Source organism: Paenibacillus sp. UNC451MF (assembly GCF_000686845.1).
GTDB lineage: Bacteria > Bacillota > Bacilli > Paenibacillales > NBRC-103111 > Paenibacillus_S.
Window position 1 is genome coordinate 230,687 of sequence record NZ_JMLS01000001.1, and the last position, 230,686, is coordinate 461,372.

186 protein-coding genes, 1 pseudogene, 2 riboswitches and 1 other annotated feature (1 of these 190 only partly in view) are annotated in these 230,686 nt (G+C 46.6%); of the genes and pseudogenes, 142 read left to right on the forward strand and 45 right to left on the reverse strand.

Annotated features, from left to right (window positions below):
- Positions 1–209 precede the first annotated feature (209 nt).
- Together BP97_RS38550 and BP97_RS0101025 are read right to left on the reverse strand one after the other, a co-directional pair.
- Positions 210–4,319 (reverse strand): S-layer homology domain-containing protein, encoded by a 4,110-nt coding sequence (locus tag BP97_RS38550; protein WP_051620255.1) that lies wholly within the window; start codon positions 4,317–4,319, stop codon positions 210–212.
- 131 nt (positions 4,320–4,450) lie between these two features.
- Positions 4,451–5,350, reverse strand: a complete 900-nt coding sequence (locus tag BP97_RS0101025) for an AraC family transcriptional regulator (RefSeq protein ID WP_197035392.1) — start codon at positions 5,348–5,350, stop codon at positions 4,451–4,453.
- 294 nt (positions 5,351–5,644) lie between these two features.
- Here BP97_RS0101025 and BP97_RS0101030 point away from each other — a divergent pair, with 294 nt between their 5' ends.
- Together BP97_RS0101030 and BP97_RS34780 are read left to right on the forward strand one after the other, a co-directional pair.
- The gene (locus BP97_RS0101030; RefSeq protein WP_028547451.1) at positions 5,645–6,892 is read left to right on the forward strand and encodes an ABC transporter substrate-binding protein; all 1,248 of its coding nucleotides are present in this window, start codon (positions 5,645–5,647) and stop codon (positions 6,890–6,892) included.
- A gap of 22 nt (positions 6,893–6,914) precedes the next feature.
- The gene (locus BP97_RS34780) at positions 6,915–9,917 is read left to right on the forward strand and encodes a family 78 glycoside hydrolase catalytic domain (protein ID WP_036745303.1); all 3,003 of its coding nucleotides are present in this window, start codon (positions 6,915–6,917) and stop codon (positions 9,915–9,917) included.
- A gap of 113 nt (positions 9,918–10,030) precedes the next feature.
- Here BP97_RS34780 and BP97_RS40560 read toward each other — a convergent pair whose 3' ends face one another.
- Together BP97_RS40560 and BP97_RS0101045 are read right to left on the reverse strand one after the other, a co-directional pair.
- Positions 10,031–10,204 (reverse strand): hypothetical protein, encoded by a 174-nt coding sequence (locus tag BP97_RS40560; protein ID WP_197035393.1) that lies wholly within the window; start codon positions 10,202–10,204, stop codon positions 10,031–10,033.
- Between the two features lie 100 nt (positions 10,205–10,304).
- A complete protein-coding gene (locus BP97_RS0101045) occupies positions 10,305–11,063 on the reverse strand; it encodes an MBL fold metallo-hydrolase (RefSeq protein WP_331281293.1) in 759 nt (252 codons plus the stop codon).
- A gap of 227 nt (positions 11,064–11,290) precedes the next feature.
- Positions 11,291–11,522, forward strand: a binding site (T-box leader).
- Between the two features lie 52 nt (positions 11,523–11,574).
- On the opposite strand from BP97_RS0101045, the gene gltX reads away from it, so the two are divergent.
- The 4 genes from gltX (at position 11,575) to BP97_RS0101070 (ending at position 16,737) form a co-directional block, all read left to right on the forward strand.
- Complete coding sequence (gene gltX / locus BP97_RS0101050) at positions 11,575–13,248, forward strand: glutamate--tRNA ligase (protein WP_028547453.1); 1,674 nt, start codon at positions 11,575–11,577, stop codon at positions 13,246–13,248.
- A 284-nt stretch (positions 13,249–13,532) separates the two neighbouring features.
- Positions 13,533–14,036, forward strand: a complete 504-nt coding sequence (locus BP97_RS0101060) for a CYTH domain-containing protein (RefSeq protein ID WP_028547454.1) — start codon at positions 13,533–13,535, stop codon at positions 14,034–14,036.
- An 88-nt stretch (positions 14,037–14,124) separates the two neighbouring features.
- The gene (locus BP97_RS34785; protein ID WP_051620257.1) at positions 14,125–14,373 is read left to right on the forward strand and encodes a cold-inducible protein YdjO-related protein; all 249 of its coding nucleotides are present in this window, start codon (positions 14,125–14,127) and stop codon (positions 14,371–14,373) included.
- 219 nt (positions 14,374–14,592) lie between these two features.
- Positions 14,593–16,737 (forward strand): sensor histidine kinase, encoded by a 2,145-nt coding sequence (locus BP97_RS0101070; RefSeq protein WP_028547455.1) that lies wholly within the window; start codon positions 14,593–14,595, stop codon positions 16,735–16,737.
- A gap of 77 nt (positions 16,738–16,814) precedes the next feature.
- Here the strand turns inward: BP97_RS0101070 and BP97_RS0101075 are convergent, their stop codons facing one another.
- Together BP97_RS0101075 and BP97_RS0101080 are read right to left on the reverse strand one after the other, a co-directional pair.
- The gene (locus BP97_RS0101075; RefSeq protein ID WP_028547456.1) at positions 16,815–17,114 is read right to left on the reverse strand and encodes a hypothetical protein; all 300 of its coding nucleotides are present in this window, start codon (positions 17,112–17,114) and stop codon (positions 16,815–16,817) included.
- Positions 17,115–17,160: 46 nt separating this feature from the next.
- Entirely contained in the window at positions 17,161–17,814 is a 654-nt protein-coding gene (locus tag BP97_RS0101080; RefSeq protein ID WP_028547457.1) for a phosphatase PAP2 family protein, read from the reverse strand.
- Positions 17,815–18,009: 195 nt separating this feature from the next.
- On the opposite strand from BP97_RS0101080, the gene BP97_RS0101085 reads away from it, so the two are divergent.
- The 3 genes from BP97_RS0101085 (at position 18,010) to BP97_RS0101095 (ending at position 21,006) form a co-directional block, all read left to right on the forward strand.
- Complete coding sequence (locus BP97_RS0101085; protein ID WP_028547458.1) at positions 18,010–19,065, forward strand: SIS domain-containing protein; 1,056 nt, start codon at positions 18,010–18,012, stop codon at positions 19,063–19,065.
- Positions 19,066–19,080: 15 nt separating this feature from the next.
- Entirely contained in the window at positions 19,081–19,947 is an 867-nt protein-coding gene (gene fba / locus BP97_RS0101090) for a class II fructose-1,6-bisphosphate aldolase (protein ID WP_028547459.1), read from the forward strand.
- 102 nt (positions 19,948–20,049) lie between these two features.
- Positions 20,050–21,006, forward strand: coding sequence for a 1-phosphofructokinase family hexose kinase (locus BP97_RS0101095; protein WP_028547460.1), 957 nt, complete (start codon positions 20,050–20,052; stop codon positions 21,004–21,006).
- A 271-nt stretch (positions 21,007–21,277) separates the two neighbouring features.
- Here BP97_RS0101095 and BP97_RS0101100 read toward each other — a convergent pair whose 3' ends face one another.
- On the reverse strand, positions 21,278–22,288 hold the full coding sequence (locus tag BP97_RS0101100) for a LacI family DNA-binding transcriptional regulator (protein WP_028547461.1): 1,011 nt from the start codon (positions 22,286–22,288) through the stop codon (positions 21,278–21,280).
- Between the two features lie 318 nt (positions 22,289–22,606).
- Between BP97_RS0101100 and BP97_RS0101105 the strand changes: the two genes are divergently transcribed.
- Positions 22,607–23,620, forward strand: coding sequence for a zinc-binding alcohol dehydrogenase family protein (locus BP97_RS0101105; protein WP_028547462.1), 1,014 nt, complete (start codon positions 22,607–22,609; stop codon positions 23,618–23,620).
- A gap of 303 nt (positions 23,621–23,923) precedes the next feature.
- On the opposite strand, the gene BP97_RS34790 is transcribed toward BP97_RS0101105, so the two are convergent.
- The 3 genes from BP97_RS34790 to BP97_RS0101120 form a co-directional block, all read right to left on the reverse strand.
- The gene (locus BP97_RS34790; protein WP_051620258.1) at positions 23,924–25,327 is read right to left on the reverse strand and encodes a family 43 glycosylhydrolase; all 1,404 of its coding nucleotides are present in this window, start codon (positions 25,325–25,327) and stop codon (positions 23,924–23,926) included.
- 44 nt (positions 25,328–25,371) lie between these two features.
- On the reverse strand, positions 25,372–26,691 hold the full coding sequence (locus BP97_RS0101115; RefSeq protein WP_028547463.1) for an ABC transporter substrate-binding protein: 1,320 nt from the start codon (positions 26,689–26,691) through the stop codon (positions 25,372–25,374).
- A gap of 88 nt (positions 26,692–26,779) precedes the next feature.
- Positions 26,780–27,637 (reverse strand): helix-turn-helix domain-containing protein, encoded by an 858-nt coding sequence (locus BP97_RS0101120; protein WP_028547464.1) that lies wholly within the window; start codon positions 27,635–27,637, stop codon positions 26,780–26,782.
- A gap of 348 nt (positions 27,638–27,985) precedes the next feature.
- Here BP97_RS0101120 and BP97_RS34795 point away from each other — a divergent pair, with 348 nt between their 5' ends.
- The 19 genes from BP97_RS34795 to BP97_RS0101215 all read left to right on the forward strand — a co-directional run bounded on the left by BP97_RS34795 (position 27,986) and on the right by BP97_RS0101215 (position 51,714).
- A complete protein-coding gene (locus BP97_RS34795; protein ID WP_156043111.1) occupies positions 27,986–30,241 on the forward strand; it encodes a rhamnogalacturonan lyase in 2,256 nt (751 codons plus the stop codon).
- A gap of 135 nt (positions 30,242–30,376) precedes the next feature.
- Positions 30,377–31,255: an alpha/beta hydrolase gene (locus BP97_RS0101130; protein WP_028547465.1), complete on the forward strand. Its 879-nt coding sequence runs from the start codon at positions 30,377–30,379 to the stop codon at positions 31,253–31,255.
- Between the two features lie 157 nt (positions 31,256–31,412).
- Positions 31,413–31,805 (forward strand): GntR family transcriptional regulator, encoded by a 393-nt coding sequence (locus BP97_RS0101135; protein ID WP_051620260.1) that lies wholly within the window; start codon positions 31,413–31,415, stop codon positions 31,803–31,805.
- Positions 31,802–32,518, forward strand: coding sequence for an ABC transporter ATP-binding protein (locus BP97_RS0101140; protein ID WP_028547467.1), 717 nt, complete (start codon positions 31,802–31,804; stop codon positions 32,516–32,518). The genes BP97_RS0101135 and BP97_RS0101140 overlap by 4 nt, the downstream gene beginning before the upstream one ends.
- Positions 32,515–34,098: a hypothetical protein gene (locus BP97_RS0101145; protein ID WP_028547468.1), complete on the forward strand. Its 1,584-nt coding sequence runs from the start codon at positions 32,515–32,517 to the stop codon at positions 34,096–34,098. The genes BP97_RS0101140 and BP97_RS0101145 overlap by 4 nt, the downstream gene beginning before the upstream one ends.
- Before the next feature lie 285 nt (positions 34,099–34,383).
- Complete coding sequence (locus BP97_RS0101150; RefSeq protein WP_028547469.1) at positions 34,384–34,959, forward strand: class I SAM-dependent methyltransferase; 576 nt, start codon at positions 34,384–34,386, stop codon at positions 34,957–34,959.
- Between the two features lie 8 nt (positions 34,960–34,967).
- Complete coding sequence (locus BP97_RS0101155; RefSeq protein ID WP_028547470.1) at positions 34,968–35,588, forward strand: DedA family protein; 621 nt, start codon at positions 34,968–34,970, stop codon at positions 35,586–35,588.
- Between the two features lie 263 nt (positions 35,589–35,851).
- Positions 35,852–36,763: an amidohydrolase family protein gene (locus BP97_RS0101160; RefSeq protein WP_028547471.1), complete on the forward strand. Its 912-nt coding sequence runs from the start codon at positions 35,852–35,854 to the stop codon at positions 36,761–36,763.
- Between the two features lie 27 nt (positions 36,764–36,790).
- The gene (locus BP97_RS0101165) at positions 36,791–38,176 is read left to right on the forward strand and encodes an extracellular solute-binding protein (protein WP_028547472.1); all 1,386 of its coding nucleotides are present in this window, start codon (positions 36,791–36,793) and stop codon (positions 38,174–38,176) included.
- A 22-nt stretch (positions 38,177–38,198) separates the two neighbouring features.
- Positions 38,199–39,128 carry a carbohydrate ABC transporter permease gene (locus BP97_RS0101170; RefSeq protein ID WP_028547473.1) on the forward strand — a complete coding sequence of 310 codons (930 nt, stop codon included), beginning with the start codon at positions 38,199–38,201 and terminating at the stop codon, positions 39,126–39,128.
- A gap of 19 nt (positions 39,129–39,147) precedes the next feature.
- Positions 39,148–40,002, forward strand: a complete 855-nt coding sequence (locus BP97_RS0101175) for a carbohydrate ABC transporter permease (protein WP_036745304.1) — start codon at positions 39,148–39,150, stop codon at positions 40,000–40,002.
- A 153-nt stretch (positions 40,003–40,155) separates the two neighbouring features.
- A riboswitch (cyclic di-GMP riboswitch) is annotated at positions 40,156–40,241 on the forward strand.
- Positions 40,242–40,338: 97 nt separating this feature from the next.
- Positions 40,339–40,788, forward strand: a complete 450-nt coding sequence (locus BP97_RS0101180; RefSeq protein WP_028547475.1) for a chemotaxis protein CheX — start codon at positions 40,339–40,341, stop codon at positions 40,786–40,788.
- Positions 40,789–40,913: 125 nt separating this feature from the next.
- Complete coding sequence (locus BP97_RS0101185) at positions 40,914–42,023, forward strand: sensor histidine kinase (RefSeq protein ID WP_028547476.1); 1,110 nt, start codon at positions 40,914–40,916, stop codon at positions 42,021–42,023.
- A 252-nt stretch (positions 42,024–42,275) separates the two neighbouring features.
- On the forward strand, positions 42,276–45,371 hold the full coding sequence (locus BP97_RS0101190; RefSeq protein WP_028547477.1) for an efflux RND transporter permease subunit: 3,096 nt from the start codon (positions 42,276–42,278) through the stop codon (positions 45,369–45,371).
- A 14-nt stretch (positions 45,372–45,385) separates the two neighbouring features.
- Positions 45,386–46,702 (forward strand): efflux RND transporter periplasmic adaptor subunit, encoded by a 1,317-nt coding sequence (locus BP97_RS34800; protein ID WP_064745644.1) that lies wholly within the window; start codon positions 45,386–45,388, stop codon positions 46,700–46,702.
- Positions 46,703–46,729: 27 nt separating this feature from the next.
- On the forward strand, positions 46,730–48,547 hold the full coding sequence (locus BP97_RS0101200; protein WP_028547478.1) for a hypothetical protein: 1,818 nt from the start codon (positions 46,730–46,732) through the stop codon (positions 48,545–48,547).
- A 161-nt stretch (positions 48,548–48,708) separates the two neighbouring features.
- The gene (locus BP97_RS0101205) at positions 48,709–50,238 is read left to right on the forward strand and encodes a spore germination protein (protein ID WP_028547479.1); all 1,530 of its coding nucleotides are present in this window, start codon (positions 48,709–48,711) and stop codon (positions 50,236–50,238) included.
- 22 nt (positions 50,239–50,260) lie between these two features.
- The gene (locus BP97_RS0101210; protein WP_028547480.1) at positions 50,261–51,493 is read left to right on the forward strand and encodes a Ger(x)C family spore germination protein; all 1,233 of its coding nucleotides are present in this window, start codon (positions 50,261–50,263) and stop codon (positions 51,491–51,493) included.
- Positions 51,490–51,714, forward strand: a complete 225-nt coding sequence (locus tag BP97_RS0101215; protein ID WP_028547481.1) for a hypothetical protein — start codon at positions 51,490–51,492, stop codon at positions 51,712–51,714. The genes BP97_RS0101210 and BP97_RS0101215 overlap by 4 nt, the downstream gene beginning before the upstream one ends.
- A 61-nt stretch (positions 51,715–51,775) precedes the next feature.
- On the opposite strand, the gene BP97_RS34805 is transcribed toward BP97_RS0101215, so the two are convergent.
- Positions 51,776–53,713: an ABC transporter ATP-binding protein gene (locus tag BP97_RS34805; protein ID WP_051620261.1), complete on the reverse strand. Its 1,938-nt coding sequence runs from the start codon at positions 53,711–53,713 to the stop codon at positions 51,776–51,778.
- A 253-nt stretch (positions 53,714–53,966) separates the two neighbouring features.
- Here BP97_RS34805 and BP97_RS0101225 point away from each other — a divergent pair, with 253 nt between their 5' ends.
- The 11 genes from BP97_RS0101225 to BP97_RS0101280 all read left to right on the forward strand — a co-directional run bounded on the left by BP97_RS0101225 (position 53,967) and on the right by BP97_RS0101280 (position 69,254).
- Positions 53,967–55,088: an ABC transporter ATP-binding protein gene (locus BP97_RS0101225; RefSeq protein ID WP_028547482.1), complete on the forward strand. Its 1,122-nt coding sequence runs from the start codon at positions 53,967–53,969 to the stop codon at positions 55,086–55,088.
- A 20-nt stretch (positions 55,089–55,108) separates the two neighbouring features.
- Positions 55,109–58,114: an extracellular solute-binding protein gene (locus BP97_RS0101230; protein ID WP_064745646.1), complete on the forward strand. Its 3,006-nt coding sequence runs from the start codon at positions 55,109–55,111 to the stop codon at positions 58,112–58,114.
- A 58-nt stretch (positions 58,115–58,172) separates the two neighbouring features.
- A complete protein-coding gene (locus tag BP97_RS0101235) occupies positions 58,173–59,081 on the forward strand; it encodes a carbohydrate ABC transporter permease (RefSeq protein WP_442952346.1) in 909 nt (302 codons plus the stop codon).
- The gene (locus BP97_RS0101240) at positions 59,081–59,983 is read left to right on the forward strand and encodes a carbohydrate ABC transporter permease (RefSeq protein WP_028547485.1); all 903 of its coding nucleotides are present in this window, start codon (positions 59,081–59,083) and stop codon (positions 59,981–59,983) included. Before BP97_RS0101235 ends, BP97_RS0101240 begins: the two co-directional genes overlap by 1 nt.
- Before the next feature lie 19 nt (positions 59,984–60,002).
- Positions 60,003–62,150: an SMP-30/gluconolactonase/LRE family protein gene (locus BP97_RS0101245; RefSeq protein ID WP_028547486.1), complete on the forward strand. Its 2,148-nt coding sequence runs from the start codon at positions 60,003–60,005 to the stop codon at positions 62,148–62,150.
- Entirely contained in the window at positions 62,147–64,492 is a 2,346-nt protein-coding gene (locus BP97_RS0101250) for a DUF5696 domain-containing protein (RefSeq protein WP_028547487.1), read from the forward strand. The genes BP97_RS0101245 and BP97_RS0101250 overlap by 4 nt, the downstream gene beginning before the upstream one ends.
- Positions 64,489–65,355: a carbohydrate ABC transporter permease gene (locus tag BP97_RS0101255; protein ID WP_028547488.1), complete on the forward strand. Its 867-nt coding sequence runs from the start codon at positions 64,489–64,491 to the stop codon at positions 65,353–65,355. The genes BP97_RS0101250 and BP97_RS0101255 overlap by 4 nt, the downstream gene beginning before the upstream one ends.
- Before the next feature lie 17 nt (positions 65,356–65,372).
- Positions 65,373–66,341 (forward strand): carbohydrate ABC transporter permease, encoded by a 969-nt coding sequence (locus BP97_RS0101260; protein WP_028547489.1) that lies wholly within the window; start codon positions 65,373–65,375, stop codon positions 66,339–66,341.
- A gap of 228 nt (positions 66,342–66,569) precedes the next feature.
- Entirely contained in the window at positions 66,570–67,283 is a 714-nt protein-coding gene (locus BP97_RS0101270; protein ID WP_028547490.1) for a response regulator transcription factor, read from the forward strand.
- Positions 67,283–68,656: a sensor histidine kinase gene (locus BP97_RS0101275; RefSeq protein ID WP_028547491.1), complete on the forward strand. Its 1,374-nt coding sequence runs from the start codon at positions 67,283–67,285 to the stop codon at positions 68,654–68,656. Before BP97_RS0101270 ends, BP97_RS0101275 begins: the two co-directional genes overlap by 1 nt.
- 34 nt (positions 68,657–68,690) lie before the next feature.
- Complete coding sequence (locus BP97_RS0101280; RefSeq protein WP_028547492.1) at positions 68,691–69,254, forward strand: glycerol-3-phosphate responsive antiterminator; 564 nt, start codon at positions 68,691–68,693, stop codon at positions 69,252–69,254.
- A gap of 3 nt (positions 69,255–69,257) precedes the next feature.
- On the opposite strand, the gene BP97_RS0101285 is transcribed toward BP97_RS0101280, so the two are convergent.
- Positions 69,258–70,931: a glycerol-3-phosphate dehydrogenase/oxidase gene (locus BP97_RS0101285; protein ID WP_028547493.1), complete on the reverse strand. Its 1,674-nt coding sequence runs from the start codon at positions 70,929–70,931 to the stop codon at positions 69,258–69,260.
- A gap of 282 nt (positions 70,932–71,213) precedes the next feature.
- Here BP97_RS0101285 and glpK point away from each other — a divergent pair, with 282 nt between their 5' ends.
- On the forward strand, positions 71,214–72,698 hold the full coding sequence (glpK, locus tag BP97_RS0101290; protein WP_028547494.1) for a glycerol kinase GlpK: 1,485 nt from the start codon (positions 71,214–71,216) through the stop codon (positions 72,696–72,698).
- Positions 72,699–72,879: 181 nt separating this feature from the next.
- Here glpK and BP97_RS0101295 read toward each other — a convergent pair whose 3' ends face one another.
- Both BP97_RS0101295 and BP97_RS0101300 read right to left on the reverse strand, forming a co-directional pair.
- A complete protein-coding gene (locus BP97_RS0101295) occupies positions 72,880–73,686 on the reverse strand; it encodes a histidinol-phosphatase (protein WP_028547495.1) in 807 nt (268 codons plus the stop codon).
- A 6-nt stretch (positions 73,687–73,692) separates the two neighbouring features.
- Positions 73,693–74,595 carry a LysR family transcriptional regulator gene (locus tag BP97_RS0101300; RefSeq protein ID WP_028547496.1) on the reverse strand — a complete coding sequence of 301 codons (903 nt, stop codon included), beginning with the start codon at positions 74,593–74,595 and terminating at the stop codon, positions 73,693–73,695.
- 262 nt (positions 74,596–74,857) lie between these two features.
- Here BP97_RS0101300 and BP97_RS34810 point away from each other — a divergent pair, with 262 nt between their 5' ends.
- Together BP97_RS34810 and BP97_RS0101310 are read left to right on the forward strand one after the other, a co-directional pair.
- A complete protein-coding gene (locus BP97_RS34810) occupies positions 74,858–76,387 on the forward strand; it encodes an MDR family MFS transporter (RefSeq protein WP_036745305.1) in 1,530 nt (509 codons plus the stop codon).
- 53 nt (positions 76,388–76,440) lie between these two features.
- On the forward strand, positions 76,441–76,998 hold the full coding sequence (locus BP97_RS0101310; protein ID WP_028547497.1) for a PadR family transcriptional regulator: 558 nt from the start codon (positions 76,441–76,443) through the stop codon (positions 76,996–76,998).
- A gap of 282 nt (positions 76,999–77,280) precedes the next feature.
- Here BP97_RS0101310 and BP97_RS0101315 read toward each other — a convergent pair whose 3' ends face one another.
- Positions 77,281–78,066: a TIGR01457 family HAD-type hydrolase gene (locus tag BP97_RS0101315; protein ID WP_028547498.1), complete on the reverse strand. Its 786-nt coding sequence runs from the start codon at positions 78,064–78,066 to the stop codon at positions 77,281–77,283.
- Positions 78,067–78,259: 193 nt separating this feature from the next.
- On the opposite strand from BP97_RS0101315, the gene BP97_RS0101320 reads away from it, so the two are divergent.
- The 13 genes from BP97_RS0101320 (at position 78,260) to hisG (ending at position 96,961) form a co-directional block, all read left to right on the forward strand.
- Complete coding sequence (locus BP97_RS0101320) at positions 78,260–78,964, forward strand: DNA alkylation repair protein (RefSeq protein ID WP_028547499.1); 705 nt, start codon at positions 78,260–78,262, stop codon at positions 78,962–78,964.
- 2 nt (positions 78,965–78,966) lie between these two features.
- Positions 78,967–79,449, forward strand: a complete 483-nt coding sequence (locus BP97_RS0101325; protein WP_028547500.1) for an SRPBCC family protein — start codon at positions 78,967–78,969, stop codon at positions 79,447–79,449.
- 148 nt (positions 79,450–79,597) lie between these two features.
- A complete protein-coding gene (locus BP97_RS0101330; RefSeq protein ID WP_028547501.1) occupies positions 79,598–81,382 on the forward strand; it encodes a sensor histidine kinase in 1,785 nt (594 codons plus the stop codon).
- Positions 81,357–82,979 (forward strand): response regulator, encoded by a 1,623-nt coding sequence (locus BP97_RS0101335; protein WP_028547502.1) that lies wholly within the window; start codon positions 81,357–81,359, stop codon positions 82,977–82,979. Before BP97_RS0101330 ends, BP97_RS0101335 begins: the two co-directional genes overlap by 26 nt.
- Before the next feature lie 117 nt (positions 82,980–83,096).
- The gene (locus tag BP97_RS0101340; RefSeq protein WP_028547503.1) at positions 83,097–84,470 is read left to right on the forward strand and encodes an ABC transporter substrate-binding protein; all 1,374 of its coding nucleotides are present in this window, start codon (positions 83,097–83,099) and stop codon (positions 84,468–84,470) included.
- Positions 84,471–84,556: 86 nt separating this feature from the next.
- On the forward strand, positions 84,557–85,456 hold the full coding sequence (locus BP97_RS0101345; protein ID WP_028547504.1) for a carbohydrate ABC transporter permease: 900 nt from the start codon (positions 84,557–84,559) through the stop codon (positions 85,454–85,456).
- Between the two features lie 39 nt (positions 85,457–85,495).
- Complete coding sequence (locus BP97_RS0101350) at positions 85,496–86,383, forward strand: carbohydrate ABC transporter permease (RefSeq protein WP_442952345.1); 888 nt, start codon at positions 85,496–85,498, stop codon at positions 86,381–86,383.
- A 43-nt stretch (positions 86,384–86,426) separates the two neighbouring features.
- Complete coding sequence (locus BP97_RS0101355; protein ID WP_028547506.1) at positions 86,427–88,613, forward strand: heparinase II/III domain-containing protein; 2,187 nt, start codon at positions 86,427–86,429, stop codon at positions 88,611–88,613.
- Between the two features lie 13 nt (positions 88,614–88,626).
- Positions 88,627–90,093 (forward strand): arylsulfatase, encoded by a 1,467-nt coding sequence (locus tag BP97_RS0101360; RefSeq protein ID WP_028547507.1) that lies wholly within the window; start codon positions 88,627–88,629, stop codon positions 90,091–90,093.
- Between the two features lie 184 nt (positions 90,094–90,277).
- Positions 90,278–90,769 carry a cysteine dioxygenase gene (locus BP97_RS0101365; RefSeq protein ID WP_028547508.1) on the forward strand — a complete coding sequence of 164 codons (492 nt, stop codon included), beginning with the start codon at positions 90,278–90,280 and terminating at the stop codon, positions 90,767–90,769.
- Between the two features lie 170 nt (positions 90,770–90,939).
- The gene (locus tag BP97_RS0101370) at positions 90,940–91,785 is read left to right on the forward strand and encodes an AraC family transcriptional regulator (protein WP_028547509.1); all 846 of its coding nucleotides are present in this window, start codon (positions 90,940–90,942) and stop codon (positions 91,783–91,785) included.
- A 134-nt stretch (positions 91,786–91,919) separates the two neighbouring features.
- Positions 91,920–95,978: a X2-like carbohydrate binding domain-containing protein gene (locus BP97_RS0101375; protein ID WP_197035394.1), complete on the forward strand. Its 4,059-nt coding sequence runs from the start codon at positions 91,920–91,922 to the stop codon at positions 95,976–95,978.
- Positions 95,979–96,370: 392 nt separating this feature from the next.
- Positions 96,371–96,961 (forward strand): ATP phosphoribosyltransferase, encoded by a 591-nt coding sequence (hisG, locus tag BP97_RS0101385; protein WP_028547511.1) that lies wholly within the window; start codon positions 96,371–96,373, stop codon positions 96,959–96,961.
- Positions 96,962–97,033: 72 nt separating this feature from the next.
- On the opposite strand, the gene BP97_RS0101390 is transcribed toward hisG, so the two are convergent.
- Complete coding sequence (locus BP97_RS0101390) at positions 97,034–98,272, reverse strand: MFS transporter (protein WP_081823866.1); 1,239 nt, start codon at positions 98,270–98,272, stop codon at positions 97,034–97,036.
- Between the two features lie 305 nt (positions 98,273–98,577).
- On the opposite strand from BP97_RS0101390, the gene BP97_RS0101395 reads away from it, so the two are divergent.
- The gene (locus BP97_RS0101395) at positions 98,578–99,063 is read left to right on the forward strand and encodes a CcdC family protein (protein ID WP_231506180.1); all 486 of its coding nucleotides are present in this window, start codon (positions 98,578–98,580) and stop codon (positions 99,061–99,063) included.
- 131 nt (positions 99,064–99,194) lie between these two features.
- Positions 99,195–99,656 (forward strand): FYVE zinc finger domain-containing protein, encoded by a 462-nt coding sequence (locus BP97_RS34815; RefSeq protein WP_036745308.1) that lies wholly within the window; start codon positions 99,195–99,197, stop codon positions 99,654–99,656.
- Between the two features lie 45 nt (positions 99,657–99,701).
- Here the strand turns inward: BP97_RS34815 and BP97_RS0101405 are convergent, their stop codons facing one another.
- The 5 genes from BP97_RS0101405 to BP97_RS0101425 form a co-directional block, all read right to left on the reverse strand.
- Positions 99,702–100,100, reverse strand: a complete 399-nt coding sequence (locus BP97_RS0101405; protein ID WP_028547514.1) for a c-type cytochrome — start codon at positions 100,098–100,100, stop codon at positions 99,702–99,704.
- A complete protein-coding gene (locus BP97_RS0101410; protein ID WP_028547515.1) occupies positions 100,097–100,300 on the reverse strand; it encodes a twin-arginine translocase TatA/TatE family subunit in 204 nt (67 codons plus the stop codon). Before BP97_RS0101410 ends, BP97_RS0101405 begins: the two co-directional genes overlap by 4 nt.
- 71 nt (positions 100,301–100,371) lie before the next feature.
- A complete protein-coding gene (gene tatC, locus BP97_RS0101415; RefSeq protein WP_028547516.1) occupies positions 100,372–101,106 on the reverse strand; it encodes a twin-arginine translocase subunit TatC in 735 nt (244 codons plus the stop codon).
- Positions 101,107–101,119: 13 nt separating this feature from the next.
- Entirely contained in the window at positions 101,120–102,841 is a 1,722-nt protein-coding gene (locus BP97_RS0101420; RefSeq protein ID WP_028547517.1) for a GMC family oxidoreductase, read from the reverse strand.
- Between the two features lie 18 nt (positions 102,842–102,859).
- Positions 102,860–103,621, reverse strand: a complete 762-nt coding sequence (locus BP97_RS0101425; protein ID WP_028547518.1) for a gluconate 2-dehydrogenase subunit 3 family protein — start codon at positions 103,619–103,621, stop codon at positions 102,860–102,862.
- 373 nt (positions 103,622–103,994) lie between these two features.
- On the opposite strand from BP97_RS0101425, the gene BP97_RS0101430 reads away from it, so the two are divergent.
- From BP97_RS0101430 to BP97_RS0101455, 6 genes are all read left to right on the forward strand, one after another.
- Positions 103,995–105,011: an ABC transporter ATP-binding protein gene (locus BP97_RS0101430; RefSeq protein WP_028547519.1), complete on the forward strand. Its 1,017-nt coding sequence runs from the start codon at positions 103,995–103,997 to the stop codon at positions 105,009–105,011.
- Entirely contained in the window at positions 105,008–105,883 is an 876-nt protein-coding gene (locus tag BP97_RS0101435; RefSeq protein WP_081823867.1) for an ABC transporter permease, read from the forward strand. The genes BP97_RS0101430 and BP97_RS0101435 overlap by 4 nt, the downstream gene beginning before the upstream one ends.
- 21 nt (positions 105,884–105,904) lie before the next feature.
- Complete coding sequence (locus BP97_RS0101440; RefSeq protein WP_231506181.1) at positions 105,905–106,702, forward strand: ABC transporter permease; 798 nt, start codon at positions 105,905–105,907, stop codon at positions 106,700–106,702.
- 75 nt (positions 106,703–106,777) lie between these two features.
- On the forward strand, positions 106,778–107,602 hold the full coding sequence (locus tag BP97_RS0101445) for a VanW family protein (protein ID WP_036745309.1): 825 nt from the start codon (positions 106,778–106,780) through the stop codon (positions 107,600–107,602).
- A gap of 129 nt (positions 107,603–107,731) precedes the next feature.
- The gene (locus tag BP97_RS0101450; RefSeq protein ID WP_028547523.1) at positions 107,732–108,190 is read left to right on the forward strand and encodes a chemotaxis protein CheX; all 459 of its coding nucleotides are present in this window, start codon (positions 107,732–107,734) and stop codon (positions 108,188–108,190) included.
- Between the two features lie 150 nt (positions 108,191–108,340).
- Complete coding sequence (locus BP97_RS0101455) at positions 108,341–109,114, forward strand: SDR family NAD(P)-dependent oxidoreductase (protein ID WP_028547524.1); 774 nt, start codon at positions 108,341–108,343, stop codon at positions 109,112–109,114.
- A gap of 73 nt (positions 109,115–109,187) precedes the next feature.
- Here the strand turns inward: BP97_RS0101455 and BP97_RS34820 are convergent, their stop codons facing one another.
- Positions 109,188–109,706, reverse strand: a complete 519-nt coding sequence (locus tag BP97_RS34820; RefSeq protein ID WP_051620263.1) for a pentapeptide repeat-containing protein — start codon at positions 109,704–109,706, stop codon at positions 109,188–109,190.
- A 184-nt stretch (positions 109,707–109,890) separates the two neighbouring features.
- Positions 109,891–110,154 carry a DUF2573 family protein gene (locus BP97_RS0101465; protein WP_028547525.1) on the reverse strand — a complete coding sequence of 88 codons (264 nt, stop codon included), beginning with the start codon at positions 110,152–110,154 and terminating at the stop codon, positions 109,891–109,893.
- A 283-nt stretch (positions 110,155–110,437) separates the two neighbouring features.
- Between BP97_RS0101465 and BP97_RS0101470 the strand changes: the two genes are divergently transcribed.
- From BP97_RS0101470 to BP97_RS0101485, 4 genes are all read left to right on the forward strand, one after another.
- On the forward strand, positions 110,438–111,271 hold the full coding sequence (locus tag BP97_RS0101470; protein ID WP_028547526.1) for an alpha/beta hydrolase family protein: 834 nt from the start codon (positions 110,438–110,440) through the stop codon (positions 111,269–111,271).
- Positions 111,272–111,318: 47 nt separating this feature from the next.
- On the forward strand, positions 111,319–112,752 hold the full coding sequence (locus BP97_RS0101475) for a DEAD/DEAH box helicase (RefSeq protein WP_028547527.1): 1,434 nt from the start codon (positions 111,319–111,321) through the stop codon (positions 112,750–112,752).
- A 52-nt stretch (positions 112,753–112,804) separates the two neighbouring features.
- Positions 112,805–113,344: a hypothetical protein gene (locus tag BP97_RS0101480; RefSeq protein ID WP_028547528.1), complete on the forward strand. Its 540-nt coding sequence runs from the start codon at positions 112,805–112,807 to the stop codon at positions 113,342–113,344.
- 277 nt (positions 113,345–113,621) lie between these two features.
- Complete coding sequence (locus BP97_RS0101485) at positions 113,622–114,071, forward strand: group-specific protein (protein WP_331281294.1); 450 nt, start codon at positions 113,622–113,624, stop codon at positions 114,069–114,071.
- A gap of 103 nt (positions 114,072–114,174) precedes the next feature.
- On the opposite strand, the gene rsgA is transcribed toward BP97_RS0101485, so the two are convergent.
- On the reverse strand, positions 114,175–115,248 hold the full coding sequence (gene rsgA, locus BP97_RS0101490) for a ribosome small subunit-dependent GTPase A (protein ID WP_028547530.1): 1,074 nt from the start codon (positions 115,246–115,248) through the stop codon (positions 114,175–114,177).
- Positions 115,249–115,489: 241 nt separating this feature from the next.
- On the opposite strand from rsgA, the gene BP97_RS0101495 reads away from it, so the two are divergent.
- Positions 115,490–117,247 (forward strand): ABC transporter ATP-binding protein, encoded by a 1,758-nt coding sequence (locus BP97_RS0101495; protein WP_028547531.1) that lies wholly within the window; start codon positions 115,490–115,492, stop codon positions 117,245–117,247.
- A gap of 72 nt (positions 117,248–117,319) precedes the next feature.
- On the opposite strand, the gene BP97_RS0101500 is transcribed toward BP97_RS0101495, so the two are convergent.
- Positions 117,320–118,942, reverse strand: a complete 1,623-nt coding sequence (locus BP97_RS0101500; RefSeq protein ID WP_028547532.1) for an FAD-dependent oxidoreductase — start codon at positions 118,940–118,942, stop codon at positions 117,320–117,322.
- 284 nt (positions 118,943–119,226) lie between these two features.
- On the opposite strand from BP97_RS0101500, the gene BP97_RS38555 reads away from it, so the two are divergent.
- The 3 genes from BP97_RS38555 (at position 119,227) to BP97_RS40060 (ending at position 122,663) form a co-directional block, all read left to right on the forward strand.
- Positions 119,227–120,960 carry an S-layer homology domain-containing protein gene (locus BP97_RS38555; protein ID WP_051620264.1) on the forward strand — a complete coding sequence of 578 codons (1,734 nt, stop codon included), beginning with the start codon at positions 119,227–119,229 and terminating at the stop codon, positions 120,958–120,960.
- 169 nt (positions 120,961–121,129) lie between these two features.
- Positions 121,130–122,383, forward strand: coding sequence for a threonine ammonia-lyase IlvA (ilvA, locus tag BP97_RS0101510; RefSeq protein ID WP_028547533.1), 1,254 nt, complete (start codon positions 121,130–121,132; stop codon positions 122,381–122,383).
- 109 nt (positions 122,384–122,492) lie between these two features.
- Complete coding sequence (locus BP97_RS40060; protein WP_156043112.1) at positions 122,493–122,663, forward strand: hypothetical protein; 171 nt, start codon at positions 122,493–122,495, stop codon at positions 122,661–122,663.
- 160 nt (positions 122,664–122,823) lie between these two features.
- Here BP97_RS40060 and BP97_RS0101520 read toward each other — a convergent pair whose 3' ends face one another.
- The gene (locus BP97_RS0101520) at positions 122,824–124,131 is read right to left on the reverse strand and encodes an aminotransferase class I/II-fold pyridoxal phosphate-dependent enzyme (RefSeq protein WP_028547534.1); all 1,308 of its coding nucleotides are present in this window, start codon (positions 124,129–124,131) and stop codon (positions 122,824–122,826) included.
- Positions 124,132–124,488: 357 nt separating this feature from the next.
- Here BP97_RS0101520 and kduI point away from each other — a divergent pair, with 357 nt between their 5' ends.
- Complete coding sequence (gene kduI / locus BP97_RS0101525; protein WP_028547535.1) at positions 124,489–125,322, forward strand: 5-dehydro-4-deoxy-D-glucuronate isomerase; 834 nt, start codon at positions 124,489–124,491, stop codon at positions 125,320–125,322.
- A gap of 325 nt (positions 125,323–125,647) precedes the next feature.
- Positions 125,648–126,235, forward strand: a complete 588-nt coding sequence (locus BP97_RS0101530; RefSeq protein ID WP_028547536.1) for a DUF3238 domain-containing protein — start codon at positions 125,648–125,650, stop codon at positions 126,233–126,235.
- A 68-nt stretch (positions 126,236–126,303) separates the two neighbouring features.
- Here the strand turns inward: BP97_RS0101530 and BP97_RS0101535 are convergent, their stop codons facing one another.
- On the reverse strand, positions 126,304–126,516 hold the full coding sequence (locus tag BP97_RS0101535; protein WP_028547537.1) for a YrzA family protein: 213 nt from the start codon (positions 126,514–126,516) through the stop codon (positions 126,304–126,306).
- 299 nt (positions 126,517–126,815) lie between these two features.
- Between BP97_RS0101535 and BP97_RS41550 the strand changes: the two are divergent.
- The 4 genes and pseudogenes from BP97_RS41550 to BP97_RS0101555 all read left to right on the forward strand — a co-directional run.
- A pseudogene (locus BP97_RS41550) lies at positions 126,816–127,973 on the forward strand (MFS transporter); the annotation flags it as partial.
- Positions 127,970–128,521, forward strand: a complete 552-nt coding sequence (locus BP97_RS0101545) for an SLOG family protein (RefSeq protein WP_028547538.1) — start codon at positions 127,970–127,972, stop codon at positions 128,519–128,521. The pseudogene BP97_RS41550 and the gene BP97_RS0101545, both read left to right, overlap by 4 nt.
- Positions 128,522–128,588: 67 nt before the next feature.
- Positions 128,589–128,831 (forward strand): hypothetical protein, encoded by a 243-nt coding sequence (locus BP97_RS34835; protein ID WP_051620265.1) that lies wholly within the window; start codon positions 128,589–128,591, stop codon positions 128,829–128,831.
- Positions 128,832–128,996: 165 nt separating this feature from the next.
- Positions 128,997–129,290: a DUF6509 family protein gene (locus BP97_RS0101555; RefSeq protein WP_028547539.1), complete on the forward strand. Its 294-nt coding sequence runs from the start codon at positions 128,997–128,999 to the stop codon at positions 129,288–129,290.
- 86 nt (positions 129,291–129,376) lie between these two features.
- Here the strand turns inward: BP97_RS0101555 and BP97_RS0101560 are convergent, their stop codons facing one another.
- Positions 129,377–130,003: a pyridoxamine 5'-phosphate oxidase family protein gene (locus BP97_RS0101560; protein WP_028547540.1), complete on the reverse strand. Its 627-nt coding sequence runs from the start codon at positions 130,001–130,003 to the stop codon at positions 129,377–129,379.
- Between the two features lie 114 nt (positions 130,004–130,117).
- Here BP97_RS0101560 and pdxR point away from each other — a divergent pair, with 114 nt between their 5' ends.
- From pdxR to BP97_RS0101575, 3 genes are all read left to right on the forward strand, one after another.
- Positions 130,118–131,596: a MocR-like pyridoxine biosynthesis transcription factor PdxR gene (pdxR, locus tag BP97_RS0101565; protein ID WP_028547541.1), complete on the forward strand. Its 1,479-nt coding sequence runs from the start codon at positions 130,118–130,120 to the stop codon at positions 131,594–131,596.
- A 61-nt stretch (positions 131,597–131,657) separates the two neighbouring features.
- Entirely contained in the window at positions 131,658–133,052 is a 1,395-nt protein-coding gene (locus BP97_RS38560; protein ID WP_028547542.1) for a stalk domain-containing protein, read from the forward strand.
- A 72-nt stretch (positions 133,053–133,124) separates the two neighbouring features.
- Positions 133,125–133,859: a WecB/TagA/CpsF family glycosyltransferase gene (locus tag BP97_RS0101575; protein WP_028547543.1), complete on the forward strand. Its 735-nt coding sequence runs from the start codon at positions 133,125–133,127 to the stop codon at positions 133,857–133,859.
- Between the two features lie 82 nt (positions 133,860–133,941).
- Here BP97_RS0101575 and BP97_RS0101580 read toward each other — a convergent pair whose 3' ends face one another.
- Together BP97_RS0101580 and asd are read right to left on the reverse strand one after the other, a co-directional pair.
- Complete coding sequence (locus tag BP97_RS0101580) at positions 133,942–135,207, reverse strand: MFS transporter (RefSeq protein WP_028547544.1); 1,266 nt, start codon at positions 135,205–135,207, stop codon at positions 133,942–133,944.
- 31 nt (positions 135,208–135,238) lie between these two features.
- Positions 135,239–136,027 (reverse strand): archaetidylserine decarboxylase, encoded by a 789-nt coding sequence (gene asd, locus BP97_RS0101585; RefSeq protein WP_028547545.1) that lies wholly within the window; start codon positions 136,025–136,027, stop codon positions 135,239–135,241.
- A gap of 261 nt (positions 136,028–136,288) precedes the next feature.
- Positions 136,289–136,393, forward strand: a riboswitch (TPP riboswitch).
- Positions 136,394–136,523: 130 nt separating this feature from the next.
- On the opposite strand from asd, the gene BP97_RS0101590 reads away from it, so the two are divergent.
- From BP97_RS0101590 to BP97_RS0101615, 6 genes are all read left to right on the forward strand, one after another.
- Entirely contained in the window at positions 136,524–137,111 is a 588-nt protein-coding gene (locus BP97_RS0101590; protein WP_028547546.1) for an ECF transporter S component, read from the forward strand.
- Positions 137,111–138,601 (forward strand): ABC transporter ATP-binding protein, encoded by a 1,491-nt coding sequence (locus BP97_RS0101595; RefSeq protein ID WP_028547547.1) that lies wholly within the window; start codon positions 137,111–137,113, stop codon positions 138,599–138,601. The genes BP97_RS0101590 and BP97_RS0101595 overlap by 1 nt, the downstream gene beginning before the upstream one ends.
- Positions 138,576–139,382, forward strand: coding sequence for an energy-coupling factor transporter transmembrane component T family protein (locus BP97_RS0101600; protein WP_028547548.1), 807 nt, complete (start codon positions 138,576–138,578; stop codon positions 139,380–139,382). The genes BP97_RS0101595 and BP97_RS0101600 overlap by 26 nt, the downstream gene beginning before the upstream one ends.
- Positions 139,383–139,423: 41 nt before the next feature.
- Positions 139,424–140,092, forward strand: coding sequence for a thiaminase II (tenA, locus tag BP97_RS0101605; RefSeq protein ID WP_028547549.1), 669 nt, complete (start codon positions 139,424–139,426; stop codon positions 140,090–140,092).
- A gap of 211 nt (positions 140,093–140,303) precedes the next feature.
- Complete coding sequence (locus BP97_RS0101610; protein ID WP_156043113.1) at positions 140,304–140,606, forward strand: DUF485 domain-containing protein; 303 nt, start codon at positions 140,304–140,306, stop codon at positions 140,604–140,606.
- 43 nt (positions 140,607–140,649) lie between these two features.
- Positions 140,650–142,179, forward strand: a complete 1,530-nt coding sequence (locus BP97_RS0101615; protein ID WP_028547551.1) for a solute symporter family protein — start codon at positions 140,650–140,652, stop codon at positions 142,177–142,179.
- 105 nt (positions 142,180–142,284) lie between these two features.
- Here BP97_RS0101615 and BP97_RS0101620 read toward each other — a convergent pair whose 3' ends face one another.
- On the reverse strand, positions 142,285–142,500 hold the full coding sequence (locus tag BP97_RS0101620; protein ID WP_028547552.1) for a hypothetical protein: 216 nt from the start codon (positions 142,498–142,500) through the stop codon (positions 142,285–142,287).
- Between the two features lie 167 nt (positions 142,501–142,667).
- Between BP97_RS0101620 and BP97_RS0101625 the strand changes: the two genes are divergently transcribed.
- The 4 genes from BP97_RS0101625 to BP97_RS0101640 all read left to right on the forward strand — a co-directional run bounded on the left by BP97_RS0101625 (position 142,668) and on the right by BP97_RS0101640 (position 147,261).
- A complete protein-coding gene (locus tag BP97_RS0101625) occupies positions 142,668–144,101 on the forward strand; it encodes an FAD-binding oxidoreductase (RefSeq protein WP_028547553.1) in 1,434 nt (477 codons plus the stop codon).
- A gap of 6 nt (positions 144,102–144,107) precedes the next feature.
- Positions 144,108–144,641: an MFS transporter gene (locus tag BP97_RS0101630; RefSeq protein ID WP_028547554.1), complete on the forward strand. Its 534-nt coding sequence runs from the start codon at positions 144,108–144,110 to the stop codon at positions 144,639–144,641.
- A gap of 124 nt (positions 144,642–144,765) precedes the next feature.
- A complete protein-coding gene (gene spoIIP / locus BP97_RS38565; protein WP_051620266.1) occupies positions 144,766–146,061 on the forward strand; it encodes a stage II sporulation protein P in 1,296 nt (431 codons plus the stop codon).
- Between the two features lie 189 nt (positions 146,062–146,250).
- The gene (locus BP97_RS0101640; protein ID WP_028547555.1) at positions 146,251–147,261 is read left to right on the forward strand and encodes a Delta(5) desaturase DesA; all 1,011 of its coding nucleotides are present in this window, start codon (positions 146,251–146,253) and stop codon (positions 147,259–147,261) included.
- A gap of 68 nt (positions 147,262–147,329) precedes the next feature.
- On the opposite strand, the gene BP97_RS0101645 is transcribed toward BP97_RS0101640, so the two are convergent.
- The gene (locus tag BP97_RS0101645; protein ID WP_028547556.1) at positions 147,330–147,926 is read right to left on the reverse strand and encodes a P-loop nucleotide/nucleoside kinase family protein; all 597 of its coding nucleotides are present in this window, start codon (positions 147,924–147,926) and stop codon (positions 147,330–147,332) included.
- A 216-nt stretch (positions 147,927–148,142) separates the two neighbouring features.
- Between BP97_RS0101645 and BP97_RS34850 the strand changes: the two genes are divergently transcribed.
- The 4 genes from BP97_RS34850 to BP97_RS0101665 all read left to right on the forward strand — a co-directional run bounded on the left by BP97_RS34850 (position 148,143) and on the right by BP97_RS0101665 (position 152,136).
- Positions 148,143–149,582: a serine hydrolase domain-containing protein gene (locus tag BP97_RS34850; protein ID WP_051620267.1), complete on the forward strand. Its 1,440-nt coding sequence runs from the start codon at positions 148,143–148,145 to the stop codon at positions 149,580–149,582.
- Positions 149,583–149,747: 165 nt separating this feature from the next.
- Positions 149,748–149,879, forward strand: a complete 132-nt coding sequence (locus BP97_RS39350; RefSeq protein WP_064745648.1) for a hypothetical protein — start codon at positions 149,748–149,750, stop codon at positions 149,877–149,879.
- Positions 149,880–149,905: 26 nt separating this feature from the next.
- Complete coding sequence (locus BP97_RS0101660) at positions 149,906–150,391, forward strand: cytochrome c oxidase subunit II (protein ID WP_028547557.1); 486 nt, start codon at positions 149,906–149,908, stop codon at positions 150,389–150,391.
- A 95-nt stretch (positions 150,392–150,486) separates the two neighbouring features.
- Positions 150,487–152,136: a b(o/a)3-type cytochrome-c oxidase subunit 1 gene (locus tag BP97_RS0101665; RefSeq protein WP_028547558.1), complete on the forward strand. Its 1,650-nt coding sequence runs from the start codon at positions 150,487–150,489 to the stop codon at positions 152,134–152,136.
- Positions 152,137–152,364: 228 nt separating this feature from the next.
- Here the strand turns inward: BP97_RS0101665 and BP97_RS0101670 are convergent, their stop codons facing one another.
- Together BP97_RS0101670 and BP97_RS34855 are read right to left on the reverse strand one after the other, a co-directional pair.
- Positions 152,365–152,709 carry a cupin domain-containing protein gene (locus BP97_RS0101670; RefSeq protein ID WP_028547559.1) on the reverse strand — a complete coding sequence of 115 codons (345 nt, stop codon included), beginning with the start codon at positions 152,707–152,709 and terminating at the stop codon, positions 152,365–152,367.
- On the reverse strand, positions 152,696–153,499 hold the full coding sequence (locus BP97_RS34855) for an EcsC family protein (RefSeq protein ID WP_051620268.1): 804 nt from the start codon (positions 153,497–153,499) through the stop codon (positions 152,696–152,698). The genes BP97_RS0101670 and BP97_RS34855 overlap by 14 nt, the downstream gene beginning before the upstream one ends.
- 189 nt (positions 153,500–153,688) lie before the next feature.
- Here BP97_RS34855 and BP97_RS0101680 point away from each other — a divergent pair, with 189 nt between their 5' ends.
- The 5 genes from BP97_RS0101680 (at position 153,689) to BP97_RS0101700 (ending at position 164,120) form a co-directional block, all read left to right on the forward strand.
- Complete coding sequence (locus tag BP97_RS0101680) at positions 153,689–155,677, forward strand: Na+/H+ antiporter (RefSeq protein WP_028547560.1); 1,989 nt, start codon at positions 153,689–153,691, stop codon at positions 155,675–155,677.
- Between the two features lie 27 nt (positions 155,678–155,704).
- Entirely contained in the window at positions 155,705–156,565 is an 861-nt protein-coding gene (locus BP97_RS0101685; RefSeq protein WP_331281296.1) for a DeoR/GlpR family DNA-binding transcription regulator, read from the forward strand.
- 218 nt (positions 156,566–156,783) lie between these two features.
- Positions 156,784–161,280 carry an S-layer homology domain-containing protein gene (locus BP97_RS38570; protein ID WP_051620269.1) on the forward strand — a complete coding sequence of 1,499 codons (4,497 nt, stop codon included), beginning with the start codon at positions 156,784–156,786 and terminating at the stop codon, positions 161,278–161,280.
- A 457-nt stretch (positions 161,281–161,737) separates the two neighbouring features.
- On the forward strand, positions 161,738–162,595 hold the full coding sequence (locus BP97_RS0101695) for an SMR family transporter (RefSeq protein ID WP_028547562.1): 858 nt from the start codon (positions 161,738–161,740) through the stop codon (positions 162,593–162,595).
- A 211-nt stretch (positions 162,596–162,806) separates the two neighbouring features.
- Complete coding sequence (locus tag BP97_RS0101700; protein WP_028547563.1) at positions 162,807–164,120, forward strand: ABC transporter substrate-binding protein; 1,314 nt, start codon at positions 162,807–162,809, stop codon at positions 164,118–164,120.
- A gap of 94 nt (positions 164,121–164,214) precedes the next feature.
- Here the strand turns inward: BP97_RS0101700 and BP97_RS0101705 are convergent, their stop codons facing one another.
- Both BP97_RS0101705 and BP97_RS0101710 read right to left on the reverse strand, forming a co-directional pair.
- A complete protein-coding gene (locus BP97_RS0101705; protein WP_028547564.1) occupies positions 164,215–164,901 on the reverse strand; it encodes a response regulator transcription factor in 687 nt (228 codons plus the stop codon).
- Positions 164,902–165,015: 114 nt separating this feature from the next.
- The gene (locus BP97_RS0101710) at positions 165,016–166,518 is read right to left on the reverse strand and encodes a sensor histidine kinase (RefSeq protein WP_028547565.1); all 1,503 of its coding nucleotides are present in this window, start codon (positions 166,516–166,518) and stop codon (positions 165,016–165,018) included.
- Positions 166,519–166,665: 147 nt separating this feature from the next.
- Between BP97_RS0101710 and BP97_RS0101715 the strand changes: the two genes are divergently transcribed.
- The 5 genes from BP97_RS0101715 (at position 166,666) to BP97_RS0101735 (ending at position 171,768) form a co-directional block, all read left to right on the forward strand.
- The gene (locus BP97_RS0101715) at positions 166,666–167,982 is read left to right on the forward strand and encodes an ABC transporter substrate-binding protein (protein ID WP_028547566.1); all 1,317 of its coding nucleotides are present in this window, start codon (positions 166,666–166,668) and stop codon (positions 167,980–167,982) included.
- 228 nt (positions 167,983–168,210) lie between these two features.
- Positions 168,211–169,098 carry a carbohydrate ABC transporter permease gene (locus BP97_RS0101720; RefSeq protein ID WP_028547567.1) on the forward strand — a complete coding sequence of 296 codons (888 nt, stop codon included), beginning with the start codon at positions 168,211–168,213 and terminating at the stop codon, positions 169,096–169,098.
- A gap of 24 nt (positions 169,099–169,122) precedes the next feature.
- On the forward strand, positions 169,123–170,001 hold the full coding sequence (locus BP97_RS0101725; protein WP_081823870.1) for a carbohydrate ABC transporter permease: 879 nt from the start codon (positions 169,123–169,125) through the stop codon (positions 169,999–170,001).
- Positions 170,002–170,006: 5 nt separating this feature from the next.
- The gene (locus tag BP97_RS0101730; protein WP_051620314.1) at positions 170,007–171,449 is read left to right on the forward strand and encodes a sulfatase family protein; all 1,443 of its coding nucleotides are present in this window, start codon (positions 170,007–170,009) and stop codon (positions 171,447–171,449) included.
- A gap of 31 nt (positions 171,450–171,480) precedes the next feature.
- The gene (locus BP97_RS0101735; protein WP_028547570.1) at positions 171,481–171,768 is read left to right on the forward strand and encodes an S-layer homology domain-containing protein; all 288 of its coding nucleotides are present in this window, start codon (positions 171,481–171,483) and stop codon (positions 171,766–171,768) included.
- A 50-nt stretch (positions 171,769–171,818) separates the two neighbouring features.
- Here BP97_RS0101735 and pyk read toward each other — a convergent pair whose 3' ends face one another.
- The gene (gene pyk, locus BP97_RS0101740) at positions 171,819–173,237 is read right to left on the reverse strand and encodes a pyruvate kinase (RefSeq protein ID WP_036745310.1); all 1,419 of its coding nucleotides are present in this window, start codon (positions 173,235–173,237) and stop codon (positions 171,819–171,821) included.
- Positions 173,238–173,409: 172 nt separating this feature from the next.
- Here pyk and BP97_RS0101745 point away from each other — a divergent pair, with 172 nt between their 5' ends.
- Both BP97_RS0101745 and BP97_RS40065 read left to right on the forward strand, forming a co-directional pair.
- Entirely contained in the window at positions 173,410–174,195 is a 786-nt protein-coding gene (locus BP97_RS0101745; protein ID WP_028547572.1) for an AraC family transcriptional regulator, read from the forward strand.
- Positions 174,196–174,427: 232 nt separating this feature from the next.
- A complete protein-coding gene (locus BP97_RS40065; protein ID WP_064745650.1) occupies positions 174,428–178,585 on the forward strand; it encodes an Ig-like domain-containing protein in 4,158 nt (1,385 codons plus the stop codon).
- 197 nt (positions 178,586–178,782) lie between these two features.
- On the opposite strand, the gene BP97_RS0101755 is transcribed toward BP97_RS40065, so the two are convergent.
- Positions 178,783–179,247, reverse strand: a complete 465-nt coding sequence (locus BP97_RS0101755; RefSeq protein ID WP_231506185.1) for an Lrp/AsnC family transcriptional regulator — start codon at positions 179,245–179,247, stop codon at positions 178,783–178,785.
- Positions 179,248–179,575: 328 nt separating this feature from the next.
- On the opposite strand from BP97_RS0101755, the gene pucL reads away from it, so the two are divergent.
- The 6 genes from pucL to BP97_RS0101785 all read left to right on the forward strand — a co-directional run bounded on the left by pucL (position 179,576) and on the right by BP97_RS0101785 (position 186,082).
- Complete coding sequence (gene pucL / locus BP97_RS0101760) at positions 179,576–181,051, forward strand: factor-independent urate hydroxylase (protein ID WP_331281297.1); 1,476 nt, start codon at positions 179,576–179,578, stop codon at positions 181,049–181,051.
- 4 nt (positions 181,052–181,055) lie between these two features.
- Complete coding sequence (gene uraH / locus BP97_RS0101765) at positions 181,056–181,430, forward strand: hydroxyisourate hydrolase (protein ID WP_028547575.1); 375 nt, start codon at positions 181,056–181,058, stop codon at positions 181,428–181,430.
- 25 nt (positions 181,431–181,455) lie between these two features.
- A complete protein-coding gene (locus BP97_RS0101770; RefSeq protein ID WP_028547576.1) occupies positions 181,456–182,883 on the forward strand; it encodes an allantoinase in 1,428 nt (475 codons plus the stop codon).
- Positions 182,884–182,912: 29 nt separating this feature from the next.
- Positions 182,913–184,214, forward strand: coding sequence for an allantoate deiminase (allC, locus tag BP97_RS0101775; protein WP_081823871.1), 1,302 nt, complete (start codon positions 182,913–182,915; stop codon positions 184,212–184,214).
- Positions 184,214–185,452, forward strand: a complete 1,239-nt coding sequence (locus tag BP97_RS0101780; RefSeq protein ID WP_028547578.1) for a pyridoxal-phosphate-dependent aminotransferase family protein — start codon at positions 184,214–184,216, stop codon at positions 185,450–185,452. Before allC ends, BP97_RS0101780 begins: the two co-directional genes overlap by 1 nt.
- Before the next feature lie 63 nt (positions 185,453–185,515).
- Complete coding sequence (locus tag BP97_RS0101785; RefSeq protein ID WP_028547579.1) at positions 185,516–186,082, forward strand: DNA-3-methyladenine glycosylase I; 567 nt, start codon at positions 185,516–185,518, stop codon at positions 186,080–186,082.
- Between the two features lie 46 nt (positions 186,083–186,128).
- Here the strand turns inward: BP97_RS0101785 and BP97_RS0101790 are convergent, their stop codons facing one another.
- The gene (locus tag BP97_RS0101790; protein WP_028547580.1) at positions 186,129–187,244 is read right to left on the reverse strand and encodes a YheC/YheD family endospore coat-associated protein; all 1,116 of its coding nucleotides are present in this window, start codon (positions 187,242–187,244) and stop codon (positions 186,129–186,131) included.
- A 244-nt stretch (positions 187,245–187,488) separates the two neighbouring features.
- Between BP97_RS0101790 and BP97_RS34870 the strand changes: the two genes are divergently transcribed.
- From BP97_RS34870 to BP97_RS0101890, 18 genes are all read left to right on the forward strand, one after another.
- The gene (locus BP97_RS34870; protein WP_036745312.1) at positions 187,489–188,649 is read left to right on the forward strand and encodes a glycosyltransferase family 4 protein; all 1,161 of its coding nucleotides are present in this window, start codon (positions 187,489–187,491) and stop codon (positions 188,647–188,649) included.
- Between the two features lie 185 nt (positions 188,650–188,834).
- Positions 188,835–189,488 carry a chromate transporter gene (locus tag BP97_RS34875; protein ID WP_051620270.1) on the forward strand — a complete coding sequence of 218 codons (654 nt, stop codon included), beginning with the start codon at positions 188,835–188,837 and terminating at the stop codon, positions 189,486–189,488.
- Positions 189,489–189,518: 30 nt separating this feature from the next.
- Positions 189,519–190,061 (forward strand): chromate transporter, encoded by a 543-nt coding sequence (locus BP97_RS0101805; RefSeq protein WP_028547581.1) that lies wholly within the window; start codon positions 189,519–189,521, stop codon positions 190,059–190,061.
- 184 nt (positions 190,062–190,245) lie between these two features.
- Complete coding sequence (locus BP97_RS0101810; RefSeq protein ID WP_028547582.1) at positions 190,246–191,748, forward strand: UDP-N-acetylmuramoyl-L-alanyl-D-glutamate--2,6-diaminopimelate ligase; 1,503 nt, start codon at positions 190,246–190,248, stop codon at positions 191,746–191,748.
- A gap of 18 nt (positions 191,749–191,766) precedes the next feature.
- The gene (locus BP97_RS0101815) at positions 191,767–193,149 is read left to right on the forward strand and encodes a UDP-N-acetylmuramoyl-tripeptide--D-alanyl-D-alanine ligase (RefSeq protein ID WP_028547583.1); all 1,383 of its coding nucleotides are present in this window, start codon (positions 191,767–191,769) and stop codon (positions 193,147–193,149) included.
- A gap of 172 nt (positions 193,150–193,321) precedes the next feature.
- A complete protein-coding gene (locus BP97_RS38575) occupies positions 193,322–198,307 on the forward strand; it encodes a WIAG-tail domain (protein ID WP_051620271.1) in 4,986 nt (1,661 codons plus the stop codon).
- Between the two features lie 398 nt (positions 198,308–198,705).
- Entirely contained in the window at positions 198,706–199,143 is a 438-nt protein-coding gene (locus BP97_RS0101830) for a MarR family winged helix-turn-helix transcriptional regulator (RefSeq protein WP_028547584.1), read from the forward strand.
- Complete coding sequence (locus BP97_RS0101835; protein WP_028547585.1) at positions 199,140–199,796, forward strand: HlyD family secretion protein; 657 nt, start codon at positions 199,140–199,142, stop codon at positions 199,794–199,796. Before BP97_RS0101830 ends, BP97_RS0101835 begins: the two co-directional genes overlap by 4 nt.
- 12 nt (positions 199,797–199,808) lie before the next feature.
- Positions 199,809–201,128: an efflux RND transporter periplasmic adaptor subunit gene (locus BP97_RS0101840; RefSeq protein ID WP_028547586.1), complete on the forward strand. Its 1,320-nt coding sequence runs from the start codon at positions 199,809–199,811 to the stop codon at positions 201,126–201,128.
- An 11-nt stretch (positions 201,129–201,139) separates the two neighbouring features.
- Positions 201,140–202,789: a DHA2 family efflux MFS transporter permease subunit gene (locus tag BP97_RS34885; protein ID WP_051620272.1), complete on the forward strand. Its 1,650-nt coding sequence runs from the start codon at positions 201,140–201,142 to the stop codon at positions 202,787–202,789.
- Between the two features lie 40 nt (positions 202,790–202,829).
- Positions 202,830–204,590, forward strand: a complete 1,761-nt coding sequence (locus BP97_RS0101850) for a hypothetical protein (RefSeq protein WP_028547587.1) — start codon at positions 202,830–202,832, stop codon at positions 204,588–204,590.
- 74 nt (positions 204,591–204,664) lie between these two features.
- Positions 204,665–205,096, forward strand: coding sequence for a MarR family winged helix-turn-helix transcriptional regulator (locus tag BP97_RS34890; RefSeq protein WP_051620273.1), 432 nt, complete (start codon positions 204,665–204,667; stop codon positions 205,094–205,096).
- 129 nt (positions 205,097–205,225) lie between these two features.
- Complete coding sequence (locus BP97_RS0101860; RefSeq protein ID WP_028547588.1) at positions 205,226–206,575, forward strand: hypothetical protein; 1,350 nt, start codon at positions 205,226–205,228, stop codon at positions 206,573–206,575.
- Positions 206,576–206,773: 198 nt separating this feature from the next.
- Positions 206,774–207,568 carry a DeoR/GlpR family DNA-binding transcription regulator gene (locus tag BP97_RS0101865; RefSeq protein WP_028547589.1) on the forward strand — a complete coding sequence of 265 codons (795 nt, stop codon included), beginning with the start codon at positions 206,774–206,776 and terminating at the stop codon, positions 207,566–207,568.
- 26 nt (positions 207,569–207,594) lie between these two features.
- Positions 207,595–208,575, forward strand: coding sequence for an ROK family protein (locus BP97_RS0101870; RefSeq protein ID WP_028547590.1), 981 nt, complete (start codon positions 207,595–207,597; stop codon positions 208,573–208,575).
- Between the two features lie 226 nt (positions 208,576–208,801).
- Positions 208,802–209,521 (forward strand): response regulator transcription factor, encoded by a 720-nt coding sequence (locus BP97_RS0101875; RefSeq protein ID WP_028547591.1) that lies wholly within the window; start codon positions 208,802–208,804, stop codon positions 209,519–209,521.
- A 70-nt stretch (positions 209,522–209,591) separates the two neighbouring features.
- Positions 209,592–213,062 carry a response regulator gene (locus BP97_RS38580; RefSeq protein WP_051620274.1) on the forward strand — a complete coding sequence of 1,157 codons (3,471 nt, stop codon included), beginning with the start codon at positions 209,592–209,594 and terminating at the stop codon, positions 213,060–213,062.
- A gap of 655 nt (positions 213,063–213,717) precedes the next feature.
- A complete protein-coding gene (locus BP97_RS0101890) occupies positions 213,718–214,563 on the forward strand; it encodes a dTDP-4-dehydrorhamnose reductase family protein (protein WP_028547592.1) in 846 nt (281 codons plus the stop codon).
- A gap of 90 nt (positions 214,564–214,653) precedes the next feature.
- Here the strand turns inward: BP97_RS0101890 and BP97_RS0101895 are convergent, their stop codons facing one another.
- From BP97_RS0101895 to BP97_RS0101920, 6 genes are all read right to left on the reverse strand, one after another.
- Positions 214,654–214,953 (reverse strand): hypothetical protein, encoded by a 300-nt coding sequence (locus tag BP97_RS0101895; protein ID WP_028547593.1) that lies wholly within the window; start codon positions 214,951–214,953, stop codon positions 214,654–214,656.
- Positions 214,950–215,288 carry an alpha-helical endospore appendage domain-containing protein gene (locus BP97_RS0101900; protein ID WP_028547594.1) on the reverse strand — a complete coding sequence of 113 codons (339 nt, stop codon included), beginning with the start codon at positions 215,286–215,288 and terminating at the stop codon, positions 214,950–214,952. Before BP97_RS0101900 ends, BP97_RS0101895 begins: the two co-directional genes overlap by 4 nt.
- 32 nt (positions 215,289–215,320) lie before the next feature.
- The gene (locus tag BP97_RS0101905; RefSeq protein ID WP_028547595.1) at positions 215,321–215,608 is read right to left on the reverse strand and encodes a hypothetical protein; all 288 of its coding nucleotides are present in this window, start codon (positions 215,606–215,608) and stop codon (positions 215,321–215,323) included.
- A 128-nt stretch (positions 215,609–215,736) separates the two neighbouring features.
- The gene (locus tag BP97_RS0101910; RefSeq protein ID WP_028547596.1) at positions 215,737–216,465 is read right to left on the reverse strand and encodes a glycosyltransferase family 2 protein; all 729 of its coding nucleotides are present in this window, start codon (positions 216,463–216,465) and stop codon (positions 215,737–215,739) included.
- A gap of 4 nt (positions 216,466–216,469) precedes the next feature.
- Positions 216,470–217,576: a glycosyltransferase family 2 protein gene (locus BP97_RS40070; protein ID WP_197035395.1), complete on the reverse strand. Its 1,107-nt coding sequence runs from the start codon at positions 217,574–217,576 to the stop codon at positions 216,470–216,472.
- Between the two features lie 65 nt (positions 217,577–217,641).
- Entirely contained in the window at positions 217,642–218,412 is a 771-nt protein-coding gene (locus BP97_RS0101920; protein ID WP_028547597.1) for a glycosyltransferase family 2 protein, read from the reverse strand.
- Between the two features lie 366 nt (positions 218,413–218,778).
- Here BP97_RS0101920 and BP97_RS0101925 point away from each other — a divergent pair, with 366 nt between their 5' ends.
- From BP97_RS0101925 to BP97_RS38590, 11 genes are all read left to right on the forward strand, one after another.
- Positions 218,779–219,501 (forward strand): sugar phosphate nucleotidyltransferase, encoded by a 723-nt coding sequence (locus BP97_RS0101925; protein WP_028547598.1) that lies wholly within the window; start codon positions 218,779–218,781, stop codon positions 219,499–219,501.
- Positions 219,498–220,523 (forward strand): dTDP-glucose 4,6-dehydratase, encoded by a 1,026-nt coding sequence (gene rfbB / locus BP97_RS34905; protein ID WP_197035396.1) that lies wholly within the window; start codon positions 219,498–219,500, stop codon positions 220,521–220,523. The genes BP97_RS0101925 and rfbB overlap by 4 nt, the downstream gene beginning before the upstream one ends.
- Positions 220,520–221,386, forward strand: a complete 867-nt coding sequence (gene rfbD / locus BP97_RS0101935; RefSeq protein ID WP_028547599.1) for a dTDP-4-dehydrorhamnose reductase — start codon at positions 220,520–220,522, stop codon at positions 221,384–221,386. The genes rfbB and rfbD overlap by 4 nt, the downstream gene beginning before the upstream one ends.
- Complete coding sequence (locus tag BP97_RS0101940; RefSeq protein WP_028547600.1) at positions 221,379–221,834, forward strand: dTDP-4-dehydrorhamnose 3,5-epimerase family protein; 456 nt, start codon at positions 221,379–221,381, stop codon at positions 221,832–221,834. Before rfbD ends, BP97_RS0101940 begins: the two co-directional genes overlap by 8 nt.
- An 84-nt stretch (positions 221,835–221,918) precedes the next feature.
- Complete coding sequence (locus tag BP97_RS0101945) at positions 221,919–223,043, forward strand: CgeB family protein (protein ID WP_051620276.1); 1,125 nt, start codon at positions 221,919–221,921, stop codon at positions 223,041–223,043.
- Between the two features lie 2 nt (positions 223,044–223,045).
- Positions 223,046–224,203 carry a CgeB family protein gene (locus BP97_RS0101950; RefSeq protein ID WP_036745313.1) on the forward strand — a complete coding sequence of 386 codons (1,158 nt, stop codon included), beginning with the start codon at positions 223,046–223,048 and terminating at the stop codon, positions 224,201–224,203.
- 38 nt (positions 224,204–224,241) lie between these two features.
- The gene (locus BP97_RS0101955; protein WP_028547603.1) at positions 224,242–225,363 is read left to right on the forward strand and encodes a CgeB family protein; all 1,122 of its coding nucleotides are present in this window, start codon (positions 224,242–224,244) and stop codon (positions 225,361–225,363) included.
- 201 nt (positions 225,364–225,564) lie between these two features.
- A complete protein-coding gene (locus BP97_RS0101960; protein ID WP_028547604.1) occupies positions 225,565–226,017 on the forward strand; it encodes a ferritin-like domain-containing protein in 453 nt (150 codons plus the stop codon).
- 210 nt (positions 226,018–226,227) lie between these two features.
- Positions 226,228–227,445 carry an S-layer homology domain-containing protein gene (locus BP97_RS38585; protein ID WP_051620277.1) on the forward strand — a complete coding sequence of 406 codons (1,218 nt, stop codon included), beginning with the start codon at positions 226,228–226,230 and terminating at the stop codon, positions 227,443–227,445.
- A gap of 3 nt (positions 227,446–227,448) precedes the next feature.
- On the forward strand, positions 227,449–230,109 hold the full coding sequence (locus tag BP97_RS0101970) for a CARDB domain-containing protein (protein WP_028547605.1): 2,661 nt from the start codon (positions 227,449–227,451) through the stop codon (positions 230,107–230,109).
- Positions 230,110–230,177: 68 nt separating this feature from the next.
- Positions 230,178–230,686 carry the 5' end (the start) of a PKD domain-containing protein gene (locus tag BP97_RS38590; RefSeq protein ID WP_028547606.1) on the forward strand. Its footprint extends 3,457 nt past the window's final position, so only the first 509 of its 3,966 coding nucleotides appear in the window; its start codon is at positions 230,178–230,180; its stop codon lies beyond the right edge, outside the window.

Sequence of the window (230,686 nt, forward strand, 5' to 3'; positions counted from 1 at the left end):
TCTCCTGATTATGAATTTCGTGTTGAGCTTTGTTATGCATACCACTGTCTTAACTATAAGACGGATTTGTAAACTAAGTATTAAATACACGTAAATAAAATGTTATTAATTGTTTTATATTGGTTTTTGTTTGTTGTTAGGGTCGAAAGAAAGCCCCAACGATGAGGCTTTCTTCGTATGCTTAAGCTATAGGTAAACGATGGTTTGTTCTACTTTACGGTTTCCAGCGTCCGAAGCAGCATGGTTACGGCTTCTGCACGGCTCGCATTGTTGTCCGGAGCGAAGAGGTTGCCCGGGTAGCCCTGGATCAAGCCTTTTCGCTCCGCAAGCGCAACCGATGACGCAGCCCAAGGCTGAATTGCGTCATGATCTGCAAATGTGCTGCTTCCATCTGCTTTATCTTGCAAGTCAAGCGCTCTAATGATCATCACGATCATTTCAGCCCGGGTGATGTTCTTATCCGGCTGGAAGCTGCCGTCTTCGTAGCCTCCAACAATCCCTGATTTGGTCAGAATAGCGACCTCTTGCTTCGCCCAGTCGCCGATACGGTCGGTATCGGTGAAGGATAGAGGGATATCTTGATCCTTTAGCTTTAAGGCGCGAACCAGCAGTACCGCGAACTCGGCTTTTGTTACCGATTGATCAGGAAGGAACGTTCCGTTTGGATAGCCTTGAATCCATCCCAAAGAAATGGCCTGCTCAACCTTTGTTTGTGCCCAATGTCCTTCCATATCTTTTATCGGTGCTTGTTTTGTCGGTTCTGTTGGCTTGCTTGTTTCAGGTACAACAGGTTTTGTTTCAATAGGAGGTGTTACTATAACCTCGGGCGGATTAGGAGAGGTAGAACCGCTGCTTCCACTTGAGTGCCCACTGCTTGAATTTGGACGTATTACGTTAATCGTATACAGCTTTTTGGTGCCGTCCTGAGCTTTTACCGTTACCGTTACGGTATTGCTGCCGATCATAAGATTATCACCGCCAGCTATTGTTACAGCTGCTCTAGAATCTGCAGCCTGATAAGTGACTTGAGCAACGGTTGTACTTCTAGGGACGAACAGGGTGTAGCTTAACTGCCCCGCTGTGAAGCCGGGTACCGTTTCTCCGTTTACTTTTAAATCCAGCAAATCCGTATTAGAAGAAAGCTCAGCATTTGCACGGTTGACGACAATGGTGTATTGCTTATGCCTTGCTTCGGGTCCGTTCACATCAATTTCCACTAGGTTATCGCCTACTGCAAGAGCTTCGCCGCCTGTAACGGTTACTGCCGCTCTGGAGTCTGCAAGCTTATAAGTGACTTCAGCGACTGTCGTGCTGTTAGGAACGCTCAATGTATAGCTCAGCTTATCGGCTTCAAAGCCGTCCAGCGTCTTACCATTGATCTTAAGGTCAAGCAGATCTACACTCGAAGGCCGGCTTACTTTGACGGTGCTTTCGGATTTGAAATTGCCATTCTCGGTCACAGCGGTAATCGTTGCTGTACCTTCACTCAGCCCTGTGACGAGCGCTTTCCCATCATGTGCTTCCACGGTTGCTACCGCTGCATTGCTAGTCGTCCAGGTAACCTTTTTATTCGTTGCATTCGCAGGTACGATCGTTGCGGTAAGCTCTGTCGATTGCCCTTCAACCAGATTCACTTGCTTGCTGCTTACTTCAATGCCTGTAACAGCAACATCGCTGCTTTCCTCTTTGGAGGCGCTAGTCAGGTTAGGAAGCGTTTCTTTACCTTGTGCATCAGCTACCATAGCCTGCTGAAGCTGCGCGCTTGCATCTCCACTGTTCGCTTCAACCTGAATCTTTACAATGGGAGCATCCGGTTGAATGGTTGTAGCGGAAGAAAGCACTATTCTAGTCGTTCCGTTAGCAGAATCATTGCGCAGAACCTTTACACCTGCTTGGGCCGGCTCAATGCTTTTAACGGCCAGACTGCTCGTTGCAAGCTGAAGATCAATCGCTTTGGCATTGGAGGTTACTTGGTCCAAAGAAAGCTCAAACCCTTTTAATGAATGCGTTGTTGTATCGGTGACTTTAGTTAATTTCAGATTGGAAGCATTCGCATTGTTCTGATCCTTCTGAGGTACGAACATGCCGTCAATGACTTTGGAATCCCCAATAGGCTGATCGACGCCCAGCGCTGTAAGAATCGTAGCGGCCAAATCCTTTGTTGTCCCGCCTTGAAGCAACTTTTCTTTCCCCGTATCCGTTGCTACCGTTCTGCCGTTGGCTGCGAAGAAAATGGTCTTGGACAGCGGAGATTCGATGGCATGGTCAAGCGGGTTGCCGCCAAGTGTATGATCGGGATTTTCCACGCCGCCTCCGTGATCGGGAAGCAGAACAATAAGAGTATCATCGAGCAAATGGTTGTTTTGAAGAGCTTTATAGATCGTTTCAACATTCTTGTCCGTCTTCGTCCACTGCTCATAGTATTTTTTCGTATAGAATCCATACGAGTGTCCTGCATGGTCCACATCATCAAACTGGAAGAAAGCTAGAGACGTATCGTTAAATTTACCGCTGGCTGCATATTGGGCAAAAGCGGCTGCATCGGCTTCGTCGCCCAGCATGGTAGCTTCCACACCGACAGAAGGCTCGATATGGCCTTTAAAGACATTGCTCCATGTGACGAAAGCGGCTTGCTTTGTTGCAGGCAATGCCTCCCGCAGTTTTTTAAATACCGTCGGGTAGGGGGAAGTCTCACTATAGGTGTAGTTCCCGCTTTCATAGTTCGCTATTTTATGCTTGCTGTAGTCCACCCCGGTCACCATTGACCCCCAGTTCGGTGAAGAGACGGTCGGAAGGGTCGTTTGTGCCGTGTAGCTGACGGCGCCTTTCTCAACAATGCTTCTAATCGCTGGAATGGAGAGACGACTGCCTACTTCTTCCTTGGTCGAGCTTAGAGTTTCCCAATATGGAGCTTTAGAAGTGATGGATGCCCCACCGCCGTCAATACCAATAACGACAACATGCTTATAAGGCTGATATTTTACTTTGTCGGCGATTTTTGCCAGTACATCCTCTTGATCAGCAGGCGCAAGCGCGATATCTCCAACGGTAATGTACCCGTCCTGATTCACGTCCTCGGTTTCTTTGGAATGCACTTGAACGGCTGCCAGAGGCTTATTTAGCGATTCTATGACAAGTGGCGTCGTTCCGTTATAAAATTGCGCATCGCTAACCTGAAACGTACCTTGTCCAGCTGCTGCCTTTGTGTTAAATGTGAGCTCGGCAACGGTGGATTTTGCGAATTCCAACGGGTTGGTCTGATTAAATACTTTTCCTCCAGTGAGCTTCAGCTTAAGATGGCCTGGTGTGGAAGCGTCGATATAGGTAGCATTCGTTACACTGGCAAATTCAAATAGATGACTGTCATAGGCAAGATCCACATCCAGCTTATCGATTCTCGTACTCATCGTCGGTGTACGCAGATCCAGATTGAAATGGAATTGTGAGCCTTGAACGGCATGCTGCGCACCAATTAAAGAGAAGGTACCATTGAACGGATCCAGCGCTACAGGAGGAGCTTGATTGTAAATGTCAGCAGCTTCCTGAGCGGTTATAGCTCTTCCTAGTATCTGAACGTCATCCAAAGTCACATCCAGGTTCGAGTCGTAATTGCCTGTACCATCATTACCGATGTTAGTATCCAGGTTGGCGTCCAAAGTCCCTGTCAGGCCTTGAATATCCATGGTGCTTGCAATGTTGTTGTAGTTGTTGCCCCTTACTTTGGTAACTGTAACGGGACTGCCATCTTTGTAAAAGTCAACGCGCCCTGTCGCACGGTCATGAGAGATGACAATATGATGCCAGCTTCCGTCAGCGACATTAGGAATGTCAGCATCCAATCGGCTTTCGCCTGCAGTCCGGTAATTCCAGCTTAGAGTGCTGTTTTTTAATACGACCGCATAGCCTGTATTTCCGCCGGTGCTCCAGTTTTTATTGGAAATGATAGCTGGGTCGGAAGTAAGGCCAGGGGACTTGATCCAGAAGGCCAAAGTAAAGTTTTTATTCGTACCCATTTGCAGAGAGGCCGGTTTACCTAGATTGACGTACTGTTTAACGGAGCTTGTTTTTTGCAGATTAATGGCATTTCCGATACGCCCGTTCACAAAAGTCGGGTTGCCGACGGCGGTAGCAGTTAACGGATTAGACGAGCTATCCGTAAAATTGTTGTCAAAAAGCATCCGTACAATGTAATCAGAGGATGCAACCGCTGCATGAGCCGTTGGAACGTAAGATTGAGGCAAGTAAGGAAGGGCAGGCGTCGTAACGGCGATAGCGGCTACAAGCGCAGACACGGCTATCTTTTTAAATTGAATGTTCAAACGATCGTCACTCCTATATATCGATATTGGATTCACAAGCTATATTCAATATAGAGGAGGTTTGTAAAAACTGTGTTAAATACACATTAAGATATTGTTTTTTCGTTTTATATGTTTGTTTTACTTGGAAGTTATAAATCAAATCGCTGTCTTTTGAACTGGGATGGCGTTTGACCGGTTGCAGCCTTAAAATGGCGGCAAAAATAATGCAAGCTTGTGTACCCTGCTTTGCGGGCTGCTTTCTCGATTGTATCTTCCTCAAGTAAAAGCTTCTTGGCTCGTCTAATACGGATGGCGATCAAGTAGGATTTTGGTGACATTCCAGTAGCCGCCTTGAAGACGCCTGTAAAGTAGTTGACGTGATAGCCGCACAGCTCTGCCAAGGCCGAGGCAGTCCAATTGGTTTCCGGCTGCTTTTCAATTGCTTTCAGGGCAGGGGTAATTTTTGGCGTTAATTCGCCGTGAGATGTATGGTCAAGCTGAAGTCGGATCAAGGCAGCCAATAGGCGGACTAATAGACCGCGCAGCACAAAGTCATAACCCAGCTCCCTTGCTTCATACTCTCTCAGCATTTGCAGAAGTAGCGGTTCAGCTCCTGGGAATGAGAAAAAATGCGGGATGTTAATTGCACCATATTCCGGTACGTGGACACTATAACCAGTTGCAGGGCTGTCTAATTCACTTTTTGATGTGTAGCTGATGCCTGATAAGAGCTGTGGTAGTGACATCGGTGTAGGGGAGGGGGTGTTCCATTCGAAATGAAGGCTGTAGTAGGTAACGGGATCCTCCTCGGTTGAGAGAATTTGCGTTACGCTATCAATTCCGTAGAATGCGCACTGCCCAGGCCTTACCAGCCGTTCCTCCGAACCGATGGTCAGTTTGGCGAGACCAGATACGACGTACACCAGATGGCAATCGGGAATGGTGCGAGGCCCCCAAAGGCGGTTCGGCCTTCCCCGGGTTAAACAAATGTAATGAACGGTTGGTTGGAGCAGAGACAGGTCGCCTAGGTCAATCCGTAGTCCACGCAAAGAAAGCACCTCACTTGATTGATGTTAGGGAATTAAATGATATGAGAAAAGTGCAAATAACGGTGAGATCCATGTAACGACAACCCATAATTATGCAAACTATACTGTAGTTATACAGTAATGAAAGTGCAATTATATTGCAATCCAAATTCCTAGGAGGGGTGGATGGGGGCGTTATCGGAAGAGTGAGATTGAAGTATTGAGTAAGCGTTATTAGTGAAATTTCATAGGCGAATGCATTGCAGATGCAGCAGAACTAAACATCATGAATCTAATCCTATTAGGAGGAAAATTATGAAGCGACTGTCGGTATCGATTGTGGTAACAATGCTTCTAGGTTCATTTATAGCGGGATGCGGTAAGGAAGCCGTACCTAAGGATGAGGGTGCTGCTGCTCCAAGCGATGCGCCTGCTCAAGTGTCTACAGAGCCGATTACGCTTAATATACTTTGGTCAGGCAGGGAGGAGGAATTTAACGACAGGGTCAACAACGAATTTGTCAAAAGCTTATTGCCTAACGTCACCTTTCAATTCTATAGTCTCGGTACCGGGATGGAAAAACTGCTCGTGTCCGGAGTCAAACTCGATGTGCTGAACATTACAACCAAAGTGTATTATGAAGCATTGAGGCTGAATTTGAATTATGACATGACCGATTTGATCCGGAGGCAGAAGTTTGATATGAACCGGTTCGTGCCGGAGCATGTGGACGCGATCAAGAAGCTGAGCAAAGACGGGAAAATGTATGCGGTTCCAGATAAGGCCAATTTTCCATACGCTTTGCATGCGATGGTGTACAACAAGGATATTTTCGATAAATTCGCGGTTCCATATCCTAAGGACAACATGACCTGGGATCAGGTGCTCGAGCTTGCCCGTCGTCTAAACCGGAGTGATAACGGGACACAGTACTACGGTATTGGACTTGGGACCTCGCAGTATATGTATGAGGCAGCCGAATTAAGCTATACGGACGCCAAGGGCAACATCGATCTATCCAACCCTTTGTTCGAGAAAATATTCAACGTTTATCAGGAAGCTTATAAAATAACAGGGAAAGAAACACTCGGGAATGTAGATCCGTTCACCAAGGATAAAAATGTAGCAATGTTTGCAGGTAATGTGGATAAGTTCATTCAGGAGTCGGAAAGACAAAAAGACAGCTATCCCAACTGGGACATTGTAACATTTCCGTCCTTTTCGGAGAAACCGAATAAAGTACCTCCGACGAACGGTGTCTATATGGTTGCCTCCACAAGCGAGCACAAGGTAGAGGCTCTAAGGTTAATCGACTTGCTTCTTGCACCGGAAAATAATAAAAAAATCGAGCAGCAATTTATGAATGCGGAATTTGTGAAAAAGAATGTAAACGCTGTCAAATCACCTAAGCAGTCGCTCTATGTTCCAGGGGAGTTCGATTCCATTGGGAACTCCATATTCAATAACATGATTAGGGCAATGAACAAGGACAGCGTAGATATTAATACATCTCTTCGTGGCATGAAAGAGCAGATTCAAAAGCAGATGGATGAAAAGAAATAAAATGAACAGGAGTGTAGTCGTTATGACTAGAGAGAGAGAAGTGGATTGGAGCTCATACTGGATTTGGTCTGAAGGAGAAGAGAGTCCCCGCAACGAATGGCGCTGCTTCCGCAAAACGTTTGAAGTTTCGGAGGAAGGATGGACTGAAGCGGAGCTGTCCATTACCGCAGATTCCCGTTACATTCTGTATATTAACGGTGAGCGGATTGGCCGGGGGCCAGTAAGGTGCTGGCCGCATGAACAGGCCTACGATACCTACGACGTGCGTTCGCACCTGATTTCGGGACAGACGAATACGATTGCCGTGCTTGTCATGCATTTTGGTATTAGCAATTTCTATTATATCCGTGGTCGAGGCGGATTGCTGGTTCAGCTCGATTGGTCGTCTGATAGCCCATACGGCCGCGAAGAAGGCAGGATCGTTACCGATTCTACATGGCTTACGTCCCGCCATCTAGGCAATAATCCGTTTACACCACGAATGTCGATTCAGCAAGCTTTCTCGGAATGGATCGACGCACGGAAGTGGGATGACGGCTGGACGCTTCCTGCATATGACGCGAGGAAGTGGGAGGCAGCTGCTGTGATTGGCAGTGTCGGTATGGAGCCGTGGGTTCGTCTGAAGCCCCGTGATATCCCGTTCTTGACGGAGGAGAGAGTCTATCCTTCAAGAATCGAATCGCTGCATCGGGTGGAGCCGATTCCCTGGACTGTTCACCTCGATTCGAGAAATATTTTGGCCATGGACAGCTTAACCCATGGCAATGCTAACGTGTACGCAGGTTACTTGGGTACCGTCATTCGTACAACGGTTTCCGCCAAAGCTGTGATCGGCATCGCATATGCGCCTCCGCATTGGCAGGCCGTCTGCCTAAACGGTGTTCGTTATCCGAAGTCGGCATGGAAGGGCAATGAGCAGGACCGTTATTTGGACATTGAGCTTATGGCTGGCGATAATGTACTGCTGTTCGAATTGGCAGGCAATGACCACGGCCGAGGTCTATTCATCGGGATCGATTGCGATGAGCCTTTTGAGGCGGTAGCTCCTCCAGGTACTGAAGGGGCGGTAGAAGGATATTCCTCCTTCGTCTCTGTTGGACCGTTTGTCAACTATGAGTACATCGATCATCAAGTAACGGAAGAGCAGAAGGTCAAGCAGCAGATCATTGCTGCATGCAGCAATGGAGTGCAGGAGGCGATCGATCGCCTGAGCCCGGACGCGCTTAATTGCTATGAGGCGTTTTGTCACGTCAGAAGCGCAGCAACAACCGAACAACTGGCTGCGCTTGGGGATGCGGTGGGACTCGTCGAATCGCAATTTGTCAGCACCGAATCGGTCTATGTGCTCACGCTTTGGAAGAAATACTCTTCGGCGAAGCAGGTGCCCTCGGAGCTGCAGCAGGCGATCATCCCACACGCCTTACCAGGAACTGTTCCGCTTTATGACAGCGGAGATACAGAGCTCGTGATCGATTTCGGCAATGAATGGTCAGGCTACTTATCGTTCGAGGTTGATGCGGAAGAAGGCACGGAGCTCGACTTCTTTGGTGTCGAGTATATGCTGGATGGCAAAGTCCATTATACGCATTATCTGGACAATTCCTTACGTTATGTATGCCGTGAGGGGCGGCAGAGCTATACGTCAGCCATACGACGCGGATTCCGTTATCTGATTGTGACCGTACGCAAAGCGAGACGGCCTGTGCAGTTGTATGGGATTTCAGTTCTTCAAAGTAATTTTCCAGTGACCGAGGTCGGTCGTTTCCATTCATCGGATGCCCTGCTAAACGATATTTGGGAAATGAGCCGTCATACGACTAGGTTGTGTATGGAAGATACCTATGTAGATTGTCCGGCGTATGAGCAGACATTCTGGGTCGGTGACAGCCGCAATGAGGCACTCATCAGCTACTATGTGTACGGAGCGGAGGCGCTCGTCAAGCACTGTCTGGATCTAGTACCTGGCTCGGCCTTTCAGACACCGCTTTATGCCGACCAAGTACCTAGCGGCTGGAACAGTGTTATTCCAAATTGGACCTTCTTCTGGGCGATCGCTTGTAATGAGTATGTCCTGCGGACTGGAGATAGGGATTACGCACGCTCGATTTGGCCGCATGTTAAGTTCACGCTGGAGCATTATCTGATGCATCTGAATAAGAATGGACTGCTCGAAATCGATGCTTGGAATTTCCTCGACTGGGCGCCGATGGACCAGCCTCGGCACGGGGTCGTAACGCATCAAAATATGTTTCTTGTGAAGGCGCTGCGGCATGCTGCCGAGCTGGCGGCTAGCGCCGGAGTTGTGGATGAGGGCAAGTCATTCTCCGACCAGGCGGATGCGCTTAAGCAAGCCATTGATACGTATTTATGGTCTGAGGAGCGGGAGGCTTACCTTGATTGCATCCACGCGAGCGGACGTAAATCAGGCATTTTCAGCATGCAGACGCAGGTGGTGGCATACCTGTGCGATATTGCCGCGGGGGAACGGAAGAAGAAGCTGGAGCAATATTTGAGCGACCCGCCCGAATCGTTCGTGCAGATGGGTAGTCCATTCATGTCGTTCTTTTATTATGAGGCCTTAGTGAAGATGGGGAATACACAAAGACTAATCGAAGATATTCGCACTCAGTATGCTGCAATGCTTCGATATGGGGCGACAACTTGCTGGGAAATGTATCCCAAGCCTCAAGCGGACCCTGTCCGTCCGCATCCGAGTCACTTGACACGCAGTCACTGTCATGCGTGGTCGGCCGCTCCTGGTTTCTTTCTCGGTACTAGTGTGCTTGGGGTAAACCCAGCCGCCCCGGGGTGGAGAGAGATCGTGATAGCGCCGCAGCCGTGCGGTCTGGAGTGGGCACGCGGCAGTGTGCCTTTACCGGATGAAGGGCGTATCGATGTGTCTTGGCGTATCGGCGATGACGGTTCCATGTATATTCAGGCCTGGGTGCCTGCTGGCATTAAAGCGGAGATCCGTCTGCCCGATGGCCGGCAGGGGACAACGGAGCTGCATAGGGTAGGAGAGTAACGGAGCTGTGTTCTATGTAAAAAGAGTCATGCTGCTCAGCAGCATGACTCTTTAGGTTGACGAGAAGTTCTGCCTTACAGCTGGAATGGTTGCAAGAGCCGTAAGTAAGCTTCTTATTGAAGCCGATAATCGTCGATCTTGCCGCCGTCTTCCCATATCTCCAGGAACAAGGCGTCACAATCGTCGAAATCGGCGGTTGTTAAAGCTAACGCTTGCTCTTCCTCCGTGCTGACGAAGACGTTATCCATTTGCTCATCGCGCATAGCGATAACCACATAAATTTTCATTGTGTTCCCTCCAACCATAACGATATCAGGGCATTATACCACAACGGGAGGGGAGGATTGCAACTGCTCCTTAATCCATTCTCGATTTATAGTCTCACCATTAATTAATACGGGATGAGAGAGCAAGCTCAGCAATACGACGATTTGCATCGCCTGTATATTGTCCGCCATGATAGCAGATTACAGTTTGAATATCGTACTGGCTAAGCTTTTTCAATGATAGAAGGGCTTGTTCCATGTTCAGCGTTTGATCCGGCGAAGGACCTTGTAATTGGCCGTTTTCAACAACCATGGCGTCACCGGCTATAAGAGTGCGACTTGGCTTATGGTAAAGGCTGATATGTCCCGGGGTATGTCCAGGTGTGCTGATGACAATGATCCCGCCGCAGTAAGATAGCTCCTCGCCGTCAGCTACAGTGCGGTCGACCTTTGCCTTGGGCGGATTTTCCAGCAGTGATTTCAAGCCCTGCCGCCATTCTAGAGGTATTTCCTTAGGTAAGCTGTCAATTTGGGCAATGGCCTCAGGGGTTATTTTGAGCAGTCTTAAATCCCCCTGAATATAGGGCTTCTCTAGCTCATGGGCCAACACCGGGATAGGTGGCTCGGATTCCCTAACCAGATCGGGTAAATTGCCAATATGATCCAAGTCTTGATGAGTCATTATGATGGTGGTCAACTTATCAGGAGTAACGCCGACTTTTGCCAAGGCATCACGCAATGAGGCCATTTGACGGGGATAGCCCGTATCCACCAGGACGGCGGAAGTTCCATCCCAAAGAAGAGAAGGATAAACGCAATCCGTTTTTCCCAAAACAACGGCGGTTATTTCTAACATGTGTAATGTGGTGGCTGTCTGCAATTGAATCCCTCCTAAATGATTGTCATTTAGCATGATACAGCTAGAAGGTAATTTGAGTCAAGTAAATATTTCATTATAACACATATCATTCAAAAAGTCAAATTGAATATATTTTTCAGTTTGATCTTAAGTTTCAAAAAAAATTATAGGGCTGCGAAAGTGATTGTAAAGAAGTTCTTGACTCTAGAAATGCATTATGTTATTTTGATTATTATTTTCTGAATATTGTAATAACGATGAAGAGGAACAGTAGCTAGTCACTTGAATCTCAGAGAGCCCATGACGCTGAAAATTGGGTATTCGAGCTTAGCGAAAGAAGCCTTGGAGTATCGGACTGAAAGCAGGAGTAAGTCCGGCGGGTCTTCCCGTTATAGGAGAGGCGCTCAAATGGCGCCGTAAGAGGGTTGTTAACAACCAATGCAGGTGGTACCGCGGAAGCTCTAGCCTTTCGTCCTTAGAGGATGAAGGGCTTTTTGTTGTATCTACTAACCAAGGGAAGGGAGAATGAACGATGCAAAATAAGGAGCTTGCAGATCTTTTGTTTCCTCATGTTCATCTTGTGCCTCAGGACATCATCGCTAAATATCCAGCAAGAAAGCTGGAAGCGACAGCTAAAGTGACCCGATTTGCTCCAAGTCCTACTGGATTTTTGACCATTGGCGGTCTATATGCAACCTTTATTTCTGAAAGGCTGGCCCATCAAAGCGAAGGTGTCTTTTACCTTCGAATTGAGGATACGGACAAAAAGCGTGAAGTTGAAGGAAGCATCGACGGAATTGTTCAAGCTTTAGACTATTTCGGAATTCGGTACGACGAAGGTGTTACTTCTTTTGGGGAAGAGACCGGCCAATACGGGCCGTATAAGCAGAGTGCTAGGGTGGATATATATCAGGCGTTTATTAAACATTTTGTAGAAGAGGGTCTTGCTTATCCTTGCTTTTGCGATACGGAAGCTTTGCAGCATATCAGAAATATACAGCAATCGAGAGGCGAAATGACGGGTTACTACGGCAAATGGGCGCTTCACCGCTGCTTCACATTGGAGCAGGTTAAGGAGGAGCTTGCAAAGGGCAAGCCGTTTGTTATCAGGTTGAAGTCGCAGGGGTCATCCGAGCGCAAAATTCGATATACCGACCTGGTTAAAGGCTTGATAGAGCTGCCGGAGAATGAACAGGATATCGTGATAATGAAAGCGGATGGCATCCCTACCTATCATTTTGCTCATGCTATCGATGACTTTCTGATGGGAACGACACATGTTATACGAGGTGATGAGTGGTTGTCCTCGGTACCGATTCATGTGCAATTGTTCGAAATGCTCGGATTCAAAAGGCCGGAATACGGTCACCTGGCCCCGATTATGAAGATGGACGGTCACTCCAAACGTAAATTCAGCAAGCGTAAGGACCCCGACGCGGCAGTCCATTATTACCAACTGGAGGGTTATCCGAGAGAAGCGATATCCGAGTATTTCATGACTCTGGTTAATTCCAATTATGAAGAATGGAGAATACAGCACCCTGCGGAGCTATTCAGCTCTTTTGTTATCGAGACGAGCAAAATGAGTGTTAGCGGCCCATTATTTGATATGGATAAGCTTCATGACATTAGCAAGGATGTTATTGCGAAAATGAGTGCCGATGAGATGTTCGAGCAGCTCGTTAAATGGGCTCACAGCTACCATGCCGGGTTGTATCAGAAGCTGATCAATCACCGAGAGTACGCCATTGGCATACTGGGGATTGGGAAGGATGCTATCAAGCCGAGAAAAGATTTTGCTAAATGGTCGGACGTTCCTCCTGCCATCTCCTATTTTTTTGATGAGGAGTTCAAGGCTGAAGCCAGTACCTTCACTGAATCGCTTCCTCCGGCAACCTCAGAGCTCCTAGCGCAGCAAATCGTTCAATCGTACTTGGGGATGTATGATGATGAGGATGATAAAGATGTCTGGTTCGGTAAAGTAAAGCAGGTAGCGGACCAATTCGGCTTTGCCAAAGATGCGAAAACGTTCAAGAAGCAGCCGGAACAATTCAAAGGACATGTGGGCGACGTAGCGATGGTATTAAGACTAGCATTGTCCAATAGAACTCATACCCCAGATCTGTTCGACATGATGCAGGTTATGGGGGAAAGCAGGGTTCGCAGCCGCTTGTGCTATTTTATAGACGAGGTTCCGAATAGTTAGCGGTAGTGTCTCAAAGAGATGGATCTGGATTGGGAGCTCAATAACAGTGATTGGCTTGCTTTTGTGTATTATTTCATGCTGCTCCCTTCTAGTGTTTACGGTTTGAAGTATGCTGCAGAGCATGTAAGGGGCGACTTTCTAGACTGACCTAGATGCAGAAGAGGACGTGCGCTTTTTACAGATTAAGTATGATAAGATAAGTATCGCCGGCGACGTCTGATCGGAAGGCGCATCATTGAGATTGTTATATAGAAATTTATTTGGATATAAAAGGAGAATCTGTCATGAGTACTGAAATTGAAAAAAAATATTTATTACCCGCGTTTCCTGAAGCCCTGTTACAAGCTCAAGAGCTTAAGCTGATTTCCACCAAGCACATTTATCAAACCTACTTGGCCTTTTCAGATAAAGAAGAGATTCGGGTACGCCAATTGGTCGACCATGAAGGTAACTCGACTTTTACTCATACATTCAAATCGGGACATGGACTGGTTCGGCAGGAGATCGAATATAGTATCTCCGAAGAAGTGTATCGGCAGCTTCTAGCCAACACGCAGCTAGTGCCACTGGAAAAAATTCGTACAACCGTTGAGCATAATGGTCTTCATTATGAAATTGACGAGTATAAGCAGATCAATCTGCTGGTTGTTGAGGTGGAATTTTCCAATGAAAGCGCGGCACATTCGTTCGAGCCTCCAGCTTGGTTTGGAAGAGAACTGGGACAAGAGGAAGAGTTTCGGAATAAGTCGCTGTGGATAGGACTACAGACACAAAATGTTCGTGTTTAAATTTCTCGTATGGGGTTGATAAACTTCTCTATCTGTATAATAATAAATAGGCTATAAATCGATAGATACAGGGAGAAAAGGATTCAAAATGCCAACGACATCATCAACTACAGAAGAACAAACTCAAGACACAGAACTTCAGCCAGAACTACAGCAAGTAGAGATTTGGAAATGTAAAGAAGCGACATGCAAAGCGTGGATTCGAAAAGAATTCGTTACAGAAGCGCAGCCATCCTGTCCATTATGCAAAGGCGACATGGTACGCAGCTACAAGCATGTGCCGGTAGTGAAGAAAAAAGGCAACAAAAAATTCATCGTTGGTAAACGAAGACTCTAGAAAATAACAAAAAAAGCGCTCATACATCAAAAGTATGATTTATGACATAGCGGCTGCTGGTTGAATCCGGCAGTTTTTTTGTTGTTCTAATAACTCTTTTTCGTGGAAAAAAAGCTGACATAATTCGTCGAATTATTAAATTTCAAGAGGAATTAGCCCTATGCATGACGAAAGATGTAAGGAGTAATAAACATTTTCTGGGAAAAGGAATTGTTTAAAATGGTAATGATTAAGATTGCCGCGAAGCGTCCTATACGAATCTTGCAATGTTTATGTTGGCTATGTGCGCTGGTTTTATTCGTGCTGCTCTCCGATAAACCGCCTGCTAATGCCGCTGTAGAGAATGAACCCATTGCCGAGCATGGGCTGTTGGATTTGTCCGATTGGGATTCAAGCCAGGGCATCGTTCGTCTGAACGGAGAATGGGAGTTTTATTGGAATCGGCTGCTTGAGCCTGGAGAGATCAAGACGAGGGCTGAGATGATAAAACCGGATCTCTATGCTTTCGTTCCGAGCGTTTGGGGACAATACGGGATCGGAGGGAAAGGACTTTCCAATCAAGGCTACGCTACGTATCGTCTGAGTATTGTCCTGCCGGAATCGGCAGCTTATCCGGTCCTCGGTTTATACATTCCGAATGCAGCTACGGCCTACAAGCTTTGGATAGACGGACAGCCGTTCGAAGGTAAAGGGATTGTAGGAACCGATAGAGAACGGATGATTCCGAAAAATGTATCCGATACGTACTATTTTCGCCCAACGGATTCCAAGATCGAACTGGTCATACAGGTCTCGAATTTTGTTCAGCGCAAGGGCGGTCTATGGGACGAACTCAAGCTGGGTACGGAAGAGCAAATTTCTCATAACCGGGATAAGAACATGGTGCTGCAGACGCTGCTTGCCGGGTCGCTTCTGATCATGGGTTTGTATCATGTTCTTCTGTTCGTCCAGCGGCGCAATGATAAGTCTACTGTATATTTCGGGGGTCTCTGCATAGCGATTGGAATAAGAACCTTAGTCGTAGGAGAGACTTTAGCCGTGCGCTTATTTCCTGCTATTCCATGGGAAGCTGCGGTTAAGCTGGAGTATTTGGGTTTCATTGCGGCGATGCCGCTGTTAATGGCTTATGTCTATTCTCTATATCCAAGAGAAGCCAGCGCTAGGATACTCAAATTGTCCACATGGTTCGCTTGTATCAACGCCTTGTTTGTCCTCCTAACGCCGGCTAGAGTATACACGCTGATGATGCAAATTAACATCTTATATATTGTCATTTTGTGCGGCTATATCGTTATAGTCTACTTGAAGGCGCTGCGGTGTAAGCGGGAAGGGGCCGTGCTCAATTTATTTGCTGCAAGTGTATGCTCTCTATTTATTTTAAACGATTCCTTATATTACACTCAGAAAATTAACACAGGAGACTTATTCCCCTATGGAATGCTCTTCTATATATTTGTTCAGGCCTACTTTCTTTCTGTCAGATTTTCTAATTCCTTCACGCAGGTTGAAAGCTTGTCGTCACAATTGACGGCTTTCACTGAAACGCTGGAGGATAAGATACGTGAACGGACGAAGCAGCTGGAGCAGTCCAACACGGACCTTCAAACGGCTTCAGAGGATTTGTTCCGAATGGAGAAATCGCGCCGAAGGCTTTTATCCAATATATCCCATGAGTTAGGAACGCCATTGACGCTAATTCAAGGCTATGTCTCCGCGATGATAGATGGCGTCGTTCCTCCAGGAGACGCAAGGACATTAAAGCTGGTGTTAGATAAATCGCAATTAATGGAGAGGATTATCGGGGACTTGTCCGAGCTTTCTAAGCTTGAGGCCGGTAAGGTGAATTTCAGCTTTATGGAGCTTGATCCCGTACAATTTCTATACGACATCTACGATAAATACGAGACGGATATCCGCGCAGGCGGACAGCAGTTCGAGATTGTGGTAGGCCAAGAATGGCATTCTAGCCAAACGTCTGTTATTTACGCGGACCCAATACGATTGGAGCAGGTGTTCGTGAACCTGTTGTTCAATGCACGTAAATATACGCCGTCCGGAGGCGTCATTCGACTGGAGGTCGGATGTTATTTGGATGGTACGAAGCTGGGGAACCCGGCGAGTGTGATGTATCAAGTAAGCGATACGGGCTCGGGAGTAAGCCCGACAGATGTGCCGCAAGTGTTCAACCGTTATTACCGAGGGGCCGACAGCGAGCGCAATGAAAGTATTTCCTCAGTGGGAGTGGGGCTTGGACTAGCTATCTCCCAAGAAATTGTAGCTCACCATCATGGTGAAATTGGAGTTCACAGCGTTCAGGGGAGGGGCAGTACGTTTTATTTTACCTTGCCTGTGAGGTTTGGTTAAATAGCGGTTCTATCCCTCAATATTAATATGCAAAAAGCGAATTCCTTCCTGCTATTAGGCAGAGGGCTTCGCTTTTTTTATAGGCCAAAACGGCGGATGTGCTCCCAAAGTTGTTCTTGAACCAAGATTTCCTTCTGTTTGCTTCCGATCAAATCATAATGGGGGAACTCGGCGCGATGGTGAATATAATTCGGGTCCAGTCCGTTCTGTACACACCAATTTCGTAAAAGGGGCAAATCGGAGCAGCCAACTTTGGTTACTGTCTTAATTCCCGGGAAGCGGGGCTCATACCAATAGTGGGTTAAATAGGCGATTTGACCTTGCGCCACTTTTCTTTTCCACTCGTTCAATTCGTGTCTTGCAATACCGAAAGCCATGACGATCCACCTCGCACACAAAGAAGTTAGGTTAATAGAGAAATTCTCAACGGGCTTGTCTGCCATAGCGATCTTGAATCCTTCGAAATAGCCAGATAAAGAGTGCAAGCAGCGAGCCGCTGGCGAAGTAGCCTCCTATAACGTCGCTAGGATAGTGTACGCCCAAGTAAATGCGGCTCATACCTATCATCCCAATCATTACGGCACTGACGGCCAGGAATAATCCTTTTCCCCATGCTGTAGGGATATGCCGCCAGATGAGAAAGGACAGCGCTCCGTAGAGGGTGAAGGCAGCCATGGAATGGCCGCTGGGAAAGCTGTACCCAGTAGCCTCCGCTATGCGGTGAATCGTTGGGCGAGCGCGATGAAACATGATTTTCAGAAGCTCGTTCAATAGCCAGGAGCTCATCAAGATGGTAAGGAAAAATATCACTTCCCTGCGGTGTCCAAGCACTTTGTATAGAAAAATAGAGGTGAGGACCGTAAGAACGGTTGCGGGAATTCCTGCCCCGATGAAGCTAAATGCTTTCATGATCGCTGTAAGGACCGGTGATTCTTTACCTTGAATGAATGAAATGAGGGTTTGGTCAAAAGCCGTGATGCTTTGATCACTAATGAGCAGTGCAACCAAACCAAAACCCATGGCGCATAACAGACAAATAAGAAAGGCCCGGGCCAGAAGCCATTGAAGTTGTTTCAAAGGATAGATTCCTCCTGCTTAGGGTCAAGTGCTCTTCTATTATGCATGAGCGGAGAGCTTTTAGCCAATCCCTAGGCACAGTTTGTTGATCATTACTAGCGATTTCATAGATTGAGGCAGAATGAAAAATAAAATGATTGAAAAAATCAAAAAAATGATTTAAAATTTCATTATTAAGATGAGAGGGGTAATAAAATGACGACTTTCGGTCAATATACGTATCCGGAAATAGGTGCCCAAGCGGAAGCTTTGCAAGCAGCATGGGATCAGTTAGGTAAGCAGCAGGATTGGATCGATAAGTATTTGCTTAATCCAAAGTTTGACGAAATTATTTTTATCGGTTCCGGTTCTTCCTATTATCAAGCTTTATCTATGGCTTCCACCTGCCGTTCATGGTTAGGCAAAAGCTCGACGGCTTACCCGTCTTCTGAACTGTTCTTATTCCGTGAGCAAACAGCTCCGGCACATCGCAATTATTTGGTTATCGGCGTATCCCGCTCAGGGGAATCGACGGAAGTGATTTTAGCTTTGGAATCGGTCAAAGATCTTTCGTTCATTACGGTAGCGGGGATTACGTGCTACGAAAACAGCAAGATGGCGCAAATTGCAGAATGCCTCTTATCCCCTTTGGGGAAAGAAACTAGCACAGTAATGACGAAATCTTTCATGAGTATGACGTTTATGATGCAAGCGGCTATCGCTAAGGCATCCGGCAAAGAAAACCTGATCCGTGAAATGGAGCAAGTAATCGGCTTGGATGCGGCTTTGGTCAAAAAAGCGGATCCATTCGTACAAAAGCTATTAAACGAGAACTCCTTCAATAAATTTATATATCTTGGAATGGGAACAAGCTACGGCATTGCTTTGGAAGCTTGCCTGAAAATAAAAGAAATGTCCTACGTGTGGACAGAAGCTTACGGCACGCTGGAATTCCGTCACGGTCCAAAGTCCGTTGTTGAGCCAGGCACTCTCGTAGTAGTGATGGTTTCGGAGAAAGCTCGCTCTTACGAGCTTAAGGTAGCTGAAGAAATGAAAGCCTACGGCGCATTCGTCCTTCTGTTAACTGCGAAGCAAGGTGAGGATACGGCGTTTGCGGATGCGGTTGTAGAAATCGGCGGCGAATCGATCTCCGATGACGCACGCAGCGTACTGTACTTGCCGACTCTGCAATATTTGGGCTTCTATACAGCAATGAAACGCAACGTGAATCCGGATGAGCCGCGCAACTTGACGCAGGTCGTTATTATTTAATAGGAGGGCAATCTTATGCCATTAGTATCGTCTACACCACTATTGGAAGCAGCCAGAGCTAACGGTTATGCTGTGGGAGCTTTTAACGTTCATACCTTGGAAATGCTGCAGGCCGTAGTTGAAGCTGCTGAGGAGACGCAGTCTCCGTTAATTTTGCAATCCACCGTCGGTACGGTGAAGCATCTGGGAGCCGATTACATTGCGGCTGCTGCCAAGGCGGCTGCTGATCGTTCCAGCGTACCTATCGCACTACATTTGGATCACTGTACGGAATTTGATGTGCTAGTTCAATGTATTCGTGCGGGTTACACCTCAGTTATGATTGATGCGTCGATGCATCCTTTTGAAGAAAATGTTAGACAAACGCTGCGGGTTGTGGAAATCGCTAAAGCGGTTGGCATTAACGTTGAAGCGGAATTAGGCAAAGTTGGAGGCGTCGAGGACGATATCGTCGTTGCGGAGCACGAGGCTTTGATGGCGGACCCAGATGAGTGCGTTCGTTTTGTTGAACTGACGGGTGTCCAAACGTTAGCTCCGGCAATCGGTACAGCGCACGGCATTTACAAAGGGGAGCCGAAAATCGATTTTGAACGCATTCAGCGTATTGCGCAAAAGGTACCTGTGCCATTGGTGCTTCATGGAGGCTCCGGTATCCCAGAAGAGCAGGTGAAGCGTAGTGTTTCGCTCGGCATGGCCAAAATGAATATTGCTACTGAAATCCGCATTGTATTTTCGGATGCAATCAAAAGTGTATTCGCCCAAAATCCGGACGAAAATGATCCTCGCAAATATATGATTCCTGCCAAAAAAGCAGTTAAAGCTGCTGCTATTGAAAAAATGAGAATGGTAGGCTGCATCGGTAAAGCGCAGGATTGGCGCTAATCGCAGTCTGCTTATTGCGATAGCTTCTTAAGCATAGTCTGGAGGAGTGCTTCGCCTGCTGAGCGGGCGGTCACCAGTCGGACTTCTAGGAGAGGAACCATTATGATAACAACGGTCACACTGAATGCGGCGATTGACAAAACGTATTATTTGTCTTCATTTCCTTTGGGACGGGTATCCAGAGTACGTCGGATGTTTGCGGAGCCGGGAGGCAAAGGAATCAATGTGGCGCGGGTCATCCATCAACTGGGATATCCTGTGACCGCTACGGGATTTTTAGGCGGTTACAATGGAGAGTGGATCTGCAATGCTTTAGGTAAGCAGGGGATTGCGAATGATTTTGTGCAGATCGAGGGAGAATCCCGCTTATGCCTGAACATGATTGACGAAGCAACAGGTGTTTCCACGGAGGTGCTGGAAGGTGGAGCATCCATCCCTCAAGAGGCTATAGAGCAGCTAATCGTTAAGGTAAAACGGCTGGCTGCGCAATCCAAGATTGTTTGTATCAGCGGCAGCCTTCCTAATGGTATTCCGGATGACTTTTATGCCGAGCTGATTGAGATTGTCAAAAAGGCAGGTGCGTTAGCCTTTTTGGATACTAGCGGTGCTTCGCTGCGAAACGGTATTCGAGCTATTCCTTACTTTACAAAACCGAATGAAGATGAAATCGTCCAGCTGCTCGGAACGCAAATGGAGCTGGATATGAGCAAAGATATGGCCGATGTTCAGCAGGTATTGAAGGAGCAGCTAATCTCGCTGTATGACAAAGGGATTCCGACGGTTACGGTATCGCTGGGATCACAGGGGTCCCTGACTTCCGTGGAGGGAGCTGTATTCCGAGCTAAAGCCCCGCGGATCGATGTTGTAAATACGGTCGGCTGCGGTGATGCTTTCGTCGCAGGGATGGCTATTGCTACGGCAGGGGAATTACCCGCAAATGAGCGGATCGCATACGCGACTGCTGTTGGCTCGGCTAATGCGTTAACGGAAAAAGCCGGCTATGTGAACAAGCTAGATGTCCAGCGGTTGTTTTCCGATATTGCGGTCGAGCAGATTTAATAGAAAAACGGTGCGATCTTTCGCACCGTTTTTTTGATGAGAAACCCAGCTTTTCAGAAAACTGCAAAGATGTAGGTAGGGTATCTCCTGGAGGAGCGATAGCGTTCGCCTTTGTTATCGGGAAATCACCGCTGCAAAGCGATTAAATTAAAAATTTCCCGATAACAACAGCGGCTGGAAGGAGGTACCCTACCGGGGGACGAAGCAGGTTTCTTATATTTACAGGTTTCTCCTCCAACTGACGGTGCGATAACTCGCACCGTTTTTTCCACTAGCTCCGCTGAGTCGATTTGCGAACAATGAGCTGAGAAGGAAGAACCACCTTGCGGTTGGTTGCAGGCGCCGTACCTTCAATACGCTCAATGAGCATTTGCATTCCTATATAGCCCATGTCATAAGCAGGCTGCGCGGCGACCGTCAGGAACGGATTATAATCCGGAATAGGCTCCGGGTCGTCAAAGCAAGCTACCGCGATTTCATCTGGAACTTGGAGATTCATTTCCCGCAGCGCTCGCAGCGTATTGACACCAATAAAATTGTTGGCGGCAAGTATGGCGGTCGGACGCCCTGACGGAGACAAGCTCATCAAGGTGCGAACGATTTCCGAGAAATTGTCTTGGAGAAAATGAGTTTCTATTAATAATTCTGGAATGAGATCCAGTCCGTTCAGCGTAAGTGCATCAGTAAAGGCCAGAAGTCTTTCCCTTGCATTGGATGCCGTGCTAGGGCCATTGATCAGGGCAATTTTCCGATGTCCCTTCTCGACGAGATGCGCAACGAGCTTGCGGGTCGTCTCCGCATTATCACCCATAACGAGGTCGGCTGCAATGCCTTCTACATATCTATCAACGAATACGAACGGAACCCTACGCTTAGCAAGCTTGCGCAGGTTGGCAAGGGAGGGATCACCGGTCGGGGCAATCAGAACGCCGTCCACTTTGGTCGAAAGCAGCAGGTCGATATAGCGCGATTCTTTGACGGTCTGTTCATCCGAATTCCCGAGCAGCAGCTGATAGCCGGCTTGAAGCGCCTTATCTTCAGCGCCTCTCGCAATGTTTGTGAAGAACGGGTTGGATATATCCGAGATGACAAGTGAGACGAGCTTCGTTTCCTTGGATATAAGACTCCGTGCCTGTTTATTGGGGATATAATCAAGCTCTTGAATAATGTCTTCAACCTTTTTTCTTGTTTTTTCACTGATTGAAGGGGAGTTATTAATAACCCGCGATACGGTCATGGGGGAGACATTTGCTTTTTTTGCGATATCATAAATGGTTACCATCAGGCATAAAATCCTTTCAAAAACAAGGTTCGTTAATTCAAGAGACAAGCGCTCAACATGGATATCATTTTGAAACAAATGAAAATAATTTTCAAGCGGAATATGGATTGACGAATGAAAAATATGCTGTTATTTTTATGTTATCGATAACATAAAACTATCATATAATTTATTTGCATTCAATAGAGCTGGGAGGCATAGGATGAAACACCGTAAACTGGGGAAACCCGGGATGGATGTTTCTTTTTAAAATATAGAACATCATTTGACACAACTCAATGCTCTCAAATCCATCTATCGAAAAGAGGAGTATCCCTTATGAAAGCTATTGTTTGTGAAGAGCCGAATCGTTTTGAAATGAAGGAATTTGAAGTTCCGAAGGCGGGTGAAGGTGAGGCTCTGATTCGTATTCGCCGTGTTGGTATATGCGGAACGGATTTGCACGCGTATAAAGGGAATCAGCCATACTTCGTTTATCCTCGTATTCTAGGTCATGAGCTGGCGGCAGAAATAGTGGAAATCGGTAAAAATGCGCAAGGATTGAAGGCAGGAGATCGTGTCACGATCATGCCTTATATCGAGTGTGGAACATGCATTGCCTGCCGCAGCGGCAAAACGAACTGCTGCACGACCATGAGCGTGTTGGGCGTTCATCAAGACGGAGGGATGAGGGAGTACATGACGGTGCCTGCCGATCATCTGTTGTCAGCCGAAGGACTCAGCTTCGATCAGACAGCCATCGTAGAATGCTTCAGCATTGGTGCTCATGCCGTGCGAAGAGCAGCTATTACTCCGGGAGAGTTTGCGCTTGTCATTGGTGCGGGCCCTATTGGTCTTGGCGTCATGAAATTTGCCAAGCTGGCGGGGGCTACGGTTATTGCTCTGGATATTAATGAGGAACGTTTGAATTACTGTAAGGAATGGGCGCCAGCTGATTACATAGTGAACGCTAAGAACGACCCTGTAAAGGAGATCGAAGCCAATACCGGAGGCGATTTTCCGACGGTTGTTCTTGATGCAACAGGCAATGCGAAATCGATGGAGGGTGCGCTTCAGTACGTATCCCACGGCGGAAGGCTTGTTTATGTCGGTTTGGTTAAAAGCGATATTGCGTTCAGTGATCCGGATTTTCACAAACGAGAGATGTCTATCATAAGCAGCCGCAATGCCACTCGAGTTGACTTCGAGCAAGTCATCGAGAGCATTCGCAGAGGTCAAGTGGATACAGAGTCCTTCATTACTCATCGTGCTCCTTTTAATGAGATGATCGGTGCCTATGAAAGCTGGTTGAAGCCAGAGACAGGGGTTATTAAGGCAGTAGTTGAGGTGTAGGAGCAGCAAAGGGCATCCTCTGTAGTAAGAGGACGCCTAAGATTGACGAGAAAACCATAATGTTTTAGCAGTATTCGTGTTACTCCGGTGGGGTATCCCCTTCCGGCCGCTGTTGTTATTGGGAAATATTAAATTTACCCGCCTTATAACGGAGATTTCCCAATAACAAAGGCGGACGCTATCGCTCCTCCAGGGGATACCCCACCTCCAGCATTCAGCTAAATTCTAATCACTGAGTTTTTCTCGACAGACGTAGGCCTCCTCTGATTAAAGAGGAGGCCTTTTGCTGAGTAGAGTATTTAATTATAGTATGGATTCAGCGCCATAATGAGGGGTTATCGTAAAGGCTTGGCTGCGCCGGACATCTCCCGAATCTACAGGCCTCAGATGCAGGATACCCTCATGCTCACGATTCAAGGTCAAGGCAAGTCCCGTCTCGCGATGAAGGATGTTAACCCATCCCGCATGTTCATGGTCTTTGATGATTTTCCAATGCTGCGTAGTGACGTCCGCCGTCTTCTGAAGCCGGACGATAGGATGCACATCGGCATCCGGTTCAACAGGATTTGAACACTCGGCCGCCAAGCTTCTGTCGCTGTATTTATCTTTTATTCGAACATAACCGTCCTCTGTATCCTCAATGGTCCAATGCTGATCTACGGCGTCATAGGATAGCTTCTGTACAGTGATGCATGCAGCAGAAGACACTGCCAAGTACCGGTGTGACCGGTTCAGTATGCGCGAGAAGCTGATGCTTTCCCTGGTCATTTGAACTGCGCCTTCTTCCAGTGCAATACCCACCGTATCAGCCCAGTCCAGCGTCATCGACGTGTCATCGGGAAACCGGATTGGCAGGATAGCATAAGAAGATCGATAGTAATTCGATGGATCCCAGCGGTCCCCGACATATAAATAGTGGGTTGCTTCCCTTCCGAAAATTGGGATAATATAGGTCGGCTGCGTATCGAACGTTGTCGGTCCTCCGAAGTCGTAAAGCTTCGACCAATGACCAGTCAAGCTATCGGAATAGGCATATTTCCCTTGATTAGGCTCCCACCCGGTGCAGCCCGAGGTGACCATGAAGTATACGCCGTCTCGCTTCATGACCGCTGGAGCCTCCCGGTACTGTCCAGGCCATAATGTTCTTACATGCTCGTCGATCGACATGTAGTCTTCACTAAGTCGGTAAACGTGCAAGTCTGCATTTTCTCTTGCAGCCGAGATGAAGTAGGCTGTGCCGTCATCATCTACGAACAGCGTGCAATCCCTTGACATGAATCCGCACGGATTGAAGCTTCCTCGATAAGTATAATGTCCATCAATTGTATCGCATGTGGCTATGGCACAGCGGGCAGCCGAATAATTAGAGCCATTCTCCCAGTGCATCCACATGACATACTGTTTGGAAGGCGCATGATAAATCACTTTGGGTCTTTCAATATTGGCGCCTTTGTCCTGCTCGGCGTCTGTTATAAGCTCCGGCGCTGTGGGCATGTCTATCGGGCGAAAAGGCGAATCGAGGGTGAGCACATCTCCACGAAATTCCCAGTCCATAAGATTAGCGGATCGATAACACGATACGCGCTTTCGTCCCTCTCTGTTTTCGCCGAACCAGTATATATAATTGCCCGCTTGAAGCATTCCACCACCATGGGCGTGAATAGGCTGGCCGGATGTATCTGTCCATTGGGTGCCGTTAATTAGCATTGGTTTGTTCCTCCCATTTCTGACTGGCCTGCCGTTCGGCCTGTTTATTTGCCTGAGCCGGCATCAATTTGACGTATGTGGCTTTGAATGCCTTCATCGGCAGTGCGCAGCGTCGTGTTCACATCCTGCTCGTCATTCAAGTATTTAGTGACCTGTTCGCTTATTATTTTGCCTGCGTCCGGGTACTTGCTTGTTGCTGTGTAAGCGGGGATATAACTGCCTTTGAATATGGCATCCAGATGCTTTCCTTGCAGTACTGGCATATCCGCACCCAGCTCGCGCCGGATACTGTTATCTTTTAGAACCGACAGTTTGCCTGAGGCTCTCGTCATTTTCTTTTGAACAGCATCCGAGGTCAAAATCTCGATCACTTTAAATGCTTCATCTTTATGCTTGCTTGTTTTGGACACGAAGGCTACATGTTCATCCACCATACCAGCTACATTAGGTTTATCTGGGTAACTCGGGTATTGCGCAATATCCCAGTTCAAGCCCTTAGCCGAATCCGATTGAAGCAGGTTGAAGTTGTTGCCGGTAGCAAACATAGCTAAATTGCGGTCTTTCATGAACTGGTTCCTCGGATGTACATTAGGAACGGCTTCGTTCGAAGGGATCGAGTTAATCTTCTTGGACAGCTCAAGAATTTGCTTCCACGGCTCGTTATTGAAATTCGACTTGCCGTCTTTCACTGAAGGCAAAGCAATTTGCAGCGCAAGCTTTCCATAGCCTTCAGCCTCCAATCCGCGATAACGCACACCCTGTTCCTCACGGCTCACCCTTTTGGCAAGCTGAATCGTGTCTTCCCATGTCATGCCATCCTTTGGATAATCAACCCCGAACTTATCAAATATATCTTTATTGTAGTAAATAACGTTAAAATTGGAGTCATAGGGAAGGGCGACCAATCCGCTCTTATCATATCCCCGAATGGTATCCAAATAAGTCGTTTCGAAACGATTCAAATCCAGGTTATGCTTCTTAATAAGCGGTGTCATATCTTCTACTAAACCGAGCTCCTGATAGTCGGGGATCAGATTAACCCAAGTAGCGACTAGGTCAGGAACGGTGCCTGCTGCGATCATTTCCTTGATATTCTCGCCCTTGAGCATTTCGATCTGAATATACGGATATTTTTGTTGAAGCGGTTCCACAATAAGCTTTTGGAAATCAGCGTCATTAATCTCCGACCATTTTTGAGCCATCAACAGCTTTACAGGCTCTTCTTGCTTGGCTGGTGCAGGTGTAGATTGATTTTGCTCCGGACTTCCTGTTGAAGCTTGCTTGGTTCCTCCGTTGCTGCATCCGATTAACGAGCCGACTGCCATGAATGCCGCCAAGGCAGCTGCATATGAACGTACTCCCATTTTGCATTCCCCCTTAATCCATTTGACGTAAGCGATTTATTGTAATCCTATCACTGTTTTTCGGGGATCAGCAATTCACAAAAGAATGCTAAAATAACACTTTTGCACAAGCGCCTGAACGATATTGGAATGGGGTCGTACCCACCTGGGCTCGAAAAAACTTGCAAAAATAGGCTGCAGACGAAAAGCTCAGCTCCAGAGCGATTTCCTCAACCGAATAAGTAGTTTCCTGAAGAAGCTTTTTCGCTTTCTCGATTCTCACTTTATTCAAATAATGCTTGGGCGACATGCCGTACACCTGTTTAAAGCAATTCGTAACATAATTGCGGTGTACATGGAGCCGATTCGAAAGCTCCGAAATTTTCATACTTTCCGATCCCCCGTACGTTTCGAGCATATAGGCGACTTCAGCAGCTATCGTGTGTTTGGATTTGGAGGCGGCATTATCATCCTGAATATCGGGAATGACGATTTTTTCCAATAAAAAGGCAAGAAACTGCATCATCATCGACTGCATAATCATTTTTTGGGCAAAAGTAAGCTCATCTTCCGTCTTGAACAATTGGATGAGCCGGTTCATAGAGCTTTGAATTTCGCTTTGGATTTCAGGCGTCTGGTGGGTGCTGACAATCGGCTGTCGCATTTTGTGGAATAACGAATGCACCTCCCGAGGCTCAACATCGAAATGAAAATTAAAAAAGCGGCTTTCCTCATGGGCTTGCGGATAGTGCAGATCTCCCGAATTGACCAGTATAAAATCACCTGCGCGAAGCTCATATTCCACTCCGTTAATCCACTCGCTCATGAAACCGGATTCAATATATAAAATTTCAAACATCGGGTGCTTATGGTTAGGATAGGTGGAGCCTTTTTCTGCGTTTTTATATAAAATGCTCCAAACATGAAACGAAGTGAAAAATCCCGGAAAGTAAAAATGATCCTTCATCTTTTGCACCGACTTTCTTCGTGAGATACGTCTGATATCAGACTATCATAACGTATTTACTGGGTAAATGTTCCTTAAGCTGCAAAAAAGTACAATGGAATTAGGGCCTGAAATACAAAAAAATACTAGGGTATCAAAAATATACAATTGTTGCCTGATGACGAATCCCTTATGGTAAGGGGGTACTCACGAGCAGTACAAGAGCGTATATCGTAACCGATGAATAGGGACGGGGGTGAAATGACATTTTTGTAACCGTATACAAATTGTATCGGATCAGCTGTAAGGATGGATTCAAAGAAACGAATTAAAAATTTGATGAAGTACACTAGGAGGCTGAATAAACGGATGGATAAGCAATTCAATCGGCGATTCAAAAAAGCGAGCCATGTACTTGTAAGCGCTGTATTATTAGGAGCATTAGCTGCACCTCTCCACGCTGGAGCGGCACCGGCCAATACGTCGAGCACCTCTAAGCAAAGGCAGATGGAATATTTGGATCGTGGTCTCGTGGCGGTAAAAGTAGATTCCGGCGTATTTGTAAGCTGGAGACTGCTGGGGAATGAGCCTGAGAGCATAGCATTCAACTTATACCGTGACGGAGTTAAGCTCAATAGTGCTCCGATCACGAACAGTACGAATTATCAGGATAACTCCGGTACGAAGGATTCCAAGTACAGTGTACAAGCTATTCTCAAGGGAAAAGAGCAGCAAGCCTCGGAGAAGGTTGGCGTATGGGACACGAACTATCTTTCCGTTCCTCTGCAAAAGCCAGCAGACGGTACGAATCCAGACGGCTCTGCCTTTACATATAGCGCGAATGATGCAAGCGTTGGTGATCTGGACGGCGACGGTCAATATGAGATTATATTGAAATGGGATCCTTCCAATTCCAAAGATAATTCGCAGGACGGAATAACCGGTGAAGTCTTTATTGATGCATATAAATTGGATGGTACCCTGATGTGGCGTATTTCTCTGGGTAAAAACATTCGCGCAGGTGCTCATTATACACAATTCATGGTCTATGACTTGGATGGCGACGGTAAGGCGGAGGTCGCGTTCAAGACAGCGGACGGAACAACTGATGGTACGGGAAAAGTTATCGGCGACGCGAATGCGGATTACCGTGATTTGACGGGTAGCCGTCCGGGCCGGGTGCTGTCAGGACCGGAATTTTTGACGATATTTGATGGGAAGACCGGCAAGGAGCTTGTTACTACGCCCTATGATCCTCCAAGAGGAAATGTCACGGACTGGGGAGACAACTACGGCAACCGTGTAGATCGTTTTCTTGCTTGTATCGCTTACTTGGACGGAAAAAGACCGAGCCTAGTGATGGCACGTGGCTATTATACAAGAACGGTGCTTGCAGCATACAACTGGAGGGACGGTCAGCTGACCAAGCAATGGACCTTCGACAGTAACGACGCCGGGAACGAAACCTATGCAGGGCAGGGCAATCACAATTTAAGCGTGGCGGATGTAGACGGTGACGGCAAGGACGAGATTATTTATGGCGCCATGACGATCGACGACAACGGCAAAGGCTTGTACAATACGCGATTGGGCCACGGAGATGCGCTGCATGTCGGCGATCTGGATCCGGATAGACCAGGACTTGAAGTATTCAAGGTCGATGAAGACAAAAATTCTCCGTATGGTGCGGCCATGTGGGATGCGGCTACCGGGGAAGTACTGTGGGGCGTACCGACAGGCAAAGATACTGGCCGTGGCATGTCTGCGGACATCGATCCTAACTATAAAGGCGAAGAAGTATGGGCATCGACGGGAGTCGGTTTATATTCCAACAAAGGGGAAAAAATCAGCAGCACGACGCCTTCTATCAATTTCGGTATATGGTGGGACGGTGATTTGCTGCGCGAGCTGCTGGACAATAACCGCATAGACAAGTGGGATTACACAAACTTCAAAGCTGTAAATTTGCTGACTGCTTCCGAGGCTTCGTCTAACAACGGTACCAAAGCGAACCCTGCTTTACAGGCTGATTTATTCGGTGACTGGAGGGAAGAAGCGGTATGGAGAACGGCAGATAGCACAGCGTTGCATATTTACACTACAACGGCTGTGACAGACCATCGTATCTCCACATTGATGCATGACCCAGTGTACCGTATGGGCATCGCATGGCAAAACGTCGCCTATAACCAGCCTCCACATACCGGTTTTTATTTAGGTGACGGAATGGGTACTCCTCCTATGCCTAATATGTATGTTGCTCTCCCTGCTGAAGTAAAAGTACAGCCGAATACATTGAATGTGAAAAGTCAAGGCGGGAAAAATTCAGTCACGGTGGATATCGGGCTTCCTTCAGCATATGATTCTTCCTTGATCGAGGTGGGAACGGTTCAAATGAGCGTATACGGAAGCAAGCCGATCTCCGCACAGGAGGATAAAGGCAATAAAGGCGATAAAGACTCTAACGATAAACATGGAGATAAAGGGATTACGGTCAAATTTGACAGGCAGCAGCTAATTGAAGCTCTAAAAGGTCAAAATGGCGATGTGGAGGTTACCATTACCGGTACTTTGAGAAACGGTAACTCGTTTAACGGAACCGATACATTGAAGGTTATCCATTAGTCTAAGTGCATGAACAAAGGAGAACAGGCCGGATGACGGGACTTGTTCTCCTTTGTTTTGTATAATTATGGTGGGAATCGTAAAGGCGTCAGTAAGGGGAAATGACAAATTATACTGCATAAGGAGTGATTTCGTTTGAATCAACCTTCAATTATTCATGAAACCTTTCAGTTGGAGGCAGGGCATTTGTCTTCAGGAGAGCCGCTACGAATTCGTGGAGACGTGAGAACCGTTACTCAAGAGGAGGAAAGAAGTGCGGTACGAAAGCCGGTGCTGCTGATCAGTCATGGCTTTAAAGGCTTCAAGGATTGGGGATTTTTTCCGTATATTGCATCAAGATTCGCGGAAGCGGGATATTACACGGTAACGTATAACTTTTCCTGCAATGGGGTTAATGAATCAGACTTTGACGAGCTGGACAAGTTTGGGCTCAATACGTTTTCGCGTGAGCAGCAGGATTTGGATATTGTACTTAAGACATTACTTGAGCAAAGACTTCCTCTTTCAAGCGAAGCGGATACAGAACGCATTTATTTGTTGGGTCACAGCCGTGGCGGAGGTGGCGGGATTATATTCGCTGCGGAGCATCCGGAGATTAAGGCTCTTGTCACGTGGAACGGAAGCGCCTACGCTGATTTGTTCGATGAAGCTTTTAAAGCCCAAGTGCTAGAGCATGGAGTTGGTTATGTGGCCAATGCGCGTACGAAGCAGGAGATGCCGATTCGTGCAGCTTTCTACGATGATTTGGAAGCCAACGGGCACCGCTTCGATATCGTTCACCGATTAGCGGAGTTAAGCATTCCTGTGCTGCAATTGCAGGGGGATCAGGATTCTCCCCGACTCCGTGAAGGTTTCGAGGCGCTGCGCATAGGAGCTCCCCGGCATAAGCCGACAATCATAGAAGGTGGCAACCATACGTTTGGTGCCGTTCATCCGTTTCAATCGACGACTCCTCCGCTGGGGGAAGCACTCCGGGTCACGCTGCAATTTTTGAACGATCTGAATCAAAAATAAATTTATAATAACAGAAGGAGGCCTCTTTGTTGATGCATGTTTAATGCATGGACTTGGAGGTCTCTTTTGACATTGAAGTGTATGGTGTGATGTGATACAATACACACATATTGTATGGTGTTAGACCATACACTGATTACAATGAGGTGGAACGAGTGTGGAGGATTTTAAATGGAAACCGGATCAATTGCGCATTGACCCGTCGCGTCCGCTGTATGAGCAGTTCGTCGAGCAGCTGCGCGCCGATATCGCCCGAGGCGTGTTGGCACCCGGTACCCGTCTGCCGTCTGTAAGGGAATTGGCAGCGGCCATTCGTGTCAACCCGACAACGGTCATGAAAACGTACCAGGAATTGGAGCGGCATCAATTGATCGTCACTTATCGTGGGCAAGGTACCTTTGTTACGAAAGACGAAGGCATTATTCAACAAAGCAAGCAAGCGCTTGCTGTTCACGCATTGCAGAAGCTTCGCGAGGTAGCCGAATCGCTGGATATGACGGTGGAGGAGCTGCTGAAATTGGCGGGTTACAAAGGGGGAACAAGCAAGTGACCATTCAAGTAAACGGAAATTCACCGGCTATCGAGTGCCAACAGGTTAGTGTAACCATGAGGAAAAAGAATGTGCTGCAGGACGTTACGTTCACATTGGAAAAAGGCCGTATCGCCGGTCTGCTTGGACCTAATGGGGCAGGGAAGTCAACCTTGCTAAAGGTCTGCTCAGGGTTGTTGGAGCCATCGGTTGGAGCGGTTAAAATATTCGGAGAGCCAGCTGGGATTGCAACATTGGGGAAAATGTCCGTTTTGCCTGACCGCGGCAAATTGCCAGGATGGCTGACTTCCGGTGAATGGCTGCAGTATGCCGAATCGATTTATCCAGATTGGGACCCCGAATATGCTGAACAACTGATAGAAACACTGAAGCTGAATTTGTCGCTGCGAATATCTTCGTTGTCTAGAGGTGAGGAAGCAAGGCTTCAGCTGTTAAGCTGTGTGGCGCGGCAATCACCGTTAGTCATTCTTGATGAGCCGTTTACCGGAGTTGATATGATTTCCCGTGAACAGATCGCTTCCACTGTAGTAGCAGATCTGGCTGATGGGGAACGAACCTTTCTCATTGCTACGCATGATATTCGAGAGATGGAACCATTGTTCGATACGCTGATTTTAATCGATAAGGGCAGAATTAGGGCGACGGATGATGTAGATGCATTGAGAGAGCGGGGACAATCGGTCGAATCGCGTTACAGGGATGTGTTCTCATGAAAGCCATCAGTCTATTAGCTAATATGGAAACAAGCCGTTATAGCCCATTTATGATCGGGTCCCGTAAAACCAATTATAAGTGGATCGCTCTCGGGATGTTTGTTCTGCTTACAGTCAGCATGGTGATGATGAACGGGGTTACGACAGTAAACGGCTTATTGTTCGCCGGGGTTTTAAATGTATTCGTAGCCATGATTTTGTTTATTATTATGGATGGGATAACCCTGTCGTCTGCGCAGGAGCGGGAATGGTGGCTTTTGCTTCCCTATCCTAGATTGGTTCTCGTGCTAGGCAAAGCTCTTGGATTACTGCGAATAGCCGTTCATCTTATCTTGTATTTAGCTATAATTCGAATAATCCAGTATGCGTTGTCTGCTGGACTGATGCATCATATGCAATCAGCCGCGGTGATCGATTTACTATATCTCATAGGGGCCAATGCGCTCCTCTTAATAGCGGGCCTGCCGATTATTATTAGTCTTGGGCTGCTTGTGACCGTATTTCAAGTTTCGTGGGTACGGGTCCTTCTTATATTGGCGGGTATGTATATGTTCATGCCTAGTCTCATTCTAACGTTCATGGCTGGGAATACCGAGTTCGCTTTATCTAATCTAACACCGTCCAACTTAGCACGATTTGCAATGATCCTCTTATTGGTCGGATGCCCATTATCCGTATTGAGCATTTGGCTTGCGACTTCGGTAGGGATGAAGCATATGGGGAAAGTGCGCTTCACTAGGGGCTTCATTCCCGCTATACAACGACAGTCCATATTGCAGGAGAAGAAGCTGGAAAGAAACAGTAGATGGAGGACTCCTTTTTGGTCGCTTGTCGCCATAGAAAGGCAAAGATACCGCTGGTTCGGACTGCAAAATCATCGACTTGGAAGGATCATTGCAGGTACGTTGATGCTGGTGGTTGCCATATTAAGCTATCGCAGTGCCGGGGAATTTTTTGAACTGGTTTCGTTCCTTTCTATGATCATGATTGGCTCCTATATGCTTCTGGTCATCTATTATTTAAATCGGCAGGTTGAGTTTCAGAGGGGTCCTGCTCACTGGTGGATTACATTGCCGTATTCACGGAGTTTGCTTCTTGGAAGCCGTGTGGTAGCGTATTTATCCGTTATGCTGCCCTATGTAGGAACGATTCTTCTTTGTGCAATTATCGGTGCGGCTGTACGTCAATGGATCGATCCTATGCCAGGAGATGAACTATTGGTTGCATTAAGGTATGCCTACCATTATGCGCTTGTGTTTATACCGCTTATCATTTTGTATATTATTGCATTACAAGGGTTTCCCGCATTTCTGAATCGGTCATGGTTAATGATTTTTGCGATACCGATGTATGGCGGGTATGTGTTAGGTTTTCAATTGGCTCAATCTATCATTACACCGCGTCATATGGACGGTTGGACATTTCGCTCAGGTCCAGCGCCTGATTTCGGGTATCACCTGCTGTTAATCTATGGTTTGGCAGTCCCTTATGCGCTATTTTGCTTCTGGCTCGGCTGCAAATATATGAATCGATATGCGATAGCTCGGGATACGGTATGGTTAGGTAAGGTGAATAAATAACAACTTAATAGGTAATAATGGGTAAAATTACAAAAAACATACACTATACTGGGTTCAGTGATTGAATTTTAAAGTGTCCAGCAAATGATTGTTCATGGGCTGGGCATTTTTCATTCTATTATCTTACATTAGCTGTCAATAAACTACACGAAAAGAAGCTATTGTTGGACATCCTAGCCTTAGGTCTAGTAAATTCCCAGCCTGCGGACTATTGAGTCTGAAATCCATTATCTGTAATCTATAGATAAAAGATGACAAGATTATATGCAGGGAGAGGCTTATGAAATGATTAATATAACGACTATGGTTCAGGAGAAGTTCCTGTTTCTTAATAAATTTATCAAGTCTCCCAAAGATGTGGGAAGTATTACTCCCAGCTCCAAGTATTTGGCCAGAGCGATGACGCGAAGCATACCATGGGATGGGGTAGAAGCCGCTGCAGAATTGGGAGCAGGGACCGGGGCTATAACCGAATATATTCAAAACGCGGCCGGCGAGCATACACGGACACTACTTTTTGAAAAAGACACGGTATTGAGAAACCAGTTACAGGAGAAATATCCCACCATGGCTTGTTACTCTGACGCTTGCCAGATACGTAAAGCGATGAGTGAAGAAGGAATCGGTCATTTGGACCTTATACTGAGCGGACTTCCTTTCTTTAATTTTCCTCAAGCGATCCGCGATGCCATCATGAATGAGATTTTACTATCTTTGAAGCCAGGCGGGAGATTTGTAGCGTTCCAGTATTCTTTGCAAATGAAGCAGCAGCTTAACCAATACTTCGATATTGAAAGTATTCAATTCGTCCCCTTGAATCTGCCGCCGGCTTTCGTATATATTTGCAGCAAGAGAGGGTGATGGGGTCCATGAGTTATGACACACTTTTAGGTATGATTGGGGATTATGGATACGCGGCTTTATTTTTTGCTCTATGGCTCGGAATTGTCGGAATGCCTATTCCTGATGAGGTTATCGTTATGACCGGTGGAGCGGCAACCGCTAGCGGATTGCTTCATGAGGTTCCAGCTTTCTTACTAACTTATTTGGGGGTTATTTCAGGCTTGTCCTTAGGCTATTTCTTGGGAAGGATCATGGGAGACAAGGTCATCGAGAAATGGAAACGCAAAAAGAAGATGGAGAAATACTTGAGCACATCCGAGAAGCTGGTGGAGAAGTACGGCCATTTCGCTTTAGTGGTGAGCTACTTTTTTCCGGTGGTCAGGCATGTTACGCCATATATTGTTGGCATTAACAAGATGAGCTTTCGAAAGTATGCGCTTCTTTCCTATTCGACAGGCTTAGTGTGGACGCTGATCTTTTTTGCCGCGGGGCGTATGGCTGGGGATCATGTCGAGGAAGTTGGATTACTCATTCACAGCTACGGACTCAAGCTGCTGTGGGTGCCGGTTGCAGCTGCAGGGATCTGGATTATATATAAAATGACTCGAAGCAAGAACTCGAATTTAGATGCAGGAAACGGATCTTAGTTTTATGGAATAAGCAAATTGGTGAGAAAGAGGAGTGAGCAGCTGTAGGGTTAATGCAGCAAACGCTCCTTTTTTGGAATTGTAAGAAAAAGGTTGACATCCCAATTGATCGGGTATAGTATAGAATTATCATTTAAAACCAACTAAGCTTATAGGAATAATAAATTTATCGTTCGCCGGACAGCCGGAGATGAGGTGCTCCTCCATTAGGAAGAGTCACAGCATCTCCTTTTTTTATTCTCGAGGTAAAAGGAGGAAGGTCGATGTTCAACAATGGTTTTAAGGTGTTTGACATTCATGCGCATTTGCCTTATCCACTCCCGTTCCTTAAGCGCAACGAGATCATTGACGAGCATAATGCCAAACGATCCGAGAGAATGCGTCTTACATGGGATTTTCCGCGCAAAGAGCAAGAGGGACAGCAGGATACAGAAAGGCCTGTGATTGAACGCTGGATCGATGAGCTCGAGCGCTACGGTCTTGGGGGCATCAATTTCTTGACGGCCTGGAACAATGACAATCTAGCAGATCAAATTCGCGTAAGTCCAGATCGATTTACAGGGTTCGCTCACCATTCCATTGAGCTGCCGGATGCTGCAGAAGAGCTGAAGAGAGCCGTTGATGAGCTGGGACTCAAAGGCTACAAGCTGTTTGGCCCACTGGTACAAATCCCATTTGACTCATCATCCCTTACTCCGGTATGGACCTTCGCAGCGGAAAGAAGGCTGCCTGTACTTATTCATTTCGGTATATTGGGCCATACGGGCGGGATCGTACAGCATCAGAATATTAGTCCCCTCTCGATTTTTAACGTCGCCCGAGAATATCCGGATATTCCTTTTATCATACCGCACTTCGGTGCGGGCTACTTTCAGGAGCTGCTGCATCTCTGCTGGAGCTGCCCGAACATTTACATCGATACATCGGGTTCGAACCAGTGGATGCGCTGGACGCCCTATGAGCTGACGCTGGAGTCGTTGTTCCGCAAAACATATGAGCTGATCGGTCCGGAACGAATCATCTACGGATCGGATTCGAGCAGCTTCCCTAGAGGCTATGTTTACCGATATTTACAGGATCAAGTGAGGGTTTGCCGTGAATTAAGGTGGTGCGAGGATGATATCGAGAATATTTTTGGTAACAATACAAGACGATTGCTGAATTTCCAGCTGTAACTTTTTATAGAGAGAGGGATGAGGGAAATGAGAAAAAGAAAGAATAGCTATCCAGTGTATAGCATGAGCGCGGCCTTGCTGCTGTCCGGCTTGCTTATTGCGTTGTCGGGATGCTCGGGAGGAGCGGACCAAGCCTCTTCAGGGAAGACGGATACGGTTAATGGCAATGAAGCTCCTAAACAAGCTGCCGATTCCGGTGCAGTCAAGGATGAATTGGTGACCATCGAATATTGGCAGTATCAGTATCCGGCCAAAGTCGATTTGATTAACGCGTTGATCGAAGATTTTCAGAAGAAGCATCCTAACATCAGGGTAAAGCAAACCAACTTCCCCTACGACCAATATAACGAGAAGGTGGCGGCATTAGTCCCAGCAGGAAAAGGGCCTGATGTCATCAATTTATACTATGGCTGGCTGCCTAAATACGTGTCCTCGGGCTATCTGCAGCCGCTGCCGGACAGCGCATTTTCTGAGAATACTATTAAACAGGAATTTTTCCCTTTCGTTGATACCGCCAAGCTGAACGGCAAATATTATGCTATTCCCACTGCTGTACGTACCTTGGCACTTTTTTATAATAAGGATTTGTATGTCAAAGCCGGTCTGGATCCAAGTAAGCCACCTGCAACATGGGATGAGTTGGTTGCTTACGCCAAGAAGCTGACCCAAAAGGATAAAAACGACCAGTATGTTGTTGAAGGGCTGGCTTGGCAACCGAACGCTCAATTGCACCATTGGTATCGCGATGCGCTTGTATATCAGGCGGGAGGCAAAGACATCAGCGAAGATCGGCGCAAAATATTGTGGAATCAATCCACTGCCGGATTAGAGGCTTTCAAATATTTAATAGATTTGTCTCTCGTACATAAAGTTGGCACTAACAATTTTTATAATGACGATATTACGGCTTTCAAAGGCGGCCACGCTGCCATGAATATCGACGGCTCGTTTCAGCTTGGAGGCTTGAAGAAGGATGTTCCGGATTTGAACTATGCGATCGCACCGCTGCCTGCTTATAAGGAGAAGGCGACGCAGGTATCTTTTTGGGCCAATGCCATTACGAGAAACGTACAAGGCAAAAAGCTTGAGGCTGCCGCCGAATTTCTGAAATATTTGACGAGCAAGGAAGTGCAGGAGCAGTGGGTAGAGAAGATCGGCGAGCTCCCGGCGAAGAAGGATGTTGCTCTGCAGGATAAGTATTCAAAGGATGAAAAGCTGGGTCCGTTCATTCAGCAGTTGGCTGTTGCACACGCGCATTTCTTCGTCGATGAGAAGCTGGAACGCGATTATTTCACAGAGGCCGTCGATCAAGTAGTGCTGAACAAGGTTCCCTACGAGAAAGCATTCGAGGAGCTAGTATCACGCACCCAGAAGCTGTACGACGAATATTGGGCGAAGCAGGATAAGAAATAAGCTGTACTAGGGGGGAGAGACTATGGAACAATTGGATAGGTTGGCTATCCGTAAAAGGCAGGTTTCCTTCAAGGGAGGACTTAGCCACAAACAACAGCGGTATCTGTTTATTTACAGCTGCCTGTTGCTTCCCCTTCTATTCTTCGCAGTCGTTCGCATCCTGCCAATTGCCTATTCCTTCAACATAGGGTTTCGGGAGTGGGATTTACTATCTGATGAGAAGCCCTTTGTCGGTTTAGACAATTATACAGCCCTGCTTCACGACACGAAGTTTATTGCTTCGCTTCGCAATACGCTGGTATATGTCCTTATTGGTGTTCCGGGTCAGCTTATTGTGGGGATGGTCGTTGCGCTGCTCCTTCATCAAGTGAATAAGGCCAGAGGCTTGTTCCGCACGTTGTACTTTATCCCACATATCACTAGCGTAGTCGCAGTGAGCTGGGTGTTTCGCTGGATTCTAATGAAGAACGGCATTGTAAATGCAGTGCTCATCAAACTAGGCGTTGCTCCGCAGCTTTTTCTAGGTTCCCCGACACAAGCGATTTATTTGGTCATAGCTGCAATGATTTGGCAGAGCATTGGATTTCAGATGCTGGTTTTCTTAAGTGGACTTGAGCATATTCCTACGCTGTATTACGATGCAGCCGCTATAGACGGTGCGAACCGTTGGCAAAGATTTCGATACGTTACATTGCCCCTGTTGAACTCTGTTCTCGTATTCTCCGTTATCATTGGCACTATCAGTTATCTGCAATCATTTACCCAGGTGTTGAACATGACGCTTGGCGGGCCACTCAATTCGACCCTTTCGCTGGTGCTTTATATTTATGATTTGGCTTTTAAGCATTTTAAAATGGGAGAGGCTGCCGCCGCGACGGTGGTGCTGTTTTGCATTATTTTAGCGCTATCGATTCTGCAGTTGAAGATATTGAGCAAGAAGACAGAGTATTAGGATCGAAGGGGTGGGACTAGTGAGCGTAACCGCAGCAGCATCCTGCAGCAGGCTTCGAAGGCGTCATATTATATCAGTTTTGCTTTATACGGTACTTGGAGTGGGGGCCATCGGAATGGTATTTCCTTTCGTATGGATGGTCGTCACCTCCTTCAAGCTGCCGCAGGATGTGTTCTCTTTACAGCTTATTCCCAAGGCGGCTACGATTAGCCATTACGCAGCATTATTTGAGAGGACGCCGTTCATTGGCTGGGTGACCAACAGTTTTATTGTAGCATGCATCACCACAATTAGTGTGGCATTGTTCGATACGGTGGCAGGCTATATTTTGGCCCAATTTTCGTTCCACGGGAAACAGCTGATTTTTATCGCAATCCTGAGCACGATGATGGTCCCAACAGAAATGCTGATCATTCCTTGGTATATCGCCTCAGTCAAACTAGAGTGGGTAGACACTTACATCGGTATATTGTTTCCAGGTTTAATGTCGGCGTTCGGAATTTTCCTGATGAAGCAGTTCATGGAACAGGTGCCTCAAGATCTGCTGGATGCAGCGAGGATCGATGGGATGAACGAGTGGAATATTATGTTTCGCATTGCTGTCCCGCTGGTTCGTCCGGCGTTAGCTACACTATGTATTCTGACCTTCTTATCCAGCTGGAATGCTTTCATTTGGCCATTAATCGTAACGCAATCCCCTGAGCAATTGACCATCCCTGTAGGCATTGCTTTCTTTTCGAGTGAACAAAAAGACATTAGTGGCTGGGCGATGATTATGACGGCTGCTACCTTATCCGTGTTGCCGCTGATCATTGTATTTTTAATATTTCAGAAACAGATCATTCGCGGCATTGCTTTAACGGGACTGAAATAACCCATAACCCTCCGGAAGAAGAAAGTTTATTTACTTTCGCAGGATGTGGTAATAAAGTCATGGAGTCCTAGAAGTCATATGGGAAAACCAGTACTATTTTAACAGCTAGTATGCTACAATGGATTTAGTTTTTACAATAATAACCACCAGACAAATCGATAATGGCAAACTTGCCGAAAGGCAAGGACGCAAAGCCACAGGCCTAAAGGAGCAGATCTTATGGCGGCTGGGTTACCGAAAAATGGCGCTTCTGTTCTTTTCTTAATAACAAGACTGCCCAATTTCGGGCAGTTTTTTTCATATTTTACATTTTAACTCGAAAAGGGGCTGTATCGTGTGCAAGCAAACTTCGTGAACCCGTTCTTAACTTCATCCCTTCATGTTATTGAAACGTTGATCCAAATTAAACCGATCGTAGGGCAGCTGAGCATGAGAACGATTCAATACACGGAGGATTACATCTGGCTTAAAATCGGCATCTTGGGTCAATTGCAAAAAGATATCATTTTCGGATTTCCCGAAACGGTAGCTCTAAGAATGGTATCGGGAATGATGGGAGGCTTCCCTGTAACACATTTTGATGAACTTTGCCAGAGTGCGGTTGGGGAATTAGGCAATATGATCAGCGGTAATGCGAGTACGATGCTGTATCAGCAGGGGATTGAAGTGGATATTACCCCGCCAAGTCTCGTCAATGGATCGGCTCATCAGTGGGGAGGAGAAGTGTTCAGCATTCCGCTTAGCTTAGACACTATCGGAGAATTCAATATTTACATTTCAGCTTAATTTCTTATATTATCACTATGAGACAAAATGTATATAAAATCCTATAGTTTAGAGCATTGGAGTTCGGTTTGCTTTATGATATGTTATATAATATCACATTCCTACATATAGGCGGGTTTTCTTAAATGGATGCAGAGCCTTTGTTGAAGCTTTTACGGGACAAGAAGCCATTGGTTATCGAACGGTGGCAGCAACTGATGTCAGAACGGCTTACGCGCAACTATAATCTATCCAATATGACGCGTAAAGGTGACATCTATTTTGATTATCTTACCGATCTTCATATCGAGACCGACAGTCATCCAATTCTGCAAAAAGTTCCCGAATGGTGCCAACGGTTCGAGGAATTACAGCTTCAAATCATTGATATTATTCAATGCTCCCACATGTGGCGGCGTTCGTTGGTGGAAGTGTGCGGTGATTCGTTATCGATAAAGCTGTTTCAGGCGATCTGCCTGCGGATTGACGAATTCGAGGCGGTTCTAACCGAATCCTACTGGCAGACCACAGTAGCTTCCATTAAGGAAAAAGATATGGCGATACATGAGCTTCACGACGACCGAATGAATTTAATCGGGAAAATGGCGGCGAGCATGGCTCATGAGATCCGCAATCCGTTGACCTCTATCAAAGGGTTTGTGCAACTGCTTCGTTCGAATATCCGAACGCTGCCCGTTGAGAAGACGGATGCTTATTTGGAGTTTATAGAGGCCGAATGCAACAATATGCATATGCAGGTTACGGGCTTTTTAAGCTTTTCAAAACGGCCTATGGTTGAAGAAGAAATGGCTCCAATCTCGGTTAAGCAGATACTCGATTACAATTTGTCATTGCTGCGTCCTCGTCTTATTAACGAAAACGTGCATTTGAATGTAAACATCCTGGATAACATGATGCTGCGCGTCCAAAAATTAGCTATTCAGCAAGTGTTGAACAACTTGATTAACAATGGAATTGATGCCTTGTCCGATGCAAAATATGATAAAAAAATAAACATCACTGCTTTTGAGGATCATCTTAAAGCCTATATTCATATCACGAATAACGGGCCGGAGATTCCAACTGAGCTGGCCAAATCTCTGTTCACTCCATTTGTCACGAATAAAACGAACGGCACAGGTCTTGGTCTAACCATTTGCAAGCAAATCATGTCCAAAAATGATGGTGACATTTCGTTTAAAAGCACGGAAGAGGAAACCGTATTTATGCTATCGTTTCCAAAATCAGCATCATAACCCAGTATAAAAAAGATAAAAACGAACTGCAGGCGAATCCGCTTGCGGTTTTTTTTGTTTGTTTCTGGATCTATTTCAATAACTTACTATCTCGTGAAACGATAGCGACGCAGGTTTGTTCATGCTCCGTTCATATTCGTGGTGTACTTTATATCGAAGTAAAGCACATGAAGCTCGGCGGACCACGCTTGGCCTTACGTGAATGGCTTACGAAGTAAGTTTTGCTCCGCAAAACTCTTAGGAGGGAACCAAATGAACAAACTGACCAGCTTCTCCATGAAAAATGTAGCTGCGGTGTTCATCATTATAGCTATATTGATGGGCGGAGGCTTGTACTCAGCATCTACATTAAAAGTGGAGAACATGCCGGATGTATCATTTCCGGTAGTATTAATTTCCACCACCTATCAAGGTCCGCCCAAGGACGTGATGGAGGAGGTCACGAAGCCTATAGAGGATAAGGTGGCCAATATCGAAGATATCGATTCGTTAACGTCCACTTCAAGCGATAACGTATCCACCATCATCGTCCAATTTAAACAAAATGTAGACACAGACAAAAAGAAACAGGATTTAGAAAGTCTTGTGCAGGAAGTGAAGCTGCCGGCAACAGCAGATAGACCTAAGGTATCTACCTTCGGCTTTGCTTCGATTCCAGCTTATTATTTAGCCATCTATGCGGATAATGGGATGAGTCAGACCGAGCTGGATCAGCTCTATGAGGATACAATCAAGCCTGGCTTTGAATCCATGCCGGGTATTGACCATCTAGACTCCATCGGTTCGAGAGAAACGACTATGGATATACAGCTGGACGCCGATGCGTTGAACAGCTACGGATTGACTCCAGCGCAAGTTACAGGTTCACTTCGCAACGCGTTATCCAACGGGCCTATCGGCTCCGTCGAGTTTGATGGTAATACCAAGATGGCACGAGTTACTGGAGACCTCGATAGTCTTTACAATTTGGAGCAAATGGAACTGACTACAGGAAGCGGCAGTACGATCATGTTGAAGGAAATAGCTAAAATCAAGGCGGTAACGGATTCTACCTTTAACGCTCGTCTTGATGGTAAGCCAGCAATCGGCGTTCACCTATACAAAACGAAGAGCGCGAATGCCGTTGATTTTTCCAACGATACGGACAAGCTGATCGAGCAATGGCAGCAATCGATGCCGGGTGTCACTTTCAAAGCGGTTTATAACAGCGCGGATGAAGTTAAAGAATCCGTTACCGGCATGCTGAAGGAAGGCATATCCGGGGCGCTGCTCGCCTCGTTGATGATATTGCTGTTCCTGCGCAATGTGCGTATGACACTGATAGTTTTAGTATCGATCCCATTATCGATATTGATCACGCTGCTCATGATGTCCCAGCTAAACATATCGCTTAACATCATGACGCTAGGGGGCATGTTCATAGCAGTAGGGCGTGTCGTCGACGATAGTATTGTCGTCATTGAGAATATTTACGCAGCTCTGCAAAAAGCGCAAGAGCGCAATGAATCAGTCATTAAGCTGGCTACGAAGCAGGTGTCCATGGCTATCACTTCGTCAACGTTGGCGACGGTAGGGGTATTTGCCCCAATCGGGATGGTGAGCGGAATCGCGGGTGAATTTTTTAGACCGTTCGCTATTACGCTAGCCTGTGCACTTCTTGCATCCCTTCTGGTAGCATTGACGGTCATCCCGATGATGGCTAAGCTGCTGGTGCTTCGCGGCGGGAAGATCAAGCATCACGATGAAAACAAACGTGGACCGGTTCAAGCTTTTTATGAAAAAGTGCTGAAATGGAGCCTTACTCACCGTATTAAAACGCTTGTGATTTCCGGTGTTTTGCTCGTCGTCACGCTGGCAACAGTAGTGCCGAACCTGGCGGTCAGCTTCATGCCGAGCAGCCAGGCCGAACGCCAAATGTATTTTCAAATCAAGCTGCCTTACGAGACTTCCTTTGAAAGCAACGACCAGCAGACGAAGCAGATTGAGGCGATGCTGCGAGACGCCAAGGATAGCTCTGGTGAACCGCTCTTCACCTATGTGGAATCTTTGGTCGGCTACGGAGGCAAAACAGATCAGGTAGCCTACGAGTCTGAAGTATACACCGAGGTTAATGAGAAAGCCGATCCAGACAAGGTGAAGGATCAATATAAAACGTTGATTTTGAACGAGCTGCCAAACGGATCTGAGGTTACTCCTAAGACATTGGCAGGCGGAGGCGGGGGTGTTTCTTCCACCGACTTCTCCTACTCGCTGAAAGGCGACGATCAAAAGCAGCTTGAGGATGCTGCCGCAATCGTAAAAGAGAAAATGAAGGAGTTTCCTGAGCTAGACGAAGTGGAAGACAGCCTGAGTGACTCGAAGACAGAAGTCGAAATCAATGTCGATCAACAAAAGGCCCGTTCATTCGGCTTGAGCGCATCGACGATACGAGATACGGCACGAAGCTGGATCCAAAAGGAACAGCTGGGCGATCTTCATTTTGACAATCTGCTGTACAAAACGACGGTAGAGCTTGCTAAAGAAGACAAAAATTCGCTTGATAAAATCGGAAAAATTCCATTGAAAGCATCTAACGGAAATACGGTTTATTTGAATGAAGTAGCAAAAATCAATGAAAAACAATCACCTGCTTCTTTGCAGCGCGATAGTCGGGTGCAGGTTGTTACGATTACCGCCAAAATCAACGATGTGAACAAATCCGGTGTGAGCAACAAGGTTTCTGCCGCGTTGAATGCAACTGACCTCCCTGACGGAGTTTCCCGCGAGGTGAAAGGGGTCACGGCCGACATTCAGGAAAGCTTCTCGCAGTTGTTCGTTGCAATGGGAGCTGCAATTTGTATCGTGTATCTGGTCATGGTATTGGCTTTTGGTAACGCGGGTGCGCCTTTTGCAATCCTGTTCTCCCTTCCTTTCGCCGCTATCGGCGGATTAATAGCTTTATTGTTAACGGGAGAGTCGTTGAATATTACATCTTTGATCGGCTTTATGATGCTTATCGGTATTGTTGTTACCAACGCGATTGTGCTTATCGACCGGGCACAGCAGTTAAGACACGAAGGATATACGGTTCGTCATGCTCTAGTCGAAGCGGGAATGGTGCGGTTAAGACCGATTATTATGACCGCAGGTGCGACGGTTGTTGCATTGGTGCCGCTGGCGCTTGGATTAACCAAAGGAACCTTGATTTCCAAAGGGTTGGCTGTCGTAGTTATAGGCGGTCTAACAACTTCCACGATATTGACGTTGGTTGTCGTGCCAGTCGTGTATGAGCTGATTGAAGCTATTAAAAACAAAGTCGGACAATGGTTCCACCGTAAACAAAAACCGGATCAAACAATGGAAATGTAAGGGGAGAGGATAGGATGAATCAGCGTAAAAGGAAACGCCAGTACCGGCAGTTGTCGATGACGGCAGGAACGCTCCTTGTCGTCGCGGCGTTGGCTGCAGGCTGCGCATCACCCAAGACGACAGACCCGATGGCATCAGCCCAATCGGATAACAAGACCGTGAAGGTGGCATCCGTTGGCAAGCAAAGCATGGGAGATCCCAAAGAGCAGGTAGCGGATGTCGTAGCGGCTTCCCAAGTCGATATTAGTCCAAAGGTTGATGGTCAGGTGCTGCAAATGTTAAAAAAACGCGGAGATGTGGTTCAACAAGGGGAGGTGATCTTAAAGCTGGACACGAAGGATGCCGTACTTCAACAGCAAAAAAGCGAGGTGGCTCTGAAAAGCGCAGAGGATGCTCTTCAAAAAACAACAGAGGATTTAAACAACAGTAGAACCGAGCTCCAAAACTCCATAGTGAAGTCACAGCAGCAGTTGGATAATGTAACGAAGGATTACAATAAAATGCATAACGATTTTGATGCCGGGCTTGTTACGAAGCGTCAGCTGGAACAAAGCGAAATGCAGGTGAATAGTGCCCAGCTGGACCTTCAGAACCTGCAGAATAAGCTGGATGCCATGGATAAAACGAACGGGTTAGCCAGCGCGCAATCGCAAGTTGATTCCGCTAGAATCGGTGTTCAAGACATTAATAATACGATGGAGAATTACGAAGTGAAGTCTCCTATTACCGGAGTGCTGACGGATCTAAGCATAGAAGTGGGCCAAACCTTAGCTCGGGGCAGCAAAGCCGGACAGGTACAGCAGATTGATCCGATTAAAATCAAAGCAGAGCTAAGCGAGTCCGCGGCTCAACTGGCGAGAGGCAAGCAGGAGCTTAGCTTCTACAGCGCTGATAATCCTACCCGGATCATGAAGGGCCGCGTCACTTATTTGGCTGATGTGATGAACTCTCAGACGAAGTCGTTTCCTTTGGAGCTGGAGGTGGCCAACTCGGACGGATATCTCAAGCCAGGTACCCGGGTCCAGGTTCAGCTAACCAGTCAGGAAGAGCAGCGGGTTGTTGCAGTTCCAAGCCTTAGTATTGTTCGTGAGGGTAGTGATGCGTTCGTCTTCTTGCTAAATGGAGATCAGGCTGTAAAAAAACCAGTGAAGCTTGGGCGAATTAACGATACGTATCAAGAAGTTCTAGAAGGTGTGAAGGTCGGCGATGAACTGATTGTTTCCGGACAGCATCAGCTCAAAGACGGTCAGAAGGTTACAGCCGTTAAAGAACAGACAAAAGATATGAAAAAGGAAACGGCGAAGGAACCGGATAAAACAACGACTCCTTAAGGAGTGTAGAAGGAGGTTTTTCTTATAATGAAGACAAACTGGAAAAAGGCTATGGCAGCGGCTGTGCTGTCGATATCGATTGTAGCCACAGCTATTCCTGTGATGGCCGACGATGCGGTGCCGGGTGCTTCGATAAGCACCCTCTCTTATGCATTGAATGAGACGATAGCCGCATCTGTGAAGCGTGTTGCCGTCAATCGAACGACGGGTGGCTTTCAAATCGGCGCAGTTGTCGGATTGACGAATAACGGGAATAGTATGCTACGTGTCCCTGATTATGAAATTCGTGTGAAGACGAAGGAAGGAATCGAATACAAGCTGCAGCCTAGCGCATCCAACATGAAATCGATTATGGCCAAGGAAAGCACGGAGCTGTCCTACATGGTAACTGTGGACCGTCCTGATGATATAGAAATCACCGACCTCTCCTTTGTTGAAGTAGACGAATATACCTATCCTAAGACGGAAAAGGTATTGCTGTCGGTCCCAGTAAATTTGAATGTCTGGTATGGAACGAAGGGGCAGCTGACAGATCCTTACGCCAATATGGCTTGGGGACAGCCGTTTCAAATTCCGGGTTCAAGCTCTCCGATTCGCTACACACCGGTAGAATTAACCAAGCAAAACGATGCGAACGGCTTTTCCTATTTGGTTACGATGATGGCTGAAAATCCGGGTACAGGCAACGAAACAGTTTCGAATTTCCGTATGGACGGCAAGACGCCGGATAAGCTGTACACCGGAAAAAAAGTCGAGCAGGAGCCTGTTACACTGGCACCCGGTGAGAAGAAATATGTGCATTTCGCCGTAACATCGGATAAGGACATCAATCTGATCGGCTTGATGCTGATGACCACAGAGGGCTTCGTTTCTGCGGGTGGTCAAGCTGGACAAGGGACAAGTACTGCTGGAGCGGGTGCAGGGACAGGAGCGAATGCAGGTGCAGCCGCGGGTGCAGTAACGAGCTCTGCGACAGGGTCTGGCTTTGATGTAGGCCGTCTGGTTATCGCAGCACCTACTCCTGCTGAGATAAATAACGCGGCTGGTTATACGATAGGAACACCTATCGCATTCGATCCTTTGAATCATCTCGTTGATGCCAAGACGGAGGTTTCCTTGGTCGAGCTGCATTTGCATGACAATGATGGAGAAGGCTTTAAATCCGTTATCGCCAAATTCAAGGTTTCGAATAAGAGCGATATGACGGTAGCTTTTCCGGCATTCCAGGCACAGCTTGTCGGTGGCGACGGAGCGAGCTACTCAGGGACAAGGCAGACAACAACGGCAGCTGAAATCATGCCGAATCTTGGTTATGTAGTCAGCTATTCCTTTATGATTCCGGCTTCCGAGAATGGGGAGAATCTCGTTATGAAGCTTCTGGATAATCAGACGGCAGCACCGTACAGCAGTACGATAGCTAATTTCAGTGCACCGGTACAGAAGGATGCAGATGATTCCGTGATGTCATTGTATCCATTTAATGTGAAGCTGGACGACTGGACGATTTCGGCATACACCAATCCTGGAGCTAATGGTCAGGGCCTCTCGTATTCTTATAATCTGAAGTTGTGGCTCACTATCGAACATCTGGAGGATGTGGTCGTCGATCAGAACTTCTCCAAAATGAAGTTTGAAATCGTTGATAGCGCCGGGCGTATCCTCGGATCGCAATCTGCGCCATTAACAGGTGAAAATAAACTGGTCAGCGGCGAACAGACGATTCAATTAAACAATATTAAGACGGATCAATTCAGCTATCCGTTAACTGTTAAAGTTTATGAATCTATTGATACGCCAAATGGAGAATCAACTCGGTTGGTTAAAACATTGACGCAAACGCCATAATACAAATCATACAAGACTATTGGACAGTTACTGTTCAATGGTCTTTTTTTCATTAATAAAGGAAGCAGGGAAAGGTTAAAAAGGGGCAATTTAGGCGAAAATGGATAAAAAATAATGAAAGAGGATGCTCAGTGGACCTGTTTAAAATGCTATCCAGGAAAATGCTCAAATCGGGCAGGCGCAGACAGCCACCTGCTGACACTCCGAATCAGGAGCAGCGCCTTATATCGCCGGATTTAGCTGCCAATATCGATGTAATTACCTTTCTATATGAAGACTGCACGGACATTATATTTCATCCATTCAAAATCGGGGGAGCCACGGATGCTTTCTTAGTTTACATAGATGATATGTCGGATACCGAGCTTATAGATCAGCAGGTTCTGACTCCATTATTGCAAGCGATGCCTTCCGAGTTAACGATATCGGAATTAAAGAGTCGAATACGTGTATCTGATTCCCAAGAGGTTACCAATTACAATGATGCAGTTGATCAAATATCGAGGGGAAATGCCGTCGTTTTCATTGATCGCATTAACAGTGCATTTTCATTAGGGTTAGCCAAGTGGGAAAAACGCTCTATCGAAGAGCCTATAGCCGAATCGGTCGTGAGAGGTCCGCGTCTCGGTTTTACGGAAACGATGGGTGTGAACACCTCCATGCTTCGGAGGATCATTCGGAGTCCCTCCCTAAAGATGAAATCTCTCACCATCGGACGTTACACCCGGACGGAAGTGATGGTGACCTATATTAAAGGGATTGCTGATCCAGCCTTAATCGATGAAATCTGTCACCGCTTGCAGCGAATCGATATTGATGGAATATTAGATAGCGCCTACATCGAAGAGCTGATTAACGATAATCCGTATACACCATTCCCGACCATGCTTTCCACTGAACGTCCGGATGTGGTAAGCGCTAATTTATTGGAAGGACGGGTGGGGATTATTATCGACGGCTCCCCGTTTGTTCTGGTGGCACCCGTCACTATGTTTTCCTTGCTTCAATCTCCTGAGGATTACTACCATACCTATTGGGCTGGATCGATGATACGCTGGCTTCGATATCTTTATTTTTTAGTCGCGCTTACGATACCATCGGCATATGTCGCCATCCTGACGTATCATCAGGAGATGATTCCTACGACGCTTCTCCTCAGTGTTGCCAAATCACGTGAGGAAATTCCGTTTCCGGCGCTCATTGAAGCGCTATTGATGGAAGTAACCTTTGAAGCACTACGCGAAGCGGGGCTGCGTCTTCCTAAGCAGGTCGGCGCTGCAGTAAGTATCGTGGGGGCGTTGGTTATTGGTCAGGCGGCTATATCGGCAGGACTTGTCTCATCCCCAATGGTTATGGTGGTTGCTTTTACAGGGGTAGCTTCCTTTACCTTTCCAAGATATACACTAGGGATTACGGTCAGGCTGCTTCGTTTTCCGCTTATGTTTCTCGCTGGCTTCCTTGGGCTGCTCGGCTTGATGCTGGGAATTATTATGATAGTTATTCATTTGTGTACGCTGCGTTCGTTTGGTGTCCCGTATTTGTCTCCTATCGCACCAATGAAACAACGTGCGTTCAAAGACGTATTCCTTAGAACTCCTATCTGGTCTAGAGCGACGCGGCCGCATTTTAATGAATTTTATAACGAGAAAAGACAGTCTCCGGACATGAAACCGAAGCCCCCAGAGTCCTAATGCGTTTCAAGTGGATTAGCAGATGAGAAAGGGACGGATACCATTGGGCATTCTTCTTCGCTGTATTATCGCAATAAACTGCTGTTTAGTGGTCCTTCTCCAGTCCGGCTGCTGGGATCGAGTCGAGGTTAACGATTTAACGCTGATCATGGCAGCAGGTTTAGATAAAAAGGATGATAAAATATCGCTTTCCGTAGAAGTGTTTGTCCCTAAGCCTTCAGGCGGAGGAGGCGGCGGGAACGAATCTGGAGAATCAGGTAAAGGAACAAGCGGCGCCACAGCGCAAACCTTAGTCCGGTCGGCCGAAGGGGTTACATTGGCAGATGCGATGGCCAAGCTGCAGGAGGAGTTTCCTCGCCGCATTTTTTGGGGGCACTGTGAAATATTCATCTTTGGGGAACAACTGGCGAGAGAAGGCTTTAGAGATCATATTGACTTTATGATGAGAGAGTCGGGTCCGCGGGAGCGGGCGGATGTATTCGTCAGCAAAGGAGAAGCCAAAAACGTATTGCAATTGCTTCCTCCCATAGAAAGAAGCTCGGCGGAGGTGCTGCGAGAGATGGCTAAGCTTCAAACGGGAATGAAGGTGACGGTGAAGGATTTTGCCGAAATGCTCAACAGTAACGCAGGAGCGGCCGCTTTACCATGGGTCGAAATTCTTCCTCCTGAACGCAATCAGAGTCCTATCCAATCGGTTGGGTATATAAATGGAACCGCCATTATTAAAGGAGATAAGATGGTGGGGAAGCTCAGTGACAAACTGACCCGTGGACTTCTATGGCTTCGAAACGAGGTCGAATCGTCCATCGTGACGATAGAACCGAAGGAATCCAAGGGGCATGTATCTATGAAGCTGCTTCGTAGCGACACCTACCTAATTCCAAAGATCGAGGGTGATAAGTGGAGCGTGACGGTGAAGATTAAAACGGAGGATGACGTTATACAAAATACAACGCAGCTGGATCTAAGCAACCCCAAAATGACCAAAATGCTGGAGAAGGAGCTTGCTGGAGATATAGAGCAGCGGATCAAGGCGGCTTTGGTTCGCCCGCAAAAACAGCTGAATGCCGACATTTTTAACTTTGCGGATGCGTTTCGCCGTAAATACCCGAAGGAATGGCACGAGGTCAAGGACCGCTGGGACGAGATTTTCCCTAAGGTGGAAGTGAACATAGAAGCTTCGGCCAAAATACTTCGTACCGGAATGGCGACAGTTGGGAACAATCGTCAGAAAAATGAGGTGAACAAAAAATGAGCTGGGGTATCATTCTGGCAGCTACGGTCATCGTAATCCTGATGTTTTTATATGAGTGGCCTAAGATGAAGCAGCACTCGAAGAAAGAGAAGACGGCATTCGTCGTTATTGCCGCTATAGGTTGGGTATTGGCTATCCTGCTTGTTGTGTTTCCGGATATGAAGGGGCCGACCCAATGGGTAGACGCTTTGTACAAGCCTCTCGGCAAGCTGCTTGAATAGTAAGAGTTTATAGATATCACAAAAAGAAGGAACCGCAGGTTCCTTCTTTTCTTCGTTCGTGCTATGTTCCAAAGCTTACATTTTTCAATTCGTCGGGACGCATCGCCTTTAATTGTTTTTGGTACAGCTCGCGGTACAGCCCGCCTTGCTGGAGCAGCTCCTGGTGTGTACCGTGTTCGACGATTTCTCCATGATCGAAAACAAGAATTTGATCCGCCCGTACGACGGTCGCCAATCGATGAGCGATGATGAAGGTCGTACGATCCTTCATTAAATGCTCCAATGCTTCGGTTACGAGCGCCTCGGATTCTGCGTCCAAAGCAGAAGTCGCTTCATCCAGGATCAGGATGCGCGGATTTTTGAGCAGCGCCCGTGCGATAGCAATACGCTGTTTTTGTCCCCCTGACAATCGGACACCACGCTCGCCAACGACGGTATCATAGCCAAGCTCCATATCACTAATGAAGCCGTGGGCGTTAGCCGCTCGCGCTGCTTGAATCACGAGCTTTTTGTCTGCCTTTGGATTCCCGTATGCAATATTATCAAAGATAGTTCCCGAGAAAAGCATATTATCCTGCAGGACGAGAGCGATTTGCCTGCGTACATCGAATAAGTCATATTCCTTTAGATCAACGCCGTCCAGATACACGGTTCCTTCATCTGGATCGTAGAAGCGCGGGATGAGGTTGATCAAGGTTGATTTTCCGGCACCGCTTGGTCCGACAAGCGCGACGACATCGCCCGGCCGGACATTAAAGCTGATATTAGTCAAAGCGATACGCTTCTCCGTCACCATCGGAGGCGGGTCGAGCTTCGTTTTCGGTGGAATTATATAAAACTTTTTGGCTGGCTCCGCCATATCGACCAAGTCCGGATCGAATGTCTTGCCGGGTTCTTTTTTCATATCGGGACGTTCAGTAACGTAAGTGAAAGAAACCTTATCGAATACGATGCTGCCTTTGCAATGCTTAAGAGGCACAGGATTGTCCTTCACCGTAATTTCCGGCTCAATGTCAAATACTTCAAAAATACGCTCGATATTACTCATTGAATTTTGTATCGTCACATTGGCTTCAGCAAATCGCTGGATGGGCCCATAAAGCTGGCCCAAATAGGCCTGAAATGCAATAAGCGAACCGATTGACAGGTGACCTTTCAGTACAAGCAGTCCCCCGGTAAACCAAATAATAATCCCGCCTGTTTGAGTAAACGTTTGGCTAAGTCGGCCTAAAGAATTACCTAAGAGCTGTGCTTTGTTCGAGTGGGAGATATGGTTTTTGGCTTGCTTCTCAAACCGCTCCATTTCCGTTTGTTCCTGATTAAACGATTGAACGACCTTCATGCCCGATATTTTTTCAACAAGCACGCCGTTGATGCGTTCCATCTGTCTGTGCACGGATCGCCAGGAGAGCCGTATACGCACATTGAGATTGGTAAAGGTCAAGTAATATAGCGGCAGCAGCCACAACGATAATAAGGCGAGCTGCCAATGAATCTTGAAGAGCATGAAACCGGCCAAGATAACGAGAAACATATCGATAATCAAATTGATGATTCCGCCGTTGACGAGATTTTGCGCGCCGTTCACATCGTTCATGATTCGCGAGACGATGCTGCCGACTTGCCTGTTGTCGTAGAAGCGCTGGGACAGCTTTTGCATGTGCTCGTAAAGCTGATGGCGAATATCATAAACCATCCGATTTCCAAGACGAAACGTGATTGTATTTCGTAAAAAATTGATCCATATGCCAAACGCATACACGATGGCCAAGAAGGTGACTGCTTTACCTAAAGTCCAGAAGCCTTCTTTCTTGGGCAGCACATCGTCAATTAAAATTTTGGTCATCCAAGGACCAATCAACGGAACAGCAAATTGAAAGATACCCAAAATCAATATGAGCAAAAGAGTTAGTCGGTAAGGCTTTAAGAAAACTAAGTAACGCTGGACAAGCTTCTTTTTTTCCTCTGTCTGATCCGGGTTTGGAGCGGACGCATTCATGCAATTCCTCCCTGCAATTGTTGTAAATTTCCAACAAGTTAGACAATAACATAGTCACGCATAAATAAAAATGAATGATTGCCTCAATAAACATGGACTATTTTGCTCAGCTTCGGACCTTTCTCTTCTACTAATAAAGAAACCATAGGGAGGTAAAAAGAACCTATCTTAACCAATTATTCACACCATCTTCACACGAAATTCATTACAATAGTTTCTAAGATTAAGTAAATTTGCACGTGGAGGCGGGAATATGGCGAGAATTCTTATCAATCATCTCTATAAGCGATATGGGAAGGACAAACAACCGGTCGTAAAGGATTTCCATCTGGAAATCAAGGATAAGGAGTTTTTGGTCTTTGTTGGTCCGTCAGGCTGTGGGAAATCGACGACACTGAGGATGATTGCTGGCTTGGAAGATATTTCCGAAGGCGAGATCTACATCGGTGATACGTTAGTTAATGATTTGCCGCCAAAGGATCGGGATATTGCGATGGTGTTTCAGAACTACGCCTTGTATCCGAACATGAGTGTTTATGAAAATATCGCATTTGGTCTTCGACTGCGCAAGCTGCCTAAGCATGAAATTGATATCGCCGTAAAACGTGCGGCACGGGTACTTGAGATCGAGCAATACTTAACCCGTAAGCCGAGACAGCTCTCCGGGGGACAACGGCAAAGGGTTGCTCTTGGACGCGCTATCGTTCGTAACCCGCAAGTGTTCTTGATGGATGAGCCGCTCTCGAACTTGGATGCCAAGCTGCGCGTTCAAATGAGAACAGAAATTATTAAGCTTCATAAGACACTTGGCGTAACAATGATCTATGTAACGCATGACCAGATTGAAGCTATGACAATGGGTGATCGTATCGTTGTTATGAAAGACGGAATCATTCAGCAGGTAGACACGCCTGAGGTTATTTATACGAATCCGAGCAATACTTTCGTTGCCAGCTTTATCGGATCGCCTCCAATGAACTTTGTTGACGGTCGTATTACAGAGAATGCCCAAGGCAAGCTCGAATTCCATACTCAGCGCTTCTCATTAGCAATCCCAGAAGGTAAAGCGCATTCATTAATTAAGAACAAGCAAGTCAATAAGGTGGTTACGCTGGGAATCAGACCGGAGAACATCAGCTTGGAAGAAATGGTGTTTCAAGCCTATCCAAATGCGATCATTCCAGGAATTCACAAGCTGAGCGAATTGATGGGTGCTGACCGCTTCCTGCATTTGGACATCGGACAAGATCGCATGCTGATTGTAAGGGTGAACCCGCGTTATCACTATGACGAGGAAGATAAAGTGCAGGTTGCTGTTGATATGTCGAAAGCGTTGTTCTTCTTCGGCGAAACCGGCGAACGGATCATGGATTAATAACGGCGTATGGGAAAGGAGTGACTGAATTGCAAGCTGTAAAATGGAAACGCATTCGTAATCGATTTCTTGCTGTGCTGCTGATTGGGGCTTTAGGTTTAACGTGCACAGAGATTCCGATGCTATCTCAGCAAACGGCAAAAGCGGCTGACACGCCTGCCAAACCGGATGCGGCTAAGCCGGCACAACAAGCCAATCAACAACAACGGCAAACGGTCAAGGCTAATGAATTTGAGCCTTATTATGCCAACATACTAAAGGGCTGGAAAGATAAAGGGATCAAAGACGGCACAGCTCCAATCGAGATTAGTGCAGCCAAAACATCCAAAAAATCGGATGAGTCCGTTGCAACCGTAGGCAGTTATGAAGGAAAAAGCAATGTACTCATTTGGAACAGCCCGAAAGAAAGCTGGGTTGAATATCAGGTTGATGTACCGAGCGACGGATTGTATGAGATGCATGTTTCTTACCGTCCGTTCACAGGCAAAGCGCTTCGTCGCCCAATCAACTGGGATGTAAAGCTGGATGGTGCTCATCCGTTCCGTGAAGCTTCCTCCATTACTTTATATCGCGAATGGAAGGACGCTCGTCCTATTAAAAAGGATATTGATGGCAACGACATTCGTCCGAAGTCCGAAGATATCTCGAACTGGTCTGTGAAGCCGCTGAGAGATTCTGGTGGCGCTTACTCGGAACCGCTTCAATGGTATTTTAGCAAAGGCACTCACACGATTCGCTTGCAAGGCTTTGAGCCCGTAGCACTTGAATCGATTAAGCTGGTTCCGCAAACCAAGCTAAAAACGTATAAAGACGTCAACGCAGCCTATCCGCAATCCAAGCCGGCTCAAGCTGATGTAGTGACGCTGCAGGCTGAAGATGTGAAGTCGAAGAATGACTCGGCGATCCAGATGGTATCGGACACGGATCAAAGATCGGTACCTTTGGCTAAAGGAAAGATTACGTTTAATAGCATTGGCGGGAAAAAGTGGTTCGACCAGAACCAGGAGATCACTTGGACAATTGAAGCTCCTGAATCGGGCAAGTATAAGCTTGGTGTTCGCGCATTGCAAAACACCATTTCCCAAAAAGCTTCGTTTAGACGTATCGCTATAGACGGCAAGGTTCCTTTTGAGGAAATGCTTGCATATCGATTCTCCTATGATACAGGCTGGCAAGGAATTACCTTGTCTGATGATCAAGGCAAGCCGTATGAGTTTTATTTGGAAAAAGGGACTCATACATTGACGATGTCCGTGACTCATTCTCCTTTTAAACCGATCATTATCGGGATTGAGGAAATCACAGATATTCTTCAAGGAATCGACCAAGATCTTAAATCGCTTACAGGTGGTCAGGATGACAAAAACCGGACATGGAAAATTGCTCAGGATATGCCGGACCTGCCGAAGCGATTGACCGTAGTATCTGATTTGCTAAAGAAGCTGTCCGAGCAGGTACAGCAAGTAAACGGTCGTAAAGACAATGTCAGTGAAAGCATGAACACCTCGATTAAAGATATTGAGGAGCTGCTGAGCAAAGTCGATGATATTCCGTACCGTAAAGACACGATTACAACAATGAACGAAAAAGTAAGCAAGTTCATTGAAACGTTGGTTCAACAACCGCTCCAGTTCGATGAAGTGTATGTTGCTCCTGTAGAAAAGAGTTTTCCTTCTATGGAAGCTTCCTTTATCACGAAGATGAAAGGTATGGTTGTTAACTTTTTCTACTCCTTCCAAACGAAAAATCGCTTGAGCGACATGGACGATAAAGTTCTGAACGTTTGGGTGCAACGCGGTCGTGACTATGTAACTCAATTACAGGAACTTTCTGATGAGACGTTCACACCGGAAACCGGCATTCAAGTAAAAGTTAACCTTCTGCCTAACGCACAGCTGTTAGTATTGGCTAATGCGGCTGGTATCCAACCCGATATCGCGCTCGGCTTATCGCAGGATTTACCGGTTGACTATGCAATTCGGAATAGTATTTATGATATTTCTCAATTCCCGGATTTTAAGGATCTGTACAAAAACTACAGCCCGGGTTCATGGTTGCCTTTCTACTATAATAAAGGCTACTACGCAGTACCGGAAACGCAGTCCTTCCATGTGCTGTACTATCGGAAAGATATACTAAGCCGTCTAGGCCTTGCGATTCCGAATACATGGAACGATGTATATGATATGCTGCCTACGCTGCAGCAAAATTACATGAACTTCTATATGCCGCCTACGGAATACATGACGTTCATTTATCAGAACAAAGCGGATTTCTTTGATAAAGATGGCGCCAAAACGGCTCTGGACAAACCGGAAGGCTTTAAAGCCTTTAAGCAATGGACGGATTTGTTCAACATCTATGCAATGGACCGTTCGGTAACCAGCTTCCTGCAGCATTTCCGTAAAGGCGATATGCCGATCGGGTTTGCAGACTACAATATGTACATTCAGTTGTCAGCAGCAGCGCCTGAGTTGAACGGATCATGGGGTATCGCACAAATTCCAGGTACTATGCAGCCGGATGGATCGATTTCCCGTTGGTCGGGTGGCGGTCAAACATCAGGTGTTATATTCAATAAATCGAACAAGAAAGATCAAGCTTGGCAATTTATGAAATGGTGGGCATCCGCAGATACTCAGGAACGTTACGGTTCTGATTTGGAAGCCTTTAACGGAGTTGCGTTCCGCTGGAATACGGCTAACGTCGAAGCTTTCTCCAAACTTCCTTGGAAGAGAGAAGATGCTAACGTCATTCTGGAACAATGGAAATGGTATAAGGATATGCCGAACCTACCGGGTGGATATTTCGTAGGACGTGAAATTAACAATGCATGGAACCGGGCCGTTGTGGACGGGATGAATTACCGAAGCTCGCTCGAAACAACCGTATTGGATATTAACAGGGAGCTAAGGCGTAAGCAGCAGGAATTCGGTTTTATCGATGAAAACGGTAATGTTATCAAAACGATGGATCTTCCGGTTGTCGATAAGCCTTGGGATGGGGTGAATCCGTATGTTAAGTAACCAAGCAAGCCTATCAACGAAAGCGGCCGCTCCGGTCAAGCTGACATGGACGGATAAGATGAAAACTCTTCTATCCGAAATGTGGGCGTTCCGTTTATCCTATTTGTTTATTGCACCATTTATGTTGTGTTTTCTCGCCTTTATCGTGGTGCCGGTTTTGGCGGCGATTGCATTAAGCTTTACGTACTTTAATGCCATAGAACCACCGCGGTTTATCGGCTGGACGAACTTTCAAAACTTAATTTCTCAGGACTTGACGTTCTTGAAATATGCTCTTCCGAACACGTTTAAGTTCGCTATTATCGTAGGTCCTGGTGGTTATATTCTCGCATTCTTGCTGGCATGGCTCATTACACAGTTGCCTGCAGGATTGCGTAAATGGTTTGCACTAGCGATGTATACCCCGTCATTAACGATGGGGATCGCAATGTCGATCGTATGGCTGCCGCTTCTTTCCGGTGACCGTCTCGGTTATTTGAACAGTATTTTACTGCAAATCGGTTTTATCGATGAACCGTTGTTGTGGGTAACGGATAAAGCTTACCTAATGAACTCCATGATCGTAGTTACGCTGTGGTCGAGTATGGGGGTCGGGTTTTTGGCCATGATGGCGGGTATTCTGAACGTCAATCCGGAATTATATGAAGCCGGTCGTATTGATGGAATGAGCAGCAGGCTCCAGGAGATCTGGTACATTACGATCCCTTCCATGAAGCCGCAAATGTTGTTCGGTGCGGTTATGGCTATCGTGTCGACCTTTAAGGCCGGAGCGATCGGTGTGGAGCTGTCGGGACAAACTCCGACTCCGCAGTATGCGGGACATTTGATCATTAATCATATCGATGACTATGGATTTATTCGATTTGAAATGGGTTATGCCGCTGCGATTTCCGTATTCTTGCTGGTCCTGATGTATTTGTCGAATAAATTTTGCTGGGGATTGTTCGGCTCCAAGGAGGATGAATAATGCAAAACGCAGCCGTTTGGTGGAAGAAAGTAGTTCCATGGAAAAGGAAATCCAGGCTGCATTCCATGGACGCTTTTCAAAAAGTTCTCGTCTTCTTGCTTATCGTGTTCTCAATATTCATGCTGCTTCCGCTTATCTACATTTTTAACCATGCGTTGAAGCCATATCAGGAGCTGTTTATCTATCCTCCGAATATTTTTGTTCGAGAACCTTCGTTTCAGAACTTTGTCGAGCTGTTCTTGGTAGCAGCCAGCTCCACGGTTCCAGTAACTCGTTATTTATTTAACAGCCTTGTCATTTCGGGTGGAGCCGTTGTGTGTGTTACCATCGTTAGCGCATTGTGTGCTTATCCAATATCGAAACATAAGTTTCCGGGTCATAAAGCGGTGTTTGCAACGATCATCTTAACGCTGATGTTTGCCCCGGAAGCCGTGCAAATTCCGCGGTATCTCGTAGCCAGTAATCTTGGGATTATGAATACCTACTGGGGTCATATCCTGCCTATTTTGGCGATGCCGGTTGGCGTCTTCCTTCTCAAGCAGTTTATCGACCAGCTGCCGAATGAACTTCTTGAAGCAGCCAGAATTGACGGAGCTACTGAGATTCACATTTTCTTGAAAATTGTTATTCCGATTTGTATGCCTGCCGTGGCGACGGTAGCCATTCTGACGTTCCAGAGCTCTTGGGGGAATACGGAGACATCCACGCTCTTCATGCAGGATGATGAGATGAAGAACTTCCCGTTCTTCCTATCCACTCTAACCAATAACTTGGCGAACAACGTTGCAAGACAAGGTGCGGCGGCAGCTGCAGCTATGGTTATGTTCGTACCGAACTTGATCATCTTCCTGATATTCCAAGGTAAAGTTATCGCAACGATGGCTCATTCCGGGATCAAATAATAAGAAAGGAGGAAGAACCATGTTAGTCAAAAAACGATGGCGCCGGCCGTTATTCCTTCTGCTTGCAATCGCAATGTTTGCCTCGGTTATGATGCCTATGACAGCATTAGCTTGGGTGCCTTACGATACGAACTATAAGGACGGATTCGATCAGCTTGTCTGGACACAGTCGGCTTATACACCGGTTGAAGTTATGGGGCGCGAAATCTATGTCCCGGATCCTAAGGATCCTAGCAAGCAGGTGTTTTCACCGCTTGTTCAGCCTAAAGGGATTTTTATCGATGACAAGGACAACATTTACATTGCCGATACGGGGAACAACCGGATCGTTCATTTAGATGAGAATGGAGTTTTTAAACGGATTATTGATGTGAAGGAAAGTCCGTTGAAAAAGCCCGAGGGTGTCTTCATTGATAAAAACGGAGATATTTACGTTGCCGATACAGGTAACAAGCGTGTGTTACGGTTAGATAGTAACGGTAAAATGATCCGCAAGTTCGAACGTCCGGATACGAAGTTCTTGCCTGAATCATTCAAGTACGATCCGATTAAGGTTGCAGTAGATAAGCGCGGCTTCCTTTACATTGCAACACTGGGCGGATATCAAGGCTTGCTTCAACTAGATCCAGAAGGTAACTTCCAAAGCTTCTTCGGAGCTAACAAAACGGACTTTTCGGTTATGGATGCTTTGAAACGGATGCTGTATACACGTGAAATGTATTTGAGAGAAATCAGTAAGCTGCCTGGATCTGTAAGCAGCGTTACGATTGATCAAAATGGTTTTATTTATACGGTAACTAAAGAAGTTGCGAATGGTCAGATCAAAAAGCTCAATATTGCCGGAAAAGATTTGCTGGCAACGAAGAATGACACATCAGCTACCGGCGATGCAGTTAAAACGTTCGGGGAAGTGCGCTTTCCAAGCAGAGATAAGCTGACTCCTAAGCTGAATGATTTGACGGTTGACCGCAATGGCAATATTACGGCAATTGATTCTACTTTAAAATATGTGAATCAGTACGATGCTAACGGCAATCTATTGTTTTTCTGGTCGGGAGACACGGCTGCTTCTTCCTCCAAGCTAGGGGTAGTTAAGACACCGTCTGCAATTGCTTCCAACTCTCAGAACCATTTGTTCATTCTTGATGAGGAAAACAACGTAGTACAAGTGTTCCGCTTGTCGGAATTTGGTGAATTGGTTCATAAGGCGAACCAATTGACGCAGGAAGGCCGCTATGAAGAGAGTGAGAAGCCTTGGCAGGAAGTACTGCGGTTAAACGCATATTATACACCTGCTATGTTGGGTCTCGCTAAAGCGGCTTACAAAAAGGGTGACTACGAGCTAGCGGAGAAATTGTTCTATGATGCAGGACAAATTCAAGGCTATTCAGATTCCTTCTGGCAAATTCGATTGATTTGGTTCCAGAAAAATTTCGGTTTGTTAATGAACATCGTCATTATTGTCGGTGTCGGATATTTCTTATTCGAACGTCTTACACGTAAACGCGAATTCCGTAAAAAATGGCGTAACCGCCAAAGATCGAAAATTCCTTTGGTCATTCAACTGAAGCATGCTTTCTATATCTTGAAGCATCCGATCGACGGATTCAGCGCCATTCGTTATGAAGGTAAAGGCGGCTTCGCGAGCAGTACTATTATGCTGGTGTTGGCATTGGTATCATTTTGTATCTATAGAGCATTTACTAACTTTACATTTAACCCGGCCGTTGTGCTGGATGTGAATCTCGTTACAGTGTTCTTCCAATTCATGGTATTGTGGGTAGGCTGGATCATATCCAACTACTTGATTAGTACGATTTATCGCGGTGAGGGCAGATTCAGAGACGTTGCTTTCGGAAGCACGTATGCTTTGTTCCCAATCGTATTGGTAGGATTACCGTTAACACTGATCTCCAACGCAATGACATTAAGTGAAAGCGCGATTTTTTCCTTCTTGCAAGTTGCAATGATAATATGGGTCGGTGCACTCATGTTCTGGAAAGTACAATCGATGCAAAACTACAGTGTCGGCGAAACGATTATGAATATTTTCTTATCGTTGGTTACTATGACGCTTCTAGGCGTGCTCATATTCATTACATTCGGATTAAGCAGTGAGTTGAAAGACTTCTTCTATTCGATCTATCAGGAGGTGACGATCCGATGAGACATAAACGTACCAAAATAGTCCTCTCCGCGACACTGGCCGCTACGCTTAGCCTATCTCTATTTGCTACGCAAGCGGTTCAGACGATTAATGCGGCGGATCCACCGGCAGCTGGCTCGGGTGCTGCAGCAGATAATGCTGCTAAGCCTGATGCTGCTGCGCAAACTCCTGCAGCTAATACGGCAGCACCGGCTCAAGCAGCAGCACCAGCGGCAACTGCGCCAGTGGATGTCAACAAAGTGAAGGCAGAGCTGCCGAGTGATGCGAACTTTAAGCTTGCAGCACAAAGCGATAAGCTGAAGCTAATGGTAGATAGCACAACGGGGCACTTCCAGGTGGAAGACAAGCGTAACGGCGAAATATGGCGTTCCTACCCGAATGTAGATCTATGGCCTCAGGAAACGATCACGGGAACGTGGAGAAACAACCTCCGCTCCCCGATCATGGTCGAATATATCGATGCTGCAAACTTTAAGTCACAGCCTAAGATGACAAGTCTTATTGAAGATAAAGGTGTGCTCGAAGGGTTCCAGACGACAGCAACTGGCTTCAAGGTGACGTTTAACTTTAAAACATCCGGATTCAAAATTCCGGTTGAAGTGAATGTAAAAGATGATTTCGTAGAAACGAAAATTATCGATAGCGGTATTGAGGAAGGAAAACTCAGTCTGCTGAACCTGAAGCTGTATCCGATGTTTGGCGCCGAGCCTTCCATCGGTCAGGATGGCTACATGGTTGTTCCTGACGGCTCCGGTGCATTGATCCGCTTCAAACAAAAACAAATTAATGATAAGTCGATTTATCGTGAGAACATGTATGGCAGTGACATTTCGTTCTATGCGGAAAGAACAGCCCGTCAGCAAGCTAAAATGCCAGTATTCGGTATGAAGTCCGGAGATAAAGCGTTCGTAGCCATCATGACCGGTGGAGAAGAATATTCCAAAGTATTCGGATCCCCGTCCGGTGCCTTCGGCCAATCCAACTGGATCACGTCGGAATGGCAATATCGGATCAAGTTTTTCCAGAACACAAGTAAAAAAGGTAACGCAGGCTTCTTCACCTACAGTAAACAACGGTTTACTTCGGATCAACGCAGCACACGTTACTACTTGCTTGATAAAACGAATGCTGACTATGTCGGCATGGCTTCCAAATACCGCGAATATCTAATGAAGGAACAAGGCATTAAGCCGCTTCAGGCGACTTCGAATAAAATTCCGATGTTCGTAGATATCGTTGGTGCAGACGTGAAAAAGGGAATGCTGTGGGACAAATATTTGCTCGGAACTTCCACCTCTCAAGCGATGGAAATGGTGAAGAGACTGTATGGTCTTGGCATCGAAAATATGTCCATCCAATACTTGGGTTGGCAGAAGGGGGGATATAGCTCATTCGGTGGCTTATTCCCAGTAGATAAGCGATTGGGCGGCAATGAAGGTATGAAGCAATTCATCCAATTTGCTCATTCCTTGAAGGTTCCTGTCTATCTGACAGCGAACTACACGTATAACAATAATGAACGAGACGGCTTTAATGCGAGATATGACGGTATGCGTAACCTTGCGGGCAAGCTGATGGATTTCGAAATGTTTGCAAGCCGCGACACAATTACTCAAATGAGTCCGAAGTTCTCCGAAAAGTCTCTGGAGAAAGATATGAAGGATTTCAAAGCACTGGGTGCGGACGGCATTTATTTCGAGGACGGGATTGGCCGTTACTTGAACAGTGACTTCAATACTCGTGCACCTTCTACAAGAACGGAAACTATGCATACGCAGCAAGACATGTTGAAGCAAACGAAGGATACGTTGGGCGGAGTAAGTGTGGAAAGAGCTAACATGTACACACTCAAGGATGTTACTCATATCCATCGCTTAGCTGATGATTATTCGTACGACTTGTTCATCGATGAATCTGTACCGTTTTTACAAATTGCGCTGCATGGGTTGGTAACTTATTCTTCTGGCTGGTCCAACTTGCGTGATCAATACAAGACGGAAATGCTGCGCAGTATCGAATATGGCGCAAGTCCTTCGTTCATCTTTACCCATGCTCTGTCTGAGGAAATGAAGGGTGCTTATTCCGTTTATTACTACAGTATGAATGTGCATGATTGGGAATCTACAGCAGTTGAGGAATATCAACGCTACAATAAAGCTTTGGGCGATGTACAAACCAAGTTTATTGTAGGCCACAAAACAATTGCTCCGAACGTAAAGGAAGTCACCTACGACGGAGGCAAAAAAGTGGTTATCAACTATAACACAACGCCATATAACGATGGCAAAGTGAATATTCCGGCTCAAGACTTTATCGTAGTACAAGGAGGGGGAGGCCAATGAATCGCAAATTGAAATTGAGCTCCGCCACTCTCCGTAAAGTGGAAGGTTCTTTATTTATCGCACCATGGGTTATCGGATTTCTAGGTTTCATCGCTTTTCCATTGGTATATTCGTTCTATATGAGCTTTAACCGTGTAAAAATTACGGCCGGCGGCGTGGAATACTCGCCGGTCGGCTTCCAGTACTACCGTGAAATTTTGTTCGCGGATGGCGGGCTGCTGTATAATGATTTGCTCCCGTTTTTACGCCAAGCGTTGATGATGATTCCGGTCATCGTAGTGTTCTCGCTTCTTATTGCAATCCTGCTTAACCAAAAGTTTGTCGGGCGTTCCTTCTTTAGGGTGATATTCTTCCTGCCAGTCATATTCTCCACAGGCCAAATCATCCAGGAGTTTATTACGCAGGGTGAAGGAACCTTGTCCTTTGTTCAAGAGTTTGAACTAGGCAGCTATATTAATACGTATTTGCCTAAAGCGTGGGCAGCACCGTTAAACTCTATCATCAATTCATTCGTACTTATCTTGTGGTACTCCGGTGTACAAATTTTGATCTTCCTTGCTGGACGTCAAACCATCTCGGCTTCTGTTTATGAAGCAGCACGGATTGATGGAGCAGATCCTTGGGAAACATTCTGGAAAATCACATTGCCAGGTTTAACACCATTTATCTTGCTGAACTTGATTTATACCGTTGTCGACTTGTTCACATTCCCGTCCAACCCGATTATTTCCAAGGTTAACACGACCAATTACGGGTTATCTAGTGCTCTTGCTTGGATTTACTTGATGATCGTATTGCTCTTCTTAGGTATTGTGCTGTTCATCTTCTCAAGGGTGACCAAATCCTCAAGCGGAGCAAAATAGAAAGGAGGCGAAACGGAATGCAAAAAGTAATAAGAGATATAAAAAACGTACGCTTCGATTCTCATACGTTTAAATCATGGCTTTTATCGACCAAGCGTTTATTGATTGGTAAGGAAGCCGATAAAGGTTTAATTTTTAGACTCTTTATGTATCTAATTCTAATCGACGTTGCTTTTATCTATGTGAAGCCTATCATTTACATGATTACAACCATGATAAAAGATTCGTCCAACTTACTTGATCCTGCCGTTATCTGGGTGCCGCGTTCCTTCTTTACGGGGCATCTCCAGGAAGCGTTCCGCCTGTTGAAATATTCGAATGCTTTCTTTATTAGTATGACGGTATCGTTGAGCGTTGCAGTGCTGCAAGTTATATCTTGCGCAATTGCTGGATATGCATTTGCAAGACTGGATTTTCCACTCAAGAAATTCTGGTTCGTCTGTCTCATCTTTACATTCGTCATGCCGCCTCAGGTTACGATTTTGCCATCCATCCTGTTGTTTAAAGACTTTGGATGGATCAATACGTACTTGCCGCTTATAATTCCTGCCATCTTCGGGCACGGGTTGAAGGGCGCGTTGTTCGTTATTATTTATCGACAGTTCTTCAGTACACTGCCTAAGGAATTGGAAGAAGCAGCAAAAATGGACGGCGCAAGCGTGTTCAGAGTGTTTTTCCGAGTTATGCTTCCGATCTCGACTTCGGCGATTATCGTCGTATTCTTGTTCTCCTTCGTATGGAACTGGAACGATTTCTATTACCCAACGATGTATATGTTCGGGGCTAAAGAGGTTCCGTTATCCATCAGTTTGTCTCGTTTGGCTGCATCGTTAACAGCAGAAGCGGAGCAAGCGGGTCCGAGTATTTTTGCGGAGCCAATCAAAATGGCCGCATCATTCTTAATCATTATGCCGGTTCTGGTCGTTTACACGTTTACTCAACGTTGGTTCGTAGAAGGCGTAGAACGTACAGGTCTTGTAGAGTAGAAGGGAAAAAGCCTGATGAAAATTCAGGCTTTTTTTCTATTTAAAAGCGTTGTTTTCTTTTCTATCAGTGAAAGGCTCGTCCTTGGTTATTTCCCGGGAAAAGGAGGGCTGACAGAACTAAATCCAATTTTTCTCTAAATTTGTCAACGTGAGCCTGAGAAAATCAGGCTTTTTTTCTTGTCTAATTCCAGTTAGACAAGTAATATGGAGAAATAGGGGGAATTTTGAATGCATATATTACTTGTGGAGGACGAGCTAAAAATCCGCGAAGTAGTCACCGCATATTTAAAGAATGAAGGTTGGGAAGTCGATTGTACCGCTAACGGCTTGGAAGCCGTCCGATTGTTCGATAATGGCTCCTATGATCTTGTTATTTTGGATCTTATGCTTGAGGGCATGTCGGGAGAAGAAGTATGCCAACAAATTCGGGCGAAATCGGTTGTACCCATAATCATGCTTACTTCCAAGTCAAGAGAAAGCGATACGATAGCAGGATTAAATTTGGGTGCTGATGATTATATAGCTAAACCTTTCAGAGTAAAAGAAGTCATTGCAAGAATTCACGCACTCAGACGCCGAATTCATGCTTATAAAGCCGATACGGTCAAACAGCATGTTTTGACCTTTGACAGGGGACAACTTGTCGTTGATTTGGAAGCAAATACGCTGCTGGTACGAGGTGTCCACGCTAATTTAACGACAACAGAATTCAAGCTGTTAACGGTGTTTACGAGCAAACCGGGTAAGATTTGGTCGCGAAGTGATTTATCCTTTCACGTGCTTGGCTATCGGTTTCAAGGGGATAGTCGTTCCATTGATACTCATGTAAAAAATTTGCGTAAAAAAATAGAGGAAGATACCAAAGAGCCGCGCTATATTCTTACAATGGTAGGATCGGGTTATAAATTTGCTGCTGAATCGGATACGAAGGAAACGACTTGATGATGATTAAAGTATTTCGCAAAATGGAAGTCATATTATTTATAACGCTCCAAAGCTGTTTTATATTAATTATTTCGATTGTTGCTTATGGCTATAATTTTAACTGGCAGGATGTGTTTGCGCATTATCAGGAGGATCAATTGAAGGTAAACGCTTTCAAATTGATCGATGATATGCGTAATGATAATTTGTCGGTCGGTCCTTATTCGGAAGAACAGAAGTCCTGGTTGAACCGCAGAGCGACTCTATACGGCATTCTGGTCCGCTATGGCGAGGACAAGAAGAATCCTTGGTTCGATATGTTTACTCGTGTACCGGATCAGAAGGATCTTATATTACAGGAATATCCTGTGGTTGCTAAAGGTGAAACCCGTGGAATTCTGCAAGTAGGGTATTTGAAGACATTGGATCATATAGATCCGAATGTTATTGCATACCAAAAAATGATGGAAACCCGTTCAGCGCTTCTTTATGGCGTCATCATTTTGATTTCTGTTTTGGTCAGCTTTGTTGTTGCTCGTTTGCTGTCCGCTCATCTGCAGAGGCTTCAGGAAACCGCCAATAAAATACGACTTGGCAATTGGGATGTACAAGCAGCGGTAAGAGGTCCTGAAGAGGTCAGACGGCTTGCATTGACTTTAAATGAGCTTTCTAGAGAGCTGAAGAAGCAGGAGGACTGGCGCCATCATCTCATGGAGGACTTGACCCATGAGCTTCGAACGCCGCTTACATCGATGCTGTCACAGCTGGAAGCTATGATCGACGGTATTTATGAAGTCGATATGGAATGGCTTCAGCAAATCTATGATGAGCTGATCCGGCTTACCCGACTGATGAATGATATGGAGCGCTTATCAGAAGCAGAGGCTGCCCGATTTACGATTCATATCAAAAGAATTAACATCGTTCAATTGACTCAAAACGTCTACCGTAATTTTCAACAGATGGCCAAGAGTAAAGGCGTTAAGCTGCAGTTTGTCCCTACTAATGCGCCATGCTATGCAGAGATTGACCGTGATAAAATGATCCAGATCATTTCCAATATTGTATCCAATGCGATTAAATATACGGATGAAGGCGGTAAAGTAACGATTGGCGTAGATTGGACCACGGACTCTACAATCATTTACTGTCAGGATACAGGCATAGGAATTAGCCAAGCGGATTTGCCCTATGTATTTAATCGCTTGTATCGCGTAGATAAGTCGAGATCCCGTTTCAGCGGAGGAGTCGGACTCGGGTTAAGTATTGTCAAGGCATTAGTCGAGGCACACGAGGGAAAAATTGAGGTCACGAGTAAGCTTGGGCAGGGCTCTAAATTCATGGTTACGATCCCGAATGTATATAAGTCATTGGAGCAGCAGTTAATGTAATCCGTCAGGCTCATGCTCGAAGGAGGCAACGTCTTTGAACTTTTACGGTCAAAATGTACTTCCGGCTGTCCGGAAAATGAGGGACCTGGAGCTGCTGCTGAAGAGCAGGTTCACTTATTTGGTTTTACTAGATATTCATATTTCCCAGTTGACCAGTATCGTGCAGCTGGCAAGAACCCACCAAAAGAAGATGTTGATCCACGCCGATTTGATTCAAGGCTTGAAAAACGATGAATACGCTGTTGAATTTTTATGCCAATCGGTGAAACCTGCTGGTATCATCTCGACGAAAAGTGCTGCTATAGCAACGGCGAAAAAGAATAAGGTTTTGGCGATTCAGCGACATTTTCTGCTTGATACGACAGCCTTAGAGATGACTTATAAAATTACGGAGAAAGTACAGCCGGATTATATTGAAGTGCTGCCGGGCATTATGCCTCATATTATTGCGGAAATGAGAGAGCAGCTGGGCATTCCGATTTTGGCGGGAGGATTAATTCGAACCGTGGAGGATGTGGAAATGGCTATAAAAGCGGGGGCGGTCGCCGTAACGACCTCCCGCAAAGAAATATGGAGTCAATATGAAGTGCTTCAATAATAGTTATTTGGACTCAGCGGCGAGAGGATCGACAGCATCTTCCATACGGAGGTCCAGCGTTAAGCTATGCTGCTCGGTCTCTGCTTCACTCCAGCCAAACAAATTGGCCATATAAGCGATAACTGGCTGTTTCCATTGGGTAACTGAATGAATGTCGAAGTACATAGCTCCGGTACGGCGAATAAAGAAATCAGACGGTGTGGAAACCATTTCCTCTTCAATCCCATAGAGCAGTGCCGCAAGCCATTCACCCGGCAGACCGTATTGCTTTGCTTCCTCTTGATGTGATTGGTAAAGCTCGAACAAGCGGTCTACATTGGAACCGTAGCGCTTAACCAAGACGGACGCTTCCTCTTCCTTTAATCCGAATTTTGCAGCCAGCTGCACTTTATTTTTGACGAAGGCAGCATACCCGCGTGATCCACCTACATCTCCGCCAGAGAGCTGAACCTTGTCCGTAGTACAACCTGGGAAGGGAGAATGTCCTTGCTGCTCGAGCTGGTTGGCAACCAGTGTGACGATACGCTCGGCCATTTTGCGGTACCCTGTCAGTTTACCGCCGGCAATTGTAATTAATCCCGATGGAGCAATAAAGATTTCATCTTTACGAGAAAGCTCCGATGGAGACTTGCCATCCTCGTGGATTAGCGGACGCAATCCTGACCAGCTGGACTCTACGTCTTTGTTCTCCAACTTAAGGGTTGGGAACATGAAATTAGCGGCCCGTACAATATAGTCCCTATCCTCGACAGTCATGCGCGGGCGAGCGATATCCCCCTTATAGTTCGTATCCGTTGTCCCGATATACGTCTTGCCGTCGCGCGGAATAGCGAACACCATACGACCGTCAGGAGTATCGAAGTATATAGCTTGTTTAAGCGGAAATCTTTTTCCGTCGATGACAAGATGGACTCCTTTGGTAAGGTGCAGACGTTTGCCCTGCTTCGAGCCATCGATTTCACGAATCGTATCTACCCACGGACCAGCGGCATTGACGATTTTTTTGGCCCGAATTTCAAAGCTTTGGCCAGTGAATTGATCAACTACGCGCACACCAACAATTTTCCCCTGATCGTAGAGTAAATCTTCGGCTTTAGCATAGTTGATCGCTTTGACTCCACGGCGAACCGCTTCTTTCATCGTCTCGATGGTAAGTCTTGCATCGTCGGTTCTGTATTCTACGTAATAGCCTCCGCCTTTGAGCTTATCCTTGCGTAGCAGCGGCTCCATGTTCAATGTTTTATCCTTGCTCAGCATGATGCGTCGCTCCTGTTTGCGAACACCTGCCAAAAAATCGTAAAGAAGTAATCCAACGGATGTAGCCAGCTTTCCATAGGTGCCACCCTCTATGATTGGGAGCAGCATCCATTCCGGGGTCGTGACATGAGGCGCGTTTTCGTAAACAATCGCACGCTCTTTACCAACTTCCGCCACAATTTTAAATTCGAGCTGCTTCAAATAGCGAAGTCCGCCATGAATCAGCTTGGTGGAACGGCTTGAGGTTCCTGCTCCAAAATCCTGCATTTCAATCAGCCCTGTAGACATTCCCCTTGTTTGAGCATCAAGTGCGATACCTGCACCTGTAATGCCTCCTCCAATAACAAGAAGGTCCAGTGTCTGACTAGAGAGCCGTTCTATATGATCAGCACGGTGCGCTCCTGAAAAATTCGTCGTCATGTGAAATCCACCCTTTTCATCGTGATTGTGTGTGTAAGTACAACAAAAAAAGACCGATAACACGTCCCTGCAAAAGCCAAAATCAGCTTCGGCAAGGTATGTTACGGTCTACTCTTATTCTCTGACCAGTTTATTAACTTGTTAGGGCGTTGCTCAATTAACCGTATCATATCATGAGAATGACGATGAGGCAATACTTATTGACAGAGAAAATAGGTTTATGATAGATTTCAACATGAAAACGGTTTATATTTGTTACATGTACGGCAAGGAGGAGAATGGATGAACAAGTCCCGTTATGTCGTTGCAATAGATCAAGGTACTACAAGCTGTAGAGCTATCGTTTTTGACCATTTGGGGACGATTGTAAATACAGCTCAAAAAGAATTTACCCAATTTTTTCCGCAATCCGGATGGGTCGAGCATGATGCGAATGAGATATGGGAAACCCAGCTGGAGGTGCTCCGTCAAGCGGTACAATCCATTTCTGTTGATGAGATTGCTGCCATTGGCATTACGAATCAGCGAGAAACCACGGTGGTATGGGATAAGCTGACGGGTGAACCGCTGTACCGAGCAATCGTATGGCAATGTCGCCGTACCAGTGGATTATGTGAAGAGCTTAAGCAAAAAGGCTGGGAAGATAAGATCCGTGAAAAAACAGGGCTAGTGCTTGACGCTTATTTCTCAGGAACGAAGCTAAAGTGGATTCTCGATTCCAATCCGGACATTCGTGAAAAAGCGCAGCGCGGGGAAGCGTTGTTCGGTACTATCGATTCGTGGCTTATCTGGAAGCTGACGGAGGGAAGGAAGCATGTTACCGATGTATCGAATGCATCTAGAACGATGCTGCTAAATATACATACGGTGCAGTGGGATGAAGATATCTTACAGGAGTTCGATATACCTGCTGCCATGCTGCCGGAAGTCCGCTCCTCAAGCGAGGTGTACGGGCATACGTCACTGCTGTCCAAGGAAGTTAGCATCCCGATAGCCGGTGCCGCAGGAGATCAGCAGGCCGCATTGTTTGGGCAGGGCTGCTTCAAGGAAGGTATGGCCAAAAATACGTACGGAACAGGCTGCTTTGTCTTGAAGCAAACAGGCTCAAGACCTGTTTTATCTCAGAAGGGTCTCATTACCACAATTGCTTGGAAAATGAATGGTGAGGTTTGCTATGCTTTGGAAGGCAGCGTGTTCAACGCGGGTACTGTCATTCAATGGCTTCGCGATGGGCTAGGTCTTATTCAGGATGCCGGAGAAACTGAGGCACTGGCCTTATCTGTTGACAATACGGAAGGTGTCTATTTCGTCCCTGCTTTTACCGGCTTAGGTACTCCTTATTGGGAGCCTGATGCGAGGGGAATTATAACGGGACTAACTCGCGGCGTGGGCAAGGCGCATCTTGTAAGAGCTGCTCTAGAATCTATCGCTTACCAAAGCGCTGAAGTACTGCAGGTGATGGAGGAGGAGTCCGGCATTCATTTGACTGAGCTTCGAGTAGATGGCGGTGCGGTGAAGAACAACTTCCTGATGCAGTTTCAGGCTGATTTGTTAGGCGTCCCCGTAGCTCGCCCTAAGTTGATAGAAACGACGGCGCTGGGCGCTGCATGCTTGGCTGGACTTGCGGTAGGTTTTTGGAAGGATGCTGCTGAGCTTGAGCAGTTGAACGGCTCCGATCGTACTTTTACTCCGCGAGTGGTCACCGATGACTCTCGTGAGCAACAGATGGAAGGCTGGAAGAAGGCTGTCTCTTATCAAATCAAATAATATGGTTCGCAACCATTATGGGCCTTATACCATTTTTTAACCGATAATATCGAATTCAAATGCAATCGTTTGAATGCTCGACTCTTCTGTATTAATCCCTTTTGAAATAGTGCAAAAAGACCCATTCTCCGACAAAGGAGGCGGGTCTTTTTGCCGTAAGGTTCGTATGTAACGGAAATCATTACAGGGCAACGATCTGCCGTTCTTTTTGTTTGTAGTATACCCACTCGGTGAAACCGATCTCTTTTAGCCGCTGGCTTACTAATTCCCAATCGTCGCCGACGCGTTCAGGTTTATGAGCATCCGAGCCGAAAGTAACCCGTACACCATAATGGTTGGCACGCTCCAACACGGCGTCGATAGGGTACCAGCCGCCGCAGTCTTTCGTTTTCCCAGAGGTGTTGATTTCAATCGCGATATCTTGCTCCGCAATAATTTGCAGCGTTTTATCTACGGCATCCGTTGGAATATCGGAAAAGGCCGGATAGAAGCCGCGCATCGCATCAATATGGCCGAGAATTTGGAACATGCCGCTCCGAGCAGATTGCTGGATCAGATCATAATACAGCTCTTTTTGCTCAACTTTTTGCTTATCAGTCAAGCCGTTCCAGCGCTTTTTGTTGAAAATGCTGACCCCTCCGGACAAATGAACGGAGCCGATAATGTAATCGAAAGGATACTGCTCATAGATACGGCGATAAACATCCGCGTGCTCAGGGAAGAAATCGGATTCTACACCTAGGAGAACATCTATTTTACCAGCGTATTCCTGCTTAAGCTTTAGCACTTCCTCAACATAGCGGCTGAATTCACTCTTGGCCATGGCAATACCAGGCTGTTCCTGCTCTACGTCGCTTGCAAAATAGGGTGAGTGGTCTGAAATGCCAATCACCGAAAGGCCATGCCGAATGCCTGCCTCAACATAATCGCGTATAGTTCCTATGGCATGACCGCATCGTTCATGATGCGTGTGCAAATCAAATTTCATATCATGTCACTCCGATCCAATAAATTGAGTTTCCTGCATCCCTTTCAAATCCAACAAAAATTGATGTAGAGCGGAGCTCAAATAGCGGCCGGATTTGTACACGACTCCGACGGGATGGCTAATTTCAAGCTCATTTACTTTTACCATTTTCAACGTTCCAAGACGCAGCTCGGTGGCAATGGATAGCTTAGAAATAATAGCGGCGCCGAGATTAAGCTCTACCATCCGCTTTACTTCCTCACTGCTCGACAGCTCCATTACAATTTGCGGGTTAATATTCAGCTGCTTGAAAATTTGATCGACAAATCGGCGTCCTGCCGTTTCTGGAGACAGCATGATTAACGGGACGTCTTTTAGCTTTTCGATGGGTACATGCTGAAAGCGGCTTAACGGATGGGCAGGGGAAACGACCAGCTCGAACGTGTCGTAATACAGCACGGAGCTCTCCAATGCCGGGTGCTTCTCAAACAAATAAGTGATTCCGATGTCGATATTTCCGTTCTCCACGCTTTGCATAATTTGCGAGGAGGTCATCGAGTGAATCGTCGTTTTGATCAGTGGAAACTGATTTTGGAAGTAAGACAGTACTCGAGGCAAAATTTGAATCGCAATCGAGGTTGTCGTACCCAAATGAATGTGACCCTGCGGGGTTAAATTCAAATCGGATAACCGCTGCTTCAAATCTTCAACCGTGTGCAAAATAATTTCTGCGTGCTCCAAGAATACACGTCCGCTATCGGTGAGTGTTACGGGCTGATTGCGGTCGATCAGCACGGTTTTAAATTCGTCCTCCAGACTCTTGATCTGTGCGGAGACCGCCGGCTGAGTCAAATTTAATACTTCTCCCGCTTTACGAAAGCTCATCGTTTTGGAAATGGTAAGTAATGTCTCTAGTTGGTTTAAGTTCAATACCGGAACCTCCTCTCCAAAAAGGGGCTAAGTACTTCCAAATTAGCTTCCTCAAAATAGATAAAATTTATCAACTTTACAAAAAATATAAAAACCGTTTGTTGAGATCTATTTTCATTATATGACACTTAAACCTAGTGAGCAAACAAAAAGTACTTCGAACTTCGAGTAGTTTAGACTATAAATAATTAAATCACTTGTGAAATACTCAAATTTGAATATAATAATTAATGTAATTATACCAAATGGAAGAGGGAATACAATGTCACCTAAGAAATCAAACGTCCGCTGGACGATTGTAGGTTTGATGCTGGGGCTCTTGTTAGCGGCTCTGGATCAGACCATAGTATCGACGGCTATGCCGACGATTGTCGGAAAGCTCGGCGGATTGGATAAGTTTGTTTGGGTTTTCTCCGCATATTTGATTGCGAACGTTGTGTCCATGCCGATCTTCGGAAAATTATCCGATATGTACGGAAGAAAGCTGTTTTTCCTGCTTGGACTTGGCGTCTTTATGATTGGGTCTGCATTGTGCGGAATGTCAACGACCATGTTTGAGCTCATTGTATACCGAGCGATTCAGGGAATCGGCGGCGGAGCGCTGATGCCGATCGTCTTTACGATCGTATTCGATTTGTTTCCGCCGGAAAAACGGGGAAAGATGCAGGGGTTGTTCGGAGCCGTATTCGGTATTTCGAGTGTACTGGGTCCGCTGGCTGGAGCTTATTTTACGGATAATGTGGATTGGACCTGGATCTTTTATATTAATCTTCCACTAGGCGTCGTTTCATTTGCTCTTATAGCTTTGTTCTATCATCCTGTGCTTCCGACAAACCGGAATCAAAAGATCGATTGGTGGGGAACCCTTACGTTCACGGCCGCGATTTTATTGCTTATGTTTGGCCTGGAGCTAGGCGGTAAAGAATTTGCCTGGAATTCGATAGAAAGCTATAGCTTGTTTGCCGGTTTTATTGTGCTTTTCGGTATTTTCTTACTGGTAGAGAGCAAAGCGGCTGCCCCTATCGTTCCTCTTCACTTGTTCCGCAACAAGCTGTTCAGCTCCAGTATGGCTGTCAGTCTGCTGTACGGTGCTATGATGATTGCTGCAGCGTCCTATATTCCATTGTTCATTCAGGGTGTATTTGAAGGATCGGCTACCAGCGCGGGGCAGGTTATGACTCCAATGATGCTGGGGGTTGTAGTGAGTAGTACGTTAGGCGGGCGATTTGTTGGCAAAACAAGTTATCGAAACATTATGCTCGTATCCGCCGTATTACTCATTATAGCGACTACGCTTTTGAGCACTGTATCCGTAGAAAGCCCAAGATGGCTTGTGACGTTGTATATGGTTGTTATGGGACTTGGCATTGGCATGTCGTTCCCGGTCACTTCCATGTCTGCACTGCACAACATCAGCCCGCAGTATCGCGGAACGGTCAATTCTTTAGTCAGCTTTTTCCGTTCGATCGGATCTGCGATGGGGGTTACTGTTCTAGGGGCAGTTCAAGCGGGGGCGCTAAAGTCCAGATTGGCTGAATTGATGCCAAACTCCGGACTAACGGATAAGCCTATCGATCCTCAGGCACTTCTGCAGCCAGCAGTAAGAGCGGGAATTGGCGCGGCCGATTTGCAAAAAATGATTATGGGCTTGGCTGATTCGATCGCTTTCGTGTTTACTTGTACGATTTTTATGGCTATTGCAGGATTTATCTTCATTCTCTTAATGGGCAAAGCAAAGATGGACATACCGAAGCATAGTCCGGTTAAGGCCGCAGAGGCCAAGGCGGAGTAATTCCGCTGCTGCACTTCAATTTTTCTAGATACAAAGAAAGGTGAAATCAACTGATGTCGATGAAGCTGGTCATTCTCGGATTGCTGATGGAAGGGGATACCCATCCGTATGAAATCCGGCACACGATGAAAGAAAGGGAAATGCACCATTACATCAAAATGCGGGACGGCTCCCTCTATTATGCCATCGATCAGCTGCGCAAGGACGGGTTCATTGAAGCGATTGAGGTGGTTAAGGACAGCAGCCGTCCCGATAAAACCATCTATCGTATCACCGACAGTGGGAAGGAGCTCTTCAGGGAGCTTCTTCTTCAGCAGTTTAAGGAGCCGAAGGAAATCTACGATCCTATGGGAACCGCTATGATGTTTGCTAAAGATGGAGACCAGGAGGAAATTTACCGCATTCTGCTCGGGAAGCTTGCGGAGCAACAGCGCAAGGTTCAGCAAATGTGGGAGTTGTATGAGGAGCATATTCCCATCGTTCCGCGCGGCGTACTGCACATGATGATGAACGCCTATGAGCATGGTTTGACCCAAATGCGCTATTTGGAACGAATTCTGAAGGATGCGAAGGATGGGCGATTGGGTGAACGGGGATTACCTTTGGATTAAAAAAGAGCTTAGCAAATGCTAAGCTCTGGCTGTTGAGAAACCTAAAGGATGTTGAAAAACGGCTTTGGTACCCCGGTGGGGTATCTCCCTCCAGCCGCTGTTGTTGTCAGGAAAATTTCAATTTATGCACTGTGCAGCGGTGATTTCCTGATAACAAAGGCGGGCGCTACCGCTCTTCCAGGAGATACCCCACCTTCCACCATTCGCATTTTTCAGGAAATAGGTTTCTAGACAATCTGAGCTTAGCTAACGCTAAGCTCTTTTTATTTGAATTATATATTTTTAAGCTTTACTCAATTGGTTCGCCAAGTCTGACAAAGTATCGCAAACCAATTCTGGCTGAACTCCTGTCATCGTCAGCTGCTCTTGCAATGTATCGCGGTTGATAAGACCAGTGAGGACCAAAGCTGTTCGACACTCAGCCGCAATACCTCCACGGATGTCGGTCAAAAGATTGTCCCCAACCACCCATATTTGGGAGGGAGGCAAATTCAGCTTACGGATGGCATAGTTCATAATGATGGGCGAAGGCTTGCCGATCACGACAGGCTCGGTCTGGCTAGCTTTTTCAATGGACGCTCCGATAGAACCAGCCCCGGGACGAAGCTCATTATTCCAAGGAAGCAGATGGTCAGGGTTCGTCATCACAAAGTCTGCCCCTGAGCGAATACGGCTAACGGCCTCTGCCATCTTCTCGTAGTTGAAGCTGCGGTCGATCCCCTGAACAACATAATCTGCCGGACCCTCAGTGACCAACTCAAAGCCAGCTTCCTGCATGGCGCGCTCTAATCCGATCTCGCCAATAAGATAAATCTTACTGCCTTTGTTTTGCTCCTTCATGTACAAAGCCGCAGCTTGAGAGGAGGTCAGTACCTCTTCAGGCTTGGCATCAATACCGACTTGTCCCAAATGTGCAGCTACCTGCTCGGGAGTCCTTGAGGAATTGTTCGTTACATATAAATACGGGTGACCTTGCTCTCTTAACCATTGTATGAAAGAAGCGGCTTCTGGGATCGGCTTGTCTCCGTGATACAACGTACCGTCCAAATCTAATAAAAATCCGGGCACTTGCTTATCCTCCTTTGTCCGTTACCACTTAAATAAGATAATAGTGAACATTGTAGCAAAAGTGGTCAGGTTGCGCTACACTACAACGTACAAAAGTTAATCAACCGGATCGTTTCACATCAATGTGGTATACTTTATCCATTAAGGAGCGTTGAAAAGTAGGGTTATGTACTAAGCCTGTCCGGAGGTACTGATGGAAAATTATACAAAGGATTTAATCGAGCTTTTGAGTAATAACCGGAATGCAGAGGAAGCCGTTCCGATGAAGCAGTACATGCGTAATCAGTTCGAATTTTTGGGCATAAGACGTCCCAAGCGAGAAGAGCTGCTCAAAGCATGGCTGAAGCGGAACGGCCTGCTGTCCAAGGAGCAGCTTCCGGACGTGCTTACCTCATTGTGGAACATGCCTGAGAGGGAGTATCAGTATACGGCGCTGGAGCTTTTGGAAAAAATGAAAAAGAAACTGGATAAAGACCATATCGATTTATTAGAATGGCTTATCCTCCATAAATCATGGTGGGATACGGTGGACGGTATTGCTCCGAATGCCGTAGGTTATTTGTTTCAGAACCACCCGGAGCTGATAGGAAGCTATGCTGAACAATGGATTGAGTCCGATAATATGTGGCTGCAGAGATCGGCCATTCTATATCAGTTAAAATATAAGAGCAAAACAAACGAGCGGCTGTTATTTGATTATGTGCTGCGTCGAGCCGAGTCCGAACAATTTTTCATTCAAAAGGCTATAGGATGGGCGTTGAGGGAATATTCCAAAACAAATCCGCAGGCTGTTAAGCAATTTATCGAAGGACACGAGCTTAAGCCGCTTAGCCGTCGCGAAGGGTTAAAGCAGTTGGACAAGCAGGAGCGAATTCAATCAAACGAAAGCGAGGAATAAACATGTTGGCAAAGCTGCAAAAGGTTGAAAAAGGCTATATGGCTTTATTTGAGCGTCACTTTAAGCAATCGACGGAAGAGGTATGGGCTTATTTGACTGAGAATCCGAAGCTGGAACAATGGTTTACCGAGCTTGAGGTTAAGGATCTTCGTAAAGACGGGCTCATTAAGTTCAACATGCCGGATGGATCGCACCTGGATATTACGATTATCGATCTAGAACCTCATGCTGTTTTGGCGTACACATGGGGGGAAGATCAAGTTCGCTTTGAGCTTTCATCCGAGCCGTCAGGCTGTCAGCTGCTTCTTAAAGAAGACATTACAGCCATAACTAGCCATACTCCAAAGGATCTTGCCGGCTGGCATGTATGCCTGGACGTTATTGAAGCATTGCTGGACGGTAAAACGATAGATAGGCATGCTGAGTGGGAACGCATGTATGGACAGTACATCCAAGCAGTGGAGAAGGTTGCTGTCAATCCGTAATATCTAGAGCTGCTCTTAATCGACGAAACTATACAATTTTCAACATTTTATTCCTCTGCCGCATAACCCTCGGAAGGATTCCCTCCCCCTGTGTTGAATTCGTTTACATATCATTGCTGATCTACAGGATCGCACAGGGGGTCCTCTTATGAAACAATTCCTTTACCGTCTCTCCTTCAAAAAAAGAATTTGGGTTTCCTTCGTTTTGTTGATGACATTGGCGATTGCCGCTTCTGGCTGGAGCTCTTATACGATCTCGGCCAACATAGTTGAGCAAAATGCGCTGAGGCTAAGTCAGGACACGATCAACAAATCGTCGCAAATGCTTGATGAAAAGCTAAAAAAGATTGTGCTATCGATCATGTCTCTCAAGATCAGTGATTCTTATCGAAACATGCTGGATGATGTGTCGCTGATGGATGTAAGCCGGTATTATTATCATTTGTCAGCGCTGCAATCGATGCTGGCTCTTCTCAAATTTAACGATGATTTTATTCAGTCTATTTTAATTTCTACGCCGATAGGCGATTTCTACCCTACCAATTACACGCGTTTAAGTGAAAATTCCTTCGCTAAGTCCGAAATGTATCAGAAAATTAAAAGCATGCAGCGCGGCGTCTGGATCGAAAGCCATGAGGATACTTTTTTTTACGGAAAAGATCGGGTGTTATCATTTGTTGTTGACGGAAGCGCAACCAAGTATGTAGAAGATGTCTATATCGTTGTTAACATTAAAGAGAAAGATTTGCAAAGGATGATCTTCGATCAAATCAGCACCTCATCCGGTTATTCGCTTGTCAATAAAGAAGGTAAGCCTGTGATCGGCCACGAGGATGACGAGTCCCAGGTATGGAGGCAGGATACGGATTTTTTAGGCAAGTTTAAAGAGGAGAAGAACAGCCATTTCAATACGCTGCTGGACGACGAGGATTTTTTGGTTAACTATTCAAGACTTGAAGTTGGAGAAAATTGGATTTTGTATGGAATGCAATCGAAGCAAGCCGTATTGAAACAGGTGGATGCGATAAAATGGACCACGCTGCTCGTTATCATCGGTTTCGTGCTTCTGACGCTTCTGTTGTCTAATGTTTTGACGGATCTGCTGTTAAGACCGCTGTTCCGATTGCATAGGCTAATGAAGCGGGTAGAGCATAATGATCTGGATGTCCGTTTCGAAAGCCCGTTCCAAGATGAGGTTTCACAAGTCGGTAAGAGGTTCAACTCGATGCTTGAAGAAATCAAGAAGCTGATTATGACGGTCAAACGGGGTGAGGAAGAGAAGCGCAAGACGGAAATTAAGGCATTGTCCGCGCAAATGGAGCCTCATTTTCTATATAACACATTGAATACCATATATTGTAAATCTGTGTTAGGGGATACAGAGGATGTCAACGAGATGATTTTATCGTTATCCACGATGTTTCAGCTCGGTTTAAGCCAAGGGAAAGATATTATCCATATAGAGGATGAGCTGATGCATGTCAGGCATTATATGACGCTGCAGCAAAAATGCTATGAGGATCGCTTCGACTTTCAAGTGGAGGTCGAGGACGAATCTATTCTGCAGCTCCGAATTCCCAAGCTGATCCTGCAGCCCTTGGTTGAAAATTCCATCCTTCATGGATTTAAGGACCGGGAGGAAGGCGGGAGTATACGAATTGTGCTGAGAAGGACGAAGCAAATGCTGTACGTGTCCGTTGAAGATAACGGAGTGGGTATGGATGTGGACGGCTTGCTCAGGTCCATGGATCAGCCGCTTGTGTCCCATAAGGGGTATGCGTTAAGGAATATTGCTCACCGACTACGGCTGTTCTATGGAGAGGATGCCACAATGCATTATGACAGCGAGCCGGGGACAGGCTCCAAAGTTCAACTGATTATTACGCTGCGGGAGGAGGACAAGGTTTATGAGCTCAGCGGGCAGCTTGTTTAAAATATGTGTAATCGACGACATCAAAAGCACAGTGGATATGATTGCGACCAAGATTGCTTGGGATACTTACGGGATACAGGTAGCGGGTACAGCTAGAAACGGGGAGGAGGGCTTAGCTCTTATCCAAGATGTGCGTCCTGATATTATTCTCACTGATATTCGAATGCCGCGAATGGACGGATTGGAGATGACGCGTCAGATCATCGATCTTCTTCCTGATTGTAAAATCATTATTTTGAGTGCTTATACGGATTTCGAATATGCGAAGAAAGCGATCCGGCTCGGAGCGTTCGATTTCGTGAAGAAGCCTTTTTCGATCCAGGAGATTATCAAGGTCGTCCTAGAAGCGAAGCAAGCATTGGAGAGTGAGTACGACAAGCATCAGCGAATACAGAGCATGGAGAAGCAGGTGCAGGAAAGCCTGCCGCTATTGAGACAGGAATATTTCAGCAAATTGCTGCAGTACGAGACCCGGAGCGAAGACGTTCAGCGCTATTGGGAAGAACTCGACGTCAACATGGATCCGGAAGGCTTTGCGGTTCTTATCATGGAAATCGACCATTTCATGGACAAGTATGCCACTCAGCCGATTCATGAAATCGAGCTTGTCCGATTCGCGCTGCATAATATTATCGAGGAAACGATTCATAGTGTTACCCGGGGAGTCGTTTTTCGGGATGGACCGAGCCATTATGCGTGTATTATAAATTGCCGCAGCCCGGAAGAGGCTAAAAGGCTTGCTGAGGCGTGCTGCCACAATATTGCCGGCAATACCCGGTTTACGATTTCAATTGGTATTGGGACGATGGTCAGTGTCATCCATGAGCTTCCAGGCTCTTATAAATCGGCTTTATCCGCATTAGCGTATCATTTCTATACAGGAGGCAATGGTGCCTTTAGCATTGCGGAGGTGCCACAAGGAGAGGCTCCACTGCCGCTAACACCAGCGTTGGAGCAGGAGCTGCTTCATTCGCTCCGAGCAGGTCATATAGAGAAATCGCTGCAGGAGCTTGAGCGATATTTTGATGCTGTGAATGGCTTAAGGCCCCTGCCTGATCCTCATTATGTGCGCAGCTTGTATTACGAGTTAGCCTTTGTCATGCTGCGAGTCCTATACGAGAAAGTTCCTTTCACTGTGCTTCAGACTTACGACCGTACGATACGGGATCGCGGCAGTCAGGAGCCGGATACGAACTACAAATTCCAGCAGCTGCTTAGAGAGCTGTGTGAGGCAGGTTGTACCTGGATCGAGAAAGAACGGGTAAGCGATTCGGCGCAGCTGATCTATCGGGCTGCGGACTATATTCGGACTCATCTTCATCTGGATTTAACCGTCGATCACTGTGCAAGATACATGAACATTAGCGGTGGACATTTTGCCAACCTGTTCAAGAAAGTAATGGGAAGCACCTTTAATCAATTTGTAACGAATGAGCGGATCGATCGAGCCAAAAGCATGCTGATCGATAATTATCAGGTACAGGAGATTGCGCTCTCTCTGGGCTATGAGCATCGACGGTACTTTAGCGAGGTATTCAAAAAGCATACGGGCCAAACACCCTCGGAATTTAAGGATATGTATCTAGGGCAGAAATGACGGATTTCTGCCCTTATTCTTTGTTTTGCCACATTATGCGGCTTTCTTGTTTCCACTACAATAAGACCAAGAGCAACACATCATTATATCGACGAGATAGTAGGGGAGGCTGCGTAAATGAAAAAGACAGCAGTAACAGCAATGGGATTAGTGCTATCGATGAGCTTAGCGGCATGTGGAGGGGGAGCGACGGATACTAAAAATAGCGCTGCATCTGGTGCTAAGCCAGGAGAGAAAACGAAAATTACTTATTGGACCCTCGATCGCCACGACGCAGATTACATTAAAGAAATGATCGAGAAATTTAACTCGACGAACAAAGACAATATCGAAGTCGAGCTGGTCGTGAAAGCGGACGATTACGCGCAGGCGCTGGATTTAGCGTTTGCCGCCGCACAAGCGCCTGACGTGTTCCGGGTGAAGGAAGGCTCGGCGATCCAAACATTTTATAAGAAGGGCTACATGGCTCCAATTGACGGTTACTTAACGGATGAGCAGAAGAAGAAGTTCCCGGCGATGCCTGATCAAAACCAGTTTGACGGTAAAATGTACAGCCTTCCTAACTATGGAAGCACGATGAGGCTCGTATATAATAAAGATTTATTCGATAAAGCGGGCATAACCAAGCCACCGACTACGTTGGCGGAAATGGTGGACACGGCTAAAAAGCTGACTGCTGTCGGTAAGTCGACAGGTGCATACGGCTTTGCGCTGCCGTTCAAAAACCCGGCAGGCGCATGGAACCGGTCAGCTCGTGTTATTGCGGAGCTAAGCGGTTACGGCGGCTTCGGGTATGATTTCAAAACCGCGCGCTATGATATGAGCGGGTTTAAAGAAATAACGAAGGCCTTCAAGCAAATGCGCGACGACGGCAGCACTCTGCCAGGTATGGAAGCGCTTGATATTGATCCGCTGAGGGCACAGTTCGCCGAGGGCAAGATTGGGATGTACTTGTCCTATTCATCCGAGCCTGGGGTTTATAAAAGCCAGTTCCCGGCCAAGATCAACTGGTCCTCAGCTCCGGCTCCGACGATCGACGGCAATATTAAGGGAGCATCCGGCTTCTTAGGCGGGCAATGGCTCGCGATCAGTAAAGATTCGAAGAAGAAGGATGCCGCATGGAAATTCATCAGCTACATGTACGGTGATGACATTTTGCAGCCATACCATGAGAAAGGCTACGGCATATCCATGGTTCCATCCATTATATCTAAGGCGAAAAAGCCTGAAATCAACGGCATCGAAGGGTTTTTGCCTAACAAATATGATGGAGTCTGGCCTACTCCGCCGAATGTGAACGTTCAGGGCGCAAAAGCGGAGGATGCGTTGTGGAGATATATTTTGGAGGGCGGAGACTTGGATAAAGTCATTGCCGATATTAATAAACGCTACAACGACGCGTTGGACAAAGCGATTTCCTCAGGGGACGTGAAGGTTACAACGGATCCAAGCTTTGATCCTGCGAAGATGCAGGGATCGTTTGCCAAATAAATTGCAAGTCTCGGAGCCTGTCAGTTGTCTGCTGCTGCAGGCTCTGTTTTATCAACAAGAAGGTTGTGGAGGAGGGCTTGAAACGGATGAAAAAATGGCGTCTGCAGCTGCCAGGCTATGGGTTTACTTTACCCAGCTTGATCCTAACGCTTGTGTTCGGCGTATACCCGATCGCTTGGGCGATGCGCTATATGTTCTACGATTATAAAGGCTACGGGAAGGAACGGTTCGTCGGTCTGGACAATTTCACTCAGCTCTGGAACGATCATGCTTATTGGGATTCAGTGGTGAACACCTTTGTCTACGCAGGCGGAAAGCTGATTATTACACTGCCGCTCTCCTTGATCCTGGCTGTTATTTTGAATAAAGGTCTGCGAGGGAAGCATTGGCTTAGAGCGATTTATTTTATGCCTACAATTGTAAGTACCTCTGTCATATCGATCGTGTTTTTCATCATTTTCAATTCCTATAACGGAATATTGAATCAATTTTTGCTCCGGTTTCATATGGTTTCTAAAAGCATTGATTGGCTGGGACCTGAGCACGCGATGCTAAGCGTCGTCATCATTGCGGTGTGGGGCGCTGTGGGCAATTATATGCTGCTGTTTATCGCTGGCTTGCAAAACATTCCGGACGATGTGTATGAGAGCGCATCGTTGGATGGAGCAAACGCCGTGCAAAAGTTTTGGTACATCACGATTCCTATGCTGGGTCCGGTGCTTCAAATGGTCATTATGCTGGCTATTATTAATTCATTAAAAGGCTACGAGAGCATTATGGTATTAACCGAAGGAGGGCCTATAGCCAAGACGGAAGTCATGTATCTGTATGTGTATAAGCTGTTTTTCCCGCTGGCGACTTCAGGCTCGTCCATGGAGCAGCAGATCGGCTACGGCAGTGCCGTCGGCTTTGTTACGGCTATCATCGTTGGTTTTATTACACTTATCTATTTCTATGCATCCAAACGGATCAATAGGGTGTTTTAGCTTGATGCTTGCGATAAGCCGAAACTTACAGGGGGGTAGATGAAAGGAATGACAACGGAAACCGCAAAGCTTAAACCGACGTTACCGGCTTGGTCGATCGGATCAACCATACAAAATGCATTGCTGTGGATCTTTCTTATTTTGATTGCTGGATTAACTTTATTTCCTATAGTGATGGCTTTTCTAGGCTCCTTCAAGTCCAATGCGGAGCTAACGGGAGGAGCCACGATTTTCCCTGAAGTATGGCATTTCAGTAACTATGCCGAGGTATGGGAGCAAGCTCATTTCTCTACGTATACTTGGAACAGCCTGTTTATTAGTATTGTAACTACTGTCGGAACGTTAATCGTAGCATCGATGGCTGCCTATGCTGTGGATCGGCTGAGCTTTGCAGGCAAGAGCCTCTATGTAGCCATTCAGGCTTCAACTATGTTTGTCTCTATTGGTGCGGTGGTGCTGCGCCCGCAGTTCGAGCTGATGGTCAAGCTGCAGATGCATACTTCCCTATGGGGCGTTATACTTATTATGGTAAGCGGTCATGCCTATATTTTTTTCATTCTGCTCAGCTTCGTTAAAGCGATCCCGAGGGAGCTTGACGAAGCGGCAATGATCGACGGCTGCTCTAAAATGTGGATATACACCCGTATTATATTTCCTTTGCTGAAGCCGGGACTTGGTGTTGCAGCCTTGTTCACCTTCCGTCATGCTTGGAATGAGTACATATTGCCGCTTGTGTTCACGATGAGCCAGCCGAAGCTTCAGACATTAACGGTCGGTCTGGCTGGTCTTCGCTACGGCATTGCATCGGCGGCGCAGACGCATTATATGATGGCTGGAGCGTGCTTATCGATACTGCCTTTATTGATTGTGTATGTGTTGGCGAACAAGTCGTTTATGCAGGTAACCTCCGGCTCCATCAAGGGCTGATTCAAGCGATTACCGATAACTTCAGTGAAAGAAGGACGAAGTCATGAATGCTTACCGATTGGAAAAGCTGCTGCGCAATGCTGCCGATCCTTCGTTTCAAAAAGCAACCGATAAGCTGAGAACATGGGCTCAAACGGCAAGGGAAATTGATTATACGATCACGGAGCATGAATATGGCAATTGGTCTCATAACTATTATTGCCACCAAGACGGGACACCGCTCAAGTTTAATTGGACCCGCCCTAGGCAGCATATTTGTCCAGTGTGCTCCAAGGAATGGAACGGGGAGCTTTTTGACGCCGCTTGGGTTACGCTGGCTCATTCCAAGCTTGGACTTGGAATGAAGCATCTCTCCGTTCTCAGCTTCATCGAGGATACCACGGAGGATGTGAATAAGGTCAAGCAGGTTTTGCTTGATTATGCTCACTGGTATGCAGGGTATGAGGTTCACGGCGATATTCCTTATAACGGTCCGGGCAAGCTGTTTGCCCAAACGTTGGATGAAGCTCATTGGATCATTGATTTATGCTATGCCTACAGTTTCGTAAAGGACAAATTGACCAAGCAAGAGAAGCAGCAGATCGATCAGGGGCTCCTGATCCCTTGTGCCCAGTTTCTTATCGAGCATAAAGAACGGCAGCTGCATAATCATGCCGTGCTTATTACATCAGCGATAGGGATGCTTGGGTTTCTGTTAGGCGATGAACGGATTCATCAGGCGGGTCTGGCAGGCCCTTACGGTCTGCTGGATCAAATCGATCGAGGCGTTCTTGAAGACGGAATGTGGTACGAAGGGAATTTTCACTATCATTTTTACGGCTATCATTCGCTCCTCCAGTACTGTATTTTGGTGGAGGGCACATCGTGGGACTTGAGAGCTCACCCGGCACTCAAAAAAATGTTCGATTTTCCACTTTACTATATTTTACCGGACGGTTCTTTACCGAGTATGAATGACGCAAGCTCCAAGATGAGTATCCCAACGCTAGCTCCGTATTATGAATTGGCTTACGATTGGTATGGAGACACAAGATATCGAGAGCTGTTAAGGCTAGCTTATGGAATGGAGTCGGAGCAGGCCAGTTTGATCTCGGAAGAAAAGGCTGTACCTTTATATACTGCCGCTCCAGCAGAGCGATCCTCCATGGAAGCCTTATGGTTTGGAATGGATTTGAACGATGTAGGATCGTACGGAGAACAGCTGTCCAGTGAGTCAATGACAGAGAGCGTCTCTCTCAAGCAGCTCATGGCTGCCGATAGCTCCTCGGAGATTAGCGGGTTGACGAAGCTTGTGAATGGCAAAGGATGGCATCTGCTTGTTAAGCACAGCACATTCGGGGGCGAGCATGATCACATGGATCGTCTCGGCCTGTCGTTCGGAGCCGGAAGTGAGCCGCTTTTTGCCGACCCAGGGACTACAGCTTATGGAGTGCCGGCGCACTATGGCTGGTTCAAACATACATATTCCCACAATACGGTAAGTCTGAACGGGAAGGATCAGCCTCCTGCTGACGGTCAACGTTTGGAGTATTGCAAGGAGCGGTGGGGTTCATGGGTGGAAAGTGCTGTGGAGTGGAATCATGAGCAATATCGTATGAAGGACTCCATCCTTTTGCCTGTTGAAATGTGCCCGTGGGACGATGAGGCTTACCGTGGCTCTACGATTCGAAGAATCAACGTATTGACCGATCATGTGCTGCTAGATATCGTCAAGGTATCCGTCCCCGACATACGGGACATCGATTTGCTGTATCACATCCATGGACGTATGGATGAGGTTGAGGCATGGCTGCCATTCGCATCCCCTGTGAGCGCTTTGGATCAGCAGTGGTTTCAAAACACAAAGTATAAGCCATTCGATCCTGCGGAAGTCTTGATATGGCAAATGAAAACAGGAAGACTCCTGCAAGCGGGCTGGTGTTCGGAGCCATCTATGCTTATCACAGCAGCAACACCCAATAATCCACCGAACCAATTAAGACAGTCTCTCATTCAGCGAGTTCACGGATCCAAAGAAAGAGACGTTGTGTTCGTTCACGCGTTTGCTTATGGCGCCAATTACAATGAGGTGAAGGCTAGCGAGGCGGCAGCAAAGTTCGATCTGCAGTTAAACGTACAGTACGGTGACGAAGGCAGGTTACGGATTGGTTTGGCAACTGTAGCTGTCCAGTATGACTGGAGCTTGGATTGGACGGAAGGTAAAGCCAAGTTTATCGAATCTTCTTCTTAAAGGAGCTGTTGAGATGCAACCGAATATTTTGCTCATATCGGTAGATCAGATGCGGGGAGATTGCTTGAGCATTCTGGATCATCCGGTAGTGGATACGCCGAATCTGGACCAGCTGGCTAGACAAGGCGTGCTGTTTCGCAATGCCTACTCGGCAACGCCCAGCTGTATTCCGGCTCGAGCAGCCATGCTGACGGGAATGAGCCAGCATAACCACGGGAGGGTAGGCTATCAGGATCAGGTGCCGTGGAATTACACGGATACGCTTCCTGCAGTGTTGGCACAGAATGGCTACCATACGCAATGTGTAGGCAAAATGCATGTTTATCCCGCACGCAATCTATGCGGCTTTCACAATGTGGTGATGCACGACGGCTATTTGCATCATAATCGGTATAAAACAAAGAATACTGTTGCGGAGTCCTTCGACAGCTGTGATGATTACTTGCCCTGGCTTCGTGAGCGGGCGGGGGCCAGTTGTGATTTGTTGGACCTTGGGCTTGACTGCAATGCGTCGACCATAGCCCGTCCGTGGCATTTGCCGGAGGCGCTGCATCCGACCAACTGGGTGGTGACGCAGTCGATCGACTTTTTGCGCAGACGGGATCCGCGCAAGCCATATTTCTTAAGTATGTCCTTCGTGCGGCCTCATCCGCCGTTCGATCCCCCTCAAGCTTTCTTAGATATGTATCTGGATGCAGATATTCCGGAGCCGGTCGTAGGTGATTGGGCGGAAGCCGAGGACACGGAGAGATTCGGTTTAAATCCGATTACGAACAAAGGGATCGTACCGAAGAACAGACTTAGAAGAGCTCAGGCTGCCTACTATGCTCTTATTACTCATATCGATCATCAGATCGGCCGCTTCTTACAAGCCATGGTCGAATACGGTGTTCATAACAATACGGTCATTCTATTCACATCGGATCACGGCGAGCTTCTTGGAGATCATCATTTATTCCGCAAAGCGCTCCCCTATGAAGGAAGTGCCAAGGTTCCATTCCTATTGTCCGATCCGGGGAACATGCTGAATTTGAAGCATAATACGACGAACGAGCAGGTTATAGAAATTAGAGATATCATGCCGACGTTGCTGGACGCCGCAGGCGCTTCTATTCCGCAGAGCGTTGACGGATTGAGTTTGCTTCCTTTGGCAAGAGGAGAACAGGCTCCATGGCGCGAGTTCATTCACGGGGAGCATGAGGGTAAGGACATGTCGAATCATTACATAACGGACGGGAAACAGAAGTATATATGGTTCTCGCAAACCGGTCGTGAACAGCTGTTTGATCTACAGCAGGACCCTCAGGAAATGAATAATAGGGTCGATGATCCTATGTACAGAACAAGCCTCGAAAGTTGGAGAGGGCGTCTGGCAGTCGAATTGGCGGAGCGGGAGGAAGGCTACAGTGACGGAAACCAGCTTATTATCGGTTGTCCGGCGCAAACGGTATTGAAGAGGTCATTTGCAGCAGCTACATAAAAATAGGTAACAAAAGCACTGGATGCAGATCCGGTGCTTTTGTTCGTTAAAAAACGTGGACTCCTTTTTACTTGTGGAAAAGCACGAACAGGGCAAGAGCGGAATACAAGTATAAAATCGGTAAACATTATAAGTTTTACTTATGCATTTCCAAAGAAAAGTTGATTAATGGAGGTTAGGCAGCATGAAACTACTTGAATCCGTCAAGCAAGTGTTTCAACATGTAGTAGCACCATCAGGCCATGAATTGAGAAGAGCCATCGAGCAATTGAAACTGGAACCTCAAGAGGTGGCCTCGTATGTGACGGAGCCTGCTACATTACCTTATGGAAGAAGAGTGCTGTTCCAGTCGGAGCATGTTGAGGTGATCCTGATCCATCTGCCGGCAGGACATGAAACTTATATTCATGACCATGGAGAGTCCATCGGCTGCGCGTTCGTGCTTGAGGGGGAGCTGACGAATAAGCAGTATTGGTTGGATAAAGAAGGCTACGCCTACGAATGCGGAGAGGCTGTACTTGGTCCATCCCAATTTCTGTTCGCTCCGAAAGGTCAGATCCATCAAATGTGCAATTACGGCAAGCAAAGAGTGGTTACCCTGCACGCTTATACTCCTGCAATGAAAGATACGAAGGTGTATTACCCATACGAGCAGGTGCTAGATTATGTTATATAGGATGCCGTTCATGGGTTTGTCCAGCATTACAACGCCGCAAGGCGTTTTTCTTTTTCCTCAATAGCCAACCGTACCTGGGACAGAAGGGGTTTAGCAATGACGAATAGAATTATGAATGGTAATTGGCCAATTTTAGCAGGGGTTGATGTTCTACGAAAGGGGGGATGGGCTTGGATAACGCTAAGAAGCAATTGCTGAATCATCAGCTCTCGTATTTGCGGGTTCAGCTGCTTTTTGCCAAGCTATCGGTGTGTGGTCCGGATTGGATGAAATATCATTTCACCCCTTCCTATAATAAAATATATCTCATTCGCGAAGGGGAAGGATGGCTCCAAATCGGCAAAGAACAGCTTCGGCCCAAGCCGGGGGAGCTCGTTTTTATTCCTGGAGGCTTAGAGCAGTCCTATTCTGTGACCACCGGGACTCCGTATACGATGCAGTGGTGCCATTTCAAATCAAACATGAATTTTATGCGTTTGTTCCAATTATTCGGCATTTCCAAGGTGGTTAGTGTTGGGGAAAATCTGGAGCTGCAGCAGCGATTTCGCGAGCTGGAGGAGCACCGCAGCGATAAGGGGCCGTCAACCTCCCTCAAGATACAATCGTCCTTGTTCTCGATTATTTCCTATTTCATCGATCATGCTATTATGGACAAGAGCCAGGAAGCTGCCAACGACTCTATCCGGAAACTGACGGAGACGATCGAATATATCGATACCTTTTTAACGAGGGAGCTGACCATCGAGGAGCTTTCGCAAAACGCTCATTTTCACCCTAATTATTTTATTCGGATATTCAAAAGGCATCTCGGCATGCCGCCGATGCGTTACATTCATGAGCGCAGGCTGGAGAAGGCAAAGCTGCTGCTTGGTTCTACGGATTTAACTGTGGGAGAGATTGCACACAAGAGCGGGTTTAATGATGTATCTTATTTTTCCGCTGCTTTTAAGAAGAGTGCCGGAGTGTCACCTTCGGAGTATAGGAATTTGTTCACCGGCAGCGATTGGACGAAGTAGCACAGATGGACAAAGAGGTTAATTTTACAACAATATTGGTTAGGCTGACAGCTTACGAGGGTTATTGAAAGCGCTGTATTATGTTAAGTGTGGGCTTATGTTTAAGCGGACACAATTATACGGCGAGGTGGGAAATGATGAGGATGAAGTCCGGGTTTAGAGCATTGATGGCTTTATGTGTAGTGTTAAGCGGAGGGATGCCACTAGGGGTGAACGACAATGTATTGCACGCCCAGGAAAGTATTCCAACCCAATTGTACGTTGCCAAAAACGGCAGCGATACGTTCGAAGGAACAATCAGCCGTCCTTTTGCCACATTGGAAAAAGCACGTGATGCTATTCGCGAGTTGAAAAGCGGCGGAGCGCTCCCTGCAGGCGGAGTCAAAGTGTCGATCAGAGGCGGAGAATATCGCTTCACCGATACGTTTCAATTGGATGATAGGGACTCAGGAACAGTTGATTCCCCGATTACTTATGAAGCTTATAATGGAGAAAAGGTATCGTTCGTCGGTGGAGATACGCTGGACGTATCCTTGTTCCATCCGGTCACTGATCCGTCCGTATTAGCCAGAATTCCCGAGGAAGCTGGCAGCAAGGTGCTACAGCTGGATTTGAAAGCACTTGGAATAACGGACTACGGTGTGCTTGGCAGCACAACGAATGTTCCACCAGAACTGTTCGTCAACGGTAACGTGATGACACTTGCGCGTTGGCCCAACAACGGTTTCACGACTGTGAATCAGGTTGTGTACTCTCCTGACTCGGCGGCAGGCACTGGATATACGTTCACCTATAAGGATGAAGGACTGCACAAATGGCAAAGCAGTGATTATACATGGATGCTAGGCTACTGGGGCAATGACTGGGCAACCAACGACCTTCAGATTAAGTCGATCGATACGGAACGTAAAAGCATCGAGACTTACAAAGGAACCAGCTATGCGATGAAGGCCGGACAACGGTTTTACTTCTACAATATTCTTGAGGAGCTTGACGCTCCGGGAGAATGGTATATGGACCGTAATACGGGCATGCTGTATCTATACCCGCCGACTCCGCTTCAGGCAAGCAAGATTCAATTGTCTGTATTCAATAAAAATCTTATTACGATGAACAATACGTCGAATGTGGTATTTAGCGGTCTTGCGATGGAGGTTCATAGGGGCAATGCCATCGATATTACGGGTGGGGAAAATAATCGGATTCAGTTTTGTGAAATCAGTAAAATGGGCGGATACGCAGTCAAAATCAACGGAGGAAGGAACAACGGCGTCTATGGCTCGAGTATCTACAGCATGGGTAATGGTGGAGTTTCGCTGAATGGCGGTGACTTTACAACATTAACCCCTGCCGGGAACTATGCGGACAATAACGATATTTATAACTATGCCAGAATTAAGCTAACCTACACCTCTGCAGTAGAGCTGAACGGGGTGGGTAACCGCGCAACCCATAATAAAATGCATAACGCTCCACATCTCGCGATCCAGTTTAGAGGAAACGATCATGTCATGGAATACAATGAAATCTATGATGTGGTCAAAGAAACAGCGGATGCATCGGCCATTTACTCAGGCAGAAGCTTTGTCTGGCGCGGGAATGTAATTAACTATAATTATTTTCATGATATCGTTGCCAGTGATCTGAGAGTGTCGACAGCAGCCATTTATTTGGACGATTACATGAGCGGCGTGGAGATGCGGGGCAACGTCTTCTATAACATTGGCAAGCAGGCATTTAAGCTGGCTAACGGACGAGAGAATATCGTTGAGAATAACATTGTCATCGATACAGGTTCCTCCATTGCCTTCATGACTCGCGGTTACAAGCCTGGTGAGAAGAACTATGAGTCGTTAATGAGCAAGTTCGATCAGGTTCCGTATCAAAGTGAAATTTGGGGACAGCGCTATCCGACGCTGCCTAACATTTTGAATGACGAACCCTTGCTGCCTAAGCGTAATGTGGTGCGCAACAACGCGATTGTGAGCAGCGGGCCTATTACCGGAGACAGCCAGAATATGAAGCTTGGGACATTCGAGAACAACCTTTCTTTTGCCAACAAAAATGACATAGGCTTTGTCGATGCAGCTAATGGAAACTTCCAATTGAAAAATGATTCCGTTATTTTTTCAAGCATACCCGAATTCCAATCGATTCCGTTCGGCGATATTGGAGTCAAGGCAGCGGGACTGCCGCCGGCTCAGTCAGGATTATCCGTCAAATCGGTTGAGTATCCGCAGAACGGAGGAGACGTTACCGTAGGTATGAGCTTGAATGGAAACTCCCTTGCAGCTGTTAAAGACGATTCCCGTCAGTTAACCTTAGGGACGGATTACGTCGTTCAAGGCTCATCCGTGCTTTTGAAAAAAGCTTATCTGGCCTCGCTGCCGCTTGGCTATCATGCTCTATCGTTTTCTTTTAGCGCTGGGAATGATGCATTTTTGAACGTAAATGTTATGCCTCCAGCAAGCGCACAGTTAGGATCAGCATCCCTTAAATATTCGCAAAACTCAGGCGACAGTACGCTCAGTATGAGCTTAAACGGGAATTCACTCGTCTCGATTCAAGAGGGAAGCCGGGTGCTGAAGGAAGGAACCGACTATATCAATAACGGCACTTCCGTAACGCTAAAGAGCGCATATCTCTCTAAGCTGGGGCTCGGGCAATACACCCTTCGCTTCACCTTTAGTGCTGGGAAGGATGCTGTGCTGACGATTAGCGTGGTTCAAGAAAGCTACACCTTGAATAAAACCTATGCTGCTTCGTCCAAATGGAGCGATGATTACAGCGCAACAAAAGCTTTTGACGGCAATAATACGACTCGTTGGTCGGCAGAGAAGGGCAAAACGACGAATCAATACTTGACTGTCGATTTCGGAGATAGCATTACGTTCAACCAAGCGATTCTGCGAGAAAGCTCTTACCCGAGGGTGAATAATTACGTATTGCAATACTCGGAGGATGGTATCAACTATATCGATATCCCGGGAACGGCAGGTACTTCCATAGGTGCGAGCAAGACGATCGATTTTGATCCTGTAACCGCACAGTATTTACAGCTCATGATGTACTCGACCAAGCTGGAATCCGGGGTCAGCAAAGAGCCGACGATTAATGAAGTGGAGGTATACTATGTACCGCCGGCTACCCCTATTGAACTTACGATTCCCGGAGATCTGACAGTGGAAGCGACAGGAGAAAGAACAGCAGTAGATATAGGGAAAGCTACTTCGACAGAAGGAGTTATCATCACTAATGATGCTCCCAATGATTTTCCGCTTGGAACTACTGTTGTCACCTGGATGGCGAAGGATTCACAAGGACGCACTCAGACAGCAACCCAAAGGGTAAATGTGGTGGATACGCAGCCTCCTGTAATTGCTGGTGAGGTGACGACACAGCCCAATAGCAACGGATGGTACAACACGAGTGTGACGGTTCATTTTACAGCGACTGACAGCGGTTCGGGGATTGCAAGCGTAACTCCGGACACGACGGTCTCTACGGACGGGAAAAATCAGACGGTAACCGGAACGGCCACGGATAAAGCAGGAAATACGGCGACAGCCGCTGTTTACGGCATTCACATCGATACTCTCAAGCCGACGATTGATATCCAGACTGCATCGTCTTATACGACATCGCAGAGCATGACCGTGACCTATTCGGTGTACGATTCGTTGTCTGGGGTGGAGAAAGCATCAGCCCTCTTGAATGGAAAACCGGTAGAGATCGGTCAAAAGGTGAAGCTAGCTGCGCTGGCAGGAAATAATACGCTAACTGTGACGGCATCCGATAAAGCGGGCAATACAACAGTGCAAACGGTATCGTTTCAGGTTATTATTGATGCTGCTGTGGATATCAGTCCAAAAACACTGAATCTAAAAAGCCAAGGCGGAGCCAACTCGATGACTGCGAATATTGAATTGCCTCCAGGTTATTCAGCATCACAGATTAATAGAGGCTCGGTTCGGTTAACAGTAAACGGTACGGTTATAGCAGCCCAAATTAATACGCAGGATGGGGACGATGACCGAGGCGGCAAAGGAAAAAGCATGACAGTCAAATTTGATAGGCAAAAGGTGATTGAGGCTTTGGGCAAAACCAATGGTAATGTGACTTTATACCTCAGTGGGAGCCTAAGCGATGGAAAAAGCTTTACCGGTAGCGATACGATCAGAGTTATTCATTGATGGAGCTTTAAAGTTTGACCGTTAGACGCCGCAAGGCGTCTTTTTGTTTGAGGAGGAACCCTTCCAAATTATCAAAATTCTTGAGTAATAATAAGCTCTTTACATAATGGTAAATGATGGTAATATAGTGTGTAATTGTTTTTCTAGACTGATTAGGGAGGGCCGTTAATGCACGGTTGCGAACGCCGATAGGATCTATGTTATGGAGCAGGGCAGGGGAGCCGAATCGAGAACTCACGACGATCTGATGCAAGGAGATACACTGTACAAGAAGCTTGTGTTATCTCAAGAGGAGCTTCTACAAGGAGCTTGATCTAAGTGAGCTTTTGTTCGCACAGGAAGCTATTTTACGTAGTAATCCATGATGTCAATAAACTTTCAGGAGGTACAAAATGAGAACCGATTTGAGAGTAGCACTGCCAAAGGATGGTCTTGCGCCTGCCGTGCAATTGCTTGAGAAAGCGGGTATTCCCGTACCCGCCCATCTTCTGAATTCAAGAGCCTACTTGATCCCGTTTCAATCGATAGAATGGTTGATAGTGAAGCCGATTGACATCCCTTTGCTTGTTGAGCGGGGAGCTGCTGATCTGGGAATCGCGGGCAAACATATTATAATGGAGCAGGCAAAAGAGACGGTGGAGCTGTTGGAACTTGGAACGAACCGTGTTGAATTGACCTTATTCGGTGACACGGAGCTGCTGAGCAAGCCGGATCTGAAGGTTGCGACGAAATATCCGAATATCACTTCAAGTTATTTTATGGATAAAGGCAGGGACGTCAGAACGATGTCCATCATTTATGAAACAGGGCCTATGTCCGATGCCGTCGTGGCCGATGTCTCCGAATATATGAATCCTATGGGTAGGAAGGTACTGGATACGGTACTTTCCGTGACGGATCGGCTCATTGCCAACCGGAGCAGCTTTGTCGTTAAGAAGCAGCGTATTGATGAGTTTTGCTCATCCGTAGCCCGTGTCGTATAGTTGAACGGCAAAAAGGCGGCTGTATGAGCCGCCTTTGATGGACGAATGCAATTGCGCGTGAGCCTCTCACCCTTATGGCTGCAGAGGCTTTTTTCTCATTCTTACAACATAACTGATATAAATGATCAAATAAAGAACGAACATGAAGCTGGATACACGGTACATCATCGCATAATTCGTCGCTGCCGCGATAGGTCCCAGGATAAGAGCGCCGAGCCCGATCCCAAGATCAAATGCGGAGAAGAAGGTCGCATTAGCTGCTCCGCGACGTTCAGGAGCGGCACGCTGGATAATCCACGCTTGGAGCGAAGGCTGAATCGCGCCAAAACCAACGCCGTAAAAGGCGGCTGCTGCCATCAGGCCGCCTGTGCCTGTCGTATAGGAGAGCAGGATCATTCCGACCAGACTGAACAACGCCCCGGGGAGAAGCACCCAAACATGTCCACGCGTATCGAAGATTTTGCCGGAAATAGGTCGTACAAGAAACAGCATAATGGCATTAACCGAGAAAAACCACCCTACGTTGGCTATCCCCTGCTCTTTACCGAACAAGGTGATGAAGCTGACAATCCCCCCATAGGTTAAGGAAAGGAGCAGTACAAGCAGGGAGGGGAACAAAGCTTGCTTATCCACCAGACGAGACAGCAGGCTTCCTTGAGGTGGTTTGCCTTTCCCGCTGCCTGAAGAAGTATCCTTCTTGCCTACCAGCATAGAGACCAGCAGCGACAAGAGGGTAAGGACAAACGATACCGTGAAAAGTACTGTAAAACTAAATGAATTAATGATGGCAATGCCGCTCATTGGTCCTAACGCCATGGCAAGCGTAGAAGCCAGACCGAAATATCCCATCCCTTCGCCTCTGCGGGACGCCGGAATAATATTCGACGCCATCGTACCATACGTTGTGGTTGAAATACCCCAGCCGATCCCGTGCACGACACGCAGCATATAAATGACCCCCACACTAGCGGCGGCTATGTAGCTTCCTATAGCGATCAAAGTAATAATAGATCCTACGATTAAAATTAACCTTCCGGATAGCATGTCGAGGGCAGCTCCCGAAAAAGGTCTAATAATTAAAGCAGAGATCGTCAAAATAAAAATAACCATTCCTACAGCCGAATTGTCTCCTCCGAGCTGCGTTACATATGCCGGGATCGTCGGCAGCAGCATCTGAAATCCAAAAAACAGCAGCAGGTTGGCGAGAGCGAGCAAAATAAAGGTGCGGGTCCATAACGGTTCTTTACCCGGCTTTTGTTGATTGAGCGGTTGTTCTATCGTTTTTTCACGATCCGCCACGGTCTGACTCATAAACCCTTCCTCCTTTAAGCTTCATCCATCATGTTGATTATTACGATACTTAATAAATAAAAATGTTTACTAAATAAATTATACACGCCATTTCCCAAAAGTAAATACATACTTTTCCGTTGCTCGGAAATGACTGGCGCCGCTGCAAGTATACGCGCTTACTTGCTCTGCAATGACAAGCGGTGCAGCACTATCCAGTCTAAAGTTCGATACTCGTACTTACATAGCTTTAATAATTTGGTTATAATAATAGTAGTAATGCTTATGCATAGTATGCTGACATATTGTATAGGATGGTGAAAGCCATGCATTTCGTTAATCCGCAAATGACCGTAACGATTGGCGCAGCAATGGCGGCCTGTATGGCCATGATGGTTAGGATGCGGGCATCCAATAAAGCTGTTAACCCGAAGAAGCTGCTAATTCCACCCTTCGCGATGAGCACGGGTTTTCTTATGTTTGTAGCTCCAATGACTCGAATTCCACTCTCATGGGGGATTATTGCTTTCTTAGTCGGAGCAATCCTGTTTTCTTATCCGTTAATTCGGTCCTCCCAAATGGAGGTGCGTAACGGAGAAGTCTATCTAAAACGCTCCAAAGTATTTATTTTTATTCTTGTGGGGCTCCTAGTTATTCGACTCGTGCTGCGTCAAATCATTGAGCAATATGTGACGCTGCCTCAGACAGGAGTGATCTTCTTTTTGCTGGCATTTGGAATGCTGCTGCCCTGGAGATTGGCGATGTACGCACAATTTCGCAAGCTTCAGCCCACTCGGAATATACAAGAATAATTTTATTGAAAAAGCTTCTATTGCCGCTTGCGGGATGGAAGCTTTTTTGGTGTCCATAAACGGAGGAATGAGGACGGCAGTACCCGACATACAAATAGATTAACAAGTATGTGAACGAGGGGGCTTGTCCTATGTCTTTTTTTGAAAAGATGAAGCAGGGAGCATCCGATGCCGCCAAAAAAGCGCAGCAAACGGTGGAAACGACACGGCTTAGAACACAAATTTCCTCAAAGGAACGTGAAATTGAAAAAGCGTTTCTCCTCATAGGAGAATGTGTATTTCAAGCACATGGTTCCGGCAATTGGAAAAAGTCGGAGCGGGAGGTTGTAGCCTATTGTGAACATATCAATCAACTGCGGCAAGGCATCCAGGCCATCGAGCAAAAGATCAAGCTAGCCAAAAATGAAAAAGAGTGCCGCTGTGGAAAAGTAGTCGCCATAGACGTCAAATTTTGCCCGGTATGCGGATTTCAGTTTGAAGATTTACAGCGTGCCGAGGAGACGGATGAGGCCATTCAAGTCATGTGCCGTTCCTGCCGCAATTATAACGAAGTGGGAGCCAAGTTTTGTGCGCATTGTGGAACCGTTATTTAGACATGAAAGAAGAGAAGACTGTGCCTTCTCTTCTTTTTTGTTCCTTTATTTTTTTGCTGCGAGCCAATCGGCTAAGCCTTGTATTTCCTCATCCTTTAATTGGGACTTGAATGCAGGCATCCCACCGCCACCTGCGCTGATTTTTGCTGCAATTTGGTCTTTGGAGAGCTTACCGCCCACCTTAGCCAGGTTAGGGCCGGTTTTACCTTCGAGATTCCCACCATGACAGGCGACACAGCTTTGCTTGTAAACCGCTTCGGCATTGACTGTACCCCCAGTCGTTCCGCCTGTTGTGCCTCCTGTTGTCCCGCCAGTCGTTCCACCACCTGTGGAAGGTGTTGTTGTAGGAGACGGAGAAGGTGTCGCTTGATTCTTCGTTCCGCATGCAGATAAGCTAAGGGTTAAGGCAGCTGCTAACAGGATGACTGTCCATTTGTGTTTCATCTTAGTTCCTCCATTATTTGCTTGGTATCGTCCTGTTTCTCAACGGTAACGTCTTCTACCATCCCTCTGGTAGAATTACGAAATTCCCGAAGAGTATCGCCGAATGCTCTCCCTAATTGGGGAAGCTTGGCGGGACCAAATACGATAAGGGCTATGATCAATATAATGACCAACCCTGATACCCCGATGTTGTTGAACATGGTTATTCCTCCTTAGAGTTTTGCCTTTGGCAAAACTAACTTCGAAAGCGGTACTAAGTTTTGCCTTCCCTTCAACTGTTGCTAGGCATAGGTGCAATTTTACGGCGGTAGTACTGCCCCGAAACAATGACACTCAGCTCAAACAGAAGGATCAGCGGAATCGTGACCGACAAGTGGGAGACGAAATCCGGCGGAGATATGCATGAACCGGTAATAGCTAGACCGAGGTAAGCATATTTCCTTGCTTTTTTCAGCCTTTCCGGCGTCAGAACTCCAATACGGGTCAAAAATAAGACGACTACAGGCATCTCAAACGCGACGGCCAACGGGAAGATCACGTTGAACATAAAGGAGAAATACCTGTCTATCCCGTATGTTTCCACAGCGCCAATACTTTGATTCATATTTTTCATAAATCGCACCATCATCGGAAATACCACGGAGTAGCTGAAGGCAACTCCGGATAAGAAAAGGAAGAACGCTGCCGGGATATAAGCAAATGTTTCCTTTGCCTCCGCATCGGTTAAGCCGGGCCTGACAAACGCCCATATGTGATACAGCAAAATGGGCAGAGTCAGAAATACGGCAAACACAAATGCGCATTTCATATAAATGAACAGCCCGTCTGTAAATGAAAACACGTTCCATTCGATATGTACGGCAGCAGGTTGGGAACGGATGTACTTCAATATACCGGGGGACAAGTAGAATCCCCCGCCTAATGTAAGTACGAACCATGCAATGACGATAATCAACCGTTTTCTGATTTCAGCCAGGTGCGCGATAAGCTCCTCGTTGGCTTCCAATGCTTTCACCCCGCTATACTAAAGACCCCGGTGTTTTTAAATATTTTACAATCCCCTCAGAAGCACGATAGGCTAGAGCGCCTACCACTGCAGTAGGGTTGTAGCCGCTATTGTGAGGAAATGCGGAAGCTCCTACGACAAACACATTTTCCACATCCCACATTTGCAGGTAGTTGTTAACTGCTGAAGTCGTTGGATCGGCTCCCATAATCACTCCGCCGGTATTATGGGTGGATTGATAAGGGACGATGTTGTAATTTTTGAGCTCCGCATTGGTCTGCTGGGTGGTCGGCTTCATTTCCTTCATGATGGCCTCGGCTTTACTTGCAATGAACTTGACCATCTCGCGATCCTGATCTTCAAAGTCGTAGGTAACACGAATTAATGGGTTTCCGTAAACGTCTTTGTATGTAGGATCAAGATCTAGATAATGGTGTCTCCACGGCATATTCGACCCTTGACCGCTAACGGAGAGTACACGGTTCGTATATTTAATGGAAGCCGCCTTGTACTCCTTGCCCCACGCCGGAGTTCCTTTTGGCGTTGAGTTGTTGGCTATGGGACGAAGGCCCGCCTGAGCGATACGGATACCGGCTCCATGGATGAAATTCAAATTGGAGTGGTCGAAATTATCTCCGTTGAAGTCATCAACCTCCGTGCCGAGAGCTCCTGCTCCTGCATACAGGTTAAACTCCTGATCATCATAAAATCCGATGGAGTTAGCCCCATTGACCTGATACGCGTAATTACTACCGATAACGCCAGTTCCTGATTTGGGATCGTACGGCTTACCGAGTTTGGAGTTCAGCAGCAAACGGACATTGTTAAATACAAAGCTAGTCAAAATAACCACATCGGCCGGTTGTTCAAACTCTTCGCCTGTTATCGTGTTAGTATAGGCAACCCCTGTAGCTTTCTTCCCGTCATTCAACACTCTGGTCACGTTAGATTCGGTTCTTAGCTCAAAATTTCCGGTCTTCTGCGCTACCGGTATAACGGTGACGACCGGATCCGCTTTAGCTCCATACTCGCAGCCGAAGCGCTCACAAAATGCGCAATATTGACAAGCAGCCCGCTCAATACCGTCCGGATTGGTATATTGGGTGGACAGGTTGGCGGATGGATAGGTGTAAGGATGGAATCCAAGCTTTTTGGATGCATCTTCAAACATTTGCATAATCGGCGTTTTCTTCATTGCAGGCGTTGGGAAAGGATTGGAACGCTTGCCGACCATCGGGTTCTGCTCAGGTTCTCCTGATATGCCCGCCATTTTTTCAAACTTATCGAAATAGGGTTCTAATTCGTCATAGGTGATACCCCAATCTTGAATCGTCATTCCATCAGGGATTTTTTTAGCGCCATAGCGCTCAATCGTTTTGGATTTAATCTCAAAGTCGTACGGCAGGAACCGGAAATATTGACCGTTCCAGTGCACGCCGGCACCACCCAAGCCTTCTCCCAGGATAAACGACCCGTAGGAGCGCATCGGAATCGCGGTTCCCTTCTCATTGTTGCGGAACGTGACGGTTTCTTTGGATAAGTCCTGTGCCAATCCATACTGTTGGGCGTAACGAAGCTCATCATGAACCATGTAGTAATCTTCGGTTTTTCTGCCTTTGCCGCGCTCGAGGCCAACTACCTTGACCCCTGCTTTAGCGAGCTCACAGGCGATAACACCGCCCGTCCAGCCCATGCCAACGACGACAGCAGACACTTTTGGTAACGTTGTAGCCATGCTGTTCCAGACTCCCTTCTAATGGCTCAAATGGTCACGCAGACTTTGCGGATCCATTTTCACAAATTCTTTTTTGTCGATAATGTCCAGATAACTCATTTGGTTGCCCGGGTAATTTTTCATTTTCCAGCCGAGCATATTTTTATTGCCTCCGTACAACGGATCGGAATAGACGCCCTCCATGGTGAAGTTCGTTAACAATTTAAAAAATACGGGGCCTGTGGAGCCATATAGTTTAATGTCATTACCTGCTTCCAGCGCTTTGAGTACCTCGTCCTGTTCGGCTTCGCCCAAGTCCAAAAACGATTTCTGATATTTGGTCTGGCTTAAGTTCTGAATGGCTTGCAGACCCATCGTAAACAATTCATGCCGTCTTACGTTTGGGAAATTACCTTGTGTCGCTTCTCCAGCCAGAAAAGGTCCCATCATATATTCCCTGGCGTTAATCCCCCATTGTCCGGCTAATTGGTGGTCAATAAAATAAGCTACGCCCAATTCCTTAGCTCCAGGGCCCAAGTCATCTTTAGGATAGATCCGCTCGGTTGCTGCTTCCGTCAGACGGAACTGCTCCTGGGAAAAGAACATCAAAGCTTGATTATAGTCTGCGCCGGGTTGAGCGGCTTCCGGCTGCTTGGCCGGCTCGGTTGTTTTGGGAGTAAGGCCGCGCCCTATGACACCTCCAACGACGCCACCTACAACAACACCACCGATTGCGGCACCAGAATATTTCAGAAACTTACGCCTTGAGTCACTTTGCGGTTGATTCGTATTATCCGGCAAAGTAAGCACCCTCCTTTAGTCATAAATGTTTGGATATGGGTAAATTACCTGTAATGCCGTTAGTTTCCCTGTATTTTTCCTTTTTATGCGAATAAACCAAAAATTTATACAGCATGAGAAAACCTCTATCGAAACTTTCCTATGTGGTAAAAAAGCAATTGCCATTGTGCAAACCCGCATGGTAATATATAACAATTAAGTGGGAGGGCTTCTAGGGATCCGACGGCAAACTGCCGGTTCGAACCAAGCGAAGCCAAGCGCGCAAATAGCTGCGTTACACCGTAGGGATAAAAGACCTCGAGCAAGTTCCGCCTGTCCAGGCGAAACCGTGCGGGGTCTTTTCTGCTTTAGCGGAAGAAAGGAGTATTTGAGGATGAAAGCAATTCAAGTGGACGGACTATCGAAGTCTTTTGCCATAAAGCAAAAGGAAAAAGGGCTTGGAGGCAGCATTCGATCGCTATTCAAGCCGAGATTTATCGAAAAAGCGGCGGTTCACGACATTGATTTGACAGTTGAGACAGGAGAGACGTTGGCTTTCCTAGGCCCTAATGGAGCCGGTAAGTCGACAACGATCAAGATGCTGACAGGTATTCTTCATCCGTCAGGAGGCTCAGCTGAGGTGCTAGGTCTGTGTCCCTGGAGAGAAAGAAGCCGACTGGCTTACCATATCGGCTCTGTCTTCGGCCAGAAGTCGCAGCTATGGTATCATCTCCCGCCGATGGATTCCTTCGAACTGATGAGCCGGATCTATGAATTGAAGAGAGAGGACTACAAGAGCCGAAGAGACGATCTGGTTCGTCGGTTTGAGCTGGAGCCCTATTTACATACTCCGGTACGCAAGCTGTCTCTCGGGGAACGTATGCGCTGCGAAATCGCTGCGGCGATGCTGCATCGGCCTAAGATTGTATTTCTAGATGAGCCGACGATTGGACTGGATGTCATTGTGAAGCAGAAAATTAGAGAGCTCATTTTGGAGATGAATCGTGAGGAAGGAACGACCATTTTCTTAACTTCACATGATGCAGGGGATATCGAGCAGTTGTGTAAACGAGCCATTGTTATTAATCACGGACAGGTCATATTGGATGATAATGTGGATCGAATGAAGAGGGAGCTACTAACGGAGAAAACGATTCACTTGAAGCTGCAGGAGGCAGGAGCACCTTTCGACTTTCCTGGCGTTGAACTGCTTAGTCAAGAGACAATGGAAATGAAGCTATCCATTGACACAACGGCGGCAAGCATGGAGCAGGTGCTTTCACACATCGTTGCTCAATACCGTGTAGTCGATGTGACCATTGAAGATCCGCCGATGGAACAAATCATTACTCATATTTACGCACGTGAGGGCAGATATGGAAGTAATGAGGAGCGGGGGGAGGCTGGATGAATCAAGAAGGACGGGACCTTAACAAGCTTGTATCGCACGACAGCATAACAAGACTGCTGTCCCCACCACCCACCATCGTCGGTAAGCTGATCAAATACGGTGCCATTGGCCGGATAACGCTCCGCAATCATTTCGCTTATGTTTATGATTTTCTCATACGGTCCATCTTCCTAATCATTATCATGTATATCTTCGTGCAGCTGTGGAGGGTGACCTATCAGGGAGAGGGCAGCAGCCTAATTGAAGGATACAGCTACGAGCAGATCATTTGGTACATCTTGTTCGCTGAGGCGCTCACTACTGCGTTTCCGAGCTTGGCTACCCGTGTGGAGGAAGAAGTCAAGAATGGGGATGTCGGATATAAGCTAACGCGACCTTTAAACTACATTGGATATCATTACGTAGGCTATATAAGCGAGGTAGGCATACGTTTGCTCGTCAATCTATGCGTGGGAGGATTGCTTGGGGTCGCTTTGTTCGGATGGCCTGCCTTCGGTTGGGGTTGGGCTGGGTTCATCCTGATGTCTGCAGGAGCGATAACCGTTAATTTTTTACTCAATATGGCGCTTGCGCTGAGTGCCTTTTGGGTAGAAGAAACGCGAGGGCTAGAGTTTGTGTACCACAAGCTCCTATTTACGATTGGCGGGATGCTGATGCCACTCGAGCTGTTCCCTCAAGCACTTCAGAATGCTTGCCGTTGGCTGCCGTTCCAGACCGTGCTGTATTTTCCGGCAAGAACAGCCGTCCGCTGGGGGGATTCCTCCGTCCTGCCAATGCTGCTGACGCAGGGCATATGGATTGTGCTGCTGGCAGCGGGAGTCGCTTTAATTTATCGGCAGGGTGTTCGCAAGGTCAATGTTAATGGAGGATAGAAAAGAAGGAGATTGGACGCTATGATAAACAAAATGAAAGGGATAGTTCTCTTCATGTGGAGCTGCTGGAAGCTGAATTTAGCGGGAGCGATGGAGTTTCGACTAAGCTTTCTGTTGACTGCGGGCATGATGATGGTGAATAACGCTGTCTGGATATTGTTCTGGGGGATATACTTCCAGCGGTTCCAGGTTGTTAACGGCTGGACCTTGCAGGATGTGATGATGATGTGGGCAGTAAGCTCAGGAGGATTTGGCTTGTCCGCTGTATTGTTCGGTAACGCATATCGGATAGCTTCTTTAGTTGCCGCAGGGCAGCTGGATATTTACTTGTCACAGCCAAAGCCGGTATTGCTGCATATATTGATCAGCCGGATGTCGGTATCGGCTATAGGGGATATTCTTTTTGCGCTTATCATCTATGCTTTCTTTGGGAATCTGTCCATGCTCGGAATCGGCAAGTTTGTGCTAGCGCTGCTTGTAGCGATGTTAATATTTATGTTTTTCGTCGTTATTGCACAGTCGCTAGCCTTCTTTATAGGCAATGCCGAAGGAATAGGGCAGCAGCTATTTAACGGTATGCTTGCTTGCTCTACTTATCCTACAGGCATTTTCAGAGGTGCAGGAAAGCTGATCTTGTTCACGATTATACCCGCAGGCTTTATTAGCTACATGCCCATCGGACTACTGCGTTCGATAGAACCTGTGTTTCTACTTCAGGCGCTTGGCGTAGCGTTTTTTCTGACGATTGGAGGTACGGCTTTCTTTTATTATGGGTTAAAAAGGTACAGCTCCGGTAATATGATGGGGATGAGAATGTAGCGCAGGTGATAATTGACAATTCTGATGGAACTTTTTGGTTGCCCCAGCGTCTCTTTTTGTTAGGAGGGGATATCATTGCCTATACTAGGGACTATTCCAAAGCCTATAGAACGGTCGCGCTGGCGTACTTGGCTTGGGATTGCTTATTACCGGCTGCGTCGCCGGTTGGAGTGGATGCGCAGTCGCTCAAGCTACGCATCTACCCAAAGCTCTACAGAACTTCCTTATGTCATATTTACTCACCGTACCCCATTGCTCCGTCAGCTGAAGGATGTCGATATGAGGCTGCAGCACAATAAGGTTGTAAATTTGAGAATCGCTGGAGAGCGATTGAATGGAATTGTATTGAAGCCTGGGGAAGCTTGGTCTTACTGGAAGGCTATCGGAAAACCGACGAGGCGAAAGGGTTATCTGGATGGAATGGTACTTCATAAAGGAAAGGTACGTACTGGTGTAGGGGGAGGTCTATGCCAGCTGTCTAACCTGATTTACTGGCTTTCTTTGCACACTTCGCTGCAAGTTACGGAGCGTTATCGGCATGGTTATGATGTCTTTCCTGATGCGGGAAGATCACAACCTTTCGGGACAGGGGCTACCTGCTTTTACAATTATTTGGATTTGCAGTTGTATAATCCGACGGAAGCTGCCTATCAGCTGCGAGTCTATTTGACGGAGGATGAGCTTGTCGGCGAATGGAGATCGGATCAACCCGTACGCTACCGCTACGAAATTGTTGAGAAAAAGCACTGGTTTACACAGGAATTATGGGGAGGATATGTACGTCATAATATCATTTTCCGCAATCAATATAATACTTCAGGAGAGTGGATAGGTGAGGAATGGATTGCCGAGAATCATGCGCTAATGATGTATGAACCTTGTCTACCATCCGGAAGCTGAGTATTCCGTCCTATCTTTCAAACTTATTGTCAAAAAAAGTGTACTTATTTGGCGAAATTAGGTATAATGAGAGGGAATATAGACCTATGGCATTTACGTGATTTTGTCGTAAAGGGGACCTTTTGTATAATGAAGGCAGAATATATTAATCCTTTTTTGGAATCTGCAAGGATTGTCATCGAGCAAGTTGCCAATATCCGCCCTTCAACCGGGAATCTTGGGATAAAAGACGTAAAGTTCGTAGAGAACTACATATGGATTCAAATTGGGATGACCGGACAGATGCAGGGCGATATCGTATTTGGACTTCATGAAGCGGTTGCTTTGAAAATGGTTTCAGCCATGATGGGCGGCTTTAATGTGACGGAAATGGATGAAATGAGCAGGAGCGCCATCTCGGAGCTCGGCAATATGATCAGTGGCAATGCTAGCACCATGTTGTTTAATCAAGGAGTTAAGGTCGATATTACGCCGCCGAAGCTGATGCATTCCGCGAATTCCGCTGGATTTCTACCAAAGAAGGCATTGACGATACCACTTATTATGGATGGAATCGGTGAGCTGGATATTCAAGTTTTGATCGTATAAATGAAATGCATTACAATACAAAGTGGAAGCATCCTTTTGGGATGTGATCCACTTTTTTTAGTTGAATGGAATATAGATCGAAAGCAGAGCGCAAAGGTCTTTAATAATAGATCCACGTCCGGCTACATGAAGTAATGGGAGGAAAAGTATATGTTTTTTGGAAAAGTAGCTGTAATAACGGGGGCTTCGAGCGGTATTGGCGCTATTATGGCACAGAAGCTTTCGGAGAGAGGGGTTACTCCGGTGCTCATGGCTCGTTCGGTAGAAAAGCTGGAGCAAGTTGCGGCTTCCTTGAGAGTTCCCTGCGGTATATTCCAGCTCGATGTAACTTCGACAGAACAGGTTAACGAGACGATCCAGAAGGTTATCGATCAATACGGCAGAATTGATATATTAATAAACAATGCGGGCTACGGAGTATTTGATAAGTTTATTGATGCTCCACTGGAAGAATTCGAGAGCATGATGGATGTAAATTACATGGGGACTGTTCGCTGCACCAAGGCTGTACTGCCTCACATGCTGAAAGCGAGCAGCGGACATATTGTTAACATCGCTTCGATGGCAGGCAAGATCGGATCAGCCAAATCTTCAGGTTATTCGGCAACCAAGCATGCGGTGCTTGGATTTACTAACTGCCTGCGGCAGGAGCTTGTCGATACAGGGGTTTATATGACCGCAATGAATCCTGGGCCGATAGATACTCCATTCTTCGATAGAGCCGATCCAACCGGCAACTACGTGAAAAATGTCAAATGGTTCATGCTAAAGCCAGAGCAAGTAGCGGACAAAGTGCTTCGCGCAATTGAGCGGCGTATTCCGGAGATCGACATGCCCTTCATGGCAGGAGTTGGCGTTAAGCTGTTTCAATTGTTCCCGCGCGCATTCGATAAAGTCGCCTACAAGGTGCTCAATAAGAAGTAAGCTGCCTGTCTGATCGGGACTTCTATTGAGTAAAAAAGAGCCTGAGACAGATGTCCCAGGCTCCTTCGCATTTTTAAGCTTCGGATCCATTCCCATTGAGCCTGTTGTAAGCCTCGATCAGCTTCAGAACCGGGATGCCGTCGATCGTCATTCCTTCCATGGAGCAGCCAGTGATGTTCACTCCGTCTAAGGTGCAATCGGTTATGCTGCTGCCGTGGAGATCGCAGTTCTCAAAGCGAAGCGGGCGCTGTTGCTCACCCTCTACATAGCCCGGGTGGTCCACTGGGGGGAGACCGATGTTATGAATGTAAGCTCCGCCAAGCTGAGCACCGTCAATCTCCAGGTCACTTAAGTTAGCATCGTTAATGCGGGTACCGCTTAAGTTGACATCTGTAAAGCGGAGACCTCTTAAATCACCGCATTGAAAAGATGAATCCGGCATGGATATATTCCGGAAGGTTACTTGTTCACCGCGGCCGTTGATGAACTCCGACCCCGAGAAGTTAGATTGGTGCAGTTGGATTTGCTGGATTGGTTCTGTTTTGTCTTTGATTTCGATTTGTTCGCTTTGACGCCCTTGGAATAATGGCATTCTCAATTCACCGCTTTCATTAGAATGAATGGATGAGTGGATATTAATTCCACCTGCATTATAGACGCTTGGAACGATCCGTTTCTGACATGGACTTGGTTTAAAGTGTAATAATAGAAAAAAGACAGGAATACAAAGCTTCCGGTCTTAACATGAAGTAGATTTGAAGGAGAGCATTAGAGAGTTATTCCTGCTCCATATTTTTATTGCGTTCCTTCAATTGCAAGTTTAAGTCTCGAATTTCTTCGAAAAGCGCACGAACGGCAGCTTTTCCTTCTGGATGCGATTGGTTCCAGTGGCTTGTCAATGCGGGCATCGATCTGTGAATATGATTGTAAATGGACCAAGCCTTTATTTTTTCCACCATTTCAGGAGAGGAACTGCCTGTCACAAGCTCGGCGAATTTATCAATCAATGCATCGAGTTCGCTTTGAAATTGGGGATTCATAGAAGCTCCACCTTTCAGAACATAATAATATGACTTATTGTAACCATAGTTAGTCTAGCGCACGAACGCATTTCTGTCAAAATAAGGGTCGACTCTAAATAAAAGATAATACGGGAAGGAGCGTGCAGGAGCTATGACTCATCTGAGTTCACTGGATGAACGGGAACAACGATTATGTAAGGATACGTCTTTACTTACACAAACAAGCATAGTATGGACTAGGGAAGCGGGAGAGGCAGAGAGAGAGGCAGACGGCGGAAATTCGGTTCAGCCCGATTTGCTAATGGAAGAGGACAGGCAGCAGGTCCCTCCGAATGGCTCTCTGTTAGAGAGAGAACCACTACGAAGCCGATACAAAGGAATTTTGCTTTATCGACTCACTTATATCAGCGAAGGATTGCAGGTAAAAGGATACTTAGCTGTCCCGGAGGCGAACGCTGCATCGGCTTCCTACCCTGGGCTTATCTACTGCCGAGGCGGTATTCGTAAAGTAGGCATGGTTCGGAAACGTCGTATTATGTCTATGGCGAAGCGAGGCTACGCCGTGTTTGCACCTTTCTACCGGGGAAATGAAGGGGGCGAGGGACGGGAGGACTTTGGCGGGGAAGACCGCTTCGATGTGTTTCACGCTATTACGCTTGTACAATCTTTGCCGGAGGTAAAACCGGGAAAGGTTCCGTTAATCGGATTTTCCCGTGGAGCCTTGATGGCTATGCAAGCTGCGAGGCATTGCGATCAGGCGGGGCCAGTTGTCGTCTGGGGCGGTGTCAGCGATCTGCTCGAGACTTACGAGGAAAGGGTCGACTTGCGCCGTATGCTGAAGAGGGTCGTAGGACATCCACGGAAGCAGAGCGAAGCGTACCAGGCCCGTTCACCGGTATTTTGGCTGGATGAGCTGAACGTTCCGATTCTTATCGTGCATGGAACGGCTGATTCCCAGGTAAGCGTAGCTCAAGCACGCAAGCTGGCGGAAGGACTGGAGCGGGCAGGCAAGGATTACGCCATGGAACTGTATGAGGGACTTGAGCACCGTTTTCCGCGAGATGCGGACGAGAAGGCTTTGGACTCGGTGTTTGCTTGGATATCCGGTAAGCTGGATATATCGAGGGAAGCTTGATGTTCCTTCTATCCATTGGTATGATGCTTTTATGAAGGGGGAGTTCGATGAATAACGGTTTTGCTTCTTTACATATTGAGGATAGTTACGTACGGCGACTGCAGGAAATGGAGATTGTAACGCCATCACCGATCCAGACCGAAGCTATACCTGTCATCTTGGAGGGCAAGGATGTAGTTGCGCAGTCTCAGACGGGATCAGGCAAAACATTAGCTTACTCGCTGCCGCTGCTGCATAAAATAGACAAGTCTTCCAAAGACGTTCAAGCTGTAGTGCTCGTGCCTACGCGCGAATTAGGCGTACAGATCGTGCATACGCTAGAGCAGCTTACCGAGGGAAGCGGCATCCGTGTTCAATCATTAATCGGGGGGGCTGCTATCAACAGGCAAATCGATCGTCTCAAGCTGCGTCCCCAAGTCGTAGTTGGTACCCCGGGACGTGTACTTGAACTGTTGAAGCTGCGCAAGCTTAGTATGCATTATGTTCGCTACATGGTGGTCGACGAGGTCGATCAAGTGTTTGAATTGGGCTCCATGCATGAAGTGGAGGCGATATTCAAAGGCATGCAGAAGGAACGCCAGGTACTCTTCTTCTCTGCAACGCTGCCGGAACCGGTTCAGGCTGTAATCGACCGCTGGATGAACGAGCCTGTATTCGTACAGGTGAACCCTGAACAGCGAACGTCCCAGACATTGGAGCATCTATTCTTTGTCAGTGAGGAACGGGAAAAAATTGATACGCTCAGACGGATCATTAGACTATATAACCCGCCTGCGGCCATCGTCTTTATTAACGAAACGGATGATGTGGCTGAGGTCGTCAGCAAGCTTCAGTATGCAGGTCTGTCGATCGAGGCTTTATACGGAGATGCGGGCAAACAGGATCGGGCAAAGGTAATGCAATCATTTCGCAACGGTAAATTCCAGCTGCTCCTGGCTACAGATATCGCGGCCAGGGGGCTTGATATCCCTCATGTGACGCATGTCATTAATCTTGATCCTCCAATTGACGCCGATCATTATGTTCATAGGGTTGGACGTACGGGCAGGATGGGTAAGAAAGGTACGGCTGTTTCCATCATAACGCCGAAGGAACGATTTATTATCAACAAATTTTCCAAATCTCTCGGTATTACAATTGAGGAAAAAGAGATGGAGTTCGGTAAAGTAATCAATCCGGGAGAGCGCAAAGGCGGAGGCCCAAGAGCAGCAAACCGCACCCGAGTGGAACCGGCAAGACGCGGTAACAGTGAAGCCAGCGGAGAGGCTCCAACAGGATCCCTGAGAGAGAATACCGCTAGAATTGATGCTCCTAAAGCTAGAACAGCCTCATTGGCGCCAAAGCCTAAAGCTAAGCCAACAGCTCCCAAGCCAGCCAGCATCGCTGATAAACGAAGAGCAGAACGGGAACGTGAGAAGGCTCGCAAAAATAAAGGAGCACCGCGTTGGCTTAAAGATAAACAGAATAAACCGAAATCTTAAACATTGCTGTTAAAGTTGGGTGGGAGTTCAGAGAGGAGCCGCGTAAGAGGTTATGGGGAAGCTGCTGCGGGGAATGGTGTCGCTAGCTATAATATGTGCTCTGCTGCTTGGCGCAGCCTACTGGTATGTTCAGCCTGCGAAAACGTTGGATTTGAATTACTCCGAGCTGCAGGTACGGGATAAAGTAACGAATATGCTCACGAGCCGTAAGCTGGAGGTAGAGCTGACCGAACCTGAAGTAAACAGCTTGCTGAAAAAAGCTCTCGCTGCCCATACCCATCCTAGTACTAATGTGGAGATAACAGGTGCACAGTTTTCTCTGGAAGGCAGCGAGTGGGTTGCCGATGTCAATTTGTTGTACAAGGGTCAATGGACATTCGGTGCTAAGCTTTACTTCGATATGTCATGGAAAGAGCCTTACCTGAAGGCAACTCACACGGCAACGCGGATCAAGGAAGCTGCTGTTCCATTAGAATGGTTTCATCTGAATCCTCTGCAAATTCAACTTAACGATTATGTTCCCAAGCCGGCTGCAATACGCGAGATTGCATTTGAGGATCATGGTCTGCGCATTGGGTTGAAGCTTAGATAACGATAGCTTATTATTCTTGCAATAATGAAAATGAATACCGGATAAAACAGACGAGGCCATATTGCCCCGTCTGTTTATGTCCGGTTTTTTTTGACTTGAAGGAATTGGGAATAAAAAAGCGAATGTATATTCGTGAAATGGATTGTTTATCAATAATGGATGTTGGGGGTGCGGTGTTTTTGAAGGTGTTACTATCCCCTATTATCAAAATGACGACTTTGGCTGGGGGCATAATGTTATGATCCTTTCGGCAACCTGTGGTGAGCTATTCAAATGAATGAAAGAGGGTAGGGATGCCAATGGAGAAGCAAATCAGCAGTTCGTTGACCTTAACAGCATGAAGTTCTATGTTGCATCGAGCTTTAAAAATGTAGATTCAGTTAGGTATGTGACTGAACAGCTAATCCGTAAAGGATTTATCTATACTTATGATTGGACACGTGGCAAGGAAATTTCTACAATCGAACAATTAATGGAAATAGGACATCAAGAAAAAAACGCAGTGTTCGCAGCTGATTTTATTATCGTTATGTTACCTGCTGGAAAGGGCAGTCATATAGAGTTAGGTATTGCGATTGGACAAGCTAAAAAGATATATTTGTATTCACCGAATGAAGATGTTTATAACATGGATATTACAAGCAGCTTTTATCATTTAGAAGAGATTGATTTATTTATTGGAAGCATTGATGAACTAATTGAATATGTTTCTGGAAGGTCCAAGTGATAGGAGTGAGTCCTGTTACCCAGTAAGAATAATGAGAAAAAGGGGAATACGGCTGAACCTATCCCCAGTTTTACCTATTTACGATCGCAAGGGCAGCTTGGTGTCATCTGCTCCCCCGTCCGCGCATCTCTTTATGAATCTTTTTCCAACGGTCCTTCTCTGCCCGCGCAGCTGCAGCGTCTGTCTTGCGCTCCATATAAGCGAGCTCCTTCTGAAGCTTACGGAAGCTTGCGAAACGCTCCGGATCGAGCTCCCCATTAGCTAATGCGGACTGAATCGCGCAGCCCGGCTCACTGTGATGACTGCAATCGGCAAAACGGCAGCTCCCCGCTAGAGCCTCAACATCCTGAAAAGCCATATCCATCGATGCGCTGCCTTCCCAGAGCTGCAGCTCCCGCATTCCCGGCGTATCGATAATGAGTGCTCCGTTCGGCAGTACAACCAGCTCCCGATGGGTCGTTGTATGCTTCCCGCGATCGTCGCCCTCACGTATATCGCCTGTTTTTTGGCGCTCTTCACCGTATAGACTGTTCAGCAAGGTCGATTTGCCTGCACCGGACGATCCAAGCAGCGCTATCGTTTCACCCTGCTTGAGCGTACGAACGATTTCCTCTGTGCCTCCGTCCTCCAAGCTGTTTACACAATAAATCGGTACCCCGAAGGCAATCGCCTCGACTTCACTTCGTTTGGCCTCGGCATCGTTCTCCACACATAAATCCTTTTTGGTGAGTACAATTTCAGGCGTTGCTCCGCTTTCGTATGCTGTTAGCAGGTATCGTTCTAGCCGTCGCACATTAAAATCGCGGTTTAAAGCCATAACTAGAAAGACGCGGTCCACGTTGGTGGCCACGATCTGTTCTTCTGTTGTCTGACCGGCCACTTTTCGGGAGAACTTGCTTTTACGCACATAGACTCCATGGATGATCGCTTTGCGTTCGTTCGGAAGCTTCTTCATCCACACCCAATCTCCAACTGCCGGATAGTCTTCTCGCACGGACGCTTCAAAACGGTATTTGCCTGACAGCTCTCCCAGCCATTCCCCATCTTCGGAATAAATGCGGTACAGGTGCGTGTGCTCTAACGCTATACGCCCGATATCGTAGTCTCCTTTTCGCTGGCTGGCAAAGAAAGGCTGATAGCCGAAAGCTTCTAAAGGTACATGTTCTTGCTTATTAATAACGGTCCCACCATGCTTTCTGTTGAATTTTTTTCTCACAATATAGATTTAGTATAGGCATGGTGTTATCGAATCAACAGGGGGAAAATGAATATAAAAAGATTTTCACAAAGTACGATACCGCTGCTTTTGAACCTTTTGCGTTTATATTCCGTTTATAAAAGTGTCGTAGTCTTTTACTGCCAGGATAATTCCGTTAAGGAACGTTCTTAGCGAAAAAGGTTGGATAGGAGAGATAAGTATGAGTGAGAAAAAAAAATCGGGGAACTGGCGGTTATTTATACAATTAATCAGACAAACGAAGCCATCCAAGTGGAAGCTGGGGATAGCGATTGGGCTGAGTGTAATATCAACGGTCGTAGGGCTGATCGTCCCGCTATTCACACGAAACCTTGTGGACAGCTTCTCGCTAACCTCGATACAGCCGATGCAAATTGTGCTGCTTGTTCTGACATTCACTGCACAAGCGTTAGCAGGGGGACTATCGATTTATTTATTGAATCATGTAGGTCAACAAATAGTAGCCAACTTGCGTGACCGGCTGTGGAAAAAGCTGCTGGCACTAACGATTCCTTATTACGATAACAACCGGACCGGAGAGACGATTAGTCGAATGACTAACGATACCGGAGTTGTGAAGGGGCTTATATCAGAGCATGTCACGAGCTTTTTTAACGGGATGATCTCGATCATCGGTTCCATTACGATTCTATTATTTCTGGATTGGAAAATGACACTGATCATGCTGTTGGCCGTACCTATATCTGTTGCTATTTTGCTGCCGATCGGACGTCAAATGTTTCTGATCTCCAAAGGATTGCAGGATGAAACGGCAAAGTTTACAGGCATTTTGACCCAGGTTTTATCGGAAATCCGACTTGTGAAGTCTTCCAATGCAGAACCACTAGAGTATCAAGCAGGCAAGTCCGGGATCACGAAGTTGTTTCAATACGGTGTAAGGGAAGGAAAGGTCCAAGCGCTGATTTCCCCCTTAATTTCATTTGTCCTGATGGCACTACTTGTCGTTATTATCGGCTATGGGGGAATGAGAGTATCATCAGGCATTCTGACAGCGGGAGAGCTGGTTGCGTTTATTTTGTACTTGATTCAAATCGTCATGCCAATGACACAAATCACTCAATTCTTCACCCAGCTGCAAAAAGCAGTGGGAGCAACGGAACGCATTATTGCCACTCTGGATTCGGAGGAGGAAGATATCACTCGCGGACGGCAGCTGGATGATGCGCATCAGACCATCACTGTAGATCATCTGACGTTCGGTTACGATGGTGGAGAAGCTGTACTGAAAAATATTCATTTTGCATTGGAGCCAGGGCAGGTGACGGCCATCGTCGGACCTAGCGGGGGCGGCAAGACGACGCTATTCTCCATGCTGGAGCGATACTACCATCCGCAAAGCGGAATAATTCGGTTAGGAAAGCATGACATCGAGGAGTTTTCGCTGCAATCGTGGAGAAGCCAGATCGGCTATGTTTCGCAGGAAAGTCCGCTTATAGCAGGCACCATACGAGAAAATATTACCTACGGATTGGACCGCGAAATCACCGATCAAGAGCTGCAGCATGCTGCGGAAATGGCTTATGCAGACCGATTTATTGACGAGCTGACGAATGGATACGATACGGAAGTCGGGGAGAGGGGAGTCAAGCTGTCCGGCGGTCAAAGGCAAAGGATTGCTATCGCGCGGGCGCTTCTAAGAGATCCGAAAATATTAATGCTTGACGAAGCAACCTCGAGTTTGGATAGCAAGTCAGAAATTGTCGTGCAGGAGGCGTTGAAAAACTTGATGAAAGGCAGGACGACTCTCGTCATCGCCCATAGGCTTTCCACGGTCGTGGATGCCAATCAAATTCTGTTTATCGAAAAAGGAACGATTACGGGGAAAGGAAACCATGAGGAGCTATTGCAGTCTCACGCCTTGTACAGAGAATTTGCAACCCAGCAGCTGCGGATTCAAGAGCCGATGATACAGCAGTAAATAAAAAGCAGAGGAGAACTTAAAGGTTCCCTCTGCTTTTATTTTTTGGTGCAGTGCAGCCGCGGCTGCTTATTATTTTTTTCGCTTATTCACGTAGGAAGCATATACAATTTCACCTGTATCCAGCTTCGCGATTTCGTCGTTGGTCCAGCCTGCAATTTTGTTATTGCCTTTTACTCCGGTAAGCTTAATTTTGTACTTCGTTTCCAGGTAGCTGTCGAGCGCAGGCATATCTGCTTCACCAAGCTCTCTAAGCTTCTTCTTGCCATTCAGCTGTCCCAGTAAGATGCCGATCGTTTCGGCGGCTGTACTTGTATTCGGCTGAATCCGTGCGCTGCCGAAGGCAATGGCGGAGGCCCCAACATTTTTCCCAGCCATGATGACATTATCATAATTTTTTAGAAGGAAGCTGCGCAGCGGCATGCCGTATTTATCGGGGCGACCCATTTCAATACCCCACTTGTTAGCGCTTGTCCCTTGAAGATCAAGGGGGTAACCGGCGATGCTGACGTTATCCCAGAACATTTTGGCACCAAGCATGTCCGAAGGCTTTAGCACATAATCCGATTCGTAATGATTGTATTCACGTATGTACAAATAATTCGGGAAGCCGTTCAGCTCAGCATTTTCCCAGCCAACGATATTTTTACGGAAATGATTCAGAATGAGTGGAATTTCTTTCTTCCCAAGCTCCGTCGCTTCAGCGATTGATTTGTCGTCGCTCGGATCGACCGTGTAGATCAGGAACGCATTGATGATGACTTCGCCGTCACGCTGATTCACAGCGTTAAGCCCCCGCAGAAACACTCTATCGTTACTTGGCTTATATGCGCTTGTCATTCCGCTTAGCCCTATAGCAAAGCTATCGTCGACCGAACCGCCGCCGTATTTGGCTCTGCGCTGCTCCGGCGTCATATTATTGAAGCTTGTTTTGAATTTATTCCAATCGACATTTTTGAACTTCATCATCATGCCTGAGCTCATATATTCTATATTATTTTGACCATAGAAAGCTTCCAGGCCAGGCATCCGTGTAGCATCCAGCTTGCTGAGCAAAGCTGCAAAATCGGTATTATCTACGAAGTAATCGGCTTTAATGTTTTTCTTGGCCCCGTCTTTTCCGGAATAGGTGAGTGATTCTATAGCATGGGGTCCGAATTTGCCGGGAATTTGCTTGATATCCTGAATCTTGATACCGGATTCGACAGGAATATCTTTTTTGAGTTTATCAAAGTACTGAATAAATTCAGGCAGCTTGCGGATTTTGGCATTACGGAAGCCGTCGAATAGCTCCTTTGCCCGACCTTGAACCAAGGAGTGGTACTGGTCGTCCCTCGTTTCGTCCAAGAACAGCATTTCGCCCTGAAGCACTTGTCCACCGAACGCCTCACGCGGATCAAGCACTTTGACCTTCAACCCTTCGTCAGCCGCTGCCCTTGCAAGGTACATCCCTTCCAATTCGCTACCTAGTACGACCACATCAACCTTTTCCGATGGAATCGGCGGCTCCGGCGTAGGTGTCGGAGTAATGGCCTGCGGCTTATTTCCATTCAACGATGTTTCTGTTGTTGTTGCAGCTCCTGGATTTTGCTGTGTTCCGCCTCCTCCAAAATGCATAACCGAGTACACGGCTCCCGCGGCTACCAGAGCCAAGACGGATAGGCTGACGGATAATCTTTTTCCATTCCATTTCATAACTTGCTGTTCCTCCCCCAATCCTTACCTGACTTGCTCTATTTAAGGATTTCTTTTTCCCTAAAAATAAGCAATACAAAAATAGTCTACCATTTTTCCGAAGCCTGTTCAAAAGACCCCCACAAACATTTTGGGGTAGGCGAAACATTGTAGTAAATCCAGGAACTTTTCGCGAAGGTTCTGATTCACAAGATCATGAATACTCATCGCCCGGTGCCAACGGTTGTCTGCAGCAATTCTGGCGCCAAACATCACAATTATATATGAATAAGGGAGATATGATGATGAACAACTCTTTCAAGAAGGTTATGGTAACCGGTTTAACAATGGCAATGGTATTTGGCGGCTCGACAGCAGCTTTTGCCGATAACGGTAAAGGGAAAGGCAACGATAAAGATCGTGGACGCGATGCTGTACAAACCAAATATAACGGGAACGGCAATAACAAAAACAATGACAGTGATATCTACATAAATAATTTGAATGTTAAAAATATGACCATTAAATTGTCCTTCGATGATGTGAAGGGTGCTGACGTTGAATGGGCTGCTCGCTACATCGCAAGCTTGGCCTCCAAACGTGTTTTTGAGGGCTATGAAGACGGAACGTTCCAACCGCGCAAAACAATTACTCGCATCGAGGCTATTACAGCGGCGGTTCGTTTGATGGGATTGCGTGACCAAGCAGAATCGACGGAAGCGATGAATTCGAACCTGAACTTTAAAGATGCGGATAAAATTAAACAAAAATATCCATGGGCAGTCGGCTATGTTGCGGTAGCGCTTCAAAACGACTTGTTCCAGGAATCCGATGATTCCGTACAGCCAGAAAAAGAAGCGGATCGCCTATGGGCAACAACACTTCTTATCAAAGCGCTGAAGCTTCAAGAAGAAGCAAAAGCTAAAATGAGCACAAAGCTGTCCTTCAAGGATGCTAATAAAATTCCTGCCGGTTCCGTAGGTTACGTTGAAGAAGCTATTGAGAAACAACTGGTAGACGGTTACGAGGATAACACATTCCGTCCTGATCGTTCCGTAACACGTGCTGAGTTGGCGGCATTGCTCGATCGCACAGGCAACCAGCTTCCTGATAACACGGCAATTAGCGGTAAACTCGATGCAGCTGTAAGCAACAATACGTTGACAGTGACTAAAAACGGTCAACCTTATACTGTGGAGCTTGATTCGAACGCTTTCATTTACAGAAACGGTGCTAAAGTAGCAGCTTCCGAGCTGAGAGCAGGAGATCAAGTAACAGTTCGTACTTATGGCGGCAAAGCGATTTTCGTAGAAGTAACGAAGGCTGTTAACGACAACTCGACACCTGAGAATACGACTTTCTCAGCTTCCATTAACGCTACAGTGAGCAATAATAAACTCTCTTACACAAAAGATAACCAAACCTACAGCTTAGAGTTTGCATCGAACGCTACTATCGTTCGTAACGGACGTACCGTAGCAGCTTCCGAGCTGAGAGCAGGCGACCAAGTAAACATCCGTACTTACAACGGCAAAATCATTTTCGTAGAAGTAACTAAGCTTGCTGATGGAAGCCAACTGCCTGACAACACGACTTTCGCAGCAACGGTTAACGCAGCAGTAAGCAACAACACGCTGACATTGACTAAAGATAACCAAACTTACAGTGCAGAGTTTGCTTCCAACGCAACTATCGTTCGTAATGGCCGTACAGTTGCAGCTACCGAGCTGAGAGCTGGCGATCAAATCAATGTGCGCACTTACAGCGGCAAAATTATTTTCGTTGAAGTAACTAAAATGGCTGAAGAGCAAACGGATTTCACAGTGATTGGTAGCTTTAATTCCTATACTCTGAACTCTGGCGGATCGATAGCTACCATTTCCATCAACCAAACGCTTAGCAACGGTACAGTACAAACTGCTGTATACAACACAGCTTCGAATCTCACGATTCAAGGCGATCTGTCCCAATTGACAGTAGACCGTTCGGTTGAACTTAGAGGTAAAGACCAACTGGTTCATACCATTGTTATCCGCTAATCCCTTATATCGATATAGATACTGAAAAGGTTAGATTACGACCGGAGCAGTCTTCCCAACGAACCTACGGGTTTGTCGGGAGGACTGTTCTTTTTTTGTAAACTCTCTGGACAGGCGCTGTCATAGGTGTATAATAAATAAAATTAGTGAAGTCAACCCGGAGGAACTTATGGATAATCAATCAGTTAAGCTAGAGGATATCATCGTGGCAAGCCACGTGCTGAAGGACGTCGTACATCATACCCCGCTGCAAAAGAATTTTATTTTATCGGAAAAATACAACTGCAATGTGTTCTTGAAGCGAGAGGATCTGCAGGTGGTCCGTTCATTCAAGATTCGCGGAGCGTATAACCTGATACGCAGTCTACCGGAAGAGAAGCTGGCCAAGGGAGTCGTATGCGCCAGTGCGGGCAACCATGCGCAAGGCATGGCATTTTCATGCAAAGCACTGCAAATCCAAGGCAAAATCTTCATGCCTACCACCACGCCGCGGCAAAAAATATCTCAAGTGAAGCTGTTTGGCGGTTCGTTCGTAGAAGTCATTCTAACCGGCGATACGTTTGACGATTCGTTGAATGAAGCGGTTCGTTATTGTGAAAAGGAAGAGATGCAATTCATTCATCCGTTTGACAATCAGAAAATTATTGCAGGTCAAGGGACCGTAGGCCTTGAGCTGATGAACGATATGCGGGAGCCCGTCGATTTCGTATTCGCCGGAATTGGCGGCGGAGGCTTGGCAGCCGGTGTTGGAACGTATATTAAAAGCATCAGTCCTACTACCCGTTTTATCGGCGTAGAGGCGACTGGAGCGCCATCTATGCGCGAGTCCATCGACCAGGGCGAGATCATCACATTGATGGATATCGATAAATTCGTTGACGGCACGGCTGTCAGACGTGTGGGCGAGCTGACCTACGACATTTGTCAAAAGGTCGTCGATGACATCATCGTCGTGCCGGAAGGTAAGGTTTGTACCACCATATTGGAGCTGTACAACGAAAACGCGATCGTAGCCGAACCGGCGGGAGCGTTGACCATTACAGCGCTTGACTTTTATCGCGACCAAATCGCTGGCAAAAATGTCGTTTGTATTATCAGCGGAGGCAATAACGATATTGACCGGATGCAGGAAATCAAAGAACGTTCGATGATTTACGAAGGGCTGAAGCATTATTTTACCGTAGAGTTTCCCCAACGTGCTGGAGCCTTACGCGAGTTTCTGGATGAAGTGCTTGGACCAAACGATGATATTACCCGTTTCGAGTACACGAAGAAGACAAGCAAAGAGAACGGGCCTGCCTTGGTCGGTCTCGAGCTTAAACATAAGGAGGACTATGAGCCTCTGGTTGAGCGCATGAGTCTTAAAGGCTTCAAATTCGTTGAGCTGAATAAAGATCCTCATTTATTTAATTTGTTGATTTGATGGAATAATTCCAGTACTTATTTATGACAACACCGTTAGGGCATCTGTAGCCTTACGGTGTTTTTATTTTAAAATGCAGATTCTGAATTGATCTCCATAGGAAGGCGTATTGAAGGTATCCCTAGTGGAACGCCTTGAATTAAAGGCGGCAGTACTTAAAGTGGATCGAAATGGAAGCCAAGTCCGTCAAGCCTGGATGAGGGTGGAGGGAATGATGGAGGGCAAGACGTCAAGGCTGAGTGGAGACTATGGGCACGTTTTTATTCCGGAGTGGCAGTGACCCACAGGCGTAGCTTGAAGCCTATTAATCCGTTTCATATTGCTGCCGATGTGATCGACTTTTTTGATTTTGACATTTATGCTCCTATTAAGCTGTAGTAGCTTGAAGGTAAATAAAGAACCTAGCCGTCACAGACCGCTAGGTTCTTTTTGTCAATATATTATTTAGCAGCAACTTGCTGCAAGTCTTGAACGCCTTGGAAGATCGTCTCGAACAATTCTTCAAGATTGACTTCTTCAATGCAGGAGAAGGCAACGCGCAGATCTGTTTCACCCAAAGCGATAGTACCTACACCGTATTGGTCAAGCAGGTGAACGCGAAGCGTCTCTGCATCAACCGTCTTGAGCTTCAAGCACATGAAGTAACCGGAGTTGAATGGATAGTACTCCCACGCTTCATTGAATTTGCCGCTATCCAGGATGCTTTTTACTTTGTTGGCGCGGCCTTTCATAATTTCGGATTTTTCGAGTTTTTGCACTTTGAAATCCGGAGAGTTCAATGCACGCAGGACAAACGTTTGGGACGGATGCGGTCCGCTGGAAATCGTAGCGCGGATGATCCCCATTGTTTTTTGCTCCAACGCAGCAAGCATAGCATCGCTTTGACCGGCGTAAGTGATGAAGCCTACGCGGAAGCCCCATACATACTCTTCTTTTGTAGCTCCATCAATTTTGATGGACAATACGCGAGGATGAAGATCGGTCAATTGGCCTGCTAGGGACTCAACCATCGAATCCTCGAAGAACAAACCGAAGTAGGCGTCGTCTGTTACCGCTACGACATTGATTCCCGCTTCTGCAGCATCTTTAATTGCTGCCACGATTTGCTTGCCTTCTTCAGCACCCGGTGTGTAGCCTGTAGGGTTGTTAGGGAAGTTCAGGACGACAATCGCTTTGCCTTTGCTTTTTTGTGCAAGCAATGCTTCGCGCAGGCCTTCGGAATTGAATTTACGCTCGCTGTTATACAGCGGGTAGTAGACCATTTCCGCGCCGCGGCGGATGCCGAAAGTCAGCTCGTAGTTCTCCCAGTTTTTATCAGGAATGATAACCACATCGCCAGGACCTGCGTACAAGTCGGCTACGATGCTCAAACCGTGAGTCAGCGCATTCGTTACGATTGGGTTGCCGAGACTTTTACCTTGCAGAGAAGGATTCTCCTCGATCATTTTAGCGCGCCATGCGGTACGCAGCTCAGGCTTACCCGCTGGTGGGGCGTATTCGTAAATATCTTTTGGATCATATGCGGTCAATGTATCTTGAATCACCTTCAGATGCATAGGCTTGCCATTTTCTAATGCAGTACCGATGGTGGCATTAAATTTCTTCGCTTTTTGCTTAGCTTCTGCCGATTGGCTTAGGATACCAACCTTAGGGAAGTAGATTTGCTTACCCAAATCGGACAGCATTTCGTAAACATGTGGGTTTTCTTTAGCGATTGTATCGTTGAGCTGTTGTGCAAGAGAGTTCATCTCGCTCCATCCTTCCATTCATGTAGCTTGGCTTTTTTAATAGCTTAACATTAGGCAATATTATACCATTTTCAACTGAGGGAGTCACGGCTTCTTACGGAAAAATACCGAACCTTTTTCGGCAAAACTTTGAACGACGTACGGGATTTGTTCCATTCATGCTGTGGAGTGAGGACCGACAATTGTTGACAAAGTTTGAAGATCCTCTGTATCGGTAGCGATGCACTCGGATTTATGTTACCATATACAGGGGCGCGGATGGAACGTGATTCGTGTTTTTTTGCGAATTGAAACGTTTTATGGTTAATTGGACCATCAAAATCGCAGCCAATTATTACTGAGGAGGCAATTATTGTTATGGAAATCCGCTACGCGACAAATCCGACGGAAACGAAATCGTACGATACGGACAAGCTAAGAAACGAATATTTGATCGAAGGGTTGTTTGTACCTGGTAAATTGACTATGGTATATAGCCACGTTGACCGTTTTATCACAGGTGGCGTTATTCCTACTTCCGAACCGATCAAACTTGAAGCTGACAAGCATGAAATGGGTGCTGACTTCTTCCTGGAACGTCGTGAAATCGGGATCATCAACGTTGGACCTAAAGGTTCCGTTATCGTTGAAGGTACTGAATATGAGTTGAACACTAGAGACTGCCTGTATGTGGGTCTTGGTAATAAAGAAGTAACGTTCAAAAGCGCTGACGCTTCGAACCCTGCACGCTTCTACTTCAACTCCACACCAGCTCACAAACAATACCCAACTGTAAAAGTAGGTCTTGAAGAGGCTGAAACCGAGCACCTGGGTTCCATCAACTCCTCTAACGAGCGCGTCATTCATAGATATATCCATTTGAACGGCGTTCAAAGCTGCCAATTGGTTATGGGTATGACTTTGCTGAAGCCAGGCAACATGTGGAATACAATGCCTTGCCACACGCACAACCGTCGTTCTGAAGTATACTTCTACTTTGATATGCCGGAAGATGGCCTAGTGTTCCACTTTATGGGTGAGCCTAAGGAAACCCGTCACCTGGTTGTTCGCAACGAGCAAGCGGTTATTTCCCCAAGCTGGTCGATTCACTCCGGTGTTGGTACTAACAACTACACGTTCATCTGGGCTATGGCCGGTGAAAACCAAGTGTTCCACGATATGGACAAAGTAGATCCTAAGGATCTTCGCTAATCCAGTTTGTTGAACAACATAAAGACTGTCCCGTTTGGCAGAAGCATCTGTCGCGGGCAGTCTTTTTTTTGCATTTCGGGGCTCCCCGCAAAGTACCTGAATCCGCTTCGAAGCTAAAGGCTCCACTTTATGGGGTTTTTTTGTTGTCAACGGATAAGCGCGGGTGAGATAATGGTCTTATTAGCATGGATTAGATAATGGAGGAAACGGTCCGTTGACATCTTAGTATCGTGAATCCACAGCAAGATGGCCACAGCATATAATAACGGCTCACGGTGTGCACAAATGCCGGTTTCCCCTAAATATGCATGAGGGGTTGATGTACATGGCAAGTATCATCAAAATAAGGGCCAGCGTATTTATTGGAGGCATGAGCTGGCTGCCAGCGATTCACGATCCGGAGACCGGAAGCAAGCTAGAGTATGCAGCGGACATTCGCGGCTTCACTCCACAAGCAGTGAACACAGGACGTTCGCGTGTAGAGCAGGAGGTAACCGTCGATTTTACGAAGCAAAGGCTTGTAGCATACGCAAATACCGGAGCTACGATTCTACGAATCACGACTCCAGACGGGAATGTGCAGTATAAGGAAGGAAAAGCGCCTACGGATGGCATTATAGTCGAGAATGAAAGCTGGGGAGAACATGAGGTAGCCTTTGTGATGAAGGCAAGCGTCAGAAATCCGTTAAGGCTTGACGCCCCGACAGTAGATTACCAATTAGTTGTAACCGTACATAAAGACGGAATCGCTCACATCAAAGGCTCGCATGACGGCTTTCCGTGCTATGAATTTTATAAACAAGTCGATTTCGGTGAGCATCAGCTTATCCAATCTCATCATTTTCTCGATACCGGCGATACGCCTTCGGCTATGGCTGGGGATATGGAATATCACTTTGAGAAGACCGTTTAATGACGAAACCCCTCTGAAACCATGCTTAGTGGTTGTTGGAGGGGTTTTTACTATCAGACTACTAAGATTTAGAATGATTTGGCTTTGAAGTGAACGACCGCACTGTACAGCATTTTACCGATGTTGGGGTCAAACACGACTTGATGATCGATCGCGTGAACATCAAGCAGCAGCGCCTTGTTATTGTCGATTTGCTCCGCAATTTTTCTCTCCAGCGTTTTCATGTCATAAGCCTCAAAAAATTCAATCTTATTATCGATTCTGTCTAAACTGAATTGCATTGCGAGAACTCTCCTAATCACGTTTTACAATATATTGTACCAGATATAAGTAGGGTAACAACATCTTTATTGGCAGCTAACTTTCCTTGTGGCAATGCTCACCTTAATCTCCCAAGATCCGCAAGCTTCCATATGGATTTGAGCAGCCTCAGCAGGGAAGCGCAGACGGTACTCGGCAAGAGCAAGGCACCTCTTGGTTTCTTTAAAAACACATTGTCAATCCAAGTAGCCAGTGAGATAATAGGTCTCGTACTCTCACTACATATGAAAAGAGAGGAAACTCTCATGACCTATTTCCTATTGTTCTATATGATCGTCTATATGGGGAATGCCGTGTATGGAACCTATATCCCTGTTTATTTCCAATCTGTCGGTGCTACACCCGCCCAAATCGGCACCTTGCTGAGCTTTGGGCCGTTAGTGGCCGTGCTTGCCCAGCCATTGTGGGGGACCGTCGGGGACCGGGCTAAGACCAAAAACTCCGTATTAGCTCTACTACTTATTGGCAGCGGAACGATTATCTTGTTTTTTCCAATTTCCTCGGCATTTTATTATTTGTTGGTCATGGTATGCTTGTTTACTTTTTTTCAAACATCTATTTTCGCGATTAGCGATGCCATTACGTTAGAGGAACTGGATAAACAAAAACGGTGGTCCTTCGGAGGAATCCGATTGGGCGGAACGTTCGGCTTTGCCATGATGTCCATCGCATTCGGTTATTTGGCCAAAATGAATATTAATTACTTATTTCCTGTGTTTGCTGCGGTGATGCTCGTTTCTCTATTGCTGCTGACCCGTTTTCCCAAGATAACGGGCTATCAATCGGCGGGAAATCAAATGCAGGTATGGGTGCTGTTCAAAAACCGCAAATTGATGATTTATTTGCCATCAATCTTGTATTGCAAATTACGTTAGGATACTACTACTCGTTCTTCCCTATTTATTTCCGAGAGCTTGGTGCAGATAATGTGATGATCGGATGGTCCATGGTCATTTCCTCGCTCAGTGAGATTCCGTTCTTACTTTTTGCGAACCGGTTGATGCAGCGTGTGCGGCTTACACATATATTGCTTATTGCAAGCTTAGCTGCTGCGCTGCGCTGGCTAAGCTTTTCGTTTACGGAAAATCCATATTGGGTGCTCCCGGCGCAAGTGCTCCATGGATTAATTTTTATCGTCTTGACTGTCACGATGGCGATGTATATCAACCGCGAGGTGCCTAAGGAGCTCAAGGCTAGCGGGCAGACCCTGAACGGTCTTCTCAGCCTCGGAGTTGCAAGAATTATCGGTAGCTTTTTCGGGGGATTTGCAAGTGAGGCCTACGGGATGCGGAGTGTATTTCTTTTTAATGCTTGGATTGCACTGGCATGCACCGCTTGTATCATCTGGGTAAGCATCAAGGAAAAGAAAGCGGAATCCATCACAGCAACTGAAGATAAAGGAGCGCTGAACCAGTGAATCGGATTTTAGTAACAGGCTACAAGGCAGCAGAGCTCGGCATTTATTCACTCAAGCATCCGGGAATCCCCATTATAAAGAAAGCGATCAAAAAGCAGGTTACGGCACTTCTGGATGAAGGCTTGGAATGGGTTATTGTCAGCGGGCAATGGGGCGTAGAGCTGTGGGCTGCCGAAGCGGTATTAGAGCTGCAGGAAACCTATGACCAGCTACAACTGGCTGTGATTACCCCTTTCCTTGAGCAGGAGGAGAAATGGAGCGACGAGAAGAAGGACTTGTATGCCAGTGTGCTTCAGAGGGCCAATTATGTGAACAGTGTGACCAAAAGCAAGTATGACGGTCCATGGCAGTTTAAGGAGAAAAACAAATTTTTGCTGCGAAATTCCGACGGCATTATTTTATTATATGATGAGGAAAAGGAAGGATCCCCCAAATTCATTAAAGAGCAAGCGCTGGCGATAGCAAAAACACAGGATTACCGCATCTTCAGCATAACGGCTAATGACCTGCAAAATATTGTTGAAGAAGAGCAGATGGACCAATACTAAAACCTTTCCTACCCTCATAGAATAGTATCACACTTAGGGAAACTAAGTGCACATTGGAGGGATTCATATGGGAGAAGAAGTTCAAAAGGATGAATTGTTCGTTGAAGAGGCTGCCGAAGTGGAAGAAGTTGTAAACGCTTCAGATGAAGCGGCGGAAGAGGAAGAAATAGCGGAAGCTGCAGCAGGAGAAGAAGCTGCTGAGGAAGCAGAAGCTGAAGAAGAGGAAGAGGCCGAGGAAGAAGCAGAAGCTGAGGAAGAAGCAGAAGATTCATCCGAAGCATCAGAAGAGAGTGCAGAGGTTTCCGAATAGCGTAAGACTCCAAATCCCTTCTCCATGAAATAACACATCCAGCCTGTTCAGCGATGAACAGGTTTTTTAACGTTTATATTTATGTAATGCCAAGGGACTTTTATAATTTGTGGGTTTGTATGTATAATAGGGTCTGAGCCAGTAAGGAAAGGATGAATTTAATTCATGAACATAACCGATTACAGTGTGGAATTTATTAAGGACCCGTTCGGCATTTTGTCAGGCAAACGGTACGAGTTTGTCCTTGATATTGAGGTAGACGAAGAGGACGAGCTGTACTCTGACAAAGGATTATATGTAAGGGTCATCTACAGCGTGGAAGAAACCGCAACGCGTATCGTAAAGCATGAGATATTCGAGAGAGGCTCGGAGCAGTATCTCGAATTTGATATGGAAGACGATGAACTTGCTTTGGTAGAAGCCTTTTGCAAAGAGCATTACCTTGAAGTCGAAGAGTAAATAACAGCTTAGAGCATGTACAAGAGAGCAGGTCCGGAAAATCGGCTGCTCTCACTACATCGGAATAGTTCTTAATTGGTAGTGACTCATTCTTGCTGGTTCTTATGATGAGGACAATAGGCTTTCATCAGGGCTACAGTTTCAGCATCCAGCTCATTACCCCGCTGCTGAAGTCCGTCTGTTATTTGGGTAAAGCGCGGTTCTTTCAAATTTTGCCCAAATTTATACTTGGAGCTCATTTCGCTGATTCGAATGCGGACAACACCAGTTGCTTTAAGTTGAAGCGCATAGTCGGGATCGGCCGCGTCGATAGTCTCATAACCTCCTTCAGGCTGCAGCTTACTCATAAAGGCTTGGAGTGCAGAAGCCTTGTCTGCAGCATGCTCAACGATCTCCGCAGTGCCTTTGATCAATACTGATTTGAAATATGCAGTTGCAGGACAAGCCAGCTTCGGATCAAGGAAGTACGAAGGGATAATGGCATATTCTTTTGCAACGGCGAATGTAACCCGATCCTCGCGCTTCATATTGTTCATTTTTTGCCCGATTTTACTGCCGTGAAAATAAATACAGCCCTCATGATACACAAAGTTGAGTGGAGTTAGCTCCGGCCAACCATCCTCACCGACTGTCCCAAGAAAACCATAGCTCTCCTCCTGCAAAAATTGCTTCGTTTCTTCAGCATCCATAACCTCAAACTCACTTCTTCTCATATTCACTTCCTCCATCCGTTTATTGAAATTTAGCTTAACGTACCAATTGACAATCGGAAAGCTCCAATTTACATTATTTTTATTGGACCAATGAGTTGGAAAGGAACGATTGTCATGCATTTTCATATTCCTTATCACGGGTATGTACTTAAACAGCCGACCAAGATGCTTGCGCTGTACCATGCCCTTCGAGATACGATTGTTGATGGTGTACTTCTGTATGGGACAAAGCTTCCTTCGAGTCGGGAAATGGCAGGCCTATACGGGATATCAAGAGGAACGGTGAACCAGGTTTACGATATGCTTGCCTCTGAAGGGTATTTGGTCTGCGAAGTGGGACGAGGCACATTCATTTCATTCAGAGGGGAAGAACCGAAAGAGCGAGATACCGGGAAGAAGAAATATAAGCTCTCGGAATGGGGACAGAGGGTGTCGGAGCAGCCTCGGCCTGAGGTTATGCAACGTTCGACATGGAATGATGCCGACAGCATCGCTGATTTTCATACGTTTAAACCCGATTATGACGCATTCCCTCAAGAGGAATGGAACCGATGCTTGCATGCTGAAGCCAGAAAGATGCTGGAAGACAAAGGGGGCGAACCCGCATCATCCCAGGGAGATCCTGAGCTGAGGGAAAGTATTGCCCAATATTTGCGCAGGGCCAGAGGGATCGCAGTCGGCAAAGACCAAGTCGTTATTGTGAACGGCTCCATGCAGGCTATTGCGCTTACGGTCCAGCTGCTCATACAAGCGGGGGATAGAGTCATCATGGAAAATCCGGGTTTCAAGGGGATTGTTAGCGCTGTGAATGCGGTGAACGGGACCATGCAGCCCGTTAAGGTGGACGAGCAAGGAATTGTTCCTGGTCATTGGGAGGCCAAGCTGCTGTTCGTCACCCCGAGCAGGCAGTTCCCTACAGGAGCCGTATTAAGCTTGGACAGAAGGCAGCAGTTGCTCCAATGGGCTAATGATAAGGAAGCTATTATTGTCGAGGATGATTATGACAGCGAGTTTCGGCATCGTGGCAAAGCGTTGGAGCCGTTAAAGGTATTGGATCGTGAGGAGAGGGTGGTTTACATCGGCAGCTTTACGAAAACACTGCTGCCGAGCATTCGGATAGGCTATGCGGTTCTTCCGTCTTCTTTAATCCATCCTTTCGTTAAAGCTAAATCGTTGTACGAGCCGCTGCCTACCGGGCTGCTTGAACAGAAGACGCTGGCAGCCTTCATGCAAAGCGGCCAGTATGAGAGGCATTTGCGCAGAATGAAGCGGGTATACAGCCGGAAATTCGAATACTTGCTCAAACGGCTTCATGAACATTTAAGCGCACAGTTCGACTGGGTGGAAAGTGATGCAGGCTTGCATATATTTGGATGGTGGAGGGGAACAGCTGCCCAATACGTCACATTTCGAGACCGCTGCTCGACAGCAGGAATTCGATGGTCTGAAACGTTGGTCAAGGATGCGGAGAGGAACCGATATGGGGCTTATTTTCACTTTCCGCATGTGACGCAGGAAGCGATGGAGCTCGGTGTAAAAATAATGAAAGAAATAGCTGAAGAATCAGCCCCTATTTTGGAAGGAAATGTATGACCTGCTGTCGAAAGTAACGTCTAATGGTTACCGTTTTCATTAGGTCGAGGGGATGAGGCGCATGAAACGATGGGCAATAAGCTTCATGTTAGTGATGTCTACAGTAAGTCCGATCGTATCTACTGCGTATGCGGAGGACGCCGGAGTTCAAGTTTGGATTAATGGTGCCCCCACCCTGTTCGAGCAGACGCCTGTCATTATAGACGGCACCACACTGGTTCCTATGTACGGTTTATTCCAACACCTAGGAGCAAGCACCCAATGGGAAGACAGCACGCAGACGATCATTGCCTCTAAGAACGATACAATGATCAAGATGAGCGTCGGGTCAAAGAAAGCCGAAGTATCTGGAGAACCGAAGGAGCTGGAGATTCCAGTCCGGATGGTCGGGGGAGAGCCGTTAGTGCCCATCCGCTTCGTAAGTAATGCGCTAGGAATGTACGTATATTGGGATGAGGAGACCCGGACGGTCAAGCTTGATTCGGACGACGAGTTGAACGGAAGAACAAAGCGGCAGGTCGATGCGCGTATCCGAGCCTCGGCTCCTGTCTTCTCAGGTGACGTTTTCGAGGAGAAACCGCATATCGCTGCTCCCCATAAGCCAGGTAAGCTGAATACCGACTTTGTGGAAGACGGTGTTAAGACTGTCAATCTCATGCGTTATTTGGCTGGTCTGCCGGATGATCTTGCGCAGGATTCGGCATTAAACGAGCAAGCCCAATATGGCGCGGTGCTGCTGGCGGACTTTGGCAAGCTGTCTCATACGCCCGGTAAGACGAGTGGGATGGAGGAACCCTTCTATAAAAAAGGCTATTTGTCAACGAGCACCAGCAACATCTACAGCATTTATGCCGCCAGCAGCGCGATTAAGCTGAATGGGCTATTAAACCGGACGGTCGTTTCCTACATGAGTGACCATGATGATACGAATAGGGCGACGGTAGGTCATCGACGCTGGATTTTGTACCCGCCATTGCAAAAAATCGGCTTCGGCTTGGCGGAAGGACGTCGGTCCAACGACTACAAAACTTATTTTTCACCAATGCAGGTTTTCGATAAAAGCCGTAAGGCTACATTTGATTATGATGTGATCACATGGCCGGGCAAAGGCTATTTCCCAATAAAATATTTCCAAGGAAATGATCCATGGTCCGTATCCCTCAATCCGGAACGGTTCATGAAGCCGTCTCTTGATGAAGTATCCGTATCTTTAACCCGTCTGAACGATGATAAGATTTGGACAATGGATCGCGATGATCTGGAGAAAAAGAATGACAGCGCGTATTTCAATGTCGATACGAGTCCTTACGGAGTTCCGTATTGTATCATTTTCAAACCTGACGCTGGCATGCATTATAACGATGGAGACCGATTTATGGTCAAAGTATCGGGACTGAAGGACAGACAAGGCGATCAAGTATCAGTAAGCTATCAGGTTGTCATGTTTGCAACATAAAGGATGAAGCAGGTACAATGATTAGATATGCTGGCACACAGTTTAAGTACATAGATTAAGGAAGGTGAGTCCGTGCAAAGCACTGTAAATATTATGGGGATTCCGTTTTCTACGCTCGATCTGGCAGAAACGCTCCAACATCTTGCGAATCAAGTGGATAGTCCCCGGGATAATCTTTTTCATCTAATCACCGCTAATCCTGAATTCGTGATGACCGCTCTGCAGGACCGTGAGTTCAAGAGTATCATGGATGCCGCACATTTGATTACTCCGGATGGAATTGGCATAGTCATGGCTTCCAAATGGAAGGGAACCCCGCTCAGAGAAAGGGTTACAGGATATGATATTTTGATTGGATTGCTTGAGATGGGTAACGAAAAAGGATTTTCGTTCTACTTCCTTGGAGCGGATGAAGAGACAAGCCGTAAAGCAACAGAGAACATTGCCTCCCGTTACCCTGGTGTGCGCATTGCCGGAAGGCAGCACGGTTTTTTTGGCAAGGACCAAGAGGAAAATATCGTTCGCAGCATTCAATCGGCCAAGCCTGATTTTCTGATCGTTGCGATGGGGGCGCCTTATTCCGAAAAATGGATTACGAAGCACAAAGCAGAGCTTCAGTCCAAAGTGGCATTTGGAGTAGGGGGAAGTCTCGATATTATTGCCGGTACGGTACAACGAGCACCTGTTATATGGCAAAACCTTCATCTGGAGTGGCTGCATCGATTGCTGTCCAAGCCATCGTTAAGATGGAGAAGACAGCTCCTGCTGCCCAAGTTTGCTTGGAGAGTGGTTACAGGCAGAGGTTAGTACTAACGGTGTAGTGTAAATAATAAAGCCTCCTATCCGCTTCTGAGCGGAGTAGGAGGCTTCTATTTTTCATTTCATTACGTTAAGCGGAAGCTTCTTGATCCCATTCTCTCAGCTTCTTGTCCGATGGGAGGAAGAAGGTCAATAGCCCGAGCAGGGGCAGGAAGCTGACCATCTGCATGACGACTGGCAGGTGGAACTTATCGATTAGTCCGCCCAATGCAACAGCTCCGAGAGCTCCGAGTCCGAAGGCCATACCCGTGATTAGACCGGAGACGGTTCCGACTTTGCCAGGGATAAGCTCTTGAGCATATACAACGGTAACTGAAAAACTGGATAAAATGATCAATCCGTTAATCAATAAAATAACGTATGCCCAGAATGCATTGGCATATGGCAGCACCAGCGCTAACGGCGCGGAACCTAGCATGGAAAAGAAAATCATATTCCGACGGCCAAAGCGGTCTGCCAATGGCCCGCCGATGAAAGTGCCGACAGCGCCTGCTGCGGCAAATAAGAAAATGTAAATTTGTGCATGCTCCAAGGTTAGATTGAATTTTTCCATTAAATAAAACGGATAATAAATCGATACTCCGGAATGGTACCAGGATCTGGCGAACACAAGAAAAATCAGCATAGTAAATGCAAAAGCGATTTGCTTCTTGCGTGCAGGACTGTTTGAACGCGCTGCGGACTTTTTGGCGGGGCGCGGGTTCGCCGCTATATATCCGCTGTACCAGCGTGCGATATACATTTGGACGACGATAGCCAGTCCAGCTACAACCACGAACCAGATGGCGCCTCGCTGCCCTAGTGGTGCAAAGATGAGCGCCGTCATGATGGAGGCGAGGGATTGTCCTGCATTACCGCCTACCTGGAAGATCGATTGCGCCAGACCCCTGCGGGAGCCTGCGGCCATATGAGCTACTCGCGAGCCTTCCGGGTGGAAGATGGCTGAGCCGAGTCCGACGAAGATGACGGATAGAAGAATTAATCCGTAATTTGGTGAGAAGGCAAGACCTAACACCCCTAAACATGTCAATCCCATTCCGAGAGGGAGCATGTAGGGGGAGGGCTTGCGGTCCGAATATAACCCAATGGCCGGCTGCATAAGGGAAGCGGTCATGTTAAGGGAAAAAACGATAATCCCGGATTGCATATAGTTCAAATGCATCGTGTCTTTAAGTATCGGCAATATTGCCGGAATGATGGATTGTATGGAATCGTTAAATAAATGAACGATACTTATCGCTAACAAAATTCGCATCACAGTAGGCTTGATACTCTGCTGCGGGGCCGATTGCATTCTTGTTCCGGCGGCTGCCGTTCCGGATCGTGCTGCTTGCATATTGAAATTCTCCTCTGCTAGTACAATGATGTCATGATGGTTGAATAAGTCCTAGCGCTTCACCCATTTTGACTTTGCTTCCGACGTGAAGGTCGCTGCGGCTTATGAATGTATCGCTCTCCATAAGAAGAACAACGGTGGAGCCGAACTCAAAATAGGCTAGCTCATCACCACGGCCCAAAGTGTTTGACAATGGTTTAACATATTGGATGCTGCTCACGTTCATCGCGCCGACCTTCACGACAGCTACCTCGCCGCCTTCATGCTGCATGTAGGTGATCAATCGTTCATTACGGCTTAATACCCTGCGCATTTGTCGCAGTCCGAACTCGTTGACTGGGTAGACTTTGCCGGGAACATGTTCCTTCTCAATAATGCTGCCGTCCACAGGCGTGTGAATCCGATGGTAATCCGTAGGGCTCAAATAAAGCACGAAATAGAAGCCGTTCTTATAGTTCACGGTACGTGGAGAAAAGTTAAGCAGCTCCTCCACTGTGTAATCCTGTCCTTTTACATTAACAATCAAACCTTCTTCAATCGGTCCCATGCCTGTAATCGCTGCATCGACCGGACTAACCAGGGTGTGCTCAGCTACATCGACTGGGCGAAGCCCTGTTCTCAGGCGTCTTGTAAAAAAGTCATTCAGCGAAGCGTACTCCGAGAGATGCTTCTCTGCGTCTTGAACCGGAATGCCATATATTTTGGCAAAACGCGGAATCAGCCCGCGGCTTGCTCTTGATTTTGCAAAGGATCCGGTTAACCGGGAGATCGACTTGCGGGAGGAAAGCTCCGTAAGCAAGCGGAAAAAAGGTTTCATCATAACTGTTCATTCACCTATTTCTTCATAGTCTGGGTCTACCGAATATCTTGACACATAACATGTTCCAACGCAAGAAAAAAGAATGAGTGCAACTCTGCTTTTTTCTATGAAAAATAAGCCATGGAGATTCAGGGTAATTCGTACATTTTACGGCGGTATAGAGCTCTCCAATATCTGGAGGCGCGATCGAACAAGTTTAACTGAATAACAAAGATACATTATATTAGCCGTTGACATTTATTCCAATCGTGTTAATATGATATTTGTCACTAGGGGAGCCGATAGGCTGAGACTGGATCAATAGATCCTAGACCCTCTGAACCTGATCTGGATTGTACCAGCGTAGGGAAGTGGAGAACGTTTGAAGCGTGTTAACTACGTACATGCAGACCACTTCCTTTGTTTGAGGAAAGTGGTCTTTTCGCGTTGTCCTGTCAGGCAAAGGTCTGGGGGAGTAGCCCCGAGCATCATCATATTGAAAAGGAGCGGGAAGGAAATGTCCAAAGGTTTGAAGTTAACAGACATCTTGGTTACGATTGTCATCGCAATTGTGTTCGGCATTATTTATCGTTTGTGGGGTGACGTCTCTAATGTAGTTAAGCTTGCCGGTTTGCAGCTCGATCAGCTTGTCTATGGAGTATGGTTTATGGCAGCCACGGTCGCTGCGCTGATTATCCGCAAGCCAGGGGTTGCCTTGCTAGCGGAAGTGGCTGCAGCATCAGGGGAGCTGCTTACAGGCTCACAATATGGGATCGAGTCCTTAACCTACGGGATCGCCCAAGGGCTGTTGGCTGAGCTTGTATTCGCATTGTTCCGCTATCGCCGTTTCTCACTGGCTGTTGCATCTCTCGCAGGTATCGGGTCGGCGGTCGCCTCGCTTATCTTCGACGCGTTCAAAGGCTATTTGGTCGATCTGCAAACGTGGAATTTAACGCTGTACTTTGTATTCCGTATTATCGGTTCGATATTCTTCACCGGGATGTGCGCCTATTGGCTAGTCAAAGCGTTGGAGGTAACCGGAGTAACCCAGCTTGTTCGTCCGGCAAGCAGTGCCGACTATCAAGCTCTGGAGCGTAAGAAATGATGCAGGATTGTACTTCTGTTCATGGATTACGCCTCAAGTTCGCAGGAAGTCCAACGCTATTGTTCGACGATATTTCTTTTAATGTAAAATCAGGTCAAAAGGTTCTGCTGCTAGGACCGAGCGGTTGCGGCAAGTCAACGCTATTGCAGGTGCTGACAGGATTAATCCCTTCAGTTATTGAGGTTCCTTGCAAATTTGACGAGATATCGATACCTTCGTCTTGGGGATATGTGTTTCAAGATCCGGATACCCAGTTTTGTATGCCCTATGTAGATGAAGAAATGGCGTTTGTGCTTGAAAATCTGGGTGTCCCAAGAGAAGAAATGAGCAGGAAAATAAGCGATGGATTACAGACGGTTGGGCTCGACCTGCCTGAGCTTCATACTCCTATTCAAGCGATGTCACAAGGGATGAAGCAGAGGCTGGCGATAGCTTCTGTGCTTGCGCTGGAACCGGAGGTCCTGTTCTTCGATGAACCTACCGCGCTGCTGGATCCGGAAGGCACCCGGCAGGTTTGGGATACCATCAAGGAAGTCGGCAGAGATAAAACGATTATTATCGTTGAGCATAAGATTGATGAAATTATCGGGTTCGTGGATCGGGTTGTCCTGTTCTCCCATGATGGAGAAATGATTGCAGACGATTCGCCTGCGGTCGTGTTCGAACAACATAAGGAACGGTTGAAGGAATATGGTATTTGGTATCCCGGAGTATGGGATGATTACACGTCTGGCACCTCCTATAGGTCGCTCCGAGAACGAGCAGCGGAGCTGAAGTCGACTGGGGGAACGCTGCTTAAACTGAATGATTTCTATGCATATCGGGGTCGTGAGCCGAAGATGCACGTTGAGAGAACGACGGCAGGCGAAGGAGAATGGATCACAGTAGTAGGTGAGAACGGTGCGGGCAAAAGTACGCTGCTTCAGGCACTGATGCAGCTGATTCCAACCTCGGCCGGGACTTACGAGCTAAACGGACGGGGCGTGAACAGCTTCAAGGATGTGGCGGACACAGCAGCCTATGTGTTCCAGAATCCCGAAATGCAGTTCGTAACGCATTCCGTATTCGACGAGGCGGCGTTCGGCTTTCGGCGCGACCGTCGTCCGGATGCCGAGCAGCTCGCGCTGGAGCTGCTGAAGGAATTCGGTCTTGAAGGACAGCGCAGCCAGCACCCGTATCAGCTGTCGCTTGGACAGAAGCGCCGTCTCAGCGTAGCAACGGCCATGGTCAAAGAACAGCAGCTTGTGCTGCTGGATGAGCCTACATTCGGTCAGGATGCTGCGAATACGTTCGCGATTCTTGAGAAACTTGAGGCTTGGAGGCGCCAAGGAACGACTATCATGATGGTGACGCATGATCTGGACATCGTACGCTGGTTTGCAACCCGCGTCTGGGTTGTGGAGAAGGGGAGACTTCAGTCGGATACGACGCCGTCTGACTATTTGCAGAAGGAAGTGAACAACAGTGGACAACTTATTGGCTTACGATGAAACGTGGCTGCATCGGGTGAACCCGAGCTTCAAGCTGCTGTTGTCGCTAGCGATATTCTTTGTCCTTCTGTTCACGGACAACATCAATGTCTTGGTCAACGTGACAATAGCGCAGCTGCTACTGCTTCTGTGCTTTTCCGGTCAACCGCTGCGACGATTGCTTCTGATGTTCCTACCTTTCCTGCTGCTTTTCATCTCATCCTCGATGTCCATGATGATGTTCGGTAAAGGGGATACGACATGGCTGCACTGGGGATTGATTCGGGTAACGGAGGAGAGCTTTTATCGCGGGCTTCATATCGGCCTGAAGACCGTCAACATGGCTTTGGCGGGGCTCACATTTGCGTTGACGACAAGGCCGGTTGCCTTGTTCTACTCGCTGATGCAGCAGTGCAAGCTGCCTCCGAAGTTCGCTTACAGCTTCATGGCCGCTCTCAGGCTGATGCCGATTATGGTCGGCGAGTTTCAGACGCTTGGCATGGCGATGAAGGTTCGTGGTGTCAAGCGGCGGGCTGGTCTTGGGGGTGTGTACGAGACGCTAAGGCTCTATGCCATTCCGCTGTTAGCCCAGAGCATACGCCGGGCGCAGCGCATCGCCGTAGCGATGGAGGCGAAGCGCTTCTCTTCAGCGCGTAATCGGACTTATTATTACCGTATCGGATTTTCACAGCGTGATGCGTACTTACTTCTTTACTTGGTAATTACATTGAGTGCAGCGCTGTATTTAGGCCAACATTTTCCTTATTTCCATGTAGGAGATGTCAGGTATAAAGTTATTTAAGCTTACTTAGCCGCAGGCTAGTAAAAAAGGGGGAGAATTCGTTGAAATTTTCACAAGAGCTGCATAATGCAGTCGAAGCCAGTTGGAATGCAAGCTTTCATCATCCTTTCGTGCAAGGGATCGCTAAAGGAACCTTACCATTAGAATGTTTTCGTCATTATGTGCTGAATGATGCTTACTATTTATCTCAGTTTGCGCGCGTGCAATCGCTGGGAGCGGTGAAAGCAGCTGATCTGGCAGTCTCCAACCGGATGACCGTACACGCTCAAGGAACTTATAACGCTGAGCTGTCGCTGCATGAAACGTTTTGCAAGCAGATGGGTATTACGGCAGAAGAGCGGGCGGCATTTCAGCCGGCACCTACGGCATACGCTTATACATCGCATATGCAGCGCGTTGCCTACAACGGGCACCTAGGAGACATTATCGCAGTCATTTTGCCATGCTACTGGCTGTACTATGAGATTGGAGAGAAGCTCCAGGGCTCTACTCCGGAGGAGCCGATTTACCGGGAGTGGATTGAAGCTTATGGCGGCGAGTGGTTCCGGGAGCTGGTTCAAGAGCAGATCGACCGATTGGACATGATTGCTGAGCAGGTGACTCAGGCTGACCGTGATCGGATGAAGCAGCATTTTATTATCAGTAGTCATTACGAATATTTATTCTGGGAAATGGCCTACACGCGCGAAGCGTGGCCTGCCTATAAATAAGAAACGCCGTCGCGATACCAAGGTATCGGGCGGCTTTTTTTTCTGTTATACAATAAATCATTTATGAAAAAATAGTTTATAGCTAACGTAATATTGCAGAAAGCAGCTTAATAAATTGAAAATGAAAGCGCCTTGCATTTAAGTGCTTTCGTCCATGTGTAAGCAGCTTCAGCGGAGGCTGCGCACAAATAACGATATGGAGGCTGAGCGTATGAATGCCAAAGCGGTGGATTATAGTCGGATTGCCCAATCCCCTCAATTTAAAGCTTTAATGGCTAAGAAAAAACGATTTCTTGTGCCTACGTCCCTCTTCTTTTTCGCTTATTATTTCACGTTACCGCTTTTAACTTCCTATACCACGGTACTGAATGCACCTGCTTTCGGCTCGGTTTCGTGGGCGTGGATTTTTGCTTTTTCCCAGTTTATTATGACTTGGGCGCTCTGCATTCTGTACTCCCGCAAATCCAGCGAATACGACAAGATGATCGAGGACATAACGAGCAGTAACGAGTAAAAGTCGGAAAACCGCACGGTTCAAAGCCGGAGGAGGAAAAAGGATGAATACGTCAGCATTCATATTATTTCTTGCGATTGTAGCCCTCACCTTGATCATTACTTATTATGCAGCTAAAAAGACTAACTCAACAAGCGAGTTTTATACGGCAGGCGGGGGATTGACCGGATGGCAGAACGGTTGGGCGATAGCCGGGGATTATATGTCGGCGGCATCGTTTCTCGGGATTGCAGGGACGATTGCGTTATCTGGCTTTGACGGCTTTTTCTACAGCATCGGCTTTCTGGTAGCCTACCTTGTCGTTCTTTATCTGGTAGCTGAACCGCTGCGAAATCTCGGTAAATATACTATGGCGGATATGATAGCCGCACGTTTTAACGATAATAAAATACGCGGCATCGCGGCCTTGAATACGATCACGATATCGATCTTCTATATGATTGCTCAGTTGGTTGGAGCAGGCTCTCTCATTAAACTGCTGCTTGGTCTCGATTACATGACCTCCGTATTGATTGTAGGCGCTCTGATGACCGTGTATGTCGTCTTCGGCGGGATGCGCGCCACTTCTTGGGTGCAGATCACGAAAGCGGTTCTGTTGATGGGAGGCACCTTCATTGTTTCCTTAATCGTACTGGCTAAATTTCACTTCAGCATTACAGAAATGTTCGATCAAATGAGGACGGCGACACCGCTCAAGGACAGCTTCTTGAACCCTGGTAACAAGTACAAAGTGCCGCTCGATACATTGTCCTTGAACTTGGCGCTTGTCTTGGGTACAGCAGGCTTGCCGCATATTTTAACCCGGTTTTTCACAGTAAAGGATGCTCCGACCGCAAGAAGCTCTGTCGTACATGCGACTTGGCTGATTGGCATTTTCTATATCATGACGATCTTTTTAGGCTTCGGCGCAGCAGCCTTTGTAGGCTATGACAACATTCTCGCAGCGGACAAAGGAGGCAATATGGCAGCTCCGCTGCTAGCCAAAGCACTCGGAGGCGATTTATTCTTTGCCTTTATTTCGGCGGTAGCTTTCGCAACAATACTCGCGGTGGTGACTGGACTGGTGCTGGCGGCAGCCTCCGCATTCGCGCATGATTTCTACACTCATATTCTTCGCCGTGGCAGTGCTACCGAGAAGGAGCAGATGAGAGTGGCTCGTTGGGCCTCCGTAGGAGTGGCGGTCGTTTCCATCGTGCTCTCGCTGTTCGCACAAAAGCTTAATGTAGCGTTCCTTGTTTCCGTGGCCTTTGCCATTGCCGCCAGTGCAAACCTTCCGGTTATTTTGTTCACGATATTCTGGAGACGCTTCAATACGACTGGTGCTGTTGTCGGGATGCTGACGGGTCTGCTCAGCGCGCTAATTCTGGTCATATTAAGTCCGAGTGTCTGGAACCCGGAGCCGGGTAAGGCGATCCTGGTAGGGCAAGCGCTGTTCCCTTATGCTAATCCGGGTATCATTTCAATTCCGCTGGGCTTCATAGGTGCATTGATCGGTACATGGCTGTCACGTCCGTCGGATGCGGCGAAGTACGAGGAGATATTGGTTAAAGCGCATACGGGACTGAGGCTGTAGCTTCAGCGTCTGAGATGGTTTTTGGGAGAAAGGAAACGAAAGACCGAGCGGCATGAAGTTCATGCGTCCGGTCTTTTTCTTCATTCGGATGGGAAGTTCTGTGACTTATCGTTTTCTGATTTCAAAAAACTCGCACGAGCTTCTTGAATGGTAGGTTACATCACTGACTCCTGATTGGGTCACGATGAACGAATCTGTAAATCGGGTAATCACGACTCCGGTATCTACAATATGATCGTTCTCGAAAACGCGCACGCCTACCTGGCGGTCCATCGCTTCCTGAAAATCGTCATCGGTGATGAGTCGTCGGTTAATGGCCATGGCTGAATCTCCTGTTTAACTAATATTTTTATTATGACTGATTAGCTTATTATATCAGAAAGAAGCACTGTCTGGCAGGCTTAGTGAGCAAAGGGATGACCCTTTTTCCACCATATGGTATGTTGGAGATGCAGAGATTTTGCATCATTCATTAGGGGGTCATGTAGATGAAAAAGTCGATCGCACTATTGCTGCTGGCCTCTCTATGCTTATACCAATACTTCAGCCTGGATACACCAGACCAAGACCCGTATTTAGTGACGGATTACAGCCGTCTGCATCCGGTCAAGGTGGAGCGTGTCGTACAGGGACGCGAGGAGCAGCAGCTGATTCAACTATTGCAAGAAGCGCAGGCTAACCATCTAACCGTATCCATCGCCGGTCAGCGCCATAGTCAGGGAGGGCATACGTATTACAAGGACGGTATTGTCGTTGACATGACTAGCTTCAACCGGATTATTTCAGTGGACCCGATGGCGCGTCAAATTCGTGTCCAGGCGGGGGCAACCTGGAAGGATATTCAGGATGCTGTCAATCCATACGGGCTGTCTGTCAAAACGATGCAGTCACAAAATATTTTTACTGTAGGCGGCTCTATCAGCATTAACGCCCATGGGAGAGATATTCGTAATGGATCGTTAATCAAAAGTGTGGAATCGTTTCGTCTGCTGACGTCTGACGGTCAAGTGAAGCAGGTGAGCCGATCGGAAAACGCTGATTTATTCCCTCTCGTTCTTGGAGGCTATGGCTTGTTCGGTATTATCCTCGATGTCACCTTAACGCTAACGGAGGATGAGGTATACCGGCTGTCAACGGAGAAAGTAACCGTCGAGGAATATAGTCGATACTTCACCAGCCAAGTGCAAGCTGATCCGGACATTCATATGCACATCGCCCGCATTTCAGTTGCTCCGGACACCTTTCTCACGGATATGTACGCGATCAATTATAAGGTCGATAAAGCATTGCCGCTTCAACGTTACAATAAATTGAAGACAACGGAGCACTGGGTCATTCCGACCAAGCTGCTTTTTCATTTGAACCGCGGATCAGACTGGGGCAAAAACCGCTTTTGGAAGCTGCAGAAATGGTATTTTAATCAACAAGAGCAAACCGTTACCAGCAGAAACAACGCCATGCGCTCCGAATCGCAGTTTATGGATTACCGGGAGGCAGGCCAAAATGATCTGCTTCAGGAATATTTTATACCCGTGCAAGAGTTCTCCTCTTTTGTTCACAGCTTTGGCGAAGTGCTGAAGGAGGAGCAAATGAACCTTTTGAATATCACGGTTCGCTATGTGAATCAGGATCAGGAAGCAGTGCTCTCTTATGCTAAAGAGGATATGTTTGCTCTTGTCTGCTTGTTCAACGTACCTTTATCGGATGAAGGACAGGCCGAATTCAAACGAGGCATTCAAACCATCATTGACCGGGTTATTTCGCATCGAGGAACTTACTACTTGCCTTATGCTGCGTATCCGGAGCGGGTGCAGTTCAATGCCGCGTATCCGCGGTACCGCGAATTTTGGGACAAGAAAACCAAGTACGATCCTAATGGGCTGTTTATGAACTATTTTTACGAACAATACAAGGAGGGGTAACACGAGATGAATATTCGCTGGCTTATCCGTTCGCAAAGCATCGTAACGCTGGCGTCAGGAATGATTTATCCTTATTACTTGCTGTTTCTAAAAAATTTGGGCAATAGCTATTCCAAATATGGACTTGCTTTTGCAGTGTTTACGATAAGTTCGGCTATGGTATCCCAATGGATTGCACCGAAGCTGGACCGATACGCTTTGTCCATCCTCACAATCAGCTCGATGGGAATGATGATGGTCATGCTGCTATTCCCATGGGTTTCTTCCTATGTATGGGTGCTTGTCCTGCAATGGATTATGGGCAGCTGCAATGCTTTGCAGAAAACAAGTGAGAAGGTATTGCTGGCCGATTATACCGAAAAAGGGGCTAGAGGAGGAACGGTTGGAAGCTATCATTTTTGGACATCGATTGCTTCCGGCTTTGCTGTTCTATTGGGGGGATATTTGATCGATTGGCTTACTATCGACGCTTTATTTTACGCTAGTGCGCTATTATATGGTATTAGTGCATGGGTAGTATGGCGGCGTCGAAATAGCTAAAAGAAGGCTAACCGAAAATAATGAAAGGCTAGTGGATTCTGTCGTTTTTTGGGTATGAAGGAGGTAATTGGCGAACCTGTGTCGAATTTATATGACATTATCGACATAGGGAGTTGGAGAGCAATTGTTACGTTATAAAGTGATTTGCGCAGCCGTTGGCTCTTTTTTGCTTATCGGCACGCTTAATGCGCCAGATGTTTTCGGTCAGGAGGCGTCTCAGGGGACAACCGGCAACCAATCAATGGATAAGGTTCAAGTAAAGCTCAGAGATGTGGGAACGGAAAAGAAATTTGCCAAAAGCACAGTAGACCGGTTAAACGTTCGAACTAAACCTGATTTGAACGCTTCGATTATCCAGATGATTGGACAATCGAACAGGTATGAAATATTGGAGGAACGAGGCGACTGGATACAGATCCGGTTATCGGAAGAAAAAGTCGGCTGGGTATTCCACGAATATTTTGAATATGCAGCTTCTGAACCAGCTAATGCAGAGCCTGAGAAAGCTAAAGCCATACAAACCGAAGAAGACACTGCCGAAAGTCTGAATCAAGCAACGGTTGTAAATATTGTCGACGTTACGAATTTGCGCAGCGGGCCTGGAACCGAATATGGCATCACTGGGAAGGCAAAACCTGGAGAGACCTATCCTGTTCTGGAGACCAAAGGAGAGTGGTACGTTGTTTCACTTCCGGATAAAAAAACGGCTTATGTCGCAAGCTGGGTCGTAAAGACGGATTTCATTAAGCAAAATACCCATTTGCCGCCAGCCGCTGCTGTGGGGTCGGCACCTATACTATATATTTATCATACGCATAACCAGGAATCATGGAATCACGTCGCCAGCATGACTAAAGGGGCATCTGTCGACGATCCAGAAGTAAATATTACATTAGTCGGGGAGCGTTTGGAGCAGCTGCTGCAGGAGAAAGGCATTCCAGCATTGGCCGGTAATGAAAATATCACGGAAAAGCTGAAGCAGCAAAAGCTGGGCTACTCCCTCGCTTATGAAGTATCCCGTAAAGTAGTTGACAAGGCGATTGAGAATTATCCAACCCTCTCGTATTTCTTCGACATTCACCGTGATGCAGATGTTCCACGTGAGAAAACGACAATAACAATCGAAGGAAAATCATATGCTCGCATTTTGTTTGTCATTGGTACAGCCCATTCCGGATACGAGGAAAACAAAGCGTTTGCCGAAAAGCTGGATAAGCTGTTAAATGAGAGATATCCGGGATTATCGCGTGGTATCCTTATCAAGAGCGCTCATCAGGGAAATGGGGAATATAACCAGTCTGTTTCCCCCGGAAGTTTACTGTTGGAAATAGGGGGCGTGAATAATACGCTTCAAGAAAGCTTGCTCGCAGCGGATGCATTAGCTGATGTGTTTGCAGATTATTACGGCGCTGGTAAATGATCCCCATATTGCGAAAAGGCTTCCCATTATCAGTGTCAGTAGGGGAATATCTAATATTTTAGGACGCTAATATTTCGCTGGAAAAAATATTTCACAAATGAAGTGCAACCTTCCCTCAATTCCGTCGTATAATCAAGGTTGTAGACTAAACCTACTATACGGTACCTTGGAGAGGAAGATTTAATCAGAATGCTTCATAAGGAACAAGACGGCTGGCGTAAGGACATCGCGCCATACGAAAGACCACGCATCAAAAATAGCGTATGGCAAATTATTAACACAGTTGTGCCGTTTTTCCTGCTATGGTATTTAGCTTTTATGAGCTTATCGGTTTCGTATTGGCTAACCCTATTATTGGCAATTCCTGCTGGCGGGTTTCTTATTCGGATTTTTATTATTTTTCATGATTGCTGCCACAAATCGTTCTTTAGAAATAAAACTGCGAATGAAATTGTAGGAACGATTACTGGTATTATGACCTGCTGCCCTTACAATCAATGGCGGCACAGCCATTCGGTTCACCATGCTACTAGCGGTAATTTGAATAAGCGGGGTACGGGTGATATCTGGACTTTGACGGTAGAGGAGTATGTAGCGTCTTCCTTTCTTAAACGATTAGTGTATAGGCTTTATCGCAATCCACTGGTTATGTTCGTTATCGGTCCTATTTACATTTTTCTTATCGATTATCGCTTCAACCGAAAAAATGCTGGTTTTAAAGAAAGAATGAATACGTACATTACCAATCTAAGTATTGCCGGCTCCGCTGCTTTGATGTGCTGGGCTATTGGCTGGCAGGCTTTTCTGATGGTACAAGGTCCGATCTTCTTTATCTCGGGTGCCGCAGGTATTTGGTTATTTTATGTGCAGCATCAGTTTGAGGACACGTACTACGAGAATGAAGAGAACTGGGACTATGTACAAGCAGCCCTGAAGGGGAGTTCCTTTTATAAGCTGCCGAAAATTTTGCATTGGATTACGGGGAATATAGGCTTTCACCATATTCACCATTTGAGCCCTCGAGTTCCTAATTACTATCTGGAAGAGGCTCATAATGCAAATCCGGTGTTAAGGGACGTTAATACGATTACGCTGCTGACCAGCTTACGCTCGTTGAAGTTTAGAATTTGGGACGAGAAAAGCAAGCAGTTTATAGGGTTCAAGGATATTAAACGATTCGTGGTTAAACCGAAAATATAAAATAGCTACTGGGAGGCATTCTTGATAGAATGCCTTTTTATGTTGCGCATATGTATTCAGGCTGCCGCTCAGGCTTCCTTTTCTCCATAAATAAACCGCTCTATCTGCAAAAGCTTTTCCTCAGATAAGGCTTCGGAATTGTCCCAGTACAGAATAGATGACGCAGAGGAAGTCCACTGGATTGTCTTGCGGGTCAACGAGGGACTGAATTCACTCCAATGATCCAATTTCCAAACATCCAGCTCTGAACCTCTTGCCATTATCCGTTGACGGTACACGGAATCGTCACGCAAATAAACGTAAACGGCTCTAACCTCTACCTCTTGGGAAGATGCGCCCATCCTTGCAAGCTCTTGATCCAGCCATAAGGGGTCCTCAATCTCTTTGGTGAAGGGTCCGATGACATAAGCATCGATTCCAAGCTCCAGGTTTTCCAAAGCCGCATCCATAGTAATGCGATAGCCAAGATCGCGGCAATGCTTTTTGTATACAGGGGAATCCCGATCGGTCGGATCGAGTCCGGATAAGGTCATAATGGTTTCGGCGGCAGGTCTCAGAAGGGTATCCATATCCAAAAAGGCCGGACGATGCTGCTTCGCCAAAGTTTTGGCAAGGGTTGTTTTTCCTGCCCCGGCAGGACCTATGATAAATACAAGTTTAGGCATGACATCCTCCGTAATGGTATTCATATTAAAATAAACAAAGCTTAACCACATTGTAGCACAAGCTCGATTTAAAGGAAGAATCCTCCATAACTTTTGGAAACGCAAGAATTGCTTTTTGAAATGGCGGAATAAATGAATGAACTGATTTGTTACCCAACAGGACGAAGTTGGATCAGATAGAATGAGAGTAAATCATCGTTTGCGGAGGAGTCATAAATGGAAACTATAGCTTCATTAAAAAGCTACATGGAGGGACTTGCGAATCTGGGATATTTTAACGGGGCAGTATTGGCTGCGCAAAATGGACAAATATTATTGTGTGAAGGCTATGGCATGGCAAACTTTGAGCATGAAGTCCCTAACACCTCCAGAACCAAATTTCGAATCGGTTCTCTTACGAAGGGGTTTACGGCAATGGCAATTATGCAGCTCCAGGAGCAGGGGAAACTTGCCCTTGGGGATTTTATTGAATGCTACATACCCGATTATCCTAACGGTGACAAGATTACGATTCGTCATTTGCTGGAGCATTCCTCAGGTATTCCGGATTACCCCGGTTTTCCGGGTTATTGGGAGACAACCATGAGATTGTATTCTCCTATCGAGCATACGATCCATTCCTTTAAGGATAGGAAGCTGCTTCATGCACCGGGGGAGCGCAGGGCGTATGGAAGCTCAGCCTATATCTTATTAAGTGCGATTATCGAAAAAGTGTCGAGGGAATCTTACGCCAAGTATATTGCCGATTACATATGTCAACCGTTACAAATGAACGACTCGGGCTGCGAGGACGGCAGAAGTATCATTAAACGATTTGCGGCCGGCTATTCGGTCAATAAAGATATCATCCCATGCGAGCATGTGGATATGTCAATTCATCTCGGTGCCGGGGGGATGTACTCTACGGTAGAGGATTTGTACAAGTGGGATCGATCCTTATACACGGAGCAATTGGTTCGACAAGCCTCTTTGGACAGCATGTTTGTACATCCTACACCGCCTTGCGGAAGCAAAGGCTGGGTCGTTCTAGAGCAGGAGATCGGTAACCGAAAGAGCAGGCGAATCAGCCATTTCGGCAGTATGAACGGTTTTCGCTCAGACATGATTCGTTATGTGGATGAGGATATCGTGGTCATCGTTTTAAGCAATGTGGAGCTGACACCGGTAGAGATCATTAGCCAACAATTGGCGGACATGATGCTGGGACGTGAGGTAGTTGTACTGGAGCCTTTCCACCCTGTAAAGATCAGTTCGCAAGAATTACAGCGGTATGCAGGTGTATATGATTATGGGAGCGAGCTCGAGACGTCACAGAAACGTATGGAAGATATGAACAATGTAATGGAAGGGGTTACGAAGATGGATGCCCCTTCCATTGCGGTTGGCCTGTTTCATAAGTTGTTTAACCAATATGGAGTTGAGACGAAAGGGACGCTAATAGTCACTTTTGAGAATGGAACTCTGTATTTATTTATGCCAAAAAGAAATGCCTGGTACAAATACGAGATTGTTCCTATTTCCCACCAACCTACTATGACAACAGGTGTAACGAGGTATATTAACGAACAAGTAGAGTTCTTTGTGGACCCTACAGGGGCAGTAAAATTAATGCATCGGGATGCTAGTGGGAAAAAGATAGTCGCAATTCAAATATAATAGAATGGGGTGTACGAGGGCATTTGGTGAATTACCAAATGTCTTTTTTCGCGTACATAAAACGTTCACGATTCCCAAAGAGCCGTTGTGATTTTGTTCATAGTGATGCTGCAACCTTAATTTTACAATGAACTCATTAGTTAGCACCGAAGGGGAGGAAGCACGATGGAACTTAAGGATTCAAAAACGGCAGATGAAACCAAACTGAAAGGGACGTTCGTATCGGTTATGCTGCTGGCGGCTTTTCTGATTTTGACCTGGGTCGGTGTATTCGTTTTGTTTGCTGTCCGAGGGTAATCCATTAGTTGAAGGGATTGAAGAACATGCATATGCATAAGCTCGAGAAAATTTGGTTGACCGTCGGCGTTTCGATGCTGGGCGTATTTTTGATTGTGTTAGGTGTAGGAGCTTTCGCATTGGGAGCACAGCCTCCGGGGGATCACGCATCCGGGCATCATCGTGAAGTCGTAGATCCGGAAACCGTGGAGCAGACAGCGCCATTCAATGAGCTTGGTTTGAAAAAAATCGGTGATAATGAATACGACGCGTACATGCTGGCTTTCGCTTTCGGATATGGGCCGGAGAAGATGGAAATTCCCGCCGGGGCCACGGTACATTTTCATATAACAAGCAAGGATGTCGTACATGGTTTTCAAATTCCGGGAACGAATGTGAATATGATGGTCGTGCCGGGAGAAGTCAACCATTTGACGTACAAGTTTACAAAGCCAGGAGACTATTTGGTGCTGTGCAATGAGTACTGCGGCGCAGCGCATGAGATGATGCAAACAAGAATTATTGTAAAATAAACAGTAGCTATGTTAGCCGGGCTCTATGTAGAGTTATTATGTGAAAAATATCACAACTCATACGCGAGCAGTTATCTTAAAGGAGTGTTGTCATGATGAGTAACGAAATTCAGAAATTCGACCGCCGAGATTCGGCGTTAGTGCTCGCTCATATTTTATTCGCGTTCTTCGCGCTGCTGCTGGGCGGAGTTGCCGGTGTGCTCCAGGGACTTGTACGTGGAGGAGCTATTAAGCTACCGTATGAAATCGGGTATTACCAGCTGCTAACCGCACATGGCGTGCTGATGGCGCTAATTTTCACAACATATTTCATCATAGGCTTTCTGTATTCAGGAGTAGCCAAGACGATGGGCGGCCATCTGCTGCCGATTGCAAGATCACTCGGATGGCTCGGGTACGGGCAGATGACAACGGGAACCATCATTGCCACGATTATGATCTTGCTCAATAAGGCGACCGTGCTGTACACGTTCTATGCTCCGATGAAAGCTTCTCCATGGTTCTATATCGCATTGGTTCTTGTAGTGGTCGGAAGCTGGATGAGTGGAATTGGGATATTCATTCAATATCGTTATTGGAAAAAAACGCACAACGGTCAAATGTCCCCGTTGTTTGGCTTCATGGCTGTAGTCACCATGCTGATGTGGCTGATTGCTACGATTGGTGTCGCCATCGAGGTTCTTTTCATGCTTATACCTTGGTCATTTGGTTGGGTGGAAACGGTCAATGTGGAGCTTAGCCGGACTTTATTCTGGTATTTCGGCCACCCGCTCGTATATTTCTGGCTGCTGCCTGCTTATATTTGCTGGTATGTGGTGATTCCCAAAATTATCGGCGGCAAAATGTTCAGTGATGCTCTCGCACGATTAGCTTTTATTATGCTGCTATTGTTCTCCATTCCGGTCGGCTTTCACCATCAGCTGATGGAGCCTGGGATTTCGTCAGTATGGAAGTACGTGCAAGTCGTTCTCACCTTTATGGTTGTCGTACCTTCCTTGATGACGGCATTCTCGCTGTTCGCTACATTCGAGCTGCATGGACGTTCAGTCGGAGCGACTGGATTGTTTGGATGGCTTAAAATGCTTCCATGGAAAGACGTTCGCTTCTTCGCTCCGTTCATGGGGATGCTTATATTCATTCCTGCAGGAGCCGGAGGGCTTATTAATGCAAGTAATCAAATGAATATGGTTGTTCATAATACGATGTGGGTTACGGGGCACTTTCATCTTACGGTTGCAACGAGTGTCGCGCTCACTTTTTTTGGAGTTACTTATTGGCTTATACCGGCTTTGACAGGACGGGTACTGACACCGCTGATGCATAAACTGGGGATTGCCCAGACGATTGTCTGGCTGGTCGGTATGTTCTTTATGTCTGGCGCCATGCATATTTCGGGTCTGTTTGGTTCTCCACGCCGCACCGCGTATACGACCTATCAGAATCATCCGGATGCGATTCTATGGATGCCATATAATGTAGTGATGGCGATAGGTGGTACGATTTTGTTCATCGGTGTACTGATGATCATTATGAATGTTATTTTGCTGCTGAGCGCACCTAAAGGACATACGGAGTATCCGGTAGCCGAAGTGCGGGATACGGCTGAGAAAACGCCGGCGATCTTCGAGCGTTGGGGCGTATGGGTTGGCGTAATAGTGGTCCTCATATTGGTGGCGTACACCGTGCCGGTGATGGAGCTGCTGAACAACCCGGGAGTCGGATCTAAAGGATTCGTTACGTGGTAATTGGAAGAAGCTCTTGCCCATAAAATTCCTCAATATATAGTTTTTTTATTCAACGGATCAAGTTTGTGTTGTCAGCTAGTGACACAGACTTGATCCTACTTTCGTTTTGTGGCACAGATATTATCCATTTTGATGAAGAAGATAGGCGGAAGGACAGACATGGCACGGCCGGAGAAGCTTTGGGGGGCTGCTACGAGAAATTGTATCGCCATTTGCAAGGCGAGATCTCTAGCTTGGAGCTACGACCCGATCCCCCCGTGTCTGAGGATGAGAAATAACTAGAAACTCCACGTCTTTATCCGTTGTATTCTTCATTTGATGCGGAATTCCGGGTGGCACTTCCAAGCCTTCCTGGGCTTGAAGCATCACCGACTCACCATCGAGCTCTAACTCCGCTATTCCGCTCAGTACGAAAAAAAATTGTCGTGCATGTACATGGTAATGCCGTACTTCAGCGGCTCCCGCTGGCATCCGTTCATGGATGACGCTTAGCTCCTCCCGCTTTACCAAATGCCATCCGTCGCACACTTCTCCCCATATATAGTGTTCTGCATTCTGTTTACTGGTTTTCATCTGTCGTAATCTCCTTTTGTTGTGTTTCTTCATGAGAACGGTAAGCGGCTTCCTCCAGCCAGCGCAGTCGGTAGCAGTTCATGGCAACTCGTCCAAGTTCGTCGAGCAGACCGTAGTTAGCCCAAGCGCCTACAACGGCGCCGATACCCGGTATAAGCTGGAGCATTTTGCGAAAATCAATCGTATCCCGATATTCCTGCTGCAGCTGCAGCCAGTTAATATGCTGAGCATAGGAATCAGCAGGCGGCAGTGAGCGTTCGTTTTCAGGCCAACGGACGATTGTTTTGTACAAGCTTTCTTTTTTGTCCTGACTGGAGAAGGCCAGCTGAAAAACTTGAAGAATGAACAGCCGCTCACGATAATCGTGAGTCGAATGTCCATAGGCATGCGCCAGCTCGAACAGGAATTTCATTTTGATCCCGATAAGAATCGGAAAATCCGCAAGACCAAGTAGTATGCCCCCAGCACCCGTACCTGCGCCTTCGGCTGCCGCCAGCTTTTTATAAAATCCGATCAATTCCTCAGCCCTATGATCCCTCATAGCAAGCGTTGCTCCAACGATAGGCGGATTTTTGGGCATGTACTCCATGCTGAACAGCGCTGTCTGAAAAATGCCCTTCACTGTAGCAGTTATCGTTTGATGTACCTTTTCCGGAATGACCTGATTGATTTTCGTCGAAACGGACCTGGAAGCTTTCTCCAAAAAGCCTGGTGGCTTTAGCAGCTCTTTCTTCCACACTTGTAAGGCTTTCGCCGTTTGCTGCTCATATAGGTTTTGCTTGGTGTCCATTGACGGGTAGCCCCCTCTAGAATATGGATAAATCAGCCGTGTACGTACAAGTAGCTTCATTATACACAAGAAGAAGCGAAAACGACAAAAGGGCTTCACAACTTCTGTGTTTCATTCGTTTATGTGAAGGTGAATTCGGTTATACAAGGACTAGGGAATACAATAATCAAGCGGAGGAGACTCGTTAGGATGGACGTTTTTTTAGCAGTTCTCGTACTTCTGGTCATGATCATCGTCTCCAATCTGTTAAATCGGTTTGTTCCACTCGTTCCCGTTCCGTTAATTCAAATTGGCTTGGGCATGACAGCGGCAATATTGCCTTTAGGTCTTCATTTGCGTTTGGAGCCGGAATTGTTCTTCATCCTTTTCATTGCGCCGCTGCTGTTTAATGACGGTAAAATGACTCCAAGAGACGAATTGTGGAAATTAAGAGTTCCCATTCTGCTGCTAGCATTAGGATTAGTGTTCGTCACCGTATTTATCGTAGGTTATTTTATTCATTGGATGATTCCTTCCATACCGCTTCCAGCCGCCTTTGCGTTAGCCGCCATTTTGTCACCAACTGATGCGGTTGCTGTAGGCTCCTTGGCCGGGCGTATTCATTTGCCCAAAAAAATCATGCGCCTTCTTGAGGGCGAAGCCTTGATGAACGATGCTTCAGGCTTGGTTGCGTTTAAGTTCGCTATAGCAGCAATGGTTACTGGTGTATTCTCGCTTGGACATGCTGTTATCAATTTTATGTTAGTAGCTTTCGGAGGCTTAGTGTGTGGAGCTGTTGTGGCATTCCTGATCATTCGGCTGCGGCTGTTCATCCGTCGGTGGGGGATGGAGGACGCTACCTTCCATATGCTGCTTCAAATTTTAACCCCATTCGTTATTTATTTTATTGCAGAAGAGTTCAAAGTGTCCGGCATTTTAGCGGTTGTAGCCGCAGGTATTATTCATGCGATCGAGCGCGATTATATGGAGTTCTCAACTGCAAAGATGAAGGTCGTTGCAGCAAGCACCTGGTCGGTTATTTTATTTATTTTGAACGGGCTTGTGTTTTTGATCTTGGGGCTGCAAATTCCGGATGTGATTCATGTCATCTACGTTGATACTGCGTTTAGTAACTGGCTGGTGCTTGGTTATATCGTCGCTGTTTCACTGATGCTGATCTTTCTTCGATTTATCTGGGTTTATTTGTTTTTGAAAAAAACCGACTTCACTTCCTCCTTGCTGACCTCATTATCGGGAGTTCGAGGGGCTGTTACTTTGGCAGGTGCGTTCTCCATCCCGTATATGTTGTTAGACGGAAGCCCGTTCCCCCAACGTTCTTTGATCATTTTCATAGCGGCGGGGGTTATATTGTTCACTCTTCTGACTGCTACATTTGTGCTACCACTGTTAACGAAGCGAGATGAAGGGGGGCGGGAGGAGAGTAATCAACTGCAGGAGCATGAGGCGAAAGTCCGGCTTATCAAGGCGGCGATCAGCTCTGTCAAGGATGAGATGACGGATGAGAATAGGGCAGCCGCTCAATCCGTAATTACCGATTATAAGAAATTGATGAAATTGGGGGATGCCCTTAGTTATAACAACTCCTGGTTAGGCAGGGCATATCGTGAAATGGAGAATGAAGCTCGAATGGTGGGCATTGGGGCTGAGCGCGAGGAGTTGGCTCAACTGCTCGCTATGGGAGAAATATCTAAAGAGGCGGAATATCGAGCGCAGCAAATGCTCAACGAAATGGAGCTGGCGATCACGAATCGGTTTCGTCTACGTTTACCTATTCCGATTGTTTTGATGAAGCAAATATGGTCGAAGTGGGTGAAAAATCAAAAAACGAACTCTGGATCCTGTACCGAAATGCTTCGACTGGCGAAAATTAGAACCTCCAAAGCGGCGATTCATGCTATTCAGCAGCAGATTACAGAGAAGAATCAAGCTGCTGCAGATACGGTCATTTCTCATTATCAGGCTATCATCGATCGATTGGGCCGCAAACCGATTCAACCTCATAAGGTCGAGCTGTTTCACAAGCAGAAGAGAGAGCTCATGTTCAAAGCCATGCAAGTAGAGCGTAATGAAGTGCAGCTGCTATTTGAGCAGGGTGAGATTAGTCGGGAGATAGCGGGTTCTTTACGTAAGTTCATTAATTACATGGAGGCGACCAGTCTGGAAGAAGAGCCTATTTAACCAGCGTGTAAGTGGTTGTGTTTGTGTGTGTATTATTATGAAAAAGGATTGGATTATGCTACAATGGCTGTAGCTTGTGTTTCTGCGAGCCAGCTTGTTGGTAGAAGGGACGAAAATAAATTGTTCGTACAGCAAAGGCATCAAGCCATTATTCAAAAAATCAATAAAGAAAAATCCGTCGTTGTCTCCGATTTAATCGAGATGTTCGGCGTTTCATTCGAAACGGTACGCAGGGATTTGGAATTTCTGGAGAAGGAAGGCTTTCTGAAACGAGTTCATGGTGGTGCTATTCTAGCTGACATTGATTATAAGAAGGAACAACCGTTAACTTTTCGCGAAACAAAATTCGTAGAAGAAAAGAAGCAGCTCGTCGAGCTGGCTACAAAGTACGTAGAAGAAGGGCAATCCATTGCGCTGGATGTCAGTACGACGAATACGGAGTTCGCCAGAGCGCTAAAGCGGAAGTTCGAGCGACTTACCATTATAACGAATTCCTTGCCGATTGCTAATGAACTCGTTGAGAAGCCTGACTATACTATCATTTTAACAGGCGGTGTCATCCGTAATCAGGAGCGGGGAGTCATTGGTGAGTTGGCAGAAGCCTTCGTATCCCAATTTCATGCCGATCTGTTCTTCATGAGCGTGAGCGGGATATCATTGGAAGAAGGAATTACCGATTACGGTATCGGTGAAATCCAGTTGAAGAAGATTATGCATAAAAACGCAAAAAAAACCATTGCACTTGCAGACAGCAGCAAATTCGATGTCGTTTCCTTGATCAAAGTATGTGCTATCGACGAAGTGGAGCGGATCGTAACGGATTCGTTAATCGATCGCGAGATCGTAGATAAATATACGAATCATGGCATTCAAATCGTGTATGAGTAGCATTTATAAAAATAGAGCACCGATTCCATTGGTTTGGAGTAGGTGCTTTTGTTTTGTGGAGATTTTATGAAGACTCCATGGAACTTTTAGAATAAATTAACATTAAATTGATCTAATGCAAACAAAACTCCTCTAACATAAAGTAGAAACCAAGGAAAACAAATTAATTTTGCTATATTGAGTGTTGATTTAATTTGTTTTCAAAAGGAGGAGTAAGGTTGTTTAGCAAAGCAAGAAGACTTGTTTCATCCGTTCTCGTTAGTGCCGTTGTCTTATCCACCCTGCCGATCAGTCCAGCCGTTGAGGCTGCAGGTGTCACAATGGGGGCTGTGGATACTCCCATCGCATCGCTCCCAGGCGGACGATATGATGAACCCAAATCCATCACGTTGAGCACCACAACACCGGGAGCAGAGATTTACTACACTCTCGATGGGATGACTCCCAATGACAAAAGCTTGAAGTATGATAACGCGCCGATTCAGCTTTCAAAAACATCCAATTTAAGCGTGATTGCCAAGAAGGATGGTGTATACAGTAAAACGTATACGTATGGTTACATCATAAAGACCAAAGAAAAGCCACTGCTTCAGTTTGTTGAAATGTCGGATATCCATATTGGTTCGCACGATGTAGATCCCAAGTATGAAGTCTTCTTCGATACGATTGCATCTATATTTCCAAAGCCAGATGCTATTATCATGAATGGGGATATGATCAACGATAACGGAGATCACAAAGGGGACGACCATAAAATCGTTCATGATATTTTTCAAAGCAATTTGGATAGAAAAGGAATGGATACGACTAGGATGCAAGTGTCCATTGGGAATCATGACGATTCCGTTGCCAAAGTGAAAGAGGGCTACCCCAATTGGTTCACGGAACAAGCGAATGGATATTACGAGACTCAGATAGGCGGGTATTATTTCTTTTTTCTTAATGGAAACAACTACAATTCGGATACGACTCAAAGAAATTGGTTAAAAGGCAGACTTGCTGCCATTACATCAGATCCCGCAAACAGCAACAAGCCTATATTTGTCAATGTACATCAACCCATATCCAATACAGTAATGGATGGTCAACAGGGAAGTAATCCAAATTTAAATACGGATCTGAAAGATTATCCTCAAGTCGTTGCTTTTATGGGGCACTCCCATCTGGATATCAATGATGATCGCTCCATTTATCAAAAGGATTTTACCTCCGTAAATGAAGGTTCTATGTCATACATAGAGGCAGAGCATGGATACTTTGCTGCCACTCCGGCGGGGCTGGTTTCTCGCTTCGAGTTCCCTGTATCTCAAGCTGCATTTGTGGAGATATACCCCAATCGAGTTGAAGTGGACAGAGTGGCTTTAAATGCCGACTTCGGCGATATTTATTCGGGCGGAACATGGTCCTTTAATCCGCAGCCACCTTTCAACAGCTCGGGTGCCATTGCCGGCGAGCCTTGGGTGATTGAGTTAAAAGGCTCCACCAATGATGAAATCAAGAGCAATTTCAAGTTCACGGCGGTCAACCGAAATAAAATTGCTCCAGCTTTTAAAAGCACGGATCGTTTAAGCATCACCGATCTTGATACGGTGCCTAAAGTTGTCGTTCCGCAAGCCATGGACGATCAGATGGTGCATCACTATGAGGTAGCCGTAACGGATAGAAGAACCGGCCAGATGGTGAAGTCATTCAATGCATTTTCTGATTTTTATTTCTCTCCTGTTCCTAATACGATGACTTATCCATTGGATGGCCTTCAGGTTCAAACGAAATATTCTATTACCGTAACAGCAGTTGACAGTTATGGGAACAAATCTGCTTCGCTGCAAGAAACATTTACAACAGGTGGTACACCACCCGTCTTAACACCGATTGATCCGGCAACGATGTGGAAGCAATTGGTCGTCGATATGAACTTCGATGATAATTTAAGCGATCAAGCGAATGGAGTTACCGGTTTGGCTACGGCCATAGGAAACGTGACTTATGTAGCGGGGAAATCGAATAAAGCGGTAAGTATTCCTTCCGGAACCACGAATTATATCGATCTTGGAAGCCGAAGTGATCTGAAGTTCGGAAACGGTGATTTTACAGTATCTTTTTGGCATACGGGTTCCCTGGCAGGTGATCAGACGGTCATTTCAAACAAAGACTGGAATTCAGGTAAAAATGTCGGGTGGTATATTGGTCCTGCTACAGCAAACAATATGACCCTTAACATGGCCAATGGCACGACTCGTTTGGATACAGGAGCGGGTGTAGGGACAGAGTGGCATCTCTTCACCATTATCGTGGATCGTACTAATAATGTTGGCAAAGTGTATGTAGATGGAGTGGAAAAAAGCTCAGCTACTGCAGCAGGCTTAGGGACAAGCAGCCTGGATACGACGTACAACATTATTATCGGGGCAGACGGTAAAAAAGGCTATGCCGGAGCATCTGTTACCATGGATGATCTGAAAATTTGGAAAAGAACGCTATCCGCTACGGAGATTAAAGCTCTCTCTGATTCTTATAAGACGGTAAAACTGTTTACATTTGAACAGCTTACTGCACTGATCAGTCAAGCCCATGCATTCCAGAGCAATGCTAGTTCAGTACCGGGTGTTTCTTATCCCCAAGATCTGTTAAACAGCCTTAAGGCTCAGCTGGCCATTGCCAAATCGATGACAAGCTCCAGTGATCCGAAAGATATTGATAATAGTTACTTAGAATTGCAATGGGCATTGGATTCGACGAAAGCGGCTGTCGTGTATACGTTTATCCCGAAGACTGCATTTACTGTCGACTCGTTTAGCTCCTATGCAGATAATGAGAGTGCTCTTGCATCCAATATTCTCGATGGGAGTGAAGCGACGATATGGCACTCGAAGTATGAGAGTCCTGCCGCCGATTTTCCTCATTGGGTCATCCTGGATACCCAAAATACACAGCGCTTTACGGGAATAAGAAGAACAAGCCGCTTGAGCCAAACAGCACTTGAATTTCCGAAAGATTTTATACTGTATGCATCTGACAATTTGGCAGATCTAAAGGATGATGCTTTCCTGAACAACGCTCAGAACAAGGCTGCAGGCACCTTCGGAAACACTTGGACAGGTACAGCTTACAAGGATTTTGTTGCGTTGGATAAGCCGTTGACAGGACGATATGTCAAGTTTGTCGTTACTAGCACATATAATTCAGCTAAAACTTTTACAAGCATGAGTGAAATTGATTTTACAGGCGAGACGGTGCCCATGTCCTCGAATGCGGATTTGTCCGATTTGAAAGTAAACGGGGAAACTGTACCTGGCTTCGCTTCTAATCAGTATAGCTATAAGTTGAATGTTCCCTACAGTACGACGGTAGCTGAGGTAACTTACAAGACGGCTGACGCGAAAGCAACCGTAGAGGTCGCTGGAGGAAATCAACTTGCTGTAGGCGATAACCTTGTAACGGTTAATGTGAAGGCACAGAACGGAAGTGCCCAACAATATACCCTTCTTATAAACAGGGCGGATCAAGAGCTTGCAACAAGTGCGGACCTGCTTGATTTGAAGTTAAACGGAAAAACGATAGATGGCTTTGCTTCCGATAAGCTTAATTATGTAGTCCATGTGCCAAATAGCACGACCGTAGCGGAAGTGACTTATAATCAGGCCGATGCAAGAGCAACGGTAACGATTACCGGAAGCGGTGAGCTCGCTGTTGGGGATAACCTGATCAAGGTCGATGTTAAGGGATCGGATGATACTTCTAAACGTTATACCGTTATTGTGAAACGGGCAAGCATCGCTCTATCCTCTAACGCGGATCTGACAGACTTGAAGATCAACGGGAAAACCGTGCCTGGCTTCGCATCCAATCTGCTAAGCTATGTGATGTATGTACCTATCGCTACACCTGAAGCCAAGGTGACTTATACCTTGTCTGACCCTAAAGCGGCTGCTGTTATAGTGGGAGAGGTTAAACTTTCTGTCGGCAGCAACTTGATTCTAGTTCATACTACGGCAGAGGATGGAACGGTCAAGCAATATGCTATTACAGTCATCCGATTAGGCTCTACCAATAATCACTCCTCCAGCGGTGGCTCTTCATCGCCAACGCCGCCAGTGGAGGTGGTCCCGACACCACCGGTGACTGAGACAAAACCGGATAAGCCGGAAGTAACCCCGACTCCAGAGCCAACCGTGCCGGTTGCGCTTAAGGATTTGGCCGGGCATTGGGCTGAATCGAACATCAATAGAGCCATAGCACTCGGCTTTATTCAAGGGTATCCAGATGAGACATTCCAACCAAGTAAATCCGTAACTCGTGCTGAATTTGTGGTCATGTTAGCTCATGCTTTAAAGCTTCAAGGTGAACCGATGAACTTGTCGTTCACAGATGCTAATGCAATTGGAGATTGGGCTAAACGAGAGATAGCCGCTGCTGTGAAGGCTGGAATCATTAACGGATATGAGGATGGAAGCTTCCAGCCGGATCAAAGGATATCCCGGGCTGAAATGATTGTTATGATCATGAGAGCCAAAGGCTTATCCTCAGATAGTCGAGTGACTTCCTTTGCAGATCAGAGCGATATTCCGCAGTGGGCGATGGGATCGATTGCTTTGGCAGAGGAGAAAGGGTTAGTTGACGGACTCCCTGGTAATCGTTTTGCTCCGAAGGATCAAGCCAATCGCGCGGAAGCTGTTGTAGTCCTGTTGAGGCTAATAGATAAAATGGGTAAGTAACACCTTATCACATAGTAAACAATATTAAATTGTGACCCGTGAGTTGATCACTTAGTAATAAAGTGAACCTCCTGCGGGTCACTTTTTTGTGGTTTGATTGAAAACTCCCCTCTCCCATGATATAAATGCAATCTTTCTTCTGTCTTTCTTCTAAGAGGTTTAACCATGTGACGTTGGATTTACCGAAAAAAAGCATTGGTGGGAGTGACCTAAACAGCATACTGATGTTAAGACCCACACTTTCGAGTAGCTGTTGTCAATGGAAGCAATTGCTCTAGTGCGGTTATGAATGCATATTTTTGTCCGTCGGGGACAGAAGTATGCATTTTGTTGTTCAGGCAGGTTAAACAGGTTGTGTGTGCGGCATCTTTTTTATGGAGTTGTAATTAGTGGTTGAAAATATGTGTGTTTGTGTGTTATTATGTGTGGGTCAGTGGGTGAGAGGGGATGACATCTTGTGATCATTGTGGCGGTGTTACTTGTTATTTGTTCGGGACTGACTCATGCGGTCTGGAATTTGTTTGCGAAAAAAAGTGAGGATAAGGGTTTGTTCCTGTGGGCAATCCTAATTCCCTCTATTGTGATTCTGCTTCCTACTTCAGTAATGGAACTTGTTCACGCCGACTTGCCGGCCTTAGGGTACTTGTTAGTTTTTCTTTCATTAGGGCTGCAGGCCGCCTATGGCTTATTGCTTACCGAAACGTATAAACACGGTGATTTATCTCAGGTGTATCCTGTCATGAGAGGGACTTCTACGCTGCTCATTCCGACAATAGGAGTTATTTTTCTGGGAGAATCCTTATCTGTATGGGGTTGGGTAGGTTTAGGCTGCATCATAGCAGGGATTTTTATTATGAGTGGGCGGACATTTGGCCGCAATATCGGAGGGGCACAGCGAAAGCCGCTGCTGCTGGCATTGTCGGTTGGGTTATGTACGACATTTTACGTGCTTGTAGATAAACTCAATTTACATAATTTATCTCCCTTCACATTATTGGAGATTGCAAATATCGGATTTGTATTGGGGATTTCCAAGTCTGTATTCGGCGTACCAAATATGAAAAAACAGCTAATGACGAATTGGAAAGGGATTGCGGTTGGGGCGATCTTGAATCCGGGCTCTTACTTGTTATTCCTCTATGCTATGAGCATTTCTCCATTGTCGCACATATCTCCAGTACGAGAGATAGGCATCGTATTTGGAACAATTCTGGGGGTATGGCTTCTGAAAGAAAAGCAAGGCACTCAACGAATCATCTCATCTGCCATTGTTGCGCTAGGCATTATGCTGGTGGCAGCGTTCGGCGCATCCTGAGCTAATCGTGAACAGAAACTAAAAAATGTGAATATAGTACAAAAATAGATGAATATTGTGGGATCTGCTGCAATGTTCTTTTGTTATATAATAAATGAAAGCGCTTTATGTAAGCGCTTCATTCAAAGTGCTATATAAGAGCTTTGACTAAAAATATCACGGAACCTGTCATTCTAATCGGTTATTTTCATTATTTTAGGGGGTCATAAAAATGAAAAAAAGAAATCGAGTGATGCTTGCTTCAACCTTAAGTGGGCTGCTTCTTATGTCCGCGTGCGGAGGTGGTGACAATGGAGGAACCAAAGAAAGTCAACCTGCTAAGGTCGCCAATGATGTCAAACGAGACCCTGTAGAAATTACGTTTTACCGTCCCAATACAGGAACTACGGATGAGCAATTCATGGATTTGATGGGTAAAAAAATTAAAGAGAAGTTTCCGTATGTGACCCCAAAATTTATACCTTTCGGTACAGGAACCAGCATCAATGAGGTTATTGCATCTGGACAGGACCTTGATATCGTCATTTTATCCATCGGTTTTGTCGCTCAATTCCAAAATTACAATTTGCAGACGGACTTGGGGGAATTTATTAAGAAGACGAATTACGATACGAGCCGTCTGGAAAAATCTACGTTTGATTTTATTAAGGACTATGGCAAAGGCAGCATATTTTCTCTGCCGATCTTTACAACGGCTGAAGTGCTAATGTACAACAAGGACTTGTTCGATAAATTCGGTGTTTCTTATCCGACGGAGGGCATGACCTGGGACGATGTGTATGAAATCTCGAAAAAGATGTCCCGAAATGAGGGAGGCACCCAATATTACGGTTTAATGACTTCCGTTTCACATATGGAGAGGGTAAACCAGCTATCGCTTCCGTTCGTCGATCCTAAGACGATGAAGCCTGTGGTGGATTCGGAAAAATTCAAAATGTTTGCCGAAAACTTTGCTAGATTTTATAAAATTCCGGGAGCCGTTGTGCCGAAAGAAAGACAAGGGAAAGAGGCCGATCTATTCATTAAGGACAGGACGCTTGCGATGTATGCATACTTTAACAGCACGATGGTAGGTGCTCCTGCGGATATGAACCTGGATGCCGTTCCACTTCCTTCGTTTAAAGAAGCGCCGGGAGTCGGATCTCAAATGTATCCTACGTTAGCGAGTGTAGCCAGCACAAGCAAGCATAAGGATGTAGCCTTCGATATCTTGGCCTATTTGACTTCGGATGAAATGCAGGAGAAATTTGCGGCGGACGGCACGGGTATGCCGGTCGTGAATAATCCGAAGCTGATCGAATCGTTCGGCAGAGATATTCCGACGCTGAAAGGGAAAAATATTAAAGCGTTCTATCCGACCAAACCAGCGCCTATTTCTCCTAAAACGGTTTATGATGATATCGTGGAAAAACCGACTACGGCTGCATTCAGAGAGGTTGCCCAAGATTTGAGCGACGTAAACACAGCCTTCCGTAAAGCGGCCGAGCAAGCGACCAAGGATATCGAAGCGGCAGCAAAGAAATAAGTCGCATATGGGGCGGTAGGCCTAACTAATATCGTTAAAATAATAAAAGCGGCAGCATCGAGACTCTCGAATGCTGCCGTTTTTTGCGCACGAATCATAGCTTCTTCAGCACCTCGAATATTTTCAATTCGTTTACCGTTGCTACTACTTCTGCTGTACTTTGCATTTTGAACTTTTTCAGAATGCTGCCGACCTGTTTTTTAATCGTTTCATATTCAACGGTCCGTTCCTCCGAGATTTGCTTACGCGTTTTATTTTCGCAGAGAAGCTTGAGCACCTGCAGCTCGCTTGGGGTCAGCTCCGAAATAATTTGAATGACATAGAGCAGACTCGTTTCGGTCTTCTTGATGCGCACGAATTCTTCCCGTATTTTCTCAGCGATCATCGGACGGATAGGGGAACGGTTGTAATATGCAGAGCGAATAGCCTCGACAATTTCTTCCTTTTCCGCAGTTTTAAGAATATAATCCATAATGCCGGTTTGAAAAGCGGCGAAAATAATGTTGTCATCCTTGTGCACGGTCAGAACAATAATTTTAATATGCGGAAGCTTCTCGTTAATTTGCTTGGCTGCATGAATGCCTGCTAACGGATCCTCCATCTCGATATCCATCAAAATGATATCCGGTTGATGCAGCGCCGCGTACAGCACGGCTTCATAGCCTGAGCTAGCGGATGCAACACTCTCCATATCTTCGCAAGCGGCGATAATGCGCTCCAGTCTTCTGCGATGGGCCTCCATATCGTCCACGATAAGTATTTTTATATGATCCCCGTTCATATCAAGTGCCTCCCCTTTTTAACTCCCTTGTCTGAACCTTGGCGAATGGGGGTATATTTTATTCCCCTACCTTATTTTGCAATTCCAGAATAACTGCTGTTGATCGTGTTGATCCTAAATAACAGGTAGATAAATACGGAACGTTGTGCCTTCACCTAGCTTGCTATCCACACTAATCTTGCCATCGTGGCCGGCAACGATTTTATGACAGTAAGAAAGACCGATCCCCCAATTATGAATCGACGGCTTGGTCGAGAAGAAAGGGGAGAAGATCATGTCCAGATGCTCCTTCGGCATACCAGGTCCATTGTCGGTGATAGAAATCATCCCCCAACTGTCCTGTCGGCCAAGATGAATGACGATGGCTCCGTCCGGAGAACCAGCTATCGATTCGAGAGCGTTTTCAATAATATTATAAATCGCCTCAGCCATATGCTGCTGATCAATATAAGCTATTGGTACTTCTGCGCCGGCTACAAATTTGATATCTGTTTGAAGATTCCCCTGCTTGACGAGGGACAGGGCCTCCTTAACAGGAGTGTTAAGACGAGACGGCTGCAGGTTCAGCTCGATCGATTTGAGCTTGTGGACCGCATCGCTTATACTCTCCATCGCGGCAGAACACGATTTCAGCATCAGGTCCAAACTGTACGAAGTATCTTCATCGTCTGCATGCTTCTCCTTCAAATATTCCGCCTCCGAACGGACAGCTAGCAGATGATTTTTCATCGCATGGGTAAAGGCTCTTGCCCCCAAGGAAGCTGTATCAATGCTTTTGTTGATTTGAACGTCCTGATTTTTGTGATAGGCTTCTATGGAATTGTACTTGAACACGATAAAAATGAGAAAGGCCAGCGCAGCAAACACAACGTAAGGAAATACATACAACGTTAACGGATACGAGCCGATTGGAGGCTGAAGGTAATTGTAATAGCCTTGCAGATAGGTTGCAATGACCAGGTTTTTGGGTGCCCATGAGAACAGTAGAAAATGGATCAGGACAACCGGAATCAGGCTCAAAATATGGTACAAAGCATAGTTTTTCAAAAAACGAATCTTCGGATAATTCATATAGTAATTGAGCAGCATCCAGAAGGCGATCACGATGAGCACGTCTCCCGCATAACGGAAACCATATTCAAGAAAATGGATCGCGGAGCTTAACGACATCCCCTCCGTATTGGTACTATTTACGGCAATGTCTTGAAGCCAAATTTGAATGCCCGGATCATAAAAAATCAAAGAAATGACGGAAAAAACGGCGATAGCCCCATAAATCCTGGCGTTCGTCCGTCTTCGGGAAGTGCGTGTAAAGGAAATGGCAAAGCATAAGAGCGATCCATTAAATAAAATAATGCCGCCGTTCAGCAAACGAATTAGCATGTTCACGTTAAATTTGGTTAGCACCAAGTAGTTCCACGTTCCCGGACTGAAGTTAAAGAACGTATGAATGATATTGTAATAGTAGTTGAATTTACTCAAATACAAAGTAAAGGAAACGAACGAAATAACCCATCCGAGGATGATGCCGAACATGAATCGGGTGGACAGGCTGTTTAATTTACGATAAGTGAGAAGAATCGAACAGACGATAAACAATAGCGTGAAATAGATCATGTTGAACGACTCCAGATGTCAGATTACGGATGGATAGAAAAGGGGGAATAAAACTTTCACCTTCTGCGACCGACTCGAATTCCCCTATACTATAGACAGCGACGAAAGCGTAATCATTATGATAACAAAACAAGGGATGGATGTAAAATGAAAAAAGTAATAGGCGCCGCATTAGCGGGTACCTTGTTGGTTGGACTTGCAGCGGGCTGCGGGGATAAACCGGCCGATAATAAAGCAGCGGGGAACGGGTCGGCTTCAGACTCGAATACGATTAATCTTCGGATGACCATACTTCCTGACGACTTGGAAACGACCAAGCTGGCGTATGAAGAATTTAAGAAAGACAATCCGAACATTAACGTTCAATTCGAGACGATTCCTCAAGCGCAATACTATGAAAAACTGCGTTTGCAATTATCTGGTGGAGAAAAAATCGATTTGTTCGGCGGCAATATGGACGTGTTCCTGGATACAGGCATTTTGGAGCCTTTGGATGATTACATCAAAAAAGGCAATGTGGATGTATCCGGCTTCGGTCCTTTGTACGACGGCATGAAGGTAAACGATAAAATGTATGGCTTGCCATACCGCAAATCGAATTACATGCTTTATTACAACAAAACGTTGTTCGACCAAATGAACGTGCCTTATCCTAAGGCGGACATGACATGGGATGAGTTCAGAGACTTAGCCAAGAAAATGACCAAAGGCGAAGGTGCCAACAAAATTTATGGCGCATACCTGCAGCAATGGGCCCAAACCTGGTACATGCAGTCCGTTCAGACAGGGGCATCCATCATTGATAAGGATTTGACTCCGTTCAAGAAAGCACTCCAATTCCGTAAGGATATGGAGAAAGACGGCTCTATTATGCCATGGTCCGAGCAGGTAACCACTTCCGCACACTACAATTCGGCGTTCCAAAAGGGCAACGTAGCGATGAATCTTATCGGTGACTGGCATGTAGCGCAGCTTCGTCAAGCGGAAGCGGATAAAAAAATCAGCTTTGACTGGGACGTTGTACCGATTCCTCATCCACCGGGCGTAGCCGCGAATACAAGCTTAGCGACTCCGGTGTCGATCATGATCAACAAAGATTCTAAGAACAAAGAAGCGGCATTCAAGCTGCTGCAATATTTGACAGGCGCCAAAGGAGCAAAGGTATTCGCATCCAAGGGCTTCCTGACAGGCTTCACCAATGATGACATCCGTAAAGCCTATGTAGGCGATGGCAGTATGAAGCCGAAGAACATTCACTACTTCGTGGAACAAAAAGAGTATCCGGAATATCCTCTGCTTCCTGGCGTGAAAAACATCGTCGTAGGCAACATTTATTTGCAGGAAGGCGAGCTTGCTTTGTCCGGCGGCCAAACAGTCGACCAAGCGATTCAAAAGATTGGTGAGCGTGTTCAGAAAGAATGGGCGGATAAATACGCAAAGGATTACAAAGCAGGTAAAAAATAATTTAGTAGAAAAATAAAGGTTCCCATGTTGTCCTTGATAGAGTGGAACCAGCACAGTTAGTGGGGAAAGATGCTTTCAGCGCGAGTTTTGGCTTATCGTCATCACCATAAGAAATTCCAATTGACGATAAACAAGATGGTTAAGCCGGCTGGAGGCATTTTCCCCACGGGTTGCTTCACTTTATCACAGACTTATGGGATCACCTACAACAGAAGGGAGTGGAACCGCGTGCAGGCATCAAGAGCGCTAACAAGAAGAAACCGGCTGGTAGGGTATGCTTTTTTGCTACCTAATATACTCGGCTTCCTGACGTTCATCTGCTTTCCGGTTATTGCTTCATTTGTTATGAGCTTTACCGATTGGAACGGCTTTGGAGCTATTACTTTTGCAGGCTTGGACAATTATAAACGATTGATTGGCGATGAATCGTTCCGCATCTCACTGCTGAACAGTATAGTGATGATGGTCGTTTCGGTGCCGCTAACTCTGCTGCTCGCTATATTGGCAGCTGTAGCACTAAACAAAGGCATCAAAGGGCTGAAAATATTTCGCACAGCGATATTCCTTCCTCATATTACAGCGACCATTGCGGTTGCAGTCGTGTGGCAGCTATTGTTCAATCCAACGATGGGGCCAATTAACGGGATGCTAAGAAGTATAGGTGTAGATCATCCTCCCGCATGGTTAGCCTCTACCCAATGGGCGTTGTTCTCAGTCATCATAGTGACGATTTGGCAAAATGTCGGCTATTACATGGTCCTGTATCTCGCCGGACTTCAGGGGATTCCGAGGGATTTGTACGAAGCGGCTGAGATCGATGGAGCAGGCAAGCTGTCGCAGCTCATTAAAATAACGGTACCTATGCTTTCGCCGGTTATTTTTTTCACGGTCATTATGGGCATTATCAATTCGTTTAAAGTATTTGATCTAATATTCCTGCTGACTAAGGGAGGTCCGGGCCGATCAACGCATGTGCTCGTTTACGATATTTACTACACAGCTTTCCAAAGATATGAATACGGTTATGCATCGGCCATGGCCTATGTGATGTTCGCCATTATTGTTCTGATTACGATCATTCAATTCCGCGGCCAGAAAAAATGGGTTAATTACTAAACGACGAACGGGGATGACAAGAGAATGAATTCAGTCGCACCAGCTACAAAACAACCGCATTCCTTGAAGGTTTCCCGCTCGTCAGGAGCGTGGATTGGTAAAGGATTATTATATGTAGTGCTTATAGCCGTTGCAGGCTCGATGATCATGCCGTTTCTGTGGATGATCTCAGCCTCGTTCAAATCGGAGGCGGAGGTGTTCGGGTTCCCGATTCAATGGATTCCGAGCAAGTTCTACTTTTCGAATTATTCGAAGGTATGGAGTGACCTTCCGTTTTTTACTTACTATTTTAATACGATTAAAATTGCTGTCAGCACGACGTTATTGCAAATCATTACATGCTCCATGGCTGCGTATGCTTTTGCCAAGGTACGGTTTCCGGAGCGGGATAAATTGTTTTTCTTGTATATCACAACGATGATGATCCCGTTCCAGGTCATGATGATTCCACAATTTTTGCTGATGAAGCATTTTGGGCTGTTAAATTCGCATTGGGCGCTTATTTTGCTTGGAGCATTTAGTCCGTTCGGAGTCTTCTTATTCCGTCAGTTTTATATGTCGATTCCTGAGGAGCTGTCTGAAGCGGCGCGTATCGATGGATTAAGCGAGTTCGGTATTTTTGCGCGAATCATTATGCCTCTGACGCGTCCGGCTATTGCAAGTCTTACGATCTTCACCTTCATGCATTCGTGGAATGATTTCCTGGGGCCATTGATTTATTTGAATGATGATGCTCTCTTCACGCTTCAGCTTGGTATGCAGCATTTTCAGACGGAGCACGCGACCGAATACGCGCCTCTTATGGCTGCTGCCGTATGTGCCATTATTCCGACCATTATTATATACTTCATTGCTCAGGATCACTTCGTTGAAGGCATTTCTGCCGGAGCGGTGAAAGGATGAGCAGGATGAACAAAGAATCAGCCAATAACAATATAGGAAAGCCGAATATTGTCTATGTGTTTGCTGATCAGTGGCGCAGACAAGCTGTAGGCTTTCGCAATGAAGATCCTGTGTTGACGCCTAATATTGATGCTTTTGCTAAGGATAGTCTTATATTTGATCATGCGGTCAGCTGCACCCCACTTTGCTCGCCCCATCGGGCGGCATTGATGACCGGTACGTATCCGCAAACGAACGGAGTCTTCACCAACTGCAAGATAGGGGCGGATATAGCGCTGCGAGCAGATGATATCGGCATTGGGGATGTGCTGAAGCAAGCAGGCTATAAAACCGGATATATCGGCAAATGGCATTTGGATCTTCCTGAGCAAAATGTAACCGATCATCCGGTTTCGGGAGCTAGAGGATGGGATGCCTACACGCCTCCGGGTCCGAAAAGGCATGGATTCGATTATTGGTATTCATATGGAACGTATGATGAACATTTGACACCGCATTATTGGCAGGATACGCCGGATATGATTCAAGTGAATCAATGGTCTGTTGAGCATGAGACTGATATGGCAGTTGCGTTTTTGGAGCGGTCCGCTGATGTTGAGCAGGAGCCTTTTGCATTATTTGTATCATGGAATCCACCGCATAGTCCGTTCGATCAAGTTCCAGATCAGTACAAGAAAATGTATGAGAACATGGATATACATTGGAGGCCTAATGTACGAGCCGAAGGATTGGCGGCGCATACCGGAGAGCCGATTGAGGATGGAATTGAAAATTTACAGCGGTATATGAGGGATTATTGTGCTGCCGTTACCGGACTGGATGAACAGTTTGGACGTATCCTCAAGAAGCTGAAGGAGCTTGGTTTGGAGGAAAACACGCTGATTGTATTATCTTCAGATCATGGCGAGCTGATGGGAGCACACGGCTTGATGGCGAAGCATTCATGGCACGAGGAGTCTATCGGCATTCCTTGTTTGATGAAATGGCCTGAGCGCATTCATGCAGGCAGGACGGATCTATTGTTTAACAGCGTGGACATTATGCCGACGCTCCTCGGTCTTGCGGGGCTGGAGGTCCCGTCAACCGTGGAAGGAAGTGATTATTCGAGAGCGGTGCTTGGGTTAGAAACGACTCCAGATCAACCCGCTTTCCTATGCGCTTTCCCAGGCCGTAAAGATGTGATGGAGCAATTCGCTGCCCAAGGGTTGGACAACAAGCGTTTCGGGTGGAGAGGGGTCCGCACGAGTAAATATACGTATGTAGTTCATCGAGGCTACTCGGCGGTTGACCCGAATTTCTGCTTGAGACTTCTCTACGACCTGGAAGAAGATCCTTATCAGTTAAATCCGCTGCTGCTGCAAAGAGCCTCACAGCACCCTATCGCGCAGCAGTTGAACACGGAACTGCAAGAATGGCTTGTAAGAATGGACGACCCTTTCGAGTTGTAGAGGCACAAGCAGTCGTGAGGCGGGATGGATTGTGGGATCGAGCGACGGTCACTTTGACCCGACAACGACGATACAGCGTCAAGACGCCTCGATGCTAATAGCCAAGGCATTGCATAGTAGAGAAATTCCGACGACATCCTCCTTGAATCGTCTATCCGACTTTAAGGATGGACAGCTGGTATCTGGCTATGCAAGGGAAGCAGCAGCCGTCCTGCTGCAGCACAATCTGCTGACAGGCGACGAGCAGCAACGATTGAACCCGACAGGGCCGTTAACCAGAGCGGAGGCGGCGATGCTGATCTACCGTCTATTAAAATAAAAAATAAAACAAGCAGCAGAACCTGTTTCAGGCTCTGCTGCTTTTTATCTCTATACGTGCTGAATTTTGATCAAGTTGGTAGAGCCTGATTGTCCGACTGGAACTCCTGCTGATACGACGACAAGGTCGCCGGATTCAATGATACCGGACTGTACGCCAGCTTTCAGTGCTGATTCAAACATAGCGTCGGTAGACTCCACTTTAGGTCCCAGAACCGGTGTTACCCCCCAGCAAAGAGTGAGTCTGCGTTGTACCCAATCGTTCGCAGTAACAGCGATGATAGGCGACTTAGGACGGTATTTGGATACCATTCTTGCGCTAAAGCCGCTTTCGGTAGGCGTAATAATCGCTTTAGCGTTCAAGTCGAGGGACGAGCTCACGGCAGCACGGCTGATGACCTCCGTGATGTTCGTTTTGCGCAGCTCCGTTTTGTTAGTCAGCATTTCTTCGTAAGGCAATACTTCTTCAATATTGGCAGCGATAGCCGCCATAGTACGGACGGATTCCACCGGATATTTGCCGGCAGCCGTTTCGCCCGAGAGCATCAGCACGTCTGTGCCGTCGTATACGGCATTGGCTACGTCACTTGCTTCCGCACGGGTAGGACGAGGATTCGATTGCATTGAATCGAGCATATGCGTTGCAGTGATAACGGTTTTACCGACGGCATTACCTTTTTGAATCATTTGCTTTTGGATGATAGGCACATCCTCCACCGGAATTTCCACCCCGAGGTCACCCCGGGCGACCATGAGACCGTCCGATGCTTCCAATATTTCATCCAGATTGACTACGCCTTCCTCATTTTCAATTTTCGAAATGATGTGAATATGGGGGGCATTTTTCTCTTCGAGAATACGTCTGATTTCCATGATGTCGCTAGCCTTGCGTACAAAGGAGGCAGCGATAAAATCAGCATTTTGCTCGACGGCAAATTGAATGTGAAGAACGTCTCTTTCCGTTACGCCCGGCAGCGAGGTGCGCACGCCTGGCAAGTTGACGCCTTTACGTGATTTGATAATGCCGCCGTTCAAAATACGGCAACCAATCTCAGTTCCTTCGATCGATTCCACCTTCAGCTCGATCAAGCCGTCGTCAATCAAAATACGTGAACCTACCGTTACATCCTGGGTTAACTGCGGATAGGATACGGAGATGCGATTCGCGGTCCCTTTGATTTGCTCGGTTGTCAGTGTGATTGTATCGTCGGTACGCAGCACGTAGGAAGCATCCTCTAGTAACCCTGTACGAATTTCGGGGCCTTTAATATCGATAAGGATGGAGACGGTTGCTCCAAGCTCCTCGGCAGCTTGACGTACTCTGGCGATTCTTCCTGCATGATCTGAGAGTTCGCCGTGAGCCATATTGATACGAGCGCCGTTCATTCCGGAACGGATCAATTCCTTCAAAGTTTCGACGGAATCACAGGCTGGTCCCATAGTACATAATATTTTTGTTTTGCGTGTCATTGTAAGTTCCACTCCTCTGTATAGGTGCTGTTGGAACTCATTGTAGGGAAAATTGTCGAATAATACTATGAAACATAGTATGGTAAATGTATAATAGTATGATAAAACAGATGCTTAACGGATAACGGATTAACGGTGTTACTGGGAGGATATGTAAGGAAGGAGCCTGCACATGATCTACATCGAAACGGTTCGCCAAGATACAGGAGTTCATTGGTTTGAAGAGTATGAGGAGGGGGCTCCTTGGTATGTCTTGGTTCTCGTAAGTTATGGCAAATGTTTGTATTGGATCAACCATGAGAAAGTAATACTGGAGAAGGGAGATTTACTGCTTATCCCGCGTGGGGTGCCTTTCTACGGAAAAAGTATACCAACGGTAACGCATGAGAAGTACGTCGTTTCATTCTTAAACGATGCTTCCTCACCTTTGCTTCCTCTGCTTACTGCAGCAGAATGCTGTAAATGGAAGACCGGCAAGTACGAGCTGCTCTTCCAGCGCTTCCGGATGATGAACGAGGAATGGAAGGAACAGCTTCTTTACCGTGAGGCGATGTGCCAATCGTTAGCTCTGGAAATATTAACCCACTGGAATCGGGAACTGGATGAGGGTAAGCCTTCATCGGCCAAAGAGCAGCATGTCGATCGGATGAAATCGTATATCCAAAACCATTATAGGGAGAAGGTGACAAAGGAAGACTTGGGAGAAGCGATCGATAAAACTCCTAATTATGCTGCAGCTCTGTTCAGCGGGGTGACGGGTCAGACCATCGGTGAATATGTGCATGGCTTACGGATGAAAACCGCTATTTATTTGCTGACCCATTCCCAGCGTACAATCGGAGACATTTCCGATTATTTGGGTTACTGTGACCCATCTTATTTTCATAAAGTGTTCAAAAGAGAGACTGGAAAGTCCCCTGCTGCTTATACGAAAGAGAGAGAGATACCCCCTCAGTAATACAACGCTTACATTAGTGTAATCCCCCTATTCAATGAAAAAAAAGCCCTATAGGTTAATGGGAATAATGTGTTTAAGCTTTACTTGCAGCCTTTTCTTCGCCTCTAGGAACGTTACTTATTGTGGGTACTTCTGCAAGATGTTCGTAAGAAAGGAGGTCAATATTGTAAGCGTTAACAATAAACTCATCGATGCAAAGCGATGACTAATTGACCGTAGGGAGGTAACTTTATTGAAATTAAGAAAGCTGCTCTGCTCATCCTTATTATCTGTCGTAATCCTTGCTGCTTCCTTTCCGGCTTATGCAGCTGATACACCGGGCTCAAGCTCGACTCTGCCTGCATTTCCGGGAGCGGAAGGGGGAGGCATGTACACAACCGGCGGCCGTGGGGGAACGGTGTACGAGGTGACGAATTTGGATGATTCCGGTCCGGGCTCTCTAAGAGATGCGGTAAGTCAAAGCAATCGGATCATTGTATTTAGGGTATCTGGAAATATCCAACTCGCATCGTCGCTCAACATTACGGGCTCCAATCTGACAATAGCCGGGCAAACCGCTCCGGGAGACGGGATCAGCATTAATAATTATTCCGTGTATGTAAAAGCGGATAATATCATCATGCGTTATTTGCGTTTTCGTATGGGGGATGAATCCCCTGCAGAAGGCGATTCGATGTCGATTGACAGCCGCAAAAATATCATCATCGACCACTGCTCGTTCGAATGGGCCATCGATGAGGTGCTGTCACCGCAAACCACGGATAATCTAACGGTACAATGGTCCATCATAGGTGAAGCTTTGCATATGTCTAAGCATGAAAAGGGCCGTCACGGCTTCGGCGGCTTGTGGGGAGCGGGCAACACCTCCTATCACCACAATTTGCTGGTTCATAACAGCAGTCGTAACCCCCGATTTAAAGGCAGAACGGAAGAGGATAAAAGAAGTCTGGATTACAGAAACAATGTCGTATACAACTGGAACTACAAAACCGCATACGGCGGCGGCAGCGCAAATGTGAACATGATTAACAATTACAATAAATACGGGCCGGACACAGACCTTACCAAAAGAGATTTAGTACTCGATGAACTGGGCCTGAACGGGCAATGGTACATTGACGGGAATAACATTGATGGTTCCCCAAGTGTTACGGCGGATAACTGGCTTGGAGTGCATGAGTTTACGCCTACCAATACCAGATTGTATGAACCGGTTCCGTCGACTCCGGTAACGACTCATACACCAGAGGAAGCTTACGAGCTGGTTCTTGCACAGGCTGGTGCTATTTTACCGAAGCGTGACTCTGTCGACTCCCGGATTGTTAATGACGTTCGCAATCGTACGGGCAGACAAATCAACTCGCCTGCAGAAGTAGGTGGCTGGCCTATTTTGAACAGTATTCCAGCTCCAACAGATACAGATCATGATGGAATGCCGGATGAGTGGGAACTTGCACATGGACTTAATCCTAACGATCCTGAGGACCGTAACGGCGATGTCGATGGAGATGGGTACCCGAATCTGGAAAATTACCTCAACTCCATTGTCGGAAACGGTTCGCAAAGCCCAACTGTTCAAATCACTACGCCTTCGATTAATACGATCACTGACACGGGAACTACGATCACTATTAACGCTGAAGCGACAGATCCCGATGGCTCCGTCAGTAAAGTAGAGTTTTACCGTAATAATACTAAGCTGGGTGAAGATGATACGGCTCCGTATCAATTTACTTGGTCGAATGTGCCTGAGGGAACCTACTTTCTAATCGCTAAAGCGATAGATAATTCGGGAACCTCGACGGATTCGGACGCTGTGCCGGTGCATATTAATGCGCCTGGGGACATTACTCCTTGGAGTGCTGTGGATATTGGCAATCCTGGGCTGCCGGGACATTCGAACCTGAATGACGGTGTGTTCACGGTCAAGAGCTCCGGTAACATTTCAACAAATCCGGAATCCTTCCAATTCGCCTATCAAAAACTGACTGGCGATGGTCAATTGATCGCACGAATTGATAAAATTACACATACGACACCTCTTGCAAAAGCCGGAGTCATGATCCGCGAAAAGCTGACGCCTGGTTCACGGTTGGGATTGATGGGATTGGCAGTTAGGGGAGACGGACACGTCGCTGAATTTTACAGCAGGGAAACCGAAGGGACTGACATTGTCGAAACACCGCCTCTGCCTTCGATCAATCCACCATATTATGTGAAGATCGTCAAGTTCGGTGGCACCGTAACAGGCTATATTTCTCAAGAGGGAACCAACTGGTCGTCCATCGGCTCGATGCCGCTGGATGCTAATGAAGTGTATATAGGCTTAATGGCCGATGCGGCAAAAGAGAACAATTTAATCGAAAACTACAATAAATCGACCTTTTCTCAAGTGAAATTCGAAACGATTGCTCCTGTACCTTACCGTCCTACCGGAGTTGCGGTATCTCGGGGAACCTCGGATCTGCTAGTATCCTGGTCGCCAGCTGAAAGGGCAACGAGCTACCAGGTGAAAAGAAGCCTGACACCGGGAGGGCCTTACACGACAGTGGCGACCGTTTCCTCCAACGAATATTTGGATACTCAGGTAGAAGCGGGAGTGAATTATTTCTACGTAATCAAAGCGGCCAATGCTGCTGGGGAAAGCCTTGAGGATTCAGAGGAGCGTAACGGAGCGCTGCTTGGGACACCGGCTGCGGTGATTCTCATCAATGATGATTTTGAGAGTATGACGGTTGGGGCTCAACCGGAAGGCTACGATAGTCGGCCGATTCCGGGAACCGACCAAAATCATATTTTGGTAGATGAAGTCCCAAGCTCGCCGGCAGGCAATCATTCGAGCAAGCTGCTTAATTTGTACGACGACAGCACGAGCCAAACGCGGGCTTCCAAAGCATTCCCAGCACAGCAAGGAACGGTTATCGCGGAAGTGGATGTTATGCAAACGGCAGGGGCCGATTATCCAAGGGTACTGCGCTTGCTTGACACAGCCTTCGGTAAGCAATACGTCGAGATTTTCTCCGGTTACGGTGCCGGTTGTCCTACTGCCTATTGCTTCTATTATCGGAACACGGACACCAGCAATGGCAAGGCAGTACCATTGCCGACCAACAATGAATTTAAGCCAAACACATGGTATCACGTTAAGGTCGTTGCAGATATCAAAACACAGATGGCTGAAGTATTCATCAACGGGGTCTCTGCCGGAGCAATAACGTTCCATAAGGACAAAGGATGGCCGGATGCTGCCAAGCTAAGCGCTATTGACTTCCTGTCATCAGCCAAAGACAAGGTGAACGAATATATTGATAACGTTCGTATCGGTGTACCGGCTCTGGGTGCACCAACTGGAGTAACGTCTGCAGTTTATGGTAATGCCGCTCAAATCAGTTGGTCGGCTTTACCGGGCGCAACCTCATATAATTTGTACCGCAGTGAAGGGGATGGCGGCAGGTTCAGGTTGGTAGCATCCGCTCAAACGGATTTAAGCTATATGGACAAAGGATTGGCCTATGACAAAACGTATACTTACGTTGTGGCAGCAGTGAATAATACGATTGAGGGTGATTATTCGGCACCGGTATCGGTAACGCCTGAAGGTCCTTTGGTTATTCAGCTGGATCAACAGAGTGGCTCTGTGACTCAAGCGACTTATGGCATCTCGGGCAGTGTCAGTCGTGCGGCAGCTGTTAAAGTGAACGGGAATGCGGTCCCGGTGGGATCGGATTTGAAGTTCTCGACAACATTGAATCTGAATCAAGGCAATAATCTGATCAAAGTAGAAGCCGCTGATTCAACAGGAGCGCAGGCGGAACCGGTTTCGCTTATGCTGTTTGTGGATTCAATCGTACCCGAGCTAAGACTTAATCAGTCCAATGGTTCTGTTTCTACTGCTGTGTACTCAATTTCTGGAACGATAAGCGAGCCTGGTAAAGTATTTATTAACGGCAAAGAAACGGCTGTCGATTCCAATTTACAGTTCAATCAAAAAGTGAATCTGGTCAAAGGGGCCAACGAATTTACCGTAACAGCCGTAGATTTGTTAGGAAATAGCGCTGCACCTAAGAAAGTGACGATTACGTACGACACGGTGAAGCCTGTAGTGACAATCGATAATCCGCATGGCGGACACGGCAACGGCAAGGATGATCAGGTGGAGGTAGGAAACTACACTATAACGGGTAAAATTAGTGAACCTGGAACCGTAACGGCTAACGGATATGTGGCTAAGGTTAATGCAGACTTGACCTACTCCGTAATCGTGCCTCTAAGGAAAGGAAGGAATCGAATCGTCATAGAAGGGAAGGATTTGGCGGGGAACCGTTCGGATTCGATAACATGGGAGGTTGTTGCCACTAAGAAGGGGTCCAATAACGGACATGACGACTGAACCATGGTGGCAATGATAACGGAAACCAAGGCGGAAATGACAATCATGACGGGCACGACAACAAGGATAAGGATGGACATTCGTTGTAATTAAAACAATAGAAGGTGGCTGCGATGGCAGCCGCCTTTTTTTCGTTCAAAAGTTGGCTCTCGACACACTGACAACTCATAGCTTTGGCGTATGTAACAGTTGCAGTTCTATAGCTCCAATCCTATGCCTTGTTTGAAGCGCTTGATTACCATATGAGTCTCTACGTTAACAATCCCCTGCATCGCATAGATCTTTTTAAATAAAAAATGATCGAGAGCTTCATCATTTTTCAACAGGGCATGCATGTGCAGCGTGCTGGGGCCAGTCATTTGATAAATGCTGACCACGCAAGGATCCTCGGATAATTCGTTACCCACCTGCTCCACATAACGGGGCTCTACCTCTACCTCAAAAAAAGCGGACACGGTCTTGCCCAGCTTCATTGCATTCAGTCGTATCGTAAAATTTTCGATGATGCCTGACTCCATTAAAGCCTCTACCCGTTTTTGAATTGCCACGCGGGATAAATTCAACTCTTCGCCGATTTTGGAATAGGACACTCTGCCGTTCTCATGTAGAAAGCGAATAATATCTTGATCGGTTTGATCCAAATGAGGAAGATCCATAACCATAACCTACTCTCTTTTAGATTATGAATATTGACACAATGGAGAATAGATGCATATAATTATGTCATTAAATATAACATATAGTTACGATTTGATTCAATTTCATAAGAATATCATCATTTTGTGTTATATAACATAACATTAAATGGGTTAATTTGGAATGGGTAGTGCTCTAATTTATACAGCTTGATGAAGCCGTGAAGTTTTGAGAAGCCCAATTATTCAGAAGATGGGTGAAGGATGGAGGTGGGGGCGCTGGAGCCTTACGTCACTTCTATGGGTCTCTTATCAATAAATTTAATAAAGCCTAGTTAGATAAGGAGGCGAAATCGTGGGACTCACCCTAACTCAAGCGAATGAAATGAACCAGAATGCGTTTATCGAGTTGCTGGGCTGGATATTCGAGCATTCGCCGTGGGTGGCTGAACGAGCTTGGGCATCAAAACCATTTAATTCGGTCGTGCATTTGCACGAAATCATGGTTCAGATGGTCAAGGCAGCCTCGTACGAGGAAAGATTAGCGCTCCTTCAGGCCCACCCTGACTTAGCAGGCAGGCTCCAGATGACGGTGGTATCGCAGCAGGAACAGAGGGGTGCCGGTTTAGACCAATTGTCGGAGGAAGAGTACAAGGTGATGTCCTCCATGAATCGTGACTATACAGAGCGCTTTGGGTTTCCTTTTATTATTGCTGTCAAGGGACTAGGGAAGGAAGCTATCATTGCAGCGATGAAGGAACGCCTAAATAACAGCTTTGCAGCTGAATATGAAAGAGCGTTGACAGAAGTAGCACGGATCGCGGGATTTCGTTTAGAGACAGTTTTTAATCAAAATGACGATTCGGGAGAGGTGGAAAAGTCAATGAGCAACGAGCGGGTGATGTATTACGGGAAGGGCGATGTATTGGTTTACAGAACTTACGGGAAGCCGATGAAGGGGATTCGACCGATTCCTGAATCAGACTTTACGGGTGAAGAAAACGTAATTTTTGCCCATAACATCAAAATTGCCGTTCGGGGCGAACCGTTTCTATCTTCCTTTACGGAGGGGGACAACAGCATGGTCGTTGCGACCGATTCCATGAAAAATTTTATTCTTCGTCATGCGGCGGATTATAAGGGCAATACGACCGAAGGATTTCTGGAGTTCGTAAGCCGGCGGTTTCTGGATGCTTACCCGCAGATGACTTCCATTGAAATTACGGGAGATCGGATTCCTTTTCTAGGCTTGCAAATACCAGGTGAACAAGGGCTGAAGGCGAGTGGACTTGTATACCGTTACTCTCATAATGACCATCCGACAGCTACATTAGAAGTGAAACGCAGTGACGGAGTCGCAGTTATTACCCGGCATCGTTGCGGGCTAGCGGATTTACAGCTCATTAAAGTGCGGGGCAGCGGGTTTGCAGGCTTCGTAAGAGATGAGTATACGACACTTCCGGAAACTAACGATCGGCCGTTGTTTATCTATTTGGATATTCATTGGACCTACAGTGATCCTGGTGACTCACTCTCTACGGAGTCGGGCAGGTACGTACCGGCTGAACATATCAGAGACATTGCACATGTAGTGTTCCATGAGAAGAACAGCCCTTCAATCCAGCATTTGATCTATCATATCGGGCTGCGAATGATGGAGCGTTTCCCGCAAATTGAGTCTGTACAGTTCGAATCGAATAATCGGACATGGGAGACGGTGGTAGAGACTGTGCCGGATAGCGAAGGTAGAGTGTATACGGAGCCGCGTCCGCCTTATGGATTCCAAGGTTTCTCCATGACTCGCGAAGATTTGGCCCGTATTGGAGGGTGATGTGATGACAGGCAGAATAACAACTCATGTTCTCGATCTGTCAAGTGGACTTCCGGCAGCGGGAGTTCAAGTGACGCTGTTTCAAATTGAGGAAGACGATGAACGGGTGGAGCTTCTCAGCCGAGTGACGAATCTTGATGGCAGGCTGGATAGTCCGCTGTTGGAAGGCGAGACGGTTCAACGAGGTATTTATGAGCTTGTATTTCATGTGTCCGAATATTTTTGCAGATCAGGAGGCGCGGGCCCTGTTCAAGCGAATAGGAGGCTGCCATTCCTGGATAAAGTTCCTATACGCTTTGGTGTTGAAGATGATGAAGGACATTATCATGTACCGCTGCTGATAGCGCCTGGCGGCTACAGCACTTACCGCGGGAGTTGACTATCGGTAAAAGGGGCTGTCCCAAATGGCTGAATCGTTCGATATGATTGTTCAAAATGGTAAGGTCGTGCTGCGTGATGAAATTCAGCAGTTGGATATCGGCATCCGCGACGGGCGGATCGTCAGGCTTGCAGAACGGATAGAGCCGGATACAGTTGATTCCTCTTTATCTGTCAAGTTCATTGATGCAGCAGGACAATTTGTATTGCCAGGCGTCGTTGATGTGCATGTTCATTTCAACGAGCCGGGCTTTGGCAGTTGGGAAGGGTTTGCCTCCGGATCAGCGGCGCTGGCAGCAGGTGGAGTGACGAGCTACGTAGATATGCCGCTGAACGGTAGACCGCCTACTGTGAATTCTTCGGCTTTTCATCAGAAGCTGGAGGCGGCTAGAGGGAGTTCCTATGTGGATTACGCTTTATGGGGCGGCTTGGTTCCTGGGAACAAGGAAGAGCTGAGGCCGTTGGCTGAAAATGGGGTTGTAGGCTTCAAGGCTTTTCTCTCTGCCCCGGGTGGTGAAGGGGAAGATGTTTTTCGCGAGGTGGACGATCTTGCCTTATTTGAAGGGATGAAGCGGATCGCTGCATGGGGCGGTATTTTGGCATTGCATGCCGAGAGTGAATCGCTCACTTCGCGGTTGGCAGCCAAGGCTATTCGAGAAGGTCGAAGTTCCGCACTCGATTATGCGGCCACGCGACCTGTTGTGGCGGAGCTGGAGGCGGTGAATCGAGCGCTGCTTTATGCCCGGCATACGGGCTGCGCGCTGCACTTCGTGCATATCAGCAGTGAGGCGGCAATTGAGCTGATCGACAGAGCGAAGCAAGTAGGCTTGAATATTACGGCGGAAACATGTCCGCATTACTTGGCGCTTACCGAGGAGGATATGGAGTCTCTCGGCCCTGTGGCGAAGTGTGCGCCCCCTCTGCGCAGTGCGGAGGAGCAAGAGCGATTGTGGAATGCTCTTGAGGAAGGCAGGATTGATATCATTGCATCCGATCATTCTCCTTGCCCGAAGGAGTTGAAGACTCCGCAAGGAGAGAGCTTTTTTGATGCTTGGGGCGGAATCTCAGGAGCGCAGAGCACGCTTGAGCTGATGCTGCACGAAGGGCATGTGAAGCGGGGGATTCCAATAACAAAGCTGGTAAAGATGCTCTCTTATCAACCTGCTGTTCGTTTTGGTCTCCATCCCCGCAAAGGGGAAATTGCGATTGGAGCTGATGCCGATCTTGCAATCGTTGATATGGAGAACGGCTATACGCTGGAGCCTGATGGATTGTATTCGCGCCATAAGCACAGCCCTTATGTTGGGAGGGCGTTTTCGTGCAGAGTATTGAGGACGCTTTGCCGTGGTCATCAGGTATATTCCGTTGAAAAGGGACTAGATGCTTTAGGTCACGGCCAGTGGCTTAGACCGGAGCGGGGAGAAAAGGCCGTATCTGTGGAGTCTACCTTATAGCCTCGTTACTATTGAGGAGGGCAATGTGTATGGAGGAATGGGTATCAGCCACGGAATCGGAATATCTTGTAGCAGAATTAAGCTCCTTCTTTGGTCAAGAGGCGGAGCGTCTATTGGGATGGTTGTCCAGTTTTGGAGCTGATCCCGCTGGCGGAGTAACAAGGCTCTTGTACTCAGAAGCATGGACGGCAGCGCAGCTGGCTCTTGCCGAACGGATGGCGCAGGCCGGCCTTACAGTCGTTTTCGATCGAGTGGGCAATTTATACGGTCGCCTTATTGGCGAGGATAGTGATGCTCCTTCCATTGTAACGGGATCTCATATCGATACGGTTCGGAACGGAGGTAAGTATGACGGCGTTTATGGTATTGCTGCCGCCTTGTTGGCGGTGGAACAATTAATTAAGCGGCACGGCAAGCCGCGTCGAACTATTGAGATTGTTTCTCTGGCAGAGGAGGAAGGAAGTCGGTTTCCGATGACATACTGGGGATCGGGCAGTATTACCGGCTTCCATAATGAGGACTCGATTGAGGGGTTAACTGATGCCGATGGAGTAACCTTTCGCGAAGCTATGGAAGCTGCTGGCTTCGGCAAGTCGGAGCAGCCGGCGAGCCCACGGAGCGATATTGCCGCTTTTATCGAGCTTCATATTGAGCAAGGCATTGTTCTGGAGCGGGAGAAGCTTTCTATCGGCATTGTCAGTGCGATCGTAGGGCAAAAGCGGTTCGCTATCGAAGTTACCGGTCAAGCGAATCATGCAGGGACGACGCCTATGCTTATGAGAAGAGATGCGCTGGCGGCGGCCGCAGATATGGTGCGTTCTATTCGGGAAGCGGCTGTCCGCTGCGGAGCACCGCTTGTTGCGACTGTAGGGCGACTAGAACTGGAGCCGAATACTCCTAATGTTATTCCAGGCAAAACAAGGTTTACTGTGGATGTAAGACACGATAATGAGGAGAAGCTTCAGGTGTTTTGCCGGGAGATGCTCGGCGAACTGGAGGCAATAGCGGGAGTGAACGGTGTAGAGCTCACTTTCTCACGGTGGATGGATGCTAAGCCTGTGCCTATGGATGGTCTGCTCTCCACTTGGACGGAGGAGGTGTGCCGACGGCATGGTCTTTCTTATCAACATATGGTAAGCGGTGCCGGGCACGATGCACAAATGTTCCAACGGATTTGTCCGACCGCTATGGTGTTCGTGCCGAGCCGGGATGGAATCAGTCATTCGCCGTCTGAATACACATCGTCTCAGGATATGGGAACGGGCATCTTTGTCCTTGCGCAATTACTGTATTTATTGGGGTATGCTGAGGCCTATAAAGGAGTGGTCTGATGAAACGTTATAGTGATTTGTCTCCTTCTCCGCGTACGATTATGACACCCGGTCCAGTTGAAGTGGACCCTCGCGTCCTGCGGGCTATGTCGTTTCCGATCCTCGGCCAGTTCGATCCGGAATTTACTAGTCTTATGAATGAAACGATGGCTATGCTGAGAGAGTTGTTTCAAACGAATAATCGGTGGGCCTATCCGGTAGACGGAACCTCACGGAGCGGGATTGAAGCGGTGCTGACCAGTGTGATTGAGCCAGGGGATAAGGTGTTCATTCCTATCTATGGGCGATTCGGCTACTTGCTGTGGGAAATTGCTGAGCGATGCGGAGCAGAGGTTGTAACGATTGAAAAGGAGTGGGGGCATGTATTCGATCCGGAGGACATTGCCGAAGCAATCAAGCGCGAACAGCCTGAAATCGTAGCTATTGTACATGGTGAAACGTCTACCGGACGGATTCAGTCGCTGGAAGCCATAGGTCGCACATGTCGCGAGCATGATGCATTGCTGATTGTAGATGCGGTCGCCACTATCGGGGGCGTACAGGTGAAGACGGACGAATGGCTGTTGGATGCTGTTATCGGCGGTACACAGAAGTGCTTGTCCGTTCCGGCAGGTATGGCTCCGATTACTTACAATGAGCGTGTGGAGGCCAAGGTACTGCAAAGAAAGAAGATCGAGAGAGGATTAAGTGATCCAGGTGCTTTGCAGGGGCAGAAGTCGGTTCAAGCTATCCGCAGCAATTACTTTGATTTGGGGCAGCTTCAGGATTATTGGAGTCTGGCCCGATTGAACCATCATACGGAAGCAACTTCTATGCTGTATGCCCTTAGAGAGGGAGTCAGACTTGTGCTTGAAGAGGGGCTGCCGGAACGATTCGAGCGCCATAAGCTGCATGAAGCGGCTTTAATGAGCGGCCTCCATGCTATGGGACTCGAAATGTATGGTGACCCGACATGCAAGATGACTGTGGTAACCTGTGTTTGTATCCCGACCGGCATCGATGGTGAATCGGTAAGATCAATGCTCCTTGATTCCTTCGGGATTGAAATAGCGAGCTCTTTCGGTCCTTTAAAAGGTAAAATATGGAGAATTGGAACGATGGGTGCGAGCTGCAGTAAGAGGAACGTTTTGCTTCTATTGGCAGCATTGGAAGCAGTACTGATTCGCCATGAAGCGAATATTCGAATAGGTCTTGCCGTGCAGGCTGCGTTGGATGTATATGCAATAAAATCGGCATAAGTATGACAGAATTTGTCCAGATCTTATGATATGATGGCTGTATCAAGAGAGCTGGAGGGTAACATGGAAGAAGTAAAACGATGCGGCTGGGTAAATGAAGATCCGTTGTATAAGGATTATCACGATAATGAATGGGGAGTCCCTGTTCATGAAGAACGTAAACTGTTTGAAATGCTGGTGCTGGAAGGGGCACAGGCGGGATTAAGCTGGTATACGGTGCTGAAGAAGAGGGACAATTATCGTCTTGCGTTCGATGGCTTCGATCCTGTGCTGGTAGCGCAGTATGATGAAGCGAAAGTGGCGGAGCTGTTGTCTAATGAGGGAATCATCCGCAATCGGCTGAAGGTACAGGCGGCCATAACGAATGCGCAAGCCTTTTTGAAGGTTCAGGAGCAATTCGGGAGCTTTGATGCTTATATTTGGCAGTTTATCGGCGGCAGTCCGATACAAAATCATAGGACCTCTTTAAAAGAAGTACCGGCGAGCACCCCTCAATCCGATGCCATGAGCAAAGATTTGCGCAAACGTGGGTTTAAATTTGTCGGAACGACCATTTGCTATGCATTTATGCAAGCTACGGGCATGGTTAATGATCATCTCGTAGATTGCATTTCGTATCGTCAAGCATGAGTGTGATATTCTAGCATAAGCTGATCCATCTCAAAGAGCGATCTCCCTAGGGGTCGCTCTCTTTTGTCATTATGCATGTATTTAGCAAATAGTGGGAATAAGCGATCGGGTTGTAAAAGGCGGCTCTCCATTCTTCAAGCATTCCGGCCTCCTGAAAGCTGTAGCGTTGATCTTTGCCGTTACATTCAATGAATAAAGGGGAGCCGTCCGTGGTCATTCCGATATCTAGTCCGAGATCGGCCATGTGAGGCAGGGATTGGCTCAACTGCCGGGCTACCTTAAGCGAGAAGCTGTGAATTTCATCTATAATACTTTCGTGTTGAAGATGTGCATACTCTTCTGTGAGAATGGTTTGGAGCCGATGGACGGAGCCGCCCTGCGCCACATTCGTCAAAAATAGATTGGGGGCGGCGACCTTGACGACCAGACCGGTAACCTGCCATTCCCCCGTACCGTCGCGTTGGACGGAGACGCGCATATCAAAGGGTTTTCCTTGATAAGTAGCTAGGGGCAGGTGCTGCTGGACGATATAGTTCATCTTTCGCATTCTTTTTTTCAAAAGGGAAGGAAGACGAGTTCCTTTGAACTCGAGATTTAACCATTTTTTATTATGAATCCTTATGCTTGCCGGGCAGGTTAGCTTCCAGCCGTCACCTGCTCTCTGCAGCAGCATAACTCCGCGGCCTATACTGCTGCGGTCAGGCTTGATGATGATTTTATCGTAAAGCTCCATCATGATGCTCAAATTAGCTTCTGTTGCTTCAAAGGTTACGGGCAAATGCGGCTCCAAGGTACTATCGTTCATAAGATGCTGGTGAGTTTCCAGCTTGCCGTATCGATTCCAATGGTTGAACAGCTGAGTTCCGCTATCAACCCAGGAGCATAATTTATCATACTCACGCTTTCCTGGGTAGATTGCCCGATTATGGATAACTTGCGGCATGGGAACGGTTTTATGAATAAATCGGTCGCTTTCTTTAATAAAAGCTTTGATGCAGGGATTCCCTGAACGGACATCCTGAATGCGGAAAAAGCAGGGGGTTAAACCGTATTTCATGCCTGCTTCCACGTAAAAATCTACGGCTTCGTATTTTGTATCTCCGGTTGAGAGACGACGGTGCAATTTATCGTTGATAAGGATGCCTACATAGGATGGCTGCATGAAGCTCACTCCTTTTCCACACAGACTGGCCGTTGCCCTAATGAGCCATAGTACAACATATGCCGCGAGGATCTGTTCAGTATGGACATGTGCGGTGGGCATTGATTGATCCTTGAGGCATCTGTCCTGCTCTATTCTATTGATCAGCAGAAAAGGGCGGTAGAATGGCGTATTTCGTACGTTCCGCACGTCCCGATGCTTGAATACATTGCAGGATAAGTAGTATTTCAGAGGAGGCGGCAGCATGGATCGTCCTGTAATCGCTATTGTGTCGCCCGGTTCGTTTGCGATTCCTTCGGCAACGAGCAGCTCGGTGGAACTTGTGATCGAACAGGTGGCCCGGCGGTTGACGCATGAGGTAAGCCCAGTTGTTTTCGGTAAAATATTTCGAGGCCGGCCCAAAACAGAGATTGTGGACGGGGTCAAGTATGTGAGGGTGGGAGCAGCGTCTGCACAAGCATATATTCGCCAGGTGGGGCGGAGGCTGGCGCATTATCGTCCACAGGTTATTCAGGTTGAAAACCGTCCGAGGTTTGTTCGGACTTTGCGGGGGATGTATCCCAGAGCCAAGCTGTGGCTCGTACTTCACTCATTAACATTCGTATCGAAGCGTCATATAGGAAGAGGAGAGCTTCGTGCCTGTCTGGCGGCAGCGGATCGAATTATCGTAAACAGTGAGTTTCTTAAGGATCAGATCATACGCTTGGCTCCCAAGGTGCGGCGTAAAATGATAGTGAATCATTTGGGGGCGGATACCGAACGCTTTGTGTCCCGTTGGTCTGATGAGGGGGCTCTCAAGCGGGAGGCGCTACTCGGACGGCTTGGGTTAACGGGTAAAAGGATTATTTTATACGTTGGTCGACTTATTGAGATAAAGGGCGTCCATCACTTGCTCCATGCGATGCCGCGCATTGCCGCACAAGTGCCAGATGCTGTGCTGCTTGTGATAGGTGGTGCACGTTACGGCTCCAGCAGGAAAACGGCCTATGTTCGAAATTTGCACCGGCTGGGAGAAAAAATTCCTCAGCACGTTCGTTTCATCCCTTTTGTGCCTCATTCCGAAATTTCATCTTGGTTCGGGTTGGCTGATGTATTGGTTGTTCCTTCCAACAGCCGCGAAGCGTTTGGTCTGGTTAATGTAGAAGCCATGTCTGTGGGGGTGCCAGTCGTAGCGACAAGAGCAGGAGGGATGAAGGAAATTATTCAGCATGGTGAAACCGGATTTTTAATCGATGCCCCGTTATTGGGAAGAGAACTGCCTTTATGGATAAGCTTGCTATTAAGCAATGAACTGCTTGCTAGACAAATGGGCGAAATGAGCATTAATAGGGTGAAAGAGCAGTTTACGTGGGAGCATACGGCTCAGAGATGGCTGGATTTATATAGGGTTGTACGAAAAAACTAAAGTGGATTTAAGTTAAAATTCAATTCATAGTATTCCGCTGAATAAAGAGGTTTATTCGGCCTTTTTTTTGTTATAAACGAACTTATAAGTCAGAATAAAAAACTTTTATGCAAAAGTTTATTCCAAAAAGATAATAAGTAGTTTATAATGAACTCATAAAGGTTCGGACAGGGGGATGCTGCAGCATGATTAGGGGAGAAAAGGGGAAGGCGTCTGTACTGTGGGGATTGTTCTGGTCGTTCTGCAAAATAAGTCCAATCACGTTCGGCGGTGGTTATGCAATGATTCCTGCCATAGAGAAAGAAATCGTGGAGCAGCGCCAATGGATGGATGCCGAAGAAATGAGCGATGCTTTGTCGATAGCAGGCTCCGCACCTGGCGGAATAGGCGTCAATGCGGCGACGCTGGTTGGATATCGCTTGGCAGGACTTAAGGGAGCCATTGCTGCGGTGATAGGAATATCGCTGCCTACTTTTATTATTATGCTCTTGTTAACGATAGGATATTCTGCAGTGCAAGATTCTCAGAAGGTATCGGCTGCATTTGAAGGGATTCACGCTGCGGTAGTTGCCTTCATTGCTGTAGCGGGATGGCGGATGTGCAAGTCGGCGGTTCATGATAAGACGACACTGATCATACTTATGGGAGCATTAGCAGCTCTGATGTTCTCCGGTTTACACCCGGCGATACTGCTGCTGCTCGGTACCTTGGTCGGAGTCGTGGCGTTTAAGTGGAAGGAAAAGCTCGGAGCTGTTGTAGCGCCAGATAAAAAAGTTCAGCAGGAAAGTCCCGTTCCTACGGCGACTGCTGGTCAATATATATGGGGCGACGGAATATGACCGGTCTAATGGAGGGAAGGGGGCGGTAAAATGCTTCTTGCATTATTTTTTACTTTTTTCAAAATAGGACTTGTTTCCTTCGGCGGTGGTTATGCCATTCTTTCAGTCATAGAGCACGAGGTTGTGCTTAGTCATGGATGGATGACACCAGAGCATTTTGCCGATGCTGTATCTTTGGCAGGAATGTCACCGGGACCTATCGCAACCAATAGTGCTGTGCTCGTAGGATTTAAAACAGCCGGGCTGCCAGGAGCCGTCACTTCGATCATCGGAATGATTCTACCTTCATTTCTCATTATTATTACTTTGGCGTTGTTCTTCTATAAAAAAGGGAATAACGGATTCATGCAGACGATATTTTATGGACTGAAGCCGATGGTTGCTGCTATGGTCATTTTTGCGGCTTATCGCGTGGGTGTGAATGGACAAACGCTGCTTGGTCTTAATGGGCACACTTTGGCTCAAATTATTATCTTTGGATTGGCCGTCATCGGAATCGTGAAGTATCGGCTGCATCCTCTGGTGGTCTTGTCCGTCTCGGCTTTGATGGGTACAGCCTTTTTTTATCAATAAGATTAAATATGAAGAGCTTTACAGAATTGATGTTCATACAGAGCTGCTCGATGCTGCATCGGGCGCTCTTTTTTTGTTTTGAATTATCATTCTGATGGCTGGATAACAGTTACGTCATTTTTGGCATGTTTGCAAATTATTGGATTATGATGGTAATACATTATTCTGTTGGGAGGCTTATCGTATGCACTTGAAGGAAATGACAGCTCATTTGCTTGATGTCTTACGTATTGAAGGGGACGATACGGTTGAGATTACCGGAATTCAAATGGATTCAAGAAACATACGCCCGGGGGAGCTCTTCGTTTGCATTCCGGGTGTAGATGGCATTTTGGAGGATCGTCATCCTTTCGTGCAGGATGCTGTCTCTCAAGGAGCGGCAGCGCTTGTCGTTGAGCGTGAGGTAGATGCGGATGCCGGCATACCCAGAGTTTGTGTCAAGGACGCAAGATATGCCCTGGCATCCTTGTCAGCGCTTTACTATGACTTTCCGAGCCGCCGTATGAAGGTAATAGGTATTACTGGGACGAACGGGAAGACGACCACGAGTCATTTGATCGATCATCTGCTTCGACATCAAGGACTAACTACGGGCATCATGGGGAATATTTTCACACGAATAGGCAGTGAGAAAGTAACCTTTGCTAACAATACACAGGAGCCTCCGGACTTACAGCGTAACTTAAGGAAAATGGCAGATATGCATACGGACTATTGCGTCATGGAAGTGACCTCACAAGGCTTGGATTTGGGCAGAGTGATAGGAACCCGGTTCCGTACCGCGGTATTTACTAATTTAACCCAGGATCATTTGGATTATCATCATACGATGGAAGCCTACAAGGAAGCGAAAGGAAGGTTGTTTGCGCGACTTGGGAATGCAGCGGGACCCGAGGGTTCGTTCGCGGTGCTTAATGCCGATGATGCTGCCTCGGAATATTTCCGCAAGCAGACTGCAGCACAGGTTATTACTTATGGTATAAGCAAGGATGCTGACGTAACAGCAACTGATATACGACTCACTTCTGCAGGGACTGAATGCACCGTATCGTTTCGTGGGAAAAGTGAGAGGGTTCAATTGCCTTTGGTTGGATTATTCAATGTATATAATATGTTGGCTGCTTTCTCTACTCTATTAATAGAAGGAATATCACTTACATCGTTAGCAGAGGGAATTAAGAAGATGAAGCCGGTAAAGGGAAGGATGGAGATGGTCGACGCAGGTCAGAATTTCGCTGTATTTATTGATTACGCTCATACCCCCGACGGATTGGAGGAATCTTTGAGAACGGTCAGAGAGTTTGCACGCGGCAAAGTTATTGTTGTGTTCGGCTGCGGCGGGGATAGAGACCGAGCGAAACGTCCTGTCATGGGATCCATTGCGGGAAGGTACTGCGACAGGATCATATTAACTTCTGATAATCCGAGGAACGAGAATCCAACTACAATTATGCTCGATATCCGGCAGGGCTTGGAGGCGTCCGGCTTGTCCGTTGATCGATACGAAATGATAGAAGATAGGAATGAGGGGATTCGGCGAGCTATTCAATGGGCGGACCTGGATGATGTCGTTATCGTTGCAGGCAAAGGGCATGAGACCTATCAGATCATCCGTGGTCGCAGCCATCCGTTTGACGACCGTCAAGTCGTCCTGGAAGCATTGGCAGAAAAGGCAAGCAAGCTTTGAACATGAGGGGGTTGAAGCATGATTCAAAGAACGTTAAATGAAATTGAACGCATGGTACAAGGTACAGGGTTACTCGAAAAATATCAGGAATTGAAAATCCACGGTGTATCGATGGATTCTCGAACTTTGCATTCGGACTGCTTGTTTATACCCATTGTGAGAGACAAGGATGGTCATCGCTATATAGATGAAGCGGTGAGCCGGGGTGCTGCGGCGTGTCTATGGCAGCAGGATCATCCGGATCCACCAGAGCATTTTCCTGTGATTTACGTTGAAAATACGCTCGATGCTTTGCACCGATTGGCAGGTGCGTACCGCCGCCAGCTTAAGGTGAGGACCATAGGGATTACGGGCAGTAACGGCAAAACGACTACGAAGGATTGGGTCGCTTCGCTGCTAGCTTCTACATATAAGGTTCAATCAACGGAAGGGAGCATGAATAATCATTTTGGGGTCCCGCTTACCCTGCTGCAGCTAGAGGAGGATACGGAGATTGCGGTGCTGGAAATGGGGATGAGCGGACTCGGGGAAATCGAGCAGCTATCGTGTCTTGGTCGCCCTGAGGTTGCGGTTATAACGTTAATTGGGGAATCACACTTGGCTGAGCTGGGTTCAAGAGAAGCTATCGTACAGGCCAAGTTGGAAATATGCAATGGCATGGAGTCTGATGGGGCATTGATTTTTAATGGAGACGATCCGCTGCTTGTGAATGCTATTGAGCAGAAGTCGCTCCCCTCAACCATTCGGACCATTCGATTCGGAGCAGGTCACCATAATGATTATTATCCTCTTTCCATAGCATTGGAATCCCAAGGAACGCAGTTCAACTGTCATCCCAGACCTGATATAAGCTATTGGCTTGCCTTATCGGGAAAGCACTATGTTACGAATGCCTTGGCTGCTCTAGCAGTGGCTGATTATTTCGGTATCCCTGCTGAACAGACGGAAAGAGGCCTGCGAGAGGCTGTATTAAGTGGGATGAGAATGGAAGTGCAAAGCAGTTCTAAGGGGTTCGCCTGGATTAATGATTCGTTCAATGCGAGCCCGACTTCCGTGAAAGCTGCCATAGCATTTTTGCACGAGCTGGACGGTTACCAACGTAAAATAGTGGTTTTGGGGGATATGCTGGATCTCGGTGAGAAAGAGGTGGAATACCATCGGCATATCGGGGAGCTGTTAGATGCCCAAAAGCTGGATTATGTGTTCACTTTGGGACCTCTGTCTTTGGAAATCGTGCGGATAGCTTCGCTGACCTTTCCCGCGGGCAGGGTGCAAGCCTATGAGAACAAGGAGGAGCTGGCAAAAGCTATCGGTTTGCTGGTTGCCCCAGGGGATGTCGTATTCATTAAAGGCTCCCGTGGTATGAAAATGGAAGAAGTGATTTCGATGGTAAGCGGATAATCTTGTTTCGTTTGCCTACTCTAAATAAAAAGTGATTGGGTTAGAGCCTATTTTTCCATAGGTTAATGACTTCCTCCTGGGTGAATGCATATGTTACAAAAGACTACTTTATGGTTGCCACAGTCTATTGTAAAGGAACTACAGGTGAACCATCACGGGGAGGAAGTGCGAAATGAAGAAACGCAGCGGCCGTAATGTCGCCAAAATAACCCCGCTAGGCGGCAGGCGGAGCGGTAATTTCAATGAGCTAAAATGGCTAGACGAGGTTCAAACTAAAGACAAAATTATCAAGCCGCTTAAGGAAGAGACAGGTGATGTGACGATCAGTCAGCTTGCTCTGCTTGAGGAGGACGAGGTGGATTCCGCTCCAGAGGAAGCTCAGAAGGAAGCGGTGATAGTAGAGGCACCTCCAGAGATTATTGGGGAGATTGAGAAGGAAGCTCAAGAACCGGTGGTGATCCCACCGCCCGTTATTGAACCGCTCCAAGTTGCGCCTATGCTTCAGCAGCGTAAGCAATCATCTCCAAGCAGCCCTGTTGTTTATACGGATGATATTGCGGATGAGGCGGTAACGCAAGAGAAAATAGCCCAAGGTGCTGTGGATGGCAATAAAATCAAGCGTGGATCAATAACGCAGGAGCAGCTCGCTGACTACGCAGTAGGCACGACTAAGCTTGGGGACCGCAGTGTAACCCAGCAAAAGCTTGCGGTTCGAGCCGTTACGGAGGAACACATCGCTCCTTTTTCTATTTCCGCAGAAAAAATACAGGAGAGAGCGATCAGCGGCGAAAAGCTGCAGGATAACAGCATTACATCCGAGAAGCTGGCTGATAAAACAATCGATGCGATAAAAATTGCCGAAGGATCCATTCATACAAAGCATTTGGCGGAAGAAGCCATAACCGGTGATTTGATACTCAATCAATCCATCACCTCAGAGAAGATCAAGAGCGGAACCATCCAGACGACGAACTTGGCTAATTATATCGTGAACACGGCAAAGCTTGCCGATCTGTCCGTCACTACGGAGAAGCTGCGGGATCGTTCTATAACTGCAGAGAAAATAGCCGATGGCGAGATCGTTTCGCAAAAGCTTGGAATTCATGCTGTTACGGAAGATAGGATAGCGCCATGGAGTATCACGAGAGAGCATTTGCAGTCTTCTGTGATTTTACACGAGCACTTGTCTGCTGAAATTATTCGCAGTGATAACATAGCGGCGAAGCAGGTAAAGGCCGAACACTTGGCTCCCGAGTCTATATGCAATGAGCATATTCTGGACGGGGCGGTGAGCACAGAGAAGCTGGGCAAACAGGCGATTACTGGCATTCATCTTCAAGATTTCTCTGTAGAGGGAAGGCACCTGCAGTCAAAAAGCGTGGATGCCGGCCATTTGCTTGACGGAGTGATAACCGCAGCTAAATTGGCGGAGCAGAGCGTGGGGGCACAGCAGCTTTGTGATGGTTCAGTTAACGCTTTGAAGCTTGTGGATGGAGCGGTGACCTCTTCTAAGCTGTCTAAAAGATCGGTTGGTTCGGAGCACTTGTCAGGAGCTGCTGTAGGAAGCGCCCATCTGGCTGAGAAGGCGGTTCAATCGGGACATATCGGAGCGCAGGCCATCAGTAAGGATCACCTTCAAGATCAATCAGTCATCACAGCCAAGATTCATGACAGGGCTGTCACCTCCGAGAAAATATCGTTTGGCTCCATTCAGCATCAGCATATACAAGATGGTGCGGTGCAGACCGGACAGATGGCAAACCAAAGCGTAACGACCTCGAAGCTTGCCAGTGAATCCGTATCGACGGACAAATTGACGAACTTATCCGTCACGACTGCAAAGCTGGCCCATTCCAGCGTCACGAGTGAGAAAATCGGCCGTGAAGCCGTACTCGGTGAGCATTTAGGAGTTGGCTCTGTTCAATCCCCGAATGTGGCGAAAGCCGCGATAAAGGCTTCTCATATTGCAACGGAAGCTATTACAAGAGAAAAGCTGTCGGATCGTGCGGTGACCTCGGAGAAGCTTGCCGACAACTCCGTGATGAGTGAGCATCTGGCTGCGGGAGCAGTCAAATCGTCTCACCTGATTCCTGGAATTGTCGGAACGGTTCATCTTCAGGATCAATCGGTAACAAGCTCAAAGCTCGAAACGGGCGCTATTGAAACAAGGCATCTGGGTGCTAAGGTTGTAGGCAATGAGCAGCTCGGTAAGGGAGCGGTCGGCACAGAACAGCTGCAGGAACAAGCCGTGACGGGAACGAAGCTTGGTTGGGGTGCCGTTGAAACTCGGCATCTGTCTGAAGGAGCCGTTGGCAATGCTCAGCTCCAAGAGGAATCGATAACCGCAACTAAGCTGGCTAGAGGCGCAGTAGAAGCTGGGCATTTGTCCGAAGGGACGGTGGGTACTCAGCAGTTGCAGGAACAGTCGGTGACGGGCTCGAAGTTGGCTAGAGGTGCGGTGGAAGCTGGTCATTTATCTGCGTCGACGGTGGGCACTGAGCAGCTGCAGGACGGGGCTGTAACGAGCTACAAGCTTGCGAAAGGTGCAGTAGAAGTAGGACATTTGTCGGAAGGTACGGTAGGAACTGTACAACTGCAGGATCAGTCGGTAACAGGAGCGAAGCTGGCACCTGGCTCTGTAACCACAAGTCATTTAATAGAAGGTGTAATAGGCTCAAAGCATCTGCAGGAGCAATCTGTTACGGGTTCGAAGCTAGCGTTGGGAGCTGTTAAATCAGCGCATCTGGCCGAAGGAGCGGTTGGCAGCGAAGAGCTGCGTGAAGAGTCTGTAAGAACGGAGCATTTGCAGGAAGGGGCAATAACGGGAGCGAAGCTGGCCAGGGATGTTATTTCCACTCGGCATCTGACTGAAAAATCGGTTGGAACACAACAGCTGCAGGAACAGTCGGTGACTGCATCCAAGCTGGGACTTGGCGCCGTAGAAGCTGACCATATACTGGATGGTGCAGTAGGCAGCAAGCAATTAAACGATGGTGCAGTAGGCAGCGTACAACTGCTGGATGGTGCGGTAACCGGGTCTAAGTTGGCGCCGGGTGCAGTGCAGTCGGTGCACATTGCAATGGGTGCCATAGGTCGTGAAGAGCTGAATGAAGGAGCCGTGGGAACGGAGCAGCTGCAAGAAGGTGCCGTGACAGGAGCGAAGCTTGCACTTGGCACAGTGCAGTCAGTGCATATTGCTGCGGGAGCTGTAGGCAGCGATGAACTGAGCGAAGGGGCTGTAGGAACCAACCGACTGCAAGAAGGGGCGGTAACAAGCTCAAAGCTGGCGGCAGGTGCAGTGGAGGCGTCACACATCACAGCAGGAGCTGTAGGCAGCAATGAGTTAGCTGAAGGAGCCGTAGGAACGGAGCAGCTGCAAGAAGGAGCAGTAACGAGCTCGAAGCTGGCGGTAGGTGCAGTAGAGGCGTTGCATATCACGGCAGGAGCTGTAGGCAGCGATGAGCTGAGCGAAGGAGCCGTGGGAACGGAGCAGCTGCAAGAGGGTGCTGTGACAGGAACGAAGCTGGCACCGCGCTCAGTGGAGACGGCGCACATCGCAGCGGGAGCCGTAGGAAGCTATGAGCTGAACTTGGGAGCCGTTGGGACAGAGCAACTGCAAGAACGCGCCGTAACTGGAACAAAGCTGGCGGCAGGTGTGGTAGAAACGGCGCACATCGCAGCGGGAGCCGTAGGCAGCGATGAGCTGAGCGCAGAAGCCGTGGGAACGGAGCAGCTGCAAGAAGGTTCTGTAACAGGAACGAAGCTGGCGCTGGGCGCGGTGGAGACGGCGCACATCGCAGCGGGAGCTGTAGGCAGCGATGAGCTGAGCGAAGGAGCCGTTGGGACAGAGCAGCTGCAAGAAGGTTCTGTAACAGGAACGAAGCTGGCGCTTGGAGCTGTGGAAACGGTGCATATCTCAGCAGGAGCTGTTGGAAGTACCGAGTTGAGCGAAGGGGCTGTCGACACAGAACAGCTGCAGGATGCTGCTGTAACAGGAACGAAGCTGGCTCTAGGAGCTGTGGAAGCAGAGCATCTTGCGATTGGTGCCGTAGGCACTGATCAACTGCTAGAGGGTGCCGTAACGGCTGAAAAGCTTGCTCTCAGTACAGTTTTTGCGGAGCATGTGACGGAGGGCGCGATCTGTAATGAGCATATCGCGGCAGACGCTATAGGAACCGATCAGCTTCAGGACGGTTCTGTGACAAGAGCGAAGCTGGGAGCTGCTTCTGTTGCAGCAGAGCATATCACGGCAGGAGCCATAGGCAGTGAGAAGCTGGCTGTTGAAGCGATCAGTACACAGAAGCTGCAGGATCAGTCTGTGACAGGAGCGAAGCTTGCAACAGGGTCCGTGGAGAGCCGGCATCTGGCTGTAGAGGCCATAGGAACGGCGAAGCTGCAAGAACAGTCGGTAACTGGAGCTAAGCTCGCGCCGAACTCCGTAGAAGACCGTCACCTCACAGCGGGTTCGATCAACGAGTCGAAGCTGCAGAACGGGTCCGTAACTAGCGAAAAAATAGAGTTAGGCGCGGTAAAGACAGAGCATTTGAGTAACGATTCCATTGATGGATTGCACATTAAGCAGGAATCGATATCAGGTTATCATCTAATGCCTGGCAGCATTTCCTTTATACATCTGGACCCAGGGCTGCTGGATCGATTATCTTCTTCCTCTTCGTCTTTGCCGCTTACGGAAACCGTTGCTTTGGAAACGACGGTAGAAGTAGAAGAAACGGTTGCAAGCAACGTATTGGCTGAAGCAAGTGTTAATTCGGAGCATTTGACTGCCGAATCCGTCGGCAGAGAGCATTTGCAGTACGCATCCGTTGAAACCTATCATCTGGCGGATGGAGCAGTGACACCACAGCAGCTGTCTTTCCAGCCAGTTCAATCCGCAAAGCAGGCGGCTACGGTGCAACAGTTCGGCCTTTCCCTTTTCGCTATGCGCGTTGAAGAAGAGATTGTGGATATCGTTGTGGAGTTCGACGAACCATTCGCCGATGAGAACTATGTGCTCGTCGCGACGACGACCAATCCATCCTGCTACGCGGTTATTCAGGAGAAATGGAGAGATAGTGCGATAATGCAAGTAGTTCGCAGCAAGTACTCGCCTGAGCTGCAGGGGGCTGTGAATTGGATTGCCATCGGGCCAAGAACTTGATGATCCGGGAGTAAACGATATAATGAAGGTAAAGAGGCCGTTTCAAGGAACGGCTTCTTTGCGTTTGTCCGTAAATATTTAATGAAGTTCACAGAAATAATTCTTTTCAAAATAGTTCGATCATGGTATTATTTCGTATAGAAATATTTCTTGTACGAAATAGTTTCGGACTAGAATTAGTTTTTAGTCGGAAGGGGGCTTACATAGACGTGTAGAAAAGCCGGTCCCGGCATAACTATAAGGCACAAAAGCTAGCTATCTCATCGAAAAATAAACCGACAAGATCGGGTTTTTCGCCGGGTAATGTTAACAAACCTACCTTGTTCAACCTCTTTCGGTGTGGTATATTTTTGTGTATGAATATTTCGCCTACGAAATAAATCGGAGGGTTGACCAAAATGAGCAGAGCTATGCAAATCGGCCATTCTATACGAAAGCTGACGAAAATTTTTAATGCAACAATGGGGAAGGACCTTAAGGAAATCGGGTTAACGACTCCTCAAATCGCTACGATCGGGCAAGTGTATTTTGAACGTAAAACTATCGGGCAAATATCGGAATGCACACAGCTTTCTTACAGCACGGTATCCGGGATTATTGACCGATTGGAGCGTGACGGATGGCTTGAACGGGTTCGGGATGAAACGGATCGGCGCATCGTCTGGATCAGACGAACAAGCAAGATCGAAGCAGAGAAAGAAAAGCTCCATTTTTTTCAAGAGAGCTTTTATGAGAATTTGTTGGCGGATTTAGATCAGGATGAGCTGGATACGATCATCCGATCGTTAGATCTGCTGACTACTTATTTAGAGAAGAAGGTTGAGGAGAAAACATGAAGAAGAAACAAGTCTTGTCCATCATCCTTGCGGTTGCTGTTATCGCTGCTGGGGGTATAGGGTACACCTACTGGTATCAAGGGCATTATTTTATTAAATCGGAAGATTCAAGGATTACAGGCGATATTTATCGCGTTATGCCCCGGATATCCGGTAAGTTGACTTCTCTTCCGATTAATGAAGGAGACACGGTATTATCTGATCAGATTGTAGGGCAGCAGGATAATACCAACCTGGCTACGAGTAACCTGGATCAGGCCGCTTTGCGTTCTCCGATTGACGGAACGGTCATCAAAACGATGTCGAAGGTAGGCGAAGTCGTGTCTCCTGGACAGACGGTCGCTATGATTGTCAACAAAAAAGACTTGTACATTTCGGCGAACATTGAAGAGGGCGATATTAACCGAGTGAAGGTCGGGCAAGCGGTTGAGTTCTCGGTTGATACGTTCCCTGGCACTACGCTAACGGGGAAAGTAAAAGAAATCGGTGAAGCGACAGCGGCTACCTTTTCTCTTCTTCCTGCAACGAACACGAGTGGTAACTTTACCAAAGTCACCCAACGCATACCGATTAAAATTTCCATCGATAGTCAAAATGGACTTGCGATCGCTCCAGGTATGAGTACTACTATTAAAATTCATTTGAAAGGGTAAGGGAAAACAACCATGAGAAAAAAACATATGACATGGATCCCGGCGATCCTTTCATTAGCCGTTGCGTTTGCTCTGCCTGGATGCGGCGATGTTAACAGCAAAGCAAATGCAGCACAGGAAATCTCGGTTAAAGCCATTAAATTAGGGCAAAGCGTTGATTCCGGATTGAGCGGGAAAATTATTCCTGACCAAGAAGTTAAAGTAGTTGCCAAATTAGGCGGCAAAGTATCGAATGTAGCTGTAGATGAGGGAGCTGTCGTGAAAAAAGGCGATCTGCTCGTCCAACTGGAAACCGACGATTTAAGTCAGCAGGTGAAGCAGGCTGAAGCAGCATTGGTTGCTTCCCAAGCAAAGCTTGCGGATACGCAGGCCGGAGCAAGAAGCCAGGAGATTCAGGGGCTGGAGAGTGCAGTAAAAGCGGCTCAGGCTTCTTTGGATCAAGTGACAGCGGCAGTTGATCAGGCCAAATCGGCGTTTGATCTTTCACAAAAAACGTATAACCGTTTAAGAAACATGTACGACAGCACTAATACCGTTACTAAAGAAGATTTGGATAAAGGCACGTTCGAGTATGAAAAAGCTAAAGCTGCATTTGATCAAACGCAAGCTCAGCAGACAGCAGCACAGGCTCAAGTTTCTGCAGCACAATCCAAGCTGGATCTGACTAAGAGCGGTGCTACCGGCAACACGATCGAAGCTTTGCAAGCCGATGTGAATCGTACAAGTGCAGGTGTGGAGCTGGCTAACAGCGCATTGACTAACGCGACGATTGTGTCTCCTACAGACGGCATAGTTGTAAAACGCAGCATTCAACCTGGTGAAATGGCTCAACCTGGCGTTGCTTTAATGACGGTCGTCAAAATGAACCCGGTTCAAGTAGAGCTTAGCGTTCCAGAATCGCAAATTGGTAAAATCAAGGCCGGCTCTGATGTGGACGTAAAAGTAAGCAATGTGCCTAACAAAACGTTCCCAGGTAAGATTTATTTTGTAAGTCCTGTTTCCAATGCTAACAGTACTACGTTCCCTGTTAAAGTAACCATTGATAACACCGAAGGATTACTGCTTGCAGGAATGCTGGCTGAGGTGCACATGAAAGGGACAGATCAAAAGAACGGCTTGGAAGTTCCGAAAACAGCACTGATTAAAAAAGATAATAAAACCTTCGTCTATGCTGTCCAAGACGGTACAGCCAAACTGGTTGAAGTCACTACAACCGACAAAAATGCAGATTGGGTTTATGTAAAAGATAATGCAAACCTGAATGCTAATGTACAAATTATCATCAATCCAACAGATCAATTGGCGGACGGCAGTAAGGTGAAGGTGGAATAGGGGGCGTTACCGTGGCTGAAAAGTCTCAAAACACAGAAGCTCCTCAAGTTGATGAGAACCATGAACCCAGCTTCTGGTTGCCGCTGGTCGCTATTATACTAGCTACCTTCGTGTCCGTGCTCAGCAGCAGCTTGGTCAACGTAGCCTTGCCGAAGCTTTCAACCGTATTCGGGGTACCGACCGCGACAATTCAATGGGTTGTTACTGGATTTATGTTGGCCTCAGCCGTAGTTATTCCAGCGAGTGGTTTCCTTTCTGCCCGCTTCGGAAGTAAGAAGCTGCTTGTCTTATCCGTCGTTGGTTTTACGATCGGGTCGTTCTTATGCGGTATTGCATGGAATGATTCAAGCCTGATTGCTTTTCGGATATTTCAAGGCTTGACTGGCGGTTTCATCATGCCTGTCGGGATGACGGTTATGTACACGATTGTACCGCGTCAGCAAATCGGCCTTGCGATGGGGATTTGGGGGGTAGCCGCCATGGTTGCTCCGGCGCTTGGTCCGACTCTCGGAGGCTACCTGGTTCAATATTACAGCTGGAGAACGCTTTTCTTTCTTAATGTGCCTATCGGAGTCATTGCAGCAATTGCATGTTATATGCTACTGAAGGAGAGTCCGACGAATCCGAAGCTAAAGTTCGATGTTGCAGGGGCTGTCTTTTCGGTAACCTTCTTCGGTTCCCTTTTGCTGGCGCTCAGTAAAGGACAATCGGAAGGATGGACTTCACTCTATATTGTTAGTTTGTTCTATGTTTCTGTTGTCAGCTTGGCGCTGCTGCTATGGGTCGAATTGACAACACCGCAGCCTTTGTTGAACATAAGAATATTTAAGAATCTTAAGTTTTCAGCGAGTACGTTGACAGCTGGTCTTGTCATGATGGCCATGATGGGAGGTACCTTCCTCATGCCTATCTACCTGCAGAACGTTCAGGGAATGACGGCTATGGATTCCGGTATTTTGCTGCTGCCGCAATCCATCGCAATGGCATTAATGATGCCTATCAGTGGTAAGCTGTTGACAAAGCTTGGCATTTTGCCACTTGGTATTGTAGGGCTTTTGATCTTGGGCGTTACGACATATGAGCTGCACAGGTTGACGGGAGATACGTCGCATTTATGGATCAATGTCGTACTAACTATTCGCGGTTTTGGTATCGGACTTTGTATGATGCCTATTTCAACGGTTGGTATGGGTGCCGTACCTAAAGAGCAGATCAATGATGCATCTCCATTGTCTAACGTGTTCCGTCAAGTTATGGCGTCCATGGGGATTGCTATCTTAACGACCATTATGAGCTCGCGCCAATACTTTCATAATTTCCGGATTGCAGAGAATGTGCCTAGCACTTCAGAAGCAGCAAGCAGTGTGATGTCAGCATTGTCCGGTGCGTTGATGCAGGGCGGTGTTGACTCGGCTACGGCCAGCGGTACAGCAGCAACGTATATTGCCGGCTTCATGCAGAAGGAAGCCTTGGTTCGCGGAATCGCAGATACCTTCTATATTTCGGCAATACCAGCATTTATATGCATTCCATTAATCTTTTTATTAAGAGATAAGAAAAAGCCTAAAGAGCAGCCTGCTCCAGCAAAGGCACCGGAAGAAGCATCACCATCTGGAATGCCAGCCGCAGCAGGAATACAAGCAGAACCAGTCAAAGCTTAATCATTTATAAAATTTAGCAAACATCTGGAGGAAACAATCAATGAAAAACGTATGGGGAAAAACAGCGTTGGCGTTCACCTTAGTCATGTCCACAGCATCGATGCCTATTGCTTCCGTATGGGCCGATGAAGCAGGTCAAGTCTCCGTCGTGAATGCACCAGTCTACCAGCAATTGGCTGACTCGCTCAGCGTACAGGTCAAGAGCGTACTCAATGAAAAAACATCTGACGGAGTGAATATCGGTATTGTCGTCAATTTGAAAAATGACAGTGCCGTTTCCAAACGCGTACCTGATTACGAGCTGCGCGTTAAAACGAACGATGGCACTGTGTACACGCTGATTGGCAGCTCGACGAACGTTCACTCGGCTCTTCCGATGTCCGAAACCGAGCTCAGCTATATGATCAAGCTGGATAATAAGGACGCTGTAAGCTTATCTGAGCTTCAATGGATCGATGTCGATTGGAACGTATATCCTAAGACGGAAACGCCAATCCTGACAGTTCCTATCGCGGGACTGGGTTGGGCTGGCTCTGATGCAGTAATTTCAGATCCCGCTGCTATCAAAAATTGGGGCGAGGCATTTACTATTGCTTCCAGCAATCTTCCTTTAACTTATACGCCTGTTGATATGGATAAACAAAATAACGGTCAAAAAACGGCATATGTCGTTAAGCTCATGGTAGAAAACAAAGGAACTTCCACTGTAACGGTTCCGGATCTTGTATTGGAAGGCAAAGACGGAACATCTTCTTTCCAAGGCAAGCAGGTTGAGCAAACAAAAGTTACGATAGAGCCTAATGAGAAGAAATACGTTCACTATGCAATCGAGACTAACCAAGACACCATATTAAAAACGATCAACGTGCTTACACCGGAAAGCTTTATTCAAACCGATGCCAAAGGACAAAGCACAGCGGTCAACTATACAGTTGGACGTATTCAAATCGTGCTTCCTGAGGGTGGAAAAGTCCAAGGTGCTCTGCAGCCAGTAAATTATGTCTATAACAGCAATATTGCATTCGATACGTTAAGCAAGGCGGTTAACTCCGATGTAAATGTTTCACTGGTTGAGTTGACCATGCATGAAAACCAAGGCATCGGCTATAAGACGGCAGTTGCCAAATTCAGACTAACCAATAACAGTGACTCGCCTATTCCACTTCCAGCATTGGGAGCTGAGCTGAATACTGCTCAAGGAGTCAGCTATGCGGGCAGCAGACAAATCAATCCACCGAAGCAGCTAATGCCTAAGCTGTCCCATATTGTGAGCTATTCGTTCATCGTTCCTAATACGGAGGAGGGTGAAACAATGGTTCTGAAGCTCTCCGATACGCAAACGGCAGCTCCATACAAATCTGCCATTGCTGCGTTGAACGTTACTATGCAGCCTCTTGCTCAGCCGGATGATGTTCTGTCCTTCTATCCGTTCCAAGTCAAAGTTGAGAACTGGAGCATTCAAGCCTACACGAATCTGGCTAGTGCCGCTAACCCTCAAGTTACTTACGGGTACAAGCTGAAAATGAACCTGGATATTAAACAAACCGATAATGTCGTAGTCGATCAAGACTTCTCCAAAATGAAGGTTGCTTTGGTCGATTCCGCAGGACGTACGCTGGCTGAAAATGACTTGGCCTTTACGGATAGCGGCGGCATCAACAAACTGGTATCTGGTGAAGTAATCGTTGACTTTAACAAAGTCCGTGCAGATTATCAAGATAACAATTTGACGATCCAAATGTATGAGTCTATTGAAACAGAATTTGGCGTAGCCAAACGCTTGGTAGCTGTATTCAAATAAGTTGAGACATGTCCCGCGTTTCCTTCTCATGGAGGCGCGGGATTTAAATTGATTGTGTGTAGAGGAGCCACCCAATGGAGACAGTAAACGTAGTACTCGAAGAATTGGAGGAAACGTCCAGGCGCATTATGAGGAGATTGGTTTCCTACAGTAAACATGTAGATCGCCGATTTTCCGGGTCTCAGGTCAGTGCCCTTCAGACGGTTGAATTTTACGGTTCATTAAAAGTATCGCAATTGGCGGAGTGTTTGTCCTTATCGTCGAGTGCGGTTACTTTGCTGTGCGATAAATTAATTCACAATGGCTACCTTCAAAGGGAGAGAAGCTTTGACGACCGCAGAGTCGTTTGTCTGGTTATTACTGAATCAGGAAAAGAGATGCTTCAGCAGCTGCTGGATAAGGAGAAAGAAGTCGTCTGTCGCTGGTTAACGGGACTTTCTGCTGAGGAAATGCGTCAATTCAGCACAACTTTAAATCGGATTACTGAGAACGTAAAAAATTTGTAAACGAAGTTCATAAAACATTCACGAAAGTTTGCAGAAAGTAATTCACAAACAAGTTTAATTGTGATATATTTCGTATAGAAATATTTCTTATGCGAAATATATAGAAATAGAAGGAATGGAGAGAGATCGATGAACACAAAGCGTCTAGCAAGAAAAACTATTACTGGTGGGGTTGCAGCAGCACTATTACTTGGAGGCTTTGCTTACGCGCCTCAAGCTAAACCAGCTTATGCGGCTGAAGTACAGCAAACAGCTGCAAGCTCCTCCATTGTTGCGAATTACCTTCGCAACCTGGTTACTTACACATCATGGGTGGCAGACAGAGATGTGGATGATGTACAATCCGATTTATTCTCGGGCAAAACTTTGGCTACAGCTTCCGGCTTGTCCTCAGCGGAACTGAAAGATCGTTTGGTAAGCAATTTCAACTGGTTTATTGACAACAACGCTGCTACAGGACTTTCCTCCGAAGATCTTCAAAAAGTACGCGAAGAAGGAGCACGTCAAATCAGCGAGGCAATTACACAGCCTGGATATCAACCAGATGAAAATCAAGCAAGTGTAAATTTAAAAGCCGTTATTCAACAACGTCTTAACGCTCTTGCTTCCGACGTTGCCTTGATCACAAACGACGATATTGAAAATATTGATTCCAAATTGGAATCTGGATCTACATTGGCTATCGCTTCTGGTCTTCCACAAGCGCTCCTGATCGATTCCTTGCGTGATTTGATGTATGCATCAATCGATAACGCTGTTGGCCAGCTTCCTGTTGATTCGGATAAAGTTCAACAAGCTAAAACGGATGCTCTTCGTCAAATTCGGACGGCTATTACTACACCAGGTGGCTACCACGTGAGTGCACAAACGAATGAATTTAGTCTTGACGATGTGATAAATAACCGTATTGCGTACATCATCAGCGATGCGGCAACAATTGCTGACAAAAACTACAGCGATGTCATTCAAGATCTTCAATCTGGCTGTACTCTGGCTCAAGCTGTAGGCATGAGCCAATCCGATCTATCCATTAAATTGAATGAACTCATTGATAAAGAGATTGATACTGCAGCTGATCAAAACGCTATTGATCCTGAACTGGTAACTAAAGCTAAAAACGATGCAGGCTCCAAAATCAGCGATATCTTGTCTCAAGCAGGATATAGCAGCAGCAACAGCAACAGCAGCGAATCGGTTAATGATCTTAACGCTCAAGTTGATGCAAGATTGAAAGTCATCGTAAGCGATGCAGCTACAATTGCTGATAAGGAAAACTATGAAATTCAAGATATGGTAGACCAAGGTGCAAGTCTTGCTACTGCTACAGGAATTTCCGGCATGGAGTTGTTTGAACGCTTGATGGCTCCTGTTAACCAATACATCGAATCCTTGTCCAGCGATGCGGATGCTGTAGCAGCTGCTAAAGCTAAAGCTGCGGATCAAGTGAGAACTTGGGTTGAAGCAGGTTACAACAATTAATTTTCCAAATATTATTTAAATAGAGACGCAAAGGTCAAACGGCCTTTGCGTTTTTTTCCATTTCAGGATGAATAATGAGTTTTGCAAGAAGAAATCAAGGAAATGATTGAAATTGTCAAAATAAACCCATATAATATCGACATAACCATCAAAATCGGAATGGTAATTAAATTGAACGGCAGTTGGAGTGAAGTTAATATGGGCGACCAGGATTTGTCCAAAGGGGAAGAAAGACGCAGTAAGATTATGACAGTTTTGAAAACGCAGGGCAGAATAACAATCCAGGATATTATGGACAAGTTTGGCTGCTCTGAAGCGACGGCGCGCCGTGACCTTGACTATTTGGTGAAGACGGAAGCTGTTATCCGAACCATCGGAGGGGCTCAATTCGAAGGGATCTCCGGTATGCGCGAGGCTTCTTTTAATGAGAAAAGAGAGCTTCTGTGGGTCGAGAAGGAAACGATTGCGGCTAGAGCCGCCTCCTTAATTGAGGAAGGCGATGTGGTGGGCCTAACCGGCGGTACTACGACTTATTTGATTGCCAAGGAAATAAAGGCAAGAAGGAATATTACAGTTGTCACCAACGCTGTTAATATTGCAATGGAGCTTGCTGACAGTGACGGCGTTCAGGTTGTGCTGACTGGTGGCGTCATGCGTAAAAACAGCTTTGAGCTATGTGGTCCATTGGCGGAAAAAATAGTCGAGGGCTTGAATATCGGTAAAATGTTCATGGGTGCGGATGGTTTTGCTCTCGAACAAGGAGTGACCACATATTCAGAACTTGAAGCGCAAATCGCGAGGCTGCTCATTCAGCGTTCCAATCGAACGTATGCGGTTATTGATCATTCTAAGATTGGTAAAGCATCTTTGTTCGGCATAGTGCCGCTCTCGTCATTGAATGGATGTATTACAGATGCTCCACTCAGCGAAGAACTATCTACAGCCTTGGTGGAAGCCAATGTCGAAGTGCATATTGCAAACTCTAGGAGCTAAGCAGCAAGAAAGGATAGGGAGAAACGATGGGGTTAATGATAGGAATGGATATCGGCGGCACTAATATAGTATGCGGGCTGGTCGATGAAAGCGGCAAGCTATTGAATAAGATTAAGCAGTCTACGGAAGCACACCTTGGAAGCGGATACGTCTTCGATAAAATTAGTAGCATGGTGGACGAGCTGCTTCGTGCTGCGAATGTGAAACATAGCGAGGTTACGGCTATTGGAGTAGGTACTCCCGGTTTTATTGATCCCGAAAAGGGCATCACCGTATTCGCCAGTAATTTAAAGTGGACTCAAGTACCGACAGCGGAGGAGATCCGCAAACGCACGGGAATACCAACATTTATCGACAATGATGTTAGAATGTATGTATATGGGGAAGCAGCTTGCGGTGCTGCCAAGGGCTATGAGCACGTGCTAGGCATTACGATCGGCACTGGATTGGCAGCAGCGATGGTGAATAGAGAGCAACTGTACTATGGAAGCGGGTATATGGCAGGAGAGCTCGGCCACATTCCTTTTCCGGAAATTCCTTATGAATGCGGCTGCGGCTTGCAGGGATGTCTGGAAACCGTCGTTTCGGCGACGGGCATCGCTCGTCAGGCAAGAGAACAGCTTGCTGCTGGCCGTGACAGTATAATGAGAGATTGGATGGAAGCCAAATCAATCAATAGCATTACTGCTGCAGATGTATCCAAGGCGTATGACGCCAATGATCCGCTGGCTATAGAGATTATGAATCATACAGGAACGCTTCTTGGAAAAGGGCTTGCGGCAGCTGTGACCTTGTACAGCCCGGAAATTATTGTCATCGGGGGAGGAGCGGCGTTAGCCGGGGAAAGATTGTTTGCACCTATGCGCGAGCAATTAAAAAAATCGGTTTATTCCGGGTACTGGGACCGGTTAACGATATCGCAGGCGCAAATGATCGACGACGCAGGGATCGTTGGAAGTGCCATGGCAGCAGGACAAAGACTTTTGAAAACCCAAACAATCGAATAGTACGAATTTCATATCAAGCCGCAGCATATGCTGCGGCTTTTTCACTATTTGTAAACAACGATAGACGACTTTTTCCTAAATATAGTATATTAGTAGTAGAAAAATAGATTCTCTGTCAAAATTACAGCATACGAAAAAAGAGTGTATTAAATATAAAGCGATTATTAGAATTTTAGCGAATTTCCTAACACTTTCTTAACAATCCATTCGAATAGGAGGGCCGTGGATGTACAAAGTTTTGGTTATTGAAGATGATCATATGGTCGGAGAAATGTCGACGATGTATTTATCGGAAGAAGGGTACACCGTGGAAAGAGCTGAGAATGGCAAGGAAGGCCTGCTCATTCTAGATCGGTTTCTTCCTGATCTTATCATATTGGATATTATGCTTCCGGATATAAGCGGCATTGAGCTGTGTTTGGAGCTGCGTAAAGTATCTACAGTCCCAATCTTAGCGGTATCGATGAAAACAGAAGTATTGGATCGCGTAGACGCTTTGGTAGCAGGTGCAGACGATTATTTATGCAAACCGTTCAGTATGAGAGAGCTGACAGCCAGAGTAGCTGCTTTAATTCGGCGTTCGCAAATGCAGTATCATCAGCCTGAAATGGAAGTCGTTCACGCTATTGCTGCCGGAGTATTGCATGAGGATGGCGAACCTGTAACGATGGATCATGAGCGAAGAGCCATCTATGTGAATGGAGCCTTCGTCGAGACGACCTATTCGGAGTTCGAAATCATGAAGCTTTTTGTAGCAAATAAGGAAAAGGTGTTCAGCAGAGATGAGTTGATAAATGCTTTAAGAGGCATTGATTCCTTTGTGAACGACCGTTCTATCGACGTGCATATTGCTAACTTGCGAAAAAAAGTCGAGCTGGACCCCAAGGAGCCGAAATTAATTAAAACGGTGTGGGGAATCGGATATAAGTATATGGGTAACTCTTAAGGACCGTCCTTAGGAGTTTTTGTTTTGCTTTCATGACGATTTTGAAACCATTACATCAGAGGGGATGCCGATGAGGAGTTTGTCGATCCGCAATAAAATGATGATTCTTGTATCGTTAATTACGAGTATTTCCTTATTATTTATCGGGATTAGCAGCTATCGGACAGCTAAACAGCAAATTGTGAACGCTCTCCAGGAAAATGCTACCGCCAAAGTTTTGTCGCGCTCTTATAACTTGTCTGCCTGGATAGAAACAAAACTCGCAGAAGTCGAGGTGATGAGCAGAACAAGTCAAGTTCGATACGGTACAGATTCGGAGCGTATGGATTATTTGCGCAAGGAAGTTGAACGGTCCAAAGGTGTCTTTTATGATCTTGGCTTTGCCGAGCTGGGTGGTTCTTTGACGATGACATCAGGAGATGTTATGAATATTAGCACTTCTTCAACCTTTTTGAAGGTACTTCAGGGCACGAGTGTCGTGTCCGATGTATTCCGGGGCAGTACTCCGAACAGCGGAATGCTGTTTACTCTTCAAGTACCTGTTTACGGTGAGAATGATAAGATGATTGGGATCATCAGTGCTTTAATGTCCGTTGAATCTTCCTTCAGGCTTCATACGGATTTTAGAGTTGGAAATTCGGATACGATTATGATGTTTACTAGAGACGGCACGATTATATATCATCCGGATGCTTGGATGGTTGGGTATGCCAATATCAAACATACGGACTCACCATTCAAAAGTATCGTTACCGAGATCCTGACCAATGAATATGGATATACTCAAGTGATGAGGGGGAAGGAGGAGCAGTTGATTTTCTACTCCTCTATCTTAGGGACGCCTTGGCATATGGTGCTGCAAGTTCCTATCCAGGAGTTTGAGAAGCCGCTTGGGGTCTTGCTTGTCAAAACGGTGTTAACGATCATGGTTATGGAGTTTGTTATGCTATGGCTGATTACGGTTTTGTTCAACCGTGAAATATTGAGGATCAGGGAAATAACTTCGATTACGGCCCAAGCAGCAGAGGGACAGTTCGACATCACTCCGATTGAAGTACATAATGAGGATGAAATCAGCACTTTGGCCAGTTCGGTAAACGGGATGATGGTACAGCTTAAGCTATTATTCGAGAGGCTGGAGGCAATTATTAACCAAAATGATTTTGCGATCATTTCGTTGGATTCCAATTATACGATCAATTATTTTAGCAAATCGGCTGAAAAGCTGTTAGGTTATACGGCTGAAGAGGTTCTTAACAAAGAAACTCCGCTGCTGTTTCATGATCCGGAGCAAATTCAAGAGGTGGCGAAGCAGCTGACCGAACAGCTCGGAAGGCCGGTTGCCCCTGATCTTTCAGTGTTTAAAGAACTGAGAAATAACCAGTTTGCATATGATCGTAACTGGTATTTCATTCGCAAAGACGGATCACGAGTAGCGGTTTCCCATAATTCTAATGGGATCAGGGATCGGGCAGGACGATTCATTGGTGTTGTCGCAATCTCCAGGGATATAACCGAGCAGATACGGATGCAGCAGGAGCTCGTTCACGCCAAGCTTGCGGCTGAAGAAGCGGATTCGGCCAAAGGTGCTTTTCTCGCACGGATGAGTCACGAAATAAGAACGCCTCTTAACGGCATTATAGGATTGTCTCAACTGATGCATAAAACGGAATTGAGCGATGTTCAAAGCGACTATTTGCGTAACATTACGGCATCATCTCAAACGCTGCTGAGGATTATTAACGATATTTTGGATTTCTCTAAAATGGAAGCTGGAAAGTTCGAGCTGGATCACATTGTTTTTCACTTGGAGGATAGCATCCATCGGCTTTCTGAAACAATAAGTGTGTTTCTCGGAGGCAAGGAGCAGTTTGAATTTATAATAGAAACACCAGAACGAATGCCGAACGGACTCATCGGTGACCCGCTTCGCTTGGAGCAGGTTTTGCTAAATCTGTGCAGTAATGCAGTGAAGTTTACTCCAAAAGGTCAAGTCGTCGTAAAAATTGAGCTTGTGGAGGAGCTTCATGATTCGGTATTGCTGCAGATTAGCGTGAACGATACGGGAGTTGGTATCTCCAGGGAACTAATGGATCATTTGTTTGAGCCCTTCACACAGGCGGATGGATCTATGAGCCGAAAGTTTGGAGGAACCGGCTTAGGTCTCGTTATATCCAGCTTTTTAATCGAGAAAATGGGTGGAACGCTAGAAGTAGACAGTGAGTTTGGGGTGGGGAGTTCATTCCATTTTACAATCCGATTCAAACGTTCCAAACAATCTGAGGCGATTAGCTACAGACTGTCAGAGCCCGAGGAAATTCCCGTATGGATTGTCGAAGATAACACAGCTATGAGGGAGCATTTATGCACGATGCTTCAGTCTTACGGGTTGAAGCCTTATCCCATGTGCTCGTGGAAAGAGGCCTATGCGAAGCTGCAGTTGGCGGCACAATCAGATCCACAGTGCCGAATAGCCGTTATGGATATGGAAATGCCAGATATGTATGGCCCGGAGACATGGAAGGCTTTTCAGAAAGCGGCTGGAGCTGCTGGAATGATTACGTTGGCTATGACAACTGTATTCGGACGTGAAGAAATGCTGGGGATGTCGGTGGAAGACCGGCCTGACGGAATCATTTTAAAGCCTTTCAGCCGCCCCGAATTATTCCGTACGATCGAGGCTGCATTGGATCGTTATGTTGCACCAGGTGAGGAACACGGAGAGAAAGATCGAAGGACTACGGATAGGAGTAAGGCCATCGTATCAGCTAAACGTATCTTGCTGGTTGAAGACAACGAGATTAATCAGCAGGTTGCATATGAAATGCTTCACCAGCACGGCTACGAGGTAGAGGTTGCCGGCAACGGGAAGGAAGCGCTGCTGAAGCTCGAACAGTCCGAATGGGATCTTGTGCTAATGGATGTTCATATGCCTGAAATGGACGGGTGTGAAGCAACACAGGTCATTCGTAGCATCCCGCGGTTTGAGCACATTCCGATTATTGCAATGACAGCCAACGTTATCCGCAATGACCATGAGAAATATATGCAAATCGGCATGAACGATATTATTACAAAGCCGCTAGAGATCGAGCCAATGTTTGCGACGCTTCGCAAATGGCTTCGAGATTCGGACAATCATTCGGTCAGCCTAACTTCTGAAGGCTCTGCAGCCGAAGTGAGCGATTCGTTACCTAGTCTGGAAGGGATCGATGTTAGAAGAGTGGTCAACCGTTTGAACGGTCGAGTGTCTATCTTTAGGCAAATGATAAAGACGTTTGAGCGGGACTATGTTGATTTTATTGCCCAGCTTCAGCACTCCTTGCAGGAGGGAAAAGCTAACGAAGCTCTGCGGCTCGTGCATACATTGAAAGGAGCAGCGGGGAATCTTGCAGCAGGGCAGCTGGAAACAGCCGCAAGCAGGCTGGAGACCGTAATGCTGGCAACAGGGGCAGTAGACCCGTTATCACTGGAGAAAGCAATGGAAGAGGTTGAGCACTGCCTCGAGCAATTGCTTGCTTCTATACATTCCTCCCACTGAATCACCGCTTTGCATCTAATACGAAGCCTCTACTAATATACGGTAGAGGCTTTTTTAACCGGCATGGGTTGCAGCCCAGGTTGAACGGTTATGAGGACATTCGCCTTTTTTGGGAAGCCAAGATAAGCGCCCATTAGGTAATAGAGGCAAACGCATATGTTATCACTAGGGTAAAGCACAAAATGAGGAAGCAAACATAGAAACCAGGTAATATCCCAAATTGAGACTTTGGAGGCGTGAATGCATGCGATTAAGGAAAAGGCGTGTAGCAAAGAAAGCCGTTAAAAATAGAATCAGGGCCAGGAGGATTGTTCGCTCTAGGCTTAAGCGTAGAGGAAGACGTCCTGCATCTTCAATCAGAAGAAAACGTCTCATCACAAGAGCGAGAAGACGTCTTGTCTCTAGAGTAAGAAGAAGGCGTAGAGCCATAATTCGTAGAACTTCTTTGAAGAAAACATATCAGCAAGCCTATAACGAAGCATTTGACCAAAAATATAATGAAGGATTTAACGCAGGCTTTGCTCAAGGGCTTAAAGAGGGACAATAATACATTTGAAAGGAAATTAATTCCATATAAAAATGAAAGAGGCCTAAATATGCTGATTTCCGACAAAGCTAATAAGGAAGCTATGCCTGAAGAAGGAAGTCTGGGCTTATGAGAATATTAATCATTGGCGGTGAAGAAATCGTCGGACGTGTGCTTGTTCCTTATTTGCTTCAGGAGACCCGGCATGAAGTGTTCTACACAACGAGACTAAAAGGAAAAGAGCGTAAGGGATTATATTTAAATCCGAGCGATGAAGCGATGGTTGAAAAATTAGTCGAGATCGTAACACCCGATGTCATCGTGAATGGAACGAGTATTATGAATGATATGGCCCGGCTGCATGAAATTGAAGCATACCGGATTAACGGCTTGCTGCCTCATCAGCTAGCCCGGCTGGCGGATCAACGTAAAATTCGTTTTATTCATATGAGCACGGATGGCGTATTCTCGGGGGTCCGAGGACATTATGAGGAACGCCATGTCCCGGAAGGAACCTCGGTTTATGCCAAGACCAAGGCACTTGGTGAAATTAAGGGCACACCCCATTTAACGATACGGGTATCGATTGTCGGACCGGAAGGGGGGGAGGGGATTGGACTTCTTGATTGGTTTTTGAGGCAAAAGGAGGTCCGGGGCTTCATTAATGTTCCTTGGAACGGATTAACCTCCCTGGAAGTTGCGAAATTTATCCATTATGTACTGGAACGTGGCCGAAGATTGAATGGAATTATTCATCTGACAGCCCCGGAAAGGATTAGTAAATATGATTTACTTTTACTAATCAGGAGCCTGTACGAAAGGTCGGATATTACCATTCAGCCTAACGATGCGGTTGAATTGGATCGAACTCTTAAAAGCACGCGTCGGGACGTCGGTTACCGAGTCCCTTCTTACGTGGATATGTTGACGGAGCTGCGTGATTGGATGCGGAGTAATGCCACGCTTGCTAAGTGACAGCATGTTGGATGATATGACTCAAGGGGAGAATGAAGTGCTCGTGAGGCCAACCACGTTTCTCCCCTTTATTTGCAGCCAAAAGACCGACTATCTCGAATTGGAAATAGTCGGCGGGAAACGGCGCAGCTTCCGGTTAAGCCAGGGCTTAACCGGCTTGCCGCGCTTTTTTCTTCTTATTTTCAGCCCGATCATTTTGACGGCTATCTGTCGCTGGTAGTTGCTGATCGACTCGATCTGTTCAACAAGTCCTTTGGCTACGTAATGAGAGCCTTCAACAACTTCGGCCATGCTTTCCATAATGACGGCCAAGGCGCGCTGACTTCGGGCCAATGATTTTAAAATATGCAGCTTAAGCTTTAATTGAATGTCTTCCTCATGGCGACTCATCTGGAGTTTCCTCCGAAGAAATCGTTAAAATCACCCGATATTTCACTGGAGTTACTGCTATCGCCGCTATCCCCTAATATGGCTTGCAAATTTTTCGTTAATGCCTGTTCCATCTTTGTTAAGCCGTCTATGACATCGAGCAGCTGCTCATGGATTTCAATAGAACGCTTGACTTGGTCGTTGTGATCGCCTAGATGAGAGGAATTCAGGTGGGAACACATCCATCGGCTGGAGCGGGTTGCTTCAAACGCTTTGGCTTCCAAAATTAAGGAAATATTTTTTTGAAAGCTTGCTGACGATTGCAGCAGCCTGCGGTAAGAGTTCGTTCTGCTCAAAGCTAACCCTCGCTTTCCTGATCAACTATTCATTACTCTTCGCTTGCAGAGTCTATTTCTTTCATTACCATAAGGAGAGTATCGCCCAAGGTGTCGGCTAAATCGGCCAGACTGTTGAGATAGGCGGCAATATTTTTCGTTACATTGAGCGTATTGTCCGTTAACATCTCTATGCTTTCGAAAGAAGGGTTTTCATGCGGAATGCCATGAATAAATTGAGCGACGTGTATTGCGATATGACGCTGAGCCTCCAGGATTTTAGACATTTCCAGCTGGGAGACGGACATATTTTCAATGATATTATCTATTTGCCGTTGCATTTCCCGCCCTCCCTTCTATATAGGTTTCCACCATAACATATGCGGACTTTTCCCGATAAACCACGGCATTAGCCCATCGTAGGCTGAGTGTCGAGAAATTTCATGGTTGTTAGCGGAGGATGCTTCTCTTAGATAAAAGTGTGCGGGTCGACACCCCATTTTTCAACAAATTGATTGTAGTTGTGTTGGATAAGCTGTTGGACCCTTTGCTGCCCTTCTTTCTCAAAGCTGGCACTGCCATGATGGAATATGAAGGTATCACCGGCAATCATCAGACGAAATCCGGCTTGTCGGGCACGATAGCAGTAATCGTCATCCTCCAGATGGCCAGGCGAGAATCTTTCATCGAGTATGCCGATTCGGTTCATAAGCTCTCTCTTGAACAAGAAGCAAATCCCTACGATACGTTCAGTCTGCTGCCATTTTGTGTTGTCAGGCTGATTGTAACGCTGTGCCATCTCCGTCACATTAGTAAAAGGATCATTTATTTGCTGTTTTCCGCTGGCGTAATTGGTTACAGGACCGACGATGCCGATATCCACAGAGCTGTAAAGGCAGCGTAGCATATGGTCCAGCCAACGTGGCGTAAGCAGGGTGTCGTTATTTAGCAGAAGCAGGGCGTCGCCAACGGCAACACGGAGACCAAAGTTGCAGGCTGCTGGAAATCCCCGGTTAAAAGGCAAAGAAATCAGTTTTACTTTTTCTTTAACACAATAATCAACGGAACCGTCATTTGAGCCATTATCCACGACTATAATCTCGAAAGCGGTTTTGGTGTGTTCACGGATGGACTCAATACAAGGCTTCAGCACATGAAGTCCGTTAAAGTTAGGGATGATGATGCTGGTCATTTGCATAGTGCTATCCTCCTGCAAAAGCTCTTTTACGTTGGGTATCCACAAAGTCCAACCGTTCTCCGGATCGCTCGCTCGCCAGCTTAATGGCTTCAATATGGTCTCCGATGATGAGATCCGCCATTTTATTTTTCATTCCGACGTTTCCTTCACGAAGCTTGTTACGTCGAATGACATTTATACTGCCTCCTATACCGATGTTCAGCCTGTTTATCGAAGCTAGTACTTGGGCTTTTGGAGGGACGATCAACGGATGGGCACCGATGGTTTCCACCGTTTTGCGAGATAAGGCGTGAGGTACGGCTGTCATTGAATTGGCCGCAAGGTCGGGACGGTGGAGTGCAACATTCAAAAATTGCTTCATGTAGGTGACAGAATCCAAACGGGCAAATGAAGATAGAAAAGGAGTCACATCGTTCAATGCGATATCCAATCCTTTCTCAATCCCATAAATGAAAGGAATCAGACTCTCCGCTTGAATGGGGATATCACCGTCAAGGAATAACAAAATATCCGATTGTGCCATATTAGCTCCAATAGCGCGTCCTACATCATGTCCTACCGCCTGTGGATAAGAAATGACCACAGCATGGGATAGGTTCCGGGTGATTTCAAAGCTCCGGTCGGTGGAGCCGTTTACGACAACATACACTTCATCCAGAGGAAGCCGGTTTAATTGGTGAAGAATAGCGCCAATCGTATCCTCTTCATTCTTAACCGTGACGATAGCGGCAATGGATTTATTCGTTGGAACGAGCAGCCAGTCGTGGGGATGCCTGCCCTTTGCTTTTTGGAAGCCGTGTACGTAGCCTTTGGCTGCATCCGCATAATGCTGCCAAGGCTTCCGTGTAATGTTTAAAGAAGGGATTCGCTTCATCCAAAAGCGATTTAATGCTTTTTTTTGAAATGGATCCTGATCGATAGAATATAGAGCTGCGTCCTCTTTGCCTGCTGCCTTGCCGGATTGGTAGGAGCGTGAGAAGATCCTGACAGTCTTCGTTAGGAAACGTTTTTTCCTAAAAGCTCGAGGGGAAGCTCTGCGCCTTGCTCTTTTTTTTAGCATCATTTTGCCTTTAATGACCTTACGGGTCCTTGTTCGTGTTCGTCTTCGCATTGAATAAGGTTTTCTTTTGGGTGCAGCTTTTTTTGTCAATCTTTTTAAATTAGGTTGCATTCTTATCACCTCACTAAGGAGCGGTTTCTGGTTAAATCCGAATGATGTGCCCGTTCGTTGGTAGCTTGGGTCAACCAATGTATGGCTTCCAGATGATCGCCTACTATTAAATCGCGAAGCGGATCGATTCCCTTGCTTCTGCGACGTATGGGATTGAGTGCACTGACATTGACATGATGGATGGCCTGCACTCGAAGCTGTTTCACCATGGCTATCGTTTGCGCTTTGGGAGGGACGGACAGGTTCTCCGCACCTATCGCATTCAGAGCTTTACGACTTAGAGCATGAGGTATCGCAGTCATAGAAGATCCGCGCAGATCACCTCGCCCTAGCATACTGTTCAAAGCGTGCTTCGCCAGTACGACAGGATGCACTTTATGCGTATGAACGGGACCGGAATATCGGTTCAGAGCAACATCTACACCTCGATGAACGGCATGAATAAAGGGAAAGAGCTGGACTGCCGGGATAACGATATCACCATCTATAAACAATAAGATATCTCCTGAAGCATGCTGAGCGCCTACACTTCGTCCCACATCATGCCCTAGAGGATGCTCATAGCTTATGACCCTGGCCCCGCTGGCTTGAGCAATTTCTTTAGAGCCGTCGGTGGAACCGTTAGCTACCACAATGATTTCTAGAGGTTTGAGCTTTCGCGCTTCTCTTAGCACCGAACGTAATGTTCGTTTCTCGTTCATCACCGGAATAATAACCGACACTCTGGAAGAGGATGGAGAGATGGCTGCTGACACGGACTTGCGTTGTCGCCGCATTTGTTATACAACTCCTCTCATCGGATATTGTGGCAAAGTTAGGTAAATATAGATTCGTACAATAGCTATCTTATGTACTTTTGTCACGGGAGAGAGGGCTATAGCATATAGGGGATGAAAAGGGCGGGGAATGTATGCATAGATGCATTCGAATGGGGAGGCAATTACATTATTATGACTGTCCGAAAAATTGGGGAGTCTGTTCGTTCGGGTGTCGGAGGTAAAGCTAATTGGGTACCGGACAACAGCCAATTTTTCCTATTATACGGTATTCGTCTATATGCATATGTCTGTACGAGAATATCATTAACTAGAGTGTGTGCCGCAAGCTGGAGGCATAAGCCGAAAGGAAAGGAGTCGTGTGCATTGAGAGGAGTTATTTTGGCCGGTGGTACGGGAACGAGATTGCGTCCACTGACGAACATTGTGAACAAACATCTGCTACCCGTAGGAAAATACCCGATGATTCATTACGCCATAGACAAAATGGTATCGCTCGGCATCAAGCAAATTCTTCTGGTCATTGGCAAACAATCCGCCGGTTTATTTACAGAATATATAGGAAGCGGCCAGCAGTGGGGGGTCAACATATCATACAAAATTCAGGAGCAGGCCGGAGGCATTGCGGAGGCGTTGGCTATGGCGGAGGATTTTATTCCGGCTGAAGAAAAGATGCTGGTCATTCTCGGAGACAATTTATTCCAGGATGATCTGCAGGAAGCGGTCGTGAAGTATAAGAAGCAACCACAGGGTGCGCATGTTTTTTTGAAAAAAGTGTCTGATCCTACCCGTTATGGGGTACCCATATGGGAGGGAGAACGGATTGCCTTTATAGAAGAAAAGCCCGCAGATCCTCAGTCTCACTTCTGCGTCACAGGCATTTATATGTATGATTCGCAGGTTTTCGATATCATCCGTACGGTGAAGCCTTCTTCCAGAGGAGAACTGGAAATAACGGATGTGAATAACGCGTATGCTGCAAAACGCGAGCTATCTTACAGTATTTTAACCGGTTGGTGGACCGACGCGGGGACGCATTCCTCCTTGCAGCAGGCCACCTCGCAGTTGACTGGACGTGGTGCGGAGTGACAACAGTATTGGTTACCGGGGGGATGGGGTTCATAGGGAGCAATTTCGTTCTGCATTGGATGAACAATCATCCGCAGGATCGAGTGTTAAACTATGATTTGCTTACTTATGCGGGGAATCCCTCTAATGTCTCGGCTGTACAGAAGCTGCCGAACTACCGATTTATAGAAGGCGATATCGCCGATTCGTCGCTTCTTGAGGAAGTGATGCTTGAAGAAAAGGTAGACACGGTTGTTCATTTCGCAGCGGAATCCCATGTGGACCGAAGTATTGAGGATCCATCCGTTTTTGTCCGTACGAACGTGCTAGGCACACAATGCTTATTGGAAGCGGCCAAGAAGTATGGCATAAGCCGATTTATCCATGTATCTACGGATGAAGTGTACGGAACGCTCGGGAGTGAAGGCTACTTTACCGAGTTATCCCCGATTTCCCCGAATAGTCCATACTCTGCCAGTAAAGCCGGGTCCGATTTATTGGCACGAGCCTATTACGAAACGTATGGATTTCCTGTCATAATAACCCGCTGCTCCAACAATTACGGGCCGCACCAATATCCAGAGAAACTTATACCCAAAATTATTTCAAACGCATTACAGGATCAGCCTATTCCAGTATATGGTGACGGGCGAAACATAAGAGATTGGCTGCATGTGGAGGATCACTGCTCAGCAATAGAGCATGTAATAAATTGCGGTCGACCGGGTCAAGTATACAACATCGGAGGAAACAGCGAACGCACGAATCTGGAGGTCGTGACAGAGATACTTCATCGCTTGGGCAAGCCGTTATCGTTAATTCAGTTTGTGGCTGATCGACTTGGACATGATCGCAGATATGCTATAGATGCATCCAAAATCAGAGATGAGCTGGGATGGACACCTCATTATTCATTTCAAGAAGGAATAGCGCGAACCGTAGATTGGTATATCGAGCACGAGGATTGGTGGCGTCGGCTTATTCAAGAGGCTCCGAACCGTAACGGTAGGGAAGTCGATGACGGAGGTGAGCCAATGACATGAAGGTATTGATAACTGGAGCTGGAGGCCAGCTCGGGTATGACTTAATTCGCGTCCTGTCGGGTAGTCATCAGGTTATCGCCATGACGAGGGCTGAATTGGACGTAGCGGATGAGGCAGCCGTAAATACTACTTTCAGACAGATGAAGCCGCAGGTTGTGATTCATGCTGCAGCTTATACGAATGTGGATCTGGCTGAGCAAGAGAGTGACAATGCTTATACGATCAATTCGATAGGGACAAGGAACGTAGCAATGGCGGCTGAAGAGCTTGGAGCCAAGCTGGTTCATATCAGCACCGATTATGTATTTGACGGCAGTAAGAGGACTCCGTACACAGAGACAGACCGCCCTAATCCACTAGGGGTATATGGAAATTCCAAGCTGCATGCAGAGAAGTTCGTAGAGCTGATTAGCGGGCAATATTTTATATTGCGCACTTCGTGGCTTTACGGCAAGAATGGCAGCAATTTTGTAACCAAAATGATTTCTCTGGGTCAGCAAAAAGAAGAGTTGTCCGTAGTTGCCGACCAGTTCGGTTCACCGACCTATACGCTCGATTTAGCTCGATTTATTGAGCATTTGATGCTGACGGACCGCTATGGACTATACCACGTCTCCAATCGGGGATACTGCTCACGGTATGCATTTGCTCAGGCCATATTCCAGGCGTTGAAATGGAATCATATTCGGCTTGTTCCTATAAGCTCTTCAGGATTCCCGGCGGCGGCTCAGAGACCCGAGTATTCTGTTTTTGATGATACAGCTATCAGACTGAATCAGCTGCCAAGGCTGCGTAATTGGAAAGATGCGTTAAACGACTTCTTGCACAATGATTATGTATTGGAGGACAAAGGCGATGATTGAAGGCGTTCAGAAAAAAAATCTCGTGCTGCACAGTGACGATAGAGGCTATTTTATGGAGCTGTTGCGGGAGGATGATCCTATTTACGGGCGTTTTGGGCAAGCATCCCTCTCCATGTCGTTTCCAGGTGTAATCAAAGCGTTCCATTACCATAAAAAGCAGGATGATATCTGGTTCTTCCCTTCGGGTCATGCTCAAGTGGTGCTTCATGATATGAGGCCCGAGTCCTCGACTTATAAACAGACGGATGTTTACTATATGGGGGACAATAATCGGTACCTGCTGTTCATCCCCCGTGGCGTTGCTCATGGTTACAGGGTATTAGGGAATCAGCCTGCTACCATCGTATATTTTACGAATTTAGCTTACGATCCTGAGCAGCCGGACGAATACCGGATCGACTGGAACGATGAGTCCATCGGCTTTGATTGGCACACACGCAATCGTTAAATAATAAAAAAGTTTTCTACGGAAAACTGGGCTACTGCTTACGAAGATAGTTTTCCGTAGGTGAACTTTTAGGAGGTCGACATAGTGGCTGTCCATGTGAAGAAATCGCGTGCTCTAGCCTTAAGGCAAAGTGCCATAAAAGGACGAAAGGACGGTTATCGGCTTGGTCGAAGCCATGGTTACCATCACGGACGATGCCAGGCGGTGTTGGACATAGTTCCCCCGTGGCAGCCCGTAAAACGTGCGCTAAAGGTGATGTATGTAGAGGAGGGAACACCCGGCTTTCGAACACTGGATTTGGGTATTGCCCATTCACTTGGAGAGTTGGTACAGGAAGTTCTAGTCGTGCAGTCTACTTCGGATTTGACAGATATAGCACAGCAATTTAAACCGGATCTTGTATTCATTTTGAACGGTATTTTTCGTGTTTCCAATGAGCAGGTCGTTAAGCTTCGGCAGCATGGATTCCGAACGGCCATTTGGTTTATGGACGATCCGTATTTTACGGATGTTACGGCACAGATGGCTCCGTTGTACGATTATATTTTTACACATGAGCTAAATGCCGTTCCATTCTATAAGACTTTGGGATGCAATCATGTTTACTATTTGCCCTCCGGAGTGGACAGAGCTGTTGTAGCTCCTCGATTTGTCGAAAGATCATACCGGTCGGATGTATGCTTTATCGGCTCCGGTTTTCCGAACCGGCTCTCGTTTTTTAATAAAGTCATTCCAGCATTAAAGGGAGTTCATCTGTTCATGGCAGGCCATGGCTGGAACCAACTGGGGCAGTACAAAGCCATTAAAAAGCATGTCAAGCTCCAAGGCGTTTTGTATGACGAGAACATCCGACATTACATCGGAGCCAAAATCGTTATCAATTTGCATCGGTCACCATTGGAACGCCTGAACAGCCGGGGAATTCAGGCTATGTCCATTAATCCCAGAACCTTCGAAATTTGTGCAAGCGGAGCTTTGCAAATAACTGACGTCAGACAAGATTTATCCAGATACTACACGCCGGGGCAGGAGCTTGTTACGTTTGCAAGTCCTGAGGAGCTTGTTGATCGTATCCACTATTATTTGCGGAATGAGGAAGAACGACGACGCATAGCCCTGAACGGCTTGTATAAAACAATGAGTCAGCACACGTATAGCCAGCGTCTGAATGGAATGCTGCATACCATTTTCGATGAAACAGGTGGTTAGGTATGAGTAAAAAGCTTGTTCTTTTGGCGAGTTATAAAAAGGACACAGCCCAGACCTATAACAAAGGTGTCCTTGTAGGCAGACAAGAGGGCTTTCGCAAAGGCTGGAGTCGAGGATATCATCTTGGGAGAAGCGCAGTGATTTTGCAGAAATTACAAGAGGCGGCAGGAATTCAACCTATTCGGGATCTTCACGTGCTGTTTGTTGTAGAAGCCTTTGAAGAAGGGCAATTTCACGAGCCTATCAACCAAGGCATCATCCGCGGCTTGCAGGGCCAGGTACGGCAAGTTTCCGTAGTATCTCCGCTAGATAACGTGGCAGAGCTGGCGAAGAAGGTACACCCTGATTTGGTTTTCGTTCTCAATGGCATTTTTCATTTGTCGATGCAACAACTTGCTGCTATACGTATGATGGGGATTCGGACCTGTGTTTGGATTACCGAGGACCCTTATTTTATTGATGTTACCTTAACCAAAGCCCCTCACTTCGATTACGTATTCACCCATGAACTCGGAGCAATTCCATACTACCAGACAGCCGGATGCCAGCAGGTTCATTATTTGCCGCTTGCTGTGAATGAGGCTATGTTTCGACCGAGCCATGTGAGTTTGGCGTACAGTAAGGACATCTGCTTTATCGGTACCGCATTTTGGAATAGGGTGCGTTTCGTGGATAAGATATCCCCTTATTTGATGCACAAAAAAACGTTCATTTCAGGCTATTTGTGGGATCGGCTGAAAAGCTACCGTAAACTCGGCTCGAGAGTCAGTCTGGAGCGATGCTTAAGTGCTAAAGAGACAGCCTCCTACTACAATGGTTCCAAGATAGTTATCAATCTTCATCGCTCCCACGAGGATGATCAGCATAATTACAATACAAGAAGAATCCGCGCGCTGTCCATTAACCCGAGAACGTTTGACATTTGTGCGTGCGGGGCGCTTCAGCTGACGGATATTCGGCATGATTTAAAGTACTTTTATACACCGGGCGAAGAGCTTGTCACCTACTCAAGTCCGGAGGAGCTGAGGGACAAATGCGAATATTATTTAACCCACGAAGAAGAGCGCAGAGAAATTGCGTTGCGGGGACTATATAAAACAATGAGTGAGCATACGTACAAACAAAGAATATCCCGATTGCTCAGCATTATGTACGGATAACAGACTGGCGTTTCAGTCATAAGTTAGGAGGGCCGCGAATGGCTGTTTTAAGGAAGTTAAACCCGTCACAAAGGCGGGGGAAAATACTTGGAAGCAGGGCAGGCTACAAGCTGGGTTGGAGCTACGGTCAACGTTTGGGACGTAGCGAGGTTGTAGTAAGATCCAATGTTCCGTTCGTGTCGAAGGCTTGTGATCTCTCCGTGCTTTGTGTCACTTCGGGCATGGGACTTCCTTTCTCACCTATAGACCATGCAGTCATAGAAGCGCTGAAAAAGCAGGTGCGTGAGCTTCATATTTGCTCGCCCAAGGATGACCTTGTTAAGCTAACCTCTCAATTAAGACCTCAGCTCGTGCTGGTGCTGTTCGGGATGCATGTAACAACGGAGGTTGTAAATTCCGTTAGAAGTCTCGGGAGCACTACAGCGATCTGGTATTCGGATGATCCGTACTACTCGGATATTACAAGGTTAACGGCAATCCATTACGATTATGTTTTTACCAATGAACTCAGCTGCATTGAGTTTTACCAGCTCCAAGGCTGCAGAAAAGTGTATCATTTACCCTTAGCGGTCGATTTGAATGTGTTTCGGCCCAAGAGGGTCGATACTGGATATTTTAGCGATGTGTGCTTTATCGGGAGTGCTTATTGGCACAGGGTTGGCTTTTTTAACCGTATAGCTCCTTATTTGGCAAGAAGAAACGTGAAAATATTTGGTTGGTGGTGGGAGCGCCTGGAGCAGTATTCCAAGCTGTCGCATAATATCCGTAATGAATGGTTGTCTCCGGAAGAAACGGACAAATATTATAACGGCGCCAAAATTGTGATTAACCTGCATCGCTCTCCCTATGATGAAACGTTTAATAAAAACAGCACGCGTGTCAAAGCTCTGTCCTCTAATCCGCGTACATTCGAAATTTGTGGCAGCGGAGCCTTCCAGTTGACGGATGCGCGACAAGATCTGCCTAATCTATATGGGCCCGGCCAAGAGCTGGCCACTTACTCCTCGGCCGAAGAACTGATAGAAAAAATTGAATACTACTTGCATCATGAGGAAGAGAGAAACGATCTTGCACTAAAAGGGCTGCAAAGAACACTCCGCGATCATACCTTTGATCACAGGGTTGCTGTATTACTTAATGTGTTAGTCGCGAGACGTTAAAAAGATTCATCTTCTTCCGTGAAGAACCTGATCATAGCGGGTTCTTTACGGATATAAGTTCGTATGCTCATCCTGAATTCCTATGCTAGATGCTTCTGACATACGTTTTACAAAAAAATGTGGTGTCATGGGCGAGCTATCGTGAATACGCTATTACTAATAGTGATTTGCCTATTCTTGTCTTGGAATGGAGGAAGCAGGATGAACATTAAATCCCCCTCTGCCGACGAATATTTTTCCTTGTCCGCCAAACTGCAATTTCAGGACGTACGCCGGTTTATGTCCCAGCTTCAGTGGAGTGTTAATCATACCGCTACATTGATTCGTGCTTATGCGGCACTGGTCAAATTGGCGCCTGCCGATGAGGCTATTATGGAGCTGGATCGGATGCTGGCTGAGGAGAAGCGGCATTACAAGCTGCTCGAAGCATTGTACATGGAGCTGAAAGGCATTGAGCCCTCGGTTCAGCCAGAACGAATTACTTATGCCACATATGAGGAAGGCTTGCAGCATGTTGTCCGTTTGGAGCGGGAAGCCATCCGGCAGTATCGCGATACTTACCTGCTAACTCCGAGTCCGAGGGTGCGGGATTTATTTTTCTATGGGATGAGTGACAGTGCAGATCATCTGGTAGGACTTATTTTAATGAGATAGTACTAAAGGCTTGTTTTTGGGAAGAAGGGTATTGCAAAATCTGACAATAATCTAGTATAATCGAACTGCATAGGAAAGTTTTGGAATTGATGTGGGATAATTTCATATTTATGGGTCGGAAGCACCGCCATTCAGAGGGATTTTACCTATGTTTGGAGGTGCTTTTTTATGAGCTGATATTTGTTAACCAAATGTTGAAGGGGCGTATTTATGATGAAGAAAACGGTTATGGCTGCATTTATTGCTGGGGTCTCGTTATTTTCTGTAGTAGGTAGTGTTAATGCAGAGGTTAAATTCACCGACTTAAACGGTCATTGGGCAAAAAAACAAATTGAATTTGCGGTTAATGACGGTTATGTAGATGGATATCCAGATGGTACTTTTAAACCAGATCAAAATGTAAGCCGTGTGGAGTTTATGAAATTGGTTGTGGATGCACTTAAATTTAAAAAGCAGGATGCTTCCGGTGAATGGTATCAACCGTACGTCAATACAGCTGTTGCGAATGGCATACATCAATTGGATGAATTTGCTGTGGATCAATTGACCAAGCCTATCACTCGGGAAGAAATGGCTAGGATCGCTGTTCGTGCTACAGGAGAAGCTAATTACGATGCTAAGAAGTGGATGTATCTTGCAACATCAAAAGGAATCATCCAAGGACTGGATAACAAAGGTACGCTTGGTGAGGATCAGCCGACGACACGGGCGCAGGCGATTACCGTAATCGAACGGATACTCAAGATCAAGAGCGGAGAAAAAATCGCTTTGGATAAATATGCTAAGTATGCGGCTTCGAGAGCGGAGATTAACTGGCATAAGACGAATGTCTACACCATGGCACAAGAGTATTTTGGTTGGGGTAAAAGTATTGGTAACGAGTTTAAAGTTGATCGCTTGAAGTTTGAGAATGAAAAAGGAATGTCTGAAGTTGAAAAGTTTGTAGTTGTTGATATGGGGGACCCGGAAGACCCGTTCAGAGTGGAGATTCCGGATAACATGTATTGGACTAATAAGGTCGGGAAACAGCGTATAAAGACTCAGGAGGTTCCATTAAACACTTATGCGTTTCTAAGTTTCAACCACTTTACGGTAAGTACGGATGTTCCAAAAAAATATTTTCATTATGCAATACTACACACAAGTCCTTTTATCAAGAACGGAGATTCATTGGATGAAAATGGTAACCTAAAGGATGTGGTGACTTATGGGACTCTTGATGAGTATGGTAGCTTGCAGTCTGGTTTGATAGATTTGAAGACTGGTGATCATGATATGCGTATCATAACAGCGCAGCTCGTCCCAAAAATGTCTGGATTTGATGGTGCTTCCTGGGGAGTAGACAGGCAACCTTGCGTTGAACTTGGGGAAGGATCGACAGAAATTTCTGTGTTCGTCTCTGAAGTGCATCATGATTTGGGGGAATAGAGTTTGAAAAGCAAACTGTTAAACAGCTTATTAGCAATTTCAATTCTAACTCCCTCATTTTCCTTCTTATCAACACCGGCAGGGGCTATACCCTCTAAGGAAGTGCCTTTACCAGTATATTATGTTCCTGATGAAGTCCTATTCAATTTGGGAACAAAATATTTTGGTTCAAATAAGTCCAGTATAACAGTATCTGATGTAATTATAACACCAACTGGGACTGACCCCATTTCAAGGGTAGAACTGAGGGATTCCGAAGACAATGTATTACAAACTTTGGTTAATACTTCCGAAAACACATATAAAGTTCCAAACCCTGTTACTCCGCTTTCAAATAACATAGCGTTAGAGTCCAGTAAAAAAGTGGCGATTCTTCAAGGAACCTTCGAATGGTTCAGGGACCCGAATAAGAAGGTTTGGATATATGATTACGATGACCCTGCTGTAGATGATGGTATTACTAAGAGGTATTACAAGAGTGATGACAAAATTTATGACCGACCTCCCTCAAGTTTCTGTAAATTGCATGTAGGTTTCCCAACTGACTCTTTACCTTCTTATCCTTCTGGATATGAAGACACTGCTCAGTGCAACGAGGCTACAGACTATAGGCAAGGAATCTTGGATATATCAGGGGTTATGATGAAAGTTAAGGAAGATACTAAAATAACTATATCTCCGGCTGAAGTAGCCTCCCTGAATTTTGATAATCAAACATTTGAGTTTCTCCCAGACGGTAATCTTGGTCAAGATAATATTAAAGGAATCACTCAGGGAAAAATTAACCCCAAAACTCTTACGTATCGTTTTGAATATACGGCTGTTTATGATGTTGAGCCGGACAGGGTTGACACATCTTCACCTAGCTGGGTATTTACATGGCTCAACAGGTGGGATATTGCCTTAAAGGGTGAAGTTTACCGCTACCCACAAATGAAGATTGTGTATGTGACAACCCCACCGACTGAAAAAACGAACTTATCTTTCCCTTCTATCACTGCACCTAAGTGTGTCGCAGCTGGTGAGGACAATACATACGCATACAAACTTATGAACAGTGGTCCGGCAGTTTCCACTGCATTTAAGGTCAAAATCTCAACAGATTGGGGAGAAATAATAACGCACACTTTTCCGGGGATTGGCAGGGAAACAAAGGATGGTTCGTTCACCCATAAATTTACTTCAACAGGGTTAAAGACCATAACGTTTTATGCGGATAGCGATAATGCGTTGGAATTGGACCCAGCTAGTGAACGTACAAAGACCTTAACCGTCGATGTGCAAAGCTCGTGCTCCGGGGGACCTCCTGAAGAAGGGGGAGGCTGTTCTCTTGGTGCCGGATGCCCTGGCGTACTAACAGGTAAACTCACTGTTCGTGACAAGGAAATTGAGTGGAAGGATGACAATGAATTTGACGTTATTTTGGATGTGCCGCCTAATTCCTGCAAACCTACTCAAGGTAGGTTTAAGGCCATACAGGGAGATAACGAGTATGTTTATGGGTGGACATCAACCATAAGCTCATCAAATTCTGACTCTACCTATTTCCGGTTCAAAAGCAACCAGTACCCGGCTAACATGCAGGCTGGTACTGTAAAGGTTCTGTATTATGTTGAAGATACTTGTGGCCGAACTTCGCTGATAGGTCCAGATGATTTTAAAATTATCAAGATATCTGGCGTGCCTACGGTTGAAGTTTCTTGGTATGCTCAGGATAATTTAAAAATTACCGAAGCTATTCAAGACGACATTGTGTATGTCAAGGTTAAGGCAACAGATACCAAGAACGAAAAGATCACCTTCTCTTGGGACTTTACTAAGAGCACTCCTTGGTTAAGTAGTCTACCATCTTTGTATGGTTGGAAATCCCCATTAGATAAAGAATCCTACACAGGCATCAAAGCCACTACAAAGGGTAGCCATAATGTTTGTGTGACTGCCATAAACGAATCGGGTGCTACAGCAACTGCTTGTGCTTACTTAGATGTTTTGGGTCCTGAACCTAAAGCAAAAATAACAGTAGGCGGGTGGCCGAAAGAAGAACGTAGGATTGAGTTATCTGGTTCACGAAGCTACAGCCCAAGGAATTTACCTTTAACTTATCGGTGGACCATTGAGCCAGTGGCTGGTCAAACAGAAGGTACGATGTCTGATATAACATACATTGCACCACTGTCAGGGGAACTTAAGGATTTCAAGACATCGAAGAAAGGTAAATACTTGGTAACTTTGGTAGTTACCGATACTATGGGGCTAAGTGACGATGATTCAGAGATAGTGGACGTAGCCCCTGATATTCCTCCAGTAGCTAACTTAACAGGAAATCAGATAGCAGGTAGGCAATTGCCCGACAGAGGCCTAGCACCCTTTGTGTTACTAGGTTATGGTGCAAGTTTGGATGCAGACATTATAAGTAAAAGGTATTGGACCTTAATTTACGACTCCAATAATGATGGTGTGTTCAATGAACCTATTACTGCCGAAATTGATGAAGATGCGTTAGTTCAAGGGTGGGAATACCCATACATTATCGGATATGATCAGCTTATCATAATTAAAACAGGTGAGCACATAGTTACAGTTAAGGGCCCACATGTGGGAAAATACAGGTTCGGTTTAAAGGTTATCGAATCTCCGGGGCAGCCTACTGATTTAATTCACTAAGTAATATAGGTAAAGGGGGAACGAAAACGTGGTCTCCCTTTACTTTCTTAATAAGAGGGGATAGTCAGTTGAGATTTCATTTAAGAACAGGCCTAACTTATCTACTTGGAGTGGTCTTAGTAGCAGGCTCCCTTCTCCCAGCTGGACAAGCTCAGGCACTTTATAAGTATGATTACAAAGATTTTTTTGGTGAAGTGATTAACGATAATCCTGAGGTATCATTCACAGTGACCGGAGAAACTACCGAACCATCTCCAATGAATGTTGCTGGTTATGCTGCTTCTGAATTATCAGGCAGTAGTTGGACTAACACTACTTTAGATAAGCCAAGTATTTATAATTCCTGGGCAGTGGGGCCAAACGGTGTACTCGCAAGCAGCCGTAGATATCCGGGCAGTGGTTCTCCTTCTTTATATTCTTTGCCATTAGGTGATGCAAACATTAAGTTAAATGGCAGACCTATCAAGCTTCCAAGTATGGCTAGTGTGGAGAATGCCACCTCCATAGGTAACGACGAATATTTAATAACTAAAGAATATTATACTTATTTAACTGGACCAAACCACGATCCCATACA

What these genes read in the sequence shown, in the direction of transcription:
- BP97_RS0101030 (WP_028547451.1), top strand. Translation starts at nt 5,645, where the DNA reads ATGAAGCGACTGTCGGTATCGATTGTGGTAACAATGCTTCTAGGTTCA.
- BP97_RS34780 (WP_036745303.1), top strand. Translation starts at nt 6,915, where the DNA reads ATGACTAGAGAGAGAGAAGTGGATTGGAGCTCATACTGGATTTGGTCT.
- BP97_RS40560 (WP_197035393.1), bottom strand. Translation starts at nt 10,204, where the DNA reads ATGAAAATTTATGTGGTTATCGCTATGCGCGATGAGCAAATGGATAAC.
- gltX (WP_028547453.1), top strand. Translation starts at nt 11,575, where the DNA reads ATGCAAAATAAGGAGCTTGCAGATCTTTTGTTTCCTCATGTTCATCTT.
- BP97_RS0101060 (WP_028547454.1), top strand. Translation starts at nt 13,533, where the DNA reads ATGAGTACTGAAATTGAAAAAAAATATTTATTACCCGCGTTTCCTGAA.
- BP97_RS34785 (WP_051620257.1), top strand. Translation starts at nt 14,125, where the DNA reads ATGCCAACGACATCATCAACTACAGAAGAACAAACTCAAGACACAGAA.
- BP97_RS0101070 (WP_028547455.1), top strand. Translation starts at nt 14,593, where the DNA reads ATGGTAATGATTAAGATTGCCGCGAAGCGTCCTATACGAATCTTGCAA.
- BP97_RS0101075 (WP_028547456.1), bottom strand. Translation starts at nt 17,114, where the DNA reads ATGGCTTTCGGTATTGCAAGACACGAATTGAACGAGTGGAAAAGAAAA.
- BP97_RS0101085 (WP_028547458.1), top strand. Translation starts at nt 18,010, where the DNA reads ATGACGACTTTCGGTCAATATACGTATCCGGAAATAGGTGCCCAAGCG.
- fba (WP_028547459.1), top strand. Translation starts at nt 19,081, where the DNA reads ATGCCATTAGTATCGTCTACACCACTATTGGAAGCAGCCAGAGCTAAC.
- BP97_RS0101095 (WP_028547460.1), top strand. Translation starts at nt 20,050, where the DNA reads ATGATAACAACGGTCACACTGAATGCGGCGATTGACAAAACGTATTAT.
- BP97_RS0101100 (WP_028547461.1), bottom strand. Translation starts at nt 22,288, where the DNA reads ATGGTAACCATTTATGATATCGCAAAAAAAGCAAATGTCTCCCCCATG.
- BP97_RS0101105 (WP_028547462.1), top strand. Translation starts at nt 22,607, where the DNA reads ATGAAAGCTATTGTTTGTGAAGAGCCGAATCGTTTTGAAATGAAGGAA.
- BP97_RS34790 (WP_051620258.1), bottom strand. Translation starts at nt 25,327, where the DNA reads ATGCTAATTAACGGCACCCAATGGACAGATACATCCGGCCAGCCTATT.
- BP97_RS0101115 (WP_028547463.1), bottom strand. Translation starts at nt 26,691, where the DNA reads ATGGGAGTACGTTCATATGCAGCTGCCTTGGCGGCATTCATGGCAGTC.
- BP97_RS0101120 (WP_028547464.1), bottom strand. Translation starts at nt 27,637, where the DNA reads ATGAAGGATCATTTTTACTTTCCGGGATTTTTCACTTCGTTTCATGTT.
- BP97_RS34795 (WP_156043111.1), top strand. Translation starts at nt 27,986, where the DNA reads ATGGATAAGCAATTCAATCGGCGATTCAAAAAAGCGAGCCATGTACTT.
- BP97_RS0101145 (WP_028547468.1), top strand. Translation starts at nt 32,515, where the DNA reads ATGAAAGCCATCAGTCTATTAGCTAATATGGAAACAAGCCGTTATAGC.
- BP97_RS0101150 (WP_028547469.1), top strand. Translation starts at nt 34,384, where the DNA reads ATGATTAATATAACGACTATGGTTCAGGAGAAGTTCCTGTTTCTTAAT.
- BP97_RS0101155 (WP_028547470.1), top strand. Translation starts at nt 34,968, where the DNA reads ATGAGTTATGACACACTTTTAGGTATGATTGGGGATTATGGATACGCG.
- BP97_RS0101160 (WP_028547471.1), top strand. Translation starts at nt 35,852, where the DNA reads ATGTTCAACAATGGTTTTAAGGTGTTTGACATTCATGCGCATTTGCCT.
- BP97_RS0101165 (WP_028547472.1), top strand. Translation starts at nt 36,791, where the DNA reads ATGAGAAAAAGAAAGAATAGCTATCCAGTGTATAGCATGAGCGCGGCC.
- BP97_RS0101170 (WP_028547473.1), top strand. Translation starts at nt 38,199, where the DNA reads ATGGAACAATTGGATAGGTTGGCTATCCGTAAAAGGCAGGTTTCCTTC.
- BP97_RS0101185 (WP_028547476.1), top strand. Translation starts at nt 40,914, where the DNA reads ATGGATGCAGAGCCTTTGTTGAAGCTTTTACGGGACAAGAAGCCATTG.
- BP97_RS0101190 (WP_028547477.1), top strand. Translation starts at nt 42,276, where the DNA reads ATGAACAAACTGACCAGCTTCTCCATGAAAAATGTAGCTGCGGTGTTC.
- BP97_RS34800 (WP_064745644.1), top strand. Translation starts at nt 45,386, where the DNA reads ATGAATCAGCGTAAAAGGAAACGCCAGTACCGGCAGTTGTCGATGACG.
- BP97_RS0101200 (WP_028547478.1), top strand. Translation starts at nt 46,730, where the DNA reads ATGAAGACAAACTGGAAAAAGGCTATGGCAGCGGCTGTGCTGTCGATA.
- BP97_RS0101205 (WP_028547479.1), top strand. Translation starts at nt 48,709, where the DNA reads ATGCTCAAATCGGGCAGGCGCAGACAGCCACCTGCTGACACTCCGAAT.
- BP97_RS0101210 (WP_028547480.1), top strand. Translation starts at nt 50,261, where the DNA reads ATGAGAAAGGGACGGATACCATTGGGCATTCTTCTTCGCTGTATTATC.
- BP97_RS0101215 (WP_028547481.1), top strand. Translation starts at nt 51,490, where the DNA reads ATGAGCTGGGGTATCATTCTGGCAGCTACGGTCATCGTAATCCTGATG.
- BP97_RS34805 (WP_051620261.1), bottom strand. Translation starts at nt 53,713, where the DNA reads ATGAATGCGTCCGCTCCAAACCCGGATCAGACAGAGGAAAAAAAGAAG.
- BP97_RS0101225 (WP_028547482.1), top strand. Translation starts at nt 53,967, where the DNA reads ATGGCGAGAATTCTTATCAATCATCTCTATAAGCGATATGGGAAGGAC.
- BP97_RS0101235 (WP_442952346.1), top strand. Translation starts at nt 58,173, where the DNA reads ATGAAAACTCTTCTATCCGAAATGTGGGCGTTCCGTTTATCCTATTTG.
- BP97_RS0101240 (WP_028547485.1), top strand. Translation starts at nt 59,081, where the DNA reads ATGCAAAACGCAGCCGTTTGGTGGAAGAAAGTAGTTCCATGGAAAAGG.
- BP97_RS0101245 (WP_028547486.1), top strand. Translation starts at nt 60,003, where the DNA reads ATGTTAGTCAAAAAACGATGGCGCCGGCCGTTATTCCTTCTGCTTGCA.
- BP97_RS0101250 (WP_028547487.1), top strand. Translation starts at nt 62,147, where the DNA reads ATGAGACATAAACGTACCAAAATAGTCCTCTCCGCGACACTGGCCGCT.
- BP97_RS0101255 (WP_028547488.1), top strand. Translation starts at nt 64,489, where the DNA reads ATGAATCGCAAATTGAAATTGAGCTCCGCCACTCTCCGTAAAGTGGAA.
- BP97_RS0101260 (WP_028547489.1), top strand. Translation starts at nt 65,373, where the DNA reads ATGCAAAAAGTAATAAGAGATATAAAAAACGTACGCTTCGATTCTCAT.
- BP97_RS0101270 (WP_028547490.1), top strand. Translation starts at nt 66,570, where the DNA reads ATGCATATATTACTTGTGGAGGACGAGCTAAAAATCCGCGAAGTAGTC.
- BP97_RS0101275 (WP_028547491.1), top strand. Translation starts at nt 67,283, where the DNA reads ATGATGATTAAAGTATTTCGCAAAATGGAAGTCATATTATTTATAACG.
- BP97_RS0101285 (WP_028547493.1), bottom strand. Translation starts at nt 70,931, where the DNA reads ATGACGACGAATTTTTCAGGAGCGCACCGTGCTGATCATATAGAACGG.
- glpK (WP_028547494.1), top strand. Translation starts at nt 71,214, where the DNA reads ATGAACAAGTCCCGTTATGTCGTTGCAATAGATCAAGGTACTACAAGC.
- BP97_RS0101295 (WP_028547495.1), bottom strand. Translation starts at nt 73,686, where the DNA reads ATGAAATTTGATTTGCACACGCATCATGAACGATGCGGTCATGCCATA.
- BP97_RS34810 (WP_036745305.1), top strand. Translation starts at nt 74,858, where the DNA reads ATGTCACCTAAGAAATCAAACGTCCGCTGGACGATTGTAGGTTTGATG.
- BP97_RS0101310 (WP_028547497.1), top strand. Translation starts at nt 76,441, where the DNA reads ATGTCGATGAAGCTGGTCATTCTCGGATTGCTGATGGAAGGGGATACC.
- BP97_RS0101320 (WP_028547499.1), top strand. Translation starts at nt 78,260, where the DNA reads ATGGAAAATTATACAAAGGATTTAATCGAGCTTTTGAGTAATAACCGG.
- BP97_RS0101325 (WP_028547500.1), top strand. Translation starts at nt 78,967, where the DNA reads ATGTTGGCAAAGCTGCAAAAGGTTGAAAAAGGCTATATGGCTTTATTT.
- BP97_RS0101330 (WP_028547501.1), top strand. Translation starts at nt 79,598, where the DNA reads ATGAAACAATTCCTTTACCGTCTCTCCTTCAAAAAAAGAATTTGGGTT.
- BP97_RS0101335 (WP_028547502.1), top strand. Translation starts at nt 81,357, where the DNA reads ATGAGCTCAGCGGGCAGCTTGTTTAAAATATGTGTAATCGACGACATC.
- BP97_RS0101340 (WP_028547503.1), top strand. Translation starts at nt 83,097, where the DNA reads ATGAAAAAGACAGCAGTAACAGCAATGGGATTAGTGCTATCGATGAGC.
- BP97_RS0101345 (WP_028547504.1), top strand. Translation starts at nt 84,557, where the DNA reads ATGAAAAAATGGCGTCTGCAGCTGCCAGGCTATGGGTTTACTTTACCC.
- BP97_RS0101350 (WP_442952345.1), top strand. Translation starts at nt 85,496, where the DNA reads ATGAAAGGAATGACAACGGAAACCGCAAAGCTTAAACCGACGTTACCG.
- BP97_RS0101355 (WP_028547506.1), top strand. Translation starts at nt 86,427, where the DNA reads ATGAATGCTTACCGATTGGAAAAGCTGCTGCGCAATGCTGCCGATCCT.
- BP97_RS0101360 (WP_028547507.1), top strand. Translation starts at nt 88,627, where the DNA reads ATGCAACCGAATATTTTGCTCATATCGGTAGATCAGATGCGGGGAGAT.
- BP97_RS0101365 (WP_028547508.1), top strand. Translation starts at nt 90,278, where the DNA reads ATGAAACTACTTGAATCCGTCAAGCAAGTGTTTCAACATGTAGTAGCA.
- BP97_RS0101375 (WP_197035394.1), top strand. Translation starts at nt 91,920, where the DNA reads ATGATGAGGATGAAGTCCGGGTTTAGAGCATTGATGGCTTTATGTGTA.
- hisG (WP_028547511.1), top strand. Translation starts at nt 96,371, where the DNA reads ATGAGAACCGATTTGAGAGTAGCACTGCCAAAGGATGGTCTTGCGCCT.
- BP97_RS0101390 (WP_081823866.1), bottom strand. Translation starts at nt 98,272, where the DNA reads ATGAGTCAGACCGTGGCGGATCGTGAAAAAACGATAGAACAACCGCTC.
- BP97_RS0101395 (WP_231506180.1), top strand. Translation starts at nt 98,578, where the DNA reads ATGCATTTCGTTAATCCGCAAATGACCGTAACGATTGGCGCAGCAATG.
- BP97_RS34815 (WP_036745308.1), top strand. Translation starts at nt 99,195, where the DNA reads ATGTCTTTTTTTGAAAAGATGAAGCAGGGAGCATCCGATGCCGCCAAA.
- BP97_RS0101405 (WP_028547514.1), bottom strand. Translation starts at nt 100,100, where the DNA reads ATGAAACACAAATGGACAGTCATCCTGTTAGCAGCTGCCTTAACCCTT.
- BP97_RS0101410 (WP_028547515.1), bottom strand. Translation starts at nt 100,300, where the DNA reads ATGTTCAACAACATCGGGGTATCAGGGTTGGTCATTATATTGATCATA.
- BP97_RS0101420 (WP_028547517.1), bottom strand. Translation starts at nt 102,841, where the DNA reads ATGGCTACAACGTTACCAAAAGTGTCTGCTGTCGTCGTTGGCATGGGC.
- BP97_RS0101430 (WP_028547519.1), top strand. Translation starts at nt 103,995, where the DNA reads ATGAAAGCAATTCAAGTGGACGGACTATCGAAGTCTTTTGCCATAAAG.
- BP97_RS0101435 (WP_081823867.1), top strand. Translation starts at nt 105,008, where the DNA reads ATGAATCAAGAAGGACGGGACCTTAACAAGCTTGTATCGCACGACAGC.
- BP97_RS0101440 (WP_231506181.1), top strand. Translation starts at nt 105,905, where the DNA reads ATGATAAACAAAATGAAAGGGATAGTTCTCTTCATGTGGAGCTGCTGG.
- BP97_RS0101450 (WP_028547523.1), top strand. Translation starts at nt 107,732, where the DNA reads ATGAAGGCAGAATATATTAATCCTTTTTTGGAATCTGCAAGGATTGTC.
- BP97_RS0101455 (WP_028547524.1), top strand. Translation starts at nt 108,341, where the DNA reads ATGTTTTTTGGAAAAGTAGCTGTAATAACGGGGGCTTCGAGCGGTATT.
- BP97_RS34820 (WP_051620263.1), bottom strand. Translation starts at nt 109,706, where the DNA reads ATGCCATTATTCCAAGGGCGTCAAAGCGAACAAATCGAAATCAAAGAC.
- BP97_RS0101465 (WP_028547525.1), bottom strand. Translation starts at nt 110,154, where the DNA reads ATGAATCCCCAATTTCAAAGCGAACTCGATGCATTGATTGATAAATTC.
- BP97_RS0101470 (WP_028547526.1), top strand. Translation starts at nt 110,438, where the DNA reads ATGGAAGAGGACAGGCAGCAGGTCCCTCCGAATGGCTCTCTGTTAGAG.
- BP97_RS0101475 (WP_028547527.1), top strand. Translation starts at nt 111,319, where the DNA reads ATGAATAACGGTTTTGCTTCTTTACATATTGAGGATAGTTACGTACGG.
- BP97_RS0101480 (WP_028547528.1), top strand. Translation starts at nt 112,805, where the DNA reads ATGGGGAAGCTGCTGCGGGGAATGGTGTCGCTAGCTATAATATGTGCT.
- BP97_RS0101485 (WP_331281294.1), top strand. Translation starts at nt 113,622, where the DNA reads ATGAAAGAGGGTAGGGATGCCAATGGAGAAGCAAATCAGCAGTTCGTT.
- BP97_RS0101495 (WP_028547531.1), top strand. Translation starts at nt 115,490, where the DNA reads ATGAGTGAGAAAAAAAAATCGGGGAACTGGCGGTTATTTATACAATTA.
- BP97_RS0101500 (WP_028547532.1), bottom strand. Translation starts at nt 118,942, where the DNA reads ATGAAATGGAATGGAAAAAGATTATCCGTCAGCCTATCCGTCTTGGCT.
- BP97_RS38555 (WP_051620264.1), top strand. Translation starts at nt 119,227, where the DNA reads ATGAACAACTCTTTCAAGAAGGTTATGGTAACCGGTTTAACAATGGCA.
- ilvA (WP_028547533.1), top strand. Translation starts at nt 121,130, where the DNA reads ATGGATAATCAATCAGTTAAGCTAGAGGATATCATCGTGGCAAGCCAC.
- BP97_RS0101520 (WP_028547534.1), bottom strand. Translation starts at nt 124,131, where the DNA reads ATGAACTCTCTTGCACAACAGCTCAACGATACAATCGCTAAAGAAAAC.
- kduI (WP_028547535.1), top strand. Translation starts at nt 124,489, where the DNA reads ATGGAAATCCGCTACGCGACAAATCCGACGGAAACGAAATCGTACGAT.
- BP97_RS0101530 (WP_028547536.1), top strand. Translation starts at nt 125,648, where the DNA reads ATGGCAAGTATCATCAAAATAAGGGCCAGCGTATTTATTGGAGGCATG.
- BP97_RS0101535 (WP_028547537.1), bottom strand. Translation starts at nt 126,516, where the DNA reads ATGCAATTCAGTTTAGACAGAATCGATAATAAGATTGAATTTTTTGAG.
- BP97_RS34835 (WP_051620265.1), top strand. Translation starts at nt 128,589, where the DNA reads ATGGGAGAAGAAGTTCAAAAGGATGAATTGTTCGTTGAAGAGGCTGCC.
- BP97_RS0101555 (WP_028547539.1), top strand. Translation starts at nt 128,997, where the DNA reads ATGAACATAACCGATTACAGTGTGGAATTTATTAAGGACCCGTTCGGC.
- BP97_RS0101560 (WP_028547540.1), bottom strand. Translation starts at nt 130,003, where the DNA reads ATGAGAAGAAGTGAGTTTGAGGTTATGGATGCTGAAGAAACGAAGCAA.
- pdxR (WP_028547541.1), top strand. Translation starts at nt 130,118, where the DNA reads ATGCATTTTCATATTCCTTATCACGGGTATGTACTTAAACAGCCGACC.
- BP97_RS38560 (WP_028547542.1), top strand. Translation starts at nt 131,658, where the DNA reads ATGAAACGATGGGCAATAAGCTTCATGTTAGTGATGTCTACAGTAAGT.
- BP97_RS0101580 (WP_028547544.1), bottom strand. Translation starts at nt 135,207, where the DNA reads ATGCAAGCAGCACGATCCGGAACGGCAGCCGCCGGAACAAGAATGCAA.
- asd (WP_028547545.1), bottom strand. Translation starts at nt 136,027, where the DNA reads ATGATGAAACCTTTTTTCCGCTTGCTTACGGAGCTTTCCTCCCGCAAG.
- BP97_RS0101590 (WP_028547546.1), top strand. Translation starts at nt 136,524, where the DNA reads ATGTCCAAAGGTTTGAAGTTAACAGACATCTTGGTTACGATTGTCATC.
- BP97_RS0101595 (WP_028547547.1), top strand. Translation starts at nt 137,111, where the DNA reads ATGCAGGATTGTACTTCTGTTCATGGATTACGCCTCAAGTTCGCAGGA.
- BP97_RS0101610 (WP_156043113.1), top strand. Translation starts at nt 140,304, where the DNA reads ATGAATGCCAAAGCGGTGGATTATAGTCGGATTGCCCAATCCCCTCAA.
- BP97_RS0101615 (WP_028547551.1), top strand. Translation starts at nt 140,650, where the DNA reads ATGAATACGTCAGCATTCATATTATTTCTTGCGATTGTAGCCCTCACC.
- BP97_RS0101620 (WP_028547552.1), bottom strand. Translation starts at nt 142,500, where the DNA reads ATGGCCATTAACCGACGACTCATCACCGATGACGATTTTCAGGAAGCG.
- BP97_RS0101625 (WP_028547553.1), top strand. Translation starts at nt 142,668, where the DNA reads ATGAAAAAGTCGATCGCACTATTGCTGCTGGCCTCTCTATGCTTATAC.
- BP97_RS0101630 (WP_028547554.1), top strand. Translation starts at nt 144,108, where the DNA reads ATGAATATTCGCTGGCTTATCCGTTCGCAAAGCATCGTAACGCTGGCG.
- BP97_RS0101640 (WP_028547555.1), top strand. Translation starts at nt 146,251, where the DNA reads ATGCTTCATAAGGAACAAGACGGCTGGCGTAAGGACATCGCGCCATAC.
- BP97_RS0101645 (WP_028547556.1), bottom strand. Translation starts at nt 147,926, where the DNA reads ATGCCTAAACTTGTATTTATCATAGGTCCTGCCGGGGCAGGAAAAACA.
- BP97_RS34850 (WP_051620267.1), top strand. Translation starts at nt 148,143, where the DNA reads ATGGAAACTATAGCTTCATTAAAAAGCTACATGGAGGGACTTGCGAAT.
- BP97_RS39350 (WP_064745648.1), top strand. Translation starts at nt 149,748, where the DNA reads ATGGAACTTAAGGATTCAAAAACGGCAGATGAAACCAAACTGAAAGGG.
- BP97_RS0101660 (WP_028547557.1), top strand. Translation starts at nt 149,906, where the DNA reads ATGCATATGCATAAGCTCGAGAAAATTTGGTTGACCGTCGGCGTTTCG.
- BP97_RS0101665 (WP_028547558.1), top strand. Translation starts at nt 150,487, where the DNA reads ATGAGTAACGAAATTCAGAAATTCGACCGCCGAGATTCGGCGTTAGTG.
- BP97_RS0101670 (WP_028547559.1), bottom strand. Translation starts at nt 152,709, where the DNA reads ATGAAAACCAGTAAACAGAATGCAGAACACTATATATGGGGAGAAGTG.
- BP97_RS34855 (WP_051620268.1), bottom strand. Translation starts at nt 153,499, where the DNA reads ATGGACACCAAGCAAAACCTATATGAGCAGCAAACGGCGAAAGCCTTA.
- BP97_RS0101680 (WP_028547560.1), top strand. Translation starts at nt 153,689, where the DNA reads ATGGACGTTTTTTTAGCAGTTCTCGTACTTCTGGTCATGATCATCGTC.
- BP97_RS0101700 (WP_028547563.1), top strand. Translation starts at nt 162,807, where the DNA reads ATGAAAAAAAGAAATCGAGTGATGCTTGCTTCAACCTTAAGTGGGCTG.
- BP97_RS0101705 (WP_028547564.1), bottom strand. Translation starts at nt 164,901, where the DNA reads ATGAACGGGGATCATATAAAAATACTTATCGTGGACGATATGGAGGCC.
- BP97_RS0101710 (WP_028547565.1), bottom strand. Translation starts at nt 166,518, where the DNA reads ATGATCTATTTCACGCTATTGTTTATCGTCTGTTCGATTCTTCTCACT.
- BP97_RS0101715 (WP_028547566.1), top strand. Translation starts at nt 166,666, where the DNA reads ATGAAAAAAGTAATAGGCGCCGCATTAGCGGGTACCTTGTTGGTTGGA.
- BP97_RS0101725 (WP_081823870.1), top strand. Translation starts at nt 169,123, where the DNA reads ATGAATTCAGTCGCACCAGCTACAAAACAACCGCATTCCTTGAAGGTT.
- BP97_RS0101730 (WP_051620314.1), top strand. Translation starts at nt 170,007, where the DNA reads ATGAACAAAGAATCAGCCAATAACAATATAGGAAAGCCGAATATTGTC.
- pyk (WP_036745310.1), bottom strand. Translation starts at nt 173,237, where the DNA reads ATGACACGCAAAACAAAAATATTATGTACTATGGGACCAGCCTGTGAT.
- BP97_RS0101745 (WP_028547572.1), top strand. Translation starts at nt 173,410, where the DNA reads ATGATCTACATCGAAACGGTTCGCCAAGATACAGGAGTTCATTGGTTT.
- BP97_RS0101755 (WP_231506185.1), bottom strand. Translation starts at nt 179,247, where the DNA reads ATGGTTATGGATCTTCCTCATTTGGATCAAACCGATCAAGATATTATT.
- uraH (WP_028547575.1), top strand. Translation starts at nt 181,056, where the DNA reads ATGACAGGCAGAATAACAACTCATGTTCTCGATCTGTCAAGTGGACTT.
- BP97_RS0101770 (WP_028547576.1), top strand. Translation starts at nt 181,456, where the DNA reads ATGGCTGAATCGTTCGATATGATTGTTCAAAATGGTAAGGTCGTGCTG.
- allC (WP_081823871.1), top strand. Translation starts at nt 182,913, where the DNA reads ATGGAGGAATGGGTATCAGCCACGGAATCGGAATATCTTGTAGCAGAA.
- BP97_RS0101780 (WP_028547578.1), top strand. Translation starts at nt 184,214, where the DNA reads ATGAAACGTTATAGTGATTTGTCTCCTTCTCCGCGTACGATTATGACA.
- BP97_RS0101785 (WP_028547579.1), top strand. Translation starts at nt 185,516, where the DNA reads ATGGAAGAAGTAAAACGATGCGGCTGGGTAAATGAAGATCCGTTGTAT.
- BP97_RS0101790 (WP_028547580.1), bottom strand. Translation starts at nt 187,244, where the DNA reads ATGCAGCCATCCTATGTAGGCATCCTTATCAACGATAAATTGCACCGT.
- BP97_RS34870 (WP_036745312.1), top strand. Translation starts at nt 187,489, where the DNA reads ATGGATCGTCCTGTAATCGCTATTGTGTCGCCCGGTTCGTTTGCGATT.
- BP97_RS34875 (WP_051620270.1), top strand. Translation starts at nt 188,835, where the DNA reads ATGATTAGGGGAGAAAAGGGGAAGGCGTCTGTACTGTGGGGATTGTTC.
- BP97_RS0101805 (WP_028547581.1), top strand. Translation starts at nt 189,519, where the DNA reads ATGCTTCTTGCATTATTTTTTACTTTTTTCAAAATAGGACTTGTTTCC.
- BP97_RS0101810 (WP_028547582.1), top strand. Translation starts at nt 190,246, where the DNA reads ATGCACTTGAAGGAAATGACAGCTCATTTGCTTGATGTCTTACGTATT.
- BP97_RS0101815 (WP_028547583.1), top strand. Translation starts at nt 191,767, where the DNA reads ATGATTCAAAGAACGTTAAATGAAATTGAACGCATGGTACAAGGTACA.
- BP97_RS38575 (WP_051620271.1), top strand. Translation starts at nt 193,322, where the DNA reads ATGAAGAAACGCAGCGGCCGTAATGTCGCCAAAATAACCCCGCTAGGC.
- BP97_RS0101830 (WP_028547584.1), top strand. Translation starts at nt 198,706, where the DNA reads ATGAGCAGAGCTATGCAAATCGGCCATTCTATACGAAAGCTGACGAAA.
- BP97_RS0101835 (WP_028547585.1), top strand. Translation starts at nt 199,140, where the DNA reads ATGAAGAAGAAACAAGTCTTGTCCATCATCCTTGCGGTTGCTGTTATC.
- BP97_RS0101840 (WP_028547586.1), top strand. Translation starts at nt 199,809, where the DNA reads ATGAGAAAAAAACATATGACATGGATCCCGGCGATCCTTTCATTAGCC.
- BP97_RS0101850 (WP_028547587.1), top strand. Translation starts at nt 202,830, where the DNA reads ATGAAAAACGTATGGGGAAAAACAGCGTTGGCGTTCACCTTAGTCATG.
- BP97_RS34890 (WP_051620273.1), top strand. Translation starts at nt 204,665, where the DNA reads ATGGAGACAGTAAACGTAGTACTCGAAGAATTGGAGGAAACGTCCAGG.
- BP97_RS0101860 (WP_028547588.1), top strand. Translation starts at nt 205,226, where the DNA reads ATGAACACAAAGCGTCTAGCAAGAAAAACTATTACTGGTGGGGTTGCA.
- BP97_RS0101865 (WP_028547589.1), top strand. Translation starts at nt 206,774, where the DNA reads ATGGGCGACCAGGATTTGTCCAAAGGGGAAGAAAGACGCAGTAAGATT.
- BP97_RS0101870 (WP_028547590.1), top strand. Translation starts at nt 207,595, where the DNA reads ATGGGGTTAATGATAGGAATGGATATCGGCGGCACTAATATAGTATGC.
- BP97_RS0101875 (WP_028547591.1), top strand. Translation starts at nt 208,802, where the DNA reads ATGTACAAAGTTTTGGTTATTGAAGATGATCATATGGTCGGAGAAATG.
- BP97_RS38580 (WP_051620274.1), top strand. Translation starts at nt 209,592, where the DNA reads ATGAGGAGTTTGTCGATCCGCAATAAAATGATGATTCTTGTATCGTTA.
- BP97_RS0101890 (WP_028547592.1), top strand. Translation starts at nt 213,718, where the DNA reads ATGAGAATATTAATCATTGGCGGTGAAGAAATCGTCGGACGTGTGCTT.
- BP97_RS0101895 (WP_028547593.1), bottom strand. Translation starts at nt 214,953, where the DNA reads ATGAGTCGCCATGAGGAAGACATTCAATTAAAGCTTAAGCTGCATATT.
- BP97_RS0101905 (WP_028547595.1), bottom strand. Translation starts at nt 215,608, where the DNA reads ATGCAACGGCAAATAGATAATATCATTGAAAATATGTCCGTCTCCCAG.
- BP97_RS0101910 (WP_028547596.1), bottom strand. Translation starts at nt 216,465, where the DNA reads ATGCAAATGACCAGCATCATCATCCCTAACTTTAACGGACTTCATGTG.
- BP97_RS40070 (WP_197035395.1), bottom strand. Translation starts at nt 217,576, where the DNA reads ATGCGAAGACGAACACGAACAAGGACCCGTAAGGTCATTAAAGGCAAA.
- BP97_RS0101920 (WP_028547597.1), bottom strand. Translation starts at nt 218,412, where the DNA reads ATGCGGCGACAACGCAAGTCCGTGTCAGCAGCCATCTCTCCATCCTCT.
- rfbD (WP_028547599.1), top strand. Translation starts at nt 220,520, where the DNA reads ATGAAGGTATTGATAACTGGAGCTGGAGGCCAGCTCGGGTATGACTTA.
- BP97_RS0101940 (WP_028547600.1), top strand. Translation starts at nt 221,379, where the DNA reads ATGATTGAAGGCGTTCAGAAAAAAAATCTCGTGCTGCACAGTGACGAT.
- BP97_RS0101950 (WP_036745313.1), top strand. Translation starts at nt 223,046, where the DNA reads ATGAGTAAAAAGCTTGTTCTTTTGGCGAGTTATAAAAAGGACACAGCC.
- BP97_RS0101955 (WP_028547603.1), top strand. Translation starts at nt 224,242, where the DNA reads ATGGCTGTTTTAAGGAAGTTAAACCCGTCACAAAGGCGGGGGAAAATA.
- BP97_RS0101960 (WP_028547604.1), top strand. Translation starts at nt 225,565, where the DNA reads ATGAACATTAAATCCCCCTCTGCCGACGAATATTTTTCCTTGTCCGCC.
- BP97_RS38585 (WP_051620277.1), top strand. Translation starts at nt 226,228, where the DNA reads ATGATGAAGAAAACGGTTATGGCTGCATTTATTGCTGGGGTCTCGTTA.